The sequence below is a fragment of the Streptococcus sp. CCUG 71758 genome, assembly GCF_011714815.1.
GTDB lineage: Bacteria > Bacillota > Bacilli > Lactobacillales > Streptococcaceae > Streptococcus > Streptococcus halitosis.
Genome location: NZ_RXXO01000001.1, coordinates 56,002 through 286,687 on the forward strand (window position 1 = coordinate 56,002; position 230,686 = coordinate 286,687).

Annotated in this window: 221 protein-coding genes, 1 tRNA gene and 2 pseudogenes (1 of these 224 cut by a window edge); 197 read left to right on the top strand and 27 right to left on the bottom strand. The window is 41.8% G+C overall.

Features of this window, described 5'->3' with window-relative positions; all coding sequences use genetic code 11:
• Positions 1–17 precede the first annotated feature (17 nt).
• From EKB01_RS00365 to EKB01_RS00375, 3 genes are all read right to left on the bottom strand, one after another.
• Complete coding sequence (locus tag EKB01_RS00365) at positions 18–533, bottom strand: DUF308 domain-containing protein (RefSeq protein ID WP_084856106.1); 516 nt, start codon at positions 531–533, stop codon at positions 18–20.
• Between the two features lie 349 nt (positions 534–882).
• Positions 883–955: transfer RNA gene (locus tag EKB01_RS00370), tRNA-Lys, on the bottom strand.
• 264 nt (positions 956–1,219) lie between these two features.
• Positions 1,220–2,491 carry a replication-associated recombination protein A gene (locus EKB01_RS00375; RefSeq protein WP_167265225.1) on the bottom strand — a complete coding sequence of 424 codons (1,272 nt, stop codon included), beginning with the start codon at positions 2,489–2,491 and terminating at the stop codon, positions 1,220–1,222.
• Between the two features lie 115 nt (positions 2,492–2,606).
• On the opposite strand from EKB01_RS00375, the gene EKB01_RS00380 reads away from it, so the two are divergent.
• The 8 genes and pseudogenes from EKB01_RS00380 (at position 2,607) to EKB01_RS00415 (ending at position 10,450) form a co-directional block, all read left to right on the top strand.
• Positions 2,607–3,077: a DUF3013 family protein gene (locus EKB01_RS00380; RefSeq protein ID WP_000257133.1), complete on the top strand. Its 471-nt coding sequence runs from the start codon at positions 2,607–2,609 to the stop codon at positions 3,075–3,077.
• A gap of 18 nt (positions 3,078–3,095) precedes the next feature.
• Positions 3,096–4,157: a site-2 protease family protein gene (locus tag EKB01_RS00385; protein ID WP_167265227.1), complete on the top strand. Its 1,062-nt coding sequence runs from the start codon at positions 3,096–3,098 to the stop codon at positions 4,155–4,157.
• A 1-nt stretch (position 4,158) separates the two neighbouring features.
• Positions 4,159–4,584: an NUDIX hydrolase gene (locus EKB01_RS00390; RefSeq protein WP_167265229.1), complete on the top strand. Its 426-nt coding sequence runs from the start codon at positions 4,159–4,161 to the stop codon at positions 4,582–4,584.
• A gap of 9 nt (positions 4,585–4,593) precedes the next feature.
• Entirely contained in the window at positions 4,594–6,039 is a 1,446-nt protein-coding gene (locus EKB01_RS00395) for a HEPN domain-containing protein (RefSeq protein WP_084949006.1), read from the top strand.
• Between the two features lie 4 nt (positions 6,040–6,043).
• Positions 6,044–6,994, top strand: coding sequence for a 50S ribosomal protein L11 methyltransferase (gene prmA / locus EKB01_RS00400; RefSeq protein WP_084647665.1), 951 nt, complete (start codon positions 6,044–6,046; stop codon positions 6,992–6,994).
• 1 nt (position 6,995) lies between these two features.
• Positions 6,996–7,739 carry a 16S rRNA (uracil(1498)-N(3))-methyltransferase gene (locus EKB01_RS00405; RefSeq protein WP_167265230.1) on the top strand — a complete coding sequence of 248 codons (744 nt, stop codon included), beginning with the start codon at positions 6,996–6,998 and terminating at the stop codon, positions 7,737–7,739.
• Between the two features lie 10 nt (positions 7,740–7,749).
• Positions 7,750–9,546, top strand: coding sequence for an oligoendopeptidase F (pepF, locus tag EKB01_RS00410; protein WP_167265232.1), 1,797 nt, complete (start codon positions 7,750–7,752; stop codon positions 9,544–9,546).
• A 73-nt stretch (positions 9,547–9,619) separates the two neighbouring features.
• A pseudogene (locus EKB01_RS00415) lies at positions 9,620–10,450 on the top strand (DUF2785 domain-containing protein).
• Positions 10,451–10,488: 38 nt separating this feature from the next.
• Here the strand turns inward: EKB01_RS00415 and EKB01_RS00420 are convergent.
• The gene (locus EKB01_RS00420) at positions 10,489–11,253 is read right to left on the bottom strand and encodes a (S)-acetoin forming diacetyl reductase (RefSeq protein WP_000048148.1); all 765 of its coding nucleotides are present in this window, start codon (positions 11,251–11,253) and stop codon (positions 10,489–10,491) included.
• 253 nt (positions 11,254–11,506) lie between these two features.
• Between EKB01_RS00420 and EKB01_RS00425 the strand changes: the two genes are divergently transcribed.
• Positions 11,507–12,175 (top strand): MIP/aquaporin family protein, encoded by a 669-nt coding sequence (locus EKB01_RS00425; protein ID WP_096422628.1) that lies wholly within the window; start codon positions 11,507–11,509, stop codon positions 12,173–12,175.
• Positions 12,176–12,232: 57 nt separating this feature from the next.
• On the opposite strand, the gene queF is transcribed toward EKB01_RS00425, so the two are convergent.
• The 7 genes from queF to EKB01_RS00460 form a co-directional block, all read right to left on the bottom strand.
• A complete protein-coding gene (gene queF / locus EKB01_RS00430; RefSeq protein ID WP_000082579.1) occupies positions 12,233–12,724 on the bottom strand; it encodes a preQ(1) synthase in 492 nt (163 codons plus the stop codon).
• A gap of 17 nt (positions 12,725–12,741) precedes the next feature.
• A complete protein-coding gene (gene queE / locus EKB01_RS00435; protein WP_007521137.1) occupies positions 12,742–13,458 on the bottom strand; it encodes a 7-carboxy-7-deazaguanine synthase QueE in 717 nt (238 codons plus the stop codon).
• A complete protein-coding gene (queD, locus tag EKB01_RS00440) occupies positions 13,451–13,894 on the bottom strand; it encodes a 6-carboxytetrahydropterin synthase QueD (RefSeq protein ID WP_084852496.1) in 444 nt (147 codons plus the stop codon). The genes queE and queD overlap by 8 nt, the downstream gene beginning before the upstream one ends.
• Positions 13,894–14,547 carry a 7-cyano-7-deazaguanine synthase QueC gene (gene queC, locus EKB01_RS00445; RefSeq protein WP_084873424.1) on the bottom strand — a complete coding sequence of 218 codons (654 nt, stop codon included), beginning with the start codon at positions 14,545–14,547 and terminating at the stop codon, positions 13,894–13,896. The genes queD and queC overlap by 1 nt, the downstream gene beginning before the upstream one ends.
• A 202-nt stretch (positions 14,548–14,749) precedes the next feature.
• Positions 14,750–15,064 carry a thioredoxin gene (gene trxA / locus EKB01_RS00450; protein ID WP_001029581.1) on the bottom strand — a complete coding sequence of 105 codons (315 nt, stop codon included), beginning with the start codon at positions 15,062–15,064 and terminating at the stop codon, positions 14,750–14,752.
• Between the two features lie 15 nt (positions 15,065–15,079).
• Complete coding sequence (locus EKB01_RS00455) at positions 15,080–15,301, bottom strand: DUF4649 family protein (protein WP_000570267.1); 222 nt, start codon at positions 15,299–15,301, stop codon at positions 15,080–15,082.
• Positions 15,302–15,398: 97 nt separating this feature from the next.
• A complete protein-coding gene (locus tag EKB01_RS00460; protein WP_000221644.1) occupies positions 15,399–15,779 on the bottom strand; it encodes a MarR family transcriptional regulator in 381 nt (126 codons plus the stop codon).
• A gap of 196 nt (positions 15,780–15,975) precedes the next feature.
• Here EKB01_RS00460 and EKB01_RS00465 point away from each other — a divergent pair, with 196 nt between their 5' ends.
• Together EKB01_RS00465 and EKB01_RS00470 are read left to right on the top strand one after the other, a co-directional pair.
• Positions 15,976–16,350 (top strand): CidA/LrgA family protein, encoded by a 375-nt coding sequence (locus EKB01_RS00465; protein WP_000781325.1) that lies wholly within the window; start codon positions 15,976–15,978, stop codon positions 16,348–16,350.
• On the top strand, positions 16,347–17,042 hold the full coding sequence (locus tag EKB01_RS00470) for an LrgB family protein (RefSeq protein ID WP_167265234.1): 696 nt from the start codon (positions 16,347–16,349) through the stop codon (positions 17,040–17,042). Before EKB01_RS00465 ends, EKB01_RS00470 begins: the two co-directional genes overlap by 4 nt.
• Before the next feature lie 31 nt (positions 17,043–17,073).
• On the opposite strand, the gene EKB01_RS00475 is transcribed toward EKB01_RS00470, so the two are convergent.
• The 3 genes from EKB01_RS00475 to EKB01_RS00485 are packed head-to-tail and all read right to left on the bottom strand — an operon-like array spanning position 17,074 to position 18,883.
• On the bottom strand, positions 17,074–17,802 hold the full coding sequence (locus EKB01_RS00475; RefSeq protein ID WP_167265236.1) for a hypothetical protein: 729 nt from the start codon (positions 17,800–17,802) through the stop codon (positions 17,074–17,076).
• Positions 17,803–17,817: 15 nt separating this feature from the next.
• The gene (locus EKB01_RS00480) at positions 17,818–18,513 is read right to left on the bottom strand and encodes an ABC transporter ATP-binding protein (protein WP_033584369.1); all 696 of its coding nucleotides are present in this window, start codon (positions 18,511–18,513) and stop codon (positions 17,818–17,820) included.
• A 4-nt stretch (positions 18,514–18,517) separates the two neighbouring features.
• Entirely contained in the window at positions 18,518–18,883 is a 366-nt protein-coding gene (locus EKB01_RS00485; protein ID WP_167265239.1) for a GntR family transcriptional regulator, read from the bottom strand.
• A 140-nt stretch (positions 18,884–19,023) separates the two neighbouring features.
• Here EKB01_RS00485 and nrdR point away from each other — a divergent pair, with 140 nt between their 5' ends.
• The 25 genes from nrdR (at position 19,024) to EKB01_RS00610 (ending at position 47,542) form a co-directional block, all read left to right on the top strand.
• Positions 19,024–19,497 (top strand): transcriptional regulator NrdR, encoded by a 474-nt coding sequence (nrdR, locus tag EKB01_RS00490; RefSeq protein ID WP_001203678.1) that lies wholly within the window; start codon positions 19,024–19,026, stop codon positions 19,495–19,497.
• A complete protein-coding gene (locus EKB01_RS00495) occupies positions 19,498–20,661 on the top strand; it encodes a DnaD domain protein (RefSeq protein WP_167265241.1) in 1,164 nt (387 codons plus the stop codon). It abuts the gene before it with no gap.
• Positions 20,662–21,558, top strand: coding sequence for a primosomal protein DnaI (gene dnaI, locus EKB01_RS00500; protein WP_007521157.1), 897 nt, complete (start codon positions 20,662–20,664; stop codon positions 21,556–21,558).
• Complete coding sequence (locus EKB01_RS00505; RefSeq protein WP_007521159.1) at positions 21,555–22,268, top strand: NADPH-dependent oxidoreductase; 714 nt, start codon at positions 21,555–21,557, stop codon at positions 22,266–22,268. Before dnaI ends, EKB01_RS00505 begins: the two co-directional genes overlap by 4 nt.
• 13 nt (positions 22,269–22,281) lie before the next feature.
• Positions 22,282–23,592, top strand: a complete 1,311-nt coding sequence (gene der, locus EKB01_RS00510; RefSeq protein WP_061419629.1) for a ribosome biogenesis GTPase Der — start codon at positions 22,282–22,284, stop codon at positions 23,590–23,592.
• Positions 23,593–23,819: 227 nt separating this feature from the next.
• Complete coding sequence (locus EKB01_RS00515) at positions 23,820–24,671, top strand: TPM domain-containing protein (RefSeq protein WP_167265243.1); 852 nt, start codon at positions 23,820–23,822, stop codon at positions 24,669–24,671.
• A gap of 160 nt (positions 24,672–24,831) precedes the next feature.
• Positions 24,832–25,428, top strand: a complete 597-nt coding sequence (locus EKB01_RS00520) for a LemA family protein (RefSeq protein WP_084852486.1) — start codon at positions 24,832–24,834, stop codon at positions 25,426–25,428.
• A 132-nt stretch (positions 25,429–25,560) separates the two neighbouring features.
• Entirely contained in the window at positions 25,561–25,851 is a 291-nt protein-coding gene (locus EKB01_RS00525) for a hypothetical protein (protein ID WP_167265245.1), read from the top strand.
• A 142-nt stretch (positions 25,852–25,993) separates the two neighbouring features.
• On the top strand, positions 25,994–28,507 hold the full coding sequence (gene secA / locus EKB01_RS00530; protein WP_001274110.1) for a preprotein translocase subunit SecA: 2,514 nt from the start codon (positions 25,994–25,996) through the stop codon (positions 28,505–28,507).
• 79 nt (positions 28,508–28,586) lie between these two features.
• Positions 28,587–29,618, top strand: a complete 1,032-nt coding sequence (locus EKB01_RS00535; RefSeq protein WP_084849217.1) for a 3-deoxy-7-phosphoheptulonate synthase — start codon at positions 28,587–28,589, stop codon at positions 29,616–29,618.
• 1 nt (position 29,619) lies between these two features.
• Complete coding sequence (locus EKB01_RS00540) at positions 29,620–30,651, top strand: 3-deoxy-7-phosphoheptulonate synthase (protein ID WP_167265247.1); 1,032 nt, start codon at positions 29,620–29,622, stop codon at positions 30,649–30,651.
• Positions 30,652–30,695: 44 nt separating this feature from the next.
• Positions 30,696–31,058: a holo-ACP synthase gene (acpS, locus tag EKB01_RS00545; protein ID WP_057489321.1), complete on the top strand. Its 363-nt coding sequence runs from the start codon at positions 30,696–30,698 to the stop codon at positions 31,056–31,058.
• On the top strand, positions 31,048–32,151 hold the full coding sequence (gene alr, locus EKB01_RS00550; protein ID WP_167265249.1) for an alanine racemase: 1,104 nt from the start codon (positions 31,048–31,050) through the stop codon (positions 32,149–32,151). Before acpS ends, alr begins: the two co-directional genes overlap by 11 nt.
• Positions 32,102–34,186 (top strand): ATP-dependent DNA helicase RecG, encoded by a 2,085-nt coding sequence (gene recG / locus EKB01_RS00555; protein ID WP_167265251.1) that lies wholly within the window; start codon positions 32,102–32,104, stop codon positions 34,184–34,186. Before alr ends, recG begins: the two co-directional genes overlap by 50 nt.
• A gap of 310 nt (positions 34,187–34,496) precedes the next feature.
• Complete coding sequence (locus EKB01_RS00560; RefSeq protein ID WP_000894825.1) at positions 34,497–34,979, top strand: hotdog domain-containing protein; 483 nt, start codon at positions 34,497–34,499, stop codon at positions 34,977–34,979.
• 158 nt (positions 34,980–35,137) lie between these two features.
• A complete protein-coding gene (locus tag EKB01_RS00565) occupies positions 35,138–36,118 on the top strand; it encodes an acetylxylan esterase (protein ID WP_167265689.1) in 981 nt (326 codons plus the stop codon).
• Between the two features lie 335 nt (positions 36,119–36,453).
• Complete coding sequence (locus EKB01_RS00570; protein ID WP_167265253.1) at positions 36,454–39,846, top strand: SIALI-17 repeat-containing surface protein; 3,393 nt, start codon at positions 36,454–36,456, stop codon at positions 39,844–39,846.
• 233 nt (positions 39,847–40,079) lie between these two features.
• A complete protein-coding gene (locus EKB01_RS00575) occupies positions 40,080–40,778 on the top strand; it encodes an N-acetylmannosamine-6-phosphate 2-epimerase (RefSeq protein ID WP_001135660.1) in 699 nt (232 codons plus the stop codon).
• 114 nt (positions 40,779–40,892) lie between these two features.
• On the top strand, positions 40,893–42,221 hold the full coding sequence (locus tag EKB01_RS00580) for an ABC transporter substrate-binding protein (RefSeq protein WP_033584399.1): 1,329 nt from the start codon (positions 40,893–40,895) through the stop codon (positions 42,219–42,221).
• Positions 42,222–42,440: 219 nt separating this feature from the next.
• Complete coding sequence (locus EKB01_RS00585) at positions 42,441–43,307, top strand: sugar ABC transporter permease (RefSeq protein ID WP_161800156.1); 867 nt, start codon at positions 42,441–42,443, stop codon at positions 43,305–43,307.
• Positions 43,308–43,322: 15 nt separating this feature from the next.
• On the top strand, positions 43,323–44,162 hold the full coding sequence (locus EKB01_RS00590; protein WP_001183243.1) for a carbohydrate ABC transporter permease: 840 nt from the start codon (positions 43,323–43,325) through the stop codon (positions 44,160–44,162).
• Positions 44,163–44,435: 273 nt separating this feature from the next.
• The gene (locus tag EKB01_RS00595; RefSeq protein ID WP_033584402.1) at positions 44,436–44,888 is read left to right on the top strand and encodes a YhcH/YjgK/YiaL family protein; all 453 of its coding nucleotides are present in this window, start codon (positions 44,436–44,438) and stop codon (positions 44,886–44,888) included.
• Positions 44,889–44,908: 20 nt separating this feature from the next.
• Positions 44,909–45,553 (top strand): DUF624 domain-containing protein, encoded by a 645-nt coding sequence (locus tag EKB01_RS00600; RefSeq protein WP_033584404.1) that lies wholly within the window; start codon positions 44,909–44,911, stop codon positions 45,551–45,553.
• Positions 45,554–45,722: 169 nt separating this feature from the next.
• Positions 45,723–46,640, top strand: coding sequence for a dihydrodipicolinate synthase family protein (locus tag EKB01_RS00605; protein WP_007521192.1), 918 nt, complete (start codon positions 45,723–45,725; stop codon positions 46,638–46,640).
• Between the two features lie 17 nt (positions 46,641–46,657).
• Complete coding sequence (locus EKB01_RS00610) at positions 46,658–47,542, top strand: ROK family protein (protein ID WP_007521195.1); 885 nt, start codon at positions 46,658–46,660, stop codon at positions 47,540–47,542.
• A 15-nt stretch (positions 47,543–47,557) separates the two neighbouring features.
• Here the strand turns inward: EKB01_RS00610 and EKB01_RS00615 are convergent, their stop codons facing one another.
• Positions 47,558–48,409, bottom strand: a complete 852-nt coding sequence (locus tag EKB01_RS00615; protein WP_007521197.1) for a MurR/RpiR family transcriptional regulator — start codon at positions 48,407–48,409, stop codon at positions 47,558–47,560.
• A 256-nt stretch (positions 48,410–48,665) separates the two neighbouring features.
• Between EKB01_RS00615 and pbp2b the strand changes: the two are divergent.
• The 24 genes and pseudogenes from pbp2b (at position 48,666) to EKB01_RS00735 (ending at position 74,987) form a co-directional block, all read left to right on the top strand.
• Positions 48,666–50,707: pseudogene (pbp2b, locus tag EKB01_RS00620) on the top strand (penicillin-binding protein PBP2B).
• Between the two features lie 10 nt (positions 50,708–50,717).
• Entirely contained in the window at positions 50,718–51,314 is a 597-nt protein-coding gene (gene recR / locus EKB01_RS00625; RefSeq protein ID WP_000966754.1) for a recombination mediator RecR, read from the top strand.
• 173 nt (positions 51,315–51,487) lie between these two features.
• Positions 51,488–52,531 (top strand): D-alanine--D-alanine ligase, encoded by a 1,044-nt coding sequence (locus EKB01_RS00630; protein WP_061588647.1) that lies wholly within the window; start codon positions 51,488–51,490, stop codon positions 52,529–52,531.
• Positions 52,532–52,613: 82 nt separating this feature from the next.
• Positions 52,614–53,987, top strand: coding sequence for a UDP-N-acetylmuramoyl-tripeptide--D-alanyl-D-alanine ligase (gene murF / locus EKB01_RS00635; RefSeq protein WP_061588646.1), 1,374 nt, complete (start codon positions 52,614–52,616; stop codon positions 53,985–53,987).
• The gene (locus EKB01_RS00640) at positions 53,974–54,585 is read left to right on the top strand and encodes an NUDIX hydrolase (protein ID WP_167265255.1); all 612 of its coding nucleotides are present in this window, start codon (positions 53,974–53,976) and stop codon (positions 54,583–54,585) included. Before murF ends, EKB01_RS00640 begins: the two co-directional genes overlap by 14 nt.
• A gap of 196 nt (positions 54,586–54,781) precedes the next feature.
• Complete coding sequence (locus EKB01_RS00645; protein WP_007521207.1) at positions 54,782–55,486, top strand: TIGR02206 family membrane protein; 705 nt, start codon at positions 54,782–54,784, stop codon at positions 55,484–55,486.
• Between the two features lie 233 nt (positions 55,487–55,719).
• Entirely contained in the window at positions 55,720–57,090 is a 1,371-nt protein-coding gene (gene ftsA / locus EKB01_RS00650; protein WP_167265257.1) for a cell division protein FtsA, read from the top strand.
• 16 nt (positions 57,091–57,106) lie between these two features.
• Positions 57,107–58,363, top strand: a complete 1,257-nt coding sequence (gene ftsZ / locus EKB01_RS00655) for a cell division protein FtsZ (RefSeq protein ID WP_000144258.1) — start codon at positions 57,107–57,109, stop codon at positions 58,361–58,363.
• A gap of 3 nt (positions 58,364–58,366) precedes the next feature.
• Positions 58,367–59,038 (top strand): YggS family pyridoxal phosphate-dependent enzyme, encoded by a 672-nt coding sequence (locus EKB01_RS00660; protein ID WP_007521215.1) that lies wholly within the window; start codon positions 58,367–58,369, stop codon positions 59,036–59,038.
• A 9-nt stretch (positions 59,039–59,047) separates the two neighbouring features.
• Complete coding sequence (locus tag EKB01_RS00665; protein WP_000053358.1) at positions 59,048–59,578, top strand: cell division protein SepF; 531 nt, start codon at positions 59,048–59,050, stop codon at positions 59,576–59,578.
• Positions 59,578–59,838: a YggT family protein gene (locus EKB01_RS00670; protein ID WP_000576502.1), complete on the top strand. Its 261-nt coding sequence runs from the start codon at positions 59,578–59,580 to the stop codon at positions 59,836–59,838. The genes EKB01_RS00665 and EKB01_RS00670 overlap by 1 nt, the downstream gene beginning before the upstream one ends.
• Positions 59,835–60,626, top strand: a complete 792-nt coding sequence (locus tag EKB01_RS00675; protein WP_007521218.1) for an RNA-binding protein — start codon at positions 59,835–59,837, stop codon at positions 60,624–60,626. The genes EKB01_RS00670 and EKB01_RS00675 overlap by 4 nt, the downstream gene beginning before the upstream one ends.
• 8 nt (positions 60,627–60,634) lie before the next feature.
• Positions 60,635–61,429 (top strand): DivIVA domain-containing protein, encoded by a 795-nt coding sequence (locus EKB01_RS00680; RefSeq protein WP_001123193.1) that lies wholly within the window; start codon positions 60,635–60,637, stop codon positions 61,427–61,429.
• 253 nt (positions 61,430–61,682) lie between these two features.
• Complete coding sequence (gene ileS / locus EKB01_RS00685; protein WP_000768060.1) at positions 61,683–64,475, top strand: isoleucine--tRNA ligase; 2,793 nt, start codon at positions 61,683–61,685, stop codon at positions 64,473–64,475.
• Between the two features lie 327 nt (positions 64,476–64,802).
• Positions 64,803–65,183, top strand: coding sequence for a hypothetical protein (locus tag EKB01_RS00690; RefSeq protein ID WP_000856379.1), 381 nt, complete (start codon positions 64,803–64,805; stop codon positions 65,181–65,183).
• A 188-nt stretch (positions 65,184–65,371) separates the two neighbouring features.
• Positions 65,372–66,064 carry a phosphoglycerate mutase gene (locus EKB01_RS00695; RefSeq protein WP_000240120.1) on the top strand — a complete coding sequence of 231 codons (693 nt, stop codon included), beginning with the start codon at positions 65,372–65,374 and terminating at the stop codon, positions 66,062–66,064.
• Between the two features lie 119 nt (positions 66,065–66,183).
• The gene (locus EKB01_RS00700; protein ID WP_000323388.1) at positions 66,184–66,885 is read left to right on the top strand and encodes an ABC transporter ATP-binding protein; all 702 of its coding nucleotides are present in this window, start codon (positions 66,184–66,186) and stop codon (positions 66,883–66,885) included.
• Position 66,886: 1 nt separating this feature from the next.
• Positions 66,887–69,589, top strand: coding sequence for an FtsX-like permease family protein (locus tag EKB01_RS00705; RefSeq protein ID WP_208288042.1), 2,703 nt, complete (start codon positions 66,887–66,889; stop codon positions 69,587–69,589).
• A 144-nt stretch (positions 69,590–69,733) separates the two neighbouring features.
• Positions 69,734–70,003: a 30S ribosomal protein S15 gene (rpsO, locus tag EKB01_RS00710; protein ID WP_001018251.1), complete on the top strand. Its 270-nt coding sequence runs from the start codon at positions 69,734–69,736 to the stop codon at positions 70,001–70,003.
• A 632-nt stretch (positions 70,004–70,635) separates the two neighbouring features.
• Positions 70,636–71,247: a CadD family cadmium resistance transporter gene (locus EKB01_RS00715; RefSeq protein ID WP_167265260.1), complete on the top strand. Its 612-nt coding sequence runs from the start codon at positions 70,636–70,638 to the stop codon at positions 71,245–71,247.
• A gap of 233 nt (positions 71,248–71,480) precedes the next feature.
• On the top strand, positions 71,481–72,527 hold the full coding sequence (locus EKB01_RS00720) for an iron ABC transporter permease (protein ID WP_109290162.1): 1,047 nt from the start codon (positions 71,481–71,483) through the stop codon (positions 72,525–72,527).
• Position 72,528: 1 nt separating this feature from the next.
• A complete protein-coding gene (locus EKB01_RS00725; protein ID WP_000364118.1) occupies positions 72,529–73,284 on the top strand; it encodes an ABC transporter ATP-binding protein in 756 nt (251 codons plus the stop codon).
• Positions 73,285–73,303: 19 nt separating this feature from the next.
• On the top strand, positions 73,304–74,314 hold the full coding sequence (locus EKB01_RS00730; RefSeq protein WP_007521233.1) for an ABC transporter substrate-binding protein: 1,011 nt from the start codon (positions 73,304–73,306) through the stop codon (positions 74,312–74,314).
• Positions 74,295–74,987, top strand: coding sequence for an alpha/beta hydrolase-fold protein (locus EKB01_RS00735; RefSeq protein WP_167265262.1), 693 nt, complete (start codon positions 74,295–74,297; stop codon positions 74,985–74,987). Before EKB01_RS00730 ends, EKB01_RS00735 begins: the two co-directional genes overlap by 20 nt.
• Positions 74,988–75,029: 42 nt before the next feature.
• Here the strand turns inward: EKB01_RS00735 and EKB01_RS00740 are convergent, their stop codons facing one another.
• Entirely contained in the window at positions 75,030–75,779 is a 750-nt protein-coding gene (locus EKB01_RS00740; protein WP_167265264.1) for a 1-acyl-sn-glycerol-3-phosphate acyltransferase, read from the bottom strand.
• Positions 75,780–75,911: 132 nt separating this feature from the next.
• On the opposite strand from EKB01_RS00740, the gene EKB01_RS00745 reads away from it, so the two are divergent.
• The 7 genes from EKB01_RS00745 (at position 75,912) to EKB01_RS00775 (ending at position 83,217) form a co-directional block, all read left to right on the top strand.
• Positions 75,912–78,248: a cation-translocating P-type ATPase gene (locus EKB01_RS00745; protein WP_167265266.1), complete on the top strand. Its 2,337-nt coding sequence runs from the start codon at positions 75,912–75,914 to the stop codon at positions 78,246–78,248.
• 101 nt (positions 78,249–78,349) lie between these two features.
• On the top strand, positions 78,350–79,027 hold the full coding sequence (locus tag EKB01_RS00750) for a tRNA (adenine(22)-N(1))-methyltransferase TrmK (protein WP_167265268.1): 678 nt from the start codon (positions 78,350–78,352) through the stop codon (positions 79,025–79,027).
• Positions 79,014–79,811, top strand: a complete 798-nt coding sequence (locus tag EKB01_RS00755) for a Nif3-like dinuclear metal center hexameric protein (RefSeq protein ID WP_167265270.1) — start codon at positions 79,014–79,016, stop codon at positions 79,809–79,811. The genes EKB01_RS00750 and EKB01_RS00755 overlap by 14 nt, the downstream gene beginning before the upstream one ends.
• Before the next feature lie 16 nt (positions 79,812–79,827).
• On the top strand, positions 79,828–80,931 hold the full coding sequence (locus EKB01_RS00760) for an FAD-dependent oxidoreductase (RefSeq protein ID WP_167265272.1): 1,104 nt from the start codon (positions 79,828–79,830) through the stop codon (positions 80,929–80,931).
• Between the two features lie 6 nt (positions 80,932–80,937).
• The gene (locus EKB01_RS00765) at positions 80,938–81,252 is read left to right on the top strand and encodes a hypothetical protein (protein ID WP_167265174.1); all 315 of its coding nucleotides are present in this window, start codon (positions 80,938–80,940) and stop codon (positions 81,250–81,252) included.
• The gene (galE, locus tag EKB01_RS00770) at positions 81,231–82,250 is read left to right on the top strand and encodes a UDP-glucose 4-epimerase GalE (RefSeq protein ID WP_084939863.1); all 1,020 of its coding nucleotides are present in this window, start codon (positions 81,231–81,233) and stop codon (positions 82,248–82,250) included. Before EKB01_RS00765 ends, galE begins: the two co-directional genes overlap by 22 nt.
• Complete coding sequence (locus EKB01_RS00775; RefSeq protein ID WP_162279080.1) at positions 82,234–83,217, top strand: glycosyltransferase family 2 protein; 984 nt, start codon at positions 82,234–82,236, stop codon at positions 83,215–83,217. Before galE ends, EKB01_RS00775 begins: the two co-directional genes overlap by 17 nt.
• A gap of 82 nt (positions 83,218–83,299) precedes the next feature.
• Here the strand turns inward: EKB01_RS00775 and EKB01_RS00780 are convergent, their stop codons facing one another.
• The gene (locus EKB01_RS00780; RefSeq protein ID WP_162278996.1) at positions 83,300–83,503 is read right to left on the bottom strand and encodes a ferredoxin; all 204 of its coding nucleotides are present in this window, start codon (positions 83,501–83,503) and stop codon (positions 83,300–83,302) included.
• A 45-nt stretch (positions 83,504–83,548) separates the two neighbouring features.
• Between EKB01_RS00780 and EKB01_RS00785 the strand changes: the two genes are divergently transcribed.
• The 10 genes from EKB01_RS00785 to whiA all read left to right on the top strand — a co-directional run bounded on the left by EKB01_RS00785 (position 83,549) and on the right by whiA (position 90,608).
• Entirely contained in the window at positions 83,549–84,055 is a 507-nt protein-coding gene (locus EKB01_RS00785) for an SAG1386/EF1546 family surface-associated protein (protein WP_001040924.1), read from the top strand.
• A 9-nt stretch (positions 84,056–84,064) separates the two neighbouring features.
• On the top strand, positions 84,065–84,739 hold the full coding sequence (gene cmk / locus EKB01_RS00790) for a (d)CMP kinase (RefSeq protein ID WP_167265274.1): 675 nt from the start codon (positions 84,065–84,067) through the stop codon (positions 84,737–84,739).
• Positions 84,740–84,857: 118 nt separating this feature from the next.
• The gene (locus tag EKB01_RS00795; RefSeq protein WP_033606214.1) at positions 84,858–85,364 is read left to right on the top strand and encodes a dihydrofolate reductase; all 507 of its coding nucleotides are present in this window, start codon (positions 84,858–84,860) and stop codon (positions 85,362–85,364) included.
• Complete coding sequence (locus tag EKB01_RS00800; RefSeq protein WP_000442251.1) at positions 85,364–85,534, top strand: hypothetical protein; 171 nt, start codon at positions 85,364–85,366, stop codon at positions 85,532–85,534. The genes EKB01_RS00795 and EKB01_RS00800 overlap by 1 nt, the downstream gene beginning before the upstream one ends.
• A 31-nt stretch (positions 85,535–85,565) precedes the next feature.
• On the top strand, positions 85,566–86,798 hold the full coding sequence (gene clpX, locus EKB01_RS00805) for an ATP-dependent Clp protease ATP-binding subunit ClpX (RefSeq protein WP_009755265.1): 1,233 nt from the start codon (positions 85,566–85,568) through the stop codon (positions 86,796–86,798).
• Between the two features lie 8 nt (positions 86,799–86,806).
• A complete protein-coding gene (yihA, locus tag EKB01_RS00810) occupies positions 86,807–87,394 on the top strand; it encodes a ribosome biogenesis GTP-binding protein YihA/YsxC (RefSeq protein ID WP_167265276.1) in 588 nt (195 codons plus the stop codon).
• A 9-nt stretch (positions 87,395–87,403) separates the two neighbouring features.
• On the top strand, positions 87,404–87,784 hold the full coding sequence (locus EKB01_RS00815) for a RidA family protein (protein WP_001140420.1): 381 nt from the start codon (positions 87,404–87,406) through the stop codon (positions 87,782–87,784).
• Positions 87,785–87,835: 51 nt separating this feature from the next.
• A complete protein-coding gene (gene rapZ / locus EKB01_RS00820; protein ID WP_000163039.1) occupies positions 87,836–88,726 on the top strand; it encodes an RNase adapter RapZ in 891 nt (296 codons plus the stop codon).
• The gene (locus tag EKB01_RS00825; RefSeq protein WP_001231060.1) at positions 88,723–89,700 is read left to right on the top strand and encodes a YvcK family protein; all 978 of its coding nucleotides are present in this window, start codon (positions 88,723–88,725) and stop codon (positions 89,698–89,700) included. The genes rapZ and EKB01_RS00825 overlap by 4 nt, the downstream gene beginning before the upstream one ends.
• Positions 89,697–90,608, top strand: a complete 912-nt coding sequence (gene whiA, locus EKB01_RS00830; protein WP_000011266.1) for a DNA-binding protein WhiA — start codon at positions 89,697–89,699, stop codon at positions 90,606–90,608. The genes EKB01_RS00825 and whiA overlap by 4 nt, the downstream gene beginning before the upstream one ends.
• Positions 90,609–90,640: 32 nt before the next feature.
• On the opposite strand, the gene EKB01_RS00835 is transcribed toward whiA, so the two are convergent.
• Entirely contained in the window at positions 90,641–91,609 is a 969-nt protein-coding gene (locus tag EKB01_RS00835; protein ID WP_167265278.1) for an NAD(P)/FAD-dependent oxidoreductase, read from the bottom strand.
• A 136-nt stretch (positions 91,610–91,745) separates the two neighbouring features.
• Between EKB01_RS00835 and cdaA the strand changes: the two genes are divergently transcribed.
• From cdaA to EKB01_RS00875, 8 genes are all read left to right on the top strand, one after another.
• Complete coding sequence (gene cdaA, locus EKB01_RS00840; RefSeq protein ID WP_167265280.1) at positions 91,746–92,603, top strand: diadenylate cyclase CdaA; 858 nt, start codon at positions 91,746–91,748, stop codon at positions 92,601–92,603.
• Complete coding sequence (locus EKB01_RS00845) at positions 92,590–93,372, top strand: CdaR family protein (RefSeq protein ID WP_001230923.1); 783 nt, start codon at positions 92,590–92,592, stop codon at positions 93,370–93,372. Before cdaA ends, EKB01_RS00845 begins: the two co-directional genes overlap by 14 nt.
• Positions 93,373–93,400: 28 nt before the next feature.
• On the top strand, positions 93,401–94,753 hold the full coding sequence (gene glmM / locus EKB01_RS00850) for a phosphoglucosamine mutase (protein ID WP_167265693.1): 1,353 nt from the start codon (positions 93,401–93,403) through the stop codon (positions 94,751–94,753).
• A gap of 73 nt (positions 94,754–94,826) precedes the next feature.
• A complete protein-coding gene (locus tag EKB01_RS00855; RefSeq protein WP_001050092.1) occupies positions 94,827–95,201 on the top strand; it encodes a DUF1149 family protein in 375 nt (124 codons plus the stop codon).
• A 2-nt stretch (positions 95,202–95,203) separates the two neighbouring features.
• On the top strand, positions 95,204–96,052 hold the full coding sequence (locus EKB01_RS00860; protein WP_109290155.1) for a DegV family protein: 849 nt from the start codon (positions 95,204–95,206) through the stop codon (positions 96,050–96,052).
• A gap of 151 nt (positions 96,053–96,203) precedes the next feature.
• On the top strand, positions 96,204–96,971 hold the full coding sequence (dapB, locus tag EKB01_RS00865) for a 4-hydroxy-tetrahydrodipicolinate reductase (RefSeq protein WP_084974916.1): 768 nt from the start codon (positions 96,204–96,206) through the stop codon (positions 96,969–96,971).
• Positions 96,968–98,167: a CCA tRNA nucleotidyltransferase gene (locus tag EKB01_RS00870; protein ID WP_167265282.1), complete on the top strand. Its 1,200-nt coding sequence runs from the start codon at positions 96,968–96,970 to the stop codon at positions 98,165–98,167. The genes dapB and EKB01_RS00870 overlap by 4 nt, the downstream gene beginning before the upstream one ends.
• The gene (locus EKB01_RS00875; protein ID WP_167265284.1) at positions 98,164–100,035 is read left to right on the top strand and encodes an ABC-F family ATP-binding cassette domain-containing protein; all 1,872 of its coding nucleotides are present in this window, start codon (positions 98,164–98,166) and stop codon (positions 100,033–100,035) included. The genes EKB01_RS00870 and EKB01_RS00875 overlap by 4 nt, the downstream gene beginning before the upstream one ends.
• 37 nt (positions 100,036–100,072) lie before the next feature.
• On the opposite strand, the gene mntE is transcribed toward EKB01_RS00875, so the two are convergent.
• Entirely contained in the window at positions 100,073–101,260 is a 1,188-nt protein-coding gene (gene mntE / locus EKB01_RS00880) for a CDF family manganese efflux transporter MntE (protein ID WP_167265286.1), read from the bottom strand.
• Positions 101,261–101,567: 307 nt separating this feature from the next.
• Here mntE and EKB01_RS00885 point away from each other — a divergent pair, with 307 nt between their 5' ends.
• From EKB01_RS00885 to yaaA, 5 genes are all read left to right on the top strand, one after another.
• Entirely contained in the window at positions 101,568–104,264 is a 2,697-nt protein-coding gene (locus tag EKB01_RS00885) for a cation-transporting P-type ATPase (RefSeq protein WP_167265288.1), read from the top strand.
• A gap of 104 nt (positions 104,265–104,368) precedes the next feature.
• Positions 104,369–104,779 carry a peptide deformylase gene (locus EKB01_RS00890; RefSeq protein WP_167265290.1) on the top strand — a complete coding sequence of 137 codons (411 nt, stop codon included), beginning with the start codon at positions 104,369–104,371 and terminating at the stop codon, positions 104,777–104,779.
• Between the two features lie 11 nt (positions 104,780–104,790).
• Positions 104,791–106,386 carry a hypothetical protein gene (locus EKB01_RS00895; RefSeq protein WP_084853327.1) on the top strand — a complete coding sequence of 532 codons (1,596 nt, stop codon included), beginning with the start codon at positions 104,791–104,793 and terminating at the stop codon, positions 106,384–106,386.
• A gap of 86 nt (positions 106,387–106,472) precedes the next feature.
• Positions 106,473–106,604, top strand: a complete 132-nt coding sequence (locus tag EKB01_RS00900) for a DUF3953 domain-containing protein (protein ID WP_002878149.1) — start codon at positions 106,473–106,475, stop codon at positions 106,602–106,604.
• Between the two features lie 79 nt (positions 106,605–106,683).
• On the top strand, positions 106,684–107,412 hold the full coding sequence (gene yaaA / locus EKB01_RS00905; protein WP_167265292.1) for a peroxide stress protein YaaA: 729 nt from the start codon (positions 106,684–106,686) through the stop codon (positions 107,410–107,412).
• 31 nt (positions 107,413–107,443) lie between these two features.
• Here yaaA and EKB01_RS00910 read toward each other — a convergent pair whose 3' ends face one another.
• Entirely contained in the window at positions 107,444–107,992 is a 549-nt protein-coding gene (locus EKB01_RS00910; RefSeq protein WP_007521292.1) for an NADPH-dependent FMN reductase, read from the bottom strand.
• A gap of 90 nt (positions 107,993–108,082) precedes the next feature.
• Complete coding sequence (locus EKB01_RS00915) at positions 108,083–108,529, bottom strand: MarR family transcriptional regulator (RefSeq protein WP_007521295.1); 447 nt, start codon at positions 108,527–108,529, stop codon at positions 108,083–108,085.
• Between the two features lie 119 nt (positions 108,530–108,648).
• Here EKB01_RS00915 and EKB01_RS00920 point away from each other — a divergent pair, with 119 nt between their 5' ends.
• The 19 genes from EKB01_RS00920 (at position 108,649) to EKB01_RS01010 (ending at position 124,221) form a co-directional block, all read left to right on the top strand.
• On the top strand, positions 108,649–109,125 hold the full coding sequence (locus tag EKB01_RS00920) for a DUF5590 domain-containing protein (RefSeq protein WP_007521296.1): 477 nt from the start codon (positions 108,649–108,651) through the stop codon (positions 109,123–109,125).
• 9 nt (positions 109,126–109,134) lie between these two features.
• The gene (locus EKB01_RS00925; protein WP_167265294.1) at positions 109,135–110,313 is read left to right on the top strand and encodes a pyridoxal phosphate-dependent aminotransferase; all 1,179 of its coding nucleotides are present in this window, start codon (positions 109,135–109,137) and stop codon (positions 110,311–110,313) included.
• A gap of 149 nt (positions 110,314–110,462) precedes the next feature.
• Complete coding sequence (gene asnS, locus EKB01_RS00930; RefSeq protein WP_161800222.1) at positions 110,463–111,809, top strand: asparagine--tRNA ligase; 1,347 nt, start codon at positions 110,463–110,465, stop codon at positions 111,807–111,809.
• 148 nt (positions 111,810–111,957) lie between these two features.
• Entirely contained in the window at positions 111,958–112,248 is a 291-nt protein-coding gene (gene rpsF, locus EKB01_RS00935) for a 30S ribosomal protein S6 (RefSeq protein ID WP_001151782.1), read from the top strand.
• An 11-nt stretch (positions 112,249–112,259) separates the two neighbouring features.
• Positions 112,260–112,730, top strand: a complete 471-nt coding sequence (gene ssbA / locus EKB01_RS00940; RefSeq protein WP_000609596.1) for a single-stranded DNA-binding protein SsbA — start codon at positions 112,260–112,262, stop codon at positions 112,728–112,730.
• A 31-nt stretch (positions 112,731–112,761) separates the two neighbouring features.
• Entirely contained in the window at positions 112,762–113,001 is a 240-nt protein-coding gene (rpsR, locus tag EKB01_RS00945) for a 30S ribosomal protein S18 (RefSeq protein ID WP_000068664.1), read from the top strand.
• Positions 113,002–113,259: 258 nt separating this feature from the next.
• Complete coding sequence (locus EKB01_RS00950; RefSeq protein ID WP_025172573.1) at positions 113,260–113,769, top strand: GNAT family N-acetyltransferase; 510 nt, start codon at positions 113,260–113,262, stop codon at positions 113,767–113,769.
• 437 nt (positions 113,770–114,206) lie between these two features.
• Entirely contained in the window at positions 114,207–115,361 is a 1,155-nt protein-coding gene (gene wecB / locus EKB01_RS00955; protein ID WP_167265296.1) for a UDP-N-acetylglucosamine 2-epimerase (non-hydrolyzing), read from the top strand.
• The gene (locus EKB01_RS00960; protein ID WP_084853337.1) at positions 115,361–116,140 is read left to right on the top strand and encodes a hypothetical protein; all 780 of its coding nucleotides are present in this window, start codon (positions 115,361–115,363) and stop codon (positions 116,138–116,140) included. Before wecB ends, EKB01_RS00960 begins: the two co-directional genes overlap by 1 nt.
• A 142-nt stretch (positions 116,141–116,282) precedes the next feature.
• Positions 116,283–117,593 (top strand): glycosyltransferase, encoded by a 1,311-nt coding sequence (locus EKB01_RS00965; RefSeq protein ID WP_167265298.1) that lies wholly within the window; start codon positions 116,283–116,285, stop codon positions 117,591–117,593.
• An 8-nt stretch (positions 117,594–117,601) separates the two neighbouring features.
• Positions 117,602–118,705 carry a glycosyl hydrolase family 8 gene (locus tag EKB01_RS00970; protein ID WP_167265300.1) on the top strand — a complete coding sequence of 368 codons (1,104 nt, stop codon included), beginning with the start codon at positions 117,602–117,604 and terminating at the stop codon, positions 118,703–118,705.
• Between the two features lie 122 nt (positions 118,706–118,827).
• The gene (locus tag EKB01_RS00975) at positions 118,828–120,228 is read left to right on the top strand and encodes a Cof-type HAD-IIB family hydrolase (RefSeq protein WP_167265302.1); all 1,401 of its coding nucleotides are present in this window, start codon (positions 118,828–118,830) and stop codon (positions 120,226–120,228) included.
• 1 nt (position 120,229) lies between these two features.
• Complete coding sequence (locus EKB01_RS00980) at positions 120,230–120,589, top strand: S1 RNA-binding domain-containing protein (RefSeq protein ID WP_042902736.1); 360 nt, start codon at positions 120,230–120,232, stop codon at positions 120,587–120,589.
• A gap of 53 nt (positions 120,590–120,642) precedes the next feature.
• Positions 120,643–121,392, top strand: a complete 750-nt coding sequence (locus EKB01_RS00985; RefSeq protein WP_167265304.1) for a tRNA1(Val) (adenine(37)-N6)-methyltransferase — start codon at positions 120,643–120,645, stop codon at positions 121,390–121,392.
• Positions 121,382–121,666, top strand: a complete 285-nt coding sequence (locus EKB01_RS00990; protein ID WP_000349631.1) for a GIY-YIG nuclease family protein — start codon at positions 121,382–121,384, stop codon at positions 121,664–121,666. Before EKB01_RS00985 ends, EKB01_RS00990 begins: the two co-directional genes overlap by 11 nt.
• Before the next feature lie 85 nt (positions 121,667–121,751).
• A complete protein-coding gene (locus EKB01_RS00995) occupies positions 121,752–122,687 on the top strand; it encodes a manganese-dependent inorganic pyrophosphatase (protein WP_167265306.1) in 936 nt (311 codons plus the stop codon).
• 85 nt (positions 122,688–122,772) lie between these two features.
• On the top strand, positions 122,773–123,285 hold the full coding sequence (locus EKB01_RS01000; RefSeq protein ID WP_167265308.1) for a YiiX/YebB-like N1pC/P60 family cysteine hydrolase: 513 nt from the start codon (positions 122,773–122,775) through the stop codon (positions 123,283–123,285).
• Complete coding sequence (locus EKB01_RS01005) at positions 123,269–123,919, top strand: DUF1803 domain-containing protein (protein ID WP_167265310.1); 651 nt, start codon at positions 123,269–123,271, stop codon at positions 123,917–123,919. Before EKB01_RS01000 ends, EKB01_RS01005 begins: the two co-directional genes overlap by 17 nt.
• A gap of 101 nt (positions 123,920–124,020) precedes the next feature.
• Positions 124,021–124,221 (top strand): CsbD family protein, encoded by a 201-nt coding sequence (locus tag EKB01_RS01010; RefSeq protein WP_000051179.1) that lies wholly within the window; start codon positions 124,021–124,023, stop codon positions 124,219–124,221.
• Between the two features lie 30 nt (positions 124,222–124,251).
• Here the strand turns inward: EKB01_RS01010 and EKB01_RS01015 are convergent, their stop codons facing one another.
• On the bottom strand, positions 124,252–125,697 hold the full coding sequence (locus EKB01_RS01015; RefSeq protein ID WP_167265312.1) for a UDP-N-acetylmuramoyl-L-alanyl-D-glutamate--L-lysine ligase: 1,446 nt from the start codon (positions 125,695–125,697) through the stop codon (positions 124,252–124,254).
• Between the two features lie 105 nt (positions 125,698–125,802).
• Here EKB01_RS01015 and EKB01_RS01020 point away from each other — a divergent pair, with 105 nt between their 5' ends.
• From EKB01_RS01020 to EKB01_RS01170, 31 genes are all read left to right on the top strand, one after another.
• Entirely contained in the window at positions 125,803–127,425 is a 1,623-nt protein-coding gene (locus EKB01_RS01020; protein WP_070696319.1) for a polysaccharide biosynthesis protein, read from the top strand.
• A gap of 202 nt (positions 127,426–127,627) precedes the next feature.
• Positions 127,628–129,586, top strand: a complete 1,959-nt coding sequence (locus tag EKB01_RS01025; RefSeq protein WP_084853346.1) for a peptide ABC transporter substrate-binding protein — start codon at positions 127,628–127,630, stop codon at positions 129,584–129,586.
• Positions 129,587–129,731: 145 nt separating this feature from the next.
• Positions 129,732–130,826 carry a cystathionine gamma-synthase gene (locus EKB01_RS01030; RefSeq protein ID WP_167265314.1) on the top strand — a complete coding sequence of 365 codons (1,095 nt, stop codon included), beginning with the start codon at positions 129,732–129,734 and terminating at the stop codon, positions 130,824–130,826.
• Between the two features lie 7 nt (positions 130,827–130,833).
• The gene (locus EKB01_RS01035) at positions 130,834–132,000 is read left to right on the top strand and encodes a MalY/PatB family protein (protein WP_167265316.1); all 1,167 of its coding nucleotides are present in this window, start codon (positions 130,834–130,836) and stop codon (positions 131,998–132,000) included.
• 91 nt (positions 132,001–132,091) lie between these two features.
• Complete coding sequence (locus EKB01_RS01040) at positions 132,092–135,187, top strand: DEAD/DEAH box helicase (RefSeq protein ID WP_167265318.1); 3,096 nt, start codon at positions 132,092–132,094, stop codon at positions 135,185–135,187.
• Positions 135,188–135,234: 47 nt separating this feature from the next.
• Positions 135,235–135,846: a hypothetical protein gene (locus EKB01_RS01045; protein ID WP_061588057.1), complete on the top strand. Its 612-nt coding sequence runs from the start codon at positions 135,235–135,237 to the stop codon at positions 135,844–135,846.
• A gap of 11 nt (positions 135,847–135,857) precedes the next feature.
• Positions 135,858–137,192 carry a UDP-N-acetylmuramate--L-alanine ligase gene (gene murC / locus EKB01_RS01050; RefSeq protein WP_000048097.1) on the top strand — a complete coding sequence of 445 codons (1,335 nt, stop codon included), beginning with the start codon at positions 135,858–135,860 and terminating at the stop codon, positions 137,190–137,192.
• Between the two features lie 9 nt (positions 137,193–137,201).
• Complete coding sequence (locus tag EKB01_RS01055; protein WP_061588059.1) at positions 137,202–137,669, top strand: GNAT family N-acetyltransferase; 468 nt, start codon at positions 137,202–137,204, stop codon at positions 137,667–137,669.
• Positions 137,666–138,154: a GNAT family N-acetyltransferase gene (locus EKB01_RS01060; protein ID WP_061588060.1), complete on the top strand. Its 489-nt coding sequence runs from the start codon at positions 137,666–137,668 to the stop codon at positions 138,152–138,154. The genes EKB01_RS01055 and EKB01_RS01060 overlap by 4 nt, the downstream gene beginning before the upstream one ends.
• 90 nt (positions 138,155–138,244) lie before the next feature.
• Entirely contained in the window at positions 138,245–139,996 is a 1,752-nt protein-coding gene (mltG, locus tag EKB01_RS01065) for an endolytic transglycosylase MltG (RefSeq protein ID WP_167265320.1), read from the top strand.
• Positions 139,997–140,057: 61 nt separating this feature from the next.
• A complete protein-coding gene (gene greA, locus EKB01_RS01070) occupies positions 140,058–140,540 on the top strand; it encodes a transcription elongation factor GreA (protein WP_007521354.1) in 483 nt (160 codons plus the stop codon).
• Positions 140,541–140,616: 76 nt separating this feature from the next.
• Positions 140,617–141,981: an amino acid permease gene (locus tag EKB01_RS01075; protein ID WP_167265321.1), complete on the top strand. Its 1,365-nt coding sequence runs from the start codon at positions 140,617–140,619 to the stop codon at positions 141,979–141,981.
• A gap of 99 nt (positions 141,982–142,080) precedes the next feature.
• On the top strand, positions 142,081–142,491 hold the full coding sequence (locus EKB01_RS01080) for a GNAT family N-acetyltransferase (protein WP_081730809.1): 411 nt from the start codon (positions 142,081–142,083) through the stop codon (positions 142,489–142,491).
• A 59-nt stretch (positions 142,492–142,550) separates the two neighbouring features.
• Positions 142,551–143,147, top strand: a complete 597-nt coding sequence (locus EKB01_RS01085) for an HAD family phosphatase (protein ID WP_033584516.1) — start codon at positions 142,551–142,553, stop codon at positions 143,145–143,147.
• 147 nt (positions 143,148–143,294) lie between these two features.
• Positions 143,295–143,504: a helix-turn-helix transcriptional regulator gene (locus EKB01_RS01090; RefSeq protein WP_001107495.1), complete on the top strand. Its 210-nt coding sequence runs from the start codon at positions 143,295–143,297 to the stop codon at positions 143,502–143,504.
• Positions 143,494–143,982 carry a DUF6773 family protein gene (locus tag EKB01_RS01095; protein WP_084939842.1) on the top strand — a complete coding sequence of 163 codons (489 nt, stop codon included), beginning with the start codon at positions 143,494–143,496 and terminating at the stop codon, positions 143,980–143,982. The genes EKB01_RS01090 and EKB01_RS01095 overlap by 11 nt, the downstream gene beginning before the upstream one ends.
• A gap of 116 nt (positions 143,983–144,098) precedes the next feature.
• A complete protein-coding gene (locus tag EKB01_RS01100; protein ID WP_167265323.1) occupies positions 144,099–145,559 on the top strand; it encodes a nicotinate phosphoribosyltransferase in 1,461 nt (486 codons plus the stop codon).
• A complete protein-coding gene (gene nadE / locus EKB01_RS01105) occupies positions 145,556–146,380 on the top strand; it encodes an ammonia-dependent NAD(+) synthetase (protein ID WP_109290132.1) in 825 nt (274 codons plus the stop codon). Before EKB01_RS01100 ends, nadE begins: the two co-directional genes overlap by 4 nt.
• A 297-nt stretch (positions 146,381–146,677) precedes the next feature.
• On the top strand, positions 146,678–147,229 hold the full coding sequence (locus EKB01_RS01110) for a GNAT family N-acetyltransferase (protein ID WP_109290131.1): 552 nt from the start codon (positions 146,678–146,680) through the stop codon (positions 147,227–147,229).
• A 163-nt stretch (positions 147,230–147,392) separates the two neighbouring features.
• Positions 147,393–148,103, top strand: a complete 711-nt coding sequence (ccdA2, locus tag EKB01_RS01115; protein ID WP_109290130.1) for a thiol-disulfide oxidoreductase-associated membrane protein CcdA2 — start codon at positions 147,393–147,395, stop codon at positions 148,101–148,103.
• A 13-nt stretch (positions 148,104–148,116) separates the two neighbouring features.
• The gene (locus EKB01_RS01120; protein WP_167265325.1) at positions 148,117–148,680 is read left to right on the top strand and encodes a redoxin family protein; all 564 of its coding nucleotides are present in this window, start codon (positions 148,117–148,119) and stop codon (positions 148,678–148,680) included.
• A gap of 9 nt (positions 148,681–148,689) precedes the next feature.
• Positions 148,690–149,802: a peptide-methionine (R)-S-oxide reductase MsrB gene (gene msrB / locus EKB01_RS01125; RefSeq protein ID WP_167265327.1), complete on the top strand. Its 1,113-nt coding sequence runs from the start codon at positions 148,690–148,692 to the stop codon at positions 149,800–149,802.
• 70 nt (positions 149,803–149,872) lie between these two features.
• Positions 149,873–150,610 carry a response regulator transcription factor gene (locus tag EKB01_RS01130; protein ID WP_167265329.1) on the top strand — a complete coding sequence of 246 codons (738 nt, stop codon included), beginning with the start codon at positions 149,873–149,875 and terminating at the stop codon, positions 150,608–150,610.
• Complete coding sequence (locus EKB01_RS01135) at positions 150,607–152,298, top strand: sensor histidine kinase (RefSeq protein ID WP_167265331.1); 1,692 nt, start codon at positions 150,607–150,609, stop codon at positions 152,296–152,298. The genes EKB01_RS01130 and EKB01_RS01135 overlap by 4 nt, the downstream gene beginning before the upstream one ends.
• 109 nt (positions 152,299–152,407) lie before the next feature.
• On the top strand, positions 152,408–152,971 hold the full coding sequence (locus tag EKB01_RS01140) for a TIGR01440 family protein (protein ID WP_167265333.1): 564 nt from the start codon (positions 152,408–152,410) through the stop codon (positions 152,969–152,971).
• Positions 152,972–152,973: 2 nt separating this feature from the next.
• Positions 152,974–158,907, top strand: coding sequence for a ZmpA/ZmpB/ZmpC family metallo-endopeptidase (locus tag EKB01_RS01145; protein WP_167265335.1), 5,934 nt, complete (start codon positions 152,974–152,976; stop codon positions 158,905–158,907).
• Between the two features lie 74 nt (positions 158,908–158,981).
• The gene (pabB, locus tag EKB01_RS01150) at positions 158,982–160,703 is read left to right on the top strand and encodes an aminodeoxychorismate synthase component I (protein ID WP_167265337.1); all 1,722 of its coding nucleotides are present in this window, start codon (positions 158,982–158,984) and stop codon (positions 160,701–160,703) included.
• A gap of 104 nt (positions 160,704–160,807) precedes the next feature.
• Complete coding sequence (locus tag EKB01_RS01155; protein ID WP_165442224.1) at positions 160,808–161,608, top strand: excalibur calcium-binding domain-containing protein; 801 nt, start codon at positions 160,808–160,810, stop codon at positions 161,606–161,608.
• A gap of 100 nt (positions 161,609–161,708) precedes the next feature.
• Positions 161,709–162,668: an ROK family glucokinase gene (locus EKB01_RS01160; protein WP_000078548.1), complete on the top strand. Its 960-nt coding sequence runs from the start codon at positions 161,709–161,711 to the stop codon at positions 162,666–162,668.
• Positions 162,669–162,762: 94 nt separating this feature from the next.
• The gene (locus EKB01_RS01165) at positions 162,763–163,197 is read left to right on the top strand and encodes an HD domain-containing protein (RefSeq protein ID WP_109290124.1); all 435 of its coding nucleotides are present in this window, start codon (positions 162,763–162,765) and stop codon (positions 163,195–163,197) included.
• Positions 163,198–163,249: 52 nt separating this feature from the next.
• Positions 163,250–164,089: a thymidylate synthase gene (locus tag EKB01_RS01170; protein WP_167265339.1), complete on the top strand. Its 840-nt coding sequence runs from the start codon at positions 163,250–163,252 to the stop codon at positions 164,087–164,089.
• 41 nt (positions 164,090–164,130) lie between these two features.
• On the opposite strand, the gene EKB01_RS01175 is transcribed toward EKB01_RS01170, so the two are convergent.
• Entirely contained in the window at positions 164,131–164,301 is a 171-nt protein-coding gene (locus tag EKB01_RS01175; protein ID WP_001051782.1) for a DUF3042 family protein, read from the bottom strand.
• 120 nt (positions 164,302–164,421) lie between these two features.
• Between EKB01_RS01175 and miaA the strand changes: the two genes are divergently transcribed.
• The 15 genes from miaA to EKB01_RS01250 all read left to right on the top strand — a co-directional run bounded on the left by miaA (position 164,422) and on the right by EKB01_RS01250 (position 190,064).
• Positions 164,422–165,306: a tRNA (adenosine(37)-N6)-dimethylallyltransferase MiaA gene (gene miaA, locus EKB01_RS01180; RefSeq protein ID WP_167265342.1), complete on the top strand. Its 885-nt coding sequence runs from the start codon at positions 164,422–164,424 to the stop codon at positions 165,304–165,306.
• On the top strand, positions 165,299–166,537 hold the full coding sequence (gene hflX / locus EKB01_RS01185) for a GTPase HflX (RefSeq protein WP_167265344.1): 1,239 nt from the start codon (positions 165,299–165,301) through the stop codon (positions 166,535–166,537). Before miaA ends, hflX begins: the two co-directional genes overlap by 8 nt.
• A complete protein-coding gene (locus EKB01_RS01190; protein WP_000129698.1) occupies positions 166,530–167,153 on the top strand; it encodes a hypothetical protein in 624 nt (207 codons plus the stop codon). The genes hflX and EKB01_RS01190 overlap by 8 nt, the downstream gene beginning before the upstream one ends.
• Before the next feature lie 14 nt (positions 167,154–167,167).
• Entirely contained in the window at positions 167,168–168,097 is a 930-nt protein-coding gene (rnz, locus tag EKB01_RS01195) for a ribonuclease Z (protein ID WP_167265346.1), read from the top strand.
• Between the two features lie 20 nt (positions 168,098–168,117).
• The gene (locus EKB01_RS01200) at positions 168,118–168,873 is read left to right on the top strand and encodes an SDR family oxidoreductase (protein ID WP_084939828.1); all 756 of its coding nucleotides are present in this window, start codon (positions 168,118–168,120) and stop codon (positions 168,871–168,873) included.
• A gap of 202 nt (positions 168,874–169,075) precedes the next feature.
• A complete protein-coding gene (locus EKB01_RS01205; protein ID WP_084852375.1) occupies positions 169,076–169,645 on the top strand; it encodes an SMI1/KNR4 family protein in 570 nt (189 codons plus the stop codon).
• Positions 169,646–169,663: 18 nt separating this feature from the next.
• Complete coding sequence (locus EKB01_RS01210) at positions 169,664–170,101, top strand: hypothetical protein (protein WP_167265347.1); 438 nt, start codon at positions 169,664–169,666, stop codon at positions 170,099–170,101.
• Between the two features lie 2 nt (positions 170,102–170,103).
• Positions 170,104–171,168, top strand: coding sequence for an ankyrin repeat domain-containing protein (locus tag EKB01_RS01215; RefSeq protein WP_167265349.1), 1,065 nt, complete (start codon positions 170,104–170,106; stop codon positions 171,166–171,168).
• Positions 171,169–171,212: 44 nt separating this feature from the next.
• The gene (locus EKB01_RS01220; protein ID WP_001175979.1) at positions 171,213–171,800 is read left to right on the top strand and encodes an SMI1/KNR4 family protein; all 588 of its coding nucleotides are present in this window, start codon (positions 171,213–171,215) and stop codon (positions 171,798–171,800) included.
• Complete coding sequence (locus tag EKB01_RS01225) at positions 171,797–172,546, top strand: hypothetical protein (protein WP_167265351.1); 750 nt, start codon at positions 171,797–171,799, stop codon at positions 172,544–172,546. Before EKB01_RS01220 ends, EKB01_RS01225 begins: the two co-directional genes overlap by 4 nt.
• A 120-nt stretch (positions 172,547–172,666) precedes the next feature.
• A complete protein-coding gene (locus EKB01_RS01230) occupies positions 172,667–173,521 on the top strand; it encodes a hypothetical protein (RefSeq protein ID WP_243830643.1) in 855 nt (284 codons plus the stop codon).
• Between the two features lie 196 nt (positions 173,522–173,717).
• On the top strand, positions 173,718–175,466 hold the full coding sequence (locus EKB01_RS01235; protein WP_167265355.1) for a glycoside hydrolase family 13 protein: 1,749 nt from the start codon (positions 173,718–173,720) through the stop codon (positions 175,464–175,466).
• 15 nt (positions 175,467–175,481) lie between these two features.
• Entirely contained in the window at positions 175,482–176,039 is a 558-nt protein-coding gene (locus EKB01_RS01240) for an SMI1/KNR4 family protein (protein WP_167265356.1), read from the top strand.
• A 404-nt stretch (positions 176,040–176,443) separates the two neighbouring features.
• A complete protein-coding gene (gene bgaA / locus EKB01_RS01245; protein ID WP_167265358.1) occupies positions 176,444–183,682 on the top strand; it encodes an LPXTG-anchored adhesin/beta-galactosidase BgaA in 7,239 nt (2,412 codons plus the stop codon).
• A 526-nt stretch (positions 183,683–184,208) separates the two neighbouring features.
• Positions 184,209–190,064, top strand: a complete 5,856-nt coding sequence (locus tag EKB01_RS01250) for a Cna B-type domain-containing protein (RefSeq protein ID WP_167265360.1) — start codon at positions 184,209–184,211, stop codon at positions 190,062–190,064.
• 133 nt (positions 190,065–190,197) lie between these two features.
• Here EKB01_RS01250 and EKB01_RS01255 read toward each other — a convergent pair whose 3' ends face one another.
• Positions 190,198–190,557, bottom strand: a complete 360-nt coding sequence (locus tag EKB01_RS01255; RefSeq protein ID WP_033585581.1) for a DUF3397 domain-containing protein — start codon at positions 190,555–190,557, stop codon at positions 190,198–190,200.
• Positions 190,558–190,648: 91 nt separating this feature from the next.
• Here EKB01_RS01255 and EKB01_RS01260 point away from each other — a divergent pair, with 91 nt between their 5' ends.
• Genes EKB01_RS01260 through EKB01_RS01280 form a run of 5 tightly spaced genes read left to right on the top strand, consistent with a single transcriptional unit; the run spans position 190,649 to position 195,349 of the window.
• Positions 190,649–191,605 carry a TIGR01212 family radical SAM protein gene (locus EKB01_RS01260; protein WP_033606112.1) on the top strand — a complete coding sequence of 319 codons (957 nt, stop codon included), beginning with the start codon at positions 190,649–190,651 and terminating at the stop codon, positions 191,603–191,605.
• Positions 191,589–192,146, top strand: coding sequence for a class I SAM-dependent methyltransferase (locus tag EKB01_RS01265; protein WP_000828419.1), 558 nt, complete (start codon positions 191,589–191,591; stop codon positions 192,144–192,146). Before EKB01_RS01260 ends, EKB01_RS01265 begins: the two co-directional genes overlap by 17 nt.
• Entirely contained in the window at positions 192,139–192,393 is a 255-nt protein-coding gene (locus EKB01_RS01270; RefSeq protein WP_000361094.1) for a hypothetical protein, read from the top strand. Before EKB01_RS01265 ends, EKB01_RS01270 begins: the two co-directional genes overlap by 8 nt.
• Positions 192,394–192,404: 11 nt before the next feature.
• On the top strand, positions 192,405–194,459 hold the full coding sequence (locus EKB01_RS01275) for a sodium:proton antiporter (RefSeq protein WP_033606111.1): 2,055 nt from the start codon (positions 192,405–192,407) through the stop codon (positions 194,457–194,459).
• Positions 194,460–194,488: 29 nt separating this feature from the next.
• A complete protein-coding gene (locus EKB01_RS01280; RefSeq protein WP_033606110.1) occupies positions 194,489–195,349 on the top strand; it encodes a YihY/virulence factor BrkB family protein in 861 nt (286 codons plus the stop codon).
• A gap of 39 nt (positions 195,350–195,388) precedes the next feature.
• Here EKB01_RS01280 and queA read toward each other — a convergent pair whose 3' ends face one another.
• On the bottom strand, positions 195,389–196,417 hold the full coding sequence (gene queA, locus EKB01_RS01285; RefSeq protein WP_167265362.1) for a tRNA preQ1(34) S-adenosylmethionine ribosyltransferase-isomerase QueA: 1,029 nt from the start codon (positions 196,415–196,417) through the stop codon (positions 195,389–195,391).
• A gap of 149 nt (positions 196,418–196,566) precedes the next feature.
• Between queA and EKB01_RS01290 the strand changes: the two genes are divergently transcribed.
• The 24 genes from EKB01_RS01290 to EKB01_RS01405 all read left to right on the top strand — a co-directional run bounded on the left by EKB01_RS01290 (position 196,567) and on the right by EKB01_RS01405 (position 214,627).
• Positions 196,567–197,274 carry a glucosamine-6-phosphate deaminase gene (locus tag EKB01_RS01290; RefSeq protein WP_167265364.1) on the top strand — a complete coding sequence of 236 codons (708 nt, stop codon included), beginning with the start codon at positions 196,567–196,569 and terminating at the stop codon, positions 197,272–197,274.
• A 103-nt stretch (positions 197,275–197,377) separates the two neighbouring features.
• Entirely contained in the window at positions 197,378–197,995 is a 618-nt protein-coding gene (locus tag EKB01_RS01295) for a class I SAM-dependent methyltransferase (protein ID WP_167265366.1), read from the top strand.
• Between the two features lie 13 nt (positions 197,996–198,008).
• A complete protein-coding gene (locus EKB01_RS01300; protein WP_167265368.1) occupies positions 198,009–198,629 on the top strand; it encodes a Type 1 glutamine amidotransferase-like domain-containing protein in 621 nt (206 codons plus the stop codon).
• Between the two features lie 117 nt (positions 198,630–198,746).
• A complete protein-coding gene (locus tag EKB01_RS01305) occupies positions 198,747–199,304 on the top strand; it encodes a hypothetical protein (RefSeq protein WP_000695593.1) in 558 nt (185 codons plus the stop codon).
• 93 nt (positions 199,305–199,397) lie between these two features.
• A complete protein-coding gene (gene rpsU, locus EKB01_RS01310; protein WP_000048054.1) occupies positions 199,398–199,574 on the top strand; it encodes a 30S ribosomal protein S21 in 177 nt (58 codons plus the stop codon).
• Positions 199,575–199,705: 131 nt separating this feature from the next.
• Complete coding sequence (gene hprK, locus EKB01_RS01315) at positions 199,706–200,641, top strand: HPr(Ser) kinase/phosphatase (RefSeq protein ID WP_033585588.1); 936 nt, start codon at positions 199,706–199,708, stop codon at positions 200,639–200,641.
• Complete coding sequence (gene lgt, locus EKB01_RS01320) at positions 200,634–201,422, top strand: prolipoprotein diacylglyceryl transferase (protein WP_033585590.1); 789 nt, start codon at positions 200,634–200,636, stop codon at positions 201,420–201,422. The genes hprK and lgt overlap by 8 nt, the downstream gene beginning before the upstream one ends.
• Entirely contained in the window at positions 201,423–201,806 is a 384-nt protein-coding gene (locus tag EKB01_RS01325) for a DUF948 domain-containing protein (RefSeq protein ID WP_033585592.1), read from the top strand.
• 15 nt (positions 201,807–201,821) lie between these two features.
• Positions 201,822–202,220 (top strand): YtxH domain-containing protein, encoded by a 399-nt coding sequence (locus EKB01_RS01330; protein WP_167265369.1) that lies wholly within the window; start codon positions 201,822–201,824, stop codon positions 202,218–202,220.
• A 73-nt stretch (positions 202,221–202,293) separates the two neighbouring features.
• On the top strand, positions 202,294–203,424 hold the full coding sequence (gene hemW / locus EKB01_RS01335) for a radical SAM family heme chaperone HemW (RefSeq protein WP_057489343.1): 1,131 nt from the start codon (positions 202,294–202,296) through the stop codon (positions 203,422–203,424).
• Positions 203,425–203,428: 4 nt separating this feature from the next.
• A complete protein-coding gene (locus tag EKB01_RS01340) occupies positions 203,429–204,166 on the top strand; it encodes an acyl-[acyl-carrier-protein] thioesterase (protein ID WP_033585597.1) in 738 nt (245 codons plus the stop codon).
• Positions 204,167–204,176: 10 nt separating this feature from the next.
• Positions 204,177–204,950: a TIGR01457 family HAD-type hydrolase gene (locus EKB01_RS01345; protein ID WP_033585599.1), complete on the top strand. Its 774-nt coding sequence runs from the start codon at positions 204,177–204,179 to the stop codon at positions 204,948–204,950.
• Entirely contained in the window at positions 204,940–205,557 is a 618-nt protein-coding gene (locus EKB01_RS01350; RefSeq protein WP_033585600.1) for a TIGR01906 family membrane protein, read from the top strand. Before EKB01_RS01345 ends, EKB01_RS01350 begins: the two co-directional genes overlap by 11 nt.
• 220 nt (positions 205,558–205,777) lie before the next feature.
• Positions 205,778–206,179 carry a Spx/MgsR family RNA polymerase-binding regulatory protein gene (locus EKB01_RS01355; protein ID WP_002875821.1) on the top strand — a complete coding sequence of 134 codons (402 nt, stop codon included), beginning with the start codon at positions 205,778–205,780 and terminating at the stop codon, positions 206,177–206,179.
• Complete coding sequence (locus EKB01_RS01360; RefSeq protein ID WP_001041959.1) at positions 206,180–206,458, top strand: UPF0223 family protein; 279 nt, start codon at positions 206,180–206,182, stop codon at positions 206,456–206,458.
• A complete protein-coding gene (locus EKB01_RS01365) occupies positions 206,448–207,221 on the top strand; it encodes an inositol monophosphatase family protein (RefSeq protein WP_167265370.1) in 774 nt (257 codons plus the stop codon). Before EKB01_RS01360 ends, EKB01_RS01365 begins: the two co-directional genes overlap by 11 nt.
• Positions 207,222–208,526 (top strand): RsmF rRNA methyltransferase first C-terminal domain-containing protein, encoded by a 1,305-nt coding sequence (locus EKB01_RS01370; RefSeq protein ID WP_167265371.1) that lies wholly within the window; start codon positions 207,222–207,224, stop codon positions 208,524–208,526.
• Between the two features lie 209 nt (positions 208,527–208,735).
• The gene (locus EKB01_RS01375) at positions 208,736–209,614 is read left to right on the top strand and encodes a phosphate ABC transporter substrate-binding protein PstS (RefSeq protein WP_007520299.1); all 879 of its coding nucleotides are present in this window, start codon (positions 208,736–208,738) and stop codon (positions 209,612–209,614) included.
• A complete protein-coding gene (gene pstC / locus EKB01_RS01380; protein WP_001070951.1) occupies positions 209,614–210,531 on the top strand; it encodes a phosphate ABC transporter permease subunit PstC in 918 nt (305 codons plus the stop codon). Before EKB01_RS01375 ends, pstC begins: the two co-directional genes overlap by 1 nt.
• Entirely contained in the window at positions 210,521–211,405 is an 885-nt protein-coding gene (gene pstA / locus EKB01_RS01385; RefSeq protein ID WP_167265372.1) for a phosphate ABC transporter permease PstA, read from the top strand. Before pstC ends, pstA begins: the two co-directional genes overlap by 11 nt.
• Positions 211,406–211,415: 10 nt before the next feature.
• The gene (gene pstB, locus EKB01_RS01390) at positions 211,416–212,219 is read left to right on the top strand and encodes a phosphate ABC transporter ATP-binding protein PstB (protein ID WP_009730331.1); all 804 of its coding nucleotides are present in this window, start codon (positions 211,416–211,418) and stop codon (positions 212,217–212,219) included.
• Between the two features lie 12 nt (positions 212,220–212,231).
• Complete coding sequence (gene pstB / locus EKB01_RS01395) at positions 212,232–212,990, top strand: phosphate ABC transporter ATP-binding protein PstB (protein ID WP_000138671.1); 759 nt, start codon at positions 212,232–212,234, stop codon at positions 212,988–212,990.
• Positions 212,991–213,001: 11 nt separating this feature from the next.
• The gene (gene phoU, locus EKB01_RS01400; protein WP_000946475.1) at positions 213,002–213,655 is read left to right on the top strand and encodes a phosphate signaling complex protein PhoU; all 654 of its coding nucleotides are present in this window, start codon (positions 213,002–213,004) and stop codon (positions 213,653–213,655) included.
• 156 nt (positions 213,656–213,811) lie between these two features.
• On the top strand, positions 213,812–214,627 hold the full coding sequence (locus EKB01_RS01405) for an ABC transporter substrate-binding protein (RefSeq protein WP_167265373.1): 816 nt from the start codon (positions 213,812–213,814) through the stop codon (positions 214,625–214,627).
• 20 nt (positions 214,628–214,647) lie between these two features.
• Here EKB01_RS01405 and EKB01_RS01410 read toward each other — a convergent pair whose 3' ends face one another.
• Positions 214,648–215,919 (bottom strand): PLP-dependent aminotransferase family protein, encoded by a 1,272-nt coding sequence (locus tag EKB01_RS01410; RefSeq protein WP_167265374.1) that lies wholly within the window; start codon positions 215,917–215,919, stop codon positions 214,648–214,650.
• Between the two features lie 145 nt (positions 215,920–216,064).
• Between EKB01_RS01410 and budA the strand changes: the two genes are divergently transcribed.
• The 9 genes from budA (at position 216,065) to alaS (ending at position 225,878) form a co-directional block, all read left to right on the top strand.
• Positions 216,065–216,796, top strand: a complete 732-nt coding sequence (budA, locus tag EKB01_RS01415; RefSeq protein ID WP_000375405.1) for an acetolactate decarboxylase — start codon at positions 216,065–216,067, stop codon at positions 216,794–216,796.
• A gap of 9 nt (positions 216,797–216,805) precedes the next feature.
• Positions 216,806–217,558, top strand: coding sequence for a YhfC family glutamic-type intramembrane protease (locus tag EKB01_RS01420; RefSeq protein ID WP_167265376.1), 753 nt, complete (start codon positions 216,806–216,808; stop codon positions 217,556–217,558).
• A 109-nt stretch (positions 217,559–217,667) separates the two neighbouring features.
• Positions 217,668–218,573: a UDP-N-acetylmuramate dehydrogenase gene (gene murB, locus EKB01_RS01425; protein ID WP_167265378.1), complete on the top strand. Its 906-nt coding sequence runs from the start codon at positions 217,668–217,670 to the stop codon at positions 218,571–218,573.
• A 139-nt stretch (positions 218,574–218,712) separates the two neighbouring features.
• Entirely contained in the window at positions 218,713–219,870 is a 1,158-nt protein-coding gene (locus EKB01_RS01430; RefSeq protein ID WP_033585621.1) for an ABC transporter ATP-binding protein, read from the top strand.
• Complete coding sequence (locus EKB01_RS01435; RefSeq protein ID WP_033585623.1) at positions 219,851–220,657, top strand: ABC transporter permease; 807 nt, start codon at positions 219,851–219,853, stop codon at positions 220,655–220,657. The genes EKB01_RS01430 and EKB01_RS01435 overlap by 20 nt, the downstream gene beginning before the upstream one ends.
• Positions 220,654–221,427 carry an ABC transporter permease gene (locus tag EKB01_RS01440; protein WP_000712722.1) on the top strand — a complete coding sequence of 258 codons (774 nt, stop codon included), beginning with the start codon at positions 220,654–220,656 and terminating at the stop codon, positions 221,425–221,427. The genes EKB01_RS01435 and EKB01_RS01440 overlap by 4 nt, the downstream gene beginning before the upstream one ends.
• Positions 221,424–222,494 (top strand): ABC transporter substrate-binding protein, encoded by a 1,071-nt coding sequence (locus tag EKB01_RS01445; RefSeq protein WP_167265380.1) that lies wholly within the window; start codon positions 221,424–221,426, stop codon positions 222,492–222,494. The genes EKB01_RS01440 and EKB01_RS01445 overlap by 4 nt, the downstream gene beginning before the upstream one ends.
• A gap of 258 nt (positions 222,495–222,752) precedes the next feature.
• The gene (locus EKB01_RS01450; protein WP_167265382.1) at positions 222,753–223,238 is read left to right on the top strand and encodes an LURP-one-related/scramblase family protein; all 486 of its coding nucleotides are present in this window, start codon (positions 222,753–222,755) and stop codon (positions 223,236–223,238) included.
• 21 nt (positions 223,239–223,259) lie between these two features.
• The gene (gene alaS, locus EKB01_RS01455; protein ID WP_167265384.1) at positions 223,260–225,878 is read left to right on the top strand and encodes an alanine--tRNA ligase; all 2,619 of its coding nucleotides are present in this window, start codon (positions 223,260–223,262) and stop codon (positions 225,876–225,878) included.
• 87 nt (positions 225,879–225,965) lie between these two features.
• On the opposite strand, the gene EKB01_RS01460 is transcribed toward alaS, so the two are convergent.
• Positions 225,966–227,414, bottom strand: a complete 1,449-nt coding sequence (locus EKB01_RS01460; protein WP_167265386.1) for an alpha-amylase — start codon at positions 227,412–227,414, stop codon at positions 225,966–225,968.
• A gap of 272 nt (positions 227,415–227,686) precedes the next feature.
• Here EKB01_RS01460 and EKB01_RS01465 point away from each other — a divergent pair, with 272 nt between their 5' ends.
• The 4 genes in view from EKB01_RS01465 to aroB are tightly spaced (at most 18 nt apart) and all read left to right on the top strand, a layout consistent with a single transcriptional unit that may run on beyond the window.
• On the top strand, positions 227,687–228,850 hold the full coding sequence (locus EKB01_RS01465) for a class I SAM-dependent rRNA methyltransferase (RefSeq protein ID WP_167265388.1): 1,164 nt from the start codon (positions 227,687–227,689) through the stop codon (positions 228,848–228,850).
• Complete coding sequence (gene aroD, locus EKB01_RS01470) at positions 228,847–229,524, top strand: type I 3-dehydroquinate dehydratase (protein WP_167265390.1); 678 nt, start codon at positions 228,847–228,849, stop codon at positions 229,522–229,524. The genes EKB01_RS01465 and aroD overlap by 4 nt, the downstream gene beginning before the upstream one ends.
• Positions 229,514–230,368 carry a shikimate dehydrogenase gene (locus tag EKB01_RS01475; protein ID WP_167265392.1) on the top strand — a complete coding sequence of 285 codons (855 nt, stop codon included), beginning with the start codon at positions 229,514–229,516 and terminating at the stop codon, positions 230,366–230,368. The genes aroD and EKB01_RS01475 overlap by 11 nt, the downstream gene beginning before the upstream one ends.
• A gap of 18 nt (positions 230,369–230,386) precedes the next feature.
• On the top strand, positions 230,387–230,686 hold the 5' portion of the coding sequence (gene aroB / locus EKB01_RS01480) for a 3-dehydroquinate synthase (protein WP_167265394.1). Its footprint extends 768 nt past the window's final position; 300 of the gene's 1,068 nt are visible here — the first part of the coding sequence; the start codon lies at positions 230,387–230,389; its stop codon lies off the right edge, out of view.

Genomic DNA, 230,686 nt, shown 5'->3' on the forward strand with positions numbered 1-230,686 from the left:
CCAAAATGGCAGCTAGATTATTTACGAAAGGCATCAAGGATATAGGTGAAACCAACAATTAAAAATGCAAAGGCAACGACATAAACGACAAAGACACTTGTAGCTACTGGATTGAACAAAATCACTAGACCTAGTAAAAATGCAAGCAACGCTATCCACATGATATGGTTGCCAATAATAGGGAAAATCAATCCCAGACGATTGCCTTTAAAGAAAGCTATAATGGCTTCTACAATTAACCAAATTCCTAAAATAGTTGGAATGACAACTGGCAGCGTCACAAAGCCATAGGCAACGAGGTAAAGAGCTAAGAGAAGATTAACAATCCCTTGGAAAAGATGAGCTGGTGAGCGAAGCTCTTTTGGTGCAGAGAAATAGCCTAAAATAGCTGCTATAGAAGAAACCAGTAAACCAAATGCAATCCACCAGCTGTAAGCAACAAGATTAGCTACTGGGTTTGTAAATAGGAAAAGTCCTAAAAGGACAAAAACAACTCCTGCAAGGAATAGCAGTAAACGATTAGAAAATTTCATTTCAATACCCCCTATATAGTATATTTTGTTAATAAAACTATTATACTTATTTTTATAGAAAATGTCAATAAACAAAATGGAAAATTTGGAAGTTTCAGTCTGATTTATGAAAAGAAAATCAGTTTTTATTATTTTGAAAATAAAAAGAGAAGATAAAATTTGTCTTCTCTACATGAAAATATTGTATGGCATCAAAGCAAAAGTAACTGGCTTTACACTATTTGTAAAGATGTAATTTGATTCAAAAAGAAAAGATAGATTTAAAATGTGGGACAAATGATGGGGTAAATCAGTTATAGACAAGCAAAAAAAGCCTTGATTTACAAGGCTTTTTCCTGTTGTATTTAGATGCCCCCTACAGGGATCGAACCTGTGACCCACGGATTAAGAGTCCGCTGCTCTGCCAGCTGAGCTAAGGAGGCAAAGAAAAAGCTGTATTGGTGCCGAATCTTCACGGTTTGTATTGAACCCGCGCAATTAAGCAGGTGGGCAACTCGCTCTAACTGAAGCTGTTTCCGTGTGAGACGGCTTACATGCTGTTAGAAGACTTTTGTTTCCCTAATAATACAAAAAATAGTCGGTCAACACTTAAGTGTGAAGTCGTACACCACAGCGTTTCTATGTTTATATGATACCACTTTTTTTAAAAAATTCAAGAGGAAAATTTATTTTTTTTGAAAAGGATTTCACAAGTTTCTTAATTTATCAATGGTTTCCTTACGTTGGGCTAAGGCCCGTTCGTACTTGCCAGTTTCCTCTGGTGAAAAGTAGCTATGATTGCGAATCTTTTCTGGCAAGTAGTCTTGTTTGACCCAGTGTCCAGGATAGTTGTGTGGATAGAGATAGTTTTGAGCGTTGCCCAATTCCTTGCTACCACTATAATGTCCATCACGCAGATGTCGTGGAATGGGCAAATGCCCTGATGTTTTGAGGTCAGCAAGAGCCTTGTCCATAGCTGCATATGCTGAGTTGGATTTGGGAGAAAGGGCCAAATCAATCACCACATTGGAAATGAGGATGCGAGCTTCTGGGAACCCAATCTTTTGAGCAGCATCTAGAGCAGTTACGGTATGAATCTGAGCTTCAGGATTGGCCAAGCCGATATCTTCATAGGCGATAACAGTCAAGCGACGAGCGAGACTAGGTAAATCACCAGCTTCAATCAAGCGGGCCGCGTAGTGGAGACTGGCATCCACATCCGAGCCACGGATGGACTTTTGTAGGGCTGAGAGGACATCATAGTGCCCATCCCCATCCTTGTCCATGGTAATATAGCTTCGTTGGAGGCTATTTTCCATGATATCAAGCGTGATATGGCGGATGCCCTTGTCATTCTCGGGGGTAGAGAGAACGGCTAAGTCCAGTGAATTAAAGGCAGAACGCAGGTCTCCATTTGTAGAGGTCGCGATGAAATCCAGTGCATCCTCATCTAGCTCAACTGGGAAATCAAAGCCACGTTCAGGGTCAGTTAGAGCGATTTGAATCGCCTCTTTGACATCTTGATTGGACAAGGGTTCTAACTCAAAAATCTGAACACGGCTACGAATGGCTGGAGTGACAGAAAAGAAAGGATTTTCAGTCGTCGCCCCAATCATGATGACCAGACCACTTTCTAAGAGTGGCAGAAGAAAGTCTTGCTTAGTTTTATCTAGTCGGTGAATCTCGTCCAGTAGGAGCACAAGACCACCAGAGAATTTAGCTTCTTCGGCGATTTCTTGCAGTCGCTTTTTACTATCAACAGTCGCATTGAAGGTCCGAAAGGCATACTTGGTCGTTCCAGCGATGGCAGAGGCGATACTGGTCTTGCCGATTCCGGGAGGTCCGTAGAGAATCATGGAGGACAGACGATTAGCTTCCACCATGCGGCGAATAATTTTTCCAGATCCGACTAGATGCTTCTGACCGATGACCTGGTCGATGGTTTTTGGGCGCATGCGAAGCGCGAGATTGTCTGGCATAGCAGTCCTTTCTAACATGGATTTTCTGATGTATATGTGGTAAGATGGTAGTATCTATTTTAGCATATTTCCGAGCAATCGGGGCGATTAAAGAGTCGCATAGAAAGAGGACAAAATGGCAACATACGGATTTTTAGATGTTTTACAGGAAGAGTTGGACAAGAACTTTCCTTTTGATTATGAGATTAGTTGGGACAAGCGCAATCACGCGGTTGAAGTGAGTTTTTTATTGGAAGCGCAAAACGCTGCAGGTGTGGAGATGGTGGATGAAGACGGAGAGGTTTCGTCAGACGATATCCTCTTTGAGGAAGCGGTCCTTTTTTACAATCCGGCCAAGTCAACGGTTAACGCAGAGGACTATCTGACGGTCATCCCTTACCTGCCTAAAAAAGGATTTTCTCGTGAGTTTTTAGCTTATTTTGCACTTTTCCTCAAAGATACTGCCGAGGTTGGGCTGGATGCGCTCATGGACTTTTTGGAAGACCCAGAAGCAGAAGAGTTCGTCATGGAATGGAACCAAGAAGTTTTTGAAGAAGGAAAAGTCGGTTTGGAAGAAGGAGAGTTTTATCCATATCCGAGATACTAGAAACTAGGGAGAAAGTATATGAAGAAGATAGTCTTGTCTTTTATTTCTGGTCTGTCCTTTGTTTTTTTGATACTGGGATTTGTTTTTGGAACGATTGCCTTTAAAGAGTTAGATTTTTCTTTAGTCTTTGTTCTAGGTTATCTATTTACTTTTTTCAGCATTTATCTGATATTTATCCTTCATGAGCTAGGTCATGCATTTTGCGGTTACCTGACAGGCTATCGCCTGGTGGCTTTTGGATTAGGAAACTTTCTCTTGACCAAAAAGTCAGGCAAGTTTCATCTGAGTCGAACAGCCGTTCTGAAAAATGTTGGTGCTCAGTATATTGGATTAAAAGAAGATGAAAGCGACCAAAGAATCATCCTGATGCTTGCAGGAGGCTTGATGGTTCATCTTGGCTTGATTTTATTGGCGCTATTGTATGGAATTTTGACAGCTAACTGGTATTTTGCAGCTACTTGGATTTGTCTAAATCTATCTTTTCTTCTCATCAATGCAAAGCCAGTTGGGATTACCGATGGAGCGAAAATCTGGGAATTGCTACAACACCCTGAAAATACCAAATACGCCTACTCAGTGTTGAGGCATTCTGCCCAGACCTTGCTAGCTCCTCAAGAATATGATTTGAAAGACTTTATCATTCCTGTTGATGAGGATGCGAGAGGGAGTTTTGCAGAAAGTATTCAGATTTTTCAGGGACTGGTTTTCATATTCGATAGTCAGATAGAGACTGCCAAAAAACATTTTCAGTTTTTATTAGATAAAACAGACAATCCGATGTCTCAAACTCTTTCCCAATTATACCTTCTTCAAATTGCCTTGCTTGAAAGGGATCATGAGAAAGCAGAGGAATATGCAAGTAATCGAGGAGTCAAGTCCTTCTTGTCTCTAAAAATGGCAGATACGCAGATAATGCAAGCCTGGTATCAATTTCTGGTAAAGAAAGATATGGATCAGACTGACAAGGCTATAAAAATTGCTAGACAAAACATGGTGACCAGCCGTTTGGTGCGGGATGAGAAACGTTATTATGAAAACTGGTTAGCAGAGTTGGAGAAAGAATTATCCGAAGGAGTCTGATATGGAAATAGAAATTTCTGATTTTACAGGTTGCAAAATTGCCCTCTTTTGTGAGGATAGGATTTTAACTATCTTGCGTGATGATAAGGCAAGCATTCCTTGGCCCAATATGTGGGAATTGCCAGGTGGCGGACGAGAAGGTGATGAAAGTCCTTTTGAGTGCGCGGCGCGTGAAGTTTACGAAGAACTAGGAATTCATCTGATTGAAGATTGCCTGCTTTGGAGTAAGGTGTACCCAAGTATGCTTTTTGAGGGGAAGGAATCCGTCTTTCTAGTGGGAAAGTTGACTCAGGAACAGTTTGACAAGATTGTCTTTGGTGATGAAGGGCAGGGATATAGACTGATGAGCATTGAGGAATTTCTTAGCTCAGATAAGGTTGTGCCCCAGTTGCAGGATAGGGTGAGAGATTATTTGGAGGAAGAGTAACTACAAGATATGAGTAAATTAACATATAAGTCATATTCATGGGATAAAGAATTTGAAATCAAAGGTTATTTTTCTGAGGATAAATCAAAAGTAGTTGATCATGAAGCAAATAGTGGAATTTTGACATACTCACCAAACGAAATTATATTAGAAATTTTTGGTGAATTTTCTAGTGATGACGAAATAATTACTGATTTTGGGGACCCTATAGATAAAATTTATGGATTTGATTCTCATGGAAAGTTATTGATATTAGAATCTTACGGTAGTCCATTTGGAACAGAGAATATTCCAGGTTTCCCAATAAGAAAGTATAGAATCAAAAATTTTAAAATTTTTGATATTGATTATCAATTATTTCCAAATAAGAATAATTTCAAAGAGTTGATAGTTGAATTGATTGACGAATTGGAAGATACCAAAGTCCAGTATTACCAATTCTCTTTTGATCATATAGAAGATTGGATTGGCAAATCAATTGTAAGTGCGAAACGTGATCTCAAACAACGAAATTTTAATATTGCTGTCAACATTTCTGACTATCAATCTACGGAAATTTTGATAAAATCAGAAAATTTAAAGTTTGAAGATGTGGCTGGCTACACTTTTTCATATGATGCATTAAGCTTAGAACAATTTTATAAAATTCGTTTATCCTCTTCTAAAAATGAAAAGGTTTCTTTACAGAAATGCTATGAGGCTTCAAGAAGAATTAAGCAATTAGTTGAGATGTTGTCTAAAAAACCTTTGTCTTTTCTAACCATTGAATTTCTATGTAAAAAACGTCAGGATAACAACTGGCCTATAATTAAAGGGAAGTATTTTGTACAACATTCAAGAAAAAGCATTAAATGGGATAAGCATGAGCTACACAAAATTTCGCTTAATAAATTAGGCGACAATTTTGAAGCTATTATAAATAATTGGTTCGATAAAAGTGAGCAATTAGAATTTATTGTTCGAAGTTTTACAGCCAATTTGCATGGTGCTCCTTATCTTGAAGATAGTTTTATAGATTCTATTCGCAATTTAGAAGTATTTGCTAGAAATTTTCGAGGTGAACAACGAGTTGATATTTCTAAAGAAGAAGATATAAATAAACAAAGAGTTTTTGATTTTATTAATAAAAATATTGATGATTGTTTTAAAAAAGTCTTTAGAAATAGGTTGAAATATCAGAGACAGGATAGTGACTTGAGAAAGAAATTACTGGATTTATTTTCTAATGTTCTTGGAAAAATAGGGAAGAATAAACTTACTGAGGCCTCCATTTCTAGTATTGTTAAAAAGTTGTATGACAGTCGTAACTACTATATTCATGGAGATGAGAAATCAAAATATAAAAATCTAGTGACAGATTTCAATGAAATGTATGAACTTCGTACATTGTGTCAAGAGGTATTACGTTTCTACATATTTCAGGAACTTGGATTAGAATATGATGAGGAGTACTAATAAAATGGAAACATGGCAAGAGTTAAAAGTTACAGTGAAGCGTGAGGGGGAGGAGTTGGTTTCCAACCTCTTGATTGAGCTAGGAGCGCAAGGTGTTGCGATTGAAGATAGCATGGACTATGTGGGGAATGTGGATCGCTTCGGCGAGATTTTCCCAGAAGTCGAGCAACAAGAAGAAATCGTGGTGACCGCATACTATCCAGATACGGTTGATGTGGCAGTGGTTGAGGCAGATTTGCAGGCTCATTTAGCAGAATTGACAGACTTTATGGATTTGGGAGAGGTCAAGATGGGCACGACTGCCTTGGCTGAGGAAGACTGGGCTGACAACTGGAAGAAATACTATGAACCAGCTCGCATTACTCATGACTTGACCATCGTGCCGTCTTGGACGGACTATGAGGCGACTGCGACAGAAAAGATTATCAAGCTGGATCCTGGTATGGCCTTTGGTACGGGTACTCATCCAACGACCAAGATGAGCCTCTTTGCCTTGGAGCAGGTTCTTCGTGGTGGCGAAACGGTGCTAGATGTGGGTACTGGATCAGGTGTCCTTTCTATTGCCAGCTCACTTCTTGGTGCCAAGGAAATTTTTGCTTACGACCTAGATGATGTGGCAGTTCGTGTTGCTCAGGAAAATATTGAGCTCAATCCTGGCATGGAAAATATCCATGTAGCGGCAGGAGATTTGCTTAAGGGGGTTGAGATTGAGGCAGACGTGATTGTGGCTAATATCTTAGCGGATATTCTCATTCATTTGACAGACGATGCCTATCGTTTGGTCAAGGATGAAGGCTACCTCATCATGAGTGGCATTATCAAGGACAAGTGGGATATGGTGCGCGAGTCAGCTGAGTCAGCTGGATTTTTCCTTGAAACCCACATGATTCAAGGGGAATGGAATGCCTGTGTCTTTAAGAAAACCAAGGATATTTCAGGTGTGATTGGAGGCTAGCATGCAACAGTATTTTGTCAAGGGCAGTGCAGACTCTCCTATCACCATTGAGGACAAGGAGACCAGCAAGCATATGTTTCAGGTCATGCGGCTGAAAGAAAATGATGAAGTAATCTTGGTCTTCAATGATGGTATCAAGCGCTTGGCGCGCGTGCTGGATGTGGAAGCCCGTCAGTTTGAATTGGTAGAAGAATTGGCTGACAATGTGGAACTGCCAATCCAAGTGACCATCGCATCTGGATTTCCCAAGGGAGACAAGCTGGAGTTCATCACTCAAAAAGTGACGGAACTGGGTGCTAGTCAAATCTGGTCCTTTCCTGCCGACTGGTCGGTCGCCAAGTGGGATGGCAAGAAATTGGGCAAGAAAGCCGAAAAACTAGAAAAAATCGCCCTTGGAGCAGCAGAACAAAGCAAGCGGAATCTGGTCCCAAGTATCCAGCTTTTCGAGAAAAAAGCAGATTTTTTAGCGCAACTAGACAAATTTGACTCTATCGTAGTGGCCTATGAAGAATCAGCAAAAGAAGGAGAAGCCGCTGCGCTCTTACAAGCAGTTGCTGGTCTTGAAAAGGGAGTAAAATTGCTCTTTATCTTTGGTCCAGAAGGTGGTCTCTCACCAGCAGAAATTGAAAGTTTTGAAGCTAAAGGAGCCGTCTTGGCAGGCCTTGGTCCTCGGATTTTGCGAGCAGAAACAGCGCCACTTTACGCCTTATCAGCCCTTAGTGTTTTAGTAGAATTAGAGAAATAAGAGGAAGAAAATGGAACAAAAACATCGTTCAGAATTTCCAGAAAAGGAACTTTGGGACTTAACAGCCCTATATCAAGACCGTGAGGATTTCTTGCGTGCAATCGAGAAAACGCGCGAAGACATCAATCAATTTAGCCGTGACTACAAGGGCAATCTTCACACTTTTGAGGATTTTGAGAAGGCCTTTGCGGAATTGGAACAAATTTATATTCAGATGAGCCATATCGGCAATTATGCCTTTATGCCTCAGACGACAGACTATAGCAATGAAGAGTTTGCTAATATCGCCCAAGCTGGGATGGACTTTGAGACAGACGCCAGTGTAGCCTTGACCTTCTTTGACGACGCCTTGGTGGCAGCAGACGAGGAAGTCTTGGACCGTTTGGGGGAATTGCGACATTTGACGGCAGCCATTCGTCAGGCCAAAATCAAAAAAGCCCACTATCTAGGGGCGGATGTGGAGAAAGCTTTGACCAATCTGGGTGAAGTTTTCTACAGTCCACAGGACATTTATACTAAGATGCGAGCTGGGGACTTTGAAATGGCTGACTTTGAAGCTCATGGCAAGACCTACAAAAACAGCTTTGTCACCTATGAAAATTTCTACCAAAACCACGAGGACGCTGAAGTTCGTGAGAAATCTTTCCGCTCCTTCTCAGAGGGACTTCGTAAGCACCAAAATACAGCTGCAGCAGCCTATTTAGCCCAAGTCAAGTCTGAAAAACTCTTAGCTGATATGAAGGGCTACGACTCAGTCTTTGATTATCTTCTGGCTGAGCAAGAAGTGGACCGTGCCATGTTTGACCGTCAGATTGACCTCATCATGAAGGACTTTGCACCAGTTGCTCAGAGATACCTCAAGCATGTTGCCAAGGTCAATGGTCTTGAAAAGATGACCTTTGCAGACTGGAAATTGGACTTGGACAGCGCCCTGAATCCTGAAGTGACTATTGATGACGCCTATGATTTGGTCATGAAGTCAGTAGAACCTTTGGGACAAGAATATTGTCAGGAAGTTGCGGGCTATCAAGAGGAACGATGGGTGGACTTTGCTGCCAATAGTGGCAAGGATTCTGGCGGTTATGCGGCGGATCCATATCGCGTGCACCCTTATGTCCTCATGAGCTGGACTGGTCGTTTGAGTGATGTCTATACCTTGATTCATGAAATTGGGCATTCTGGTCAATTTATCTTTTCAGACAATCACCAAAGCTACTTCAATGCCCACATGTCGACTTACTATGTCGAAGCGCCATCAACCTTCAATGAATTGCTCCTCAGCGATTACTTGGAGCACCAATCTGACGACCCTCGTCAAAAACGTTTTGCTCTTGCCCACCGCTTGACAGACACCTACTTCCATAATTTCATCACCCACCTCTTGGAAGCAGCCTTCCAGCGTAAGGTATATACATTGATTGAAGAAGGGGAAACTTTTGGAGCAAGCAAACTCAACAGCATTATGAAGGAAGTCTTGACGGACTTCTGGGGAGATGCCATTGAAATTGACGATGATGCAGCCTTGACTTGGATGCGTCAAGCTCACTACTACATGGGCTTGTATAGCTACACATACTCAGCAGGCCTTGTTATCTCTACTGCAGGTTACCTCCATCTGAAAAACTCTGAAACTGGAGCTAGAGACTGGCTCAATCTCCTCAAATCAGGTGGTAGCAAGACACCACTTGAGTCAGCCATGCTTATCGGAGCGGATATCTCAACAGACAAACCACTTCGTGATACAATTCAGTTCTTGTCAAACACAGTTGACCAGATTATCTCCTACAGTGCTGAGTTGGGAGAGTAAAGAGGATTTAGGATAAGGATATGAACAGAGAATGGCTTTTTGATAAGTTGCTAGAAATGTAGAGGTATTGACCATGTATCAAGAGTTACTCAGAAAAATAGCAGAAGAAAAACCGAGCTATCGTCAAGAAGAACTCCAGTGGTTACTTGATCACTTAGGGGATCCCAATCCAGAGATTCGTGATGAATTGGTTTTTACTAGTTTGGCTAGAGGGATTCAGGAATAGCTATTTACACAGGATCAATTTCATTTCATTGCTGAAGTGGTCTCATCTGATGGAGGACTAGATAAAGAGATTGATAAGATAGGCCTGTCAACACTTGAACGTTCTTTTAGGGCGCTTATTTATGCAAATCTTTTGTCTGCGGATGCCAACCAGCAATCGATTTTCTATCAGAGATTAAAAGCAGAAATTAGTAATGTTCTTTTAAATCAAGGCTTGCACTATCTTTCAAAAGAACAGGATACAACAGGTTCTTCAAGTCAGTATGGTTGGGTTCACGCTTTTGCGCATGGAGCGGATTTATTGACTGAAGTCGTTTGTCATCCAGATTTTCCTAAAAACAGAGCCCATGAAGTATTTGATGTACTTGGTCAATTATTTAAAAGAATTACCATTCGTTTTACAAATGATGAGGATTGGCGTTTAGCGAGAGTGATCTATGAACCTATTTTACAAGGGAAGTTGGAGCAAGAGCAAGTAGCCTCTTGGATAAAAACTGTTGATTTTCCGATAGAAGAAAGGGAAGATTTTTATAAATTTTCCAACTTCAGATCCTGTTTGTTGGAAGTCTATGTTCAACTTGACCAGAGAAATAGTTTACAAGATGACTTGAAACAAGCTATTCAATCTTTTCAGTACCAGGGATTGGCAGTTATATTTATTAAAATAATGAAGCAATAAAAAAGAGACTAGAATTTTCCCAGCCTCTTTTATGTATTTTAATGGAATTGCATACCACCATCAACGATAATGGTTTGTCCTGTAATGTAGTTTGAATCTGGTCCTGCAAGGAAGCTGACAGCTGCAGCCACATCTTCTGGTTCAGATAGGCGTTTTAGGGTAATATCTTTTGCAAATGTCTGCATACCCCACTCGTCATCTTTTCCTGCATTTTTACCAACTTCATGAGCGATATCGTACATCATTGGTGTTTTAACAATACCTGGTGCATAGGCGTTAACAGTGATGCCTGAGTCTGCTAAATCACGTGCTAATGTTTGCGTAATTCCACGAACAGCAAATTTTGTTCCACCATAAACAGTTAGATTTGGATTTCCGACTACACCAGCTTGAGAGGTTGCGTTGATAATTTTACCTCCGTGACCAAGTGCCTTAAATTGTGCTTGTGCAGCTTGTGAACCCCAAATGACACCACCAACGTTGATACCGAAAGTGCGTGTAAATTGTTCCTCAGTGATTGTATCAAGAGGAGTAGTTGGAGCGACACCAGCGTTATTTACGACAACATTCAAATCACCAAAATGGTCAACAACCTGTTGAAATGCTTGGGCAACTTCAGCTTGTTTCGAAACATCGGCTACGACAGCGAAGGCATTTTCAGCTGATAATTCGGCAACAGCCTTTTCAGCTGTTTCGGGATTGTAGTCTAAGACTCCTACCTTAAAGCCATCTTGAACCAATCGTTTTGCGATTGCAAAACCGATTCCTTGACCTGCACCTGTGACAATAGCAACTTTAGACATATGATTCCTCCTTGGTATCCACGATACCATTCAAACGTTCATAAAAGAACAGCAAAGTTGTAAAAATTAGTTCAAATTAGGGATTGAATAACCTATTTGAACTATGTTGATATTATATACCTTTAGAAAAAATGTTTCAAATAAGCACTACCGTTTTTATAGAATTCTAACCTGAAATTTCCAGTCAATTTTCTTGAAACCCTTTCCTTATTTTGATAGACTAATACATAGTTTGAAAAAAAGGAGACTTATCATGAAAAAATTTGTTGCTGAATTAATCGGTACATTTATGCTTGTGTTCATCGGAACAGGAGCTGTTGTTTTTGGGAATGGTGTTGAAGGTGTTGGGCACCTTGGGATTGCTCTTGCTTTTGGTTTGGCAATCGTAGTTGCAGCTTACTCAATTGGGACGATTTCAGGTGCTCACTTGAACCCAGCGGTTTCGATCGCTATGTTTGTAAACAAACGTTTGTCATCTTCTGAGCTTGTAAACTACATCCTTGGACAAGTAGTTGGAGCTTTCCTTGCGTCAGCTGCAGTATTCTTCCTCTTGTCTAACTCAGGCATGTCAACTGCTAGTCTTGGTGAAAATGCCTTGGCAAACGGTGTCACTGTCTTTGGTGGTTTCTTGTTTGAAGTCATCGCAACTTTCTTGTTTGTCTTGGTTATCATGACGGTAACATCAGCAAGCAAAGGTAATGGCGCAATCGCTGGTTTGGTAATCGGTTTGTCATTGACAGCCTTGATCCTTGTGGGATTGAACATCACTGGACTTTCAGTAAACCCAGCTCGTAGCTTGGCTCCTGCTGTCTTGGTAGGTGGCGCAGCCCTTCAACAAGTTTGGATTTTCATCCTTGCCCCAATCGTTGGTGGTATTCTTGCAGCCCTTGTTGCTAAAAACTTCCTTGGAACAGAAGAATAATTGAAATTCAAAAAGCCTTGCTCCTCAGTTTGAGGAACAGGGCTTTTTCGTATCTGTTTAGCGGTTGTCAATTTTCTCTGGATAAAGGTCGTGTTGAAAGAGGCGTTGTTCTGCCAATCCTTCATACTTAGTTCCAGGTTTACCGTAGTTGTAGTAGGGGTCGATTGAGATGCCACCGCGCGGAGTGAATTTTCCCCATACCTCCAAATAGCGAGGGTCTAGTAGATTGACCAAGTCTTTCCCGATGGTGTTGATACAGTTTTCATGAAAATCTCCATGATTTCGATAGCTAAAGAGGTAGAGTTTGAGGGATTTTGACTCGACACAGAGCTTGTCAGGAATGTAGGAAATATAAATGGTCGCAAAGTCTGGCTGAGCAGTGATTGGGCAAAGCGAGGTAAATTCAGGACAGTTGAATTTGATGAAATAGTCATTTTCAACATGACGATTGTCAAAGGATTCGAGGACTTCTGGTTGATAGTCAAAAATGTAGTTGGTTTCTTTGTTGCCGAGGAGGCTAAGGTTTTTCATTTCTTCTTGTTGTGACATGATTTTTTCTTTCTAATTTAAACACCACGTTGGTTGTCGTAGAGGAGGGTATGAAGTTGAGGAAGGACGCGGACATTGCCCCAGCTATCGTCAGCAGCGACACGTTCCCAGAGTTCTTTGAGGCGATCTAGTTGGTCTTGGACAATATTACCCGTAGCCTTGGGCTCAGGATTTCCTGCTGATAAGAAGAGGACATCTGGCTGGTAACGTTCTTGGATCCCTTTGGCAAAGGCTAAATCGGCATCATCAAAGACAGGGATTTTAAAGGTGACCTTGTCTGGATCTAGTTGGGAAACGATAAAGTCCAAGGTTTCGAAGTTGACTTCCATCTTGGATGAAGGAGGTTTGGGACTCAGAGTGACTTGGTCGATATCTTTTAACCAATTTTGCCAGCGGGAGCCTTGGGTCTCAACAGCCAGAGTGACACCACGTTCCTTGAGTTTGGTGACCAGCTCGGCCATGTTGGCTGCTAGGATAGCAGGATTTCCCCCAGATAGAGTTACATAGTCGTAGGTCCCCAATTTATCCAAGGCAGCAATGACCTCGTCAGCTGTCATACGAGTTGGTTTTTCAGAACCATCCCAAGTAAAGGCAGAGTCGCACCAGTCGCAGTGGTAGTCGCAACCTGCAGTGCGGACAAACATGGTTTTCTGCCCAATAGCACGACCTTCACCTTGAAAGGTAGGGCCAAAAATTTCCAGAACTGGTAGTTTGAGGACACGTTCCCTAGTCATCTAACCACTCCCGTCTAAATTCTGCAAAGGCAGTCGGAGTTTCATAGAGGCGAACGTATTCCAAACGGAGACCGCGTTCGTCTGGCAACTCTTGACTCATGGTTTGGAAAATCCAGTAAACCATATTTTCAGCAGTCGTGTTCATATAAGGCAGGGTTTCATTGAGATAGCGATGATCCAAATGGGGTTCTAAGAAGTCCTTGTAGATAGCTTTGATATCTCCAAAATCGTAGGTCATGCCACGTTCATCTAAAAATCCACTAACAGCAATCTGCAGATGATAAGTGTGGCCGTGCAGGGATTTGCATTTTCCCTCATAGTGAAAGAGATGGTGGGCAGCATCGAAGGTAAACTCTTTTGAAACTAAGGTTCTGTGAGGATTGTAGACAAGAGATTCCCCAGTTTCCTGTCTGATTTCTTTGGGAGCAAAAAACATTAGCCCTCTCCTTTCTGTGAAAGATAAACATCTAAACCATGCTGACGTAGGTGGCAGGCTGGACAATCTCCACAGCCACTTCCGATAATCCCATTGTAGCAGGTCAAGGTCTTTTCACGAACGTAGTCAAAGGCACCGAGTTGGTCGGCTAATTCCCAAGTTTCAGCCTTATCTAGCCACATGAGAGGTGTTTGGATAACAAAGTCGTAATCCATGGCAAGGTTGAGGGTGACATTAAGAGATTTGACAAAGACATCCCGGCAGTCAGGGTAGCCTGAGAAGTCTGTCTCGCAGACACCTGTCACGATATCTTTAATGCCACGTTGCTTGGCAAGAACTGCTGCAAAGGATAGAAAGAGGTGGTTGCGGCCGTCAACAAAGGTATTGGGAAGCTCTCCCTCTTTTTGCTCAATTTCCAAATCAGAGGTCAGGGCATTTTCAGTGATTTGTCCCAGCAGAGACATATCTAAGATGTGATGACGAACGCCTTGTTCCTTAGCGATTTCTTCAGCAACTTGAATTTCGAGATGATGGCGTTGGCCGTAGGCAAAGGTGACGGCTTCGACTGTTTTATAGTGTTCTTTAGCCCAAAAGAGGCAGGTTGTGGAATCTTGACCGCCGCTAAAGACGACCAAGGCTGATTGACGTTTCATAGTACTCCTTCCAAAATGGGAAATGTTCAGAGCACGCAAAAAGCTCCCTTGAGGGGAGCTAAAAAATACCAAGTAGAGGTTTTTTTTAGCGATGGCATGTCCCAAACATCGTAATATTCTACCTACAGTTTAGCATATTTTTTGAAAAATGGCAAAGGGCAAGAAAAAAGAGACCAAATGAAGCACTTGGTCTCTAGTGTGATTAGCTCAATTCAGCAACGATGGCCTTGATTTGTTCTGCAGTATGAACACCTGCAACTTGTTTCACCACTTGGCCGTCTTTTTTGAAGAGAAGGGTTGGGATAGACATGATTCCAAAAGCACGAGCCGTGTTTGGATTTTCATCAACGTCCATTTTAACGATTTTCAAGACATCTTCTGAAAGTTCCTCAGACAATTTGTCCAAGATTGGACCTTGCATACGACATGGACCACACCAAGTTGCCCAGAAGTCTACCAAAACCAAACCGTCTTTTGTTTCTTGTTCAAATGTTGCATCTGTAATTGCTTTTGCCATTGTATTTCTCCTTTTTTAGTTATATTGGCTTAAATCTTGTTTCATGAGATAGAAGAAGACATCTCCATAAGTCCCATGGTAGTCCAAATCATGACCATTATAGGTCAATTTTTGAACTGGGTAATAGTCTGCGACACCGATAAGGCAAGCTTGTTGAGAACGTTCAAAGTCTTGGTAAGACTCGAACGTCATGGTTCTCTCTTGTTTGCTGGTGTCTAGATAGGTAATTTCGATCATATTAAACTCCTTTGTTCGATCTTGACTTTATTGTACTCCTTGAAAAGAGGAATGTCAAGAAAAATGATTGCGCATGCAACTTTTTTAAAAATACTCATTAAGGCAAGAAATCAAGACTGGTTTCTAATCTTTCTTCGACGGCCTTTTGTAGATAAGCCAGGGTTGTTTGTCCCTCGTCAGTCAGACAGATAAAACTGGCCCGTCTATCCTGATCGCAACATCTGCGACTAAGCAAACCGCAGTTTTTCTCTTCTAATCTAGCCACCATTCGAGAAACAGCGCTTGGGCTGAGATGGAGTTTATCTGGTAGGTCAATTTGTCGTAGAGATTTTTCTTGGGCTAGATTCAGATAGTAGAGCAGGTAAAACTCTTTCAAATTCAGCCTTTGTTCACTCTGCTGGGCAATAGTTTCTTCCAACAAGGCTTCCATTTCTTTTTGACGGCGATTGTAGTCAAACCATTTTTCTAAGTAGGTCATTACTTTCTCCTTTCTTTTCAAAGTAAAAATCACAAAATCATTACTGATTATCTTTATAACACAAGATGATTGCGCATGCAACTATTATACTACTTTTAACTAATCCTTGCAAGAAAGAAGAATTTCAATATTTCCTTGAAATTTTCTGAAAAAAGAGTAAACTGGTATGCAAGAAGTCTATTTCGTGGAGTTTAGGATGAAATTATATGTTCAATTAATGATTCTCTTTGTGATTTCTCTAATCGGTGAGGGAATCTCCAGTTTCTTTCATCTGCCTATCCCAGGCAGTATTATCGGTTTGATTATTCTCTTTCTAGCCTTACAGTTCAAGTGGCTAAGGACCAGACATGTCAATATGGTCGGGAATTTCTTGCTGGCCAATATGACCATTCTCTTTTTGCCGCCAGCAGTGGGAATCATGGAAAAGTTCGATGTGATTGCTCCCTATCTTTTGCCCATTGTCTTGATTGTCTTTTTTGCGGCTGTCATCAACATTATCCTCATCGCCCTAGTGGTTCAGTTTATCAAGAGACGGTTTGAGGGAGATTATGAGAAAGGAGATGCCAAATGAGCGAATTTGTATCCAATCCTCTGTTTGGGATTGCATTATCTATCCTAGCTTATCTAGTGGGAATGCTGGTTTACAGACGTTTTCCCCATCCTTTGACAACACCTTTGCTTTTGTCAGCAATTTTTATTATCATCCTTCTTAAGGCGACGGGTATTTCTTACCAAGATTACTACCAAGGTGGGGTTTATCTGAATAATTTGATTGTCCCATCGACAGTGGCTTTAGGGATTCCTCTTTATAAGAGTTTTCATCTGATGAAGCACCATGCTCGGAGTATTCTCTTTGGTAGTTTGCTAGCAGTCGTTGTCAATACTAGCTTCACTGCCATAGTAGCGAAAATATTTGGTATGGACTTTTTCCTAGCCATTTCTCTCTTTCCCAAGTCAGTGACAACCGCCATGGCAGTGGGAATCACAGAAAAATTGCAAGGTTTGACGACTGTGACCTTGGTCGTCGTAGTGGCCACTGGGATTTTGACCAGTGTGATTGGACCAACCCTTTTGAAGTGGTTGAAGATTGATGATCCAGTGGCTGTAGGCCTTTCCCTTGGAGGAACAGGCCACGCAGTTGGAACGGGAACAGCCTTTCGATACGGTTCTGTAGCAGGAGCCATGGGTGGCTTGGCTATCGGTGTCACCGGTATTCTCTACGTCTTTGTCAGCCCTATCGTAGCCAGTTTGATATTGAGTTAAAGAAAAACCCAGCTTTCTAGCTGGGCATTTTTTATTGCAAATTAACCTTGTTTTTCAAAATATAGTAGGTACCGAGATAGTAGATAGCTGATAAAAAGAGATCGCGTAAGATTTCTGTACCAATCATCATGTTAAAGTTATTTTCAATTCGGAAAAAGAGAGAAACATAACCAATGACGATGGCAATGACGATATAGGCTAGAATCCCCATAGCTGTTCGATACTCATTAAAGAGTTGCCCGATTGAGATGGAGAGGTAAATGGATAAAATCCATGTAATCGAACCGACAAATAGTGATAGGGCATATAGCCAGCCGTAGCTGAGGTAAGGGGAAATGAAGTTATAGAGAACAGTGAAGTCTTTTTCTATTGGTGTTAAGAAGAAGATAATCAATACACTCAGGATAAAGACGATATAGCTTAAGATGGACCAGACAAGACCTCCTAAGAGTTTTGCGATGATGATTTGGTGCTCAGAGACAGGTAGGGTCAGGGTCAAATACCCTTGGCGGTCATAAACACTCCCCTTGAATCTTCGGATGATTAAAAAGATTGTTGCAATCCAAAGAGTGACGCTGAGTCCTCCAAAGACTAGTACCAAAAAGAAGATGAAATAAACAGCATTGTTAGAATTGTAACTCTGGCTAAGACTACCAAGAAAAGTTCCAATTAAAACTGAAATTGCAAGCACAGCTCCATAGAGCGCTAAATACCATTTATTGACATTCTTAAATTCATAACGAACTAGATTCCAAAACATAATAATCTCCTTTGCTTAGGCTTTAAATTCCTGGCGGAAGAGCTGGTCAATTGATTCACCTGACTCGTAACGAATATCATCAACATTTCCTTGGCGAACGACTTTCCCGTCTTTGAGGAAGATAATCTCATCCAAGATTGGCTCAATATCTGAAATCAAGTGGGTTGAAATCAGCACCGTAGAGGTTGGTGAGTAGTTGTTGATGATGGTATTGAGGATATAATCACGAGCAGCTGGATCCACACCTCCAATTGGTTCGTCCAGAACGTAGAGGCGGGCTTCACGGCTCATAACCAAAATCAGTTGCACCTTTTCCTTGTTTCCTTTTGATAATTTCTTTAAGCGACTATTTTCATCAATGCCAAGGTCTGCAAGCAGATGTTGGGCGCGTTCAAGATTGAAATCCTGATAGAAGGTTTTAAAGTAAGTCAGGGCTTCCTTGACCTTCATCTGTTCATTGAGATAAGTCGTATCTGGTAGATAAGAGACGATCGCCTTGGTAGCAGGACTTGGATCCTGTCCGTTAATGAGGACACGTCCTTTATTTGGTTGAAGGAGGCCATTGATCAGTTTGATCAGTGTTGTTTTCCCGGATCCGTTTGGTCCAAGGAGTCCAACAATCTTTCCAGCTGAGATCTCTAGTGAGATATTGTCAAGTGCCGCAGTTGCTCCATATGATTTTGATACATTTTCAAGTGCTAGTAGTGTCATAGTCTTAAACTCCTTTAATATAGTCGCTTAATACATTTGGCAGTTCTTCTTTTTTGTAGCCAAATTGAAGCATGCAAGAGACGAAGTGTTGCAGTTGCTCCTCGGAAAGTTGTTTGCGGGACTGAACGATGAGGTCCAAATCCTCGGTGACAAAACGACCAGTTGTTCGCTTGCTATAAACGAATCCTTCACGTTCAAGGTCAGACAAGGCGCGCTGAATGGTATTGGGATTGACACCAGCCTCGCTCGCCAAATCTCTCACAGTAGGGAGCTGTTGGTTGGATTCCAGTTCATGGGAAACAATCTGTAGTTTGATTTTTTCCATAATCTGTAAATAAATGGGTTTTGTATTATCAAATGACCAGGACATCATAGTCTCCTTTCTTTATCTTTGTTGTTCTAATTAAATAATACAATAAAACAAAAAACTTGTCAAGTAAAAATAAGAATTGTTTTGGGAATTGATCAAAAAATGGTATAATGAAAAGAAAACGACAAGGAGGGAAATGCATGCGTTGTCCAAAATGTGGGGCTACCAAGTCTAGTGTTGTTGATAGTCGACAGGCCGAAGAAGGAAATACCATCCGTCGAAGACGTGAGTGCGACGAGTGTCAGCATCGTTTTACAACCTATGAACGAGTAGAAGAAAGAACGCTGGTTGTCGTCAAAAAAGACGGTACGCGAGAACAATTTTCGAGAGATAAAATCTTTAATGGGATTATCCGCTCAGCCCAGAAGCGTCCTGTGTCAAGTGATGAAATCAACATGGTGGTCAATCGTATTGAGCAAAAACTCCGTAGTCGCAGTGAGAATGAGATCCAAAGTGAATACATTGGGTCCTTAGTCATGGAAGAATTGGCAGAGCTGGATGAGATTACCTATGTTCGTTTTGCCAGTGTTTACCGTAGCTTTAAGGATGTTAGTGAGTTGGAGAGCCTGCTCCAGCAAATCACCCAGTCCTCTAAAAAGAAAAAGGAAAAATAGATGAAACCAAATGACCGTTTTTCTTTTCTAAAGAATAATCGGGTGTCGCAAGATACCTCTTCTCTGGTGCAGTGCTACCTCCCGATTATCGGTCAGGAGGCACTGAGCCTCTATCTATATACCATTACCTTTTGGGATGGTGGGCAAAAAGAACACCTCTTTTCCCATATTCTCAACCACTTAAACTTTGGCATGCCGACCTTGCTCCAATCCTTTAAAATTTTATCTGCTTTGGATTTGTTGACCCTTTATCAGAAGGAGAATGTCTATGAATTACAGCTTCATTCTCCCCTCTCCAATCAAGAATTTCTAAGCCATTCTGTCTATAGCAGATTATTAGAGAAAAAGATTGGGGATACAGCTGTTTCTGCTATGAAGCAGGTTCCAAGTGAGGGAGAAGCACTCTCTGTTTCTTTGAGCCAAGTCTTTCCAACCCTGACTGAAGAAGTGACACCAAGCGAGTCTAAAAGCAAGTTAAAAAATGATTTTGACTTGGAACATTTCCAGCAGCTGATGGCTCGAGATGGCTTGCGTTTTGAAGATGAGCAAACGGATGTTTTGGAATTGTTTGCCATCGCAGATGAAAAAAAATGGACTTGGTTTGAAACCTATCAATTAGCTAAGGCGACAGCGGTAGCTCAGGTTATTTCAGTCAAACGCATGCGTGAAAAGATTGCGCAAAAGCAGGTTTCTTCTGACTTTAACCCCAAAGAAATGACCATTATCAGGGAAGCCAAAAATAAAACACCCCTGCAATTTTTAGCCGAAATCAAGCAAACACGTAAGGGAAACATCACCCAAAGTGAAAGAGAACTCCTTCACCAGATGGCGTCTTTAGGCTTGTTGGATGAAGTCATCAATATCGTCTTGCTTTTAACCTTTAACAAGGTTGATTCGGCTAATGTCAATGAAAAATATGCTATGAAAGTCGCTAACGACTATGCCTATCGCAAGATTCGGACAGCAGAAGAGGCTGTGCTTCGGATTCGAGAGCGTCAGCAAAAAGGGCAAGAAGACCAGAAAAACAAGGCCAGCTCAACTAAGACAAATGTTCCCAAGTGGAGTAATCCAGAATACAAGAATCAAACCAGTGAGGAGACTCGTCTGGAACTAGAACGCAAAAAACAAGAAATGTTAGCCCGATTAGAAGAAGGAGGAGACTAGATGGAAAGTGTGGGTGACGTTATCAAACGTCAGACAAGTCGTTTTCAGTATCAGGACCTAGTCCAGCAGATTATGAAAGACCCAGATGTGGCGGCTTTTATCCAGAAAGAATCCCTCAGTCAAGAGGAGTTAAATCGTAGCATCTCCAAGTTCAATCAATATATCACAGAACGGGACAAGTTTCTTCGTGGGGATGCGGACTATATTGCGCGTGGCTATAAGCCTATCTTGGTCATGAATCACGGTTATGCGGATGTGTCTTATGAAGAAACACCAGAACTAATCGCAGCAGAAAAAGAGGCTGCGATTAAGAATCGTCTCAAGTTGATCAATCTACCAGCAAGTCTCAAGAAAGCGAAGTTGGCTCAGATTGACCTGGATGATCTAGGACGTTTACCGATTTTTGAGAGACTCTATTCCTTTGTTGACCTTTACCCTAGTATTCGAAAAGGACTCTATCTTTATGGAGATTTTGGTGTCGGTAAGAGTTTCATGATGGCGGCCCTGGCCCATGACCTATCTGAAAAGCGAGGGGCCTCAACGACCATTCTCCACTATCCAAGCTTTGTCATTGATGTGAAAAATGCCATCGGTGAAGGATCTGTGAAGACCTTGGTGGATGACATCAAGTTAGCTGAAGTTCTGGTCTTGGATGATATTGGTGCAGAACAGTCGACCCCTTGGGTGCGTGATGAGATTCTCCAAGTTATTCTCCAGTATCGTATGCAGGAAGATTTGCCGACCTTCTTTACTTCCAACTTTAATTTCCAAGATTTGGAAAAACATTTTGCCAAAGGAAAGAATGGAAATGATGAGACTTGGGAAGCTAGACGGGTTATGGAGCGAATCCGTTATTTGGCTGAGGAGACAAGACTAGAAGGAGAAAATCGCCGATGACAGAAACCATTAAACTGATGAAAGCTCATACTTCAGTTCGTCGCTTTAAGGAGCAAGAAATTCCTCAGGCGGACTTGGAAGAGATTTTGACTGCTGGACAAATGGCGTCATCTTGGAAAAATTTTCAATCCTACTCTGTGATTCTTGTGCGCAGTCAAGAGAAGAAAGATGCCCTATATGAACTGGTTCCTCAGGAAGCCATTCGCCAGTCAGCTGCTTTCCTACTTTTTGTTGGTGACTTAAACCGAGCTGAAAAGGGAGCCAGCCTTCATACGGACACTTTCCAACCCCAAGGAGTGGAAGGTCTCCTCATCACGTCTGTGGACGCGGCGCTTGCTGGGCAAAATACCTTGCTTGCGGCGGAGAGTCTAGGTTACGGTGGGGTTATTATCGGTTTGGTTCGTTACAAGTCGGAAGAAGTGGCAGCGCTTTTTAACCTGCCTGACTATACCTACCCTGTTTTTGGGATTGCCCTTGGCGTACCAGATCAACAACATGATGTCAAACCAAGACTGCCTTTGAAGCAAGTGGTATTTGAAGAAGAGTACCAAGAACAGCCAGTAGCAACGATTTTGGACTATGACAAAGTTCAGGCAGACTATGCTGGCACGCGTGCGACAACCTCTTGGAGTCAGCGTTTGGCAGAGCAGTTTGGCCAAGCCGAACCTAGTTCAACTCGAAAAAATCTAGAACAGAAAAAGTTATTGTAGAAAGTGAGAAAACATGGCCTTACCAACTATTGCCATTGTGGGACGTCCCAATGTTGGGAAATCGACCCTATTTAATCGGATCGCTGGTGAGCGAATCTCAATTGTAGAAGATGTCGAGGGTGTGACACGTGACCGTATCTATGCAACGGGTGAGTGGCTCAATCGTTCCTTTAGTATGATTGATACTGGAGGGATTGACGACGTCGATGCTCCCTTCATGGAGCAAATCAAACACCAAGCAGAAATCGCTATGGAAGAAGCTGATGTCATCGTTTTTGTAGTGTCTGGGAAAGAAGGGATTACAGATGCGGACGAGTACGTAGCCCGCAAACTCTATAAAACCCATAAGCCTGTTATCCTTGCCGTTAACAAGGTTGACAATCCTGAGATGCGAAATGACATCTATGATTTCTATGCTCTGGGATTGGGCGAACCGTTGCCCATCTCGTCTGTCCACGGTATCGGAACAGGGGATGTGCTCGATGCCATCGTGGAAAATCTACCAAATGAAGTTGAAGAAGAAAATCCAGACGTGATTAAATTTAGCTTGATTGGCCGTCCAAACGTTGGGAAATCAAGTTTGATCAACGCCATTTTGGGAGAAGATCGTGTGATTGCTAGTCCAGTAGCTGGAACAACGCGCGATGCCATTGATACCCATTTTACAGATGCTGATGGACAAGAGTTTACTATGATTGATACAGCTGGTATGCGTAAGTCTGGTAAAGTCTATGAAAATACGGAGAAATACTCTGTCATGCGTGCCATGCGTGCCATTGACCGTTCTGACGTGGTCTTGATGGTCCTCAATGCCGAGGAAGGTATTCGTGAGTACGACAAACGTATCGCAGGTTTTGCCCATGAAGCGGGTAAAGGAATGATCATCGTGGTCAACAAGTGGGATACCCTTGAAAAAGACAATCACACCATGAAGAAATGGGAAGAAGATATCCGTGAGCAGTTCCAATACCTGCCTTATGCTCCGATTGTCTTTGTCTCTGCTCTGACCAAGCAACGTCTCCACAAATTGCCTGAAATGATCAAGCAAATCAGCGAAAGTCAAAACACCCGTATCCCATCAGCGGTCTTGAACGATGTGATTATGGATGCCATTGCTATCAATCCAACACCGACAGACAAAGGAAAACGCCTCAAAATCTTCTATGCGACTCAAGTGGCAACCAAGCCACCAACCTTTGTCATCTTTGTTAACGAAGAAGAACTCATGCACTTCTCTTACCTGCGCTTCTTGGAAAATCAAATCCGCAAGGCCTTTGTTTTTGAGGGAACCCCGATTCACTTGATCGCGAGAAAACGCAAGTAAGTCTTGCTTGTTTTCCTATAAAAATAAATTGAAAGAAGACTTCATAGTCTTCTTTTTTCTATCTAAAAGGGGAGAAAAGAACCTGCCAAATTGGAGGAGAATCTGTCATCAAATTTCAATCATTTTCCTAGCTTTTGTAATCTATTTGTAATGAAAATGCACTTTTTTTGTAAAAATCAAAATGCTATAATTCCTTAAATCAATTTTCCTTTATCAGGGAGGTTATTATGAAAAAAAGCAGATTATTTAAACATAGTTTGTTGGTTCGCTTGCTTGGGTTGCTGATGGTCTTTCTCTTCTTGTCAGCATTCACAGCACCTGAAAAACCTGAGTACGGGATCTATGACCCGGATCATTATTTAACGGATGAGACTATAAGTCAGATTCGGGAATTGAATAATGTAAATAGTAAAAAATCAGAAAAATTCCAGATGGGTGTTTACGTTGTGAAAAGCCTAGATGGAGAAACAATCGAGACTGTAGCCAATGAAACAGCTAGGGCTTGGAAAATTGGCTACTCGGGAGACAATCACGGTGTCTTGATTGTGGTAGCAGTCCAAGATAGAAAATCACGGATTGAAACCAGTAATAATGTGGCCGGTAAGATCACTGACTATCAGACCAATAGATTTTTGAAAACAGCACGACCTTACTTTCAAAAGGGAGACTACAGTAATGGAGTTCTTTCTATAGCAAACAATCTCAACTACATGTTTTATAGTGGATCGAGTACGCCTGCTTCAAGTTCTAAAAGTAGTTACGACTATACCACCAACTCTAGTCGCTTAAGGGAACTTGAAAGGTATGCTGGTGAGAATAGTTCTTCGAGACGTCATCGAAAAAGCAGTTCGAGCGACGGAGTTATCGGATTTGGAGTTTTCATTTACTTCATCGTGATGATTATCGGATTTCTATTTGGTGGTCGTGGTGGCGGTTCACATGGCGATGATTCTGGCGGTGGCTGGTGGGGCAGCGACTCATCAGACTCAGGTTCCTCTTGGTCTGATTCGGGCTCCGACTCATCTGGAGGCTGGGACGGCGGTGGCTTTGATGGCGGTGGTTCGTCTGATGACTGGTGAGTGATCATATATTACTCAAACCGATTTCTCCATACAGTAAGGTGACTCCTTTGCAAGAGTTTACTCCTTAATTAAAAATAAAAACAAAGTTTGGGAAATTGATTTAAAATCTGAGTATTTTCTCAGAAAAGTTGATAAAAGAAAGTGTTAAGGTTTTGATATGAAACAAAATAAAGTAATTCTCTCAATAGTGGCGATTTTCTTTGGACTACTAGTTCTGGGAAGTTGTTCCGCAGTTACGACCTATAATGGTCTGGTTGGTGAACAGACTAAGGTGGAGCAGGCTCGGGCCGATGTCTCGACAGCCCTCCAACGTCGTTCGGACTTGATTGGTAACTTGGTGGAGTCCGTTAAAGGACAAATGAATCATGAAACCGAAGTCTTTACCAAGATTGCTGATGCTAGAGCTAAAATCGGTAGTAGCTCAGTAACTTCGGAAGAAAACCAAAAGGCTCAGGGAGAGTTGAGCTCAGCTCTTTCCCGCTTGATTTCCTTGACGGAGAATTATCCAGAACTCAAGAGCAATCAAAATGTTGAGCAACTAATGGTCGAACTTTCAGGAAGTGAAAATCGTATCTTTGTAGCACGCAAGGATTATAATAAAGTCGCAGCCGAGTACAATCAAAAGTTGAGAAGTTTTCCAACCGTGCTTTTTGCGAATATGATGAACTTTAAAGAAGCGGAAACCTTTAAAGAAACAGAAGAAGCCAAGACAGTTCCTAAGGTCGATTTTGGAACATCTTCATCAAGTCAATAAAGTGAATCAGCCTATGAATAAAGGGATTTCTCTAGCGTGACTAGTGATTTCAAACCCGAACCTGGAAAGCTTTTTCCAGGTTTTTTTGGTATAATAAAAAGGAAGAGACAGTGACTGAAATGGAGGTTTGCTATGGAGAAAACAAAAGCCTTTCTTGAAGCGCACTACAAGAGATATATCCTTACGATTTGCTTTCTCTGGTTCCTCATGTTCTTTCTTCCTTGGGATTGGCAAATAGGAGGAGTTTCAGTATATTATTTCGTTATGAAAAAACTCTTCGTGGTCTTTGGTGTTTTATCTATCCTATACTCGGTGCTGATTAAAAAAATCAGTCTTCTCATCTTTGGTATCATCTTTTGCTTGGACTTCTGGATTAATCTCTTTTGGTATTTTGGGATATTACCTGCATTCTTGGGAAATTAAACATTAAAAAATGATGGACTAGACTGGCTTCTAGTCCTTTTTTCCCCTTGTGAAACAAGGATTCTTTCTTGAAAAATAATGGTAAATATGCTAAAATTAAAAGAACATTCTAAAATATTCAGAATCTAAAGTAAGGAAAATCATGGCTAATATTTTAAAAACAATTATCGAAAATGATAAAGGGGAACTTCGTCGTCTAGAAAAGATGGCTGATAAGGTTCTTAACTATGAGAGCCAAATGGCCGCAATGTCGGACGAAGAACTAAAAGCAAAAACTGACGAATTTAAAGAACGCTACAATAAGGGAGAATCACTTGATTCACTGTTATATGAGGCTTTTGCGGTAGTCCGTGAAGCAGCAAAACGTGTCCTTGGACTTTTCCCTTATAAAGTTCAGGTCATGGGTGGGATTGTTCTTCACCATGGTGACGTTCCAGAGATGCGTACTGGTGAAGGGAAAACCTTGACGGCGACCATGCCAGTGTACCTCAATGCCCTTGCAGGTAAAGGGGTTCACGTAGTTACTGTCAACGAATACCTGACAGAACGTGACGCGACTGAGATGGGTGAATTGTACTCATGGCTCGGTCTGTCAGTAGGGATCAACTTGGCAGCCAAATCTCCAATGGAGAAAAAAGAAGCGTACCTCTGTGATATTACCTACTCAACCAACTCAGAGATTGGTTTTGACTACCTTCGTGATAATATGGTCGTTCGTGCAGAAAACATGGTACAACGTCCGCTTAACTATGCCTTGGTCGATGAGGTTGACTCGATCTTGATCGATGAAGCCCGTACTCCTTTGATCGTTTCAGGTGCCAATGCAGTTGAGACTAGCCAACTCTACCACATGGCGGATCATTTTGTGAAGTCTTTGGACAAGGATGACTATATTATTGACATTCAGTCTAAGACGATTGGCTTGTCTGATTCTGGGATTGACAAGGCTGAGAGCTATTTCAAACTGGAAAATCTCTATGATGTCGAAAACGTAGCTCTTACCCACTTTATTGACAATGCCCTCCGTGCCAACTATATCATGATTCTCGATATTGACTATGTGGTTAGTGAAGAGCAAGAAATCTTGATTGTCGACCAATTTACAGGTCGTACCATGGAAGGTCGTCGTTACTCTGACGGCTTGCATCAAGCGATTGAAGCAAAAGAAGGTGTACCAATCCAAGATGAGACCAAGACTTCAGCTTCTATCACCTACCAAAATCTCTTCCGTATGTATAAGAAATTGGCAGGTATGACGGGTACTGGTAAAACAGAAGAAGAAGAATTCCGCGAAATCTACAACATTCGCGTCATCCCAATCCCAACCAACCGTCCAATCCAACGTATCGACCACTCAGACCTTCTCTATGCCAGTCTTGATGCGAAGTTTAAGGCTGTAGTTGAAGATGTAAAAGCTCGTCACCAAAAAGGTCAGCCGGTCTTGGTAGGTACAGTTGCAGTTGAAACGAGTGACTTTCTGTCTAAGAAACTGGTAGAGGCAGGTGTTCCTCACGAAGTCTTGAATGCGAAGAACCACTACAGAGAAGCGCAAATCATCATGAACGCTGGTCAGCGTGGTGCAGTTACTATCGCGACCAACATGGCCGGTCGTGGTACCGACATCAAGCTTGGTGAAGGGGTTCGTGAACTTGGTGGACTTTGTGTCATTGGTACAGAACGCCATGAAAGTCGCCGTATTGATAATCAGCTTCGTGGACGTTCAGGGCGTCAAGGAGACCCAGGGGAGTCACAATTCTACTTGTCTCTTGAAGATGATTTGATGAAACGTTTTGGTTCAGAACGTTTGAAAGGTGTCTTTGAACGTCTTAACATGTCTGATGAAGCCATCGAATCTCGCATGTTAACGCGTCAAGTTGAAGCAGCTCAAAAACGTGTTGAAGGAAACAACTACGATACTCGTAAACAAGTCCTTCAATACGATGACGTTATGCGTGAACAACGTGAAATCATCTATGCACAACGTTATGATGTCATCACTGCAGACCGTGACTTGGCACCTGAAATTCATGCTATGATTCGTCGTACCATTGGCCGAATCGTAGATGCACATGCTCGTTCGAAAGAAGATGAAAAACTGGAAGCAATCCTGAACTTTGCTAAGTATAACTTGCTTCCAGAAGATTCAATCAGCCGTTCAGATCTTGCAGGTCTGTCAGATCAGGCCATCAAAGATGAACTTTTCCAACGTGCCTTGAAAGTTTATGATAGCCAAGTTGCCAAACTTCGTGATGAAGAAGCAGTGAAAGAGTTCCAGAAGGTCTTGATCCTACGTGTTGTAGACAACAAGTGGACAGACCATATCGACGCCCTTGACCAGTTACGAAATGCTGTTGGTCTTCGTGGATATGCCCAAAACAATCCTGTCGTAGAATATCAAGCAGAAGGTTTCCGCATGTTTAATGACATGATTGGATCAATTGAATTTGATGTGACCCGCTTGATGATGAAAGCACAAATCCACGAACAGGAACGTCCTCAAACTGAACACAATATCAGTACAACTGCGACTCGTAATATCGCGGCGCAGCAGACTCAGCTTCCAAAAGATGTGGACTTGAGCCAAATTGGACGAAATGATCAATGCCCATGTGGATCAGGTAAGAAATTCAAGAACTGTCATGGTAAGAGACAATAATATGAGATAAGATACAGGCGGATACCTGGTAAAAATCATTTTTTGCTTGGTGTCCGTTTGCTTTATAAGGAGATGAATCATGGTATTTAAAGCTAAAAGTCCTAAAATTAACATTGAAGAAGTTCGCGCCTTGTCTAAATTAGAGGGAGCGGCTCTTGCGAGAAAAAATCAACGTGATCAGGAATTGGAAGCCATCATCCGTGGGGAAGACCAGCGTATTCTCTTGGTGATTGGACCATGTTCATCTGATAACGAAGAGGCGGTTCTCGAGTATGCCAAGCGTCTATCTGCTTTGCAAGAAGAGGTCAAAGACCGTATTTTTATGGTCATGCGTGTCTATACAGCTAAACCTCGTACCAATGGAGATGGCTATAAGGGCTTGATTCATCAACCAAATGCTAAAGAAGCACCTAGCTTGATCAATGGAATCAAGGCTGTTCGTCATTTACATTACCGCGTTATTTCTGAGACTGGTATGACAACAGCGGATGAGATGCTTTATCCTGAAAATCTTCCGCTGGTGGATGATTTGATTTCTTATATGGCTGTTGGAGCTCGTTCTGTAGAGGATCAACAGCACCGTTTTGTAGCGAGCGGAGCAGATTTTTCAACAGGATTTAAAAATCCAACATCTGGAAATCTCAATGTTATGTTTAACGGGATTTACGCAGCGCAAAATAAGCAGAGTTTCCTCTTCCTCGGTAAAGAGGTGGAAACGACTGGGAATCCATTGTCCCATGCCATTCTTCGTGGTGCCTTGAATGAATATGGCAAGAATATTCCCAACTACTACTATGACAATTTGATAGATACCATTGCCCAGTATGAAAAGATGGGCTTGGAAAATCCCTTTATCATCATCGATACCAATCATGACAATTCAGGCAAGCAGTATATGGAGCAAATCCGTATCGTTCGTCAGACTTTGATTAACCGTGACTGGAATGAGAAAATCAAGAAATATGTTCGTGGTTTTATGATTGAGTCCTATCTAGAAGATGGACGTCAAAATGAGCCAGAAGTTTTTGGTAAGTCCATTACAGATCCGTGTCTCGGATGGGACAACACAGAAGCACTTGTTCGAGAAATTTACCAAACGCTAGGAGAGTAAGATGGCATTTATCGAAAAAGGTCAAGAAATTGATATTGAAGCAATCAAGGCTGCGACCCAGCTGTCACCTGAAGCCTTGCGAAAAAAAGAAGCCCGTGATAGAGAGTTGGCAGCCATCATCTCAGGTGAGGACGACCGAATCCTTTTGGTGATTGGGCCTTGCTCTTCGGACAATGAAGAAGCAGTGCTTGAATATGCTCGTCGCTTAGCAGACTTGCAGAAAAAAGTTGCGGATAAAATTTTTATCGTGATGCGTGTCTATACGGCTAAACCTCGTACTAATGGAGATGGCTATAAGGGCATGATTCATCAGCCAAATACCAGCGAAGCGCCTAGTCTCATCAATGGTTTGCAGGCTGTTCGTCAGCTCCACTACCGTGTGATTACCGAAACTGGCTTGACGACAGCTGATGAGATGCTTTATCCGTCAAATCTCGTTTTGGTTGATGATCTGGTCAGCTACCATGCTGTAGGGGCTCGTTCGGTGGAAGACCAGGAACACCGCTTTGTAGCCTCTGGGATTGATGCTCCAGTTGGGATGAAAAATCCAACATCAGGAAATCTTGGGGTCATGTTTAATGCCATCTATGCGGCTCAAAACAAGCAAACCTTTCTTTACCACGGTCAAGAAGTGGAAACTTCAGGAAATCCTTTGGCCCACGTTATCCTTCGTGGTGCCATGAACGAATATGGTAAAAATGAACCCAATTTCTACTATGAAACCCTCTTAAATGCCATCAATCGCTATGAGACCATGGGACTTGAAAATCCCTTCATTATCATCGACACCAATCATGACAATTCAGGCAAGCAGTATATGGAACAAATTCGCATTGTTCGTCAAGCCTTGCTGAATCGTGACTGGAATGAAAAGATTAAAAAGACGGTTCGAGGCTTTATGATCGAATCTTACCTAGCAGATGGTCGCCAAAATCAACCAGAGGTCTTTGGTTGCTCCATAACTGACCCTTGTCTAGGTTGGGAAAATACAGTAGCCTTGGTAGAAGAAATTTATACTACCTTAACAAAATAAGTGAAAAGGATGGAGTTGGGGGAATCTCAGCTCCTTTTGTGAGTATGATAGTTGGACACGGAATTGACATCGAAGAATTGGCTTCGATAGAAAACGCAGTTACACGACGTGAGGGCTTTGCCAAGCGCGTGCTGACCCCTAAAGAAATGGAGCGTTTTGCCAGTCTCAAAGGGCGCAGACAAATCGAATACTTGGCTGGTCGCTGGTCGGCTAAGGAGGCCTTTTCCAAGGCTATGGGAACTGGTATTGGAAAACTGACCTTTCAGGATTTGGAAGTTTTGAACAATGAACGAGGGGCACCTTATTTTAGTCAGTCCCCATTTTCAGGAAAAATTTGGCTATCTATCAGCCATACAGATCAGTTTGTGACAGCCAGTGTCATTTTGGAGGAAAATCATGAAAGCTAGTCCACATAGACCAACCAAGGCTCTGATATATCTGGGAGCCATTCGACAAAATATACAACAAATGGGAAGTCATATCCCTAATGGTACGCTCAAATTTGCAGTAGTCAAGGCTAATGCTTATGGACATGGGGCGGTAGCTGTTGCAACGGAGATCCAGGATGTTGTTGATGGATTTTGCGTTTCCAATATCGATGAAGCTATCGAGTTGCGTCAAGTAGGTATAAACAAGAAAATCCTCATTTTAGGAGTTTCTGAAATCGAAGCTGTTGCTCTAGCTAAAGAATACGACATCACCTTGACAGTGGCAGGATTGGAGTGGATTCAAGCGCTGTTAGACAAGGAAGCAGATTTAACTGACTTGACTGTCCATCTCAAGATCGATTCAGGAATGGGACGAATTGGTTTTAGAGATGCCAGTGAAGCTGATCTGGCTCAAGACTTGCTCAAGCAACATGGTGCTCGAGTTAAAGGAATTTTTACCCATTTTGCGACTGCAGATGAGGAATCAGATACCTACTTTAATCAGCAGTTAGAATGTTTTAAAGCTATTTTGGCAAGTATGAAGGAAGTTCCAGAGCTGGTTCATGCCAGCAACTCAGCAACGACCCTCTGGCATGCAGAGACTATTTTCAATGCGGTTCGTATGGGAGATTCCATGTATGGTCTCAATCCAAGTGGAGAGGTTCTGAACTTGCCTTATGAGTTGACTCCAGTCTTGACCTTGGAGTCTGCTCTGGTTCATGTCAAGACAGTTCCAGCTGGAGCTTGCATGGGCTATGGAGCCACCTATCAGGCGGATAGCGAGCAAGTCATCGCGACCGTGCCAATCGGCTATGCGGATGGTTGGACACGAGATATGCAAAATTTCACTGTCTTGGTAGATGGACAAGCTTGCCCAATCGTCGGACGAGTATCTATGGACCAAATCACTATTCGGCTGCCTAAGGTTTATCCGCTCGGAACAAAAGTAACCCTGATCGGCAGCAACGGTGACAAGGAAATCACAGCTACTCAGGTAGCTGCCTACCGCGGCACTATTAACTATGAGGTCGTTTGTCTCCTCAGCGATCGCATTCCAAGAGAATATTATTAAAAAAAGAAAGGAGTGGAGCATGAATCTACATCAACCCTTGCATGTCTTACCTGGCGTGGGGCCAAAGTCAGCAGAGAAATACGCTAAACTAGGAATTGAAAACTTGCAAGACCTCTTGCTCTACTTTCCTTTCCGTTATGAAGATTTCAAGACCAAGCAGGTCCTAGATCTGGAAGATGGGGAAAAGGCGGTTCTGTCTGGTCAAGTCGTGACTCCTGCCAGTGTTCAGTATTATGGTTTCAAGCGCAATCGTCTGCGCTTTAGCCTCAAGCAGGGAGAAGTCGTTTTTGCGGTGAATTTCTTTAACCAGCCCTATCTGGCTGATAAGATAGAGTTGGGTGCAACTCTTGCTGTCTTTGGAAAATGGGACCGTGCCAAGGCCAGTTTGACTGGGATGAAGGTTCTAGCTCAAGTGGAAGATGACCTCCAGCCGGTCTATCGTCTGGCTCAGGGAATCAGTCAGGCCAGTCTGGTCAAGGTCATTAAGACAGCCTTTGATCAGGGGTTGGACCTCTTGATTGAGGAAAATCTTCCCCAGTCTTTACTTGATAAATACAAACTCATGTCCCGTTGTCAGGCTGTCCGTGCCATGCATTTTCCCAAGGATTTAGCAGAATACAAGCAGGCCCTTCGTCGGATCAAGTTTGAGGAACTTTTTTATTTTCAGATGCAGTTGCAGTCACTCAAGTCTGAAAATAGAGTTCAGGGAAGCGGTCTGGTTCTGGATTGGTCTCAGGAAAAAGTGATAGCCGTTAAAGAAAGTCTGCCTTTCGCCCTGACTCAAGCTCAAGAAAAGAGTCTGCAGGAGATTTTGACCGACATGAAGTCGGACCACCACATGAATCGTCTCCTACAAGGGGATGTAGGGAGCGGAAAAACGGTGGTTGCTGGTTTGGCCATGTTTGCGGCGGTGACGGCTGGCTATCAGGCGGCTCTCATGGTGCCAACAGAAATCCTAGCAGAGCAACACTTTGAGAGTTTACAGAACCTTTTTCCAGACTTGAAACTGGCTCTCTTGACAGGTTCCTTAAAAGCTGCAGAGAAAAGAGAAGTCTTGGAGACCATTGCCAAGGGTGAGGCTGATTTGATTATCGGAACCCATGCTCTGATACAAGATGGGGTGGATTATGCTCGTCTTGGTTTGATTATCATCGATGAGCAGCACCGTTTTGGTGTGGGCCAAAGGCGTGTTCTGCGGGAAAAAGGGGACAATCCAGATGTCCTCATGATGACGGCGACGCCCATTCCACGAACCTTGGCTATCACAGCCTTTGGCGATATGGATGTTTCCATTATCGACCAGATGCCAGCAGGGCGGAAGCCCATTGTGACTCGGTGGATTAAGCATGAGCAGTTGCCTCAGGTCTTGACTTGGTTAGAGGGAGAAGTTCAAAAAGGTTTTCAAGCCTATGTCATCTCTCCCTTGATTGAAGAATCTGAAGCTTTGGATTTGAAAAATGCCATTGCCTTATCTGAGGAGTTGATAGCTCATTTTGCCGGCAAGGCTGAAGTAGCTCTTTTACATGGGAAGATGAAGAGTGATGAAAAAGACCAGATCATGCAGGATTTTAAAGAGAGAAAAACGGATATTCTGGTTTCGACGACGGTTATCGAGGTCGGGGTCAATGTTCCCAATGCGACAGTTATGATTATCATGGATGCCGACCGGTTCGGTCTCAGCCAGCTTCACCAGCTCAGAGGTCGTGTGGGTCGGGGGGACAAACAGTCCTATGCTGTTCTCGTTGCTAATCCCAAGACGGACTCTGGGAAGGACCGCATGCGCATCATGATAGAAACGACTAATGGATTTGTCCTTGCGGAGGAAGATTTGAAAATGCGTGGTTCTGGAGAGATTTTTGGAACCAGACAGTCAGGACTTCCAGAGTTTCAAGTGGCTGATATTATCGAAGATTTTCCGATTTTAGAAGAAGCCAGAAAGGTTGCCAGCTACATTAGTTCGATAGAAGGTTGGAAAGAGGATCCGGAGTGGCGCATGATTGCTCTCCACTTAGAAAAGAGAGAACATCTGGATTAAGCCTTTTCTAAGAAATCTATAAGCTAGCTTTTAGGTTTGGGTCTTATACTAGAGTCATCAAAAAGAAACGAGGACTCTCACATGACTATTAAAGTAACCTACCAAAAGAAATATCAGACTTTCAAACTAGAGAAAGGAGCTAGCACCTATTGATAACCAAAGAGCGGAAACGCTCTTTTTATTTTTATAAAATAGTCGACTATAAATCAAACTTAGTCGAGTGATAAAAAGATATTAGTCTCCAAGCCTATTTACTCTTTGACTGAAGCTTGATATAATTGCCCCATCTGAGTAAAGAGGAGTGAAAAGAATGTTAGAAACAAGAACGATTGCTATACAAGATAGGTATGGAGAACGATTTCAGCATTGTTGGGGATGTGGTCCCAAGAATGATTTAGGCTTACATTTAAAAACCTATCCAAGTATAGATGGAAAAAGTTGTATTAGTCGGATAAAGCTTGAAAATGCTTATACTGGTGGAGTTCCATCAAATGTCTTTGGAGGAATGATAGCGACTATTTTTGATTGCCATGGCACGGCCTCAGCAGCTTGGTTTGCCCATCATCAAAAAGGGTTGGAACTGACGAAATCAACTGTGATAGGACGTTTTATTACTGCTCACTTGGAGATTGATTACCTTAGTCCTAGTCCAATTGAAGATGAAATTGTGGTCACTTCTACTCTGGAGGAATTAGGGGAAAGAAAAGCAATTATTGCTATGGAGATGACAGTGGCTACTAAAGTCCGTGCCAAAGCCAAAATGGTAGCAGTTGCTGTGAAGGATCATATGTAAAACGGAAGATTAGAAGTTTAAGATTTTAAAACTACTTTCAGGCGATAGGTTTGAGGAAAGAGAATCTAAAATCACTTTCTATTTAGCATTCTTTCTTGCATTGCTTTCCTAGATATGCTAGAGTTATGATAGCGATTACAAAACAAAAGGAGCATGCTATGAAAAATCCAGCTTTGTTAGAAGAAATCAAGACCTATCTAGGACGGGATGAGGTTCCAGAAGATTTTGATGCTTTCTGGGATGAAGAGGTCAAAAAAGTTTCATCTCTTCCAGCCTGCCAGTTGGAGGAAAGAGATTTCCATATTCCCCAAGTCAAGTGCTATGAGCTAAACTTTGAGGGAACAAATGAAGGCAAGGTCTACGCACGCGTCGTCCTTCCAAAGAGTGAGGAGAAAGTTCCGTTAATCTTCCATTTCCATGGTTATATGGGACGTGGCTGGGACTGGGCTGATATGCTGGCCTATACTGTGGCTGGTTACGGTGTTGTTTCCATGGATGTGCGGGGCCAGTCGGGCTATTCTCAAGACGGCTTGCGCTCTCCACTAGGAAATACGGTTAAGGGGCATATCATCCGTGGTGCTGTTGAAGGTCGGGACCACCTCTTTTATAAGGATGTCTATCTGGATATTTACCAGTTGGTTGAAATTATTGCCAGTCTGCCTCAGGTAGATGAGAAAAAACTTTCCAGCTATGGTGCGTCACAAGGAGGGGCCTTAGCTCTGGTTGCAGCAGCGCTCAATCCTCGAATTCAGAAAACAGTTGCCATCTATCCTTTCTTGTCAGACTTTAGACGGGTGCTCGAGATTGGCAATACCAGTGAAGCCTATGACGAACTCTTCCGTTATTTCAAGTTCCACGATCCCTTCCATGAAACAGAGGAGGAAATCATGGCGACCCTTGCCTATATTGATGTGAAGAATCTTGCCCATCGTATCAAAGGAGAGGTCAAGATGATTACGGGCTTGGATGACGATGTTTGCTATCCTATTACCCAGTTTGCGATATACAACCGTCTGACTTGCGACAAGGCCTATCGCATCATGCCTGAGTATGCTCACGAAGCCATGAATGTTTTTGTCAATGACCAGGTTTATAACTGGCTCTGTGGTAGTGAGATTCCTTTTAAGTACGTAAGATAATGAATGAGAGAGCCCAGGAGCTCTCTTTTTTATGTCCTAAACCTGAAAGTACTTTTAGAAAATTTAAAATATTAAAATATTCTTAAAAGTAAAATCTATTCTGTGGGAACACAGATATAAATATAAGACTTTATTGTATAATAAAGGAAAAGTCACTTGTGAAAGGAGGAAAAAGGCTGCTGGACGCTTAAAGAATGGCTCAGCAGAAATGGGAGAGGATTGGGAGCTCTCATTAAGTTGGATACTTTCTTGTAAAACTTGTCTCTTGAAGAGACAATAAAAATTTTTAAAGAAAAAAGAAAGCGCTTTATTTTATGAAAAATGAAAGGACAAACATGAATTACAAATCTTTAGATCGGAAACAGCGATACGGAATTCGAAAATTTGCAGTCGGGGCGGCATCGGTAGTGATTGGTACAGTAGTATTTGGAGCAAATCCAGTCTTAGCTCAAGAGCAAGCCAATGCAGCAGGGGCCAATACAGAAACTGTCGAACCTGGTCAAGGATTATCAGAATTGCCAAAAGAAGTGTCCTCGGGAGATCTTGCTCATTTGGATAAGGATTTGGCTGGTAAATTGGCAGCAGCTCAAGACAATGGCGTTGAGGTGGACCAAGATCATTTGAAAAAAAATGAGAGTGCAGAATCAGAAACTCCATCCTCTACGGAAACCCCTGCAGAAGAAGCAAATAAGGAAGCGAAATCAGAGGATCAGGGGGCTATTCCTCGTGACTATTACTCAAGAGATTTAAAAAATGCTAATCCTGTCCTTGAAAAAGAAGATGTTGAAACCAATGCAGCAAATGGTCAGAGAGTCGATTTATCAAGTGAACTAGACAAACTAAAGAAGCTTCAAAATGCTACAGTTCACATGGAGTTTAAACCAGATGCATCAGCTCCACGCTTTTACAATCTCTTCTCTGTATCCAGTGACACCAAGGAAAATGAGTACTTTACTATGTCGGTCCTTGATAATACAGCTCTTATTGAAGGGCGTGGCGCTAACGGGGAGCAGTTCTATGATAAGTATACAGATGCTCCTTTGAAAGTTCGCCCTGGACAATGGAATTCCGTAACCTTTACTGTCGAACAACCGACAGCGGAGTTACCTCATGGTCGAGTTCGTCTCTATGTGAACGGTGTCTTATCCCGAACAAGTCTAAAATCTGGTAACTTTATCAAAGATATGCCAGATGTTAATCAAGCTCAACTTGGAGCAACCAAACGGGGCAATAAAACAGTTTGGGCATCAAACCTACAAGTTCGAAACCTAACTGTTTATGATCGTGCTTTAAGCCCAGATGAAGTTCAAACACGGAGTCAATTATTTGAAAGAGGTGAATTGGAACAGAAACTTCCTGAGGGCGCGAAAATCTCAGAGAAAGAAGATGTCTTTGAAGGGGGAATGCATAACCAACCAAACAAAGATGGCATCAAGAGTTATCGTATTCCAGCTCTTCTCAAGACTGATAAAGGAACGCTGATTGCAGGTGCAGATGAACGCCGTCTCCATTCGAGTGACTGGGGTGATATCGGTATGGTCATTAGACGCAGTGAAGATAATGGTAAAACTTGGGGAGATCGAGTAACCATTACCAACTTACGTGACAATCCAAGAGCTTCTGACCCATCAATCGGTTCACCAGTGAATATCGATATGACCTTGACTCAAGATCCTGAAACCAAACGCATCTTTGCCATTTATGACATGTTCCCAGAAGGAAAAGGGATCTTTGGAATGTCTTCGCAAAAAGAAGAAGCCTACAAAGAAATCAATGGTAAAACCTATCAACTCCTCTATCGAGAAGGTGAACAGGAAGCTTATACTATTCGAGAAAATGGTACAGTTTACACTCCAGATGGTAAAGCAACAGACTACCGCGTTGTTGTAGATCCTGTTAAACCAGCCTATAGCGACAAGGGTGATCTATACAAGGGTGACCAGCTACTAGGCAATATCTACTTCACAACAAACAAAACTTCTCCATTTAGAATTGCGAAGGATAGCTACCTATGGATGTCTTACAGCGATGACGACGGGAAGACCTGGTCAGCGCCTCAAGATATTACTCCGATGGTCAAAGCCGATTGGATGAAATTCCTAGGAGTAGGTCCTGGAGTGGGGATTACCCTTCGTACTGGACCACATAAAGGTCGAATCGTCGTTCCTGTCTATACAACCAACCGGGCTAACCACCTCAATGGTTCTCAATCATCTCGAATCATCTACTCAGACGACCATGGTAAGACTTGGCATATGGGTGGTGGTGTCAACGACAATCGTACACTTTATGATGGTACAGTAGTCGATTCAAGTACCATGAGTAATTATTATGCTCAAAATACGGAAGCTTCAGTTGTTCAGTTAAACAATGGGGACCTCAAACTCTTTATGCGTGGGTTGACAGAAGATCTACAGGTTGCGACCAGTCATGATGGTGGTCTAACTTGGGACAATAACGTTGAACGCTACGATGTTCCAGATGTTTATGTTCAAATGGCTGCGACTCATACGGTTCAAAATGGTAAAGAGTATATTCTCTTGGCAAATGCAAATGGTCCAGGTCGTAAAAATGGTTATATTCGAGTGGCTCGTGTAGAAGAAGATGGCCAGCTAACTTGGTTGCACCACCATTTGATTCAAGAAGGTGAGTATGCTTATAACTCACTTCAACAAATCGGGCCAGATGAATTTGGACTTTTATACGAACACCATGCTCCTGGAGGTGTTCCATACACACTTTCCTTCAAGAAATTCAACTGGGATTTCTTGACTAAGGAAAGAATTTCTCCTAAAGAAGCAAAAGTGAAATATGCTATCCAAAAATGGCCAGGTATTATTGCCATGGAGTTCGATTCGGAAGTATTGGTCAACAAGGCTCCGACCCTTCAATTGGCAAATGGCAAGACAGCAACCTTTATGACCCAGTACGATACAAAAACTCTCCTATTCACAATAGATCCAGAGGATATGGGTCAAAGGATTACAGGTCTTGCAGAGGGTACAATTGAAAGCATGCACAATTTACCAGTTTCTTTAGCTGGCTCTAAACTAAGCGATGGTATTAATGGCAGTGAAGCTGCTATCCATGAGGTTCCAGAGTTCACAGGTGGTGTAAATGCAGAAGAAGCGGCTGTGGCAGAGGTACCAGAGTACACTGGACCATTGGCAACAGCAGGTGAAGAACCAGCTCCAACAGTAGAAAAACCGGAATTCACAGGTGGTGTAAATGCAGAAGGAGCGGCTGTGGCAGAGGTACCAGAGTACACCGGTCCATTGGCAACGGTAGGTGAAGAACCGGCTCCAACGGTAGCAAAACCAGAATTCACAGGTGGTGTCAATGCAGTTGAGGCAGCAGTCCATGAGATTCCTGAGTTTAAAGGAGGAGTGAATGCAGTTCAAGCAGCCTCAAACGAGGTTCCAGAATATAGCGGAGGTGCTAACTTTGTCTTGGCAGCTTCAAATGACCTGCCAGAGTATAAGGGTGGAGTCAATGGCGCTGAGGCAGCAGTCCATGAAGTGCCAGAGTACAAGGGAGACACCAATATAGTATTGGCAGCTGCAGACAACAAACTGTCTCTAGGCCAAGATGTGACCTATCAAGCGCCAGCAGCTAAACAAGATGAACTTCCAAATACGGGAAGCAAGGAAACCAGCTCACTAATTTCCCTTGGCCTTGCGGGCGTCCTCTTATCACTTTTTGCATTTGGAAAGAAGAGAAAAGAATAATAAGCAAGAGCTTTTTGAGTAAGTTTCAGAAGAGATAGCAGGTTTTCAAGCCTGCTATCTTTTTTGATGACATTCAGGTTGATTCGAAATCATAAGAGGCCTGAAACTACTTTCAGGAACGGCTGTTCTATAAAATACTTTTGAAACTGAAATCTATTCTATCACAAGCTATTGAAAGCGCTTAACAAATAATATATAATAAGCCCATAAGAACAAGAAAGGGAGGAAAGAGGATGCCACAGATCAGCAAAGAAGCCTTGATTGAACAAATCAAAGATGGAATCATTGTCTCTTGCCAGGCACTTCCTCACGAACCGCTTTATACAGAAGCGGGAGGAGTCATTCCCTTGCTAGTCAAAGCGGCTGAGCAAGGTGGAGCAGTCGGTATCCGAGCAAACAGTGTTCGCGATATCAAGGAGATCAAGGAGGTTACGAAACTCCCGATTATCGGGATTATCAAACGTGACTATCCGCCACAGGAGCCTTTCATTACAGCTACGATGAGAGAAGTGGATGAACTGGCTGAACTAGATATTGAGGTCATTGCTCTGGATTGTACCAAACGTGAACGTTACGATGGTTTGGAAATCCAAGACTTTATCCGACAAGTCAAAGAAAAATATCCGCATCAACTCTTGATGGCTGATACCAGTACTTTTGAAGAAGGAATTGCAGCGGTTGAAGCAGGTGTTGATTTTGTTGGAACAACCCTATCAGGTTATACCTCTTATAGTCCGAAAGTAGATGGTCCAGACTTTGAACTGATCAAAAAACTGTGTGAAGCAGGTGTGGATGTCATCGCTGAAGGGAAGATTCACACACCAGAACAAGCCAAGCAAATCCTTGAATATGGAGTGCGAGGTATCGTTGTTGGTGGAGCGATTACTAGACCAAAAGAGATTACGGAACGCTTTGTTGCCGGTCTTAAATAACACAATCTCAAAACAGAGGAGAGTGGTCGATGCGTCGGATAAAATGAAAACGTATACAAATATAAACTTGCTCATTATCCAATATGGATACGCTTAACAATTAGGAGAATACAAATGAAATTTAGAAAACTAGCTTGTACAGTACTTGCGGGTGCTGCGATTCTTGGCCTTGCTGCTTGTGGTAACTCTGGTGGAAGTAAAGATGCTGGAAATTCTGGTAGCGATAGCGGAAAAACAGAAATCACTTGGTGGGCATTCCCAGTCTTCACACAAGAAAAAACGGGTGACGGTGTTGGAACTTATGAAAAATCAATCATCGAAGCTTTTGAAAAAGCAAATCCAGATGTAAAAGTGAAATTGGAAACCATCGACTTCAAGTCAGGTCCTGAAAAGATCACAACAGCCATCGAAGCAGGGACAGCGCCAGACGTACTCTTTGACGCACCAGGGCGTATCATCCAATACGGTAAAAATGGTAAATTGGCTGAGTTGAACGACCTCTTCACAGACGAATTCATCAAAGATGTCAACAACGAAAACATCGTACAAGCAAGTAAGGCTGGAGACAAAGCTTACATGTATCCAATCAGTTCAGCTCCATTCTACATGGCTATGAACAAGAAAATGTTGGAAGATGCTGGAGTTGCAAACCTTGTAAAAGAAGGTTGGACAACTGATGACTTTGAAAAAGTTTTGAAAGCGCTTAAAGATAAAGGCTATACACCAGGTTCATTGTTCAGTTCTGGTCAAGGGGGAGACCAAGGAACACGTGCCTTCATCGCAAACCTTTATGGCGGTTCTGTAACAGACAAAGACGTAACCAAATATACAACAGACGATCCTAAATTCGTCAAAGGTCTTGAAAAAGCTGCTAGCTGGATTAAAGACGGTTTGTTGAACAACGGTTCACAATTTGACGGTGGAGCAGACATCCAAAACTTTGCCAACGGTCAAACTTCATACACAATCCTTTGGGCACCAGCTCAAAACGGTATCCAAGCGAAGCTCTTGGAAGCAAGTAAGGTAGATGTGGTAGAAGTACCATTCCCATCAGACTCTGGTAAACCATCTCTTGAATACCTTGTAAACGGATTTGCAGTATTTAACAACAAAGACGATAAGAAAATCGCAGCTGCTAAGAAATTCGTTCAATTCATCGCAGATGACAAAGAATGGGGTCCTAAAGACGTAGTTCGTACAGGTGCCTTCCCAGTTCGTACATCATTTGGCAAACTTTATGATGACAAACGTATGGAAACAATCAGCAGCTGGACTAAATACTACTCACCATACTACAACACTATTGATGGATTTGCTGAAATGAGAACACTTTGGTTCCCAATGTTGCAATCTGTATCAAATGGTGACGAAAAACCAGCGGATGCTTTGAAAGCCTTCACCGAAAAAGCTAACGAAACCATCAAAAAAGCTACAAAACAATAAGCACTAAGTCAGATTGATTCCCCCCTTTTCCCTGTGCACTATGGTGTAAGAAAAGGGGGACTTTTGTTTGAAATGGTAGGAACTGTCACGAAATTAAAATGAAGTTCTTACATAAGCGAATCTTAAAAAATTTCATTTTGGTTTTAAAACAGTTCAAGAAAATCAAAAACTATTCTATTTGAAAGAGAGGTGCCGACTGTGAAAGTCAATAAAATTCGTATGCGGGAAACAGTGATTTCCTACGCTTTCCTAGCACCAGTGTTATTCTTCTTTGTCATCTTTGTCTTGGCTCCTATGATTATGGGATTCATTACAAGTTTCTTTAACTACTCCATGACTAAATTTGAGTTTGTGGGCTTGGACAACTACATTCGCATGTTTAAAGATCCGGTCTTTATGAAGTCTTTGATCAATACCGTTATCCTGGTTATTGGATCTGTTCCGATTGTAGTTCTCTTCTCTCTCTTTGTAGCATCTCAAACCTATCATCAAAATGCGATTGCCCGTTCTTTCTATCGTTTCGTCTTCTTCCTTCCTGTAGTTACAGGTAGTGTTGCCGTAACGGTTGTATGGAAATGGATCTATGACCCCCTATCAGGGATTTTAAACTTTGTCCTTAAGTCAAGCCACATCATCAGCCAAAATATTTCTTGGCTGGGTGACAAAAACTGGGCTTTGCTAGCGATTATGATTATCCTTTTGACAACATCTGTTGGTCAACCGATTATCCTTTATATCGCTGCCATGGGAAATATTGACAACTCACTTGTTGAAGCAGCGCGTGTTGACGGTGCGACTGAATTTCAAGTCTTCTGGAAGATCAAATGGCCTAGCCTTCTTCCAACAACTCTTTACATCGCGATCATCACAACCATCAACTCATTCCAGTGTTTCGCCTTGATTCAGCTCTTGACATCTGGTGGTCCAAACTACTCAACAAGTACCTTGATGTACTACCTTTATGAAAAAGCCTTCCAATTGACAGAATACGGCTATGCAAATACCATCGGTGTCTTCTTGGCAGTGATGATTGCCATTGTCAGCTTTGCTCAATTCAAGATCCTCGGAAACGACGTAGAATACTAAAGAAAGGAGACAGTTATGCAACCTACACAAAAGAAACCCTTAACAGCTTTCACTGTTATTTCAACGATTATCTTGCTCTTGTTGACCGTACTGTTCATCTTTCCATTCTACTGGATCTTGACAGGGGCCTTCAAATCACAGCCTGATACCATTATGATTCCGCCACAGTGGTTCCCTAAAATGCCAACCATGGAGAACTTCCAACAACTCATGGTGCAAAACCCTGCTATGCAGTGGATGTGGAACTCTGTATTTATCTCACTGGTAACCATGTTCCTAGTCTGTGCAACCTCTTCTCTAGCAGGTTATGTCTTGGCTAAAAAACGTTTCTATGGTCAACGCATCCTCTTTGCAGTCTTTATCGCTGCCATGGCTCTTCCAAAACAAGTTGTCCTTGTACCATTGGTACGTATCGTCAACTTCATGGGAATTCACGATACTCTCTGGGCAGTTATCTTGCCTTTGATCGGATGGCCGTTTGGGGTCTTCCTTATGAAACAATTCAGTGAAAATATCCCGACAGAATTGCTTGAATCAGCTAAAATCGACGGTTGTGGTGAAATTCGTACCTTCTGGAGCGTAGCCTTCCCTATTGTGAAACCAGGATTTGCAGCCCTTGCAATCTTTACCTTCATCAATACTTGGAACGACTACTTCATGCAGTTGGTTATGTTGACTTCACGTCAAAACTTGACTATCTCACTCGGGGTTGCGACCATGCAGGCCGAAATGGCGACCAACTATGGTTTGATCATGGCTGGTGCAGCTCTTGCAGCCGTGCCAATCGTAACAGTCTTCTTAGTCTTCCAAAAATCCTTCACTCAGGGTATCACTATGGGAGCTGTTAAAGGATAATGCTCTGCGAAAATTGAATTCAAACTACGTCTGCGTTACCATGCTATACTTAAGTATTGCCTGCGGTTAGCTTCCGAGTTTGTTCTTCGATTTTCATTGAGTATAGGAAAAACTGTCTATCAAAATTCAGAAGAATATGTTATAGACTAAGAGAAATATAGTTTCATAAGTGTCTACAAAATGGAGAGTATGCAGTTACTTCGTGAAGTTTTGTCAGACACTTATCAACTTAATTTATGATTTTAGTTAACTATCAGAAACGAAGGAAACAGTATGATTTTTGACGATTTGAAAAACATCTACTTTTACAAGGGGATTCATCCCAATCTAGACAAGGCTATCGACTATCTCTATCAGCACCGTAAGAATTCTTTCGAACTCGGTAAGTATGAGATTGACGGGGACAAGGTCTTTCTAGTTGTTCAGGAAAATGTCCTCAATCAAGCTGAAAATGATCAATTTGAGCACCATAAGAATTATGCAGACTTGCATTTGCTGGTAGAAGGACATGAATATTCGAGCTACGGTTCACGTATCAAAGATGAAGCAGTAGCATTCGACGAAGCGAGCGACATTGGCTTTGTCCATTGTCATGAAAAATACCCACTCTTGTTGGGCTATCACAATTTTGCAATTTTCTTCCCAGGAGAACCACACCAGCCAAATGGCTACGCAGGGATGGAAGAAAAAGTTCGCAAGTATCTCTTTAAAATTTTGATTGATTAAAAGAATCAGGAGGAGCAAACATGGCACAAAAAGGAGTAAGCCTTATCAAGGCAGCATTTGATACAGATAATTTTCTCATGCGTTTCAGTGAGAAGGTCTTGGATATCGTGACAGTCAATCTTCTTTTTGTCGTCTCTTGTTTGCCCATTGTGACGATTGGAGTGGCGAAAATCAGCCTTTACGAGACCATGTTTGAGATTAAGAGAAGCAGACGAGTTCCAGTTTTCAGAACCTATCTAAGAGCTTTCAAGCAAAATCTGAAACTGGGGCTTCAGTTAGGTTTGCTAGAGTTGGGCATTGTCTCATTAAGCTTTTTAGATCTCTATCTCTTCTGGGGCCAGACAGCTTTGCCTTTCCAGGTTGTGAAAGCTATTTGTTTGGGGATTCTCATCTTCCTCACTCTGGTGATGCTAGCTAGTTATCCCATCGCTGCGCGCTATGATTTGTCTTGGAAAGAAGTGCTGCAAAAAGGGCTTATCTTGGCAAGTTTTAACTTTCCATGGTTCTTCCTCATGTTAGCCATTCTCTTTCTCATAGTGATGGTTCTTTATCTATCCGCCTTCACTCTCCTTTTGGGTGGGTCAGCCTTTATCCTCTTTGGTTTTGGTTTGCTAGTCTTTCTCCAAGCAGGATTGATGGAGAAAATCTTCGCCAAATACCAGTAGGATGGCTTGTTTCTGAAACTACTTTCAATCGTTACAGTTTCTAAAATACAAGTAGAAACTAAAATCTAAGTGTATACAAGATATTGAAAGCGATTTTCACAAGGTGTATACTAAACTTGTAAAAATAGAACTGCTCTCAGCAGAAAAAAGAAATCTTAGGAGAAAATCTATGTCAGATTTGAAAAAATACGAAGGTGTCATTCCAGCCTTCTACGCATGTTATGATGATCAAGGAGAAGTCAGTCCAGAGCGTACGCGCGCCTTGGTCCAATACTTCATTGATAAGGGAGTTCAAGGTCTCTATGTAAATGGTTCTTCTGGTGAATGTATCTACCAAAGTGTGGCAGATCGCAAATTGATTTTGGAAGAAGTCATGGCAGTTGCCAAGGGCAAATTGACTATCATCGCTCACGTTGCCTGCAACAATACCAAAGATAGTATGGAACTTGCTCGCCACGCAGAAAGCTTGGGTGTAGATGCCATTGCAACCATTCCACCGATTTACTTCCGTTTGCCAGAATACTCAGTTGCTAAATACTGGAACGATATCAGTTCTGCAGCTCCAAACACAGACTACGTTATCTACAACATTCCTCAATTAGCAGGTGTTGCTTTGACTCCAAGTCTCTACACTGAAATGTTGAAGAATCCTCGTGTTATCGGTGTTAAGAACTCTTCTATGCCAGTTCAAGATATCCAAACCTTTGTCAGCCTTGGTGGAGAAGACCACATCGTCTTTAATGGTCCAGATGAACAGTTCCTAGGTGGACGGCTCATGGGTGCTAAAGCTGGTATCGGTGGTACTTACGGTGCGATGCCAGAACTCTTCTTGAAACTCAATGAGTTGATTGCTGAGAAAGACTTGGAAACAGCGCGTGAATTGCAATACGCTATCAACGCAATCATTGGTAAGCTCACTTCTGCACATGGAAATATGTACGGTGTGATTAAGGAAGTCTTGAAGATCAATGAAGGACTTAACATTGGATCAGTCCGTTCACCATTGACGCCAGTGACTGAAGAAGATCGACCAGTTGTAGAAGCAGCAGCGCAATTGATTCGTGAAACCAAGGAGCGCTTCCTCTAATCCATAAGGAGGTATTTATGACACACTACGTTGCAATTGATATCGGTGGAACCAATATCAAATATGGTTTGATTGACCAAGAAGGCCAACTTGTTGAATCGCATGAAATGCCAACTGAGGCGCATAAGGGTGGTCCTCATATCTTACAAAAGACAAAAGATATCGTAGCCAGCTATTTAGAAAAAGGCCTAGTTGCAGGTGTTGCCATTTCTTCGGCAGGGATGGTGGATCCTGATAAGGGTGAGATTTTCTACGCTGGTCCTCAGATTCCCAACTATGCAGGAACCCAGTTCAAAAAGGAAATCGAGACGAGTTTTGCGATTCCTTGTGAAATTGAAAATGATGTCAACTGTGCAGGTCTAGCTGAGGCAGTATCTGGTTCAGGCAAGGGAGCGAGTGTCACTCTTTGCTTGACCATTGGAACAGGTATCGGTGGTTGCTTGATTATGGATGGGAAAGTCTTCCATGGATTTAGCAATTCGGCCTGCGAAGTCGGTTACATGCACATGCAGGATGGAGCTTTCCAAGACTTGGCTTCTACGACAGCCTTGGTGGAGTATGTAGCAGCAGCTCACGGTGATCCAGTTGACCAGTGGAATGGCCGACGTATTTTCAAGGAAGCTACCGAAGGAAACAAGATCTGTATGGCTGGGATTGACCGCATGGTAGACTATCTAGGAAAAGGTCTGGCAAATATTTGCTACGTTGCCAATCCAGAAGTAGTCATTCTCGGTGGCGGTATCATGGGGCAAGAAGCTATCCTCAAACCGAAGATTCGCGCAGCCTTGAAGGCGGCCTTGGTACCAAGCCTAGCTGAAAAAACACGATTAGAATTTGCCCATCACCAAAATACAGCAGGGATGTTGGGAGCCTACTATCATTTCAAGACAAAACAATCCTAGTTTGGTTCAACCAAACTAGGATTTTCTAACGCGTTTTTGTCTACGATAGCCATTGAGTTTTTTATTTTCCCAATAGCTATTAAAGATTTTCTCCTTGCTTTCACGATTGATTTCCAAAAAGTAGGCATAAACCAAATCTATAAGGAAGAGCATGGGGAGTTGAGCGGATATCCGTTGAATGTAGGAAGGCTGGCTGTGGCTGGCAACAAGAACGGTTTCTGTATAGGCCTGACTATTTTTGTTTGGAGCGCTGGTAAAGAGGATGGTCTTGGCCCCCATCTCTTTTGCGTCTAATAGACTGTCTAAAATAGAAGGAGTTGTACCAGAAAGTGAGAAACCGAGTACTAGACAATTTTCATCCATGATGCTGGTCGTCCATGCAAAGCCGTCCTGATCGGTTAAGGCTTCACAGACCACACCCAGACGCATGAAACGCAATTTCATTTCACGAGCGACAAGACCGGAACTACCTGTTCCAAAGAAGTAGACACGCTCAGCATCTTCGATTAACTGGGCGACGCGTTCCAGTTGTTCTTCGTCAATCAAATCCTGCGTTTGTTCTCGCATGATACTGTAGCTTCGCAAAACACGTTTGGTCAAAGGACTATGTTTGTGGGAATGAGTGTCCGGTTTACTAGCCTGATGCTGGTATTGAAAGACGAATTCTCGGTAGCCTGTAAAACCACACTTTTTGGCAAAGCGGGTCAATGCTGCTTGGGAGATGTGTAATTTCTGGGTGACTTGCTGAGAAGAAAGATCATCTTGGATCGTTTCAGGTTGTAAAAAATAGCGAGCGATTTCTTGCTCGAGCTCGGTTAATTCTTCAAAATGGAGGTCGATTATGGTTGCGATGTCTGGCTTGTTCATGAGGCTCCTTTTTATGAGTCAAATTCTTAAAGGTTAACGCTTTCCTAACTATTACTATCATTATATCACAGAAGTTAGGATAACCAAATAAAAAGGCATTTTCAGTTGAAAGTCAAAAAATGCTTCGACTTTTCCAAGAGTTTCTCCGTAAAATATGGTACAATGAAATGTACTGAACATCACCTGTTTGCTCTATTATTTTATATGTAAATAAAGGTGAAAATCGGAAATTTTTCTAGAAAAGAGTCTTAGTTGTATGAGAAAATTCAATAGCCATTCGATTCCTATTCGGCTTAATTTACTGTTTGCCATTGTTATCCTGTTGTTTATGGCCATTATTGGTCGATTGTTATACATGCAGGTGCTCAATAAAGATTTCTATGAAACAAAATTGGCCTCAGCCAGCCAGACAAGGGTAACAACCAGTTCAGCTCGTGGACAGATCTATGATGCGGCAGGGAAACCCTTGGTAGAAAACACTGTCAAGCAGGTTGTTTCTTTCACCCGAAACAATAAAATGACAGCAGCAGAATTGAAGGAGACAGCCAAGAAACTTCTCACATATGTGAATGTAACCTCCCCTAATTTGACAGACCGTCAGATTGCAGACTACTACTTGGCGGACCAGGACGTTTACAAAAAACAGTCGAATCCTTGCCAAGTGATAAACGCCTGGATTCAGATGGAAATCGTTTATCAGAAGCAACTCTCTACAATAATGCAGTTGAAAGTATTGACGTGAGTCAACTCAATTATACAGATGACCAGAAAAAGGAAATCTATCTCTTTAGTCAGCTCAATGCCGTTGAAAATTTTGCGACGGGCACCATTTCTACGGATGCCTTGAATGATACCCAAGTTGCTCTCGTTGCATCAGCATCCAAGGAATTACCAGGGATTAGTATTTCAACTTCATGGGATCGGAAAGTCCTAGACACTTCTTTGTCTTCAATTGTAGGTAGTGTATCAAGTGAAAAATCAGGTCTTCCAGCGGAGGAAGTGGACGCTTATTTGAAAAAAGGGTATTCTCTCAATGACCGAGTGGGAACTTCCTATCTTGAAAAGCAATATGAAGATGTTCTTCAAGGCAAACGCTCCGTCAAGGAAATCCACCTTGACAAACACGGAAATATGGAAAGTGTAGAAAATGTCGAAGAAGGAAGCAAAGGAAACAACATCAAACTAACGATTGACCTAACTTTCCAGAATGGTGTAGATGACCTACTCAAGAGCTACTTCAACTCAGAGTTGGGTAACGGTGGAGCTAAATACTCTGAAGGAGTCTACGCTGTAGCCCTCAATCCTAAAACCGGTGCAGTTCTAGCGATGTCGGGTGTCAAGCATAATGTCGAATCCGGTGAATTAAGTTCAGATTCGCTTGGAACGATAACCAATGTCTTTGTTCCAGGATCTGTCGTTAAGGCGGCAACCCTTAGCTCTGGTTGGGAAAATGGGGTCTTGTCAGGCAATCAAACCTTGACAGATCAGCCGATTGTTTTCCAAGGTTCGGCTCCGATCAATTCATGGTATACCTTATCCTATGGCTCCTTCCCTATCACAGCAGTTGAAGCTTTGGAGTACTCTTCTAATACCTACATGGTTCAGACTGCGCTAGGGATCATGGGACAGTCCTACCAGCCAAATATGATAGTCGCAACTGATCAGTTAGAGACTGCAATGGGCAAATTGCGATCAACTTTTGGGGAATATGGACTCGGAGCTTCAACGGAGATTGACCTCCCAGATGAATCTACAGGATTTACACCAAAAGAATTTGATTTAGCCAACTATATTAATAACGCCTTTGGCCAGTTTGATAACTACACACCTATGCAGTTAGCCCAGTATGTCGCAACCATTGCAAACAATGGCGTACGATTGGCTCCTCACATCGTTGAGGGAGTTTATGGAAACAATGAACAAGGTGGCTTAGGCAATCTAGTTCAAGAAACAGCCACCAAGGAACTGAACAAGATCAATATCTCAGAAGCGGATATAGCTCTCTTGCACCAAGGTTTCTATCAAGTTTCGCATGGAACGAGCGCTCTGACAACTGGTCGTGCCTTTTCAAATGGCGCAGCCGTTTCCATAAGCGGGAAAACGGGAACGGCCGAAAGTTATGTTAATGGTGGTCAAAAGGCCAATAATACCAACGCAGTTGCTTATGCTCCGTCTGATAATCCTCAAATCGCGGTCGCAGTCGTCTTTCCTCATAATACCAACCTAACAAATGGTGTCGGACCTTCAATTGCACGAGATATTATCAACCTCTATAACCAACAACATCCAATGAATTAGAAAGGAACTTATGCTGTATCCAACACCTATTGCCAAGTTAATTGATAGCTATTCGAAGCTTCCAGGTATCGGAATCAAAACGGCTACCCGTCTCGCCTTCTATACCATTGGAATGTCTGATGATGATGTCAATGAATTTGCCAAAAACCTTCTATCTGCCAAGCGGGAATTGACCTATTGTTCCATCTGTGGTCGCTTGACCGATGATGACCCTTGCTCGATCTGTACAGATCCGACTCGAGACCAGACAACCATCTTAGTGCTAGAGGATAGTCGCGATGTGGCTGCTATGGAAAATATCCAAGAATACCACGGACTCTATCATGTCTTGCACGGTCTCATTTCTCCTATGAATGGTATCAGTCCAGACGATATCAATCTCAAGAGCCTCATGACCCGTCTCATGGATAGTGAGGTTTCAGAGGTAATCGTGGCAACCAATGCGACAGCAGATGGGGAAGCGACGTCTATGTACCTCTCTCGTTTGCTCAAACCAGCTGGTATCAAAGTCACTCGTCTAGCACGAGGTCTAGCCGTGGGAGCAGATATCGAGTATGCGGACGAAGTCACACTCTTACGAGCTATTGAAAATCGGACAGAGTTGTAGGAGTAGACAAATTTACGAACTAAATTTATTTATAAGAAAATTAAGGAGACCGACTTTGATGTTATAGGTCTCTTTTATGTTTCTTAAATTCTAGTACCATGTTCAAGTTTCAAAAAAGAAGCAAATATGATATACTAAAGAACGAGCATTCTATTAGAATTAGGACAAGCAATATGAAACAAACGATTATTCTTTTATACGGTGGGCGTAGTGCAGAGCGTGAAGTCTCTGTCCTTTCAGCTGAAAGTGTGATGCGTGCGGTCAACTACGACCGTTTCACAGTCAAGACTTTCTTCATCAGCCAGTCAGGTGACTTTATCAAAACACAGGAATTTAGCCGGACTCCAGGTCAAGAGGATCGTCTCATGACAAATGCGACTATTGACTGGGGCAAGAAAATAGCGCCAAGTGCCATCTACGAAGAAGGTGCAGTGGTCTTCCCAGTCCTTCATGGTCCGATGGGAGAAGATGGTTCTGTTCAAGGATTTCTTGAAGTTTTGAAAATGCCCTATGTCGGCTGCAATATCTTGTCATCAAGCCTTGCCATGGATAAAATCACGACCAAGCGAGTTTTAGAATCTGTAGGGATTGCCCAAGTTCCTTATGTGGCCATCGTTGAAGGTGATGATGTGACTGCTAAAATCGCTGAAGTTGAAGAAAAATTGACTTATCCAGTCTTCACGAAACCGTCAAACATGGGTTCAAGTGTCGGTATTTCTAAGTCTGAAAACCAAGAAGAACTCCGTCAAGCTTTGGAACTTGCCTTCCAATATGACAGCCGTGTCTTGGTTGAGCAAGGAGTGAATGCCCGTGAAATCGAGGTTGGTCTCTTGGGAAACTACGATGTTAAGAGCACGCTTCCTGGTGAAGTGGTCAAGGACGTTGCTTTCTACGACTACGATGCCAAGTATATTGACAACAAGATTACCATGGATATCCCAGCCAAGATTAGTGATGATGTAGTAGCTGTCATGCGTCAAAATGCAGAAACTGCCTTCCGTGCGATCGGTGGCCTTGGTCTATCTCGTTGTGATTTCTTCTATACAGATAAGGGCGAGGTTTTCCTAAACGAGCTCAATACCATGCCAGGTTTTACCCAGTGGTCTATGTACCCACTACTTTGGGACAATATGGGAATCAGCTATCCAGAACTAATCGAGCGTTTGGTTGACCTTGCTAAGGAGAGCTTTAACAAGCACGAAGCGCATTTGCTATAAAATGAAAGAAGGGGTAGAAGCCAGAATCGTCACTGTAGGTGATTAGAGTTCTCGGACTTCAACCCTTTTTAAAGGAGTAGAAATGAAACTAACAATCCATGAAGTCGCCCAAGCTGTTGGAGCTAAAAATGATGTCAGTATCTTTGAGGATGCCCAGTTAGAAAAGGCTGAGTTTGACAGTCGTTTGATTGGGACGGGAAATTTGTTTGTGCCCCTCAAAGGTGCACGTGATGGTCATGACTTTATCGAAACAGCTTTTGAAAATGGTGCAGCAGTAACCTTGTCTGAGAAAGAGGTTGCAAATCATCCCTACATTTTAGTAGATGACGTTTTGTCTGCCTTTCAAACCCTAGCTGCCTACTATCTTGAAAAAACAGCAGTTGATGTCTTTGCGGTAACGGGTTCAAATGGTAAAACAACGACCAAGGATATGTTGGCGCACTTGCTATCAACAACCTACAAGACCTACAAAACTCAAGGCAATTACAATAACGAGATTGGACTTCCCTACACAGTTCTCCATATGCCTGAGGGGACAGAAAAGTTGGTCTTGGAGATGGGGCAGGATCACTTGGGGGATATTCATCTCTTGTCTGAATTGGCTCATCCAAAGACAGCCATCGTGACCTTGGTTGGAGAAGCCCATTTGGCCTTTTTCAAAGACCGTTCGGAAATCGCTAAAGGGAAGATGCAAATTGCAGATGGAATGGCACCTGGTTCCTTGCTCTTGGCTCCAGCTGACCCTATCGTAGAGGACTACTTGCCAACTGATAAAAAGGTGGTTCGTTTTGGGCAAGGAGCAGAGCTGGAAATTACAGACTTGATTGAGCGCAAGGATAGTCTGACCTTTAAGGCTAATTTTTTGGAACAAACCCTCGATTTGCCAGTGACAGGTAAGTACAATGCCACCAATGCTATGATTGCATCTTATGTTGCCCTACAAGAAGGAGTTTCAGAGGAACAGATTCATCAGGCCTTTCAGAACCTAGAATTGACCCGTAATCGTACTGAGTGGAAGAAAGCAGCCAATGGAGCAGATATCCTGTCAGATGTCTACAATGCCAATCCAACTGCTATGAAGTTGATTTTGGAGACATTCTCTGCCATCCCAGCTAATGAAGGGGGCAAGAAAATCGCTGTCTTAGCGGACATGAAGGAACTTGGTGACCAGTCTGTTCAACTCCATAACCAGATGATTTTGAGCCTCTCGCCAGATGTGCTGGATACCGTTATTTTCTACGGAGAAGACATTGCCGAATTGGCACAACTGGCTAGTCAAATGTTCCCAATCGGTCATGTATTCTACTTTAAGAAAACTGCGAGCGAAGATCAATTTGAAGACCTTGTCAAGCAAGTTAAGGAAAGACTCGGTGCCAATGACCAAATTTTGCTCAAAGGCTCTAACTCCATGAATCTAGCCAAGCTGGTAGAAAGTTTAGAAAATGAATGCAAGTGATTTTACCAAGTATCTGCAAAGAATGCTAGCCATTACGGATACTGGATTAACCTTTACAAAAGATCCTTTCGACCGTGAGCGCTACGAGGACTTGCGAAGTCTGTTATCTGAAATGTTGAATCAGGTATCAGACCTCGATGCAGAAGAAGTGGCAGAAGTCTTGAAACCAACGTCCGCTTATGCAACTCCTCTGATGGACGTCCGTGCTTGGATTGTTGAGGATGAAAAAGTCTGTTTAGTTAGAGGAAAAGGGGAGGATAGTTGGGCTTTGCCAGGTGGTTTTGGTGAAGTCGGCTACTCTCCAACCGAAAATATTCTTAAAGAAATTGAAGAAGAAACCGGCTTTACAGCAAAAGCTGAAAGGTTACTTGCAGTTTTTGATACCAATCGTTTCCAACTGCAGAGCAAACAATATGCAAAGTTTGTCTTTGAATGTAAGCTTCTTGATGGACAATTTCAAGAGAATCAAGAAATTGCTGAGCTTCAATTTTTTGCCATTGACCAATTGCCAGTCTTATCTGAAAAACGCATCACCAAGGAGCAAATGGAGATTCTTTGGCAGGTTTATAAGGGACAAAGAGACCAATATGTTGATTAGTTTATGCTAGAGAAGTCGACAAATCAAAAAAGGGTGTCTGTAAAGTGCATTTCTGCAATACAAATGATATAATAGGTTGCGAATTTAAGACGCAAGTGTTCTATGAATAGCATAGAATCAAGTTTTTTCAAAAAATTTAAAAGCTGGAGAAAGTGAATTTTTTACTGCCTCTAGCTAGATGAACGAGGAATAGAATATGAATTTGTGGGATAAATTATTTACCACGCAGATATCAGAACCGCCCCAGTTTGAACTCCACTGGTATATTGGTTTGTTATGTTTACTGGCCTTTACTTTCTACGCTTCTTATCGTTTTCGCGACAAAGTGGCTTACCAACGATTTATTCAGATTCTTCAATCTGTTCAACTGATTGTTCTGTATGGCTGGTATTGGGGAAACCATCTGCCCCTGTCAGAAAGTTTACCCTTCTATCATTGCCGTGTTGCCATGTTTGTCTTGCTCCTGATCCCGGGAACCTCTAAGTACAAGCAATACTTTGCCCTTCTAGGAGTCTTTGGAGCAACAGCAGCTCTGGCGTATCCACTATTTGATCCTTATCCGTTTCCACACGTGACCATCCTGTCCTTCATTATCGGACATGTGGCACTTTTGGGAAATGCACTCTTATACTTGTTTAAAAACTATGAAGCTTCCCTGCTCAGCTTCAAAAATGTAGCGGTGATTACCTTCACCTTGAACGCTTTGATATGGGTTGTTAATTTAGTTGTCAGTGGGGATTATGGTTTCTTAACGAGACCGCCACTTGTTGGAAATCACGGACAACTTTTGAATTACCTTATTGTTTCGAGCGTTATCGTGATAGCAATTTGCGTAACAGCAAAATTGCTAGAGATTTTTTTACAGCAAAAATCGGAAGAATTTATTCAAGAGAAGGTCTAAAAAGACCTTCTTTTTTTGATGGGTTATAAATATTATCGAATTGTTGACAAGAACATCAAAAACTTTTTCCAGAAGAAAAATTTTCTAATATGTTCTCAAAAAACATGCAGGAAATTTACGAAAAACTAAGCATGATTAGTTTTTTTGTGTTATAATATTCTTTGAATAGCTATGCCCAAACATAGTTATTAAATAGAAGTGAGAAACTTGGAAGATAGAGAGGATGCGATGTAATGACTAGAGATGGTTTTTTTACAGGCTTAGATATCGGAACTAGCTCCATTAAGGTGTTAGTTGCTGAGCATAGAGATGGCGAAGTAAATGTAATTGGTGTTAGTAATGCCAAAAGTAAAGGTGTAAAAGACGGAATTATTGTTGATATTGAAGCGGCTGCTTCGGCAATCAAATCCGCAATCACACAGGCAGAAGAGAAAGCAGGTATTTCTATCAAGTCTGTCAACGTTGGTCTTCCAGTAAATCTTCTGCAGGTCGAACCAACACAAGGAATGATTCCTGTAACATCAGATACAAAAGAAATCACAGATCAGGATGTTGAAGATGTTGTTAAATCAGCTTTGACAAAGAGCATGACTCCTGATCGTGAAGTGATTACCTTTATTCCAGAAGAATTCATCGTGGATGGTTTCCAAGGAATCCGTGATCCTCGTGGTATGATGGGTGTCCGTTTGGAAATGCGTGGTCTGCTTTACACAGGTCCTCGTACGATTCTACACAATCTTCGCAAGACGGTCGAACGTGTAGGTATCCAGGTTGATAATGTGATTATTTCACCTTTGGCGATTGTGAACTCAGTCCTCAATGAAGGCGAGCGTGAATTTGGTGCGACTGTCATTGACATGGGTGGAGGTCAGACTACTGTAGCGACTATCCGCAATCAAGAATTGCAATTCACCAACATCTACCAAGAAGGTGGAGATTACGTTACAAAAGACATCTCTAAAGTCTTGAAAACATCTCAAAAGATTGCAGAAAGTTTGAAACTGAACTATGGTGAAGCTTATGTTCCGCTAGCAAGTAATGAAACTTTCCAAGTTGAAGTAATTGGCGAAGTAGAGCCTGTTGAAGTGACAGAGAGCTACTTGGCAGAAATTATCTCAGCACGCATCAAACATATCTTTGACCAAATCAAACAAGAGTTGGAAAGAAGACACTTGTTGGATTTGCCAGGAGGTATCGTCCTTATCGGTGGAAATGCAATTTTGCCGGGCGTTGTTGAATTAGCCCAAGAAGTATTTGGTGTTCGTGTAAAACTCTATGTACCAAATCAGGTTGGAATTCGCAACCCTGCATTTGCTCACGTAATTAGTTTATCTGAGTTTGCTGGTAAATTGACTGAAGTCAATCTTCTTGCTCAAAAAGCAGTTAAAGGAGATGAATTCCTTCGTCAAAAACCAATTAACTTTGGCATTCCAAATCAACGTTTGAATCCTGTGGCGCAACCAGGCCCAACGCAGCCAACTCCAGTTGAAACTGTACAGGAAACTCCAGTTGCTCCAAAGGAAGAATTCCAAGCAAGTTCTCAAAGTAAACCGAAGCTAACAGAACGTTTCCGTGGTTTAATCGGAAGCATGTTTGATGAATAAAAGAGGATAAGAAATTATGACATTTTCATTTGATACAGCAGCAGCTCAAGGCGCAGTTATTAAGGTAATTGGTGTCGGTGGTGGTGGTGGCAACGCCATCAACCGCATGGTTGACGAAGGTGTTGCTGGTGTAGAATTTATCGCAGCCAACACTGATGTACAAGCACTTAGCAGTACGAAAGCAGAAACCGTTATCCAACTTGGTCCAAAATTGACTCGTGGTTTGGGTGCTGGAGGTCGTCCAGAAGTTGGACGTAAAGCTGCAGAGGAAAGCGAAGAAGCTTTGACGGAAGCAATCAGCGGTGCAGACATGGTCTTCATCACTGCTGGTATGGGTGGTGGATCTGGTACAGGTGCTGCCCCTGTTATTGCACGTATCGCTAAAGATCTTGGTGCTCTCACAGTTGGTGTCGTGACACGTCCTTTCGGATTTGAAGGAAGCAAACGTGGTCAGTACGCTGTAGAAGGAATCAATGAACTTCGCGAGCATGTTGATACTTTGTTGATTATCTCTAACAATAACTTGCTTGAAATTGTTGACAAGAAAACACCGCTTCTTGAAGCTCTTAGTGAAGCAGATAACGTTCTTCGTCAAGGTGTTCAAGGGATCACTGACTTGATCACGAACCCAGGATTGATTAACCTTGACTTTGCTGACGTGAAGACTGTAATGGCAAACAAAGGGAATGCCCTTATGGGTATCGGTATCGGTAGTGGTGAAGAACGCGTTGTTGAAGCGGCGCGTAAAGCAATTTACTCTCCACTTCTTGAAACAACTATAGATGGTGCAGAGGATGTGATTGTCAACGTTACTGGTGGTCTTGATTTGACTTTGATTGAAGCAGAAGAAGCTTCAGAAATTGTCAATCAAGCAGCTGGCAAAGGTGTAAACATCTGGCTTGGAACATCTATCGACGAAAGCATGAAGGATGAAATCCGTGTGACTGTTGTAGCGACAGGTGTTCGTCAAGAACGACTAGAAAAAGTAGTCGGGTCTGCTACCAACCAACCAGTTGGTCGACCATCAACTAAAACTCCACAAGCACACACATTTGACCGTCAATTCGACTTGGAAGAGACAGCAGAACTGCCTAAATCAAGTCCGCGTCGCTTTGAAACCAACCAAGCATCTGCTTTTGGAGATTGGGACTTGCGCCGTGAGTCAATTGTTCGCCAAACAGATCCCGTTGTTTCACCAGTTGAACGCTTTGAAACACCAGTTTCACAAGATGAGGATGAATTGGATACACCTCCATTCTTCAAAAATCGTTAATCAATGAATTTGAAAAAAAATACTGAATTAGTTTTTCAGCAAATTGCTGATGCTAGTCAAAAAGCCAACCGTAATCTAGATGCTGTTTCAGTAATCGCAGTGACAAAATATGTAGATGTACAAACAGCGGAAGCTTTGCTTCCGCTTGGCATCTATCATATCGGTGAAAATCGGGTTGATAAATTTTTAGAAAAATATCAGGCCTTGAAAGATTACCCAGTCACTTGGCATTTAATAGGAACACTACAGAGACGGAAAGTAAAAGAAGTAATCCCATATGTGGATTACTTTCATGCTTTAGACTCCCTAAAATTAGCCCAGGAAATTCAAAAGAGAACAGATCATGTTATCAAGTGTTTCTTGCAGGTTAATATTTCTGGGGAAGAAAGTAAGCATGGGTTTTCAAAAGAAGAATTGCTAGAACTTTTGCCAGAATTGGCTAAGTTAGATCAGATTGAGTATGTTGGTTTAATGACCATGGCTCCTTTTGAGGCAGACAGTGATGAATTGAAAGAAATTTTCAAGGATACGCAGGCTCTGCAAGCAGAAATTAGAGAAAAACAAATCCCTAATATGCCGATGACAGAGCTAAGCATGGGAATGAGTCGTGACTTTAAAGAAGCGATTCAGTTCGGCTCAACCTTTGTTCGAATCGGTACAGCATTTTTTAAATAGGAGAGAGCTATGTCTTTAAAAGATAGATTCGATAAATTTATAGATTATTTTACAGAAGATGGAGAAGACGTGACTAACTACCAGACTCAACAAGAGGAAACAGTTAGCCCAGCCATCTCATCTTCTAAAGAATTACCAGCATCTGCTCAGCCGGGCTCAGTAAAAGATGCGAATATTACTCGCCTCCATGCTCGTCAACAAGAGTTGGCAAAGCAAAACCATCACTCAGATGAGAAAGTGACGATTGATGTTCGTTATCCAAGAAAGTATGAGGATGCAACTGAGATTGTTGATTTGTTAACTGGAAATGAAAGTATCTTGATTGATTTCCAATACATGACAGAAGTACAAGCGCGTCGCTGCCTTGATTACTTGGATGGAGCTCGTCACGTCTTGGCTGGAAATATGAAAAAAGTTGCGAGTACGATGTATCTATTGACGCCTGTCAACGTTATCGTGAATATTGAAGATATCAAACTTCCAGATGAATCACAAGGTGCCGAGTTCGGCTTTGATATTAAACGAAATAGAGCAAGATAATGATTTTCTTAATCCGTTTAATTCAAAATGCGGTTAGCATTTACTCCATCATTCTCGTTGCATTTGCTCTTCTTTCATGGTTTCCAAATGCCTATGAAAGTCAACTAGGTCGCTTAGTCATCAGACTTGCTCGTCCAGTTATTGAGCCACTTCGTAAGCTCAATTTACAATTTGCTGGTCTTGATTTCACGGTTTGGGTCGCGCTGATTCTAATCCAGTTTCTTGGAAATATCTTAACACGACTAGTACTATTACTATGACAGTAAATCGATCCATTTATCAGCATTTTTCCCAAGATGATATTCCCTTTATTGACAAGGGATTAGAGTGGATAAGGCGGGTAGAAGATACATATGTACCGGTGCTTACTCCTTTTATCAATCCCCATCAAGAACAGATTTTAAGGGTGCTTGCTGGGACATATGGACTGGGTTGCCAAAGTAGTGGTGATTTTCTTCCGACAGAGTCGGTTCGTGTTCTTCTCTATCCAGATTACTTTGAACCGGAAATATCAGATTTTGAAATGGCCTTGTTGGAAATTTGCTATCCGAGTAAGTTTGAACAGCTGAGCCATGGAAAAATATTGGGAACAATCATCAACCAGCTAGGAATTGACCGTAAATTATTTGGTGATATCTTGGTAGATGAAAAGAGAGCACAGATTTTTGTCAATCGTGATTTTATTCCTCTTTTTCAGGATGGGATAAGAAGGATTGGCAGACTTCCTGTATCGCTGGAGGAACGTCCTTTTACCGATAGGATTATATCTAAAATTGACTTTAGAGAACGAGAAATTTTAGTTTCGAGTTTTCGATTGGATGCCCTCTTATCAAGTGCCTTGAAATTATCTAGAAATCAAACTAGTCAACTGATTGAGAAAAAATCTGTTCAGGTGAACTATCATCTGGTTGAAAAATCTGATTACCAGGTTGCCGTTGGAGATTTGATCAGTGTGAGAAAGTTTGGTCGTCTAAAAGTTGTTAAAGACAATGGACAGACAAAAAAAGACAAGATAAAATTAAGCATTCAATTATTATTAAGTAAGTGAGGAAAAGTATGCCAATTACATCGTTAGAAATTAAAGATAAAACCTTTGGTACAAGATTTAGAGGTTTTGACCCAGAAGAAGTAGATGAATTTCTTGATATCGTTGTTCGTGACTATGAAGATTTGGTTCGTAGCAATCATGATAAAGAGACACGCATTAAGAGTTTGGAAGAACGTTTGTCTTACTTTGATGAGATGAAAGATTCCTTGAGTCAATCAGTTTTGATTGCTCAAGATACTGCGGAGCGTGTCAAACAGGCTGCTCAAGAACGTTCAAACAATATTATTCAACAAGCTGAACAAGACGCTCAGCGTTTGCTTGAAGAAGCAAAATACAAGGCAAATGAAATTCTTCGTCAGGCAACAGATAACGCTAAGAAAGTGGCTGTTGAGACAGAAGAGTTGAAGAACAAGAGTCGTGTATTCCATCAACGCCTCAAGTCTACGATTGAAAGTCAATTGGCTATTGTTGAGTCATCTGATTGGGAAGACATTCTTCGCCCAACAGCAACGTATCTTCAAACAAGCGATGAAGCCTTTAAAGAAGTGGTGGGTGAAGTTCTTGGTGAAACTATTCCTTCTCAACCAGAGGAAGAGCCAATTGATATGACTCGTCAATTCACACCAGAAGAGGTTGCTGAATTGCAAGCTCGTATCGAGGCTGGAAATAAAGAATTAGCTGAGTTTGAAGCTCAACAAAATCAACATACAGATGAAAGTGAACAACATGAAGAGTCAGTTGACGTAGAAGCTACTGCAGCAACTGAGGAAGATGCAAACAAAGAATCTGTTCTTATCCTATAAAAGTAAATGTGAGAACAAAATCTAACCAACTATATTTTCAGCGAGCGGGAGATGGTGTGAGCCCTGCAATCCCTAGTCGTTAGATTATCCTCTCAACGAATTCAGTCTGAAAACAGTAAGACTGGACGTTCCCCACGTTACGGGAAAAGAGGAAAAGAGACCCTGTCTTTTTTCGAACAAAGGTGGTACCACGATTTTCGTCCTTTTTGGAAGTCGTGGTTTTTAATTTGTTAATATTTATAAAGGAGATACCATGAAACTCAAAGATACCCTTAACCTTGGGAAAACAGCTTTCCCAATGCGTGCAGGACTTCCTACCAAAGAGCCAGTTTGGCAAAAGGAATGGGAAGATGCAAAGCTTTACCAACGTCGTCAAGAATTGAACCAAGGAAAACCGCATTTCACCTTGCACGATGGACCTCCATATGCAAACGGAAATATCCACGTTGGACATGCCATGAACAAGATTTCCAAAGATATTATTGTTCGTTCTAAGTCTATGTCAGGATTTTACGCACCTTATATTCCTGGTTGGGATACACATGGTCTGCCAATCGAGCAAGTCTTGGCAAAACAAGGCGTGAAACGTAAAGAAATGGACTTGGTTGAGTACTTGAAACTTTGCCGCGAGTATGCTCTTTCCCAAGTAGATAAACAACGCGAAGACTTTAAACGTTTGGGTGTTTCTGGTGACTGGGAAAACCCTTATGTGACCTTGACTCCGGACTATGAAGCAGCTCAAATCCGTGTCTTCGGTGAAATGGCTAAAAAAGGCTATATCTACCGTGGGGCCAAGCCAGTTTACTGGTCATGGTCTTCTGAGTCAGCCCTTGCTGAAGCGGAAATTGAGTACCATGACTTGCTTTCAACTTCCCTTTACTATGCTAACCGCGTCAAAGATGGTAAAGGTGTCCTAGATACAGATACTTATATCGTCGTATGGACAACAACTCCATTCACTATCACAGCTTCTCGTGGTTTGACAGTTGGAGCAGATATTGATTATGTATTGGTACAACCAGCTGGCGAATCTCGTAAGTTTGTGGTTGCTTCAGAATTACTGAATAGTCTTTCTGAGAAATTTGGCTGGGCTGATGTTCAGGTATTGGCGACCTACCGTGGTCAAGAATTGAATAAAATTGTGACAGCTCACCCATGGGATACAGCTGTAGATGAGTTGGTGATCCTCGGTGACCACGTTACAACTGACTCTGGTACTGGTATTGTCCATACAGCCCCTGGTTTTGGTGAGGACGACTACAATGTTGGTGTTGCCAACGGCCTTGAAGTTGCTGTAACAGTTAACGAACGCGGTATTATGATGGAAAATGCCGGCCCTGAATTTGCAGGTCAATTCTACGACAAGGTTGTTCCAACTGTTATCGAAAAACTGGGCGATTTGCTCCTTGCTCAAGAAGAAATTTCTCACTCATACCCATTTGACTGGCGTACCAAGAAACCAATCATCTGGCGAGCTGTTCCACAGTGGTTTGCCTCTGTATCTAAATTCCGCCAAGAAATCTTGGATGAAATTGAAAAAGTGAAGTTCCACTCAGAATGGGGTAAAGTTCGTCTTTACAACATGATTCGTGATCGTGGCGACTGGGTTATCTCTCGTCAACGTGCTTGGGGAGTTCCACTTCCTATCTTTTATGCTGAAGACGGAACACCAATCATGACAGCTGAGACTATTGAACATATAGCTCAACTCTTTGAGGAACACGGTTCTATCATCTGGTGGGAACGTGATGCTAAGAACCTCTTGCCAGAAGGATTTACTCATCCAGGTTCACCAAATGGCGAGTTCAAGAAAGAAACAGATATCATGGACGTATGGTTTGACTCAGGTTCATCATGGAATGGAGTAGTGGTCAACCGTCCAGAACTCAAATACCCAGCAGACCTCTACTTAGAAGGCTCTGACCAATACCGTGGTTGGTTCAACTCATCACTTATCACATCTGTTGCTAACCATGGCGTTGCTCCTTACAAACAAATCTTGTCACAAGGATTTGCCCTTGACGGTAAAGGTGAGAAGATGTCTAAATCTCTTGGGAATACCATTGCTCCAAGCGATGTTGAAAAACAATTTGGTGCGGAAATCTTGCGTCTCTGGGTAACAAGTGTAGACTCAAGCAACGACGTGCGTATCTCTATGGATATCTTGAGCCAAGTCTCTGAAACTTACCGTAAGATCCGAAACACCCTTCGTTTCTTGATTGCCAACACTTCTGACTTTAACCCAACTCAAGACGCAGTAGCCTACGATGAGCTTCGTTCAGTTGATAAGTACATGACCATCCGCTTTAACCAGCTTGTTAAGACCATTCGTGATGCCTATGCTGACTTTGAATTTTTGACAATCTACAAGGCCTTGGTGAACTTTATTAACGTTGATTTGTCTGCCTTCTACCTTGACTTCGCTAAAGATGTTGTTTACATCGAAGGTGCCAAATCACTTGAACGTCGTCAAATGCAGACTGTTTTCTATGATATTCTTGTGAAAATCACCAAACTCTTGACACCAATCCTTCCTCACACTGCAGAAGAAATCTGGTCATATCTTGAGTTTGAAGAAGAGGAATTCGTTCAATTGTCAGAATTGCCAGAAGCGGAAACTTTTGCTAATCAAGAAGAAATCTTGGATACCTGGGCAGCCTTCATGGACTTCCGCGGACAAGCTCAAAAAGCCTTGGAAGAAGCTCGTAATGCAAAAGTAATCGGTAAATCACTTGAAGCTCACTTGACAGTTTATCCAAACGAAGTTGTGAAAACTCTTCTTGGAGCGGTGGATAGCAATGTGGCTCAACTTTTGATTGTGTCAGAATTGACTATTGCAGAAGGACTAGCTCCAGAAGGCGCAGTTAGCTTTGAGGATGTTGCCTTCACAGTTGAACGCGCTGCGGGTGAAGTCTGTGATCGTTGCCGTCGTATCGATCCAACTACTGCTGAACGCAGCTATCATGCAGTCATCTGCGACCACTGTGCAAGCATCGTAGAAGAAAACTTTGCGGATGCAGTTGCAGAAGGATTTGAAGCGAAATAATCAGAAAGAGACTGAGAAAGGTCACTAAAATCATAAAAACGCATAGTATCAAGAGTTCAAGTGCTTTGATATTATGCGTTTTATCATGGGAAAATTTACTAGCCCATTTCCTAGAATGAAGTTCTTCCTGGCCTGTCCGTGTAGATAATTAATATAATCAACTATTCAGTTTTCTCATAATTTTATATTTCTACTAATTATAAAGAGACTGTAGAACTTAAAATTATTTTTTGAAAATCAATATTTATTATAAAATTTTATAAGATTGTTTAATTTTTAGATAAATTATGATAGAATAATACCTATAAAAATTTTAAGGAGATTATTATGAAAACAAATACACTTGCTCGTGTCAACGCTATTTTTGGTCTTATTTCAGGAATTGTATTACTTTTAGCGCCAGTCATCATGTTTATCATGGCTGTTGGAGCTGCTGCGGCAACTGAAGACGCAGATGTAACGGTTGGGACATTGACAGGGCTCTCAATTATTTTGTCATTGGTTAAAATTGCTGTTTTAGTATTGGGAATTGTGGCTATTGTTTATTATAAAGATGATGAACGTGTTACGAATGCACCTTCTGTCTTGCTCATTGTAGGTGGTGCGGTCGGCTTGATTCCATTTTTAGGATGGGTAGGTGGAATTCTAACCATTATTGGTGGTTCACTTTACTTTGGAACATTGAAAAAATTTGTAATTGAAGAGTAGTAGTTTTCCAATTATTTGGACGGGACTATTTCATCCTCTATCAAGAACAATTATGATAGTACGATAAAGAGAAGACTGCTAAGCTCTTCTCTTTTTAGTTGATTTTAACTAGCTTTTTTGTGAAAAATTGTGTAAAATAGAATAGATAAACGAGGGAAACCTCGAAAAATAAAAGGAGAATCCATCTAATGGTAAAATTGGTTTTTGCTCGCCACGGTGAGTCTGAATGGAACAAAGCTAACCTTTTCACTGGTTGGGCTGATGTTGATTTGTCTGATAAAGGAACACAACAAGCGATTGACGCTGGTAAATTGATCAAAGAAGCTGGTATCGAATTTGACCAAGCTTACACTTCAGTATTGAAACGTGCGATCAAAACAACAAACTTGGCTCTTGAAGCTGCTGACCAATTGTGGGTTCCAGTTGAAAAATCATGGCGCTTGAACGAACGTCACTATGGTGGTTTGACTGGTAAAAACAAAGCTGAAGCTGCTGAACAATTTGGTGATGAGCAAGTTCACATCTGGCGTCGTTCATACGATGTATTGCCTCCTGCAATGCCTCATGATGACGAATACTCAGCTCACACTGACCGTCGTTACGCTTCACTTGACGACTCAGTCATTCCAGATGCTGAAAACTTGAAAGTGACTTTGGAACGTGCCCTTCCATTCTGGGAAGACAAAATCGCTCCAGCACTTAAAGATGGTAAAAACGTATTCGTAGGAGCTCACGGTAACTCAATCCGTGCCCTTGTAAAACACATCAAACACTTGTCAGATGATGAAATCATGGGTGTAGAAATCCCTAACTTCCCACCATTGGTATTCGAATTCGACGAAAAATTGAACGTCGTAAAAGAATACTACCTTGGAAAATAATCTATAAACAGAAAGCCTAGGAATCCTAGGCTTTTTTGTTTTTGCTTCTGGTTTCCAACTAGTTGAAAAAGCGTTATAATGATAACAGGAAGTAACTTGTTTGAGAGAAGGTGTGTCTGATGGCTTATATTGAAATGAAACACAGCTACAAGCGTTACCAAGTTGGGGATACGGAGATTGTGGCTAATCGTGATGTGAATTTTGAAATTGAAAAGGGGGAGCTGGTTATTATCCTTGGCGCTTCAGGTGCTGGAAAATCAACCGTTCTCAATCTCCTAGGAGGTATGGATACCAATGATGAGGGGGAGATTTGGATTGATGGTGCTAATATTGCCAACTATAGTTCGCACCAACGAACAAACTATCGTCGTGAAGATGTAGGTTTTGTTTTTCAATTTTACAATCTGGTCTCCAATCTGACAGCCAAGGAAAATGTGGAACTGGCCTCAGAAATCGTTACAGATGCCTTGGATCCTGAGCAGGTCTTGACAGATGTAGGTCTGGCTCATCGCCTCAATAACTTTCCAGCCCAGCTTTCTGGAGGGGAGCAACAGCGAGTCTCCATTGCACGCGCTGTAGCCAAAAATCCTAAGATCCTCCTCTGTGATGAACCGACAGGTGCCTTGGATTACCAAACGGGGAAGCAAGTCTTGAAGATTCTCCAAGACATGTCTCGTCAAAAGGGGGCGACTGTGATTATTGTGACCCACAATGGCGCGCTAGCTCCTATTGCAGACCGGGTGATTCACATGCGCGATGCCACGGTTAAGAGCATGACGATCAATGAGCGTCCGCAGGATATCGATACATTGGAGTATTAGCATGAGAAAAATATACCGAAAAGACCTACTCCAGTCGGTAACTGCTTCTAAGGGGCGTTTTGTTTCTATCTTGACTTTAATGATGCTGGGTTCCCTGGCCCTAGTAGGTCTTAAAGTAGCCAGTCCCAACATGGAACGTACGGCAGAAGATTATCTCCGTAAAGCCAATACCCTGGATCTGGCCGTGATTGCTGATTATGGCTTGGACAAAGAAGACCAAGATGAACTAAAGACCCTTCAAGGAGCAAGTGTTGAGTTTGGCTATATGGCAGACCTAACCGTTGAAAATAGTGAAGAAGCGGTTCGACTTTATTCCAAACCAGAGAGCATTTCAACCTTCCAAGTGACAGAAGGGCGACTGCCAGAAGCTAATGGGGAAATTGCCTTAGCTGATTTCTGGAAAGACCGCTATCAGATTGGACAGACTATCACCTTTAGCAAGAAAGAAGAGGGGAAGTCCCTTTTGAAATCCCAAACTTTCACAATTACTGGATTTGTTCAGTCGGGTGAGATCCTTTCTAAAAAAGACTTAGGGAATGCTAGTAGTGGAAATGGAAGCTTGGCTGGCTATGGAGTGATTTTACCTAGTCAATTTGATTCAGATGTCTATAGTATTGCGCGTGTGCGCTATGATGATTTAAAAAATCTGGATGCTTTTTCATCAGACTATAGGACCAAACGAGATCAACATCAGGAAGACTTGCAAGACTTGCTGGCTGATAATGGTCAACAACGATTGGTCAACATCAAAACAAATGGGCAAAAGAGCTTGGAAGATGGAAAAGAACAGCTCCAAACTGCTGAAAGCAACTTTCAAAATGGCAAGAGTCAGTTAGAGCAGGCTGAAAGTCGCTTGAAAACCCAAGAAGAACAAGCGACCGCTTTACCAGAACCACAAAAGAGTCAAGCCAAGGGACAGCTGACAAAAGCTAAGGAAGAACTGGCGACAAAAAAAGAAAAGCTGGCTCAGACAGAGAGTGATCTATCTAAGGAAAAAGAGAAGCTAGAACAGCGCCAGAAAGAGCTTGATGAACTGGCAGAGCCGAAATACCACGTATACAATCGCCAAACCATGCCAGGTGGTCAAGGCTACCTCATGTACAGCAATGCATCGTCAAGCATTCGTTCAGTCGGGAATATCTTCCCAGTGGTGCTTTATATGGTCGCTGCAATGGTGACCTTTACAACAATGACTCGCTTTGTAGATGAGGAGCGCACCAATGCTGGTATTTTCAAGGCCTTGGGTTATCGCAACCGAGATATTGTTGCCAAGTTTGTCCTCTATGGTTTTCTTGCAGGAACTGTGGGAACCATTATAGGAACACTTCTTGGACATTATCTTCTTGCAGGGGTGATTTCAGATGTTATAACAGCTGGGATGGTTGTTGGAAAAAGTCACGAGTATTTTTACTGGTCTTATAGTCTTATTGCACTAGCTTTAAGTTGGGTATCCAGCGTTTTGCCGGCTTATCTGGTAGCGCGGAGGGAATTACACGATGAAGCAGCCCAACTCTTACTTCCAAAACCTCCCGTTAAGGGATCAAAGATTTTGCTGGAACGCCTGAACTTTATTTGGAGTCGTTTGAGTTTTACTCATAAGGTTACGGCAAGAAATATCTTTCGTTATAAGCAAAGGATGTTGATGACCATTTTTGGAGTTGCAGGTTCGGTGGTTCTCCTATTTGCAGGTCTTGGCATTCAGTCATCTGTGGGAGGAGTTGTGGAGCGCCAATTTGAACAAATCCAGCAATACCAGATGATTGTAGCGGAAAAGAGCAGTGCCAGTGAGCAAGAAAAAACAGATCTAGAAAGTGCCTTGCAAGCTGAATCGATCCACGCTTATCAAAAGATTTACTCTAAATCCATTGAAAAAGATTTCAAAGGAAAAATAGGACTTCAAACGATCACCATGATGGTCACAAATAGAGAAGATTTCAAACCCTTTATCGCATTAGAGGAAAATGGGCAAGAGGTGCAGGTCACTGATGGAGCGGTCGTGAGTCAAAAATTAGCCCAACTAGCAGGTGTTACGGTTGGAGACAAGTTGGAGCTTGATGGGAAGGAAATCAAGATCGTGGCTATTTCTGAAAACTATGTTGGACACTTTGTTTATCTCAACCGAGCGACTTACGAACAAGTCTATGGAACCAGTCCGCAAGACAATACCTACCTAGTAAAATTAAAAGACCCAACACCTTCCAATACGGAGAAAGAAGCGGCTACTTTCATGGGAAAAGCTGCTGTTTCTGGGGTCGTCCAAAATGCGACAGCCATCCATCTCTTTGAATCCGTGGCTAGTTCGCTCAATAAAACCATGGCAATCCTTGTCCTTGTTTCGGTTTTACTAGCCATTGTCATTCTCTACAATCTCACTAACATCAATGTGGCAGAACGTATTCGTGAACTTTCCACTATTAAGGTTCTCGGTTTCCATAATAAAGAAGTGACCCTCTATATCTACCGTGAGACCATGGTGCTGTCCCTTGTGGGAATTGCTCTCGGTTTGGTAGCTGGCCACTATTTACATCAATTTTTGATTCAAATGATTTCACCTGCCACCATACTCTTTTATCCTCAGGTCAGCTGGGAAGTCTATGCTCTTCCAATCGTCGCAGTGACTGCAATCTTAACCTTACTGGGCGTCTTTGTCAATCACCACTTGAGAAAAGTGGATATGCTCGAAGCCCTGAAATCAGTAGAGTAATTCAAGGTTTTAAACAGTAAATCAGTTGACAAAGTCCCTGCTTCTTGGTAGAATAAGAACTGTCGTAAAGACAAATAACTTCTTCTTGGTTACAGGCATGCCAACCTGTCACTCGGATGAAGCCAAATAAAAAGGAGAAATATCATGGCAATCTCAAAAGAGAAAAAAAATGAAATCATCGCACAATATGCACGTCACGAAGGTGATACAGGTTCAGTAGAGGTTCAAGTTGCTGTCCTTACTTGGGAAATCAACCACCTTAACGAACACATCAAACAACACAAAAAAGACCACGCTACTTACCGTGGATTGATGAAGAAAATCGGTCGCCGTCGTAACTTGCTTGCATACTTGCGTAAAAACGACGTTAACCGTTACCGTGAGTTGATCAACTCTCTAGGACTTCGTCGTTAATCTGCTTTATTTTCCACTTACATTGCGTTGTCACCTTACCTCGATATACTCAAGTATTATCTTCGGTTACGGTTCCTAGCACTGTAAGGTAAAATAAACCAGAATGATCTCCCTTCGGGGAGATTTTTTATTTTCACTAGTTTTATAGTACAATCTTCGGCTTGTCGCTTAGTCTATAAACGTTTTATCCAGCAAGAATAAAGCTCTCTGATTTCAGAGGGCTTTTTTATTGAGGTTTTATCGGTCACAATTTTGGAGACTACAAAAACAGAGCCTATTTTTTTGTTTTGATACCCATTGTTTTATCGGTCACAATTTTGGAGACTACAAAAACCTCAAATAGTATCAGCTAATTACACCATAAAGGTGCGCATCTACTCGGCTTGAAAAGTCGAGTAGCTGTCTGCAAGCCCCCTCGGAGAGCCCACACTTTACGAAGTAAAGTATAGTATGTTATACTTTACATAGAAGTAGTCACCGAATTTCAGTTAGAAATTACTTTGTAACTACGTTTTGAGGAGGAGTAAAATGCTTTCCTACGTTCGACATTACCCACTAGCGATAGCTAAATTAATGTGTCTGTGCTCTCCTAAAATCTGCTGATTTATTACTGACTAATACAGGAGGTTTTTATGGGACAGACAATCATATCTGCTATTGGTGTTTATATTTCCACCAGTATCGATTATTTAATTATTTTAATTATTTTATTTGCACAGCTATCACAGAATAAACAGAAATGGCATATTTATGCGGGGCAATATCTAGGAACAGGCTTACTTGTAGGGGCGAGTTTAGTTGCTGCTTATGTCGTTAATTTCGTGCCTGAAGAATGGATGGTTGGATTGCTTGGTTTAATCCCTATCTATTTAGGGATTCGCTTTGCAATTGTTGGAGAAGGTGAGGAAGAAGAGGAAGAAATTATTGAAAGATTAGAACAAAGCAAGGCAAATCAACTGTTTTGGACAGTTATATTGCTGACAATTGCGTCTGGCGGAGATAATTTAGGTATCTATATACCTTATTTTGCTTCGTTAGATTGGTCACAGACCCTCGTGGCGTTGCTTGTGTTTGTAATCGGCATAATTATCTTTTGCGAGATTAGTCGGATGTTATCCTCTATTCCGTTAATATTCGAGACAATTGAAAAATACGAGCGAATCATTGTGCCCATAGTATTCATTCTACTTGGACTATACATCATGTATGAAAATGGCACGATAGAGACTTTTCTGATCGTGTAGATTTTTTTGTTTCACTAGGATTTTAGCCCGGGCTCAAATCAGCTCTCTAATTTTAGAGGGCTTTTTATGTTGTCACTTTACCTCGATATACCCAAGTATAATCTTCGGTTACGATTATTAGCACTGTAAGACCAACTATATTTATTTTTCTCATCTTGTTCCATTGTTGAAAATATGGTATACTTTTCATGAGAATTTTCTAAATTTTTAAGATTCTATCAAAGGAGGTTTGCATGCTTTCCAAATTTTCTGGAAGCCGACAAGACCAGCAATTTGTGTTACTTTTAGTTATTTTGCTAAGTGTTTTAGGAATTTCACTTTTTCTAGCTGTTTCTATGGGATCCGTTGCGATTGATCTAGGAGATACCTATCGGATTATTTTGAGCAGGTTGGGTTTTCCTCTTGAGATAGGAGAGGTTTCCAAGTCTACTCTTGCCATTGTATGGAACATGAGATTCCCCCGAGTATTGTTAGGTCTGATAGTAGGGGCTGGTCTTTCTATGTGTGGCAGCGTGATGCAGTCTACAGTGAACAATCCTATTGCTGAGCCCTATGTCTTAGGAATTTCTGCGGGTGCAACTCTAGGAGCAACCTTAAGCATCATTCTTGGTTTAAAATTGGTGATTAGCCTTGGAGCTTTCCTTGGAGCTATTTTGGCAACAATCGCTGTCCTTATCATTGCCTCTATGCAGGGCAGGATGACGACTTCTAGTCTGATTTTATCAGGAACGGTGGTCAATGCTCTCTTTCTGGCATTTTCCAACTTTATTATCTCAGTTGGCGCTAATGCGGACAGTGTGATGACCATTAAGTTTTGGACCATGGGTTCGCTTGCCGGGACTACTTGGTCTGACTTACTTTTGCCAACTATGGTAGTGGGAGTAGCCTTTCTATTTTTCGCTACCCAGTATCGTGTTTTTAATGCGATGATGATGGGAGATGAGGCTGCTTTAACTTTGGGGATACCCTTACGCTTCTATTGGTATCTTTATGTGACCATGGTGGCTGTTCTGACAGCAGTCTTAGTAGCAACCTGTGGGATTATTGGATTTGTTGGTCTGATTACTCCTCACTTAGCTCGAGGGTTAGTAGGAACGAATTACAGGAGACTTTTTCCCGTTGCGACCTTACTGGGTGCCCTCTTTGTCGTCTGGGCAGATGTACTTTCTCGTGTCATCATTCCAAATGCTGAGCTGCCGATTGGTATTTTCACAGCCTTGGTAGGTGCTCCCTTCTTCATCTACATTGTAGGAGGTAAGCGAAGGGAGGTGAGGGCCTGATATGGACTTGATTTGTCAGGATGTCCACTTTGGACTAGGAGAGAAAAAAATCCTCAAAGGAGTTTCTCTTAAGGTTGAGGGGCATCAATTTCATACGATACTAGGACCAAATGGAAGTGGGAAAACCAGTCTTCTTAAACTCCTCTATCGTCAGGAAAAGGCGGACAAAGGCTTGATAAGACTAGATGGAAAGCCACTGGAGCATTGGTCACTCAAAGAAACAGCCAAGCAAATGGCAGTTGTAACCCAGTTTAATCAATTGCAGTTTGATTGTACAGTTGAGGAAATCGTCTTGCTGGGAAGAACTCCCCACCTCTCTTTTTTACAGAAGGAAAAGGAAAGGGATTATGCCCTCGTTCAAGATGCTCTCGTCAAGGTGGATATGCTTGAGAAGAAAACTCGTCTCTATTCGTCTCTGTCAGGGGGAGAGAAACAACGAGTCTTATTAGCCCGCGCCTTGGCGCAAGAACCGACTCTCTTGCTCCTGGATGAACCTACCAATCACCTGGATATCAAGTATCAGCTAGACTTGTTGGCCATTGTGAAGAATCTCAATATCAATGTTCTAGCTGTCCTACATGATATTCAACTTGCTTGTCGCTATTCGGATTATCTCTATCTGATGAAAGAGGGAGAAATCCTTTACCAAGGGACTCCAAAAGAGACCATCACCCCTGAGTCATTGCAAACTGTATACGGAGTTCAAAGTCAGGTTACTTGGACCGAGGATCAGCAAGCTATGATTCACTATTTATAAGAATGAAAAGGAAAACAAGATGAAAAAAACACTAAGCATTTTACTAGTAACAGTAGCTACCCTAACCATGGCGGCTTGTGGAAATACTACTACAGAAAAAACTACCACACAGTCTAGCACAGAAACAAGTCAAAAAGCCAGCACAGAGACGACTTATCCGTTAACGATCAAGACCTATGATGCTAAGGGAAATGAAGTCGAACAAGTCTTTGACAAGGCACCTGAAAAAGTTATCACCAACAATCTGTCAACCACTGAAATCTTATTGGAGTTAGGCTTGAAGGATAAAATTGCTGGCATGCTTAACCCTGATAATGCTGTGACGGACAAATACAAGGACGCGATTGCGACTATTCCTCAAATCGGTGATAAAAAAACAGTCTCACAAGAGACAGTCCTTTCTTATGAACCGGACGCAGTAATGGGTCGAAACATGATGTTTTCTGAAAAATCCTTGGGAACAGTTAGCACTTGGAATGAAAACAAAATCCCAGTCTATACGCAAAAAGCTTCTCTTTCAACGATTCAGCAAGATTTGGGGAATATTGTAGAAGACGTTAAAAATCTTGGAATGATTTTCAATGTTCAGGACAAGGCTAATGAATACGCAACCCAATTACAAGCTAAAATTGACGCTGTTAAGAAAGCAAACCCAGCAAGCCAAGGTGAAAAGAAAAAGGCTTTGATTATGGTTGCTTATAATGACGAAACCTTTGGTGCATACAAGTCTGCTTTGCAAGAAAGCTTGTTGAATCAACTTGGTTATACAAACGTTGCAACGGGAACATCAGGCTTGACCTTGGAAAATCTCGTGTCAATGGATCCTGAATTGATTATCTATGTAACCAGCGACCGCAATAAAAAATTGGATGCTAACGCAGTAGAGTTGATGAAAGCAAATGAAGTTTTGGAAAACGTTCCTGCAATTAAGAATCAAAAAATCATGACCATTTCTTACGATGAGTTGATGGACTATGGTCCAGCAGTGATTGATTCCCTTGAGAAAATCAATGATTTTATCAATAAATAATGAGTTTGATTGGGAAGGGATCCAAGTCAAGGTCAGCCTTCCTTCAACCTATGATCCCAATCAAACCTATCCAGCTATTCTCTTGAATGATGGAAACTTGGATTTCCTATCATCCCTTTCAGAATCTGTGATTTTAGTGGGCTTGACCTCTAAAAATCGCCTAGACGACTACACTCCGTGGAAGGCATCTGCTCTGAGAGATGGAGCTCCAGATTTTGGCGGTCAGGCAAATGCCTATCATGGTCATTTATTTGGTAGTCTTTTAGACAAGTTGCAGGCACTTTATCGCCTGGACGAAGATCGCCTTGCCTATGGAGGTTACTCACTAGGTGGTTTGGCGGCAGTATACAGTCTTTTCCGTTTTGATAAGGTCTCCTGTATCTTCTCTATCTGCGGTTCCTTTTGGTATCCTGATTTTGTGACTTATTGCAAGGAAGAAAAGGTGAAAAATTTGGACTGTTTGCTGTATTTACAGAATGGTCAAACAGAAGGAGCTAATCATAGCAATCGCTTGGCTCAAGCACCAGTCTATGCTGAGCAGATCCATACCAGTCTTCAGAAACATTATCCGACTGGCCAGTTTGCCTTTGATTCTTATGGACACCATGAGCAAGTAGCTGAACGATTTCTAGCCTTTTCCAGCTGGCTGGCCCAAAAATGGAAAATCAAATAAAAGAATTATCCCTTGGCAAAAGCCAAGGGATAATTGTATTTTTTAACCAAGAGCCTCTCTCTTCTTATCTGGATTCCAGATAAAGCTTGCAATAAAGGTAAAGATAATTGTTAGGATACCAACAACCACAGCAAGGATGAGGGCAGGGATGCGGACAAACCACCAGAGTGGGTTTGGTTTTTTATCGTTGTGCCATTGTTCGGTTTCTTCGTCCAAACGTTGGAATTCTGCTTGGATACGGTCTGCAACCATTTCAATCCCTTCATCATTCATTTTCTTGATGTCTGAGATATCGATAGGATTTCCAAAGTTCATATCCACACGTTCACGGCTAATCAAGCCTTTCAAGGTCATGGGACCGGTGTAGGTAACAGGCATGATACGGACCTTGGCCATTTTGGCAATCAAGGCAACTCCACCCTTGACATCGTTTGAGTGACGGCTCCCACTTGGAAACATGATGAGAGAGCGGTCGCTTTTTTTGAGGACGTTGATAGGGTACTTGATGGCAGAGGCACTAGGTTTTTCCCGGTCGATAGGAAAGGCCCCACACATACGGATCCACCAGCCAAAGATACGGTTGTTAAAAAGCTCTTTTTTGGCCATAAAGATGAACTGTTTTGGCTTGGTCGCAAAGGCCATGTAAACAGGATCCCACCAGGTACGATGAGGTGCGACGAGGATATAGTTTTCGTCTCGGCTAGGGATTTTATCAGTATTGTGATAGTGGGCATTGCCATTGATGGACCACAAGATCAGCATGACCAGTCCACGCAAATAAGTATAAAACATGAGATCTCCTTCGATTGTATTGCTTTTATTATTATACCTTATCAAAAGACTACTGGCAAACTTTTTCAGTTATCAGCCAACAGTTTTAGATGGGATTAGAATTCTTTTAAAAAAAATGATATGATAGATTTTATGGATAAAAATAAGATAATGGGATTAACCCAAAGAGTAGTCAAAGAAAGACAGGCTCAAGGTTTGGTCAATGACTTTACCGCATCAGCTAGTACCAGTACTTGGCAAATCATCAAACGAAATGTTTTTACACTTTTTAACGCATTAAACTTTGTTATTGCTCTAGCGCTGGCCTTTGTGCAGGCTTGGAGCAATCTGGTCTTCTTTGCTGTCATCTGCTTTAACGCTTTTTCTGGGATTGTGACTGAGCTACGGGCCAAACATATGGTGGACAAGCTCAATCTCATGACCAAGGAAAAGGTCAAAACCATCCGTGATGGTCAAGAGGTCGCTCTCGATCCAGAAGAATTAGTCCTAGGAGATGTCATTCGTTTGTCTGCGGGAGAGCAGATTCCTAGTGATGCCCTGGTTCTGGAAGGATTTGCGGAAGTCAATGAAGCCATGTTGACGGGTGAGAGTGATTTGGTGCAAAAGGAAGTGGATGCTCTGCTTTTATCGGGCAGTTTCCTAGCTAGTGGTGCAGTTTTGGCTCAAGTCCACCATGTCGGGGCAGAAAACTATGCTTCCAAACTCATGCTAGAAGCTAAGACAGTAAAACCGATCAACTCCCGTATCATGAAATCGTTGGACAAGTTAGCTGGTTTTACTGGGAAGATTATCATTCCCTTTGGTCTAGCTCTCTTGTTAGAAGCCTTGATTTTAAAGGGTTTGCCCCTCAAGTCATCCGTTGTAAATTCATCGACTGCCCTTTTGGGAATGTTGCCCAAGGGAATCGCCCTTTTGACCATTACTTCGCTCTTGACTGCGGTGATCAAGCTGGGCTTGAAAAAGGTCTTGGTGCAGGAGATGTACTCTGTCGAGACCTTGGCGCGCGTGGATATGCTCTGTCTGGACAAGACGGGCACCATCACCCAAGGAAAGATGCAGGTGGAGGATGTTCTTCCTCTGACGGAAACTTATGGTGATGAGGCTATTGCCAGCATTTTGACTAGCTATATAGCTCATAGTGAGGATAAAAATCCAACAGCTCAAGCCATTCGCCAGCGTTTTCAAGGACAGGTTGCCTATCCTATGCTTTCGAATCTTCCCTTCTCTAGCGACCGCAAGTGGGGAGCTATGGAGTTAGAAGGGCTAGGAACGGTTTTCTTAGGTGCGCCTGAGATGTTGTTGGACTCTGAAGTCCCAGAAGCCAGAGAGGCTTTAGAGAGAGGTTCACGTGTCTTGGTCTTAGCCCTTAGTCAGGAAAAACTAGATCATCACAAACCACAGAAACCGTCTGACATTCAAGCCCTGGCCTTGCTGGAAATCTTGGACCCGATTCGAGAAGGAGCAGCTGAGACGCTGGATTATCTCCGTTCTCAGGAAGTGGGCCTCAAGATTATCTCTGGCGACAATCCCGTTACAGTATCCAGCATTGCCCAGAAGGCTGGCTTTGTAGACTATCACAGCTATGTAGATTGCTCAAAAATCACGGATGAGGAATTGATTGCCATGGCTGAAGAGACAGCTATTTTCGGACGTGTCTCCCCTCATCAAAAGAAACTCATCATCCAAACGCTGAAAAAAGCAGGGCATACAACGGCTATGACAGGGGACGGAGTCAATGATATCCTGGCCCTTCGTGAGGCGGATTGTTCGATCGTGATGGCTGAGGGAGATCCGGCGACTCGTCAGATTGCCAATCTGGTTCTTTTGAACTCAGACTTTAATGATGTTCCTGAGATTCTCTTTGAAGGTCGTCGTGTGGTCAATAACATCGCCCACATCGCACCGATTTTCTTGATTAAGACCATCTATTCCTTCTTGCTTGCGGTGATTTGTATTGCTAGTGTTTTACTAGGGCGGTCTGAGTGGATTTTGATTTTCCCTTTCATTCCAATCCAGATTACCATGATCGACCAATTCGTGGAAGGTTTCCCGCCATTCGTTTTGACTTTTGAGAGAAATATCAAACCTGTCGAGCCAAACTTCCTCAGAAAATCCATGCTTCGTGCTCTACCAAGTGCACTCATGGTCGTATTTAGCGTTCTTTTTGTGAAAATTTTTGGAACGAGTCAAGGTTGGTCTGAGTTAGAAATCTCAACCTTACTCTATTATCTCCTTGGGTCTATCGGTTTCTTATCCGTATTTAGAGCTTGCATGCCATTCACCCTCTGGCGAGTCCTTTTGATTGTCTGGTCAGTGGGCGGTTTCCTAGCTACAGCTCTTTTCCCAACGATTCAAAAGCTACTTGAAATTTCGACCTTGACAGGACAAACACTGCCTGTTTATGGGGCCATGATGCTGGTCTTTACAGTGATTTTCATTTTGACCAGTCGTTATCAAGCCAGAAAATAAAGAAAAACTGCAATCTGTGGATTGCGTTTTTTTTAGGTGCAAGATTGCTAGCTGAAATATGGTATAATAAAAGGTAATAGAGTTTTGGAAAGTGAGAGAAGATGATTTCAAAGAGATTAGAATTGGTTGCTTCCTTTGTGCCACAAGGGGCCGTTTTACTAGATGTGGGGAGTGACCATGCTTATCTGCCAATCGACTTGGTTGAAAGAGGACGAATCAAAAGTGCTATTGCAGGTGAGGTGGTAGAAGGTCCCTACCAATCCGCGGTCAAAAATGTTGAGGCTCACGGCCTAAAGGAGAAAATCCAGGTTCGTTTAGCCAATGGTTTGGCAGCCTTTGAAGAGGCAGACCAAGTATCGGTTATTACCATTGCAGGTATGGGTGGTCGTTTGATCGCTAGGATTTTAGAAGAAGGCTTGGACAAGTTAGCTAATGTAGAACGTTTGATTCTCCAGCCCAATAATCGAGAAGACGACTTGCGCATTTGGTTGCAAGAGAACGGATTTCAGATTGTATCAGAAAGCATCCTAGAAGAAGCTGACAAGTTCTACGAGATTTTGGTGGTGGAAGCGGGACAAATGAAGCTATCAGCCAGTGATGTTCGCTTTGGCCCCTTCTTGTCCAAAGAAGTCAGCCCAGTCTTTATCAAAAAATGGCAAAAAGAAGCTACTAAGCTAGAATTCGCCCTCAGTCAAATCCCAGAAAAAAATCTGGAGGAACGTCAAGTTCTAGTAGATAAAATTCAAGCCATCAAGGAGGTGCTCCATGCTAGCAAGTGAAGTTATTAACGCGTATGAAGGCTTCTGCCCTCAGGAATTTTCTATGGAGGGTGACAGTCGTGGTCTGCAAATTGGTACTCTAGACAAGGATATTCAAAGGGTTATGGTTGCCCTGGATATTCGTGAAGAGACGGTGGCAGAGGCCATTGAAAAGGGTGTGGATTTGATTATCGTTAAGCACGCGCCTATTTTTCGTCCTATCAAAGACTTGGTAGCCAGTCGTCCGCAAAACCAGATTTACATTGATTTGATTAAGCATGACATCGCAGTTTATGTCAGCCATACTAACATTGACATCGTTGAAAATGGCCTTAATGACTGGTTCTGCCAGATGCTAGGAATCAAGGAAACAACTTATCTTCAGGAAACAGGTCCTGAACGTGGGATTGGACGGATTGGGAATATTCAGTCTCAGACATTTGGGGAATTGGCCCAGCATGTCAAACAAGTCTTTGGTCTAGATAGTCTTCGCATGGTCCATTATCAAGAGAGTGATTTGCAGAAGCCTATTTCAAGAGTGGCAATCTGTGGTGGTAGCGGTCAGTCATTCTATAAGGATGCTTTGGCAAAGGGAGCAGATGTTTATATCACTGGCGATATCTACTATCACACAGCTCAGGATATGCTGTCAGATGGCTTGCTGGCATTGGACCCAGGACATTATATCGAAGTGCTTTTTGTGGAAAAAATCGCAGCACTTCTTACTCAATGGAAGTCAGAAAAGGGCTGGACTGTTGATATCTTGCCTAGTCAGGCATCGACTAATCCTTTCCACCATATCTAGTTAGAAAGTGAAGACAATGAAAAAAGTTGCCATTATTGGAGCAGGGATTGTGGGGGCGACAGCTGCCTACTACCTCGCGAAAGAAAGCCATCTAGAGGTGACCGTTTTTGACCATGGTCAAGGTCAGGCCACCAAGGCTGCAGCGGGAATTATCAGTCCTTGGTTTTCCAAACGCCGCAATAAAGCCTGGTACAAGATGGCACGCTTGGGGGCTGACTTTTATGTGGATTTGTTGGCTGATTTGGAAAAGTCAGGGCAAGAAATCGACTTTTACCAGCGTTCGGGAGTTTTTCTCTTGAAAAAGGATGAATCCAAGTTAGAAGAACTCTATAAACTAGCCCTCCAGCGCAGGGAAGAATCTCCCTTGATAGGCCGGTTAGCCATTTTAGACCAAGCGTCTGCAAATGAATTATTCCCTGGTTTGCAGGAATTCGACCGCCTGCTCTATGCTTCTGGTGGAGCGAGAGTAGATGGTCAAATCTTAGTGAATCGTTTGCTAGAAGCCAGTCAGGTCAAGCTGGTCAAAGAAAAAGTGAGTCTGACACCTTTATCATCAGGCTACCAGATTGGCGAAGAGGTGTTTGAGCAGGTTATTTTGGCAACAGGAGCTTGGTTGAGGGACATTTTGGATCCTTTAGGATATGAAGTAGATGTTCGTCCCCAAAAGGGACAACTCCGAGATTATCAACTCTCAGAAGACCTAGAATCATACCCTGTTGTCATGCCAGAAGGGGAGTGGGATTTGATCCCTTTTGCAGGTGGGAAATTGTCCTTAGGCGCTACTCATGAAAATGACATGGGATTTGACTTAACAGTGGATGAAAGCTTGCTCCAACAGATGGAGGAAGCAGCCTTGCCTCACTGCCCAGCCTTGGCAGAAGCAAAATCATCAGGTGAGCGTGTAGGAATCCGTGCTTACACCAGTGATTTCTCGCCTTTCTTTGGTGAAGTCCCTGGCTTAGCAGGTGCCTATGCAGCTAGTGGTCTAGGTTCATCAGGCCTCACAACGGGTCCTATCATTGGTTACCATCTAGCCCAATTGGTCCAAGACAAGGAGTTGACTTTGGCCCCAGTAAACTATCCAATTGCAAACTATGTCAAACGAGTAAAAAGCGAATAGTACTCAATGAAAATCAAAGAGCAAACTAGGAAGCTAGCCGCAGGCTGCTCAAAGCACGGCTTTGAGGCTATGGACAGAACTGATGAAGTCAGCTCAAAACACTGTTTTGAGGTTGTGGATCGAACTGACGAAGTCAGTAACCATACCCACGGTAAGGCGAAGCTGACATTGTTTGAAGAGATTTTCGAAGAGTATAAGCATTTTACTAAAATTTTAGTCTCCCCTCTAGGATGGCAAATGACATTCCCTACCAAAAATGGTAAAATAAGAAAAAATAATTCGAGAATCGAGGAAAAAAGATGCAAGAAAAGATTTTGGTAACTGGTGGTGCCGGTTTTATCGGAACCCACACTGTTATTGAATTGATCCAAGCAGGTCATCAAGTGGTTGTAGTGGATAACCTTGTCAATAGCAACCGTAAAAGTTTAGAAGTTGTTGAAAAAATCACAGGAGTTGAAATTCCTTTCTATGAGGCAGATATCCGTGATACTGATACTCTCAGAGATATTTTCAAGCAAGAAGAGCCAACAGGTGTGATTCACTTTGCTGGTTTGAAGGCTGTAGGTGAATCAACACGTATCCCTCTTGCCTACTATGACAACAATATCGCTGGAACCCTTAGTCTTTTAAAAGTTATGGAAGAAGCAAACTGTAAGAATATCATCTTCAGCTCTTCTGCGACAGTTTACGGAGATCCTCACACAGTTCCAATCTTAGAAGATTTCCCACTTTCAGTGACCAACCCTTACGGTCGTACCAAACTCATGCTAGAAGAAATCTTGACCGATATCTACAAAGCAGACTCAGAATGGAATGTGGTCTTGCTTCGTTACTTTAACCCAATCGGAGCACATGAGAGCGGAGATTTAGGAGAAAATCCTAATGGAATTCCAAACAATCTCTTACCATATGTGACTCAGGTAGCTGTTGGAAAATTAGAGCAAGTACAAGTCTTCGGAGACGATTACGATACGGAAGATGGAACTGGTGTTCGTGACTATATCCACGTCGTAGATCTAGCCAAAGGTCACGTTGCAGCTCTTCAAAAAATCCAAAAGGGGTCTGGCCTTAACATTTATAACCTTGGAACAGGCAAAGGCTACTCTGTTCTTGAAATTATTCAAAATATGGAAAAAGCAGTGGGACGTCCTATTCCTTACCGCATCGTAGAACGCCGCCCAGGTGATATCGCTGCCTGCTATTCAGATCCTGCAAAAGCCAAAGCAGAGCTCGGATGGGAAGCAGAATTTGATATCACGAAAATGTGTGAAGACGCATGGCGTTGGCAAAGTAAGCATCCAAATGGATTTGAAGACTAAGATAATGATTTCGATCATTGTCCCCTGTTTAAATGAAGAGGAAGTACTTCCTCTTTTTTATCAGTCTGTTGAAGATTTGCTTCCTGACCTGGGAGCAGAGGTCGAGTATGTCTTTATAGACGATGGCTCAAGCGATGGGACCTTAGATCTTTTGAAGGCTTATCGGGAGCAAAATCCTGCGGTGCATTATGTCTCATTTTCACGAAATTTTGGGAAGGAGGCAGCTCTGTACGCAGGTTTACAGTATGCGACTGGGGACCTGGTGGTTGTGATGGATGCAGACCTCCAGGACCCTCCCGGTATGCTACTTGAGATGAAAGCCTTACTAGACCAAAATGCAGACTTGGACTGTGTTGGGACACGGAGAACTAGTCGGGAGGGAGAACCCCTCTTTCGCAGTTTCTGTGCTGATCTTTTTTATCGCCTCATGCAAAAAATCAGCCCAGTAGCTCTCCCCTCAGGCGTCCGTGATTTCCGGATGATGAGAAGGTCTGTGGTAGATGCTATTTTAACCCTGACCGAGTCCAATCGGTTCTCTAAGGGACTCTTTGCCTGGGTGGGCTTTAAAACGCACTATCTTGATTATCCAAACGTTGAACGACAGGCTGGCAAGACCAGTTGGAGTTTTGGACAGCTCTTTGTCTACTCGATTGAAGGGATTCTCAATTTTTCAGATTTCCCCTTGAGTATAGCCTTTGTAGCGGGACTCCTATCTTGTTTTATTTCTTTTATGATGACTGTTTTTGTAGTATTTCGGACTCTTATTTTGGGAAATCCAACATCTGGCTGGACCTCTCTGATGGCCGTCATTCTCTTTCTTGGGGGGATTCAACTTCTGACCATTGGGATTCTGGGCAAGTATATCAGTAAGATTTACCTGGAAACCAAAAAAAGACCACTCTACCTCATCAAAGAAAAAAGTGATCTTTCTATTTTTGAAGGAAAAAATAACCGGAAAAGACTATAATTTTACCTAGAAATATGCTAAACTAGTAGGTGAAGGGATTAAAGTGATAAAGAGAATCTACAAAATCAATCTCCCTTTTAAACTATGATGGATCTTTTAGAAGTGCACGTGTAGGACAATTTTTGATGGCCTCCAGAACATCGCTGTTCTCAGCGATTTCTCTTTGCAATTCAACTGGATCATCGCAAAATCGAACGATTCCATTATCATGGTAATCAAAGAGTTCAGAATAGGTTTGGCAAAGCCCGCAGGCGATGCACCGTTCAGGTATAAGTGTGAGTTTCATATTTATATTGTAATAAGAAAGTTTAAAAAATACAAGGAGTAAGGTATGGCAAAGGAACCATGGCAAGAAGATATCTATGAAAATAGTGAGGAAGAATCAAGATCAGAGCGTCGTCGCCGTAAACAAAAAGGAAAAGGCGCTGTTGCCAATCGTGTCTTAACAGTTCTAGCTAGCCTCTTCTTTGTGATCGTTGTAGCGATGGTGGTTGTATTGATTTACTTATCAACCGGAGGAAGCAATCGTACTTCATCTTTGAAGGACTTCTATGATACATCGTCTCCTTCTACAAGTTCAAGTTCTAAAGTAGAAGCATCGTCATCTTCAAGTAGCAAGGTAGAGGAAACATCTTCTTCTGAAACAACTCCTTCAGAGAGCAGTTCAGAAGAGCACACAGAAGGAGAAGGAACACTCACTGTGCATCCTGGAGAGGGTGAGGCAGCTCTTGCTCAACGTGCAGGGATTTCCATTGCTCAATTAGAAGCCCTAAATCCTTCTCACATGTCATCTGGATCTTGGTTTGCCAACCCAGGTGATGTGATTAAGACAAGATAGGAGTCGGGAATGAAGACAATTCAAATTGCTATTGATGGTCCAGCTTCCAGTGGTAAGAGTACGGTTGCAAAGATTGTCGCTAAAGATTTTGGTTACACTTATCTCGATACGGGCGCTATGTACCGTGCTGCGACTTATATAGCGCTTAAGCACCAGTTGGATGCAGGAAATGTAGACCAACTTCTTGAGCTTCTTAACCAACACCCCATTAGTTTTGGACGTTCAGAAACAGGTGATCAACTTGTTTTTGTAGGGGATGTGGATATCACTCATCCTATCCGTGAAAATGAAGTGACCAACAAGGTTTCAAGCATTGCTGCCATTCCTGAGGTGCGTGAGAAACTGGTTTCGCTCCAGCAAGAAATTGCCCAGCAAGGTGGTATCGTCATGGATGGCCGTGATATCGGGACAGTTGTTTTACCACGAGCTGAACTCAAGATTTTCTTAGTGGCTTCTGTTGAAGAAAGAGCAGAGCGTCGTTACAAGGAAAATATTGCTAAAGGGATTGAGACTGACTTGGAAACGCTGAAAGAAGAAATTGCGGCACGTGACTACAAAGATAGTCATCGTGAAACCTCGCCTCTCAAGCAGGCTGAGGATGCAGTTTACCTTGACACAACAGGACTAAGTATCCAAGAAGTGGTTGAAAAAATCGAATCAGAAGCAAAAAAATATATGTCCTAGGTACGAGAGGAGCAGGCTAAATGAAGCCTGCTCCTTTTCTCTCTTTTGCGCGCGTTTCAAAACAGTCTTTTTGGGAGAATTTTGATAAAATAGTAATATCAATAAAAAGGACGGAAGCATGACAAAGAAAATCATAGCCATTTGGGCCCAGGATGAAAAAGGTGTGATTGGGAAGGAAAATCGTCTCCCTTGGCATTTGCCGGCAGAGTTGCAACATTTTAAGGAAACAACTTTAAATCATGCCATACTGATGGGACGAGTGACCTTTGATGGCATGGGACGTCGTCTGCTTCCAAAACGGCAAACCCTGATTTTAACGCGCAATAGCGAAGAGGTCATAGATGGGGCGCTCGTATTTCAAGATGTGGAGTCTGTTTTAGCGTGGTATCAGAGTCAAGAAAAAAATCTCTATATCATTGGCGGAAAACAGATTTTTCAGGCTTTTGAGCCTTATTTAGATGAAATCATCGTGACACAGATTCATGCTCAGATAGAGGGAGATACCTATTTCCCTGAGGCGTTTGACTTGTCTCGTTTTGAGACGGTCGCAAGCAAATCTTACACCCGAGATGAGAAAAATGACTATGATTTTACCATCGAATACCGAGATAGAAAGGAAGTCTAATGGAGCGCAGTATATTTGGATTTTTCACAGCTTTTTTGTGTGTGATCTGTATTTTGACTGGAGCACAGGCTTTTCGTAAGAAGCGCTATGGACTGTCTGCCTTACTCTGGTTGAATGCCTTTACCAATCTGGTAAACAGTATTCATGCTTTTTACATGAACTTATTTTAGATAGAATGATAAATTAGAATGGAAGGAAATCATGCCTACAAATAGGAAAAATGATATGATGGTTTATTGCTCATTTTGTGGCAAAAGCCAAGAAGAAGTAAAGAAAATAATCGCTGGGAACAACGCTTTTATCTGTAATGAATGTGTGGAGTTGGCCCAGGAAATCATTCGGGAGGAGTTGGCCGAAGAAGTTTTGGCAGACTTGTCTGAAGTGCCAAAACCAATCGAGCTCCTCAATATCTTGAACCACTATGTGATTGGTCAGGATCGTGCCAAACGTGCCTTGGCAGTGGCTGTATACAATCACTATAAACGCATCAATTTCCACGATACGCGTGAAGAGTCAGAAGATGTGGATTTGCAGAAGTCAAACATCTTGATGATTGGCCCAACTGGTTCTGGGAAAACCTTTCTTGCTCAGACTTTGGCTAAGAGCTTGAACGTGCCTTTTGCGATTGCAGATGCGACAGCTCTTACTGAGGCTGGGTATGTGGGTGAGGACGTTGAGAATATCCTCCTCAAACTATTGCAGGCTGCTGACTTTAACATCGAACGTGCAGAACGTGGGATTATCTACGTTGATGAAATAGACAAGATTGCCAAAAAGAGCGAGAATGTGTCTATCACACGTGATGTTTCGGGTGAAGGGGTGCAACAAGCCCTTCTCAAGATTATCGAGGGAACTGTTGCTAGTGTGCCACCTCAAGGTGGACGCAAACATCCACAACAAGAGATGATTCAGGTAGATACCAAGAACATCCTCTTCATTGTGGGTGGTGCTTTTGATGGCATTGAAGAAATCGTCAAACAACGTCTGGGAGAAAAAGTCATCGGTTTTGGCCAAAATAACAAGGCGATTGATGAAAATAGCTCCTACATGCAAGAAATCATCGCAGAAGACATTCAAAAATTCGGGATTATCCCTGAGTTGATTGGACGCTTGCCTGTCTTTGCTGCTCTTGAACAATTGACGGCCGATGACTTGGTTCGCATCTTGAAAGAACCAAGAAATGCCTTGGTCAAACAATACCAAACCTTGCTTTCTTATGATGATGTTGAATTGGAATTTGACGATGAAGCCCTTCAAGAAATCGCTAATAAAGCCATCGAACGCAAAACGGGTGCGCGTGGTCTTCGCTCCATCATCGAAGAAACCATGCTAGATGTTATGTTTGAAGTACCGAGTCAGGAAAATGTGAAATTGGTCCGCATCACTAAAGAAGCTGTTGATGGAACGGATAAACCGATCCTGGAAACAGCCTAGAGGTGACTATGGAAATCAATACACACAATGCTGAAATCCTGCTCAGTGCGGCCAATAAATCTCACTATCCGCAGGATGAACTGCCAGAGATTGCCCTTGCAGGACGATCCAATGTTGGCAAGTCCAGCTTTATCAACACTATGCTCAACCGCAAGAATCTGGCTCGTACGTCTGGGAAACCTGGGAAAACCCAGCTTCTCAACTTCTTTAGCATTGATGACAAGATGCGTTTTGTGGATGTACCTGGGTATGGCTATGCCCGCGTTTCTAAAAAAGAACGTGAAAAGTGGGGTCGCATGATTGAGGAGTACTTAACTACTCGGGAAAATCTCCGTGCGGTTGTTAGTTTGGTGGACCTCCGTCATGACCCGTCAGCAGATGATGTGCAGATGTACGAATTTCTTAAGTATTATGAGATTCCGGTTATCATCGTTGCGACTAAGGCGGACAAGATTCCTCGTGGTAAATGGAACAAGCATGAATCAGCAATCAAAAAGAAATTAAACTTTGATTCAAGTGACGACTTTATCCTCTTTTCATCAGTCAGCAAGGCAGGGATGGATCAGGCTTGGGATGCAATATTAGAAAAATTGTGAGGGAAAGAAATGGCAAAAACAATTCATACAGACAAGGCTCCAAAGGCTATCGGACCTTATGTTCAAGGGAAAATCGTTGGCAATCTTTTGTTTGCTAGCGGTCAAGTTCCCCTATCTCCTGAAACTGGAGAAATTGTAGGAGAAACGATCCAAGAACAGACAGAACAAGTTTTGAAAAATATTGGTGCTATTTTGGCTGAAGCAGGAACAGACTTTGACCATGTTGTCAAAACAACTTGCTTCTTGAGCGATATGAATGACTTTGTTCCTTTTAACGAGGTTTACCAGACTGCCTTTAAAGAGGAATTTCCAGCTCGTTCAGCTGTAGAGGTTGCACGTCTTCCTCGTGATGTAAAAGTCGAAATTGAAGTGATCGCAGAGATTGGATAAGCTAGTTGAAGTTTGGCTCTGCCAAACTTTTTTTGATATAAGGAGAGATAGATGACAAAGAAACAACTTCACCTGGTAATTGTGACAGGGATGAGTGGTGCAGGGAAAACAGTAGCCATTCAGTCCTTCGAAGATTTGGGATATTTCACCATTGACAATATGCCGCCAGCCCTCTTACCAAAGTTTTTGCAGTTGGTTGAAACTAAAGATGATGACCACAAACTGGCCTTAGTAGTCGATATGCGGAGCCGTTCCTTCTTTTCAGAGATTCAGGCCGTTTTGGATGAATTGGAAAACCAAGATGATTTGGACTTCAAAATTCTCTTTTTAGACGCCGCAGATAAGGAATTGGTGGCACGCTATAAGGAAACTAGACGAAGTCACCCTCTAGCTGCTGATGGTCGGATTTTAGATGGCATTAAGCTGGAACGTGAACTCTTAGCACCTTTGAAAAACATGAGTCAAAATGTGGTAGATACGACCGAACTCACTCCGCGTGAACTGCGTAAAACCATTGCTGAGCAATTTTCAGACCAAGAACAGGCCCAGTCTTTCCGTATCGAAGTCATGTCTTTTGGATTCAAGTATGGTATTCCTATCGATGCAGACTTGGTTTTTGATGTCCGTTTCTTGCCAAATCCATACTACCTCCCTGAACTTCGCAATCAGACAGGTGAGGATCAAGCAGTTTATGACTATGTGATGAATCATGAAGAGTCTGAAAGTTTTTATCAACACTTACTCGCCTTGATTGAGCCCATTTTGCCAAGTTATAAAAAAGAAGGCAAGTCTGTTTTAACCATTGCAGTAGGATGTACAGGTGGACAGCACCGTAGTGTTGCCTTTGCTAAGCGAATCGCTGAGGACCTTGCTAAAAACTGGCCTGTCAATGAAAGCCATCGTGACAAAGACAGAAGAAAGGAAACGGTAAACCGTTCATGAGAAAACCAAAGATAACGGTAATTGGTGGAGGAACTGGTATCCCCGTCATTTTGAAAAGCTTGCGAGAAAAGGATGTTGATATCGCAGCCATCGTAACGGTAGCTGATGATGGTGGATCTTCTGGTGAACTAAGAAAGAATATCCAACAGCTGACACCACCAGGTGATCTTCGCAATGTTCTGGTAGCCATGTCGGATATGCCTAAGTTTTATGAGAAGGTTTTTCAGTACCGTTTCTCAGAAGAGGCTGGAGCTTTTGCGGGTCATCCACTGGGGAATATCATCATAGCTGGGCTCTCTGAAATGCAAGGGTCCACTTATAATGCCATGCAGCTGCTAAGTCTCTTTTTCCACACAACAGGAAAAATCTACCCCTCAAGCGATCAGCCTTTGACACTGCATGCAGTCTTTAAAGATGGTTCTGAGGTGGCAGGTGAGAGCCACATTGCAGATCATCCAGGTATGATCGACCATGTCTATGTGACCAATACCTTGGATGATGAAACACCCCAAGCCAGCCGTCGAGTGGTCAATACTATCCTCGAGAGTGATATGATCGTCTTGGGGCCTGGTTCCCTCTTTACATCGATTTTGCCCAATATTGTCATTGAGGAGATTGGGCAGGCTCTCTTGGAGACTAAGGCAGAGATCGCCTATGTCTGCAATATCATGACCCAGCGTGGGGAAACAGAGTACTTTTCAGACAGTGACCACGTGGAAGTCCTCCATCGACACTTAGGTCGGCCTTTTATCGATACGGTCTTAGTTAATATCGAGAAGGTTCCTAGAGAATACATGGATACCAACCGTTTTGATGAATATTTGGTTCAGGTAGAGCATGATTTTGCTGGTCTTTGCAAGCAGGTTCCTCGTGTGATTTCATCCAACTTCCTTCGTTTGGAAAATGGAGGAGCCTTCCATGATGGCGATTTGATTGTAGACGAATTGATGCGCATCATACAGGTGAGAAAATGAGTTTTACAGTTGCAGTAAAAGAAGAAATTCTTGGTCAACACCATCTCAGTCGTCATGAATTGTCTGCCATCATCAAGATGTCTGGCAGTATCGGTCTCTCTACTTCAGGCCTGACCTTGTCCGTCGTGACCGAAAATGCCAAGTTAGCTCGTCATCTTTATGAGTCTTTTCTCCATTTTTATGACATCAAGTCAGAAATTCGTCACCATCAGAGAAGCAATCTTCGCAAGAATCGTGTCTACACGGTCTATACCGATGAGAGGGTGCAGGAGCTTTTGGCTGATTTGCGGCTTGCGGATTCCTTCTTTGGTTTGGAGACGGGTATTGATCCCGATATCTTAGCAGATGAAGAAGCTGGTCGTGCTTACTTATGTGGGGCCTTTCTGGCAAATGGTAGCATCCGAGATCCGGAGTCTGGTAAGTATCAGTTGGAGATTAGTTCCGTTTATCTGGACCATGCACAAGGATTGGCCTCTCTCCTCCAGCAGTTTTTGCTGGACGCTAAGGTTATTGAGCGAAAGAAAGGTGCAGTTACCTATCTCCAGCGGGCAGAAGACATTATGGATTTCTTGATTGTGATTGGGGCCATGCAGGCGCGTGATAATTTTGAGCGCGTCAAGATTTTGCGTGAAACCCGTAATGATCTCAATCGAGCCAATAACGCTGAAACAGCCAATATCGCTCGAACGGTTTCTGCTAGTATGAAGACTATCAACAATATCAGTAAAATCAAAGATAGAATGGGTTTGGAAAATTTACCCGTGGATTTGCAAGAGGTAGCGCAGTTGCGGATTCAGCATCCAGACTACTCTATCCAGCAGTTGGCAGATAGCCTGAGCAATCCCCTAACCAAAAGTGGTGTCAACCACAGACTCAGAAAGATCAATAAAATAGCAGATGAACTATAAAACCACGAATCAGTTGATCCGTGGTTCTTTTCTTATAAATTGGTCGAGTGTTTGGGTTGCACTTTTTGTTCTGGGTCAATGTAGTTAATGGCATTGTTAACAGCTGTTGGAGCTTCACCCAGTCCTGTAGCGATCAAATCAATCTTACCTTCATAGTAGCAGCAGTCGCCGATAGCATAGATACCTGCTTGGCTGGATTCTTGTTTGCTATTGACGATAATCTTGTGACGGTTGAGGTCCAGACCCCAATTTTTAAGATTGCCGACAGATGATTTGAAGCCGTAATTGACAAAGAGGTGGTCTAGGTCGATCGTTTCGGTTTCATCTGATTTGACTTTGGTGATTTCTAGTTTATCGAGTGTTTTTCCATCTCCGAGAAGTTGGCTAGGGACGAACGGTGTCTTGATAGTTACAGATGATTCTTGCAAGGCTTGCACACTATGTTCCAAGGCGCGGAAGTTATCTCTGCGGTGAACAAGGGTAGTTGGGGCAATCTTTTCAAAAGCCAGAGCCCAGTCCACAGCTGAGTCTCCCCCACCAAGGATGGTCACTTTCTTGCCAGCGTATTGCTGAATGTTGGAAACGTGGTAGTGGATATTTTCATAGTTTTCAACGCCATCTAATTCGAGCGGACGTGGTTTGAAGGCGCCACCACCCATAGCAATGATAACGGTTTTAGTCAGGTGACTTCCCTTGTTGGTTGTAATGGTAAATCCTTGATCTTGTTTATTAATTTCAAGAACGGTTTCATTGAGATGAATAGGGGTATCAAAGCCGTTTAGCTGTTCAATCAAGCGATTGGTCAGCTCTTCCCCAGTTAAGTTTGGAAAACCTGGCACGTCAAGGATTTGCTTTTCAGGGTAGAGGATGGCTGGTTGACCACCGAGTTGGGGAAGAGAGTCGATGATTTGGACTTTGGCTTGGCGTAGGTGGGCGTAAAAGGCAGCAAAGAGGCCGACAGGACCGCCCCCTACAATGGTAATATCATAGAGTTGAGACATGATTTCTCCTTCGTTTTTTCTAGTCAGTTTATTGTATCATAATTTTGCTTAATTTAAAATGAAGTAGGATGGGGAAAAAATGAGCAGAAAATGGTATAATGATGAGTAAAGTGTTTTGACAGGGAGGAGGCCAAGGATGAATTTTCAACAATTATCCAATTTACAATACTGGACGAGTTTGTTTTCAAGTCCTTGGAGTATAGTCACCAATCTGATTGATATTCTCATTGTGACTTATATTTTATATCATTTTACTAAAGCTATTGCAGGCACCAAGATTATGATATTGGTCCGTGGGGTCTTAGTTTTTATTCTAGCCCAGATTCTTTCCAATATGATTGGTTTAACGACTATTTCCTGGTTGATCAATCAGATCATCACCTACGGGGTGATTGCAGCGGTGGTTATCTTTTCACCAGAGATTCGGACTGGTTTGGAGCGATTGGGCCGGGCTACTGATTTCTTCTCCAATGCCCCTATTAGTGCGGAAGAGCAGATGGTTCGTTCATTTGTGAAATCAGTTGAATACATGAGTCCTCGTAAGATTGGGGCGCTTGTAGTGGTTCAGCGAGTAAGAACCTTGCAGGAATACATCTCGACAGGGATCCCTTTAGATGCTAAAATTTCGGCTGAATTGCTTATCAATATTTTCATTCCCAACACTCCCTTGCATGATGGTGCTGTCATTATCAAGGAAGACCGAATTGCTGTAACTTCAGCCTATCTACCCTTGACTGAAGATACCGGGATTTCCAAGGAGTTTGGAACGCGTCACAGGGCGGCGATTGGTTTGTCGGAAGTGTCAGATGCTCTTACCTTTGTGGTTTCGGAAGAAACGGGTGGAATCTCCATCACCTATAATGGAGTCTTTAAGCACGATTTGACCTTGGAAGAGTTTGAATCTGAATTGAGAAGAATCTTACTTCCAAAGTCAGAGAAAAAGCAAGGTCTGAAAGAGCGCTTGCTAGGAGGATTGAAACATGAGAAAAAATAGTTTATACATCATTTCTTCCTTCTTTTTCGCCTGCATTCTCTTTATCTATGCAACATTGACAAACTATCAGAATAGCAACAGTGCCAGACAGGTGCGAACGGAGACTTATACAAACACAGTTCTTAATGTCCCAATTGATATTCAGTATGACAGTGATCAGTATTTTATCAGTGGTTTTACATCTGAAGTGACGGTCTTTCTAACAGGGTCAAACAGAGTTGCTTTGGCGAGTGAGATGCAGGAAAGTACCCGCAAATTTAAGGTGACGGCTGATCTTTCTGATGCTAGTGTAGGAACCATCGAAGTTCCTCTGACTATTGAAAATTTACCGAGTGGTTTGACGGCTGTTGCGACACCGCAAAAGATAACAGTGAAGGTTGGTAAAAAAGCAAAACGGGACAATGTCATTGTTGTGCCGGAGATTGATCCTAGTCAGATTGATTCTCGCGTGAAAATCGATACAGTTACTGTATCAGATGAAAAAGTAACGGTTATTAGTGATGAGGAAACCCTCTCCAAAGTAGATCGTGTCATTGCCATCTTACCGACGAGTGAACGGATAACTAGAAACTACTCGTCCTCTGTTCCTCTACAAGCAGTCGATAAAAATGGAAATGTCTTACCAAGCGTCATTATGCCGTTTGACACAACTATGAAAATTACAACAAAAACAGCAACGTCTAGTTCAAGTAACTCGTCAACAAGTTCCTCAGAAGGCAGTTCGTCTTCAACGAGTTCAGAAACAAAATCAGATTCGTCTAAACAATAATAAATAATAGAAAAGGATGATAAATAAAATGGGTAAATATTTTGGGACCGATGGAGTCCGTGGAGAAGCAAACGTAGAATTGACGCCAGAATTGGCCTTTAAACTGGGACGTTTTGGTGGTTATGTTCTTAGCCAACACGAAACAGAAGCCCCTAAAGTCTTTGTAGGACGTGATACACGTATCTCAGGAGAAATGCTAGAATCTGCCTTGGTGGCAGGTCTTCTATCAGTAGGGATTCACGTCTACAAACTTGGTGTCCTTGCAACACCAGCAGTAGCTTATTTGGTTAAAACTGAGGGAGCTAGTGCGGGTGTCATGATTTCAGCGAGTCACAACCCAGCCCTTGATAATGGAATTAAGTTCTTTGGTGGGGATGGATTCAAACTTGATGACGAAAAAGAAGCAGAAATCGAAGCCTTGTTGGACGCTGCCGAAGACACACTTCCTCGTCCGAGTGCAGAGGGCTTGGGAACCTTGGTGGACTATCCAGAAGGTTTGCGTAAGTATGAAGGCTACCTTGTTTCAACTGGAACTCCTCTTGAGGGAATGAAAGTTGCCTTGGATACAGCCAATGGTGCAGCAGCTACAAGTGCCCGTCAGATTTTCGCTGATCTAGGTGCCCAGTTGACAGTTATTGGCGAAACACCAGATGGTCTTAATATCAACTTGAATGTGGGTTCTACACATCCAGAAGCTCTTCAAGAAGTGGTCAAAGAAAGCCAGTCAGCTATTGGTTTGGCCTTTGACGGAGATAGTGACCGTTTGATTGCTGTTGATGAAAATGGCGACATCGTCGATGGTGATAAGATCATGTACATCATCGGAAAATACCTTTCTGAAAAAGGCCAGTTGGCTCAAAACACCATCGTGACAACGGTTATGTCTAACCTTGGCTTCCATAAGGCCTTGGAGAGTGCTGGTATTAACAAGGCAGTGACTGCTGTTGGAGACCGCTATGTCGTTGAAGAAATGAGAAAATCAGGCTACAACCTTGGTGGTGAACAGTCTGGTCACGTTATCTTGATGGACTACAATACAACTGGTGATGGTCAATTATCAGCTGTTCAATTGACTAAAATCATGAAAGAAACAGGCAAGAGCTTGTCTCAACTAGCATCAGAAGTGACGATTTACCCACAAAAACTGGTCAATATCCGAGTGGAAAATGCCATGAAAGAGAAAGCCATGGAAGTACCAGCCATCAAGACAATCATCGAAAAGATGGAAGAAGAGATGGCAGGGAACGGTCGTATCCTTGTCCGCCCAAGTGGAACAGAACCCCTCTTGCGTGTCATGGCAGAAGCGCCAACAACAGAAGAAGTGAACTACTACGTAGATACGATTGCTGCTGTTGTTAAAGATGAAATCGGAATTGACTAAAGCCTAGAAAACTAGATGAAATGATAAAAATGTGGTACAATTGCATAGTAAATTGTAGCAATGGGAGAGAAAAATGAATCTTAAACGAGAACAAGAATTTGTTAGCCAGTATCACTTTGATGCTCGTAACTTTGAATGGGAAAATGAAAATGGAGCTCCTGAAACCAAGGTAGACGTGAACTTTCAGTTGCTCCAACATGACCAAGAAAATCAAGTGACTTCGCTTGTCGTTATCTTGAGCTTCATGATTGTCTTTGACAAATTTGTCATCAGCGGAACGATTTCCCAAGTTAACCATGTGGAAGGTCGTATTGTCAACGAACCAAGCGAATTTAACCAAGAAGAAGTCGAAACCTTGGCACGTCCATGTTTGAACATGCTCAATCGTTTGACGTATGAAGTAACAGAAATCGCCTTGGATCTTCCAGGGATCAATTTGGAGTTTTAGTCATGAAATTAGCTGTCATTACAGATTCTTCAGCCTATTTAGAGGAGAAGACGCTGCAAAGAGAGAATCTTTTTATCTTGGATATTCCTGTCAATATTGATGGAGAGGAGTATGTTGAAGGTGTCAATCTAACTGCTGAGGAATTTTATCAAAAAATGGCTCAGTCTGCAGAATTGCCTAAAACTAGTCAACCGAGTATTGCCAAATTGGATGAGATTCTAAGTTCCTTGAAAGATGAAGGCTATACCCATGTCTTGGGACTCTTTCTTTCGTCAGGAATTTCAGGCTTTTATCAGAACATCCAATACATGTTGGATGAGTATGATGACTTGACCATTGCCTTTCCAGATACCCATATCACAAGTTCCCCTCTAGGATTTATGGTAGAGAGTGCCTTTGAATGGGCAGAACAAGGCGATGATTTTGCCCAGATTCAGGAGAAGTTGGGGATTCAAATTGCTGATAATTCAGCCTTTATCATAGTAGATGACCTCGACCACTTGGTTAAAGGAGGACGTTTGTCAAATGGGGCAGCCATCTTAGGGAATCTCCTCAGTATCAAGCCTATTCTTTATTTCAATGACCAAGGTGTGATTGAAGTTTACGAAAAAGTTCGTACAGAAAAGAAAGCAATCAAACGTTTGGTGGAAATCATCAAGGAGTTGACAAAAGATGGGAACTACCGTATAACAGTCATCCATGGGAACGCTCCTCAAAAGGCAGCGGATTTACGTCAGCTTTTGATGGAGAGTGGTGTGACTGCTGAAATTCCAATTGAAACCTTTGGTAGTGTCATTGGGACCCACCTTGGAGAAGGTAGTATCGCCTTGAGCTATACACCAATCGTCTAAATTGTTTTTACAAGCTTTGTATCTTAGCAATTGAACACGGCCTACCTGCCTCTTGAAAAAAGATGCCTGTCTTGCCTTTCATGGAAAGTCAGCGCCATTCCCTATTTTTCATGGGCAGCTAACGTCCTTTGTATCTTAGTCAGGAGTAGTGATGAGTATTCGAGTAATTATTGCCGGGTTTAAGGGAAAGATGGGCCAAGCTGCTTGTCAGATGGTCTTGGCTGATCCAGACTTGGACTTGGTCGCAGTTTTGGATCCTTTTGAGTCTGAGTCAGAATGGCAAGGGATTCCTGTCTTTAATGATAAGGCTGATTTAGCCGGGTTTGAAGCGGATGTCTGGGTAGACTTTACTACACCAGCCGTTGCCTACGAAAATACACGCTTTGCTCTTGAAAATGGCTTTGCTCCAGTAGTTGGAACAACAGGATTCACTAGTGACGAAATTGCAGAACTAAAAGCATTTTCCCGTGAACAAGATTTGGGTGGCTTGATTGCTCCTAACTTTGCCTTGGGAGCTGTCTTGCTTATGCAATTTGCGGCGCAGGCTGCCAAATATTTCCCAAATGTAGAGATTATCGAGCTCCATCATGACAAGAAAAAAGATGCTCCGAGTGGAACAGCCATTAAAACGGCTGAGCTGATGGCGGAAGTGCGAGAGTCTATCCAACAAGGTGCGCCTGATGAGGAAGAATTGATTGCAGGTGCCCGTGGTGCTGACTTTGATGGCATGCGGATCCACTCAGTTCGTTTGCCAGGCTTAGTAGCTCATCAAGAAGTTATCTTTGGCAATCAGGGAGAAGGATTGACCCTTCGTCATGACTCCTATGATCGCAGCTCCTTCATGACAGGGGTCAATTTGGGAATCAAAGAAGTTGTCAAGCGTCATGAGCTTGTCTATGGATTAGAACACTTATTATGAGATTAACGCAAATGCCTTCTGAATTTCAGAAGGCTTTACCAGTATTAGAAAAAATTAAAGAAGCAGGCTTTGAAGCCTATTTTGTTGGGGGCTCTGTTCGAGATGCCCTCCTCAATCGTCCCATCCACGATGTGGATATCGCGACTTCTTCCTATCCAGAGGAGACTAAGCAGATTTTTCCGCGAACAGCCGATATTGGAATCGAGCATGGAACTGTTTTAGTTTTAGATGGGGACGAGGAATATGAAGTGACGACCTTTCGGACCGAAGATGTCTATGTGGACTATCGCAGACCCAGTGCGGTTTCCTTCGTGCGTTCGCTAGAAGAAGACCTCAAGCGCCGTGATTTCACAGTCAACGCCTTTGCCTTGGATGAGACAGGCGAAATCATTGACTTGTTTCATGGTTTAGAAGATTTGAAAAACCAAGTCTTGCGAGCAGTTGGAGTAGCTAGTGAGCGTTTCAACGAAGATGCTTTGCGGATTATGCGTGGTTTCCGTTTTCAGGCCAGTCTTGGTTTTGAACTTGAGCCAGAAACATTTAAAGCGATGAAGACTTTGACGCCGCTTTTGGAGAAAATTTCTGTGGAGCGCACCTTCGTTGAGTTTGATAAACTCTTGCTGGCACCGTTTTGGCGAGTGGGTCTGTCTTCCATGATTGAGAGTCAAGCTTATGACTATCTTCCAGATATGGCAGGAAGCCAAGACAAGCTCAACAGACTGTTTGATTTGGAGACTGATTTCACTTTTGAGTCTTCCGAACAAGCCTGGGCGGCTCTATTGTGGGCTTTGGAGATTAAAGATGCACAGCCATTTTTGAAACATTGGAAGACCTCACGCCAGTTTGCCAAGCAAGTACAGGATTTGCTGACTATTTTGACTTTGCGAGAAGAAGGAGAGCTGAGCAGGCGCGATTGTTACCGCTTTGACTTGGATTCCCTTCTACAAGCTGAAAGTCTTCGTCAGGCCCAAGGAAAAGAAGTCAACCCACAAGCCATCAAAGAAACTTACCATAGTTTGACCATTCATGATAAGAAAGAAATTCAGATTAACGGTGGAATTTTGATTAAGGAATATGGTTACCAGCCAGGACCAGACTTGGGAGAGATTTTAACAGAGATTGAGTTTGCCATTGTCGATGGAGAGTTGGAAAACGACCGTCAAGCAATCCATGCTTACCTGAGGGAGAAAAAATGAGTGATTTTATCGTTGAAAAATTAAGCAAATCCGTCGGAGACAAGACCGTTTTTAAGGATATTTCTTTTATTATCCATGACCTAGACAGAATTGGTCTGATTGGTGTCAATGGGACTGGTAAGACCACTCTGTTGGATGTTCTTTCTGGTGTTTCTGGCTTTGATGGGGATGTCAGTCCCTTTTCGGCAAAGAATGACTATAAGATTGGCTACTTGACCCAGGATCCTGATTTTGATGATAGCAAGACGGTCTTGGATACGGTTCTATCCAGCGACCTCAAGGAAATCCAGCTCATTCGTGAGTATGAGTTAATCATGCTCAACTACAGTGAGGACAAGCAAGCTCGTTTGGAACGGGTCATGGCAGAGATGGACTCTCTCCAAGCTTGGGAAATTGAAAGCCAGGTCAAGACGGTTCTCAGCAAGTTGGGCATTCAGAACTTATCTACTCCTGTTGGGGAATTGTCAGGCGGTCTGAGAAGACGGGTTCAGTTGGCGCAAGTTCTCCTAGGAAACCACGACCTCTTGCTTCTGGACGAGCCGACCAACCACCTGGACATTGCGACTATTGAGTGGCTGACTCTTTTTTTGAAAAATTCCAAGAAGACAGTTCTCTTTATCACCCACGATCGTTATTTCCTAGATGCACTATCAACGCGGATTTTCGAGTTGGACCGAGCAGGCTTGACCGAGTATCAGGGAAATTACCAGGACTATGTTCGCCTCAAGGCTGAACAAGATGAGCGTGACGCTGCCCTTCTCCACAAGAAAGAACAACTCTACAAACAAGAACTGGCCTGGATGCGTAGACAACCGCAAGCGCGTGCGACCAAGCAGCAGGCTCGTATCAATCGTTTCCATGACTTGAAAAAGGAAGTTTCAGGTGGCGTTGCTGATACAGACTTGACCATGAACTTTGAGACCAGTCGGATTGGGAAGAAAGTCATCGAGTTTCAGAATGTTTCCTTTGCTTATGAGAATAAGCCAATATTGCAAGATTTTAATCTCTTGGTGCAAGCTAAAGACCGTATCGGTATCGTTGGGGACAACGGTGTTGGGAAATCAACCCTACTCAACTTGATTGCAGGAAGTCTTGAGCCAACTGAAGGACAAGTTGTGAGAGGGGAAACTGTTCGCATCGCCTATTTCTCTCAACAAATCGAAGGCTTGGATGAAAGCAAACGGGTCATCAATTACCTGCAGGAAGTAGCAGAAGAGGTTAAGACCAGTGGTGGTTCCACGACTTCCATTGCAGAGTTGCTGGAGCAGTTCCTTTTCCCACGTTCAACCCACGGAACCTTGATTGAGAAATTGTCTGGGGGAGAGAAAAAACGCCTTTATCTCCTCAAACTTCTCCTGGAAAAACCCAATGTTCTTCTTTTGGACGAGCCGACAAATGACTTGGACATTGCAACCTTGACAGTCTTGGAGAATTTCTTGCAGGGCTTTGCAGGGCCAGTATTGACAGTTAGCCACGACCGTTATTTCCTGGATAAGGTAGCGACCAAGATTCTCGCTTTTGAGGATGGTAAGATTCGTCCTTTCTTTGGTCATTACACAGACTATCTTGACGAAAAAGCCTTTGAAACAGAGATGGCCAATCAAGTGCAAAAGGCTGAAAAGGAAAGAGTGGTCAAGGTCCGTGAAGACAAGAAACACATGACCTACCAAGAAAAGCAGGAGTGGGCAAGCATTGAAGGCGATATTGAAGCCTTGGAAAATCGTATCGCTACCATTGAAGAAGAGATGCAGGCAAACGGCTCTGACTTTGGCAAACTAGCGACCCTTCAGAAAGAGCTAGACGAGAAAAACGAAGAACTCCTTGAGAAATACGAACGCTATGAATACCTAAGTGACTTTGATAGTTAGGTGAATAGAAAAATCCTGTCATTACGACAGGATTTTTCTATTCTTCTTTTTTGGTTTCTTGATGAAAGATATTTTGCCAAGTCTCATGGCGACGCCAGATACTGGTGTGGATGATTCCGTCCATCTCATAGCAAATAAGTTTGGTTTTCTGACTGATGGAGGTAATCTGAATGTCCTTAATTGTAGCTTTAAGTTCTTTTTCAGCCTTATAAGTCTCTTTATCCATCTGCTCCCCATCTTGACGGATATAGATAAAGTCCTCGGCAAGGAGTTCTTCTAGCTGATTTCCTTGGTCAATCAATTGCTCACGCATGAGCAATTTTTTGTAGACATTGTCTAAAATTTCGTCTTCAGGTATAGGAGCAGGTTCGATATGGACATCGGTGTCAAATACTCCAAAACGCTCTTCTAGCATAGACTCGACCTGGTCTGCAATTTCGTGACTTTCATAGACTGATAAATCAGGATTTATCTCCAGCGTGATATCAAGGTAGATATTGCTACCATAGGTACGCCCTCTTTGGGACTTAACCTTGCTGATTTTGGGAATTTCCATGATAGCCTTTTGATAATCCTCAAGCAGACGGTCGTCAAAACCATCTGAAAGACTGAAGGAAGATTCGATAAAGATATCATAGGCTGTCTTTAAGATAAAGAAAGTGATGATGATAGCGACTAATTTATCCACAATCGGATAATTAAAACTGCTGGCTAGGATAGCAATGGAAGTCCCAAGCGAGGTGACTGCATCGGAAAGATTATCTTTAGCTGCTGCCTTTAGAGCTTTGGATTTGGATTTCTTACTGAGGCGTGTGTTATAGAGATAAACGACAAACATAACCGCTGCAGAAATGATTCCTAGAAATGCTCCCAGAGGATCGATAATCGTTTGTTCCCGACTGAGGATTTTCTGAATGGTATCCCGAAGCACATCAAAGCCAACGTAGAACATGATGATGGAAGTGATCAAACTAGCTAAATCTTCAATCTTCCAGTGTCCAAAGCGGTGGTCACGGTCTGCAGGCTGGCGAGCCATTCGAATGCCGATCAAGAGAGCAACATTTCCAATGATATCTGATACGTTGTTGAAACCATCCGCTACCAAACTGGATGAATGAAGTAGATGTCCAGTTGCTAATTTAGCTGCTGATAAGAGTAAGTAGGTCGAGATACTGACAATAGCACCACGCTCAGCTAACTTGAGATTTGAGATTGATTGCTTCATCAAACTTCCTTTTCAGTATAAGTAATATTCTTTCATTATACTGGTTTTTGCGGGAAAATTCAAATTTAGTCCTCCTTTATCGAATTTTAATGATTGAAAACTTTTCAAAATTTGGTATAATAGTACTACTCAAGGGAGTAGCTGGCAGAAACCTGTGATAGTGTCGTCATTCCGAATTGTGTACTGCAAAGTATGCTTTCCGGCCCTATCTTAAACAGCGAGACTTGTTATGATTAACAAGTCTCTTTTTGTTTGTCATAAAACAAAAAGAGAACTTGTTTTGCACACAATGTCAAGGAGGAGACACATGTCAAAAGAACAAAAACGCCAAGCGTTTTATACTCAAAGTCCTGAAGAGGTCTTGAAGTCAGTTGAAGCAACTGAGCAAGGCCTTTCGTCAAGCGAAGCGCAAAAACGCCAAGCTGAATATGGACGCAATGAACTGGAAGAGGGTGAGAAAAAATCTCTCTTGGTTAAATTCATTGAACAGTTTAAGGATTTGATGATTATCATCCTAATTGCTGCAGCTATCTTATCAGTCATAACTTCTGGTGGGGAAGATATCGCAGATGCCATCATTATCCTAGCCGTGGTTATCATCAACGCTGCCTTTGGTGTTTACCAAGAAGGAAAAGCAGAAGAAGCCATCGAGGCCCTCAAGTCTATGTCCAGTCCAGCTGCTCGCGTTATTCGTGATGGGCACATGGCAGAGATTGATTCCAAAGAATTGGTGCCAGGAGATATCGTTGCCCTTGAAGCTGGTGATGTGGTACCAGCAGACCTACGTTTGCTAGAAGCCAACTCTCTTAAAATCGAAGAAGCGGCTTTGACAGGTGAGTCTGTTCCAGTCGAAAAAGACTTGACAGTCGAGCTTGCTGCAGATGCTGGTATTGGTGACCGTGTCAATATGGCCTTCCAAAACTCAAACGTGACTTATGGTCGTGGTCTTGGTGTTGTTGTCAATACAGGTATGTACACGGAAGTTGGTCATATCGCTGGCATGCTCCAAGATGCTGATGAGACAGACACACCACTCAAACAAAACTTGAACAACCTTTCTAAGGTCTTGACCTATGCAATTTTGGTCATTGCCCTTGTTACTTTTGTAGTAGGAGTCTTCATTCAAGGTAAAGATCCACTCGGTGAGTTGATGACCTCTGTTGCGCTTGCTGTTGCAGCCATCCCAGAAGGACTTCCTGCTATCGTGACCATCGTTCTTGCCCTTGGTACTCAAGTTTTGGCAAAACGAAACTCTATCGTTCGTAAGTTGCCAGCAGTAGAAACACTTGGTTCAACTGAAATCATCGCTTCTGATAAGACTGGTACGCTTACCATGAACAAGATGACCGTCGAAAAAGTCTTCTATGATGCAGTACTACATGATTCAGCTGATGACATTGAACTAGGTCTTGAAATGCCTCTTCTTCGTTCTGTTGTTTTGGCTAATGATACTAAGATTGATGCAGAAGGAAACCTGATCGGGGATCCAACGGAAACAGCCTTCATCCAGTATGCCTTGGACAAGGGCTACGATGTTAAAGGGTTCTTAGAGAAATATCCTCGTGTAGCTGAGTTACCGTTTGACTCAGATCGCAAGCTCATGTCAACAGTTCACCCATTACCAGATGGGAAATTCCTTGTAGCGGTTAAGGGAGCTCCTGACCAACTTTTAAAACGTTGTGTTGCTCGTGATAAAGCTGGTGATGTCGCTCCGATTGATGAGAAAGTCAATAACTTAATTCACACAAACAACTCTGAAATGGCTCACCAAGCCTTGCGTGTCCTTGCAGGTGCTTATAAGATTATTGATAGCATTCCAGAAAACCTCACTTCTGAAGAACTGGAAAACAACTTGATCTTTACTGGATTGATTGGGATGATTGACCCTGAGCGTGCTGAAGCAGCAGATGCGGTTCGTGTCGCTAAGGAAGCAGGAATTCGTCCAATCATGATTACGGGTGACCACCAAGACACAGCAGAAGCCATTGCTAAACGTTTGGGAATCATCGATGAAAATGACTCGGAAGACCATGTCTTGACAGGTGCTGAGCTCAACGAACTTTCTGATGAAGAATTTGAAAAAGTAGTTGGTCAGTATTCTGTTTACGCGCGTGTATCTCCAGAACACAAGGTTCGTATCGTGAAAGCATGGCAAAACCAAGGTAAGGTCGTTGCAATGACAGGTGACGGTGTCAATGATGCGCCAGCTCTGAAAACAGCCGATATCGGTATCGGTATGGGAATCACTGGTACAGAGGTTTCTAAGGGTGCTTCTGATATGATTCTTGCGGATGATAACTTTGCGACCATTATCGTCGCAGTTGAAGAAGGGCGTAAGGTCTTCTCAAACATTCAAAAGACTATTCAATATCTTCTTTCTGCCAATACGGCTGAAGTATTAACTATCTTCCTATCAACCTTGTTTGGTTGGGATGTTCTACAGCCAGTTCATCTCTTGTGGATCAACTTGGTAACGGATACCTTCCCAGCTATTGCCCTTGGTGTTGAACCTGCTGAGCCAGGTGTTATGACCCACAAACCACGTGGACGTAAGTCAAGCTTCTTCTCAGGTGGGGTTATGAGTTCGATCATCTATCAAGGTGTACTCCAAGGGGCAATCGTCTTGACCGTCTATGGTCTTGCTCTTGCCTACCCAGTCCATATAGGAGACAACCAAGCCATTCACGCAGATGCCCTCACAATGGCCTTTGCAACACTTGGTTTGATTCAGCTCTTCCATGCCTACAATGTCAAGTCTGTTTATCAATCCATCTTGACAGTTGGACCATTCAAGTCTAAGACCTTTAACTGGTCAATCTTGGTCTCCTTCATCTTGTTGATGTCGACTATTGTTATAGAACCCCTTGAAGGTATCTTCCACGTAACCAAACTAGACTTATCACAATGGGGAATCGTTATGGGCGGAAGCTTCTCAATGATTCTTATCGTAGAAATCGTTAAGTTTATTCAACGTAAGCTTGGTCTTGATAAGAACGCGATTTAAAAAGAAAGTCATCTTCGGATGGCTTTTTTTGCATTTGAGGGAAAGGACTGGAAGTTGCCCCCTTTTGTGCTATAATAAAGTAAAGTTGTAAGGAGCGTAAGAGAATGGAAAAGAAAATTGTCCGAGATGTCTTATTCTTGTCGCAGGTCTCGAAACCTGCAAGTCAGGAAGACATTTATCTAGCTAGAGATTTACAGGATACCCTGCTGGCTAATCGCGAGACCTGTGTCGGTCTAGCGGCTAATATGATTGGCGTGCAGAAGCGCGTGATTATCTTTAATCTTGGCTTGGTTCCCATAGTCATGTTTAATCCCGTTCTCCTTTCCTTTGAGGATCCTTACGAGACAGAGGAAGGGTGTTTGTCCTTGACTGGGGTGCGACCAACAACTCGTTATGAAACGATTACGGTTTCCTATCGCGATAGCAAATGGCAGGAGCAGACCATTACACTGACAGGTTTTCCAGCTCAGATCTGTCAACATGAACTGGATCATTTGGAAGGACGAATTATTTAGGAGGAATTCAGATGAAACGTATACTCTTTGAACTTGTTTTTATCGCAACGACTTGGTATATCTTTTTGCCGCCACTTAATCTTACTAGCTGGGAATTTATCTTTTTCCTATGTGGACATTTGGTGGTGATGGGGATTTTGTTTAGTTTTCGAAGGGATACCAATCTTCTCAAGACGGTTCATGTACGTCATGGCAAGCCTGCCAACGAACTCAATCTAGAAGGGCTTCATTTTAATAAATTAGGTGGAGGATTGTTGTTGGCTGCAGGCCTTATCTTTGCCCTTGCTGGTCTGGTAAGTCTAGTGACCTCTAGCTTTTTCCAAGCAAAAAATTATGCTAATGTGGTGTCCATTACGGAAAAAGACTTTAAAGATTTTCCTAGGAGTGATACCAGTAAGGTTCCAATTCTAGATCGGAGCACTGCAGAGAAGATTGGAGACCGTTATCTAGGCTCTCTGACGGATAAGGTCTCCCAGTACGTGGCAGCAGATACCTACACTCAGCTGACGGTTGATGGCAAACCCTATCGGGTGACACCTTTGGAGTATGCCGACCCGATCAAATGGTTTAATAATCAGTCCAAGGGAATTGGCGAGTATATCAAGGTTGATATGGTGACAGGGAACGCTGAATTGGTAGACTTGAAAACACCGATGAAGTATTCAGACTCCGAGTATTTTAATCGTGATGTCAAACGTCATCTTCGAATCAAGTACCCAACCAAGATTTTTAAAACGCCATCCTTTGAGGTGGATGATGAAGGCAATCCTTTCTATGTAGCAACCGTTTATCAAAAACAGTTTGGTCTAGGAGTCCCTCGCCCTTCGTCTGTTATTATCTTAGACGCCACCAATGGAGAAACCAAGGAATACAGCTTGGATGAAGTACCAGAATGGGTGGATCGTGTCTATCCAGCAGAAGAAACCATCGAACAAATCAACTACAACGGTAAGTATAAAGACGGTTTCTGGAATGCCTTGATTTCTAAGAAAAATGTTACCCAAACGACGGAGGGCTATAACTATCTTTCTATCGGAAATGATATTTATCTTTACACGGGGGTGACTTCTGCAAACGCTGATGAAAGTAATCTAGGGTTTATCCTTGAAAATATGCGCACTGGTGAAATCACCAAGTACAATCTAGCATCAGCAACCGAAGAATCTGCCCGAGCTTCCGCAGAAGGAGCAGTTCAAGAGAAGGCCTACAAGGCTACCTTCCCTATCCTTGTCAATCTCAATGACAAACCACTCTATATCATGGGCTTGAAGGACAATGCAGGCTTGGTCAAGGAGTATGCATTGGTCGATGCCGTGGAGTACCAAAACGTTATCGTAGCAACTACGGTAGATGAACTCCTCAGCAAGTATGCCAATAAAAACGACCTCGAGCTGGATAATGAAACGGTAGAAAACATCAAGGGTATCGTCTCAGACCTTAAATCAGCTGTCATCAAAGGTGATACTGTCTACTTCTTCAAAATTGATGGCAAGATTTATAAGGTCAAGGCTTCCGTGTCAGACGACCTTCCTTACCTCGAAAATGGCCAAACCTTCGAAGGTCAAGTTGGAAAAGATAACTATCTCAAGACCTTTAAAGTACAATAATACTCTTCGAAAATCAAATTCAAACTACGTCAGCGTCGCCTTGCCGTACTCAAGTACAGCCTGCGGCTAGCTTCCTAGTTTGCTCTTTGATTTTCATTGAGTATAAAAATAGGTTTTCTCAGTTCAAGGAGAAAAAAGATAAATTCTTATCTATCTTAACAAGCTTAGCTGGCACAGCCCTTGTTCTCGCGGCTATCTGGTTAGGATGGACAAAATAAACAGACAAACCTCGGTATGAACCGAGGTTTTTAAGATGAAATTCTTGGTCGTGGTTGAAAAATATGCTACACTAACAATATGAAAATTTTAATCCCAACAGCAAAAGAAATGAACACAAACTATCCTTGTATCGAAGCGCTTCCCTTGAGGGAAGAAAGTCAGGCAGTCCTTGACTCATTGGCGCACTACTCAGCTAGTGAATTAGAGACTTTTTATAAGGTATCTGCCGAGAAAGCAGAAGAAGAGTACGGCCATATTCAAGCTTTAAAAGATCACAGGGCTAAACATTATCCAGCCTTGAAACTTTTCGATGGTCTCATGTATCGTCACATCAAACGAGATGGGTTAACCGAGGCTGAACAAACCTATCTTGAAAATCATGTCCTGATTACCTCGGCTTTATACGGTGTTGTCCCCGCCTTGTCGCCTATGGCTCCACACCGTTTGGACTTTTTGATGAAGTTAAAAGTAGCTGGTAAAACCCTAAAGACTCATTGGAAGTCAGCCTATGATGAGGCACTTCAGGATGAGGACTTGCTATTCTCACTCCTATCATCAGAGTTTGAAACCGTATTTTCGAAGGAAATTAGAGAAAAGATGGTGACTTTTAAATTTATGGAGGATAAGGCAGGTCAGTTGAAAATCCATTCAACCATTTCAAAAAAAGCGCGTGGGGCCTTTTTGACCGCCTTGATAGAAGGACAAGTTCAAACAGTTGAGCAAGCTCGTAAGCTTAGCTTCGCCGGTTTTGACTACCAACCTGATTTATCCAGTGATTTAGAACTCGTCTTTGTGAAACAAGCATAAAACCAGCTCGAATGAGCTGGTTTTTGTTTGATTAGTTGATGGCTGCAAGAAGGTCGTCAGCTTGTTTTGCAAGTGATGAAGCAGTTGCTTCTTCTAACACCAATTTTCCGTCTGCCCAAGCAGAGTCATTGACACGAGCAGCTGTAAAGTCACCAACGACTTGTGTACGGATAAATGGCAAGAGGTCTTTATAAATAGCAAAGAGTTGATCGTGACCGGCATTGGCTACAGATGAGACAGTAACAAACTTGTCTTGTAGGGCAGAAGCACCACGTGTATCAGACAAGTCAAGGGCACGAGAGAGCCAGTCAAGCAAGTTTTTCACGGTTCCGGGGATAGAGAAGTTGTAGACTGGAGAGAAGATCCAGATCGCATCCGCAGCAAGGACTGCTTCACGAGCAGCAGCAACAGCTGGATGAGTTGGAACTTCCAAATCTTGGCTGAAGAGAGGAACAGCTGAGTAATCAAGATAGCTGACTTCCGCTTTTCCAGCAAGTACTTTTTCAGCTTCGAGGGCCATTTGGTGGTTGAAAGAACCTTGGCGAAGTGAACCGACGATAAATAATACTTTTTTAGACATGGTGTGTCTCCTTTAGTTAAAAATTAAAGAGTGAACTCTTTTGTTACCATCTATGTTACAACAAATAATACTAATTAGCAATAATTTTGCTCACAAATTTTTAAATTTTTTTAAAATCCGAATCAAATCCTCCTTCTCCCCATCTTCCAAGATACTAAAAGCATCTACAATAGAGTTAATATGGTCAGGAAGAACCTCTTCAATTTTTTTGCGTCCAGCAGGTGTTAATTTCAGGAAAAAGGAACGACGGTCTTTTGGGTCACAAGTTCTAGAAATCCAGCCATCTCGAACCATGTTTCGAATAACAACAGTCATGTTTCCAGAGGTGGCCAACATTTTTTCAATCAAATCCTGAATACGCAGTTCTCCCTTGCTATAGAGAGTTTCTAGAACGGAAAATTGAGTAGGGGTTAGTCCGTGTTCTTTGGCAGCCTTGGTATCATAAGGTTTAAAACTTCGCATTGCTTTATTGAGAACAATAGCTGTCTTCAAGTCTAATTGATTTTGGGAAATTTTTTCTTTCAAATATTGTTTCATAAGGGTATTCTATCAATAAATAAATAGAAATACAAGAGGCATGGATTTTATAGAGAAATTATCTCAGAATGTTCCTGTCCTCACTTGTAATAAAGGAAGAGAGATGGTAAAATAGACGAGTGAAACTAAGACAAAAAAACGCAAAAAACAAGCTACTTATACAATACGGAATCGGCATTTCTTTGGTGCTACTAGTGCTGACTGGATCCTTTCTTTACCTGATTTTCCTCAGTATGAAACCTTATCAAGATGCTAGGGTTGAGGGAGAAAAACTGGCCAAACAGTATGTAGAATTGGAAAAGGCAGATCAGGTTGGTTTTTTTAATGGTTCGGAAGCTTATTACAGCATTCTGGGGCATAATAAAAAGCAAGAGGCCATTGCCGTACTGATTGAAAAGAATGACCACAAGATTTACGTTTATCAGCTAGATAAGGGGATTTCTCAAGACAAGGCGGCGACGATTTCGAGGGAAAAAGGAGCTAGCGACATTGACAAAGTCACCTTTGGTCGCTATCAGGACAAGCCGATTTGGGAAGTTAAGTCTGGAAACCAGTACTATCTGGTGGACTTTGAAACAGGAGCAGTGATCCAATAAGGAGGGCATATGAAACTATCTAAGCGTGTACTAGAAATGGAAGAGAGTGTCACTCTAGCCAGTGATGCAAGAGCCAAAGCGTTAAAAGCTCAAGGAAAAGATGTTCTTTTCTTAACCTTGGGACAGCCAGATTTTCATACTCCTGAAAATATACAGGATGCGGCGGTGGAAGCGATTCGTGATGGCCGTGCTTCCTTTTATACAGTTGCTTCAGGTCTACCAGACTTAAAGGCTGCGGTTAATACCTATTTTGAACGCTACTATGGATATTCTGTAGCAGCTAATGAAGTCACTTTTGCGACTGGTGCCAAGTTCTCTCTCTATACTTTCTTTATGGCTGTGATTAATCCTGGAGATGAGGTCATCATCCCTACACCATACTGGGTCAGTTATGGAGACCAAGTCAAGATGGCAGAAGGTGTTCCGGTCTTTGTCCAAGCCAAGGAAGACAATCACTTTAAAGTGACAGTCGAGCAACTAGAAGCGGCCCGAACAGACAAGACCAAGGTCTTAGTTCTCAATTCGCCATCGAATCCGACTGGTATGATTTACTCTCGTGAGGAACTCATGGCTATCGGAAATTGGGCGGTTGAACACGATGTTATCATCCTAGCAGATGATATTTATGGTCGTTTGGTTTATAACGGGAACAAATTTGTTCCAATCTCTAGTCTGTCAGAAGCCATTCGCAAGCAAACCATCGTGATTAACGGTGTATCTAAGGCTTATGCCATGACTGGTTGGCGGGTAGGTTATGCTGTGGGAAATCCTGAAATTATCGCTGCTATGAGCAAATTGATAGGACAAACGACTTCAAATCTGACAGCAGTATCTCAATATGCTACCATTGAAGCCCTAACTGGACCGCAAGACTCTGTTGAAACCATGCGCCAAGCCTTTGAAGAACGTTTGAATACCATTTATCCACTCTTGTGCCAAGTCCCAGGTTTTGAAGTTGTCAAGCCCCAAGGTGCCTTCTATCTCTTCCCAAATGTTAAAAAAGCGATGGAAATGAAGGGTTATACCGATGTGACAGAGTTTGCAACAGCTATTCTCGAAGAAGTCGGACTTGCCTTGATTACAGGAGCTGGATTTGGAGCACCAGAAAATGTTCGTCTCAGCTATGCCACAGACTTGGATACATTAAAAGAAGCTATTCGTCGTTTGCATCAATTTATGGAAAAATAAAACTTAGAATCTTCGTCTTTTTAGCGAAGATTTTTTGTAACGAAAATCTCGCGATTTTTCTCTAGTAGAACCTAGCTATCACAGTCTATTTATGGTAAAATAGTGGGTAATGATGTCTTCGGACAAGTTAAACGAAAAAAGGAAGATAGATTATGACAAAACGTGTAACAATTATCGATGTAAAAGACTACGTTGGTCAAGAAGTGACCATCGGAGCCTGGGTTGCCAACAAATCAGGAAAAGGAAAAATTGCCTTCTTGCAATTGCGTGATGGAACAGCCTTTTTCCAAGGAGTTGCCTTCAAACCAAACTTTATTGAAAAATTTGGAGAAGAGGTAGGTCTTGAAAAATTTGAAACGATCAAACACTTGAGCCAAGAAACCTCTGTTTATGTGACAGGGATTGTCAAGGAAGATGAGCGTTCTAAGTTTGGCTATGAACTCGATATTACAGATATCGAAGTGATCGGTGAATCTCAAGACTACCCAATCACACCAAAAGAACACGGAACAGACTTCTTGATGGACAACCGTCACTTGTGGCTCCGTTCTCGTAAGCAAGTGGCTGTGATGCAAATCCGTAACGCGATCATTTATGCAACTTATGAGTTCTTTGATAAGAACGGATTCATGAAGTTTGATAGCCCAATTCTTTCAGGAAATGCGGCAGAAGATTCAACAGAACTCTTTGAAACAGACTACTTTGGAACTCCAGCCTACTTGAGCCAATCAGGTCAGCTTTACCTAGAAGCAGGGGCTATGGCTCTTGGCCGTGTCTTTGACTTTGGTCCAGTATTCCGTGCTGAAAAATCAAAAACACGCCGTCACTTGACTGAGTTCTGGATGATGGATGCTGAGTACTCCTACCTGACACACGATGAATCACTTGACTTGCAAGAAGCTTACGTAAAAGCCCTTCTTCAAGGTGTACTTGACCGTGCTCCCCAAGCCTTGGAAACTTTGGAACGTGATACAGATCTTTTGAAACGCTACATTGCAGAGCAATTCAAACGCATCACTTACGATCAAGCCATTGACCTCTTGCAAGAGCATGAGAATGATGAAGATGCTGACTATGAGCATCTTGAGCATGGCGATGACTTTGGTTCACCACACGAAACCTGGATTTCAAACCACTTTGGTGTGCCAACATTTGTCATGAACTACCCAGCAGCTATCAAGGCCTTCTACATGAAACCAGTTCCTGGAAATCCAGAGCGCGTGCTTTGTGCAGACTTGCTCGCACCAGAAGGTTACGGAGAAATCATCGGTGGTTCTATGCGTGAGGAAGACTACGATGCCCTTGTAGCTAAGATGGATGAACTTGGTATGGATCGTACAGAGTATGAATTCTATCTTGACCTTCGTAAATACGGTACAGTTCCACACGGAGGATTTGGTATCGGTATCGAGCGTATGGTAACCTTCGCAGCTGGAACCAAACACATCCGTGAAGCCATTCCATTCCCACGTATGTTGCATCGTATCAAACCATAAACTAGTAAAAAGAAGATATTTTCATCTTCTTTTTTCACTTTTCTCTTGCTATCTACTAGTATTTCTAGTATAATAGTTAATTGTGAGCAAACCTCACTTACCCCTTGCAAAGACTAGGGGTCATTAGACCAAAAGGAGGAACATATCAATGGCTAAATACGAAATTCTTTATATCATTCGTCCAAACATTGAAGAAGAAGCGAAAAACGCTTTGGTAGCACGTTTTGACTCTATCTTGACTGACAACGGTGCAACTGTTGTTGAATCAAAATCATGGGAAAAACGTCGTCTTGCATACGAAATCCAAGATTTCCGCGAAGGACTTTACCACATCGTTAACGTTGAAGCTAACGACGACGCAGCTCTTAAAGAGTTTGACCGTCTTTCAAAAATCAACGCTGACATTCTTCGTCACATGATCGTCAAACTTGACGCGTAAGAAGGTAGATTATGATTAACAATGTTGTACTTGTAGGGCGTATGACTCGTGACGCTGAGTTGCGTTATACCCCATCAAATGTAGCAGTTGCGACTTTTACTCTTGCAGTAAACCGTACATTCAAGAGTCAAAATGGCGAACGTGAGGCTGATTTTATCAATGTCGTTATGTGGCGCCAACAGGCTGAAAATCTTGCTAACTGGGCTAAAAAAGGCTCTCTTATCGGGATCACAGGTCGTATCCAGACTCGTAGTTACGATAACCAGCAAGGACAACGTGTCTACGTAACAGAAGTCGTGGCTGAGAATTTCCAAATGTTGGAAAGCCGCGGAGTGCGCGAAGGACATACAGGTGGGGCTTATTCTGCACCAACTGCTGGTCAATCAGCACCTGCAAACCCAGTACCAGACTTTTCACGTTCTGAAAATCCATTCGGAGCAACCAATCCATTGGACATTTCAGATGATGATTTACCATTCTAATGGACAATTAATACTATAAAGGAGAAAAAACATGGCTCAACAACGTCGTGGCGGATTCAAACGCCGTAAAAAAGTTGATTACATCGCAGCAAACAAAATTGAATATGTTGATTACAAAGATACTGAACTTCTTAGCCGTTTCGTTTCAGAACGTGGGAAAATCCTTCCACGTCGTGTAACAGGAACTTCAGCTAAAAACCAACGTAAAGTAACAACAGCTATCAAACGCGCTCGCGTAATGGCTTTGATGCCTTTCGTAAACGAAGATTAAAAAAGAGGTCCAGTGGACCTCTTTTTCATGAGCTCGGAAATAAGAAAGCGAATAAGATCCTTACGGGTCTTTTTTTCACGAGCCTTGAAATGAGAAGGCGAGTTCAGTCTGGGTGGACCTCTTTTTCAGATTTTTATAGGATTTTGTTAGAAAGGATTTCCTGTTGACATAGTAAGATTCTTTTGTCTTACTAGGTTTTTTCTTTTAATCTTTATTATCGTGCTATAATGGTAGAAGAAAGCTATAAAGGAGCAACTTATGAAGAGGACATGTTCAATTAGAAAAATGCAAGAATCTGACATAAAAGAACTATCTCGAGGATTTATCAGCCAAGGTTGGCCAAGTAGAGAGGAGATTTTAACTCGATACTTTAAGGAGCAAGAAAGTGGGGAGAGAGAAGTCTTAGTTGCAGAGGTTGAGGGTGCTTTGGCGGGTTATATCTCAATTTTGCCCTGCGCTAAGCAGGGGCCTTTTGCAGAAATCTATCCAGAACTCTCAGATTTTAATGTCTTTGAACCTTTTCAAAATCAAGGTATTGGAAATCTCTTGCTGGAAGAAGCAGAAAAACGAGTTAGGCTCATATCGGATAAGGTGACCCTTGGTGTTGGGCTCCATTCAGGGTATGGACCTGCCCAGAGATTGTACATCAAACGAGGCTATATTCCAGATGGGACGGGTGTTTGGTATCAGAACCATCAACCGGCCATGAATGCGGTTTGTGAAGATATCGGAGAATTGGTCTTGTATCTGTCGAAAAATTTGTCTTAAGACAGATTTTATAAGATTTAAATCTTAAATATAGTAAACAATCATAGTCCCTTTTTCATTCGAAAAAGGGATTTTTTTGTTTGAAATTGTTTGATTTATTCCTCAAATTGGTAAAATATAATTGTTTGAATTATCAAGTTAAAAATAAATATCGAAAAAAACATATAAGGTTTAGTTTTTTTAAATACGGATTCTTTTAAAAAGTCTTAAAATTTCCTAAAATAAGGCTTTTTAAAGGTTGTAAATAATATTGTTACAAAAAGGTTACAAATTGTTAAAATTAAATTAAATGCAATAATATAATTTGGGAAAAATTTGACATATAAATTAATTGACGGTAAAATAATTAAGATAATCAAATTAATTGATTTGCGCAATAATTCGATATAAAGATTAATCTGATGTGTCAAGTTTTATTATAGTAGAAGGATAGCATAATGAAGAAACTGAAAGTGATGGTTGTTTTTGGAACACGACCAGAAGCTATTAAAATGGCCCCTTTAGTGTTAGAATTGCAAAAACATAGTGACAGCATTGAGACGATCACAGTTGTGACAGCTCAGCACCGTCAAATGCTGGATCAAGTTCTTGAAACGTTTCGCATCGAGCCACATTATGACCTGGATATTATGGGGAAAAATCAATCCCTTTTAGATATTACTGGAAAAATTTTAGAAAAGTTTGATCCAGTTGTTAAGCAAGAACTTCCAGATATAATTCTTGTTCATGGAGATACAACGACAACTTTTGCAGCAAGCTTAGTTGCTTTCTATAATCAGGTGCGTATCGGCCATGTTGAAGCTGGTCTAAGGACCTTTGATAAGTATTCTCCTTTCCCAGAAGAGATGAATCGTCAGATGACTGACTGCCTTGCGGATCTTTATTTTGCTCCAACTAGTGAGAGTAAAGAAAATCTCCTCAAGGAAAATCACCCTGAGTCTGCTATTGTCATTACGGGAAATACAGCCATTGATGCCTTGAAACTAACCGTTCAATCGGATTACTATCATGAAGTTCTAGATCAATTGGACCCAGATAAGAAACTTGTATTGGTAACCATGCACCGTCGTGAGAATCAAGGTCAACCAATGAGAAATGTCTTTACAGCTTTACGTGAGATGGTTGATCTTCATCAGGAAATTGAAGTTGTTTATCCTGTTCACCTTAGCCCTGTCGTTCAAGAAGCAGCAAACGATATATTGGCTGGGCACAATCGTATTCACTTGATTGAACCTCTAGATGTACTTGATTTTCATAATTTGGCTTCAAGAAGCTATTTTATCATGACTGACTCTGGCGGTGTCCAGGAAGAGGCGCCTTCCCTCGGCAAACCTGTTCTCGTCCTTCGTGATACGACGGAACGCCCAGAAGGGGTTCGCGCAGGAACCTTGAAGTTAGTTGGTACGAATCCTGCACGTGTAAAAGAAGCGATGACAGCCCTCTTAACAGATGAACCCCTTTATAGACAAATGTCTCAGGCACCAAATCCTTATGGAGATGGAAAAGCCTCTGAACGAATCGTTCGTGCTATACAACATTATTTTGGTATTGCTGAATCTGTATCTGAATTTAAAGAGGGGGAAGAGGCGTAATGAAAAAATGGAATAAATTTAGAAATTGGCTCCTCGCTTTTCTGGGGTGCGAGTCACTTCTTTTAGGGCTTTCTTTTTTCTTTGCTCGAGAGATTATTTTAGAACAAATCTTGTTTTTAGCTTTAGCCTTGTTTGCAGTGTTAGTATTATCTGACCTTTTGCTTACTTGGACCCTTATCTTAACATTTGGGCTTGGACTTATCGTTTTGGTTGCGGGTGTGGTTTATATCCCAATCATTCAACTGGTCTTCTTATTAATCAGTTTTCCTCTTTTGATTGGGATTCTACTTAAGGTTCGTTATTATTTCTTCAAGGTGGCCTCAAAGGTACAAGAACAGGAGGACGCAGCTCGAGCAGATTACCATGCTATGGTAACTGAACAAAGTGATGTGACGGTACAGTCCTTATTGATTCATTGGGCACATGAAGATTTGTTCTTCCAGATTAAACCCAAAGAACATAACCAGATGCTCAGTCGCATTCAAGAGGTAATTTCTCAGGAATTGAGTTACAACGATAAACTCTATTACGTTTCAGATGGTAATTTTCTCGTTCTATCTAGTAGTAATAAGCGTTCTTTAAAGGAAGTCTATCTGAGTGATTTGCGGGAGAAACTGAGCAGTTTAGTTTTTCATGGAGAAGATGGCAATCAAGGAATTCAGTTCCAAACAGGCTATTTGGTGATTAACTCTGATAATAAAGATAAATACCAAGACTATTCGGATATTGCCAGTCATCTCAAACGTCAATTAGAGACAGATGTAATTGTAGAATATTAGGAGGGAAACATGACTCTAACCAATATATTTTTTGGCATTGCTTTGGGACTCAGTCTTACCTTTGGCATTTGTTTTGTCATATTATTTATTGCATACAGTATTCTCTACCATCGAGTGAACAAAAATTTTAAGGCGGTGAATCATGATTAGTCAAATGTTAATGATTTTTACCCTGCTTACTATTTGGATTTCTCTAGCATGGGGCTTGGTAATTCTCTTTTCAGCTGTTCACTTTTGGTTCAAACATAGTGATTTTCGTGTAGATACCTCGCCACTTCCTTATTACCCTAAGGTTACCATTGTCGTACCTGCTCATAATGAGGATGTGGTTATTGCACAGACGGCAAAAGCTATCTTGGATATGAACTACCCTCACGACCGTGTGGAGTTGCTTCTATTTGCAGATAATTGTTCGGACAACACCTATGCAGAGTGTTTGTCTGTACAAGCTATGCCTGAATATGCAGAAAGAAATCTGACTATTATCGACCGTACTGGGACAGGAGGAAAAGCAGGTGTTCTAAACGATGCCCTGAAGATGGCAACGGGAGAATACATCTGTGTCTATGATGCGGATGCTATGCCTGAAAACAATGCCCTTTATTTCCTTGTAAAAGAAGTGATGAAGGATCCAGAACGCCACGTGGCATCTTTTGGTCGCAACAAGACTCGAAATGCCAATCAAAATTTCTTGACTCGTTGTATCAACGAAGAAATCGTTGTTACTCAGCGCGTGCACCACGTTGGAATGTGGCATCTCTTTAAAATTGGGCGTATCCCAGGGACCAACTTTATCATTCAAACCGACTTTGTAAAGAGCATCGGTGGTTGGAAAAATGGTGCCTTAACTGAGGATACCGATATTTCCTTCAAAATCATGCAGAGTGGGAAGTTGATTGCCCTTGCCTATAATTCAGAGGCTTTCCAACAAGAACCTGAGACCTTAAAGAGTTACTATATGCAGCGTAAACGTTGGGCTAAAGGAAACTACGAAGTTGTTCTATCAAACTTTAAGCATTTATTTGGCAGAGCAAACTGGCGAGTTAAACTAGAAGTCTTTAACTATTCTTGTGTTTTCTTTTGGTTTAACTTTGCCATTGTTCTATCGGATTTGATTTTCCTAGCGAATGTGCTAGCGATCTGCCTTAATCTTTTCTTCCCAGATGTCAGGGTTCCATTTGCTTTTGATGCGGACAATATCTACATCGCCCAGCTCATGCTCTTCAACTGGATTCTCATGATTGGTCTTTATTTGATGCAAATTATGACAGCATTGGCAAGTCAATTTGGACAAGCTACTACAAAGCAAATTTGGTTGGCTTTGGCTGCCTATTTCACTTATGCACAGATGTTTATCGTTGTTTCCATTGATTCCATTTCTTCAATCGTGCTGGACAAAGTACTCCGACGAAAAGAAACCAAGTGGGTTAAAACCAAGCGATTTGCAGGATAGGAGGATTTATGAAAACGAATAAATTAAAATATGTATGGTTTGTGCTCATCCTTTCTATCTTTTGTTTAACCTTGTTTTTGGCAAGAGGAAGGAGTAAAGTTGAAATGCGCAATCGTATTTACCGCCAATGGAGCCAACAGTTTCTTGTGACTAAGGGAGATCAGTCCTATGTCCGTACGACGAATGATTCTGAGGAAACAACCGTTCTATCAGAAGCTCAAAGTTACGGCATGCTCATAACGGTTTTAGCAGCCCAAAAAGGGCAAGCGAGTCAAGCAGATTTTGATAGTCTTTATCGTTATTTCCTAAATCATCGTATTGAGGGAACGCAGTTGATGTCTTGGAAGCAAGTAATCAAAAATGATAGCGAAACGGTTGAGAAACAAAATGCAACTGATGGAGATCTCTATATCGCTTATTCCTTAATTGAAGCTGCCAAACAGTGGCCTGATAAAGCACAGGAATACCAGGAGCAAGCTAAAAAAATCTTGGATGATATCCTTCAATACAATTACAACGAAGAGACAGGTGTCCTAACAGTAGGGAACTGGGCCAACAAGGATTCCGATTACTATTATTTGATGCGGACGTCTGATACTCTTCCTCACTATTTCCAATCTTTCTATGACCTGACTGGAAACAAACAGTGGTTAGATGTTAAGGATAAGATGCTTGGTCATCTGGAGCAAATCAGTTCTCATTCTGATACGGGCCTCTTGCCAGACTTTATCTGGGCTGAGAAGTATGGGGCACGACTTGTTGATGCCAACACTATCGAATCTCAGTATGATGGAGCGTATTCTTATAACGCTTGTCGTTTGCCTTATCACTTGTCACAGAGCCAGGATGAAAGAAACCAAAAACTCGTTCAAAAGATGATGGATTTCTTTATGAAAGAGCAACGCATTTATGCTGGTTATGACTTGAACGGAACGGCCCTCAATCAATATCAGGCAGGTAGTTTCTTGGCACCGATTACCTATGCGTCTGACAAGGGAGAAGGTTATCTGAAACTTCTTCAGCAAAATAAATACATTTTCACACAAGATTTACCTTTGGACAACTACTATGATGCAACGATGATTACCATGATTGCTCTAGAGATGTTCTAGAATGAAAAGAGAGGGCTAGTTATACTGGCTCTCTTTTTGATAGGATTTTCATCTTTTTTCAAAAAAGGAATTTCCTAAGGTTTATGGTATAATGGAAGGAGTGATAAAAAAGAGGTAGAGAGATGGATGCAAAATTAAAATACAAGGCAAAGAAGATTAAAATCATCTTTTTTGATATTGATGATACCTTGCGTACGTCAAAGACAGGTTTTATTCCAGTTACAATTCCCACTGTCTTTAAACAGTTACGTGAAAAAGGAATTTTAACAGGAATTGCCTCTGGGCGCGGTATTTTCGGTGTCGTTCCAGAGATTCGTGAGCTCAAGCCGGACTTTTTTGTAACCCTAAATGGGGCTTATATAGAAGATAAAAAAGGCCAGGTCATTTATCAGCATCAGATTGAGAAGTTAGATGTTGAGGAGTATGTTTCTTGGACCAAGCGAGAAGGGATTGAGTACGGCTTGGTTGGCAGTCATGACGCCAAACTCTCCACTCGAACAGAACTGATCAGTGAGGCTATTGATCCGATTTATCCAAACTTGGATGTGGATCCAGATTTTCATGAAAAAGCGGACATATACCAGATGTGGACCTTTGAGGAAAAAGGGGATGACTTGCGGTTACCAGATAGTCTCTCTGGTAAACTTCGCATGGTGCGTTGGCATGAACATTCATCTGATATCGTGCCGATTTCAGGATCAAAAGCAACTGGTGTAGCCAAGGTGGTGGAGCACTTAGGCTTGAAACCAGAGAATGTTATGGTCTTTGGGGACGGTCTTAACGATTTAGAACTCTTTGATTATGCTGGAATCAGTGTTGCTATGGGTGTTTCCCATGAAAAGATTAAAGAAAAAGCAGATTATATTACAAAAACAGTAGAAGAAGATGGCATTTTTGATGCCTTAGAAGGATTTGGTATGGTAGAAAAAGAATTGCATTTCCCACAAATAAATATTGAAACAGTAGAAGGTCCTCTTGCGACCATTAAGACAAATCACGGAGACTTGCGTATCAAGCTCTTCCCTGAACAGGCTCCTAAAACAGTAGCCAACTTTGTTGCTCTTTCAAAAGATGGTTACTATGATGGTGTCATTTTCCACCGCATTATCAAGGACTTTATGATCCAAGGCGGGGACCCAACCGGTACTGGTATGGGCGGTGAGTCTATTTATGGACAAGCTTTTGAAGATGAATTTTCTGAGGAGCTCTATAATATCCGTGGTGCCCTTTCTATGGCCAATGCGGGTCCAAATACCAATGGTAGCCAGTTCTTTATCGTGCAAAACCAACATTTGCCATATTCTAAGAAAGAGATTGCGCGTGGTGGTTGGCCTGAACCAATCGCTGAGATTTATGCAGAACAAGGTGGAACTCCTCACCTTGACCGTCGCCATACTGTTTTTGGGCAATTGGTAGACGCGGAATCGTTTGCGGTCTTGGATGCCATTGCAGCTGTTGAGACAGGGGCCATGGATAAACCAGTTGAAGATGTAGTAATTGAAACGATTGAAATTGAGGACTAGGATGAAAATTGGTGATAAGCTAACTGGGCGTATTACAGGAATTCAGCCCTATGGTGCCTTTGTTGAGTTAGAGACAGGGGTGACAGGGCTGATTCACATCTCGGAGATTCGGACGGGATTTATTGAGAATATTTATGACATTTTAAAAATTGGTGATGAAGTTCAAGTACAGGTGGTGGATTTTGACGAATACACTGGGAAGGCTAGTCTTTCTATCCGTACTTTGGAAGAGGAAAAACATCAATTGCCAAGACGGAGACGTTTTTCAAATGATCGTATCAAGCACGGTTTTGCACCACTTGGACGAATGATGCCTGTTTGGACGCGTGAGGCACTTGATCATTTAAAGAAGAAACCATAAATACGATTATCCAAATCATTTGTAATATTAACATAATTTGTTATAATAAAAGTATGAAAGAAGAACAATTATTAAAACCAGGAGAGCGAATCAACCAGCTCTTTTCGACAGATATCAAGATCATTCAAAATAAAGAGGTGTTTAGCTATTCGGTAGATAGTGTTCTCTTATCACGCTTTCCTCGCTTCCCTAAACGGGGCTTAATTGTGGACTTTTGTGCAGGAAATGGGGCAGTAGGGCTTTTTGCCAGCACTCGTACTCAGGCGCAGATATTATCTGTAGAGATTCAGGAGCGCTTGGCAGATATGGCAGAGCGTTCGGTTCGATTGAATGGTTTGGAAGAGCAGATGCAGGTCATCTGTGATGATTTGAAAAATATGCCTGCCCACATTCAGGGAAGTAAGGTGGATATGATTTTGTGTAATCCGCCTTATTTCAAGGTGGATCCGCATTCCAATCTCAACGAGAGTGAACACTACCTTCTGGCCAGACACGAAATTACGACTAACCTAGAAGAAATCTGCCGAAGTGCTCAGAGTATTCTCAAGTCTAATGGCCGTTTGGCCATGGTTCATCGTCCAGATCGGCTCTTGGATATCTTGGACATGCTCAAACGCCATAATTTAGCTCCTAAGCGCCTGCAATTTGTCTATCCGAAACGTGAGAAGGAGGCCAATATGCTCTTAATCGAAGCTATCAAGGATGGCTCAACGAGTGGCTTTAAGGTCTTACCACCTCTCATTGTTCACAATGATGATGGTTCCTATACCCCAGAAATTCAAGAGATTTACTATGGATCATAAGGCCTATATGTATGTGGTGGAGTGTCGCGACGGGTCGTACTATACTGGCTATACAACGGATGTGAAGAGGCGCCTTGCCGTTCATAATAGTGGTAAGGGGGCCAAGTATACCCGAGCTCGCTTGCCAGTCAAGCTTATCTATGTAGAGGGTTTTGCCAGTAAGGAAGAAGCCATGTCTGCAGAGGCTCTCCTAAAACGAAAGAAACGTCCACAGAAGGAACGATTTTTATCTGAAAATCAAGAGAAGAATCTAGTCAACCATATTGATGTCTAACGAGGAGTCTTTTGACTCCTCTTACTTTTGTCAAAAGAGGAAAAAAGTGCTACAATAAGATGAATAAATTTAAAGAGGTATTATCATGTCTAAGATTCTAGTATTTGGTCACCAAAATCCAGACTCAGATGCCATCGGGTCATCTGTAGCCTTTGCCTATCTTGCAAAAGAGGCTTATGGATTGGACACAGAAGCAGTAGCACTTGGAACTCCTAATGAAGAAACAGCTTTCGTTTTGAACTATTTTGGTGTAGAAGCACCACGCGTCATTACATCTGCTAAAGCAGAAGGTGCAGAGCAAGTTATCTTGACTGACCACAATGAATTCCAACAATCAGTGTCAGATATTGCTGAAGTAGAAGTTTACGGAGTTGTGGATCACCACCGTGTGGCTAATTTTGAAACTGCCAGCCCGCTCTACATGCGCTTGGAACCAGTTGGATCAGCTTCATCTATCGTTTACCGCATGTTCAAAGAACATGGTGTGGCAGTTCCTAAAGAAATCGCAGGTTTGATGCTTTCAGGTTTGATTTCAGATACCCTTCTTTTGAAATCACCAACAACACACCCATCTGACAAAGTCATTGCTCCTGAGTTGGCAGAATTAGCAGGTGTGAACTTGGAAGAGTACGGTCTCGCTATGCTGAAAGCTGGTACAAACTTGGCTAGTAAATCTGCTGAAGAATTGATTGACATCGATGCTAAGACATTTGAACTCAACGAAAATAAGGTTCGTGTTGCCCAAGTCAATACAGTTGATATTGCTGAAGTCTTGGAACGCCAAGCAGAAATCGAAGCAGCAATGCAAGCTGCTAATGCGGCAAACGGCTACTCTGACTTTGTTTTGATGATTACAGACATCGTCAACTCAAACTCTGAAATTTTGGCTCTTGGATCAAACATGGACAAGGTGGAAGCAGCCTTTAACTTCAAACTTGAAAACAACCACGCTTTCCTTTCAGGTGCTGTTTCACGTAAGAAACAAGTGGTGCCTCAGTTGACTGAGAGCTTTAATGGGTAAGTTCCTGATGTCAGTTCAAAATAGGAAAGGCTAGTTTGTCTTATATCGAAAGGAGTTTTAACTCCTTTTTTTCTAGGAGAGAAGCATGTTAGCAAATGGCGATTTGATTTTTGTGAAGGACCTTTCAGATATGGGGCAGGCCATCCAAACTTCTACTGGGAACTATAGTCATGTAGCCATCTTTTTGGATGGTTTCATCTACCATGCTAGTGGGCAAGCTGGTGTCATTTGTCAAGAACCGGCTGAATTTTTTGAACCAACTCATCTCTACGATCTTTATGTCTATCCAGAGCTGGAAGCTGACTTGGTAAAGGAGAGAGCTAGCAAACATTTGGGTGCACCCTATAATGCCTCTTTTTATCCAGATGGATCTGGCTTTTACTGCTCTCAGTATATCGCAGAAATCCTGCCTATTTTTGAGACTATTCCGATGCAATTTGGGGACGGGGAGCAGGAAATTAGTGATTTCTGGAATAAATACTATAGAGAACTAGGAATAGCCGTGCCTCTGAATCAGCCAGGGACCAATCCTAGTCAGTTAGCAGCATCCCCTCTTTTAAAATGTAAAGAAAGGAATCTTCATGATTCAGATTTTTAATCCTTCTCGTTTGACTCGACAACTATTTTTTATAGATTTGGTTGACTATCTGGATCAGCATGACGATGTGATTCTACGAGAAATCAAGGCCCAGTTTCCAGATGTATCAGTTGATAAGCTTATGGAAGAGTATATAAAGGCAGGCTTGATTCTAAGGGAAAATAAACACTATTCGCTCAATCTCCCTTTTTTAGAATCTACGGATGATTTAGCCCTTGATCAAGAGATTTTTATCAGAGAGGACAGTCCAGTCTATCAAGGCTTGCTGGAGAAGACTTTTGAGACAGAATTGCGCAATCAAACCAATGCCGCCATTTTAGTCGAACGTACGGACTTTGCAAGAGAAAAGATGACTCTATCCAACTATTTCTACAAGGTCAAGAATCAATATCCTTTGACAGAAAAACAGCTGGAACTCTATGATATTTTAGGAGATGTTAACCCTGAGTATGCCCTCAAATATATGACGACTTTTTTGTTAAAATTCCTCAAAAAAGATCAACTGATGCAGAAACGCCGTGATATCTTTGTGGATAGTTTGGTCGTCCTGGGCTATATTGTGCAAAAAGAAGATGGAAAGTATGAGTTAGCTGCTGATTTTGATAAGGAACGGTTGACTTTCTATTTGTCTTAATGGCTTCATTTTGAGCTGATTGTTTGACTTTGCTAAAGAATAAGCATAAACTGAATGTAAGCGATAACGTTTATCGTATTAAAAGCAAAGGAGACAGAGCTATGTCACTTGAAAATAAATTGGATCAAGCAACTGGTGCTATCAAAGAAGGATTTGGTAAAGTTACTGGCGATAGCAAGACAGAAGCAGAAGGCACTGTAGAAAAAACAGTTGCGAAAGCAAAAGAAGTAGTTGAAGATGCTAAAGGTGCTGTAGAAGGTGCCGTTGAAGGTCTTAAAAACTCATTTAAGAAAGAAGACTAAAAAATCAAGGGAAATATTCCCTTGATTTTTTTATAGATAACGTTCTGCGATAGCTGCGTCTCCAGGATAGTCTTCTTTCTTTCCTTGTACGATCTGGTAACAATCAGCTCCCTTACCAGCAATAATTACGGCATCGAGTTCTTGATTTGTGATGGCCATGGCCGCCTTGATGGCTTGTTCACGATCGGCAATCTTTTCGACAGGATGACTGATATAGCTGCTGATTTCTTCAGCAATGGCCATTGGATCTTCATAGTTGGGGTCATCAGCGGTGAGAAAGACTTGAATCTCAGGATGTTGATTGAGGAGGAGACCAAAGTCTTTGCGACGACTTTCACCCTTGTTTCCAGTCGAACCGAGAACCAGAGCGATCTTTCCAGTTTGATGAGTTTCAACAACAGAAATCAGTTTTTTAAGACTATCGCCATTGTGGGCATAGTCGATGAAGACTTTGGCTCCATTTTTCTGAGTCAGGACTTCCATACGTCCAGGAACGCGGGTTGCAGCGATTCCCTTTTTGATATTTTCAAGACTAGCGCCTAGACGGAGGCAGGCAAGTCCTGCAGCAACGGCATTTTCTTGGTTAAAGTGGCCAATGAGTTGAATATCATAATCACCAGCGAGTTTACCTGTAGCTGAAAAGCTAAAGGCTTTGGAGTTATCGATTTGATTGCTTGACTGGCTACCATAGAAGTCATGTTCTTGATGTTCCACTTGTTCTTTCAGTACAGAAAAGTGATCCATGTCGCTGTTAATGACAACTGCTCGGCTATTTTTCATCAAGAGACGTTTGTGGTAGAAGTAATCTTCAAAGCTAGGATGCTCAATCGGTCCGATATGGTCAGGAGTGATGTTGAGAAAGACACCTACATCAAAGGTCAGGCCATAGACTCGATGAACAAGATAGGCTTGGCTAGAGACTTCCATTACAAGATGGGTTCGACCATTCTTAACAGCCTGAGCCATCATGTCGAAAAGATCGATGTTTTCAGGTGTTGAGAAGGAAGATTTAAAGAAGGTCTTGCCATCTAGAGTTGTATTCATAGTTGACAAGAGGGCTGTTGGGTAGCGTTGAGATAGAATGTGGTAAGCAAAGTAAGCAGATGTTGTCTTTCCTTTTGTCCCTGTGAAAGCGAGAATTTTTAGTTTCTCTTGCGGATTACCATAAAATTCCATCGCAATCAAACTCATGGCTTTCTTGATATCGTTCACAACGATGACGGGGATACCGACTTCGTAGTCCTTTTCGGCAACATACCAGGCTAAGCCCTGAGTTATAGCAGAAAGAAGGTATTCTTTTTTAAAGGCAGCGCCTTTTGCAAAAAAAAGAGTGCCTTCTTTTACTTTTCGGCTGTCGTAACTGATGCTATCAAAAACAACTTCACTGTAGTTGTAGTGGTAGTGTCCTTGGTCGATAATCTCGCGGAAGAGATCATCTTTCTTTAATATATCTAACACGGTTTCAATCTTTATCATACTTTCTATTGTAAACCGAAAGTCTGAATTTTACAAGTAACAAGGAAAAGTTTATAATGGAAGATGAGGAAAATTTCCTAGTTATCAAAATTGAATGAGGAAGCTATGTCTAACGAAAACAATCACCAGCAGGCCCAGATGTTGCGAGGGACTGCTTGGCTAACAGCTAGTAACTTTATTAGTCGCCTTCTTGGGGCTATCTACATTATTCCCTGGTATATCTGGATGGGAACCTATGCAGCCAAGGCAAATGGTCTCTTTACCATGGGCTACAATATTTACGCCTGGTTTTTGCTGATTTCGACAGCTGGTATTCCAGTTGCGGTTGCCAAACAAGTGGCTAAGTACAATACTATGCGAGAAGAAGAGCATAGCTTTGCCTTGATTCGGAGTTTCCTAAGCTTTATGACGGGCTTGGGCTTAGTCTTTGCTTTGGTCTTGTATCTCTTTTCTCCCTGGCTAGCAGATTTGTCAGGTGTGGGGAAAGATCTGATTCCCATCATGCAGAGCTTGGCTTGGGCGGTCTTGATTTTCCCATCTATGAGTGTCATCCGAGGTTTCTTCCAAGGGATGAATAACCTCAAACCCTATGCTATGAGTCAAATCGCTGAGCAGGTGATCCGTGTTATCTGGATGTTGATGGCAACCTTCTTCATTATGAAGATGGGTTCTGGTGACTACTTATCAGCCGTTACCCAATCGACCTTTGCAGCCTTTGTAGGGATGGTAGCAAGTTTTGCAGTTTTGATCTACTTCCTTGCTCAAGAAGGTTTGCTTAAAAGAGTTTTTGAAACACGGGATAGGATCAATAGTAAGCGACTCTTAGTCGATACCATCAAGGAAGCCATTCCCTTTATCCTGACAGGATCAGCCATTCAACTCTTCCAAATCTTAGACCAGATGACCTTTATCAATAGTATGAAGTGGTTTACCAACTACAGCAATGAAGACTTGGTTGTCATGTTTTCTTATTTCTCTGCCAATCCTAATAAAATTACCATGATTTTAATCTCTGTAGGGGTTTCCATTGGTAGTGTCGGCTTGCCGCTTTTGACGGAAAACTATGTAAAAGGTGACTTGCCAGCGGCGGCTCGCCTAGTCCAAGATAGCCTTACCATGCTCTTCTTATTTCTACTACCTGCAACGGTTGGAGTGGTCATGGTAGGGGAGCCTCTTTATACAGTCTTTTACGGTAAGCCAGATAGTCTGGCCATGGGCTTGTTTGTCTTTGCAGTTTTGCAGTCTACTATCCTAGGCTTGTATATGGTCTTGTCTCCTATGCTTCAGGCCATGTTCCGAAACCGCAAGGCAGTTCTATACTTTATCTATGGTTCCATTGCTAAGATTGTCTTGCAATTGCCAACCATTGCTATTTTCCATAGTTACGGTCCTTTGATTTCAACGACTATCGGCTTGATTATTCCAAATGTCCTAATGTACCGAGACATCTGTCAGGTAACGGGTGCTCGTCGAAAGATAATCTTGAAGCGAACCATTTTGATTACCATCTTAACACTTGTCATGTTTATCCTAGTTGGCTTCTTGCAGTGGCTACTCGGTTTTGTCTTCCAACCAAGTGGACGTTTCTGGAGTTTCCTTTATGTGGCTCTCATCGGAGGGCTTGGAGGAGGTCTTTATGGTTTGATGAGCCTACGGACACGACTCTTAGACAAGATAATCGGCAAAGCTCAAGCAGACCGACTACGGACACGATTGAAAATATCGTAAAAAGATTTATAAATAAAAGCAATGAATTTAACCTTTCTTTAATAGAAAGGTTTTTATACTACATTTTTCTTAAAAAAAGAGAACTTTTTCTAAAATTAAGAGCAAAAAATATGCTTTTTTAAGTTTTTCTTCAGAAATTACTTGACTAAATAAAACTAAAGCTGTATAATAAGACAAAACTTTTAAACAGGAGGTTCTGGAAATGAAAAAGTCTAAGGCCAAGTATCTGACACTTGCAAGTGTCGTGTTAAGCGCAGGTATCTTACTGAGCGCATGTGGAAATTCAAGTAGCGCTACTAAAACATATAACTATGTTTATTCGAGCGATCCATCTAGTTTGAACTATCTTGCAGAAAACCGTGCAACAACCAATGACATCGTGACCAATTTGGTGGATGGGTTGATGGAAAATGACCAATACGGTAACTATGTTCCATCATTGGCAGAGGATTGGACTGTTTCTCAGGACGGTTTGACCTATACTTACAAATTGCGTAAGGATGCAAAATGGTATACTTATGAGGGTGAAGAATATGCCCCTGTAACGGCACGAGACTTTGTGACAGGTTTGAAATATGCTGCTGATAAAAAATCCGAAGCCTTGTACCTGGTTCAAGACTCTGTAGCAGGTTTGGATGACTATATCAACGGGAAAACAACTGACTTTTCAACTGTCGGTGTTAAGGCGATTGACGACCAAACAGTTCAGTACACTTTGACACGTCCAGAATCTTATTGGAATTCTAAAACAACTTCAACCATTCTCTTCCCTGTCAATGCAGATTTCTTAAAATCAAAAGGGGATGACTTTGGTAAGGTAGACCCTTCTAGTATTTTGTACAATGGACCTTTCTTGATGAAATCGTTTGTTTCAAAATCTGTTATCGAATTCAAGAAAAATCCCAACTACTGGGATGAAAAAAATGTCTTTGTGGATGATGTGAAATTGGCCTATTATGATGGTAGTGACCAAGATGCACTAGCACGTAACTTTGTAGAAGGAGTATACAGCTACGCGCGTCTCTACCCAAATAGCTCAAGCTTTGAAGGTATTAAAGAGAAGAACAAGGATAACATCATCTATAGTATGCAAAACGCAACTTCTTATTACTTGAACTTCAACTTGGACAGAAAGTCTTATAACTTCACGTCTAAATCTTCAGATATCGAAAAGAAATCAACCCAAGAAGCAGTTCTGAATAAAAACTTCCGTCAAGCCTTCAACTATGCTTATAACCGTACAGCCTATGGAGCACAATCTCAAGGGGAGGACGGAGCGACAAAGATTATTCGTAACTTGGTTGTACCTCCAACATTTGTAAGTATCAACGGAAAAGACTTTGGCGATGTTGTTTCAGAAAAGATGGTCAACTATGGCCAAGAATGGCAAGGAATCAACTTTGCAGATGCGCAAGATCCATACTACAATCCTGATAAGGCCAAGGCTAAATTTGCAGAAGCTAAGAAAGAATTGGAAGCTAAGGGTGTGCAATTTCCAATCCACTTGGATGTAACAGTTGACCAATCAGCTAAAAAAGGTGTACTTGAAGCAAGTTCTTTGAAACAATCCATCGAATCTGTTCTAGGAGCTGAGAATGTGGTTATCGATATCCAACAGCTATCAACAGATGACTTTGACAACTCTAGCTACCTAGCTCAAACTGCAGCTCAAAAAGACTTTGATATCTATAATGGCGGTTGGAGTGCGGACTACTTGGATCCATCAAGCTATCTTGATATCTTAAATGTCAATAACGGTGGTATGTTGCAAAACATTGGTCTAGAACCAGGTGAGGTCAATGACAAGGCTAAGGCAGTTGGTCTGGATACTTACACTCAAATGTTAGAAGAAGCGAACAAGGAGCAAGAACCAGCAAAACGTTATGAAAAATATGCTGAAATTCAAGCTTGGCTCGTTGATAGCGCCCTTGCTATTCCAAACGTTTCTCAGGGTGGAACACCGACCTTGAGAAAGACAGTTCCATTCTCATCACCATTCTCACAAGCTGGAAATAAGGGTGTCGAATCATACAAGTATCTCAAGTTACAAGATAAGACTGTAACGGCTGATGAGTATGAAAAAGCTAAAGAAAAATGGCAGAAAGAAAAAGAAGAATCAAATAAAAAAGCGCAAGAAGAACTGGCAAAACACGTTAAATAACCAGTCTATTCAACAGGAAAAACGATAGTTTCTTAAGGAACTATCGTTTTTATATAGTTTGAAACTATAGCTAGCTCTTGAAAACAAGAAAATGAGTTAGTGAAAATAAGTGGTACAATAGTTACTATAGATTTGGAGGTATTGTATGAGCAAAGAACTACACATCAACACAATTTTGGCCCAGGCGGGAATCAAGTCAGATAAGGCAACAGGTGCCTTGGTAACACCGCTTCATTTTTCAACCACTTATCAGCATCCGGAGTTCGGTCAGTCTACGGGATTTGACTATACTCGGACTAAAAACCCAACTCGCAGTAAGGCGGAGGAGGTTTTGGCGGCTATTGAATCAGCGGACTATGCCCTAGCGACAAGCTCAGGAATGGCTGCGATTGTACTGGCCTTTAGTGTCTTTCCAGTAGGAAGTAAAGTCTTGGCTGTTCGTGATCTGTATGGGGGTTCTTTCCGTTGGTTCAACCAAGTGGAGCAGGAAGGCCGTTTCCATTTTACCTATGCCAATACAGAAGAAGAGTTGATCGCTGAGTTAGAGAAAGATGTGGATGTTCTCTATATCGAAACGCCAACCAATCCCTTGATGTTGGAATTTGATATTGCCAAACTAGCCAAACTAGCTCATGCCAAGGGTTCCAAGGTAGTGGTAGACAATACCTTCTACAGTCCGATTTACCAACGTCCGATTGAAGATGGTGCGGATATTGTTCTTCATTCAGCAACCAAGTATCTAGCAGGGCACAATGATGTCTTGGCTGGGGTAGTTGTGACTAATAGTTTAGAACTATATGAGCAACTGTTCTACAATTTGAATACGACAGGTGCGGTCTTGTCACCATTTGATAGTTATCAGTTGATTCGTGGTCTTAAAACTCTACCTCTTCGTATGGAGCGTTCTACAGCCAATGCTCAAGAAGTGGTTGCCTTTTTGAAGGATTCTCCAGCAGTCAAGGAAGTTCTCTACACTGGACGTGGGGGGATGATTTCCTTTAAAGTAGTGGATGAAAAGCGTATTCCTCATATTTTAAATAGCTTGAAGGTCTTCTCTTTTGCGGAAAGTTTAGGTGGGGTAGAGAGTCTCATTACCTATCCAACGACGCAAACCCATGCGGATATTCCAGCAGAAGTGCGCCATTCCTATGGTTTAACAGATGATCTCTTGCGCTTGTCAATTGGGATTGAAGATGCTAGAGATTTGATTGCGGACTTGCGCCAAGCTTTGGAAGGATAAGACAGATATGGGAAAATATGATTTTACAAGCCTGCCTAATCGTTTTGGGCATCATACTTATAAATGGAAAGAAGCGGAAGATGATCGAGAAGTTCTACCAGCTTGGATAGCAGATATGGACTTTGTGGTTTTGCCTGAAGTTCGACAAGCTGTACAAGCCTACGCAGATCAGTTGGTCTATGGCTATACCTATGCTAGCGATGCTTTGATTGAATCGGTTCAGGACTGGGAAGCCACACAACACGGCTATCGCTTTGACAAGGATGCCCTCGTCTTTATCGAGGGAGTGGTACCGGCCATCTCAACAGCTATTCAAGCCTTTACAAAAGAGGGAGAGGCTGTTCTGATTAACACACCAGTCTATCCACCTTTTGCCCGCAGTGTCAAACTGAATAATCGCAGATTGATTACCAATTCTTTGGTGGAAAAGGATGGGTTGTTTGAGATTGACTTTGACCAGTTGGAGAAGGATATGGTGGAAGAGGATGTGAAGCTTTATATCCTTTGCAATCCTCACAATCCTGGTGGACGTGTTTGGGAAAAGGAAGTGTTAGAAAAGATTGGTCATCTCTGCCAAAAACACGGTGTCTTGCTTGTTTCAGATGAGATTCACCAAGATTTGGCTCTCTTTGGTCACAAACACCAGTCTTTTAATACCATTGATCCAGACTTTAAAAACTTTGCCCTTATCTTGAGCAGTGCCACTAAAACCTTTAATATTGCTGGGACTAAGAATTCCTATGCAGTTATTGAAAATCCAAAGCTTCGTGTTGCTTTCCAAAAACGCCAGTTGGCCAATAACCAGCATGAGATCTCAGGCTTGGGGTATTTGGCGACAGAAGCTGCCTACCGTTATGGCAAGGATTGGTTAGGAGAGTTAAAGGAAGTCATCGAGGACCACATTAACTATGTAGTGGATGTTTTGGGCAACGAAACCAAGATTAAGGTCATGAAACCGCAAGGTACCTACTTGATTTGGCTTGATTTTTCAGCCTATGACCTAACGGATGACCGCTTGCAAGAGCTTTTGAAGAATGAAGCCAAGGTTATCTTAAATCGAGGTTTGGACTTTGGAAAGGAGGGAACTCTTCATGCCCGCCTCAATGTAGCTATGCCGAAGTCAGTACTGGAAGAAGTTTGCCAACGCATCGTGACCACTTTTTCTACACTTTAAAATCAAGCCTTCTAGGAGAAAAGTCTTCCTAGAAGGCTATTTTTGTAGGGGAAAATGTGGTATAATGAAAAGATAAGATAAAGGGGTAACTATGGCTAAATTGATTCCGGGAAAGTTGCGCATGGAGGGGGTTACACTCTATGAAACAGGCAACATTGAGATTATCAAGGAAAAAGGGAATCGCCTCTATACTCGTGTGGCGGGAGAAGACTTGCGCTACAGTTTAGAGGATGATCTGGTTTTTTGTGCTTGCGATTTTTTCCAAAAAAGAGGTTACTGTGTTCACCTCGCAGCGCTCGAGCATTATCTGAAGAATGATGAAGAAGGCCAGGTGATTTTACGAGCCTTAGAAAAAGGACATGAAGAGCAAGAAGAGGTCGAAACCAAGGTTAGTTTTGGCGGTAGTTTTTTGGAGCGTATCCAACCTCAGAAGAGAGAGAAAATCTACACTTTGTCGTCTCAAGGCCAGGTAGAAGCTGGAACCAATCGCCTCCTTTGGACTCTCCGAATCGGTTTAGTTGATAGTCAAAAATATTATGTCATTCGTGACATCCCTCTCTTTTTGAAGGTCTTGGTCCATCGAAAGCCATATATGATTGGGAAACACTATGAAAATGACTTGTCTTGGGATGCTTTTGATACAGCTAGTCAAGAAGTTCTTACTTTTTTATGTGGCTTGATTGAGGAGGGACTGAGTCAAGACCTCTTTTTCCCCAATCAAGGTCGTCACCTCTTTTTCCCTCTGACCTTTTTTGAACAGGGAGTGGAGTTGCTGATGACCTTGGAGGATTTTCATTTTGAGCACCAGATTACTAGTTATGAAAATCTTCTCTTTCATGATTTAGATCCCGATGCGAAACTGTTCTCTTTTTCTGTTCAGGAGTATCCCGATTATTTTGAGATGGAGATCTCTGAGACTGAGCGAGTCAACGTATTCTATGAAGGGGCAGTTCTCTTTCGTAAGGGGAATCTTTATCTCTTAAACCCTAAACAAATCAGCCTACTAAAGGAAATCAAGGAGCTTCCTCAGGAGGAGAGAGGGAGAAAATGCCTCCAGTTTGACAACAGTGATCGTGATCGCCTAGCCGCCTGTCTGCCTTTGTTTGGACAGCTGGGCACAGTTTCTGCTCCTGAGTGCTTGCAAATCAGACCCTTTTCACCAATCTTTTACTTTGATAGGGAGGATGACGGTCGCATTCGTTTGGATATCCAGTTTGACTATGGAGATCTTAAGGTGACTAGTCAGCAACAGCTGGAACAATTACCATTTTCAAGCGATGCCGTCTTGGAAAACCAACTATTTCAAGTCTGTTTAGGGGCTGGTTTTGAGGTTGATTTTCAGTCTTGGAGACAGGCCTTGAAGCCAGAGGCAGTTTATTCTTTCTTTCACCATACGATTCCAGCTTTTGAGAAATTGGGTCAGGTTTTCTTGTCTGATGAGATGAATCAGCTCTACAGCGTCCAAGCTCCTCAGGTTCAGATTGAGTCCAAGGGAGGACTGTTGGAAATCCAGTTTGATTTCCAAGGAATTGCCCAAGAAGAGATTGATCAAGCTCTTAAAGCCCTGACCAGCAATAAGGATTTCTATATCAGTTCTTCTGACCAAGTGTACTTTTTTGATGAGGAAACCAAGCAGATTCGTCAAAATTTGCAGGAACTGGGGGTTGAGCTAAAAGATGGTTCTTTTCAAGCTCGAAAATCTCTGGCTTATAGCCTTTCTCAGCTTTTTGAAGGTCGAGATAGGATCTCCTTCACAGAGGAATTTCAGCATTTAGCTCATGATTTGACCCATCCAGAGGATTTTCCTTTGGGAGATATACGGGTGCAGGCGAGTTTGAGAGACTACCAGGAAAAGGGTGTTCGTTGGCTCCAGATGCTTCATCACTATGGTTTTGGTGGCATTCTGGCAGATGATATGGGACTGGGAAAAACATTGCAAACTATCGCTTTTTTGACTAGTCAGGTGACAGAAAATAGTCGTGTCTTGATTTTAGCGCCGTCAGGTTTGATCTACAATTGGGCAGATGAATTCAGAAAATTTGCCCCACAGTTGGATTTGGCTGTCGTTCATGGTTTGAAAGCGAATCGAGAAGCAATTCTTTCTGAAAATCACCAAATCTATGTGACTAGCTATGCCACCTTTCGTCAAGACAGCGAGCTTTATCAAGAGATGGCTTTTGATTTTCTCTTTTTAGATGAAGCCCAGGTCATGAAAAATGCCCAGACTAAGATTGCTCAGAGTTTGCGCCAGTTCGTGGTGCCGGCAGTTTTTGCTTTGTCAGGTACGCCCATCGAAAATCATTTAGGAGAGTTGTGGTCTATCTTTCAAATTGTGCTTCCGGGGCTCTTACCAAGTAAAAAGGAGTTTATGAAATTACCGGCTGACCGAGTAGCGCAATTTATCAAGCCCTTCGTCATGAGGCGTAAGAAAGAAGAAGTCCTAACAGAACTACCTGATCTGATCGAAGTTGTCTATAAAAATGAACTGGAAGACCAGCAGAAGGCCATCTATCTCGCCCAGTTGCAACAGATGCGAGACCGCCTAGCGCAAGTGACAGATCAAGAATTTCAGAGAAGTCGGGTAGAAATCTTATCTGGTCTCATGCGTTTACGCCAGATCTGCGATACGCCAGCTCTTTTTATGGACAATTACCAAGGAGGCAGTGGTAAATTGGATAGTCTCCGAGATTTATTGCTACAAGTGGCTGATGGTGGGCATCGGGTCTTGATTTTCTCCCAGTTCAAAGGAATGTTGGAAAAAATCGAGCAAGAGCTCCCAAATTTGGGCTTGACTTCCTTCAAAATTACGGGCTCAACTCCTGCTCAAGACCGACAAGAGATGACCAAAATATTTAACCAAGGGGAAAGGGATATCTTTCTCATCTCCCTTAAGGCGGGTGGTGTCGGTCTCAATCTGACAGGAGCTGACACCGTCATCTTAGTGGACCTCTGGTGGAATCCTGCCGTCGAGGCTCAGGCTATCGGACGAGCTCACCGAATGGGACAGGAGCGGAAGGTAGAGGTTTACCGTTTGATTACTAGAGGAACCATTGAAGAAAAGATTCAAGAACTCCAAGAACAGAAGAAACACCTGGTTTCCCAAGTTTTGGATGGAACGGAATCGCGTGCGAGTCTTAGTCTGGCAGAAATTCGAGAAATTTTAGGGATTTCTGAAGCCAGCACTTGAAAAATCAAGACAATACGCTATAATGAAGTGTTGAAAGGAAATACAAAATGAAACAAGATCGATTTCCATTGGTGTCAGATGATGAGATTATGCTGACTAAAATGCCAGTCATGGACTTGTACGATGAGTCAGACTTTATTAGCAATATTAAGGGTGATTACCGCGATAAAAACTATTTGGAATGGTCTCCTATCAATGAGGAACAGGCTGTAACTCCTTCGGCAGTTAGCAAGGAGTCAAAACCAAACCCAGAACCTAAAAAAGTTGAAAAAACGTATGCTGAATTGGCTAGAGAAGAGGCGCGTGCGGATCTGAAGAAGAAACGTTCGGCCAAGTATTTGACTCAGGATGTTAGTCATACCAGACGACACAATGATTCAACACTTGTTCGTCAAGGAAACCAACCAACAGCACCATTTCAAAAGGAAAATCCAGGTGAGTTTGCCAAGTTTAGTAAAAACTTGAGCCAGTCTCACTATATCTTAGCTGAGGAGGTTGGCCAAGTGGCGAATCCAACTTCGAAATCCCAGACGGGAAAGGCTAAAAAGAACAACTATGATTTTCTAAAGAAGAGTCAAATCTATAATAAAAAGAATAAGCAAACGGAACAGGAACGTCAGGTTGCCCAAGAGTTGAATCTGACAAGAATTACTGAGTAAGGGAGAAAAACATGTCAAAAACATATCATTTTATTGGAATCAAGGGATCAGGGATGAGTGCCTTGGCCTTGATGTTGCACCAAATGGGACACAAGGTTCAAGGTTCAGACGTTGAAAAATACTACTTTACTCAACGTGGACTAGAGCAGGCAGGGATTACGATTCTTCCTTTTGATGAAAAGAACCTGCAAGGGGATCTTGAAATTATTGCTGGAAATGCCTTTCGTCCAGATAACAATGTTGAAATCGCCTATGCTGACAAAAATGGTATCAGCTACAAACGTTACCATGAATTCCTAGGCAGCTTTATGCGTGACTTTGTCAGCATGGGGGTTGCAGGAGCGCATGGAAAGACATCAACGACTGGGATGCTGTCTCATGTTTTGTCTCACATCACAGACACTAGCTTCTTGATTGGGGATGGAACGGGTCGAGGTTCTGAAAATGCTAAGTATTTTGTTTTTGAATCTGACGAATATGAGCGTCATTTCATGCCTTACCACCCAGAATACTCTATCATCACCAATATTGACTTTGACCATCCAGACTACTTTACAAGTCTAGAGGATGTTTTCAACGCCTTTAATGACTATGCCAAACAAATTACTAAAGGTTTGTTTGTCTACGGTGAGGATGCTGAGTTGCGTAAGATTACAGCCAATGCTCCAATCTATTACTATGGCTTTGATGCTGAGGGAAATGACTTTGTAGCTAGCGACCTTCTACGTTCTACAACTGGTTCGACCTTCACAGTTCATTTCCGCGGACAAGAGTTGGGTCAATTCCACATTCCAACCTTTGGTCGTCATAATATTATGAATGCGACAGCCGTTATTGGTTTACTTTATACAGCAGGGTTTGACTTGAACTTGGTACGTGAACACTTGAAAACATTTGCTGGTGTCAAGCGTCGTTTCACTGAAAAGGTTGTCAATGGTACTATTATTATCGATGATTTTGCCCATCATCCAACGGAAATCATTGCGACCTTAGATGCGGCTCGCCAGAAATACCCAAGCAAGGAAATTGTTGCAATCTTCCAACCACACACTTTCACTAGAACCATTGCCCTATTGGACGACTTTGCTAAAGCTTTGAGCCAGGCAGATGCTGTTTACTTGGCGAAAATCTATGGATCAGCCCGTGAGGTGGACCATGGTGACGTCAAGGTAGAAGACCTAGCAGATAAAATTAAGAAGAAAAGCCAAGTCATCACAGTTGAAAATGTATCACCACTCCTTGAGCATGATAATGCAGTCTATGTCTTTATGGGAGCAGGAGATATCCAAACCTATGAGTACTCATTTGAACGTCTTTTGTCTAATTTGACAAGCAACGTCCAATAAGAAAAAAGAATGGAAATTCCAATCACAATAGGACGGGCTACTTTATCGGATTTAGAAGAAATTGTAGCAATTGAAGAATCTTGTTTATCCTCAGAAGAAATAGTGAGCTACGAGTTTTTAGAAGAGAGTATCCGTAAGATTGCGGATACCTTTCTTGTAGCAAGAGATGAAAACCAGCTCATAGGCTATGTTTTAGGAGAGTCTCAGTCTCTTCATCACACATGGATAGAAATAAGATCATTAGCTATTCATCCTGACCATCGCGGGCAAGGCTTGGGGACCCTTCTTCTTGCTAGCTTGAAACAAGTGGCGGTGGAAGGAGGGTATGAGTATCTTCGCTTGATTTGTCCTGATGACTTGCTCTCTTATTTTGAAATGAATGGCTTTGTTGAGGAAGAAGTGCCAGAAGCTTCATGCGCAAGATTTTCGGGATGGAATCTGATTTGGACTAATCCTTTTGATCAGGAGGAAGTATGAAAATCAGACACGCAAGATTTTCGGATTTAGATCAAATTTTAGAGATAGAGCTGGAGAATTTCTCCCTTGAAGAAGCCATTCCTCGTTCGGTCTTTGAGGCGCACTTACGTGAGATTCAGACGAGCTTTCTCGTCGCTGAAAAAGAAGGACGTATCCTTGGGTATATTGAAGGTCCAGTCGTCCCACATCGTCATCTACAAGATCAGTCCTTTACAGAAGAGATAAAAGACTATAGCCATCGACCTGGAGGCTATATCTCTGTGACTTGTCTCTCCATAGCTAAGGAGTCACAAGCCTTGGGCGTGGGGAAAAGACTGTTAAGGGCTCTGAAAGAAGTCGCTTTAGAACATGAACGAGAAGGTATTAATTTGACCTGTCATGACTATCTCATCCCTTATTATGAAAAAAATGGATTTGTGAATGAAGGGGTATCCCAGTCAAGCTTTGCGGGTGAAAGTTGGTATGATATGGTTTGGCAACCTTAAAAAATGAGAATCATAGCTATAGAAAGGGATGTTTTGTTGCTTTTCTGTAACTTTTAAGATATAATATTATGGATTGTCAACAAGGAGGTAATGCTTTTGACTGAAAAATCAAGAGAAGAAGAAAAATTAAGCTTTAAAGAGCAGATTCTACGTGATTTAGAGAGAGTAAAAGAACAAGATAGAAGAGAGAAAGAAGTAGACATTCCAAATCTGACAGCTTCATCATCTCAAGCTAGTTCAGTAACTCCTGCAAATCCTGAATCTGATACTTCAACAGAAGAGTTGATGGCTGATTCCCTATCTGTTGTCGATAAAATTCTAAAGAATGCGCCGAGTGTTCCTCCACTTTCGAGTGCTGAAACTGATGAAACGGATGAAAAAGAAGAGAAAGAGATTAGACAGCCTGTCATTGACAAGATTGAAGTTGTAGAATCGGAAGAACCTCTAGTAGAACCGATTCATCCAGCTGAAGAACCTGTAGTGGAGTCCGTTCAACCTAAGGTGGAACCAGTTGAACTTGAACCTGAAGAAAAAGAATTTAACGATACTCCGACCAAGATAGATGTGACTTATAAGACAGAAGAGGCCAATACATCAGTTCCTTCTTCTGAGAATAAAGCTGAAGCGCTAGTTTCAACTGGATCCTCAGACAGATTAACGGAGGAACCACGTCGTAACCGTCGCCGTAAAGGTAAAAAACCAACCAAGAAAAAGAAGAAATCAAAGGCCAAGGGTTTCCTAGTAACCTTTTTAGTCCTCTTGGTGCTTGTGGCTGCTGGTGGATACTTTGGGTACGGTTATGTTCAAGACTCTTTGAAACCTGTTGATGCGAGCTCTAAGGAGTATATGACAGTTCAAATTCCAGAAGGATCAAATGTGCAACAAATTGGGAGCACTTTGGAAAAATCTGGTTTGGTCAAACATGGACTTATCTTTAGTATTTATGCTAAGTATAAGGGTTCAGATTTGAAGTCAGGTTATTACAATTTGAAGCAGAGCATGAGTACGGATGACTTGATTCAAGAATTGCAAAAAGGTGGAACTCCTGAACCTCAAGAACCAGTGCTTGCGAACTTAACTATTCCGGAAGGTTATACCTTAGAGCAAATTGCTCAGACAGTAGGTCAACTCCAAGGTGATTTTAAAGAACCTCTTACTGCGGATGCTTTCTTGGCAAAAGCTCAAGATGAGACCTTTATCTCACAATTAGTAGCCAAGTATCCAAACCTACTTGGAAGTCTTCCAACAAAAGACAGTGGCGTTCGTTATCGTCTTGAAGGCTACCTTTTCCCAGCAACCTATACGATCAAAGACAGTACAACTGTTGAAAGTTTGATTGATGAGATGGTGGCTGCTATGGATAAGGCTATGTCACCATATTACGCTACGATCAAAGAAAAGAATCTGACAGTTAATGAATTGCTCAGCATTGCTTCTCTTGTCGAAAAAGAAGGTGCTAAGACCGAAGATCGCAAGAAAATCGCAGGTGTCTTCTATAACCGCTTGAATGTTGGTATGCCACTTCAAAGTAATATCGCTATCCTATATGCTCAAGGAAAACTTGGTCAAAAGATTAGTTTAGCAGATGACGCTGGAATTGATACAACGATTGATTCACCTTATAATGTTTATACACATCTTGGCCTCATGCCCGGCCCGGTTGATAGTCCAAGCCTCGATGCTATTGAAGCAAGTGTAAATCAGACAAAGAGTGAGTACTTGTACTTTGTAGCTAATGTTGAAGACGGTAAAGTATACTTTGCAACAACAAAAGAAGAGCATGACCAAAACGTTGCGGAACATATCAATAGTAAATTAACACAATCAAGTAGTTCAAACTAAAATTATGTGGTTTTCCACATAATTTTGTTTTAAAAAAGTAATAGAAAAGAAAGTTGAAAAAATGGCAGAAAAAACTTACCCAATGACCCTTGAAGAAAAGGAAAAACTAGAAAAAGAATTAGAAGAATTGAAACTCGTTCGTCGTCCTGAAGTCGTAGAGCGTATCAAGATTGCTCGTTCCTATGGAGACCTTTCAGAAAATAGTGAGTATGAAGCAGCAAAAGATGAACAAGCTTTTGTTGAAGGTCAAATTTCAAGTCTAGAAACAAAAATTCGTTATGCTGAAATTGTTAATAGCGATGCAGTTGCCCAAGATGAGGTAGCTATCGGTAAGACCGTAACCATCCAAGAAATCGGTGAAGAGGAAGAAGAAGTCTACATCATCGTCGGTTCTGCAGGTGCGGATGCTTTCGCTGGGAAGGTATCAAATGAAAGTCCGATTGGACAAGCTTTGATCGGCAAAAAAACAGGCGATATTGTTACGATTGAGACACCTGTTGGTAGTTACGATGTCAAAATTTTAAAGGTTGAAAAAACAGCCTAAATAGAATGAAAATGGAGTAGTGGAGGTCTTGACTTGCTCAACTCCTTTTTGATTTTTTGAATAAATAGGAGACTATATGAGTTCAAATAAGAAAAAAAATAAAATGGAGCGTGGCTTAACCAATCGCCATGTTCAGGTGATGGCCATTGCGGGGACAATCGGAACAGGACTTTTCCTAGGTGCTGGTCGTTCTATCAGCCTTACTGGACCTTCTATCATCCTGATTTACATGATTACAGGAGCCTTTATGTTTTTGATGATGAGGGCTGTTGGGGAGATGCTATATCAGGATCCAGAACAACATACTTTTATCAACTTTATCACCCGTCATTTGGGGAAAGGCTGGGGGTATTTCTCGGTTTGGTCTTATTGGTTGTCTGTTGTCTTTATCGGTATGGCAGAAATCACCGCGATTTCGCATTATGTTCAGTTTTGGTTTCCTTCTTGGCCTAGTTGGTTGATTCAGATTGTTTTTTTAACGATTTTGGCCTTGGTCAATCTGATTGCGGTTAAGCTCTTTGGAGAAGTCGAGTTTTGGTTTGCTATGGTTAAGATTGTGGCTATTTTAGCTATGATTGCAACAGGGGTCTTTATGGTCTTGACAGGATTTGAAACACCATATGGTGCTGCAAGTCTGGTAAATATCAGCAATCAATTCTCTCTTTTCCCAAATGGAGTCATGAACTTTGTCATGGCCTTTCAAATGGTATTTTTTGCCTATCTGATGATTGAATTTATCGGAGTGACAACCTCTGAAACGAAGAATCCTCGTCAGGTTTTGCCAAAAGCAGTTAAGGAAATTCCTCTCCGAATTGTCTTCTTCTATGGCGGAGCCCTATTAGCCATTATGTCTATTATTCCCTGGAGAGAACTTGCTTCTTCAGATTCACCATTTGTAACGGTTTTTGAGCTGGCAGGTATCAAGTGGGCGGCAGCTCTGATTAACTTCGTTGTTTTGACGTCGGCCGCATCTGCTCTTAATTCAACCCTCTATTCAACAGGGCGACACCTCTACCAGATTGCTCATGATTCACCCAATCGCTTCCTAAAAGCGATCAAGGCAGATACTCTCTCTCGCCATAATGTTCCACAAAATGCTATTATTGCTTCAGCAATCTTGATTGCTCTGGCTGCCTTTATCAATGTTTTGCCAGGTGTTTCCGATGCCTTTGCTTTGATTACGGCGTCTTCATCAGGTGTTTACATCGCGATTTATATCTTGATCATGGTGGCTCATCTCAAATACCGCAAGTCACAAGACTTCATGGCGGATGGCTACCTCATGCCCCATTACCGTTTTCTAAATCCTTTAACCATGCTCTTCTTTATCTTTGTCTTTGTAACCCTCTTTTTACAAGAATCTACCTTCATGGGGGCAGTTGGTTCTGCCATCTGGATTCTTGTTTTCGGAATTTATAGCCAGTGGAAATTTAGAAAATAAATCATAAACTCATCAACTCAGCTTGGTGAGTTTTTTCTAGTTTGACAGTCTATTGAAATAAGATTATAATCAAGCTGTAACAGTTCTAAGGAGGTTTGGATGCACGTTAGATTGGAAAATAAGGAGTCTCATAAAGCGCAAGAAATAGAGGATTTGATTCGTGCTTATAATCGTTCCAAAAGAGAAGAGGCTATAAGTGAGCCACTGAACCTTTATGTCGAAGATGAAAAGGGCAATCTCTTGGCGGGCTTAGTAGCAGAGACTTTCGGAAATTGGCTGGAAATCGAATATTTGTTTGTGAAAGAGGAATTGCGAGGACAGGGAATCGGTTCAAAACTATTGGAGCAAGCTGAAAATGAAGCTAAGAATCGAAACTGTCAGTTTGCTTTCGTGAATACTTACCAGTTTCAAGCACCAGATTTTTATAAAAGGCATGGCTACAAGGAAGTCTTTACCTTGCAAGACTATCCCTACACAGGGCAAAGATTTTATTACCAAAAGGATTTGTAAGCTGAATATGAAAGTATAAAGCAAAGAGGAAATCTTCACATCACTATGGAGGTGGGCTAATGGATATCATACTAGATATGGGCAACGTTTTATTAGAATGGAACAAGGATAAGATTTTACAAAGTGTTTCGAATACGAAGAAAGATTATCTCATTTTAGATAAGAGCATTTTTCAGTCGGGGCTTTGGGAAAGATTAGATCTTGGGACTATGACGAGAGAAGAGTTGGTGCTTAAACTTGTGTCGATGATTGGAAGGGGCTATCAAAAGAAGGTTGAAGAAGTTATCTGGAATTGGCCTAGCTACATTGATATTTATAGGGAAGTCTTTCCTGTCTTGTCAGAACTAAAGAAAAAGGGGCATCGCATCTTCGTCTTGTCCAATACCTCAAAGGTATTTTATGACTTGCTGGAAGAGCAACTGTCTCCCTTAAAAGAACTTTTAGATGGCTTTGTCCTATCCTGTGATATAAAAGCTATAAAGCCTGATTTGGCAATGTTTAAGGGGATTCTCGATAAATACCAGCTAGATCCTACAAATTGTGTCTTTCTAGACGATATTGAGGACAATACAATAGCAGCTGAGAAATTGGGCATCAAGTCCTATCAGGTCAAGAAAAGAAGTGATGTCGTCGATATTTTGAAATCCTATATTTGAACTCAACACTCTCTATTTTTTGTGGTAGAGAGTTTTTTTGTTAATAAAATCTTACAAAATGACATTTATATGTTGCATTAAGTTAGATATATGGTATAATATTTTTAAAAGAAGCGCAACTTTTTAAAAATGTGAAGGAGGACGCTAGTGGCTAAAAATTTAAAATTAAAACTAGCTCGTGTGGAGCTTGACTTGACACAAGGGGACTTGGCAGAGGCTGTGGGTGTTACTAGGCAGACCATAGGCTTGATTGAAGCTGGGAAATACAATCCTAGTCTCTCGCTCTGCCAGTCCATTTGCAGATGCTTAGGCAAAACTTTAGACCAACTATTTTGGGAGGAAGAAGATGAAAAATAGATTTTTTTATTATCAATTATTAGACGAAAGGGAAGAACAACTGTTTAACAAAGCTGGGACAGAGTCTTTTAATGTGTTTATCGGGCTCATTCTGCTAAGTTATTTGGTGGCTGTATTAGCACCTGCTCTTTTTAATCCTGATATTCTTCTGGTTACTCTTCTTTTAGGAATTTTCTTCTTTTTCAATCGTGCACGACAACTTGGAGTGACCTACTATAGTCGTTTTCATTTTACGATTGTAGGGTGTTTGCTGGTAACTCTCGCTATTACGACTCTCTTGATGTTGCAAAATTATCAATTCAATATCGAAATTTATCAGCACAATCCTTTGAACTTCAAATACTTGTCTGCTTGGGCCATTACTTATCTGATCTACCTTCCTTGGGTTTTTATCGGCAATCTCGGCCTTAAAAGTTATGGCGAATGGGCTCAGAAAAAGTTTGAGCAAGATATGGATGAACTGGAGAATGGAGAATAGCTTGTTAGCTTTTTATCAATCTCGGTAAAATGTGTTATAATAGTACTAATTTATCGGATGGTGTGAAAGTGGTAGAATACGTTCATACCTTTGTAAAGTAGGAAGAAGGAAAACAGATGTATCCAGATGATAGTTTGACATTGCACACGGACTTGTACCAGATCAATATGATGCAAGTTTACTTTGATCAAGGAATTCACAATAAAAAGGCGGTCTTTGAAGTTTATTTCCGCCAGCAACCTTTTCAGAACGGCTATGCAGTATTCGCTGGTTTGGAAAGAATTGTACATTATCTTAAAGACTTGCGTTTTTCAGATAGTGATATCGCCTATTTGGAGTCGCTTGGCTATCATGGGGCGTTCTTAGACTACCTCCTCAATCTCAAGTTGGAGTTGACGGTTCGTTCTGCCCAGGAAGGGGACTTGGTTTTTGCTAATGAGCCAATTGTTCAAGTTGAAGGCCCTCTAGCCCAATGCCAGTTGGTCGAAACGGCTCTCTTGAACATCGTTAACTTTCAAACCTTGATAGCGACAAAGGCAGCACGTATTCGTTCAGTCATTGAAGATGAGCCTTTGATGGAATTCGGGACACGTCGTGCGCAAGAAATGGATGCAGCTATTTGGGGAACACGCGCAGCCGTGATTGGTGGAGCCAACGGAACTAGCAATGTGCGAGCAGGTAAGCTCTTTGATATTCCAGTCTTGGGGACTCATGCCCATGCCTTGGTACAGGTTTATGGAAACGACTATGAAGCCTTCAAGGCCTATGCGGCGACCCATCGTGATTGTGTCTTTTTAGTAGATACTTATGATACACTTCGCATCGGTGTGCCAGCTGCTATTCAGGTGGCGCGTGAACTGGGTGATCAGATTAACTTTATGGGTGTGCGGATTGACTCTGGGGATATTGCCTACATTTCTAAGAAAGTCCGTCAGCAACTGGACGAGGCTGGATTCACAGAGGCTAAGATCTATGCTTCTAATGACCTAGATGAAAATACCATCCTCAATCTCAAGATGCAAAAGGCTAAAATTGATGTCTGGGGTGTGGGAACCAAGCTGATTACAGCCTATGACCAGCCAGCTCTTGGGGCAGTTTATAAGATTGTTGCCATCGAAGATGAAAATGGTCAGATGCGCAATACCATCAAACTGTCTAATAATGCTGAAAAAGTGTCTACGCCAGGTAAGAAGCAGGTATGGCGCATTACCAGTCGTGAAAAAGGGAAGTCAGAAGGCGACTACATCACTTATGATGGAGTTGACGTTGCCAGCATGACTGAAATCAAGATGTTCCATCCGACCTATACCTATATCAAAAAAACCGTTCGTAATTTTGATGCCGTTCCTCTCTTGGTGGATATCTTTAAAGAAGGAAAATTGGTTTACGATTTGCCTAGTTTGACTGAGATTCAGGCCTATGCTCGCAAAGAATTTGACAAGCTTTGGGATGAGTATAAACGGGTTCTCAATCCGCAACATTACCCAGTAGACTTGGCGCGTGATATTTGGCAAGATAAGATGGACTTGATTGATAAGATGCGTAAGGAAGCCCTTGGTGAAGGAGAAGAAGAATGAGTTTGCAAGAGACCATTATCCAGCAACTGGGTGTCAAGCCAGTGATTGACGCTCAGGAAGAAATCCGTCGTTCGATTGATTTCTTAAAGAGATACTTGAAAAAACACCCCTTCCTTAAAACTTTTGTACTAGGGATTTCTGGAGGACAAGACTCAACCTTAGCAGGGCGCTTGGCGCAATTAGCTATGGAAGAAATGCGAGCAGAGACAGGAGATGACAGCTACCAATTTATCGCTGTCCGCCTGCCCTATGGCGTGCAAGCAGATGAGGCAGATGCTCAAAAAGCCCTTGCTTTCATCCAGCCAGATGTCAGTTTTGTTGTGAATATCAAGGAATCAGCTGATGCCATGACAGCTGCAGTCGAAGCGACAGGAAGTCCTGTTTCAGACTTTAACAAGGGAAATATCAAGGCTCGTAGTCGTATGATTGCCCAATATGCCCTTGCGGGTGCCCATAGTGGAGCTGTCATTGGAACAGACCATGCTGCGGAAAATATCACAGGCTTTTTTACCAAGTTTGGTGACGGTGGTGCAGATATTCTCCCTCTTTACCGCCTCAATAAACGTCAAGGAAAACAACTCTTGAAGGAGCTTGGTGCAGACCCAGCCCTTTATGAAAAAATCCCAACAGCAGACCTAGAAGAAGATAAACCAGGGCTGGCTGATGAAGTCGCCCTTGGAGTCACTTATGAAGAGATTGATGACTACCTAGAAGGCAAAACAATCAGCCCAGAAGCTCAAGAGACTATCGAAAACTGGTGGCACAAAGGCCAACACAAACGCCACCTACCAATCACCGTATTTGATGACTTTTGGGAGTAAAAAGGTCCGGGGGACCTTTTTAGCCCGAGTCTAGAAATGAGAAAGCGAGGAAGGTCCGGGGGACCTTTTTAGCCCGAGTCTAGAAACAGGAAAACGAGGTAGATTCGGTAACTCGAAGAGTTTGATTTTCCTTGTCTCACCCCCGCAAGGATGACTAGGTTTGAAAAAGCTTGGTAAAGCGCATTTCAAACCAGACAGCGACTGCGTCAAGTAACTAGATGAAAAACTTGTTTTCTAGCTGTTACTGAGTATAGTCTTTTTACCCTGAGCCTTAAGCTTAGAAAGCGAGGTAACATTATGAAAGCAATCGGTACGCAAATGTTACAGACAGAACGTTTGATTTTGAGAAGATTTGTGGAGAGTGATGCGGAAGCCATGTTTCAAAATTGGGCCTCGTCTGCTGAGAATCTAATCTATGTCACCTGGGATCCTCATCCTGATGTTGAGGTGACTCGGAATTCGATTCGAAATTGGGTTGCATCCTATACCAATCCCAACTATTACAAATGGGCCATTTGTCTCAAAGAAGATCCTGAGCATGTGATAGGAGATATCAGCATCGTTGAGATGAATGAGCCTGATTCAAGTTGTGAAATTGGGTATGTTTTAGGAAAAGATTATTGGGGAAATGGTATGATGACGGAGGCCTTGAAAGCTGTGTTAGACTTTTGTTTTACTCAAACAGGCTTTCAAAAAGTCAGAGCTCGTTACGCTAGTCTCAACCCAGCTTCAGGCCGTGTGATGGAAAAAGCGGGAATGTCTTATCTAAAAACCATTGCTAATGGTGTGGAGAGAAAAGACTACGTTGCGGACCTTATTTATTACCAGATAAGTAGGGAAGACAGGTGATTCTCTTTTCTGTATCTACCAAAGTCAGACCTTGTCTGGCTTTTTTTGTGCCAGATTTTTGAATAAACTGATTAAATTCCTATTTTTCCCTATTATTGTCCCTGTTTTTTCTTAGAGTTGGGAATTATAATAGACTTATCAAAAGAAAGAAGGGTGAAAAGATATGGACAATGTAATCTTTTTTATCAGTGTTTTTCTTGCTGGAATTCTTTCCTTCTTTTCTCCTTGTATATTACCCTTGTTGCCAGTCTATGCAGGGGTCTTGTTGGATGACAAAGATGGTGCTCAGGTTTCTAGCGGAAAAATTTCAATCTCAGTTGTAAGTTTATTGCGAACTCTGGCCTTTATAGCGGGGATTTCCTTTGTTTTTATCTTACTGGGTTATGGAGCTGGTTTTTTAGGCAATTTGCTGTATGCTTCTTGGTTTCAGTATATGACGGGTGCGATTATCATTCTCTTGGGCTTGCACCAGATGGATGTTTTACATTTGCAGGGACTTTACAAGGAAAGAAGGCTACAATTAAAGAGACAGGAGCAAAAGGGTAACGGCTATAGTCAGGCATTTTTACTGGGGTTAACCTTTAGTTTTGCTTGGACGCCATGTGTGGGGCCGGTTCTGGGGTCTGTTTTGGCCTTGGCGGCTTCAGGTGGTTCAGGAGCTTGGCAGGGTGCTGGTCTCATGTTGATTTACACGCTGGGTTTGGCGCTACCATTTTTGGTTCTAGCTCTTGCTTCCAGCTATGTTTTGAAACATTTCCGAAAACTCCATCCTTATCTCGGAACCCTCAAAAAAATGGGTGGTCTTCTCATTATCGTGATGGGAATCTTGGTGCTTTTGGGAAATGCTTCCATTTTGACTACATTATTTGAATAGAGAGGAAAAAGAAATGAAAAAATGGCAAACATGTCTCCTTGGAGTAGGCTCAATTTGTTGCTTGGCAGCCTGTTCGACTAAAAACATGTCAGACGAGTCTACTATGAAGGAGCAATCCAAAACAGAACAAGTTAGTTCGAAAACTGCGACTAAAGGTCAGGCGGTTGCTGATTTTGAACTGATGGGAGTAGATGGTAAGACCTATCGTTTGTCTGATTACAAGGGCAAGAAAGTCTATCTCAAATTCTGGGCTTCTTGGTGTTCCATCTGTCTAGCCAGCCTTCCAGATACGGACGAAATCGCTAAAGAAGCTGGTGATGACTATGTGGTCTTGACAGTGGTATCTCCTGGGCACAAGGGGGAACAAGCGGAAGCTGAATTTAAGAACTGGTACAAGGGCTTAGATTATAAAAATTTTCCAGTTTTAATTGATCCATCAGGTAAACTCTTGGAAAGTTATGGTGTCCGTTCTTATCCGACTCAAGCCTTTATAGACAAGGAAGGCAAGCTGGTCAAAACGCAACCAGGTTTTATGGAGAAGGAAATGATTTTAAAAGAATTGAAAGAAATGGGGTAGAGAAAGGCTATGAATGATAAAGTAAAATTGTTTGTCTTGGCAGGGGTCATTCTCCTAGTCCTAACCGGTTTCTATTTTCTATTGATGCGAAATGCAGGGCAGACAGATAGCTCGCAAATTGAGAAAGCATCAGTTAGCCAAGGAGGAAAAACAGTGAAAAAAACAGAAATTAGTAAAGACGCAGACTTGCACGAAATTTATCTAGCTGGGGGATGTTTCTGGGGAGTGGAGGAATACTTCTCATGCGTTTCCGGAGTGACAGATGCCGTTTCAGGCTATGCAAATGGTAGAGGGGAAACAACCAAGTACGAATTGATTAACCAAACAGGACATGCGGAGACTGTTCATGTCACTTACGACGCCAATCAAATTTCCCTCAAAGAAATCCTGCTTCATTACTTCCGTATTATCAATCCAACCAGCAAAAATAAACAAGGAAATGATGTGGGGACCCAGTATCGTACCGGCGTTTATTACACAGATGACAAGGATTTGGAGGTAATCAACCAAGTTTTTGATGAAGTTGCTAAGAAATACGACCAACCTCTGGCAGTTGAAAAGGAGGCATTGAAGAATTTTGTAGTGGCTGAGGATTACCACCAAGACTATCTCAAGAAAAATCCAAATGGCTACTGCCATATCAATATCAATCAGGCAGCCTATCCCGTCATTGATGCCAGCAAATATCCAAAACCAAGCGATGAAGAATTGAAAAAGACCTTGTCACCTGAGGAGTATGCAGTCACCCAGAAAAATCAAACAGAACGAGCTTTTTCAAACCGTTACTGGGATAAATTTGAATCTGGTATCTATGTGGATGTGGCAACTGGCGAACCCCTCTTTTCATCAAAGGACAAGTTTGAGTCTGGTTGCGGATGGCCTAGTTTCACCCAACCAATTAGTCCAGATGTTGTCACTTACAAGGAAGATAAGTCTTACAATATGACGCGCATGGAAGTGAGAAGTCGAGTTGGAGATTCTCACCTTGGCCATGTCTTTACAGATGGGCCTCAGGACAAGGGTGGCTTGCGCTACTGTATCAATAGTCTTTCTATCCGATTTATTCCCAAAGACCAAATGGCAGAAAAAGGCTATGCCTATTTACTAGATTATGTCGATTAAGAAGTCTTTCCTAAGCAGTTAGAGGAGAATTTTGCTATACTGATACTAGTAAGTGACAAAGGAGCAGAGCATGACCTACACAATCTTAATCGTAGAAGATGAGTATCTGGTAAGACAAGGCTTGACCAAGCTGGTTAATGTAGCGGCCTACGATATGGAAATCATCGGTCAGGCTGAAAATGGAAGACAGGCTTGGAACTTGATTCAAAAGCAGGTGCCAGACATCATTTTAACCGATATCAATATGCCTCAGCTAAATGGCATCCAGTTGGCCAGGCTGGTCCGAGAAACCTATCCCCAGGTGCATCTGGTATTTTTAACGGGTTACGATGATTTTGATTATGCCTTGTCTGCTGTCAAACTAGGTGTCGATGACTATCTGCTCAAACCCTTTTCTCGTCAGGATATTGAGGAAATGTTAGGGAAAATCAAGCAAAAACTAGACAAGGAAGAAAAAGAAGAGCAGTTACAAGATTTATTAACCGATAAGTTTGAGGGAAATATTGCTCAGAAAATCCAGTCCCATCTGGCTGACAGTCAGTTTAGTTTAAAGTCTTTAGCTAGTGAATTGGGCTTTAGTCCGACTTATCTGAGCTCCTTGATTAAGAAAGAGTTGGGGCTGCCTTTTCAGGATTATCTGGTGAGAGAGCGTGTCAAACAAGCCAAGCTCTTGCTTCTGACCACGGATTTAAAGATTTATGAGATAGCCGAAAAGGTTGGTTTTGAAGATATGAACTATTTTACCCAACGTTTTAAACAGATTGCAGGTGTGACACCTCGTCAGTTTAAGAAGGGAGAAGGTCGATGAAGCGTTCTTCTCTCCTAGTCAGAATGGTTATTTCCATCTTTCTGGTCTTTCTCATTCTCCTAGCTCTGGTTGGGACTTTCTACTATCAATCGAGTTCATCAGCCATTGAGGCTACTATTGAGGGTAATAGCCAAACAACTATCAGCCAAACTAGCAACTTTATTCAGTCTTATATCAAAAAATTAGAAACCACCTCTACCAGTTTGACCCAGCAGAAGGATGTGTTGGCCTATGCTGAGAATCCCAGTCAAGATAAGGTCAAGGGAATCCGAGATCTGTTTTTGACTATCTTAAAGGCAGACCAGGACCTGAAAACGGTGGTACTGGTCACCAAATCCGGTCAGGTCATTTCTACAGATGACAGTGTGCAGATGAAAACTTCCTCAGATATGATGGCTGAGGATTGGTACCAAAAGGCTATTCATCAGGGAGCTAAGCCAGTTTTAACCCCAGCTCGTAAATCAGACAGCCAGTGGGTTATTTCTGTCACTCAGGAACTTGTTGATGCAAAGGGAACCAATTTAGGTGTGCTTCGCTTGGATATTTCCTATGAAACTCTGGAAGCATATCTCAACCAACTCCAGTTGGGCCAGCAGGGCTTTGCCTTTATCATCAATGAAAACCATGAATTTGTCTACCATCCTAAACGTACTGTCTATAGCTCAGCTAGTGAAATGGAGGCCATGAAACCCTACATCGAGACAGGGCAGGGTTATACTCTAGACCACCAATCCTACGTCAGTCAGGAACAGATTGCAGGGACTGATTGGACGGTTATAGGCGTGTCTTCGCTGGAAAAATTAGACCAGGTTCGGAGTCAACTCATGTGGACCTTGCTTGCTGCTAGTGCCTTATCTCTTCTTGCCTGTCTCTGCTTGGTGTGGTTCAGTCTCAAACGCTGGATTGCCCCTTTGAAGGACCTAAGAGAAACCATGCTGGAAATTGCTTCTGGTACACAAAATTTTCGTGCTAAGGAAGCTGGTGCCTATGAACTGAGAGAAGTGACTCGCCAGTTCAATGCCATGTTGGATCAGATTGATCAGTTGATGGCAGATGTGCGCAGGCAGGAAGAAGCGACCCGGCAGTATGAACTTCAGGCCTTGTCAAGCCAGATTAACCCCCATTTCCTCTACAATACTTTGGATACTATCATCTGGATGGCTGAATTTCAGGATAGTCAGCGAGTGGTTCAGGTGACTAAGTCTTTGGCAACCTATTTCCGCTTGGCGCTCAATCAAGGCAAGGATTTGATTTCTCTTTCTGATGAAATCAATCATGTCCGCCAGTACCTCTTTATCCAGAAACAACGCTATGGTGATAAGCTGGAGTATGAGATTGATGAAGATCCTGCTTTTGGTAACCTAGTCTTACCCAAGTTGGTGTTGCAACCTCTTGTAGAAAATGCTCTTTACCATGGTATTAAGGAAAAGGAAGGTCAGGGTCATATTAAAGTCTCTGTTCAGAAACAGGATACAGGGCTTGTCATCCGCATTGAGGATGATGGTGTTGGTTTCCAAGCTGCTGGCGATAGTAGTCAAAGTCAGCTCAAACGTGGGGGAGTTGGCCTTCAAAATGTCGACCAACGACTCAAACTTCATTTTGGAGACAATTACCAGATGAAGATCAATTCTGTACCTTCAAAAGGGACGACGGTTGAAATATACATTAATAAAATAGTAATTAGCTAACTCCCAGTCAATTCTGGGAGTTTTACTTTTAAAATTCAGGATGATTAGTTGGCCTTGATAAAATCAGTAAAAAAAGATATGATAGATAGTGACAAAAGAGGTATCAAGTATGAAGGAAAAAGACATTCAAAGAGCAACAAGCCAGATTGTAGAAGATGTAATAGACAAGGCCAATTTGAAGCAGGGAGCTATCTTTGTTTTGGGCCTTTCTTCTAGTGAGGTGATGGGTGGTCAGATTGGCAAGGAATCCAGTCAAGAAATTGGGGAAATCATCGTGAAAACCATCCTAGATATCCTAGAGGAAAAAGGAATTCATCTAGCTGTTCAAGGTTGTGAACATGTTAATCGTGCCCTCGTTGTTGAACGTCAGGTGGCAGAGCAGTTTGGTCTTGAAATCGTCAGTGTCCTTCCTACACTTCATGCAGGAGGTTCGGGTCAGTTGGCAGCCTTCAAGTTTATGCGGGATCCAGTTGAGGTTGAATTTATCAAGGCTCATGCTGGATTGGATATCGGAGACACTGCAATTGGTATGCATGTCAAGCATGTTCAGGTTCCGATTCGCCCTCTTTTGAGAGAGATTGGGCATGCCCATGTAACGGCTCTTGCAAGTCGTCCCAAATTAATTGGAGGTGCGCGTGCGCAGTATCCACAAGATTCTATCAGAAAGTCGTGAGAATGAGAAAAACAAAACAACAACTAGAAAAAATCACCAAATATTCGATTCGTAAGCTCACTGTTGGAGTAGGTCCTGTAGCCATCGGGGCCTTCCTTTTTGGTGTCAGTACCCTTTCAGTAGATAAAGTGCATGCCAATGAAGCTGGCGGTGCTCATAGTGTTCATTACCGTTATTTGGCGGAGCAGGAATTGACCGAGTCTGAAAAAGCCCTGATTCACCATGAAGTTCCTACAGAATTTCAAGATGAAGATATTCTCTATGTAGTTTATCGCAAGAAAGCAACTAACAGTCAACAACTTCCTTACACAGGAAGTAAAGAACTAGCCTTGGCTGGTCTTGGCTTGGCAACAGCCTCACTAGCAGTCTTTTTGGTATCCAAAAAAGGTCGCAAAGAGGTCCTAGGTGTTCTCTTGATTGGTTCTTTGGGAGCCAGCACTTTTGTACCTTATGGGACATTTGCATTTGAAAATAAAGAATTGCTTTCTTATAACCAAACTATTTCGGCCTCTACACATGAAGGTTTGGCTGAAGGGATTATCCATATTGATGGCTATGAATACATTGGTTACTTCAAGGAAGCAGAACTCCACCCATCAAGTCCAGCTTCAGCTGAGAAGCCTCAGTTGCCAGTAGAAAAGCAAAGTGCAAATGAAATCGAGAAAACAGAAGTAGTTCAAGAAACACCGACTGTTGCGCCAGAAACTGTCGTTGAAAAACCTGTGGCACAAACTCCGGTTTCTCCTGCTGTTGAAGAAAAACCAGTTTTTGAGAATCCTCAGACTAGACAGGAAGAGAGCTTGGTAGAGATTCCTTTTGAAACAGTCACAAGCCCAGATGCGAATCTAGCAGAAGGAGAGACTCGTATCGTCGCAGCCGGAGTAAATGGTCAGCGTCGCCTTGTAACCAAGGTATCGATGGTTAACGGTCAAGAAGTTAGAGAAGTCATCGAAGACCAAGTAGTCCAAAATCCTGTGTCGCAAGTCATTGCAGTCGGAACTAAGAAAGAGGTGCAACCTGCTCCAACTCCAGTACCACAAGCTGAACCAACTCACCAAGTAGTTAAAGGTACACAAGAAGAAGGTAAGACAGGACAAGCCTTAACACAAGCTGAATTACCAGAAGCCCCAGTTGAAGTAAAAGGAACTCAAGAAGAAGGTAAGGCAGGACAATCCTTAACGCAACCTGAATTGCCAGAGACTCCAGTTGAAGCAAAAGGAACCCAAGAAGAAGGCAAAGAAGGTCAAGCTTTGACGCAACCAACATTACCAGATGCTCCAGTAGAAGTAAAAGGTACACAAGAGGAAGGTAAAGTAGGTCAAGCTCTTGTACAAGAACAGTTACCTGAGTACAAAGTAACTGAGGGAACCCTTGTTGAAACATCGACTACAGACCTAGACTACAAAACTGAAACGACTGAGGATCCAACCAAGTATACGGACGAAGAAACTGTCGTAAGAAATGGTGAAAAAGGTAGTCAAGTTACTAAAACAACTTATAAAACAGTAGAAGGTGTTAAAACTGACCAAGTTCTTTCAACTAGCACAGAAGTTACCAAGGAGCCTGTAAACCAACAGGTAAGTCGTGGGACAAAACCAATTGAAGGAACTCTTGTAGAAGAAAGTCTTGAAAAGATTCCATTTAAGGAAGTTGTTAAAGAAGATGACCAACTGAAAAAAGGCTTAGAAGTTGTAGCTCAAGAAGGAAAAGAAGGCCAGAAAAAAATCACCAAAACCTTTAATACCATTAAGGGAGTTAAAACAGAGGACGCTCCAAAAGTTACAGAGGAAATCCTTGAGGCACCTCAAGACAAAATTTTGAAACGTGGTACCAAGACCTTTGAAAAACCAGTATTGACCATCACAGCAGTTGAGCCTAAGGATTTGAAGCGTACTTCAGATGTTAAGTATAGTCTAGAAAATCCAAGTAAGGCAGCCATTAAATCTATTACCTTAACTCTGAAAAAAGGTGATGAGATTGTCAAAACCTTGAATGTTTCACCAGACGACTTGACAACTACCCTGACAGATTTACAGTACTACAAGGATTATAAACTTGAAACGAAGATGGTTTATGACCGTGGTGAGGGTGATGAGGAAGAGGTTCTGAAAGAAGAACCGCTAAGACTTGACCTTAAAAAAGTTGAAATCAAAAACATCAAAGAAACAAGCTTGATGAGTGTGGATGATGCTGGTGTTGAAACAGATAAGAGCTTACTTACTGAAAAACCGACAGACGTTGCTCCATTTTACTTACGAGTGACAACTCATGATAATAAGACAACAAGACTTACGGTAAGTTCTGTTGAAGAAGTGGTTGTCGATGGAAAAACATTGTACAAAGTGGTAGCAAAAGCTCCAAACTTAGTTCAACGTAGAGCAGATGATACTTTCAGTGAAGAGTATGTTCATTACTTTGAAAAACAAAAATTAAAAGAAGGTAATGTATATTACAACTTCAATGAGCTTGTAAAAGATATGCAAGCTAACCCAATGGGTGAGTTTAAACTTGGTGCGGATCTTAATGCAGCAAATGTTCCGACTCCGAATAAACAATACGTGACGAACATTTTTAAAGGTAAGTTGTATAGTGAAGGTGATAAACGTTATACCATTCACAATCTAGCTCGACCATTGTTCAACCGTGTTGAAAATGCTCATATTCATGACATCAACTTTGGTAATGTGAATATCAATATGCCGTGGGCTGATAAAACAGCTCCACTTGGAGATATGTTTAAGAACTCAACGATTGAGAATATTAAGGTTACGGGTAATGTGGTTGGTAATAACGACGTTACAGGTATGGTCAACAAACTAGATGAATCCAATATGCGTAATGTAGCCTTTATCGGTAAAATCGAAAGCGTGGGTAACAAAGGTTGGTGGTCTGGTGGACTTGTAAGTGAAAGCTGGAGAAGCAATGTAGATAGTTCTTATGTTGAAGCTGACATTAAAGCCAACAATGCTAAATTTGGTGGATTGATTGCCAAAGTCAACCATGGTGGAAATCCAAATGATGTTAAACAAAAAGGTCGTTTAACTAAATCTGTGGCCAAAGGGACATTGACACTCAAAACCAATAATCAAAGCGGTGGTTTAATTCACGAAAACTATGACTGGGGTTGGGTTGAAAATAACGTCAGCATGATGAAAGTGACAAATGGTGAAATGATGTATGGTTCAGGGTCAGTTGACTCAGGTGACCCATACTTCGGATTTGATTACTTCAAGAACAATGTGTATGTGAACGATGTTGCATCAGGTAACGTTTCTTATAACCGTTCAAAACAGATTAAGGGTGTCGACCAAGTAGAAGCGGATAAACGGATTGCTTCGTTCAATATCACAGCCGATAAATATGAAATCACACCATATTTGACTGATAAATTAAATCACGTAGCGTATAAAGAAGACACGTACAAAACTACTCAAGATTATAATGCAGAACGTGAACTTGCTTACCGAAATGTTGAAAAACTTCAACCGTTCTACAATAAAGAGTGGATTGTGAATCAAGGTAATAAGACTCCTGAAGGATCTAAATTATTAACTACAGAAGTATTATCTGTGACAGGTATGAAAGATGGGCAATTTGTAACTGACTTGTCAGATGTTGATCATATTATGATTCATTATGCTGATGGTACTAAGGAAGAAAAAGTTGTCACACGTAAAGCTGATTCTCAAGTCCAACAAGTTCGTGAATATAGTATCGAAGGTCTTGGTGACGTCGTTTATACACCGAATATGGTTGTTAAAGATAGAACACAATTAATCAACGATATTAAAGCAAAATTAGCAGGTGTTGAATTGATTTCACCTGAAGTGCGTGCGTTAATGGACAAACGTGGTAAAGCTGAAGAAAATACTGATGGTCGTAAAGATGGTTATATTAAAAATCTATTCCTTGAAGAAAGCTTTGAAGAAACTAAAGCTAATTTGGATAAATTAGTCAAAGCTTTAGCCGAAAACGAAGACCATCAATTGAATAGTGATGAAGCTGCCATGAAAGCTCTTCTTAAAAAAGTAGAAGACAACAAAGCTAAAATTATGATGGCTCTTACTTATTTAAATCGTTATTATGGATTTAAATACAATGATATGAGCATTAAAGACCTTATGATGTTCAAGCCTGATTTTTATGGTAAGAACGTTAGCGTTATCGATAGATTGATTCAAATTGGTTCACGTGAACATTTCTTGAAAGGAGACCGAACTCAAGATGCTTATCGTGATGTGATTGCGGGAGCAACAGGTAAAGGTAATTTAAATGACTTCTTAACATATAACATGAAACTCTTTACAGAAGATACTGATATGAATGTATGGTATAAGAAAGCTATTTCTCATACTAACTATGTAGTTGAGAAACAATCATCTAACCCTGATTTTGCTAATAAGAAATATCACTTATATGAAAACTTAAATAACGGTGAACATGGTCGATACATTTTACCACTTCTTAATACGAAGAAGGCTCACATGTTCTTAATTTCAACGTACAATACGCTAGCGTTTAGTGCATTTGAGAAATATGGTAAGAATACAGAATCTGAACGTGAAGCGTTTAAGAAAGAAATCGACTTACGTGCTCAAGAGCAAATTAATTACTTAGACTTCTGGTCAAGACTTGCTGCTGATAATGTACGTAATCAGTTGTTGAAATCTGAAAACATGGTTCCATCAGCAATTTGGGATAACCAAGATGTTCCAGGTAATGGATGGGCTGACCGAATGGGTCATAATAAGAATGGTGACTATGCTCCAGTTCGTGAGTTCTATGGACCTACAGGTAAATGGCACGGATATAACGGTATGGGTGCGTACGCTTATATCTTTTCTAACCCACAAAATTCAGAAGCTGTATACTACATCATCTCTAGTATGATTAGTGATTATGGTACATCTGCATTCACTCACGAAACAACTCATATCAATGACCGTATGGCCTACTTAGGAACATGGCGTCACCGTGAAGGGACAGATATTGAATCATTTGCTCAAGGTATGCTACAATCACCATCTCTTACAAACTATAATGGTGAATATGGTTCACTTGGATTGAATATGGCGTACGAACGTAAAAATGATGGTACACAAATTTATAACTATGATCCTAATATGTTAAGTAGTCGTGAGAAGATTGATCACTACATGAAGAACTATAACGAATCAATGATGATGCTTGATTACTTAGAAGCAGAATCTGTCATCAAGAAAAATACTGGAACTAACGATAAGTGGTTCAAGAAAATCGATAAGAAATATCGCGAAAAAGCGAGCTATAATAAGTTAGAAGGTGCACCACACCAATGGGATTTAGTTCGTGATTTAAATGATGATGAGAAGAGTATGAAACTGACAGCTATTGATCAACTTGTAGATAACAACTTCGCTACTAAACACGGGCTACCAGGTAATGGTCATTACCGTACTGAAGGATTCGATTCTGCTTATACTGTTGTGAATATGATGACTGGTATTTACGGTGGTAACACAAGTAAGAGTACGGCTGGCTCAATCTCATTCAAACACAATACATTCCGTATGTGGGGCTACTACGGTTACCTTGATGGATTCTTAGGGTATGCATCTAACAAGTATAAACAAGAATCTAAAGCAGCCGGCAACATAGGTCTAGGTGATGACTTTATCATTCAAAAAGTTTCTAAAGGTAGATTTAATACATTAGAAGAGTGGAAGAAAGAATGGTATAAAGAAGTCAGAGCTAAAGCTGAGAAAGGTTTTGTAGAAATTGAAATTGATGGTCAAAAGATTTCAACATATGAAAAACTTCAAGAGCTATTCGATGCTGCAGTTGAAAAAGACCTTCAAGGTAATAAATTTGATAATACAGTGAATCTTAAATGGAAAGTTTACAAACAACTCTTGCAGAAATCAGACGGATTTACTGGAGATTTATTCACTAAATAGTAGATAGGACTAGTAAAATGAAAAAAGGTAGATCAGCTTTGTCTGTATCTGCCTTTTTATGCTATACTTAAGGTATGCATAGAAAAACAGTGATTGATTTTAGAGATTTGGGCGAGAGATACACCTTTACCCAGCCGATCAAAGAGTTAAAAACGAGAGATTTAGCAGAAGTCGCGGACCTACTGGCACAGGTGGAAAGCTACCAAGAACAAGGCTATTATGTGGTAGGCTACGTCAGTTACGAGGCTGCACCTGCATTTGAGGAGAAATTAGCAGTTCATAAAGCTCCTTTACTGGGCGAGTACTTGCTTTACTTTACAGTTCATGATAGGGTAGAAACATCGCCTATTCCTCTGACTTATGATGATATTGATTTGCCTTCAAATTGGCAGGAAGTAACGTCTGAAGCAGACTATGAAAAGGCTATTGCCCAGATTCACCATCATTTGCGTCAGGGGGACACCTACCAGGTCAACTACACCGTCCAACTCAAGCAAGACTTAAGTGCCAATCCTTTTGCCATCTACAATCGTATGGTGGTAGAGCAGGAGGCGGGCTACAATGCTTATATTGAACATGACGAGATGGCAGTGATTTCCATGAGTCCAGAGCTCTTTTTTGAGCAAAATGACCGTGAGTTGACAACGCGACCAATGAAGGGAACAACCCAGCGTGGAGTGACTGACCAAGAAGATCTTGCCCAAGCTAGCTGGCTAGAACAGGATCCTAAAAATCGCTCTGAAAACATGATGATTGTGGACCTCTTGCGCAACGATATGAACCGTATTTCTGAAGTGGGCAGTGAGCATGTAGAACGTCTGTGCCAAGTGGAGCAGTATTCAACTGTTTGGCAGATGACGTCGACCATCGAGAGTCAGTTACGATTGGATGTGGACTTGGTTGCCATTTTTCGCTCTCTCTTTCCTTGTGGATCCATAACGGGAGCTCCGAAAATTGCTACCATGAAAATCATCAAGGACTTGGAGCCTCAACCTAGAGGGGTTTACTGTGGAACTATTGGTCTCTTGCTTCCAAATGGGCGACGGATTTTTAATGTCGCCATTCGGACTATCCAACTGCATCAAGGGAAAGCCATCTATGGAGTGGGTGGTGGCATTACTTGGGATAGTACTTGGGAATCTGAATACCGAGAGGTTCATCAAAAGGCGGCTGTTCTCTATCGTAAACAAGCTCGTTTCAAATTGATTACAACTGGGAGAATCAGCCAAAAACAACTGTTGTTTGAAGATCAACATCTGGAAAGGCTGACAAAGGCGAGTCGTTATTTTTCCTATCCTTTTGATCCAGAAGAACTGAGACAAAAGATAGAGGAAGAGTGCCAAGCTTGTGATTCCCACCAAGACTACCGTTTGCGAATTAGTCTCAGCAAATCTGGAGAGATGGAACTCAGTCGGCAAGTATTAACACCTCTTAGTCCGACCTTCTGCAAAGCTAAACTCTGCCTGCAAGAAGCAGATTTGAATCAGGCGTTTACCTACTTTAAAACAACTCATAGACCACACTTAAGTCTAGGTAAACAGGAAATCATTTACCATAATGCAGCAGGGGAGCTTTTGGAAACGTCTATCGGGAATTTGGTTCTGAAAATTGACGGGAAGCTCTACACACCGCCTATCAATCTTGGCATCTTGTCAGGAATCTATCGTCAGCATTTGCTAGGAAAAGGACAGGTAGAAGAGAAAATTCTGACTTTGGCAGACTTGAACCAAGCAGAAGCTGTCTATGGCTGTAATGCAGTCAGAGGCTTGTATGAGTTGGAAGTGAATTCTAAATAAACTTCATAAACTAAAAAACATAATGGATATGTTGAATTGTTTGAATTGTTGGATTAAGTTTGATAAAATAAGAGGAAAACGATATCATTTTATGGGAGGAAATGATGAAAAAAACAGTTCTTTTTAAAGCTGGTCTAGCTAGCTTTTCTGCGTTGATGATGCTCGCTCAACCGACTTTTGCTAATGATACAATTCACTTTTCAAATTGTACAGAAGCGTGGGAAAATGGCTATTCTGATATCCATAGAGGAGAGCCTGGATATTCTTCAAGACTAGACAAAGATGGTGATGGAGTTGCCTGTGAACGCTCAAAAGCTCCTCGAGGTGTTTTTAAACCACGCCAATCTAGTCTACAGAATAGAGTTTCTTCTAGTGGATGGGTTAAGCAGGATGGATATTGGTATTATTATTCTGACAATGGTAATCCAGTAACAAATTCTTGGAAAGGAGACTACTATCTCAAATCAGATGGGACAATGGCTCAGAGTGAGTGGATATATGACTCATATTACAAAGGATGGTATTATCTCAAATCGGATGGTTCGTATGCACGAAACACATGGATAGGAAGTTATTATCTAAAACTAAACGGAAAGATGGCTCAAAGTGAATGGATTTATGATTCATCATACCAAGCTTGGTATTATTTGAAATCAGATGGATCCTATGCCCAAAATGCTTGGCAAGGCGCTTTTTATCTCAAAGCAAACGGTAAAATGGCACAAGGTGAGTGGATTTATGACTTTTCTTATCAATCCTGGTACTACTTGAAATCAGATGGTTCATACGCTCGTAATACTTGGCAAGGAAATTACTATTTGAAATCAGATGGTAAAATGGCAAAGAATGAGCGAGTTGATGGTGGCAGATACTACGTAGATGGTTCTGGCCTTTGGAAACCATAACTCAGAATAATTTCTAGGAAGTTAATGCAAACCTTTGCACAAAACAGACGATTCTGTTATACTATATCTGTAAGCATTTTCAATTAAAAAGGAGAAGACGATGAGTCAAAAGATTATTGGGATTGACCTTGGTGGAACATCTATCAAGTTCGCAATTTTAACTCAAGAGGGAGAAATCCAAGAAAAATGGTCTATCAAGACCAATATTTTAGACGAAGGAAGCCATATTGTAGATGATATGATTGAGTCTATTCAGCATCGTTTGGACTTGCTTGGATTGTCAGCTACGGATTTCCGAGGGATTGGAATGGGATCACCTGGTGTGGTTGACCGTGAAAAAGGGACTGTTATCGGTGCCTACAACCTAAACTGGAAAACCCTTCAACCAATTAAAGAAAAAATTGAAAAAGCCTTGGGGATTCCATTCTTCATCGATAATGACGCTAACGTAGCTGCTCTTGGTGAGCGCTGGATGGGTGCTGGTGACAACCAACCAGACGTTGTCTTTATGACACTTGGTACAGGTGTTGGTGGCGGTATCGTGGCAGAAGGCAAATTGCTTCACGGTGTTGCTGGTGCTGCTGGTGAGCTTGGTCACATCACTGTTGACTTTGACCAACCAATCGCATGTACCTGTGGTAAAAAAGGCTGTCTTGAGACAGTTGCTTCAGCAACAGGGATTGTCAACTTGACTCGTCGTTATGCAGATGAATACGAAGGCGATGCAGCTTTGAAACGCTTGATCGACGACGGTGAAGAAGTAACTGCTAAAACTGTTTTTGATTTGGCAAAAGAAGGAGACGACCTTGCCTTGATTGTTTACCGTAACTTCTCACGTTACTTGGGTATTGCGTGTGCTAATATTGGTTCAATCCTAAACCCATCAACAATCGTTATCGGTGGTGGAGTATCAGCTGCGGGAGAATTCCTTCTCCAAGGCGTGCAAAAGGTTTACGACGAAAATACCTTCCCACAAGTACGCACATCCACTAAATTGGCTCTTGCAACTCTAGGAAATGACGCTGGAGTTATCGGAGCAGCATCACTTGTATTGCAATAAGATAGATTGATAATAGAGCTTGGTTATCCATCAAGCTCTTTTTTGAAAGTCGAATAAAACGAAATAGGTTTTAATTTTGTGAAGGAATCGCTAGATGAACACATCAAAACAACCCATGCTTGAATTAGCGTTGTCTATCGCGACGGAAGCTCATAGAGGGCAATTTGATAAGGCAGGGATAGATTATATAGAACATCCAATTTTTGTTGCGAGCCAAGTTGATTCTGAAGAAGAGAAAGCAGTGGCTCTGCTACATGATGTTATTGAGGATAGTCCTTTTACAGCTGAAGAACTATTACTAGCTGGTTTACCAGAAACAGTAGTTGCTACCGTTCAGATTTTGTCAAAGAAAAAGGGGCAAGACTATCAAACATATCTAGAAAATGTGAAATCTAATCCCCTAGCACGCGTTGTCAAATTAGCAGATTTGAAGCATAATTCAGATTTATCTAGACTGAGTTCTATCACTGACAAGGATTTGGAACGATTAGAAAAATATAAAAAGGCCATCGATTATCTGAGTATGTAGAAAAGATTTTTTTATGCTATACTAGTTAGGACAATAAATGAGGTGAGAGTAAATGACAAAAGCAGATACAATTTTTAAAGAGAATATTGAACGAATCCTCAAAGATGGTGTCTTTTCTGAGCAGGCTCGTCCCAAGTACAAGGATGGGACAGTTGCCAATTCCAAGTACGTAACGGGTGCCTTTGCGGAGTATGACTTGGCCAAGGGGGAATTCCCCATTACAACCTTGCGTCCCATTGCGATTAAATCAGCTATCAAGGAAGTACTTTGGATCTACCAGGATCAGTCGAATAGCCTAGAAGTGCTGAATAACAAGTACAATGTCCACTACTGGAATGACTGGGAAGTGGGAGATACGGGAACCATTGGTGAGCGCTATGGGGCAGTCGTTAAGAAACACGACATCATTAATAAGATTCTCAAGCAGCTGGAAGCCAATCCTTGGAATCGTCGCAATATCATCTCTCTCTGGGATTACCAAGCTTTTGAGGAGACAGATGGTCTTCTTCCATGCGCCTTTCAGACCATGTTTGATGTCCGTCGCGTTGATGGGGAAATCTATCTAGATGCGACCTTGACTCAGCGTTCTAATGACATGCTAGTGGCCCACCACATTAACGCTATGCAGTACGTAGCTTTGCAGATGATGATTGCCAAGCATTTCGGCTGGAAGGTTGGGAAGTTCTTTTACTTTATCAACAACCTTCATATCTATGATAATCAGTTTGAACAAGCAGAGGAATTGCTCCGCCGTGAGCCGTCAAACTGCCAACCTCGTTTGGTCTTGAATGTGCCAGATAAGACTAATTTCTTTGATATCAAAGCCGAAGACTTTGAGTTGGTCGACTACGATCCAGTCAAGCCGCAACTGAAGTTTGATTTGGCTATTTAAAAAATAAAAAGAAGTTGAGATTTCTCAACTTCTTTTGTATATTAATGTGATACGCGACGGCGAGCTGCTTTTTTACGGTTTTCTTCGATGAAAGCTGCTTTTTGCTCTTCTGGCTCAATCACTTTCTTTTTAATTGCGTATACTGCACCTGCAACGGCAGCGACAGTTCCTGCGACACCTGTTACAAGACCTTTAGCGAATCCTTTAGCCATGAGTCTTCCTCCTTTATCTTCCTGATCAGACAGACTCCTCAAGAGGTAGCATTTTTCTGACTGACCTTTTTATGATATAATAATAGTAACGAAAAAATGGGAATTTTTCAAGGAAAAAAGATGAAAACAAAAATAATTGTGATTGTTGGACCGACTGCTGTTGGTAAGACAGCCCTTGCTATTGAAGTAGCCAAGCGCTTTGGTGGAGAGGTGGTCAGCGGTGACAGTCAGCAAGTATACAGAGGGTTGGATATTGGGACGGCCAAGGCCAGCCCAGAGGAGCAAGCATCTGTTCCTCATCATTTGATTGATGTCAGAGAGGTGACCGAGTCTTACTCGGCTTTTGATTTTGTTTCAGAAGCTAAGAAGGCTATTGAGGATATTCATAACCGTGGTAAGCTAGCGATTATCGCGGGTGGTACAGGGCTTTATATCCAGAGCTTGCTTGAAGGCTATCATCTAGGTGGGGAAACACCTCATGAGGATATTTTAGCCTATCGAGCTAGTTTGGATGCTTTTACAAATGATGAATTAGCCCATCTTGTGGAGCAAGTAGGTCTTGAAATTCCCCAGTTTAACCGTCGTCGTGCCATGCGCGCCTTGGAGATTGCCCATTTTGGTCAGGATTTGGAAAATCAAGAGACTTTGTATGAACCTCTGATTATCTGCTTAGATGATGAGCGTAGTCAGCTTTATGAACGTATCAACAACCGAGTGGATCTGATGTTTGAGGCTGGGCTTTTGGATGAGGCCAAGTGGCTTTTTGACCATTACCCTGATGCGCAGGCAGCCAAAGGAATTGGCTACAAGGAACTATTTCCATATTTCCGTGGGGAGCAGACTTTAGAGGAAGCTAGTGAGAGTCTCAAACAGGCTACCCGTCGTTTTGCCAAGCGTCAGTTGACCTGGTTCCGTAATCGCATGCAGGTGACCTTTTATCAGATAGGAGAGTCTGGCGTGAAGGAGCGTATTCTAAGCCAGATTGAGGAGTTTTTAAATGATTGAAACGGAGAAAAAAGAAGAACGGGTCCTGCTAATTGGTGTTGAACTGCAGGGCATGGATAATTTTGACCTGTCCATGGAAGAGTTGGCCAGTCTGGCTAAGACAGCTGGGGCAGTCGTAGTCGATAGCTACAGACAAAAACGTGAAAAATATGATTCCAAGACCTTTGTTGGCTCTGGTAAGTTGGAAGAGATTGCACTGATGGTAGATGCGGAAGAAATTAGCACTGTCATCGTCAATAATCGTCTGACACCACGGCAAAATGTCAATCTAGAGGAAGTTCTGGGTGTCAAGGTGATTGACCGTATGCAGTTGATTTTGGATATCTTTGCTATGCGGGCTCGAAGCCATGAAGGGAAACTCCAAGTCCACCTGGCCCAGCTCAAGTACCTCTTGCCTCGCTTGGTTGGTCAGGGGATTATGCTCAGCCGTCAGGCAGGGGGAATTGGTTCCCGTGGACCTGGTGAAAGCCAGCTGGAGTTGAACCGTCGTAGTGTTCGTAATCAAATCACAGATATCGAGCGCCAGCTCAAGGTGGTTGAGAAAAATCGAGCGACAGTTAGAGAAAAACGTCTGGAGTCGAGTACCTTTAAGATTGGTTTGATTGGTTACACCAATGCTGGGAAATCAACCATCATGAATACCTTGACCAGTAAGACCCAGTACGAAGCAGACGAGCTATTTGCGACTCTGGATGCGACGACTAAGAGTATCCATCTGGGGGGCAATCTTCAGGTTACCTTGACTGATACTGTTGGCTTTATCCAAGATTTGCCGACTGAATTGGTTTCCAGTTTCAAGTCAACCTTAGAGGAAAGCAAGCATGTAGACCTTCTAGTTCATGTCATTGATGCTAGCAATCCTTATCACGAGGAGCATGAAAAAACGGTTCTGTCTATCATGAAAGACTTGGATATGGAGGATATTCCTCGACTGACTCTTTACAATAAAGCGGATTTGGTGGAGGATTTCACGCCTACTCAAACGCCTTATGCCCTCATTTCTGCCAAGTCTGAGGATAGTCGTGAGAACTTGCAAGCATTGTTTTTGGAGAAGATCAAGGAGATTTTTGAAGTCTTTACCCTGCGCGTGCCTTTTTCTAAGTCTTACAAGATACATGATCTAGAAAGTGTGGCGATTCTTGAAGAACGTGACTACCAAGATGATGGAGAAGTGATTACAGGCTACATTTCCGAGAAAAATAAATGGAGGTTAGAGGAATTTTATGACTGATATTAAAACGTTGGCTCTAAAGTATGGAGGTTATACAAGTCTGGATAAGGTCTATCTAGATCAACTTCTAGCTGGCAAAACAGAGCAAGAGCAGTTGGCTCTCATCACACCTCCTCCGAGTGTCGTCAATGCCTACTTTGCTGAACTCTACCAGAAAAAGAGTCCTGAAGCTGCGACGGATTATTTTGCAGAAGTCAGTCAGGAACTGAACCTCTACAATGCTGAGCCAAGTTTCACCTTTGAAAATAAGCCTTTTATTCGTCTTAATTTATCTGGCAAATCTTTTGGATTTTGCTATGAGAGTGAGGGCCTGGGGCGGATTTTCTCTGAAAATGAAGAGAAAATCTCGGATGACTTACTTTTTGAGATTGCGCAAATTTTCCCCCATCAACTCGTCTTTGAAGAGTCTGGAAAGATTTACATGAAGGATGCCGGAGATGAAGAAGTTGTTAGCGTGAAAAGTCTCACAGCTTTGACAGATTTGGAAAGCTTGGCTGATGGTCGCAAACGTCTCAAAGGTTATAGCCAAGAGGATTTATTACAAGAAGCTGTTACTTTTTCTGGCAAGCGCTATTTCCGATCGGAAAATCGCACAGCTATGTTATATATTGATTAATTAGAAAGTATCAAATGGATATTCAATTTTTAGGAACGGGGGCTGGTCAGCCCTCTAAAGCCCGCAATGTTTCAAGTCTCGCCCTGAGACTCTTGGACGAGATTAACGAAGTCTGGCTTTTTGACTGTGGAGAAGGAACGCAAAATCGCATTCTGGAAACCACGATTCGACCACGTAAGGTCAGCAAAATATTTATCACTCACTTGCATGGAGACCATATCTTTGGATTGCCAGGATTTCTCTCTAGCCGTGCTTTTCAGGCTAATGAAGAGCAAACAGATTTGGAAATCTATGGTCCCCAAGGCATTAAGTCTTTTGTCTTAACTAGTCTACGTGTGTCAGGTTCTCGCCTGCCTTACCGTATTCATTTTCATGAGTTTGACCAAGATTCTCTAGGGAAAATCCTTGAGACCGATAAATTCACGGTGTATGCAGAGGAGCTGGACCACACTATTTTCTGTGTTGGCTATCGTGTCATGCAAAAGGACTTAGAAGGAACTTTGGATGCTGAAAAACTTAAGGTAGCTGGTGTTCCGTTCGGCCCGCTTTTTGGAAAAATCAAAAACGGTCAGGATGTTGTCCTAGAAGACGGCACTAAAATCAAGGCGGCAGACTATATCTCAGCACCACGACCTGGTAAGATTATTACTATTCTGGGTGACACCCGAAAAACCAATGCCAGTGTGCGTCTAGCTGTCAACGCCGATGTCCTTGTCCATGAATCGACTTATGGCAAGGGTGATGAGAAGATTGCCCGCAATCATGGTCACTCAACCAATATGCAGGCAGCGCAAGTAGCAGTAGAAGCAGGTGCCAAACGCCTCTTGCTCAATCATATCAGTGCCCGTTTCCTCTCAAAAGATATCAGCAAGCTCAAGAAAGATGCGGCAACTGTTTTTGAAAATGTCCATGTCGTCAAAGACTTGGAAGAAGTGGAAATCTAACAGATTGAGAAAGGATAAATATGTCTACGATTCTCATTACCGGAGCTAGCGGTGGCTTAGCCCAAGAAATGGTCAAACTCTTGCCAGATGACCAACTCATCTTACTAGGTAGAAACAAGGAAAAACTAGCTCAGTTATACGGAAATCATCCTCAGGCAGAATTGATTGAAATTGATATTACCGACATTCAAGCCATAGAAGAACTAGTTGCTGATCTCTATCTCCGTTATGGCAAGATTGATGTCTTGATTAACAATGCTGGATATGGAATTTTTGAAGATTTCGACCAGATTTCTAATCAAAACATTCACCAGATGTTTGAGGTCAATACCTTTGCCCTGATGAACCTATCACGTTTGATTGCTTCTCGTATGAAAGAAAGCCGAAAAGGCCATATCATCAATATCGTCAGTATGGCAGGTTTGATAGCGACTAGCAAGTCTAGCCTTTACTCAGCAACCAAGTTTGCGGCTATTGGATTTTCAAATGCTTTGCGCCTTGAACTCATGCCCTATGGTGTCTATGTGACAACGGTTAATCCAGGCCCAATCCGTACAGGATTTTTTGACCAAGCAGACCCAGATGGGACCTATCTCAAGTCGGTTGACCGTTTCCTACTCGAACCAGATGATGTAGCGAAAAAGATTATCAAGACCATAGGAAAAAACAAACGGGAACTCAATCTCCCAATCTTGCTCAATCTAGCCCATAAGTTTTATACCCTCTTTCCCAAGTTAGCAGATAAGTTGGCTGGAGAAACCTTTAATTATAAGTGAGAAAGCTGTTCCCTTGAGGAATGGCTTTTTGCTTTAATAAGGAGGAGTTGTTGATCAAAAATAATCCCTGAAAATACTGGTAGTTTATCTCTATTTGATAGTTTTGGAGTATAATTGAGATAAGAAAGTTCATTAGATAAATGAAGTCCCAAACCAGCTAGCTTACCCTAGATAATGCCCTATGTATAGCCGGAGGTTGACAATGGAATTATTGACAATTGACCAAATAATTTCCATTATTGAGGAAGCAATACAAGGGCTTGACCCTGAGATAAGAGAAGGAATTGTCCTGAGCCATACTGAAGTGCCTGTGTCTGAACTGGATCGTTTGAAAAAACAACTGCAAATACAAGATTTGGATCCGATTTTTAGGAAGTATATTTTGGCCTATAACTGGGGGCAGGTCGGTTTTTTAAGTTACCAGTTTGGATATGGGGACGACACTAGTCTTACTTGGCTGATCAATCGCAATTTGGAATACCACGATTACTCGACTCTACAAGAAAGAGGCTTGATCATCATTGCAAATGGAGATCCCTACACTATTTTGCTGGATTGTCAATCTGGGGCGGTCTATGCTCTTGATGCAGAGATGAACTATGATGAAAAAATATGGCTGACACCAGATTTTCTAGCATTTGTTAGAGCCATGGGCACGGCTCAATCTGCAGTTTGGAAGGGTTGTGAAAGTGACTTCATCCACTTGATGACTAGAATAGGTCATGCGTCCAGTTTGATATTTTGGCAGAGTCTGGTCGGGTTTTATGATTGAAAATAGAAGGAGCAGGCCATGGAATTTATTGTAGCTGAGGAAGGGATTCCTCAAAATATCAGATGTCAGGGAGCCCTGATTGCCTATTATGGCAGTGAGATAGAATTTCATTATGAAACCGTTCCACCACACGGTGATGAGATTTTTTCTGCCAAGTTGCCTTTGTTGGGGCTTGATCTGCCCTTTTGGATCTATGGGAGAAATCTCATATTTTTAGATGCTTACTACCTCTTAGCAGAAACAGTTAAGAAAGGGACTTGGAATCCCATAACGAGTATGCTCATCAACATTCATACGGGGGAATACGCCAGCCTAGACCACTGGTACAATCATATATCTATTGAGCAAAACGGTCTTGAGTTGAAAAATGATTATGATGGACAAGTCCTGACTTTGAAAACGGTTGATAAACTTCATTGGCTTGCCCTAGATGCTGAATCAGAAGAAAGGAACTAAAAATGGCAAAGAAAAGAGTTACATTACCAAAAGAGTTTAAGGATTTAATGGATGAAGGAAATATTGAAGCCCTTAAAGCAGTCTATGACCGTTGTGAATTAACCGCTCATGATGGAAGATTTAGCTTATGTACACCTCTGCATATGGGAGGAGTCCCGGATGAATTGGTTATCTGGCTTGTCGAACAGGGCTTGGATATCAATATCCCTGATTATTATGGAGCGACTCCTTTGTACCGTCAGGCAACCATGGGAAGAGAGACTGTAAAACTCTTGCTCGAATTGGGGGCAGATATTGAAAAAAGCAATACTTATGGAAATACACCTCTGCATATGGCAGCTGAGTTTTTTCATCCTAAGACCGTTGCACTTCTCATAGAAAAGGGAGCAGATGTTAACCCTAAAAATGATAGGGGACAGACTCCACTAGACTCCGTTCTCACTGTCTGTCGGGGAATCTATATTGCCCAAACAGCTGAAATTGCCTCTATGCTGTTGGATGCAGGTGCTAAGAAAACATCTACTATGAAAGAAAAGGTCGAAAATATCGGTAAAGATTTTGAATTTCATAGAGAAGGGATCAATCCCGACTATCTAGAAGCAGCAGATCAGGGTCTAGAAAAACTTTATGCTTTGTTTGATGTCAAGCCGGTAGCCAAACGAATAACCCACGATGGAGTTTCTCCGATTCTCGTAAAAGAAGGTAGTTGGGAGGAGCAATATGAGGAACTATGGTCTTTCTTGATTCCTTCAAGTGGAGCAGCCAAAACTGTTCAGGGAGAAGTTATTCGTATACCAGGTCGAGTTCGAGATGAACTGGATCGCAATGGTGGGGTCAACTGGGACAGGGACTATAGAAAAATGCTTCAAGCTCTCCCTCAATACTTGTCTCTAGGAATCCCCCTTTCAGATCAAAAATTAGAAGAGGCTAAAGAGCTTATTGCTCAAGTTCATGGGAAAGATTTTGATGACGAGCCTCGCCTAGACCGCCTGTGTCAGCTAGCTATTGCTTGGATTAAGCAAAATCCTGAACCCCTTCTCCTAGAAAAAACAAGTTATAAGCGGTAAAAAGCATTGGAAGACAGATAAAATAAAGAAATCATGGTGAAATGATGCAACTAATTGACCAAGTTAAAAAAATAGAAACTTATATTTGTGAGTGTTTTGAAGACTGGGATTTGGATGATCCTGTAGAGGAAGGATATCTGGAAGATTATCAGGGCATTTCTGGTGCTTCTGAGGAAGAGCTTCAAGCCTTTGAGGAAATATTTGGCATTCGTCTACCTAGTGACTTCAAAGAGCTTTATAGCTATAAAAATGGGAGTAAATACCTCTCTATTTTACCTTGTGTAATTGACCAGAGAGATTTTACTTTTTCTCTCATGAGTCTACAGGAAATTGAGACTTGTAAAAAGTACTTTCAAAATAGAGATGCTCTGTTAACCGAATTTCCCGACTATTTTTCTAGTCAAGACCTAGAAAACATGCATGATAGTAGAATTAAGCCCTATCTTTTTAATAAAAAATGGCTTCCTTTTGCTCAGTATTGTGACTCTTGTTATCTTATGCTGGATTTTGATCCAGACCAGGAGGCTCAGGAAGGTCAGGTTATTTGCTACATCCATGATCCTGACCAGGTGATCTATGCGGCTGAAAGCCTTACAAATCTGATTGAAGGGATAATGGATGAGATCATATGAATGGACAAATGTACCAAATAGCCTGTATCGTGGCAGCAGCTAGGAAGGCTTTAAAAACTGATCAGGCAATCTTGTATCATCCTGACCAATATATCAATAAGATTTGCTTTCAAATTTTGCCGTCAAAAAATGGGGAAGCTACAGAACTTTCTGTATCTGATTGGTTTGAAAATCTTAAGGAAAAAGGTTTGAAGGACTTACAATTATTTTGTCCTATTTCAGTTGAAGACAGAGGTATTTTAGGCTTCTCCAATACAACACAGAGTTCAATTCTCTGTTTTGATAAAGATGGGAAGGCAAGTTATTTCCTACCAAATTGGAAATCTGCTTCCCCAGGCAGAGGCTGGGATGTTACCTACACCGAGTATGAATGGGAAAGGTCTTCTCAAGACATTCCCCACTATGAAAATAATATCGAAGAATTTAAGGACATATTGACTCGTATAGAAAATCTAGCAATTAAAATTGAATGTGACAACTTTGCCAAAGTCTTTCAATCTGCTAGAAACTTTTTGCTAGACCCAGAATCTGGTAAAGGACTGGCAGAACCTCAAATTCCACTGCAACATCTAAGCATATTTAGAGCTGCAAGCTCAGCGGATGTTTTTGGAGGAATGGGCTCCTGGAATGATGAACCTGGATGGCTGGCACAAGATAAGGGACTGGGTCAAGTATACGATGAACTTTCAGATCACTTGCTAAGAAATATTAGATCAGCCATTCTATTTGCCATCAACGAGTGGTGATGGATTAGGAGAGAGAAAATGGGGAAGTTAAAGTTAAGTCTATTGAATAAATGGGAACTAGACAAGGACTACAATAGTGTTTTCAATTCTGTCATGTTACATGATGGTAGAGCCTTTGTCTTGACCAGTGAGAAGGAAGCTTTCAATCTCTACTGTCTGCTTGAAGTATCACCTTTGGGTGTGAAGGAGATAGATGCTTGGTATTGTGACCATGTTTGGGAGGAAGAGCCTCTACTCTTTACAGATGGACAAAATATTGGCATCATCAAGGCTGGCAAGGAAATAGTCTATTATACTGGTGATTTTTCTAATCCAGAAATCATTGCCATAAAGGATCCGCAAAGTATACTTCCTAAAAAGGCACAAGAGAGATATTTTCAAATCGTATCAGATAGCGACCAGATACCCGTTTGTTTTGAAAATCAAGTTTATACAAATCAGGCAAGAAACTTTGCCCTTTTAAAATTTGATCGAGAGAAAAAGCAGGCGAAGTGGACCACTTATTCGCATATTGATAAAAAAGAGTTAAATCACCACGACACGAACTCAAGTTTTTGTCCTAAAATCGATAGTATGAAATCTTGGAAGCAAGAGCTCTATGCCTTTAGCTCTGGAGAAAGTCAAACCTCTGTCAATAAATGGGGCATGGACTATTATGCTCTTGTTAAAATATCTAATGATGGTCGTATTATCGAAAAGTTATTAGAATCTGAACATTTAAAGGCTTTAGGTAAAAAAGCTGGTGTCAATGGAATTTTTACGGATTCGCCTTATATTATCCTGAGCCCCCTACTTAAGAATGATGATTGGAAGGGCAAGCAAAAGCTATTTTCTCTGGCAACGAGAGAATTGTGCGATATAGCCTTGCCTAGAGGAATGAGTAAACACAAGATTCAAAATATAACAGACAACTTTTGTTTAACCTTCCTGTACGACAGAGGATTAAAAGAACTTGCCCTTTGTCGGATTGACTAGGCTGTGAGGCTGAGTTTGGGAGCTTTTTATAGATAGGTGCTGATATTTCTTGATTAGTCTACAGTATTTATTTTGAGCTGTATTCTTGTCAAATTTGACCAAGTATTGCAAATCGAATCTTAAAATAGTATACTAGAAATAGCAATTGTGAAAACGTTTGCATTTTTGTTGATGATGATTATTTAGGAGACAAAATATGGAATTAACAGCCATTTATCATAGACAAGAATCAGAGTATGCTTATCTTTACAAAGAAGGTCAGCTACATATCCGAATCAGAACCAAGAAAAATGATGTCCAGCAGGTCATTTTACATTATGGAGATCCCTTTATCTTCATCGAGGATAAGTATGAAGCCAAGAAAGAAATGACTAAAGCAACCTCGGATGCTTTATTTGATTATTGGCAGGTTACAGTATCAGTTAATTTTGCACGGATTCAGTATCTCTTTGAACTCCTTGATGAGGAAGGTCAGGGTATTTTCTACGGTGATAAGGGTTGTGTGGAACATATTCAAGAAAACTTGGATGCGGAAGGAAATGGCTTTAAGCTTCCCTATATTCATGAAATCGACGGATGTCAGGTTCCTAGCTGGGTTTCAAATACCGTTTGGTACCAGATTTTCCCAGAACGATTTGCTAATGGAAATCCTAATTTGACTCCAGATGGAGCTCGAGAGTGGGATGCTGCCATTGCACCTAATAGGGATGACTTTTTTGGTGGAGATTTACAAGGGATTATCGACCATCTAGACTATCTAAAAGATTTGGGAATCACTGGACTTTATCTATGTCCGATTTTTGAAGCAACGACCAATCACAAGTACGATACGACGGATTATTTTGAAATTGACCGTCACTTTGGAGACAAAGAAGTCTTTGCTAATTTAGTCGAGGAAGCTCATAAACGTGGCATTAAGATTATGCTAGATGCTGTTTTCAATCATATCGGCTACCAGTCTGCCCAATGGCAGGATGTTCTAAAAAATGGAGAAAATTCCCCTTATAAAGATTGGTTCCATATTCAAGAGTTTCCAATTACAGAGGATAAACTTCAGAATCCAAGAGAACTCCCTTATCATACCTTTGCCTTTGCTAGCTATATGCCTAAGTTAAATACAGCAAATCCTGAAGTCAAAGACTATCTTCTCAGTGTTGCAACTTACTGGATTGAGAATTTTGATATCGATGCTTGGCGCTTGGACGTTGCCAATGAAATTGACCATCAGTTCTGGAAAGATTTTAGAAAGGTAGTTCTCGCTAAAAAGCCTGATTTGTATATTTTAGGTGAAATCTGGCATACGTCTCAGCCTTGGCTAAAAGGAGATGAGTTCCATGCAGTCATGAACTACCCGCTCTCTGAAAGTATCAAGGATTATTTCTTGCGTCAGCATAAAAAGACAGAGCAGTTCATTTCAGAAATCAATAGCCAGTCAATGTACTACAAGCAACAAATCTCAGAGGTTATGTTAAATCTCCTGGATTCTCACGATACAGAGCGTATTCTTACAACTGCCAAAGGAAATCTCCAACATGTCAAGGCTGCTTTAACCTTCCTCTACCTTCAAAAAGGGACTCCTTGTATCTATTACGGAACAGAGCTAGCACTAATTGGTGGACCAGACCCTGATTGCCGTCGTGTCATGCCTTGGGACCGTGTGTCTGAGGACAATGATATGCTAAATTTCATGAAGAAATTAATCCAAGTCCGTAAAGAAGTTGCAAGCATTATTCAGCATGGTTCCTATAGTTTGCAAGAAGTGAAACCAGATGTTCTTGCCTTGAGCTGGAACTACCAAGGAAAAGAAGTTCAGGCTATCTTTAATCAGTCTAAGGAGAATGTTATCTTAGACAGAGATTCAGTTGATTTAGCGAGTCATTGCCAGTTTGAAGATGGTCAGCAAGTCATCTTGCCAGATGGATTTGTAGTTACTATTTCTGAGTAGAAAGGTTTTAAAAATATGACACTCAATGAAGTTTATGATTATTTTCGTCACTATGATAAGGAAACTTATCAGGTTGTCGCCTGCATGGGCAATGAACCATCGGAAGAAGATGTTCAGGATTTTGAAAATCAATACGGCATTCGTCTGCCAGAAGATTTCAGAGAATTCACCATGTCATCTCTGGGCGGTCTCTTTATGGAAGTCAGAGAAGAGCTACGGCCAAGAGCCAAGGCTTACGATGTAGCACCATTTTGGACCTTCTGTCGAGGTATTAAGGTCTTGGGAATTGCAAATGGCATCCCAGACTTCTTAGACATTCGTCTTAAAACCAAGGAATTACACGCTCTGGGTTTTGTGGATTATATTCCATTTCTGTCTATCATCGGTGATGGAGATGTAATTTTCTGCTTTGATAAGGACAATCACATAGTAGCTTTGGATTGGTATAATAGTGGCGAAACTGAAGAGCTTAATTGTGATTTTTCAGGACTTTTACTCCAGCAAATTGCCGAGCTAGAAGAGCGTAAAAATGAGATGGTCAATCTTTTGGAAAAGGGAAAATCTAGTCAATAATCTATAAGGAAATATCAGTTTGATAGTCCGTAAAAGAGGTTGGGACAAAAGATCCCGACCTCACTTTTTTTAGCAATCAAACTTTGACGCGTTAGCTGATTGAACTTTTTGTTCGTCTTTTAGACTCCAAAAAGCTCCTAATCATCCTCGCGAGGCTGGGACTACGAAATCGAGACTTTGTCTATCGATTTCTGTCCCACCGCCTTTTTTAGTAAAACCATTCACTAAATCTACATTCAGATTTTTAAACTTTTCTACAAATTATAGAAAAAACAATCAAAAATATGATTTTTTGTGTTTAGGGTATTGAAATTTCCTATATTATTTTATAGAATAAGGGTAAAAGGCTATGAAAAAGTAATACGTTTACAAGAAAATGGAAGCGGTTACTAAAGGAGGATTTTATGGAAAAAGGCCATTGGAATCGTAAAAGAGTCTACAGCATTCGTAAGTTTGCCGTGGGAGCTTGCTCTGTCATGATTGGAACCTGTGCGGTTCTATTTGGAGGAAGTGTTGTTGGAGAATCACCAGTTTTTGCGGATGAAACTCCTATTGCGCGCACTGTAGAACAACCAAAAGAGGAAAGTCCAGCAGTGGAGGAAAAACATGATCAAGCAGTAGTAGAGAATAACGAGGCTGTAAGTGTAGATCAAAGTCAAGCTACTCAAATTGAAGCAAGCAAACCCGAGAAGAAAGAAGATGAACCTGTAGCTCCAAAAGAGGAGAAAGCGTCACTAAAACCTGAAGAAACAGCTCCAAAGGTAGAATCCCAAGCTTCAAGTCAAGAAAAGCCTGTCAAGGAAGATTTGAAAGCTGTGACAAATGAAGAAGTGAATCAAATGATTGAAGATAGAAAAGTAGATTTTAATCAAAATTGGCACTTTAAACTCAATGCGAATCCTAAAGAAGCTGTGAAATCAGATGCTGATGTATCAACATGGCAAAAATTGGATCTTCCTCATGACTGGAGTATCTTTAACGATTTTGACCATCAGTCACCTGCCCAAAACGAAGGTGGACAGCTCAATGGGGGTGAAGCTTGGTATCGTAAGACCTTTAAACTTGATGAAAAAGATCTCAAGAAGAATGTTCGTTTGACCTTTGATGGTGTCTACATGGATTCTCAAGTCTATGTCAATGGCCAGTTAGTGGGACATTATCCAAATGGTTATAACCAGTTCTCATACGATATCACAAAGTATCTTCACAAAGATGGTCGTGAGAATGTGATTGCTGTCCATGCAGTCAACAAACAACCAAGTAGCCGTTGGTACTCAGGTAGCGGTATTTACCGCGATGTGACCTTGCAAGTGACAGATAAGGTTCATGTTGAAAAAAATGGTACAACCATCTTAACGCCAAAACTAGAACAACAGCAACACGGCAAGGTTGAAACGCATGTGACCAGCAAAATCGTCAATACAGACGATAAAGACCATGACCTTGTAGCAGAGTATCAAATCGTTGAACGTGGTGGTCAAGCAGTGACTGGATTGGTTCGTACGGCGAGTCGTACCTTGAAAGCACATGAATCAACAAGTCTGGATGCTATTTTAGAAGTGGAACAACCAAAACTATGGACAGTTTTAAATGACAAACCAGCCTTGTACGAATTGATTACGCGTGTTTACCGTGATGGTCAGTTGGTGGATGCTAAGAAGGATTTATTTGGTTACCGTTACTATCACTGGACTCCAAATGAAGGCTTCTCTTTAAATGGTGAACGCATTAAATTCCATGGTGTTTCCTTGCACCATGACCACGGAGCGCTTGGAGCAGAAGAAAACTATAAGGCAGAATACCGTCGTCTCAAACAAATGAAGGAGATGGGCGTTAACGCCATCCGTACAACTCATAACCCTGCAAGTCCACAGACCTTTCAAATCGCAGCAGAACTTGGTTTGCTCGTTCAGGAAGAGGCCTTTGATACGTGGTATGGTGGTAAGAAACCTTATGACTACGGACGTTTCTTTGAAAAAGATGCTACTCACCCTGAAGCAAGAAAAGGTGAAAAATGGTCTGATTACGATCTTCGAACAATGGTAGAAAGAGATAAAAACAATCCTGCTGTTGTTATGTGGTCTATTGGTAACGAAATCGGTGAAGCAGATGGGAAAGCCCATTCACTAGCAACTGTAAAACGTCTAGTCAAGGTTATCAAGAATGTTGATAAGACTCGCTATGTTACCATGGGAGCTGATAAATTCCGTTTCGGAGATGGAACTGGAGATCATGAAAAGATTGCAGATGAACTGGATGCAGTTGGATTGAATTACTCTGAAGAAAATTATCAAACTCTTCATGCGAAACACCCTAAATGGCTCATTTATGGTTCAGAAACATCTTCAGCAACCCGTACACGTGGTAGCTATTATCGCCCTGAACGTGAATTGAAACATAGTAACGGACCTGAGCGTAATTACGAACAGTCTGACTATGGAAATGACCGTGTTGGTTGGGGTAAAACTGCTACAGCATCATGGACTTTCGATAGAGACAATGCTGGCTATGCTGGACAATTCATTTGGACTGGTACGGATTATATTGGTGAACCAACACCATGGCACAATCAAAATAGTACACCGGTAAAAAGTTCCTACTTTGGTATTGTTGATACCGCTGGTATTCCAAAAAATGACTATTATCTATACCAAAGTCAGTGGGTTCCTGCTAAGAAAAAACCAATGGTTCATTTACTTCCTCACTGGAACTGGGAAAAGACTGAATTAGCAGACAATGTTGCAGATGCTGAAAATCGAATCCCAGTTCGCGCTTATTCAAACGCTGCAAGTGTAGAATTGTTCTTGAATGGAAAATCTCTTGGAGTTAAGACCTTCAACAAAAAACAAACCAGCAATGGACGGACTTACCAAGAAGGTGCTAATGCTAATGAACTTTATCTTGAATGGAAAGTTGCCTATCAACCAGGTACTTTAGAAGCAGTAGCTCGTGATGAAGCTGGAAAAGAAATCGCACGTGACAAGATTACCACTGCAGGAAAACCAGCAGGTGTTCGTCTTATCAAGGAAGACCATGCAATCGCAGCAGATGGAAAAGACTTGACCTACATCTACTACGAAATCGTAGACAGTGAAGGAAATGTGGTACCAACTGCCAATAATTTGGTTCGTTTCCAATTGCATGGACAAGGTCAACTGGTCGGTGTTGATAATGGGGAACAAGCCAGCCGTGAACGTTACAAGGCGCAACCAGACGGTTCTTGGATCCGCAGAGCCTTTAACGGTAAAGGTGTTGCCATTGTCAAATCAACTGAACAAGCAGGTAAATTCACACTAACAGCCCATTCAGATCTCTTGAAATCGGACCAAGTCACTGTATTTACAGGCAAGAAAGAAGGTCAAGAAAAGACTGTTCTCGGGACAGAAGTACCAAAAGTACGTACTGTTATTGAGAAAGAGCCAAAAATGCCGAAGACAGTCGGTTTTATCTACAGTGATGGCAGTCGTGAAAAACGTCCAGTAACTTGGTCTTCAGTTGATGTGAGCCAAGCAGGAGTTGTGACTGTTAAAGGTATGGCAGACGGACGCGAAGTTGAGGCCCGTGTCGAAATTCTAGCAATTGCAAATGAGCTTCCAACTGTTAAGCGTGTTGCTCCAGGAACAGACTTGAGTGCTGTTGACAAATACGTTTCTATTGCCGTTACGGATGGAAGCGTACAAGAATACGAAGTTGATAAGTGGGAGATTGCGGAAACAGATAAAGCTAAACTGTCGGTTGCAGGATCACGTATTCCAATGACTGGCCAACTGGGTGGTGAGACTATTCACGCTACCCTTGTAGTAGAAGACGGTGATGTTGCAGCACCTGTAGTACCAACTGTAACGGTTGGTGGTGAAGCTGTCACAGGACTTACTAGCCAAAAACCAATGCAATACCGCACTCTTGCTTATGGCGCTAAGTTACCAAAAGTCACAGCAAGTGCTGAAAATGCAGCTGTTACAGTGGTGCAAGCAAGCGTAGCAAACGGCATGCGTGCAAGCATCTATGTTCAACCAAAAGATGGTGGCCCTCTTCAAACCTATGCAATTCAATTCCTTGAAGAAGCACCAAAAATTGACCACTTGAGGTTACAAGTAGAGAAAGCTGACGGTCTTAAAGAAGATCAAACAGTGAAATTGTCTGTCCTTGCCCACTATCAAGACGGAACACAAGCAGTTTTACCAGCAGATAAAGTGAACTTCTCTACAAGTGGTGAAGGGGAAGTCGCAGTTCGTAAAGGAATGCTTGAGTTGCATAAGCCAGGAACAGTCACTCTCAAAGCAGAATATGAGGGGACTACAGGTCAAATCGATCTTACGATCCAGGCTAATACTGAGAAGAAGGTAGCCCAATCTATCCGCCCTGTAAATGTAGTCACAGACTTGCATCAGGAACCAAGTCTTCCAGCAACAGTAACGGTTGAGTATGACAAAGGTTTCCCTAAAGCCCACAAAGTCATTTGGCAAGCCATTCCAAAAGAAAAACTCGACCACTATCAAACCTTTGAAGTTCTAGGTAAAGTTGAAGGTCTGGATCTTGAAGCGCGTGCTAAAGTATCTGTAGAAGGCATCGTTTCAGTTGAAGAAGTTAGTGTGACAACCCCAATCGCAGAAGCACCACAATTACCAGAAAGTGTTCGTACCTACGATTCAAATGGTCACGTTTCATCTGCCAAGGTTACTTGGGATACGATTCGTCCAGACCAGTACGCTAAGGAAGGTGTCTTTACAGTTAATGGTCGTCTAGAAGGTACGCAATTAACTACCAAACTTCATGTTCGTGTGTCAGCTCAAACTGAGCAAGGAGCAAATATTTCTGACCAATGGACCGGTTCAGAATTGCCACTTGCCTTTGCTTCAGACTCAAATCCAAGCGACCCTGTTTCAAATGTCAACGATAAATTGATTTCCTTTAATGACCGACCAGCCAACCGTTGGACAAACTGGAATCGTACTAATCCAGAAGCTTCAGTCGGTGTCCTATTCGGAGATTCAGGTATCTTGAGCAAACGTTCTGTTGATAATCTAAGTGTCGGATTCCACGAAGACCACGGAGTTGGTGTACCTAAGTCTTATGTGATTGAGTATTATGTTGGTAAGACTGTTCCAACAGCTCCTAAAAATCCTAGCTTTGTAGGTGAGGAAAACCATGTCTTTAACGATCCTGCAAACTGGAAAGAGGTAAGCAATCTCAAAGCACCAGCTCAATTAAAAGCTGGAGAAATGAATCACTTTAGCTTTGATAAGGTTGAAACCTATGCTGTCCGTATTCGTATGGTTCGACTAGATAGCAAGAAAGGAACGTCTATCACAGAAGTACAAATCTTTGCGAAACAAGTTGCGGCAGCTAAACAAGGACAGACAAGAATCCAAGTTGACGGTAAAGATTTGGCAAACTTCAACCCTGATTTGAAAGACTACTACCTTGAGTCTGTAGATGGAAAAGTTCCTGCAGTAACAGCAAGTGTTAGCAACAATGGTCTCGCGACTGTTGTTCCAAGTGTTCGTGAAGGTGAGCCAGTCCGTGTCATCGCGAAAGCTGAAAATGGTGATATCTTAGGAGAATACCGTCTGCACTTCACAAGCAATAAAGATTTGCTCTCTCGTAAACCAGTTGCAGCTGTCAAACAAGCTCGCTTGGTACAAGTAGGACAACCGCTTGAATTGCCAACTAAGGTTCCGGTTTACTTCACAGGTAAAGATGGTTATGAAACAAAAGACTTAGCAGTTGAATGGGAAGAAGTTCCAGCAGAAAAGCTGACAAAAGCAGGTCAATTTACCGTTCGAGGTCATGTCCTTGGTAGTGATCTTGTTGCTGAGTTCACTGTACGAGTGACAGACAAACTAGGCGAAGCTCTCTCAAATAACCCAGAGTATGATGAAAATAGTAACCAGGCCTTTGCTTCCGCAACTAATGATATTGATCCAAGTTCACATGACCGTGTAGACTATATCAATGATGGAGACCACAATGAAAATCGTCGTTGGACAAACTGGTCTCCAACACCATCTTCTAACCCAGAAGTATCAGCAGGTGTGATTTTCCGTGAAAATGGTAAGATTGTAGAACGGACTGTTGCGCAAGCCAAACTTCATTTCTTTGCAGATAGTGGTACGGATGCCCCATCTAAACTCGTTTTGGAACGCTATATTGGCCCAGAGTTTGAAGTGCCTACCTACTATTCGAACTACCAAGCCTATGATGCAGCCCATCCATTCAACAATCCAGAAAATTGGGAAGCTGTGCCTTATCGTGCGGATAAAGACATTGCAGCTGGTGATGAAATCAACGTAACATTTAAAGCTGTCAAAGCCAAAGCCATGAGATGGCGCATGGAGCGCAAAGCAGACAAGAACGGTGTTGCGATGATTGAGATGACCTTCCTTGCACCGAGTGAATTGCCTCAAGAAAGTACCCAATCGAAGATTCTTGTGGATGGAAAAGAACTTCCTGACTTCGCTGAAGATCGTCAAGACTACCAAATCACCTATAAAGGTCAACGTCCAAAAGTCTCAGTCGAAGAAAGTAATCAAGTGGCTTCAACAGTTGTAGATAGCGGAGACGATAGCCTTCCAGTGTTTGTTCGCCTTGTTTCAGAAAGTGGAAAACAAGTCAAGGAATACCGTATCCAGTTGACTAAGGAAAAGCCAGTTTCTGAGAAGACTGTTGCTGCTGTACAAGAAGATCTTCCAAAACTCGAATTTGTTGAAAAAGATTTGGCCTACAAGATAGTTGAGAAAAAGGATCCAACACTGTATCTAGGTGAAACTCGTGTAGAACAAGAAGGAAAAGTTGGTAAGGAACGGATCTTTACAGCGGTTAATCCTGATGGAAGTAAGGAAGAAAAACTTCGTGAAGTGGTAGAGGCTCCGACAGACCGCATCGTCTTGGTTGGAACGAAACTAGGAACCTCCCTCCCAGAAGATGAAGTGAAGAACCTAGTCCTTAACAGACCAGAACTTGTAATCGAAGAAGAAACAATTGACTTCAAGGTTCTGGAACGTAAGTCTGATAAGTTGTATCTAGGTGAAACTCGTATCCTCCAAGAAGGTCAAAAGGGTATCCGTGTTCACTTGATCGAGGTTGAAAATGGTAAGCGGACTGAAAAAGAAAGCTATGATAAAGTTATAGCTCAGGATCGCATCGTAGAAGTTGGAACGAAACCAGGAACCTCCCTTCCAGAAGATGAAGTGAAGAACCTTGTCCTTAACAAACCAGAACTTGTAATCGAAGAAGAAACAATTGACTTCAAGGTTCAGGAACAAAAGAACGATAAGCTTCCAGCAGGTCAAACCCGTGTTCTCCAAGAAGGACAAAAAGGTATCCGTGTTCACTTGATCGAAGTTGAAAATGGCAAACGAACTGAAAAAGAAAGCTATGATAAAGTCGTGGCTCAGGATCGCATCGTAGAAGTGGGTACGGCTGGTGAAACAACTAGACCAGTACCTCAAGAATCTACAAAACCACAAGTATCAGAAAAAACAGATACAAAACAAAACACTTCAAGTGCAGCTGGTCCGGTTCAAAAAGAGCAGTTACCAAATACAGGAAGTGCAGAAGGTCAAGCAGCAGTAGTAGCAGGCTTAGCTCTTCTTGGTTTGAGTGCAGGACTAGTGGCCACTAAAGGCAAAAAAGAGGATTAGAATTTCTACGATATGAAGAGATGGGGACAAAATAGATTTATATTTTAAAAACTCTTCATTATGAATTTTGAAAATCTAATAGATTAAATAAAAAGTGAACCAAACTATTCTGGGGCAATCAGAATTCTGTTTAGTTCACTTTTTGTTATGTTCTAAACTTTTGCTTTAATATATTTCTACTATATTAAATCTTATAACAGCATATAGATTAATAAATTGGCTATATTTAGTTTTATGAATAAAGTGACATTATTTATTGAAAGGGAGTAGAAATATCAAAGGAATGAATTCTTTGAAGTTGACATTTCGTAAATAAATTCTTTAGTAATGAAATAAATTAATTAAAATATATATGATATAATAAACTTGATAAGTTCTATTATATTATGTGCTGTAAGTAAATATAATTTTATCAAGAATAGAGCATGGTGTTATTATGGATACGTCACTATATTGTGGAGGTGTTGCGTACGTAGAATTGAATACTTAATTTTTTATCGATATACAAATAGAAAGGTTGGTCATAATGGATAAGATAAAAAAATATCTCGGTTTTCTAGTGTTCCCTCTTTTATTCTTGATGATGCTTTTCCCGGTGGGTGAAGCACATGCGGCAACTGATATCACGAGTAAAGTCAAAATAGATAACTTGAAGATTACTATAGCATCCACAGGAAGCGAGACTGAAGGAATTCATGGTTCAAATGATACTTTGATGAAATTGAAATATTCAGGTAAATTCTCATTCCCCAATGTGGCAGCTAATGAAATCAAGGATGGTGATTACTTTATCGTAAAGGCTCCAAATAACTTGAGTTTGACGGATGGTAGTCTGGATTTGATTGATTCGACGTCAAATATCAAAATGGGGACTGTCCAAGTGGATAATGCTAACCATCGGCTGGTATTTACCTTCAATGATAAGGTGAAGGACAAGCAAAATATCCGTGGGGACTTTGTTGCAGAAGCAACTGAAACACTCCAAAAAGAGGGGAAAACGGTTACTTATGTTTTGCCAGATGGTAAAAAACAGACCATCACGTATAAAGTAAATACTTATCAACAGACTGACGTGATAGGAGAAACCATTACAAAGTACGGTTATAACGATAACAATAAGGCGATAGCACATTTTCAGATGAAGATTAATCGCGCTAAGAAAGATATGACTGGACATGTGGTGAAGATTACAGATGACGTTTCAAAGGGAGCCTTTGCTAACTATGTGGAAGGTACTTTCTATATGCATGAAGCGGAATTCGAAACGACGAATACGAATTCATCTGCTCTTAAACATTTAGGTGATGAATACGAAATCACAACCGATCCGGAGGTATACAAGGCTAACTCAGATAAAAAAGCTTTGTTGACCTTTGTCAACGGGAAACGAGGATTTGAGTTGCTCATGCCGACCAATATGGGAACAAAGAGCTTTTTCTTAACGTATGATACATCCTCACCAGCAGATACTTCAATGATAAGTAACTCAGCGCAGTACTTGATTGATAATCAACCACAACTTATTTGGGAAAACTACGGAGGTAGTATTGGAACCAGAACAGAAGCAACGTTTAATTTAAAGACGGTTAAATCTGTAGGTGCGTCAGTCACAGCTGATATTGCTGGTAAGATCAAAATCACAAAATACGATGAAGCGGATGCAACTGTTAAGTTGGCAGGCGTTGTCTTTGAAATCCGTGAGAAAACCACTAATAATTTGGTTGATACCGTTACAACAGATGCGGATGGGATAGCTGTCTCAAAGGCTCTCAATAATGGTAAGTATATCGTTAAAGAAAAAACTCCTAAATCAGGCTATCAGGTAAATAGTCAAGAGTTCGAAGTGGAGATGAAAGATGGAAAGGGTGTTCCCCTCAATATCTCTAACAAACGTGTGACAGTTGACTTTGAAGCAACCAAGACTTGGGTAAACGGAAAAGCAACTGACTACAAAAAAGTCAAACTCGGTTTGTATGTGCACAAAGAAGGACAAACTGTTGCAGATGCAAAACCTGTTACTGGGAACTACACCCCTGAAGTGACAGAGTCTAATGGTGTTTACACTTATAAGTGGCTAAATCGACTACCTAAGTACGATGTTGATGGAAAAACAGAATTAGTCTACTCTGTTCGCGAGCTTCAAGATACTACTGAACTTCCTTTGAAAGAAGGAGAGAAAGTCAAAGTAGGCGACAACAGCTATGTTGTATCCTATAACGGAAACAACAAAGTCACCAACACTTACGAAGTTCCAAAGACAAACGTGACGGCTAAGAAAATCTGGGTTGGCGGTCAGGAATATATTCGTCCAACTGTCTACTTCAAACTCTATCGTACGCCAGAAGGTGGAGCGATTGAAGAAGTAGCTGGTGCTGCCCAAAAAGAAGTTCCCAAAACAGATGGAACTGTAGAATGGACAGACCTTCCTGCGACAGATGAGCACGGTGTGAAGTACACTTATAGTGTGATGGAAGTCGATGAAGATGGCAATCTTGTCACTGCTGTAGATGGTTATACAGCCAATCAAACAGCTGATTTAACTGTCACAAACACCTATGGTACTTCACCAACTAAGGTTGATATTGAAGTCAAAAAAGAATTGGTGGGTGGTCGTCCAACACCTCTTCAAAACGAAGAATTTGAATTTATCTTGAAAGACAAAAATGGCCAAGAAGTTCAAAGAGCTAAGAACGATGCAGCTGGTTGCGTAGTCTTCAAAGATATTCCTTTCGATAAAGCGGGTGAATACGAATTTACTGTTGTTGAAGTGAATGCTGGTCAAACCATCGATGGTGTGACTTACGATGTTAGAACAGTACCAGTCACAGTAAGTGTAACAGATGATGGAAAAGGTAAACTGGTTGCGACAGTATTGTATCATCCTATTACTGCTGTGGCACTTCCGTCAGCTAATTTGGTCTCTTCAGCACCTAGTTCTAATCTTGTACCATCACTTACTGGTGCAGTGAATAGAGCTACTGATAGTGGAATTCAGACATTCAAAAATACTTATAAAGCAACTAATGCTAAGGCCGTTCTTGAAGTGACTAAGCAGTTGACCGGTCGTACGACAGGAGCTCAAGAAAATGAGTTCGAATTTACGTTGACAGACCAAGTTGGTAACGTTGAAACTAAGAGAAATGATGCAGATGGAAAAGTTAAGTTTCATGAATTGACCTTCGATGAAGCAGGTACTTATACTTACACTATCAAGGAAGTAAAAGCTGGTACAACTGAAAATGGTATTACCTACGATTCTAAGACAGTCACAGCTAAAGTAACTGTAACAGATGACGGTCATGGTAAACTGACTGCAGTTGTTTCTTATGACAACGATGAAAGACACTTCGAAAATACTTACAAAGCTGCAAATGCTAAAGCAAATCTCGAAGTGACTAAGAAGTTGACAGGTCGTGAGTTGAAAGCTGATGAATTTGAGTTCACTTTGACAGACCAAGACGGTAATGTGAAAGAAACTGTGAAGAATGACAAAGACGGAAACGTTAAGTTCTCAGAATTGGAATTCGACAAAGCAGGCACTTATACTTATAAGATTGCTGAAAAAGCGGGTACTGCTACAGGTATCCAGTACGATACTAAAACCATCACAGCTACAGTAACTGTAGCGGACAATGGTAAAGGTGTCCTTGAAGCAACCGTTGCTTATGACGGTGAAAAAGTATTCGAGAACACTTACACACCAGCAGGGGCTACAAGTGTCACTCTTGGAGCTAAGAAAGTTCTTGAAGGCAAGAATCTTGAAGCAGGTAAATACAGCTTTGTTCTGAAAGAAGGCGATAAAGAGCTTGAAACAGTAACAAACGCTGCTGATGGAACGGTGACCTTCTCACCAATCTCATATGATGAGAGCCAAGTGGGAACTCACAAGTATACCATCTCAGAAGTTGGTGGATCTGAAGCAGGAATCACTTACGATAAGACAGTTCAAGAAGTTGAAGTAACGGTTGAAAAAGTAAGTGCAACTGAATTGAAAGCAACGGCTTCAAAAGAAGCAAAAGATCTTGTATTTACAAACAAGTACACACCAGCAGGAGCTACAAGTGTCACTCTTGGAGCTAAGAAAGTTCTTGAAGGTAAAAATCTTGAAGCAGGTAAATACAGCTTTGTTCTGAAAGAAGGCGACAAAGAGCTTGAAACAGTTACAAACGCTGCTGATGGAAGTGTTACTTTCTCACCAATCTCATATGATGAAAGCCAAGTAGGAACTCACAAGTATACCATCTCAGAAGTTGCTGGCTCTGAAACAGGGATTACTTACGATAAGACCGTTCAAGAAGTTGAAGTAACGGTTGAAAAAGTAAGTGCAACTGAATTGAAAGCAACGGCTTCAAAAGAAGCAAAAGACCTAGTCTTCACAAACACATACACACCAGCCGGAGCTACAAGTGTAACTCTTGGAGCTAAGAAAGTTCTTGAAGGTAAAGACCTTGAAGCAGGTAAATACAGCTTCGAATTGAAGAAAGAAGACGGTAGTGTTGTCGAAACAGTGAAAAACGCTGCTGACGGAACTGTGACCTTCTCACCAATCTCATATGATGAGAGCCAAGTAGGAACTCACAAGTACACTATCTCAGAAGTTGCTGGATCTGAAGCAGGGATCACTTACGATAAGACAGTTCAAGAAGTTGAAGTAACGGTTGAAAAAGTAAGTGCAACTGAATTGAAAGCAACGGCTTCAAAAGAAGCAAAAGATCTTGTATTTACAAACACTTACACTCCAGCCAAAACTTCAGTTTCTGTGACGAAAAAATGGGATGATAAGAACAACCAAGATGGTAAACGTCCAGCGTCTGTCACAGTTAAATTGCTTGCAGATGGTCAAGATACTGGTAAGACACTTGAACTTAACGCCGCAAACAACTGGGCTGGAAGCTTCACAGACCTTGATGCTGATAAAGGCGGCACATCTATCCAGTACACAGTAGTAGAAGTAACTGTTCCTGGTTACACTTCAGAAGTTACTGGTGACGCTGCCTCAGGATTCACCATCACAAATAGCTATTCTCCAGAAACAGTTGATGTAAAAGCAACTAAGAACTGGGATGACGCGAATAACCAAGACGGCAAACGTCCAACTAAGATTACAATCAATCTTTTAGCAGACGGTCAGAAAGTCGATTCGAAAGAGGTTCAAGCAGCCGCAGACGGAACTTGGACTGTCGAATTCACGAAATTGGCAAAATATAAAGCTGGTAAAGAAATCAAATACACTGTAACAGAAGAAGCCGTAGCAGAATACGAATCAACTATTACAGACTTTACCATCACAAACAAATATGCACCAAAAGAAATCGACTACAAGGTAACAAAAGTATGGAACGACGCGAACAACCAAGACGGCAAACGTCCTGAGTCTGTAACGGTTCAACTTTTCAAATCTGTAGGTGGATCTAAACCAGTAGCTGTTGAAGGTAAGAAATTGATCTTGACAGCTAAGGATAAGACAGACGCTAACACTTGGGTAGCATCCTTCACAAATCTTCCACAATACGAAGCTGGTAAAGAAATCACTTACTCTATCGATGAAGTAGATGTACCAGCTGGTTATGAAGCCTCTGTGACTGGTCAAGTGGTAACAAACACTCATGACGTAGAAACAGTCGTTCTTTCAGGAACTAAGGTGTGGGATGACAACAATAACCAAGACGGCAAACGTACTAAATCTGTGAAAGTTCAAATCTTTAAGGGTGAAGGCGAAAAAGCTGAACTCGTTCAAGAAATTGAAGTTTCAGAAAAAACTGGCTGGAAGTTCGAATCTAAAAAACTTCCTAAGTATGAAAATGGTCAAGAAATCAAGTACACTGTCAAAGAAGTGGCTGTTGCATCATACGAAACAACAATTACTTCAGAAAAAGACGGTAAGTACACTATTACCAACAAACATACACCAGAGAAAACTACTGTAAAAGGTAAGAAGATCTGGAATGATGAAAATAACAAAGACGGTATCCGTCCAGATTCTATCAAAGTGAAACTTCTTGCGGATGGTAAAGAAACCGTTCAAGAAGCTACAGTTTCAGAAGCAACTGGTTGGACTTATGAGTTTACAGGTCTTGAGCGTTATAAAGATACTAAAGGTACAGAATTCAAATACTCTGTAGTAGAAGTTCCAGTTGATGGTTATACATCTGAAGTAATTGGCACTAATATTGTAAATCACCACAAGCCAAAAGACCCAGAACCAAACAAACCACAGAATCCAGAGCCAAACAAGCCAAAAGATCCAGAACCAGGAAAACCAGGTCCAAAACCTCAACTTCCTAACACTGGTGAAAAATCATCTAACGCAGCAGTAGTTGCAGGACTTGCTTTGATGTCAGTGACTAGTGGATTGTACTTTGTAAGCCGTAAAAATAAATAATCTAGCGTGAGAAAGATAGTTTCCATTTGTTTTTCTTAGGTTTAATCTGTGATAAAAAGGCCAGAGGATTCCTCTGGTCTTTTTTAGATATAAGAGTAAAAGAAAGACCCAGCATTTAATACTGGGTTGGTAATTATTTTACCATCATCAATTCGACAATCATTGCTATATAGATGATTAAGGTAAGGAGAAAACCGGCTCTCCAGAAGAATTTGATGAATTTAGGGTAATAAAAACTTCGTTTTTTGACAAGGAAAAAGATTACAAGGAGGATTGCTAGGAGAGAAAGTGCGACACCAAGTCGCGGTAGAAAGTTGTGGGTAAAGGCTTTAGCAGTAATCAGATAGTACTCAAATACCAAAAGTGGAAAAGCTAGATCCGCGAAATTAAATCCTATTTTCCTAAGTCCGAAAAGCTTGGTGACAATAAAGCAAACCACCAAGGTTAATATCAATAATAAAATAGATGCTATTTTCATTAAAATCATACCCATATTGTATCATAAAAAAACGCTAAAGGAAATGAGAAACAAGGGAATTTGTAGGAAAGTCAGGCTTTTGAGATTGTAGGTGTTTTTTGTTATAATGGAAGTTATGAAATCTTATAATACCTTGAATGATTATTATCGAAAACTTTTTGGAGAAAAGACTTTCAAAGTTCCTATTGATGCGGGATTTGACTGTCCCAATCGGGATGGAACTGTAGCTCATGGTGGTTGTACTTTTTGTACAGTTTCAGGTTCGGGAGATGCTATCGTGGCACCGGATGCTCCTATCCGCGAGCAATTTTATAAGGAAATTGACTTTATGCACCGCAAGTGGCCAGAAGTTAAAAAGTATCTGGTTTATTTTCAAAACTTTACCAACACCCATGAAAAGGTGGAAGTGATTCGGGAGCGATATGAGCAGGCTATCAACGAGCCAGGTGTAGTAGGGATCAATATCGGAACACGGCCAGACTGTTTACCCGATGAAACCATCGAATATTTGGCTGAGTTGTCGGAGCGTATGCACGTGACGGTTGAATTGGGCTTGCAGACTACTTTTGAAGCAACCTCTGACCTGATTAACCGTGCCCATTCTTATGAATTGTATGTGGAAACGGTCAAACGCTTGAGGAAATATCCTAAGATTGAGATTGTTTCCCATTTGATTAACGGTTTGCCCGGTGAGACTCATGAGATGATGGTCGAAAATGTCCGTCGCTGTGTTACGGATAATGATATTCAAGGAATTAAACTGCACTTGCTTCACCTCATGACCAATACACGGATGCAGCGAGATTACCACGAAGGACGCTTGCAACTGATGAGTCAGGATGAGTATGTCAAGGTCATTTGTGACCAACTAGAAATCATTCCCAAGCATATCGTCATCCATCGAATTACAGGAGATGCACCTAGAGATATGCTGATTGGTCCCATGTGGAGCCTCAATAAATGGGAAGTTTTGAATAGCATAGAGAATGAGATGCGACGCCGCGGAAGTGTGCAAGGATGCAAGGCTGTAAAACAGGAGTTTAAAAATGAAAAGACCACTTGAGATGGCACATGATTTTTTGGCGGAAGTTGTGACAAAAGAGGATATCGTAGTGGATGCGACCATGGGCAATGGCCATGATACCCTTTTTCTAGCCAAGTTAGCCAAGCAAGTCTATGCCTTTGATATTCAGGAGCAGGCTTTGGAGAAGACGCAAGAGCGTTTGGATCAGGCTGGAATGAAAAATGCCCAGTTAATCTTGAAAGGTCATGAGACACTAGACCAGTTTGTGACAGAAGCTAAGGCAGGGATTTTTAATCTTGGTTATTTACCTTCTGCTGACAAATCCGTCATCACCCAACCTCAGACTACTATCGAAGCCTTAGAAAAGCTGTGTCACTTGCTTGTCAAAGGGGGACGGATTGCAATTATGATTTACTATGGTCATGAAGGAGGAGACACCGAGAGGGATGCTGTATTGGATTTTGTTAGCCAGTTGAACCAACAAGAGTATACAGCTGCCATTTATCGGACTCTCAACCAAGTTAATAATCCACCGTTTTTAGTTATGATTGAAAAATTAGAAAGGTATAGACATGGATAAACAATACCTTCGTGAGAAGCTTGAGGCAATGCGCCAAAATTTTGTCGAGTCAACGCATCACGAGCGAGCAGTCGGGGTGCTCGACGAAGCACATATGAGCAAGAAAATGCTTAAAATCAAGAAAAAATTAGTGGCTCTTGAAATGGAACGATGCCAGAAAAAAATTGAGCACAAAGACTGTTCTAAGATTGATCAGAAAATCCAAGAGCAAAAGGAGATTTTTGAATCTTGTTGTAAAAAAGATTAAGGAGGAATTGTGTGGAATTACTCATTTACTTGATTCTATTTTTATTTGTCTTAATCATTTCAACTACGACCAATAAACTTCTCCCTTTTTTGCCCCTTCCTCTTGTGCAAATCCTTTTGGGGGTTGGGATTGGTTTATTCGTTCCCGATGCGGACTTTCATCTCAATACAGAGCTGTTTCTGGCCATGGTTATTGGTCCCTTACTTTTCCGGGAGGCAGAAGAAGCGGATATTACGTCCATTTTGAAGCATTGGCGGATTGTCGTCTTTCTGATCTTTCCTGTGATTTTTATCTCGACCTTAAGCTTGGGGGGCATGGCTCACTTCCTTTGGATGACTCTTCCTTTAGCTGCCTGTTTAGCAGTTGGAGCGGCACTTGGGCCAACAGATTTGGTTGCCTTTGCATCTCTTTCTGAACGTTTTCGTTTTCCTAAACGGGTTTCTAATATTCTAAAAGGGGAAGGGCTCTTAAATGACGCTTCTGGGTTGGTTGCATTTCAGATGGCCCTGGCTGCTTGGACAACAGGAACTTTTTCTTTCAGCCAAGCTGGGACTTCCCTAGCACTTTCCATCCTTGGTGGTTTTGTAGTCGGTTTTGTGACGGCTATGGTCAATCGTTTCTTGCATACCTTTTTACTGAGTGTGCGAGCGATAGATATAGCCAGTGAACTATTGCTAGAGCTAAGTTTGCCACTCATGACCTTTTTCATCGCAGAAGAGTTTCATGTTTCAGGGATTATCGCAGTAGTGGTTGCAGGTATTTTGAAGGCTAGTCGATTCAAAAAAATTACGCTCCTTGAGGCTCAGGTTGACACCGTGACGGAGACCGTCTGGCACACCGTGACCTTTATGCTAAATGGATCAGTCTTTGTTATCCTGGGAATGGAATTAGAGTTGATAGCAGAGCCAATCTTGTCTAATTCTCTCTACAATCCCCTTCTTTTACTGATTTCGGTTGTCGTTCTGACCTTCTTGCTTTTTGCGATCCGCTTTGTCATGATTGCTGGTTTTTACTTTGTGAGGACGCGTCGACTTAAGAAAAAAATTCATAAGTACATGAAAGATATGCTTCTTTTGACCTTCTCTGGTGTCAAAGGGACAGTATCTATCGCGACCATTCTCCTCATACCAAGTCATTTGGAGCAGGAATATCCTTTATTACTCTTCCTTGTAGCAGGCGTTACACTGTTGAGCTTTTTAACGGGTTTACTAGTCCTCCCTCACTTATCTGAGGAACAAGAGGAAAGCAAGGACCATTTGATGCATATTGCGATTCTGAATGATGTGGCTGCAGAATTAGAAAAAGAGCTGGACCATCACAAGAACAAACTTCCTCTTTATGCAGCTATTGATAATTATCATGGTCGGATTGAAAACCTCATCCTTAGTCAGGAAAATAAAAGAGTCCAAGAGGACTGGGAGTCCCTCAAGCTTCTTATCTTGAGTATTGAGAGTGACGGTTTGGAGCAAGCCTACGAAGAAAATAGAATCAGCGAGCGTGGCTATCGAGTTTACCAACGTTACCTAAAAAACATGGAGCAGAGTATCAATCGGAATTTCGCTTCTAGAGTGACTTATTATTTCCTTGTTTCTTTACGGATACTGCGCTTTCTACTCCATGAAATGTTTACCTTTGGCAAAACTTTCCGTAGTTGGATGAATGAAGAATCTCGTAAACTACTAGCAGTTGACTATGATCAGATTTCAGAGTTGTATTTGGAAAATACAGAGCTGATTATCGAGAGTTTGGAAAACCTCAAAGGGGTTTACAAGAGTTCTCTGATTAGTTTTATGCAAGAGTCTCGTCTACGCGAGACGGCCATTATCGGAAGTGGTGCCTTTGTTGAGCGGGTTATCAATCGCATCAAGCCAAACAATATCGATGAAATGCTACGAGGCTACTATCTCGAACGTAAGGCAATCTTTGAATACGAAGAAGCTAAACTGATAACAGCCAAGTATGCCAAAAAACTACGCCAAAATGTGAATAATTTAGAGAATTATTCTCTGAAAGAGGCTGCAAATACTTTACCTTATGATATGCTAGATTTAATCAGAAGAACTTAGATGATGAAGAAAATGACGGAGGATGGAAGATGAAAAAGTGGTGGAAAGAGCTGATGGACAGGCCCTTATTGAAAGCTTTTTTGCATTATTATCAAGCATCTGATAGTGAGTTGACCAGTGTTGCGGTTGCCTACTATTGGTTGATTTCAATCTTTCCTTTGCTAATGATAATGGTCAATATTTTGCCTTATTTTCAGATTCCGGTCTCAAATTTCTTACTTACGATCAAGGAATTTTTGCCTGATACGGTGTATGATGTGGTCGCCAAGATTGTCCGAGAAGTTCTGACTCAACCATCAACTGGTTTGTTGAGTTTTGCCGTTTTATCTGCACTCTGGACCTTTTCAAAATCAATGGATTTCCTTCAAAAAGCCTTTAATAAAGCCTATGGAGTGACCAAGAGTCGAGGGATTATCTCCCATCAGTTGATGAGTTTGCTTGTTAGCCTTGGCTTGCAGATTCTTTTTGCCCTAGCCTTGTTTTTGAGTATGTTTGGTCGCATGTTGCTCAACCTCCTCAAAACTTACTGGCAATCAGACAGCCCGCTATTTTCCTACCTGCAAGATTTTACAGGCCCTCTGGTCTATGCCTTGATCTTTGCCATTCTAGTCATGATTTACTATTTCCTTCCAAAAGTAAAAACACCACGAATCCGCTATGTTTTACCAGGAAGTATCTTTGTTTTGCTAACTCTTATCGGTTTATTGAATATCTTTTCTGTTTATTTTAATAACTATGTTAATCACCTAGTTGATGTCCGTTTTTTCAGTTCCATTATCGTGGTAGTCATGATGTTCTGGTTTATTCTTATTGCTAAGATTTTGATTATCGGAGCAGTTATCAATGCCAGTGTTCAGAGTTTGAAAGATCCAAAGTTTAGTATGGAATGATTAGAAAAATCCCTATTAGGTTTCCTAATAGGGATTTTCTTAATAGATAAACATGGCATCACCGAAACTGAAGAAACGGTAGCGTTCTTGAATAGCGTGCTGGTATGCATCTAGGACTAATTCACGGCCTGCAAAGGCAGAAACCAACATGACGAGAGTTGATTTTGGCAGATGGAAGTTGGTTGAAAAGGCGTCCACAACCTTCCATTCGTAACCAGGTTTGATAAAGATATTGGTCCAGCCAGAATCAGCCTGGATTTGCCCGTCAAACTTGGAACCAATAGTCTCTAACGTGCGGATAGAGGTGGTTCCGACAGCGATGACGCGTCCACCATTTTCCTTAACAGAGCGAAGAGTGGCTGCTGCTTCCTCAGAAAGTTGGTAGAATTCGGAGTGCATTTCGTGTTCGTCCAGATTGTCCACAGAAACAGGTCTAAAAGTTCCTAAACCAACGTGGAGAGTCAAATAAACCAAATGGACACCCTTGGCTTGGATTTCTGCTAGCAGTTCTCTGGTGAAGTGGAGGCCAGCAGTCGGTGCTGCAGCAGAGCCACTTTCTTTAGCGTAGACGGTTTGATAACGTTCACGGTCATCCAGTTTTTCATGGATGTAGGGTGGTAGTGGCATTTCACCTAGACTTTCCAAGACTTCTAGAAAAATTCCTTGGTATTCGAAGCGGACAATGCGGCCTCCGTGGGTCAATTCTTCCGTAACGACAGCGCTGAGGCGACCATCGCCAAAGTTGACACGAGTGCCAACTTTGAGGCGTTTGGCAGGTTTAGCCAGAACTTCCCACTCATCACCACTAGTATTTTTGAGTAGGAGAAGTTCCACATGGCCTCCTGTCTCTTCTTTTTGGCCATAGAGGCGGGCAGGAAGAACGCGGGTGTCATTCATAGCGAGTGCATCTCCAGGTTCCAGCATATCAATAATGGAGTGGAAGTGTTTATCCTGCATTTCTCCCGTTTCCCGGTTTACGATGAGGAGCTTGGAGGCATCTCGTTTTTCAAGGGGTGTTTGGGCAATCAATTCCTCTGGTAAGTGGAAATCAAAATCAGCTGTATTCATTTTTTCATCATTCTTTCTAAGTTCTAATCTTATCCATTATAACACGTTTCAAGTTTGGGCGCTCTTTTTTTAGAAATTAAATCGTTTTCACTTGACAAAAATTGGTCTATACCATATAATGAATATAGTTTAAAACGGAGGATGAAAAGATGAAAGTTATTAAAGTTGAAAATCAAGTTGAAGGTGGAAAAGTTGCTTTTGAGATTTTGAAGGAAAAATTGGCCAATGGTGCTCAAACATTAGGACTTGCAACAGGAAGCAGCCCGCTTGAGTTTTACAAGGAAATCGTTGAGAGTGACCTTGATTTTTCAAATCTAACCAGTGTGAACCTTGATGAGTATGTAGGGCTTGATGGGGACAATCCACAGTCTTATCGTTACTTCATGCAGGAAAACTTGTTCAACCAAAAACCATTTAAAGAAAGTTTCTTGCCTCGTGGGGTTAAGGACAATGCTGAAGAAGAAGTTGAACGCTACAATCAAATTTTGGCTGACCATCCTGTTGATTTGCAAATCTTGGGAATTGGTCGCAATGGACATATCGGATTTAATGAGCCTGGTACTCCATTTGATAGCCAAACGCATCTAGTAGAACTTGACCAGTCTACTATCGAAGCCAATGCTCGCTTCTTTGACAAGATTGAAGACGTCCCAACTCAAGCTATTTCAATGGGAATTAAAAACATCTTGGATGCTAAGTCAATTATTCTCTTTGCTTACGGTGAGTCGAAAGCAGAAGCCATTGCTGGAACAGTGTCTGGCCCAGTGAGTGAGAAGCTCCCAGCAAGTAGTCTACAAAACCACCCTGACGTGACCATTATTGCGGATGCTGAAGCGCTCAGCTTGCTTGAAAAGTAAAATGACAAGAACCACTTGCTCTTTGGAGTGAGTGGCTTTTTACTTCAAATGTTCACTATCCTGCTAAAGTGGTATAATATAGCTATACGGGGAGGCTCGAACTTTGATTTATATAATCGGTTTTATTTGTTTTTTACTTTTAATGTTTCTGTTTAGTCGCTTAATTCAGCAATCAAAGAATCCTTCGGGCTTTCTAGGAAAACGAATGATGAAATTGTGGAATCGAACCTATCTCCCTATGTTTGTATGGGCAATTCGTCATCTGGATAGGACATTTTACCCTGTAATCTTAGATGTAGGAGTTGGGAATGGTCGTTCAACCATCCTGCTGAAAGAAACTTTTCCGCAAAGTACCATAACTGGAATCGATATTTCAGATACTGCAATAGCTCAAGCCAAACAGGTAGAGATGACTAATCTAAATTTTGAACGAAGAGACGTTAGGGAGACAGGCTTTTCTGATGAAAGTGTTGATTTAATCACAGCCTTTCAAACTCATTTTCATTGGCGGGACCTAGAGGCTTCTTTTATGGAACTTAGAAGAATACTCAAATCAGACGGGATGCTCTTACTGGCTTGTGAATATAACAAGTTGTCTTACTTTTTACCAGAGATCCAAAGCGAAGAAGCATTTAGAAGATTCTTGTTATCAGTAGGGTTTGAGCTCGTAACTAGTCAAAGAAAGGGATCGTGGATCCTTTATAAAATTGTTAAACATTAATGGAGGTACAATCATGAAACAATTATTTTTATGTTCATACTTTGCTGGTGTCAAAAAGCTTTTTAGAGATTATGCAAAGGAAAAGAATCTAGAAAATAAGGTTTTATTTATTCCTACCGCTGGGAATAAAGAGGATTATACTGCCTATATCGATGAGGCTCAGCAAACATTCAGAGATTTAGGCTTTGAGATAGAGGTTCTGGATATTGCTTCTTGTGATCGAGAAACCGCGCAGGCAAAGATTTTCCAAAGCAAGATTCTTTATATCTCAGGTGGAAATACCTTTTATTTGTTGCAAGAATTAAAGAAAAAACAACTCCTATCTCTTATCAAAGAACAAATAAGAGATGGGCTGATCTATGTGGGAGAATCAGCAGGGGCTATCATTACAGCCAAGGATATTGACTACAATAAACTCATGGACGACAAGACGGTAGCGACAGAGTTATCTGATACAACGGGATTGGATGAAGTGGATTTTTACATCCTTCCACATTATGGTGAGGAACCTTTTACTGATAGTAGCAAAAATACCTTTGAAATGTATAAAAAGCAGCTTGAATTGCTACCGCTTCATAACCACCAAGCAATTATCGTTAACGATGAGCAAATAGATATCTTGACAATAGAATAAAAGTGTGGTTGGAAGAACATTGATATTTTACCACTAAAACGATTAGCGGTTGATAATTCACTTAGTGGGAATCTGCCATGGATAGATTAATTTTATGAATTCAAGAAGGGAAAAGTTATGAAAATAAAAACGTTAGATAAAATAGGTGGGATTGTTTTCTTGTTTCTAACGATTGCTACCATTGTCGTTTTTTTATCAGATACGAGCTTCTTTGAGTGGGCGTTTACTAGACACCAGAATACTCTGAGTTGGTATATTCGCCCTCTCTTTATTATTCCAATTGTAATGGGAGCTTATAAAAAATCCTATAGCCTGATTTTCTTTTCTATATTTTGCCTATTTACTAGCATGTTTTGGTTCCCAAAGCCGGAAATAGTTGATGTAAAAGTAATTGAGTTTTTGAATTTTGAGAAGACTTATTTTACGAGCGGATGGAGTATTGAAAAAGTTATCATTCTGGCGACGATTCTAGCATTTTTTACGGCGATTATATCCTTAACATGGAGTAGACGTTGGTATGGATTATTAGCAACAGTAGTGATCGGAGCGTTTCTGAAGGTTGCCCATAGTCTTTTATTTAGTGGAGGAAGTGGTATATCGATTGTAAAACCAGCTGTTTTGGGCTTGATTCTCTGCATCTTAGTGATTTATTTCATCTTCAAAAGAAGAAAGTAAAAATAATAGAAGTTTATGGTTGCTTTTCTCTTGACAATTATTCACTTTGTGTGTAAAATGGAATAGATCTTGAACTTGAAGGGAGTGAAAAAAATGTCTAAAACAGTAGTACGTAAGAATGAATCTCTTGACGATGCACTTCGTCGTTTCAAACGTGCGGTTACTAAAGCTGGTACTCTTCAAGAAACACGCAAACGTGAATTCTATGAAAAACCTTCTGTAAAACGTAAACGTAAATCAGAAGCAGCTCGTAAACGTAAAAAATTCTAATTTGAAATGAAAGGCTAGACTTGTCTAGCCTTTTTTCTTTCCAAATAAATACTGTAAATCCTGCAAAAAAAGGAAACTTCCTACCACAATTTGATATAATAGTAGGGAGAACTCGATTGAAGGAGGAAATTATGTCGGTTTTAGTAAAAGAAGTCATTGAAAAGCTCAGATTAGACATTGTTTATGGTGAAGGCGATTTACTTGAAAAAGAAATCAATACTGCAGATATTTCTCGACCAGGTCTGGAAATGACGGGTTATTTTGATTACTATACTCCGGAGCGGCTTCAACTGTTGGGAATGAAGGAATGGTCTTATTTAGTCTCCATGTCTTCTCATAACCGTTATCAAGTTTTGAAGAAAATGTTTCTACCTGAAACACCCGCTGTCATCGTTGCTCGTGGCTTGGTAGTGCCAGAAGAAATGTTGAAAGCTGCTAGGGAATGTAAGATTGCGATTTTAACCAGTCGAACATCAACCAGTCGTTTATCTGGAGAGTTATCTAGCTACCTTGATTCCCGTTTGGCTGAACGTACGAGTGTGCATGGTGTCTTGATGGACATCTATGGTATGGGTGTCTTGATCCAAGGGGATAGTGGTATCGGTAAGAGCGAGACAGGTCTTGAGCTTGTGAAACGTGGGCACCGTTTGGTAGCAGACGATCGTGTAGATATCTTTGCCAAGGATGAAATGACCCTTTGGGGAGAGCCCGCTGAAATTTTGAAGCATTTGCTTGAGATTCGTGGAGTGGGTATTATTGACGTGATGAGTCTCTACGGAGCAAGTGCTGTAAAAGATTCTTCACAAGTTCAGTTGGCTGTTTACTTGGAAAATTATGATACCCATAAGACCTTTGATCGTCTAGGAAACAATGCTGAAGAAATCGAGATTTCTGGTGTAACGATTCCGCGTATCCGCATTCCAGTAAAAACAGGACGCAATATCTCTGTTGTTATTGAGGCGGCAGCCATGAACTATCGCGCTAAGGAAATGGGATTTGATGCGACGCGTTTATTTGAAGAACGCTTGACTAATCTCATCTCCAAAAATGAGGTGAAAAATGATTAATCCAGTCGCATTTGAAATCGGTCCTTTTTCTATTCGTTGGTATGCTTTGTGTATTGTGGCTGGTTTGGTTTTGGCAGTCTACCTTGCCATGAAGGAAGCTCCTAAAAAGAAAATTCTATCAGATGATATCTTGGATTTTATCCTGATTGCTTTTCCGATAGCTATTTTAGGTGCTAGACTATACTACGTACTCTTTCGCTTAGATTATTATCTGCAAAATCCAGGTGAAATCATTGCCATCTGGAATGGAGGCTTGGCCATTTATGGAGGTTTGATAGCAGGGGCTATTGTCCTTTATATCTTTGCAGATAGAAAGCTGATTAATACTTGGGATTTCTTAGATATTGCAGCACCAAGCGTCATGGTTGCCCAAAGTTTAGGACGCTGGGGGAACTTCTTTAACCAAGAAGCCTACGGTGCAGCAGTAGATAGTTTGGATTATTTGCCAGGCTTTATCCGTGACCAGATGTACATTGAGGGTAGCTACCGTCAGCCGACCTTCCTATATGAGTCGGTTTGGAATCTGATCGGTTTTGCTTTGATTCTGATTTTTAGACGAAAATTAAAGGGAATCAGACGTGGTCAGATCACTGCTTTCTACTTGATTTGGTATGGCTTTGGTCGTATGATTATCGAAGGAATGCGGACGGATAGTCTCATGTTCTTTGGCCTGCGAGTTTCCCAATGGTTATCAGTTATCCTTATCGGACTCGGTATTTTTATCATACTTTATCAAAATCGAAAGAAAGCCCCTTTCTATCATACAGAGGAGGAAAAATAAATGTTAGAAGTTGCATATATACTTGTTGCGATTGCTTTGATTGTCTGTTTAGTCTATTTGACAATCACGATTCAAAAAGCCGGTCGTATGATTGATGAAACAGAGAAAACCATCAAAACGTTGAGCTCAGATGTGAACGTTACCTTGCATCAGACCAATGAATTACTGGTTAAGGTCAATGTGTTAGCAGACGATATCAATATCAAAGTTGCGACGATTGATCCACTCTTTACGGCTGTGGCTGACTTATCTGAGTCAGTATCTGATCTCAACCAACATGCACGTGTTTTAGGTAAAAAGGCTTCATCTGCTGGTTCAAAGACCATTAAAACAGGTGCAAGTTTGTCCGCTCTTCGTTTCGCAAGTAAATTTTTCAAAAAATAGAAAAGGAGAAATCTTATGGGAAAACTATCCTCTATCTTTTTAGGAACAGTTTCAGGTGCAGCTCTTGCTTTGTTTTTGACGAGTGACAAGGGCAAGCAAGTTTGTAGTCAAGCTCAGGATTTTCTAGATGATTTGAGAGAAGATCCAGAATATGCTAGAGAGCAGGTTTGTGAGAAACTAACTGAAGTGAAGGAACAGGCAACTGACTTTGTGCTGAAAACAAAGGAACAAGTAGAATCTGGTGAAATCACTTTTGACAGTTTCCTTGATCAAGCCAAAACCTGTGCTCGACAAGCGACGGAAGCGTCAAAAGAAACCTTTAACAATCTCAAGGAGCAGTGGCAAGAACAGTCAGCAACTCCAGACGTTGCAGAAGACCAAGAAGAAATCATCATCGATATTACTGAAGTATAATGCATCACCATCTCTGGTTTTTGGAGATGGTGATTTTTATCTGCAAGCCTGTCTTTATGGTATAATAAGTACTATGCAGAAAAAACCAACGTCCGCCTACGTGCATATTCCCTTTTGCACACAGATTTGTTATTATTGTGACTTTTCAAAAGTATTTATCAAGAATCAACCAGTAGATAGTTACCTGGAGCATCTGCTAGAGGAGTTTCGCTCTTATGATATCCAAAAGTTGCGAACTCTCTACATTGGAGGTGGGACGCCAACGGCTTTGTCAGCTCCGCAATTAGAAGTGCTCTTGGATGGCTTGACTAAAAATCTAGACTTGTCTGTCTTGGAAGAGTTGACCATTGAAGCAAACCCAGGAGACTTGGATGTGGATAAGATTGCGGTTTTGAAGCAGTCACCAGTCAATCGTGTTTCCTTGGGTGTGCAGACTTTTGATGACAAAATGCTGAAAAAAATTGGGCGCAGTCACTTGGAGAAGGATATTTATGAAAATATCGACCACCTCAAACTGGCTGGTTTTGACAATATTTCTATCGACCTAATCTACGCTCTTCCAGGTCAAACTATGGTTCAGGTCAAGGACAATGTGGCTAAGGCCATTTCGCTTGATATTCCTCATATGAGTCTTTATAGCTTGATTTTGGAAAACCATACGGTCTTTATGAACCGCATGAGACGAGGGAAATTGCCCCTGCCCAAGGAGGAACTAGAAGCGGAGATGTTTGAGTACATCATCGCAGAACTGGAGCGAGCTGGTTTTGAGCATTATGAGATTTCCAATTTCTCTAAACCCGGATTTGAAAGTCGCCACAATCTCATGTACTGGGATAATGCCGAGTATTATGGTATCGGTGCGGGTGCTTCAGGTTATGTGAACGGAGTGCGTTATAAAAACCACGGTCCTATCCGCCACTATCTCAATGCGGTAGAGGCAGGAAATGCTCGGATAACAGAAGAACACCTGAGTCAAAGGGAACAGATGGAAGAAGAAATGTTCCTAGGCCTCCGGAAAAAATCTGGGGTTTCCATGGCGCGATTTGAGGAAAAATTCGGACGGTCCTTTGATGGATTATATGGAGAAATTGTCAGAGACTTGGTTCAACAAGGTCTCATGCAGATTGACGATGACCGTGTCCGAATGACAAAGAGAGGTCTCTTTTTAGGAGACACTGTAGCAGAACGATTTATTTTGGAGTAGAACAATGGGCTTAACTTATCAAATGAAAATGAAAATTCCTTTTGATATGGCGGACATGAACGGTCATATCAAACTTCCAGATGTGATTTTGCTGTCCTTGCAAGTATCAGGTATGCAGTCGATTGAGCTGGGAGTTAGCGACAAGGATATGTTAGAACGTTACAATCTGGTCTGGATTATTACAGACTATGCGATTGACGTGGTTCGCTTGCCTCGCTTTGCTGAGGAGATTACGATTGAAACAGAAGCATTGACTTACAATCGTCTTTTTTGTTACCGCCGTTTCACTATCTATGATGAAGCAGGTCAAGAAATCATTCGCATGGTAGCAACCTTTGTTCTCATGGACCGCGATAGTCGTAAAGTCCATGCTGTCGAACCGGAGATTGTTGCGCCTTATCAGTCTGAGTTTGATAAAAAACTCATCCGTGGGCCAAAGTATGCAAATCTAGAAAAACCGATCAGTAAAGACTACCATGTTCGTTTTTACGACTTGGATATGAATGGTCATGTCAATAATAGCAAATATCTGGATTGGATTTTTGAGGTCATGGGAGCCGATTTTCTAACCAACTATATTCCAAAGAAAATCAATCTCAAATATGTCAAAGAAGTGCGACCGGGTGGCATGATTGCTTCAGCGTATGAACTCAAGGGATTAGAAAGCAAGCATGAGATTATCAGTGATGGGGAGATCAATGCCCAAGCTATGATTACTTGGCAAGAAATTGAAGGCAATTAGAAAGGACGATATGACTTATAAAGGTTATTTAATTGATTTAGACGGAACCATTTACAAGGGGAAAGACCGAATCCCGGCAGGAGAGGCTTTTGTTCATGAGTTGCAAAAGCGAGAAATTCCTTATCTCTTTGTAACCAACAATACAACCCGCACTCCTGAGAGCGTTCAAGAGATGTTGGCTCAGAATTTTAATATCAACACGCCTCTATCGACGGTTTACACAGCGACTTTGGCAACCATCGACTATATGAATGACTTGGGACTAGAAAAGACAGTCTATGTCATCGGCGAAGCTGGGCTCAAGGATGCCATTCAGGCGGCTGGTTATGTCGAAGATAAGCAAAATCCTGCCTATGTGGTAGTTGGACTGGACTGGCAAGTCGACTATGAAAAATTTGCCACGGCGACTCTAGCCATCCAAAAGGGGGCTCACTTTATCGGAACCAATCCAGACCTCAATATCCCGACGGAACGTGGTCTTTTGCCTGGTGCTGGTTCACTTGTAACTCTGCTTGAAGTGGCAACACGAGTGAAACCAGTTTATATTGGAAAACCAAATGCTATCATTATGGATAAGGCAGTTGAGCACTTGGGTTTGAAACGAGAAGAATTGCTCATGGTGGGGGACAACTACCTGACAGACATCCGAGCAGGGATTGACAATGGTATTCCAACGCTCTTGGTGACGACAGGTTTTACCAAGGCAGAAGAAGTGGCTGACTTGCCAATCGTACCAACTCATGTGGTTTCTAGCCTTGCGGAGTGGAATTTTGATGAAAATTAAACTGACTTTTTGGGGAAGTATGCTCTTTCTCCTCTCACTGTCTATTCTCTTAACCATTTATCTGGCATGGTTTTTCTATCCCATGGAGATTCAATGGCTAAACTTAGCGGGTCGAGTCTATCTAAAGCCCGAAACCATTCAGTACAACTTTCATATCTTGATGAATTACCTGACCAATCCCTTTAGTCAGGTCTTAGAGATGCCAGATTTTCGTTCATCAGCTGCAGGTTTACACCATTTTGCGGTGGTGAAGAATCTCTTCCACTTGGTTCAGCTAGTTGCCCTAGTGACATTACCAAGTTTCTATTTCTTTGTTAGAAAGATTGTGAAAAAAGGATTTCTACCCCTATATCGTAAAAGTATCTTGGCTCTAGTGCTACTGCCTCTAGTCATTGGGCTTGTAGGAGTGTTGATTGGTTTTGAGCAATTCTTTACTCTTTTCCATCAGATTCTCTTTGTGGGAGATGATACCTGGCTTTTTGATCCAGCAAAGGATCCCGTTATTTGGATTTTGCCAGAGACTTTCTTTCTCCATGCCTTTTTACTTTTCTTTGCTTTGTATGAAGGAATGTTTGGTTTCCTTTTTGTTAAAGCTTCAAGGAAATAGTGGAAAAAGTTCTGTATTTTTAATAAAAAACGAGAGAAGTTGCCCTGCTCCCTATTTATTGTTAGGTTATCCTAAAGATAAGCTTGTAAAACGGGTAATTTTTACAGAAAACAGTCTATTTTCTATGAAAAAATAGGCTTTTTTTCTAAAAATACCTAGTCAAGCGCTTTATTTTTTTGTATAATAGAAATAGCAAGTATAGATAAAAGAAGAGAAAAGCATGATTACACTATTTTTATCACCGAGTTGTACATCATGTCGTAAGGCAAAGGCTTGGTTAGAGACGCATAAAGTGCCCTTTCAAGAGCATAATATTATGACTAGTCCTTTAACAAGAAAAGAATTACAACATATTCTTTCCTTGACCGAAAATGGTACTGATGACATCATTTCAACTCGTTCAAAAATCTTTCAAAAATTGGATATTGATGTAGAGAGTATCTCGGTATCGGAGTTGCTTCAGTTGATTGAGCAATATCCTAGTCTTTTGCGTCGCCCAATTATTACAGATACCAAACGCATGCAGATCGGTTTTAATGAAGATGAGATTCGTGCTTTTCTCCCTCGTAGTTACCGTAAACAAGAACTAAAAGAAGCAACATTGAGAGCTGGTATTGGATAGATGAACAAACAGTATAGTTACCCACTAGATTTGTCGTGGAGCACTGAAGAACTTGCTTCAGTGCTTTCTTTTTTTAATGATGTTGAAGCTGCTTATGAAGATAAGGTAGAAGCAAAAAAACTGCTAGATTCCTACAAGGAATTTAAGTCTGTCGTTCCGAGCAAAAGTGAAGAAAAGCGCCTAGGTCGAGAATTTGAGACGGCTAGCGGTTATTCCTTCTATCATGCGGTTCAATTAGCAAAAGAAAAAAGAGAAGGGAAGATTTCTCTTGGAAACTAAATTTGAATTTGCCAAACAGATTGTGCAGGAAGCTGCTGACTATATTTTGGCTCACATGAAAGAAGATTTGCAGGTTGAGTGCAAGTCTTCACCTACTGACTTAGTGACACGTTTGGACAAGGAGGTCCAGGAACTCTTGGTTGATCGGATCAAGTCCTCCTATCCTGAGGACTTGATTTGCGCGGAAGAGGGCTGTTTGCGTGCTGCGGTCAATCAAGGTTCTGTTTGGGTGATTGATCCCATTGACGGTACCAATAACTTTGTCGCTCAGCAGGAAGATTTTGCCGTGATGTTGGCTTATTTTGAGAATGGTGTGGGAAAATTTGGCATTATCTATGATGTTATGAAAGGTGATTGTTACCATGGTGGTGGTGCCTTTCCTCCTTGTCGCAATAATGAGCCCTTACCGCCTTTTAAAAAGAAGCCCCTCAGAGAATTCCTGGTTGCTGGTAATTCAGGCATGTTTGAAACCAATGAATGGGGCTTGGCGGACTTGGGCCGAGCAGCGTTGGGAGTCCGTGTCTATGGTAGTGCGGCCATTAGTTTTGCCAAGGTTTTATCAGGTCGTCTTCTGACTTATATTACCTATTTGCAGCCATGGGATTACGCTGCTGCCAGTATCTTAGGGCAAAGTCTGGGTTATCGTCTTCTTACAGTTTCTGGTGAGCCTGTTGATTTTCAAACGCGTCAGCCTGTCATGATGGTGCCAATCGAGATGCAAGAAGAGATTCAATCTTATATCTACGAAAGGAAAGAAAACTAAATGCAATTTCCAGAAGGATTTGTCGAAAAATATGAAGTGATACTAGAAGATGAGGCAAGAGATTTTCTTGCCTCTTTTGAACAAGAAGCAGTTTCGGCTTTTCGAGTCAATCCCTTAAAAGAAAGTCAGCTATCGTTTGCCGATGCCATTCCCCATACACCTTGGGGGCACTATGGAAAAGTTTCTGGGAAATCTCCAGAGCATGTGACAGGTTTTGTTTATTCGCAGGAGCCTGCAGCCCAAATGGTGGCCCAGGTAGCTCAGCCCCTTCCTGGTATGAAGGTCTTGGACTTGGCGGCAGCGCCAGGTGGGAAGTCTACTCAATTGGCTGCTTACCTGGCTAATCAGGGAGTCCTTGTTTCCAATGAAATTTCAAGCAAGCGGGCTAAGATTTTAGTGGAAAATATGGAGCGGTTTGGAGCGACAAATGTTGTCGTGACCAATGAATCTGCGGACCGCCTAGCCAAGGTTTTTAAAGGTTACTTTGATGTGATTGTCCTTGATGCACCTTGCTCGGGTGAAGGGATGTTTCGTAAGCAACCCGATGCCATGGATTATTGGAGTACCGATTATCCTTGCCAATGTGCCAATCTCCAAAGGGAAATTCTGGAAGATGCAGTGACCATGCTTGCAGAAGGTGGCCGTCTGGTCTACTCGACCTGTACTTGGTCACCTGAGGAAAATGAAGAAATCGTCCACTGGTTGCTTGATACTTATGATTTTGAATTGCTTCCAGTCGAGCATGTGAACGGTATGGTAGCAGGAATTGATCTTCCTGAAACGGCTCGAATGTACCCTCATCATTTCAAGGGAGAAGGCCAGTTTGTAGCCCACCTGCAGTTTAAGGGAGAAAATCCAGCAGCTAAATTCAAAGCTAGCAAGAGCAATCTCAGTCGCGAACAGCAGAACTTATGGCAAGAATTTGCCCAAAAACATCTAAAAATATTGCTAACTGGCGTACTACAAACTTTTGGAGACCAACTTTATCTCTTGCCAGAGATGTTACCTGATCTAGGGAAACTCAAAATTGCCCGAAATGGACTTCGTCTGGGAACTTTTAAGAAGAAACGCTTCGAACCAAGCTTTGCTCTGGGATTAGCCTTAAAACCAAGTCAGGTTTTGCAAACAGTCGAAATCAAGGATGAGAATTTTGTAAAATATGTGGCTGGGGAGACAGTTCAGCTTGCTAAAAGTCTACCAAATGGCTGGTATCAAGTTCTTGTTCATGGAAACGGTCTAGGCTTTGCAAAAGTTACTGGAAATGTTTTAAAAAATTATTATCCAAAAGGCCTCAGATTCAAGTGAAAAAGCTAGTCAAAGAACCTATTCTATGTTATAGTGGAAGTATGGTTTTTTCTGATAGTCTTTCATTATTGCTTATATTATACGATGGAATTGTCCGCTCCTAAGAATGTCTAGATAAAATAAAGCGGGACAATCATTGATGATAATTGGATGATCAGGACAAACGGAAGAAATCAGAACATTTATCATTATGTTCAAGGAGAATAACAGTGAAAAAAAGAAAAAAGCTCGTCATGTCTCTTGCAGCACTTTTGATGGCAGGTTCTCTAGCAGGATGCGCTAGCTGGATTGATCGTGGAGAATCTATGACAGCTGTTGGTTCCACAGCTCTTCAACCTCTTGTCGAAGCAGCAGCAGATGAATTCGGTTCTAGAAACATCGGAAAAACAGTTAATGTTCAAGGTGGAGGATCGGGTACAGGACTTTCCCAAGTTCAGTCTGGAGCAGTTGACATCGGGAACTCTGACGTCTTTGCAGAGGAAAAAGAAGGAATCGATGCTTCAGCTCTAGTAGACCACAAGGTTGCAGTGGCTGGTCTTGCAGTGATTGTAAACAAGGAAGTGGATGTTGAAAATCTCACAACCGAGCAACTTCGCAAGATCTTTACAGGTGAAGTGACCAACTGGAAAGAAGTTGGGGGCAAAGACCTGGCCATTTCAATCATCAACCGAGCAGCAAGTTCTGGTTCACGAGCGACGTTTGATACGGTGGTTATGAATGGCCAATCGGCTATGCAGAGTCAAGAGCAGGATTCTAACGGGATGGTCAAGTCCATTGTATCCCAAACTCCTGGAGCCATTTCTTATCTAGCCTTTGCCTATGTAGATGATTCCGTGAAAAGCATGAAACTGAATGGGTATGAACCTACATCTGAGAATGTAACGACCAACAACTGGCCTTTGTGGTCTTATGAACATATGTACACACTTGGTCAGCCAAATGAGTTAGCTGCTGAATTCCTGAATTTCGTCCTCTCAGATGAAGCCCAAAATGGAATTGTTAAAGGGATGGGCTATATTTCCATCAATGAAATGAAAGTCCAAAAGGATGCTTCAGGTACCGTTACAGCAGTAGAAGGAGGTCAATAATGAATCAAGAAGAATTATCTAAAAAATTACTCTCTCCTTCAAAGAACTCTCGCCTTGAGAAGTTTGGTAAAGGTTTGACCTTCACTTGCCTTTCTTTGATTGTTATCATTGTGGCGATGATTTTGATTTTTGTAGCCCAAAAAGGCTTGTCAACCTTCTTTGTCAATGGAGTGAACATCTTTGATTTCCTCTTTGGACAAACTTGGAATCCTTCGGGGAAACAATTTGGTGCCCTTCCGATGATTTTGGGTTCCTTTATTGTGACGATTTTATCAGCTCTTATCGCAACACCCTTTGCTATCGGAGCTGCAGTCTTTATGACTGAAGTATCACCAAAGGGTGCAAAAATCTTGCAACCGGCCATTGAACTCCTCGTCGGTATTCCTTCAGTTGTCTATGGATTTATCGGTTTGCAAGTTGTGGTGCCTTTTGTCCGTAGCGTCTTTGGTGGAACTGGTTTTGGGATCCTGTCAGGGATTTTCGTTCTCTTTGTCATGATCCTACCAACTGTAACCTTTATGACAACAGACAGCTTGCGTGCTGTTCCTCGTCATTACCGTGAAGCTAGTTTGGCTATGGGAGCCACTCGTTGGCAAACCATCTGGCGTGTGACCTTGAAAGCAGCACGTTCAGGTATTTTCACAGCAGTGGTCTTTGGGATGGCGCGTGCCTTCGGTGAAGCCCTTGCTATTCAGATGGTTGTCGGAAACTCAGCAGTTATCCCAACCTCGCTAACAACACCTGCTGCGACTTTGACTTCTGTTTTGACTATGGGTATCGGAAATACTGTCATGGGAACGGTTGATAATAACGTTCTCTGGTCACTGGCCTTAGTCTTGCTCTTGATGAGTTTGGCCTTTAACAGTGTGATTAAGTTGATTACGAAAGAAAGAGGAAAGAAAAACTATGCACGCTAAGAAATTAGATAAACTTGCAACAGCTGTCCTCTATACCATCGCGGGTATCATTGTTGCCATCTTGGCGTCCTTGATTCTCTATATCCTGGTTCGAGGGTTACCTCATATCTCTTGGTCCTTCTTGACTGGGAAATCTTCCTCTTATCAAGCAGGCGGGGGTATTGGGATTCAGCTCTATAATTCCTTCTTCCTTCTGGTCATTACCTTGGTTATTTCTGTTCCTTTATCCATGGGAGCCGGCGTTTTCCTTGCTGAGTATGCCAAAAAAGGGCCTGTGACCAATTTTATTCGTACCTGTATTGAGATTTTGTCTTCTCTACCATCAGTCGTTGTGGGTCTCTTTGGTTACTTGATTTTTGTAGTCCAGTTTGAGTATGGATTTTCAATCATTTCAGGTGCCTTGGCCTTGACGGTCTTTAACCTCCCTCAGATGACTCGAAATGTTGAGGACAGTTTAAAACACGTTCACCATACACAACGTGAGGCTGGCTTAGCTCTTGGAATTTCTCGTTGGGAGACTGTGGTCCATGTCGTCATTCCAGAAGCCCTTCCAAGCATCGTAACGGGTGTTGTCTTGGCCTCTGGCCGTATCTTTGGTGAGGCCGCCGCTCTTATCTATACGGCAGGACAATCCGCTCCAGCCCTTGACTGGTCTAACTGGAATATCCTCAGTGTTACCAGCCCCATCTCAATCTTCCGTCAAGCAGAAACCTTGGCTGTCCACATTTGGAAGGTCAACAGTGAAGGAACCATTCCTGATGCTACCATTGTATCTGCTGGTTCTGCCGCTGTGCTCCTCATCTTTATCTTGATTTTTAACTTTGGAGCACGCAAACTCGGAAGCTATCTACACAAGAAATTAACCGCTGCCTAAAGGAGAAGCCATGTCAAAATATAACTGGGATGAAAAGCATATCATCACCTTTCCTGAAGAAAAAGTGGCCCTCTCTACCAAGGATTTACATGTTTACTACGGTAAAAATGAATCCATCAAGGGCATCGATATGCAATTTGAAAGAAATAAAATAACGGCCTTGATTGGTCCTTCCGGATCTGGGAAATCTACCTACCTTCGCAGTCTCAATCGGATGAATGATACCATTGATATTGCCAAGGTCACAGGTCAAATCCTCTACCAAGGGATTGACGTCAACCGTCCAGAAATCAATGTCTATGAGATGCGCAAGCATATCGGAATGGTCTTCCAACGTCCAAATCCATTTGCCAAGTCTATTTACCGTAACATCACTTTTGCTCATGAACGTGCAGGAGTCAAGGATAAGAAAGTCTTGGATGAAATTGTCGAAACCTCTCTCCGACAGGCTGCCCTTTGGGATCAGGTCAAAGATGACCTCCACAAATCAGCCTTGATGCTTTCTGGTGGACAGCAACAACGTCTCTGTATCGCTCGCGCCATCTCTGTCAAGCCAGATATCCTCTTGATGGATGAACCGGCGTCAGCCTTGGATCCGATTGCGACAGCCCAACTGGAAGAAACCATGTTGGAATTGAAGAAGGACTTTACCATCATCATCGTTACCCACAGTATGCAACAGGCTGCGCGTGCAAGTGACTACACAGGATTTTTCTACTTAGGTGATTTGATTGAGTATGATAAGACATCCAATATTTTCCAAAATGCTAAGTTACAGTCAACCAATGACTATGTAACGGGACACTTTGGTTAGAAAGGAAGCAGTATGACAGAACCGATTTTGCAGGTTAAAGACCTGTCCGTTTATTACAATAAAAAGAAGGCTTTGAATAGTGTTTCCCTTTCTTTCCAACCTAAGGAAATAACCGCCTTGATTGGTCCTTCTGGATCAGGAAAGTCCACCCTGCTCAAAGCCATCAACCGCATGGGCGATCTAAATCCTGAGGTGACAACAACTGGAACAGTGATTTATAATGGCCACAATATCTACAGCCCCCGTACCGATACGGTTGAATTGCGTAAGGAAATCGGTATGGTTTTTCAACAGCCCAATCCCTTCCCTATGTCTATCTATGAAAATGTTGTCTACGGCTTACGTATCAATGGAGTCAGGGATAAACATGTTTTGGATGAAGCGGTGGAAAAAGCCTTGCAACGCGCTTCTATTTGGGATGAGGTCAAGGATCGCTTGCATGATTCAGCCATTGGTCTCTCAGGTGGACAACAACAACGTGTTTGTGTTGCCCGTGTCTTAGCAACCAGTCCCAAGATTATTCTCTTGGATGAACCGACTTCAGCTTTGGATCCTATCTCGGCTGGTAAGATTGAGGAAACCTTGTATGGTCTGAAAGATAAATACACCATGCTCTTGGTAACACGTTCGATGCAACAGGCCTCTCGTATCTCTGATAAAACAGGATTTTTCCTAGATGGGGATTTGATTGAGTTTAACGATACGAAGAAAATGTTCCTAGACCCACAAAACAAGGAAACAGAAGATTATATTACAGGAAAATTTGGATAAGGAGTTGAATGATGTTACGATCTCAATTTGAAGAAGATTTGGAGAAATTGCACAACCAGTTCTATGCCATGGGACAAGAAGTGCTCTCACAAATCAATCGTACAGTGCGTGCCTTTGTCACACATGACCGTGATTTGGCAAAAGAAGTTATTGAGGAAGATGCAGAAGTAAATGGATATGAAGTGAAACTCGAAAAGAAATCATTTGAAATGATTGCGCTTCAACAACCTGTTTCTCAAGACCTCCGTACTGTATTGACCGTTCTTAAGGCAGTATCAGACCTGGAACGCATGGGAGACCATGCAGTGTCAATCGCAAAAGCAACTATTCGTATGAAGGGGGAACAACGCATTCCTGCAGTTGAAGAAGAGATCAAAAAGATGGGACGCGATGTGAAAAACTTCGTCGAAGCGGCTCTAGATCTCTATCTGAACGGTTCGGTGGATCAAGCCTACGAAGTAGCAGCGATGGACGAAAAAATCAACCATTACTTTGATAGCATTCGTGATTTGGCTACAGAAGAAATTAAGAAACATCCTGAAGCCATCGTTACAGGCCGTGATTACTTCCAGGTCATTTCCTTCTTGGAACGTATCGGAGACTACGCTAAAAATATCTGTGAATGGGTTGTTTACTTTGAAACAGGGAAGATTGTCGAGCTATAAGAAACGGTTTAAATATACAGAATAAAAGGCTGATTGTGATAAATCAGTCTTCTTTTTATGAGAAGAATTATTTTACATTCAAAATCTCTAAAAGGGTTGACAACTATTTTTAAAAGAGTTATAATTATTCAGAAATAACAGAAAGGTCGTTTATTTATGAAATTTAAAAAATGGATGTTAGTTGTATGTAGCATGCTTGCCAGCATGGTTTTGGTAGCTTGCCAGTCAGGAACGGATAGCTCCCAGTCTGCTGTGGACGCTATCAAACAAAAAGGAAAGCTAGTCGTTGCGACCAGTCCAGACTATGCACCATTTGAATTCCAATCCTTGGTAGATGGTAAAAACCAAGTGGTTGGGGCAGATATTGATATGGCTCAAGCGATTGCGGATGAGCTTGGGGTTAAACTTGAAATCTCTAGCATGAGTTTTGACAATGTTTTGACCAGCCTTCAAACTGGAAAGGCTGACTTAGCCATTGCAGGAATTAGTGCCACAGATGAAAGAAAGGAAGTCTTTGACTTTTCAATCCCTTACTATGAAAACAAGATGAGTTTCTTGGTTAGAAAAGCCGATTTAGATAAGTACAAGGATCTTTCAAGCCTCGCAAGTGCCAATATCGCTGCTCAAAAGGGAACCGTTCCAGAAACTATGGTGAAGGAACAATTGCCAAATGCCCAATTGACATCCTTGACCAATATGGGGGAAGCAGTCAATGAATTGCAGGCTGGAAAAGTGGATGCTGTTCATATGGATGAACCAGTTGCTCTTAGCTACGCAGGTAAAAACTCAGATCTTGCCGTTGCAACTGTTAATTTGACGATGAAAGATGGCGAAGCCAATGCTGTTGCTATTAAGAAGAATCAATCAGACTTGAAAGCAGTAGTCGATAAGGTTATCCAAAAACTAAAAGATGACGGAACCTATCAAACTTATCTTGAAAAAGCAGCGAAACTAACAGAAGTTGAACAATAAGAAAAGAGCAGAGTTGGACTTTAATCCAATTCTGCTTTTATGTATTCTAATAACTCTTCTAGATTTTCGAGAGAGACTTTGGCGAACTGATAAGGGCAGGCATCCAAATAAGCCTTCTCAAAAAAGTCTAGTTTGAGTGAGCTGTGTTTTAAACTGGCGATTTTAGGATAGTACCTCAAATCAAGCAGAAGACCATCGTGTAGAGGATAGTGGGGCAAGGGACAGGTGTTTTCTTCAAGCACTTTCTTTATCTGAGCCTGATAGTTCTCTTGAAGGGTCAGCCTAGCCAGTCGATTTTTTTCAAATAACTGACTGTCGATGTAAAGAGAGAGTGCCTTTTGCATGATGAGATTGCTGTCATAGTCCAGGATATTTTTGTAGGAAACAAAAGCCTCTTTTAGGGCATTTGGGAGAATGAGAGCGGTGATACGAAGGGCTGGAAAGAGACTTGTTGAGAAGGACTTGATATAAATGACCCGATCCTCAGTGTCCAGATAGTGGAAGGTCTGCCCTTTTTTAGGATCTAAATCTCCTAGATAGTCATCCTCTACGATGTAAACACCATACTGGTTTGCTAAATCCAGAATAGCCCTCTTTTCCTGATCAGAGTAGGAATGACCTAGGGGATAGTGGAAGCGAGGAATGGTATAGAAAAACTTGATTTTCCCAGATTTGAACTGTTCTTCTAGTTCGTCAAGGTCAATCCCATCGATTCGGCGTTCAATGGTCCTGTAGGCCAATCCCTGAGCGACCAATAGGCGATTCATCCGGTGATAGGTAGGTTGTTCAACTAAAATCTCCGCTCCCTTGCTCGGGAAGTCAATCTGAGAAAGGATAAAGAGAGCTTGTTGGGTACCAGATGTTAGAACCAGTTGGTCGGGTTTGCAGTAGAGGGCTTGGTCGAAAAGAAGTTGATGGACAGATTGTCTCAGTTCCTCAAGTCCTTCTTGGTTATCATAGTAGTTGAAGAGGTAGTTTTCTCGACCTATCAGGGTTTCATTGACACAGAGTCGGAAGTCGTCATAGGCACTGGCGTGTTCGTCAGTGACTTCGATTTCCAAGTCTTGGTGCTGTCCTTGTTCCAGAACATAGTAGCCACTTTGGGGTTTGGCATAGAGGTATTGTTCATGGCGTAATTCCAATAGGGCTCGTTGGATAGTATCCTTGCTACAGTGGAAGTCTTGGCTCAGTTGACGGATAGAGGGAAGTCGGCTACCTGTTGGGAATTTTCCTGATTCGATTCCTTTTTTTAGAAAGGAAACAACTGCTTGGTATTTACTTTCTTTCTTCATTCCAGACCTCCTTTGATTTTGTTACATTGTACCTTTTTTTTGCCTCCTTTGCAATGGGAAAAGCATTTCTCCCTTTCACATCTAAGAGCAAATGTGGTATACTTAGAAAGTATAATGATTCATTGAAAAGAAGATAAGAAAGAGAATGGATAGAAAAGTGCAGGAACCAGTAAAATTATTTCAATACAATACTCTAGGTGCCCTAATGGCAGGTCTCTATGGCGGAACCATGACAGTGGGAGAATTGCTGGAACATGGTGACCTCGGCTTGGGAACTTTGGATTCGATTGATGGGGAGTTGATTGTCCTTGATGGCAAGGCATATCAAGCCAAGGGATCTGGTCAAACGCCTGAAATCGTTGAAGTTGCAGCAGATGCTCTTATTCCCTATGCAGCAGTGGTCCCCCATCAGGCAGAAGTGATTTTTCGTCAGCGTTTTGAGATGACAGATAAGGAATTGGAAAAGCGAATTGAGTCCTACTATGATGGGGAAAATCTTTTTCGTTCCATCAAGATTCATGGCGAATTTTCACAAATGCACGTACGGATGATTCCCAAATCCACACCTGATACCAAGTTTGCTGATGTCGCGACTCACCAACCTGAATATAGCCGTGAAAATGTATCGGGAACCATTGTTGGATTTTGGACACCGGAGATTTTCCATGGGGTGAGTGTTGCAGGCTACCATTTGCATTTTATCTCAGATGACTTGACCTTTGGTGGGCATGTGATGGACTTTGTTATCAAAGAAGGAATGATCGAGGTTGGGGCAGTCGACCAGTTGGACCAACGTTTTCCAGTCCAAGATCGCCAGTATTTATTTGCGAAATTTAACGTTGACGAGATGAAGAAAGATATTGATAAGTCAGAATAGGAGAAAAAGATGACAGTACATATTATCCTTACCATGGTTGCTTTGGTTCTCATTCTAGTAAGTGGAACTTGGTATGCCAAAAAACGGTTTAAAATCTCTCTTGCAGTGATGGGTTTAGGGGCAATCGTATTTTTTGTTTCTTCTCAAGTGTTAGAGAAGATGGTTCACCTTCTGGTACTTCATCCGCAAAAAGACGGAACCATTTTACTCGCGCAGGAGCATCCTTTCTTATACGTCCTTTATGGGATCGCTATGGCAGCCCTCTTTGAAGAGACGGCCCGTTTTATCTTTTTTAAATGGTTGGAGAAAAAGAGAAAGTTGGAAGATAGAGATGCTTTGGCTTATGGTTTAGGACATGGAGGTTTGGAGATGCTCTACCTCGGAATGGGAAGTTTGATTAGCCTTTTGATCCTCTTTTCACTCCTACAATCTTCAAACTCTGATGCGGCGAATCTTCTTACAAAGAGTACATTAGAAACAGTTCAGTCTCTATCAGCATGGCAGGTCTATCTACTAGGAGTTGAGCGTGTCCTTGCTCTGGTTCTCCAAATTAGCCTTACTGTCTGGGTCTATCAAAGTGTCCGTCAAAAGAAATGGATCTATCTCGTTGCTGCCTATGGTTTGCATGCTTTGTTTGACTTAGCTCCAGCTCTATCTCAAGTGGGATGGATTACAAATCCACTTCTAGTTGAGTTCATTCTTCTCGCAGAACTTATAGCTCTTGTCTGGCTAACAAAATCTACATTTTGGAAAAAATCATAAAAAGAGGGATGACCTCTTTTTTTATGTGAAGATTGGATACAGAAATTTCCAGTCGTCAAAAATCTTTAAAAATGGTATAATGAAATGACTTTACAAAAGGATGAGAGATATGACATTAGTAACTAGAATACAAGAACAATTAGAAGGAATTGATATTCGTTTTAAGGAACCCTTGAAGCTCTATACCTACACTAAGGTAGGGGGACGAGCGGATTATCTGGTTTTACCACGCAATCGCTATGAGATGGCGCGTGTCGTTCAATTTGCCAATCAAGAGAATATTCCTTGGATGGTGCTAGGGAATGCCAGCAATATTATCGTTCGTGACGGTGGAATTCGTGGATTTGTCATCTTGTGTGACAAGCTCAATAACGTTTCAGTTGATGGTTATACCATTGAAGCGGAAGCTGGGGCCAACTTGATTGAAACGACACGTATTGCCCTTCGTCATAGTTTGACTGGTTTCGAGTTTGCCTGTGGCATTCCAGGGAGCGTCGGTGGAGCAGTCTTTATGAATGCGGGTGCCTATGGAGGAGAGATTGCTCATATCTTGCAGTCTTGTCAAGTTTTGACCAAGGAAGGGGAAATCGAGACCTTATCTGCCACGGAATTGGCATTTGGTTACCGTCATTCAGCTGTTCAAGATTCTGGAGCAGTTGTTTTGTCAGCTAAATTTGCCCTATCTTCAGGAAATCATCAGGTTATCAAGCAAGAAATGGATCGCTTGACGCACCTACGTGAACTCAAACAACCTCTAGAATACCCATCTTGTGGTTCAGTCTTTAAGCGTCCTGTTGGTCATTTTGCAGGTCAGTTGATTTCAGAGGCTGGCTTGAAGGGCTACCGTATCGGTGGTGTCGAAGTCTCAGAAAAACATGCAGGCTTTATGATTAATGTAGCCGATGGGACTGCAAGAGATTATGAAGACTTAATTGAGTCTGTCATTGAAAAAGTTAAAGAACATTCAGGTGTTACCTTAGAGCGAGAGGTTCGTATCTTGGGTGAACACGAATAACATTATTTTTACATAGCATTCAAAGATTGGGATTTTATCGCTAAATGAGGTTTAGGTCAATTTATTTCCTACGCTTGTGTTTAGCATTCTAACAAGGTCCCAATCTGTTAATTTACGAAGAAGAAGGAATTTAGAGGAATTGAAAAAACCAATTATTGAATTCAAAAACGTCTCTAAAGTTTTTGAAGACAGCAACACCAAGGTTCTCAAAGACATTAACTTTGAGTTGGAAGAAGGGAAGTTCTACACTCTTTTAGGCGCATCAGGTTCAGGAAAATCAACCATTCTAAACATCATTGCAGGTTTACTGGATGCGACGACAGGAGATATTTTACTGGATGGGGTACGGATCAACGACATCCCAACCAACAAGCGAGACGTCCATACCGTCTTCCAATCCTATGCCTTGTTTCCACATATGAATGTGTTTGAAAATGTTGCCTTTCCACTCCGCTTGCGTAAGATTGACAAGAAAGAAATCGAACAACGTGTTGCGGAAGTTCTCAAGATGGTTCAGTTGGAAGGTTATGAAAAACGTTCCATCCGTAAACTCTCTGGAGGACAACGTCAGCGTGTGGCTATTGCCCGTGCTATCATCAACCAACCTCGTGTGGTTTTGTTGGACGAGCCTTTGTCAGCGCTGGACTTGAAATTGCGAACAGACATGCAGTACGAACTGCGTGAATTGCAACAACGATTGGGGATTACCTTTGTCTTTGTCACTCACGATCAGGAAGAAGCTCTCGCCATGAGTGACTGGATTTTCGTTATGAACGATGGTGAGATTGTTCAGTCTGGAACGCCAGTGGACATCTACGATGAGCCAATCAACCACTTTGTTGCCACCTTTATCGGCGAGTCCAACATTTTGCCAGGAACCATGATTGAGGACTACTTGGTTGAGTTTAACGGCAAACGCTTTGAAGCGGTCGATGGTGGGATGAAGCCAAACGAGCCTGTGGAAGTTGTTATTCGTCCAGAGGACTTGCGCATCACTCTTCCTGAAGAAGGCAAGCTCCAAGTTAAGGTGAATACTCAGCTCTTCCGTGGGGTTCACTACGAAATTATCGCCTATGACGAACTTGGAAATGAATGGATGATCCACTCAACTCGTAAGGCCATTGTGGGTGAGGAAATCGGTCTGGACTTTGAACCAGAAGACATCCACATCATGCGTCTCAACGAAACCGAAGAAGAGTTCGATGCTCGTATCGAAGAATACGTAGAAATCGAAGAGCAAGAAGCAGGTCTGATTAATGCGATCGAGGAGGAAAGAGATGAAGAAAACAACCTCTAAACTCTTTGTAGTGCCCTATATGCTTTGGATTGCCCTTTTTGTTCTCGCACCCTTGATCTTGATTTTCGGTCAATCCTTTTTCAACATTGAAGGGCAGTTTAGTTTAGAAAACTATAAATCCTACTTTGCGTCCCAAAACCTGACCTACCTTAAAATGAGCTTCAACTCTGTGCTTTATGCTGGGATTGTAACTCTAGTGACACTTCTTATCAGCTATCCAACAGCCCTCTTTTTGACTCGTCTCAAGCACCGTCAACTCTGGCTCATGCTGATTATCCTGCCAACATGGATTAACCTGCTCCTTAAGGCTTATGCCTTTATTGGGATTTTTGGTCAAAATGGCTCTATTAACCAATTCTTGGAATTTATCGGAATCGGTTCGCAGCAGTTGCTCTTTACGGATTTCTCCTTTATTTTTGTCGCAAGCTACATCGAGCTTCCATTTATGATTTTGCCGATTTTCAATGTCTTGGATGATATGGATAACAATCTTATCAATGCCAGCTATGACCTCGGTGCGACCAAGTGGGAAACCTTCCGTCATGTTATCTTCCCTTTATCGATGAACGGTGTGAGAAGTGGTGTCCAATCAGTCTTTATCCCTAGTTTGAGTCTCTTCATGCTGACACGTTTGATTGGTGGGAACCGTGTTATCACGCTGGGAACGGCTATTGAGCAGAACTTCCTGACCAATGACAACTATGGAATGGGTTCTACCATCGGTGTGATCCTCATCCTGACCATGTTCATCACCATGTGGGTGACCAAGGAAAGGAGAGAACGATGAAAAAATTTGCCAATCTCTACCTAGCCTTTGTCTTTATCATCCTCTATTTGCCGATTTTTTACTTGATTGGCTATGCCTTTAATGCAGGGGATGATATGAACAGTTTTACCGGCTTTAGTTTGAGCCATTTTCAAACCATGTTTGGTGATGGCCGTCTCATGTTGATCCTCACCCAAACCTTTTTCTTGGCCTTTCTATCAGCCTTGATAGCGACTATTATTGGGACTTTCGGTGCCATCTATATCTATCAATCTCGTAAGAAATACCAAGAAGCCTTTCTATCACTCAATAATATCCTCATGGTTGCGCCTGACGTTATGATTGGTGCTAGCTTCTTGATTCTCTTTACCCAGCTTAAGTTTTCACTTGGCTTTTTGACGGTTCTATCTAGTCACGTGGCTTTTTCGATTCCTATCGTAGTCTTGATGGTCTTGCCTCGTCTCAAGGAGATGAATGATGACATGATTCATGCGGCTTATGATCTTGGTGCTAGCCAGTTTCAGATGTTCAAGGAAATCATGCTTCCTTACCTGACTCCGTCTATCATTGCAGGTTATTTCATGGCCTTCACCTATTCACTAGATGACTTTGCTGTGACCTTCTTTGTCACAGGGAATGGCTTTTCAACCCTGTCAGTCGAGATTTACTCTCGTGCTCGTAAGGGGATTTCTCTAGAAATCAATGCCCTGTCTGCCCTTGTCTTTCTCTTTAGTATTATCCTGGTTGTTGGCTATTACTTTATCTCACGTGAGAAGGAGGAGCAAGCATGAAAAAACTCTATTCATTTTTAGCAGGAATTGTAGCGATTATCCTTGTCTTGTGGGGAATTGCGACTCATATAGATAGTAAAATCAATAGCCGAGATAGTCAAAAACTGGTCATTTACAACTGGGGGGACTACATCGATCCCGAACTTTTGGAGCAATTCACAGAAGAAACAGGCATCCAAGTCCAGTACGAGACCTTTGACTCCAACGAGGCCATGTATACCAAGATCAAGCAGGGTGGAACGACCTACGACATTGCCATCCCAAGTGAATACATGATCAACAAGATGAAGGACGAAGACCTCTTGGTTCCGCTTGATTATTCAAAAATTGAAGGAATCGAAAATATCGGACCTGAGTTCCTCAACCAGTCTTTTGACCCGGGCAACAAATTCTCCATCCCGTACTTCTGGGGAACCTTGGGAATTGTTTACAATGAAACCATGATAGATGAGGCGCCTGAGCATTGGGATGACCTCTGGAAACCAGAATACAAGGATTCCATCATGCTCTTTGATGGAGCGCGTGAGGTACTGGGACTCGGGCTTAACTCACTTGGTTACAGTCTCAACTCCAAGGATCCTCAGCAGTTGGAAGAGACAGTGGATAAGCTCTACAAACTGACTCCAAATATTAAGGCCATCGTGGCTGACGAGATGAAGGGTTACATGATTCAGAACAACGCGGCTATCGGTGTGACCTTCTCTGGGGAAGCCAGCCAGATGTTGGAGAAAAATCCTAATCTCAAGTATGTCGTTCCGACAGAGGCCAGCAATCTCTGGTTTGACAACATGGTCATTCCAAAAACCGTGAAAAACCAAGATGCCGCCTATGCCTTTATCAACTTTATGATAAAACCCGAAAATGCTCTTAAAAATGCAGAATATGTCGGCTATGCAACACCAAATAACACAGCCAAGGAATTGCTCCCAGAGGAGACCAAAGAAGACAAGTCCTTCTATCCAGACGCTGATACCATGAAAAACCTAGAAGTTTATGAGAAGTTTGACCATAAATGGACAGGCAAATATAGCGACCTCTTCCTACAGTTTAAAATGTACCGGAAGTAGAAGATATGCTTTCTTGTCAGCTTTCCCAGTTGACGCAGAACCCAAAAAACGATATAATAAGAAAGTTGAGAATTGGTTTTCTCTCCATCTTAGTCCAGAGAATTGGCGGTGCTGCAAGCCATCTAAGGTAGGAAATCATGCTACTCAATCAGACAATTGCATAAGATTTTGAGAATGATAAGTTCATTGAATGAAGGTGGTACCGCGGTTTTTCGCCCTTCGTGATGTGAGCTTGTCTTTTGATTTTTGGAGGTGTTTATGAAGACATTTCTCGTGAAACAAAAGTTTCGTCTTGGAGGCGAACGCTTCGATATCAAGGATGATAGAGGAGTAGTGAACTATCAGGTAGAGGGATCATTTTTTAAGATTCCCAAAACTTTTACCATCTATGATGCTAATGGTGAACAAGTCAGTCAGATCAGTAAAGAAATCTTGACCTTGCTTCCTCGTTTTGGGATTCAGCTTCGGGATGGCTCGAGTTTTGTCATTCGCAAGAAGTTGACCTTCTGGCGAGATAAGTATGAGTTTGATAATCTAGGTCTTCGTATCGAGGGCAATATCTGGGATTTGAATTTCAAATTGCTGGATGATCGCGATCAGCTGATTGCGGAAATTAAGAAGGAACTCTTCCATCTGACCTCTACCTATACCGTAACGGTTCTTGAAGACGCTTATGCAGACCTAGTCATTTCCCTCTGTGTCGCGATTGACTATGTGGAAATGCTGGAAAGCCAATCACATTAAACAAGTGAATAAGGAGACAATATGAAACAACTATCTAGTGCACAAGTACGCCAAATGTGGCTTGATTTCTGGGCGACCAAAGGTCACTCAGTAGAACCATCAGTAAGTTTGGTTCCTGTAAATGACCCAACTCTTTTGTGGATCAACTCTGGGGTAGCAACCCTTAAGAAATACTTTGACGGGACCATTATCCCTGAAAATCCACGTATTACCAATGCCCAAAAGGCTATCCGTACCAACGACATCGAAAACGTAGGGAAGACCGCGCGTCACCATACCATGTTTGAAATGCTGGGGAACTTCTCTATCGGGGATTACTTCCGTGACGAAGCTATCACTTGGGCTTATGAGCTTTTGACAAGCCCTGAATGGTTTGATTTCCCTGCTGAAAAACTTTACATGACTTACTATCCAGATGATAAAGATTCTTACAACCGCTGGATTGAAGTGGGAGTGGACCCAAGTCACTTGATTCCGATCGAGGACAACTTCTGGGAAATCGGTGCGGGACCTTCTGGACCTGATACAGAGATTTTCTTTGACCGTGGAGAAGCCTTTGACCCAGAAAATATCGGTCTTCGTTTACTTGCAGAAGATATTGAAAACGACCGTTACATCGAAATCTGGAACATCGTTTTGTCACAATTTAACGCAGACCCTGCTGTTCCTCGTAGCGAGTACAAGGAATTGCCACACAAGAACATTGATACGGGCGCTGGTTTGGAGCGTTTGGTGGCGGTTATCCAAGGGGCTAAGACAAACTTTGAAACAGACCTCTTCATGCCAATCATTCGTGAAGTCGAGAAATTGTCTGGTAAGGTTTATGACCAAGATGGCGACAACATGAGCTTCAAGGTCATCGCTGACCACATCCGTTCACTTTCATTTGCCATCGGTGATGGTGCCCTTCCAGGAAATGAAGGTCGTGGTTATGTCCTTCGTCGTCTTCTCCGTCGTGCTTCTATGCATGGTCAAAAATTGGGTATCAACGAGCCTTTCCTTTACAAACTCGTTCCAACTGTTGGAAAAATCATGGAAAGCTACTACCCAGAAGTGCTTGAGAAACGTGACTTTATTGAGAAAATCGTTAAGAGCGAAGAAGAATCATTTGCCCGTACCCTTCACTCAGGTCAACACTTTGCCCAAGGCATTGTAGCAGACTTGAAAGAAAAAGGTCAATCTGTTATCGCTGGTTCAGATGTCTTCAAACTCTATGATACTTATGGGTTCCCAGTTGAATTGACTGAAGAAATCGCTGAAGAAGCTGGTATGACTGTAGACCGTGAAGGTTTTGAAGCAGCCATGAAAGAGCAGCAAGAACGTGCGCGTGCGTCAGCTGTCAAAGGCGGCTCAATGGGAATGCAAAATGAAACCCTCCAAAACATTACAGTGGAAAGTGTCTTCAACTACAATGCTAGTCAATTGCCTTCTAAGTTGGTGGCTATTGTAGCTGACAATGCTGAAGTTGAAGCTGTTTCAGAAGGAACTGCCTCTCTGATCTTTGCAGAGACTCCATTCTACGCTGAAATGGGTGGACAGGTAGCTGACCATGGTCAAATCTTGGATGCTACAGGAAACCTTGTAGCTACAGTGACAGATGTTCAAAAAGCGCCAAACGGACAAGCTCTTCACACGGTTGAAGTTCTTGCACCGCTTGCTTTGAACCAAGAATACACCTTGGCCATCGATACCAATCGCCGTCACCGTGTCATGAAAAACCATACAGCAACTCACTTGCTCCATGCAGCCCTTCACAATATCCTTGGAAACCATGCGACACAAGCAGGATCCCTTAACGAAGTCGAATTTCTTCGCTTTGACTTCACACACTTCCAAGCAGTAACTCCTGAAGAATTGCGTGCCATTGAACAACAGGTCAATGAGAAAATCTGGGAAGCAATTGCTGTAGAAACTGTTGAGACAGATATTGACACTGCTAAAGAAATGGGAGCTATGGCCCTCTTTGGTGAGAAATACGGTAAAGAAGTTCGTGTTGTGACTATCGGTGATTACTCTGTTGAGCTTTGTGGTGGTACCCACGTTGGCAACACTTCTGAGATTGGTCTCTTCAAGATTGTCAAAGAAGAAGGAATCGGATCAGGAACTCGCCGTATCTTGGCAGTGACTGGTAAGGAAGCCTTTGAAGCCTACCGCGAACAAGAAGATGCTTTGAAAGCAGTCGCAGCAACCTTGAAAGCACCTCAACTCAAAGAAGTACCTCATAAGGTTGAAGGACTTCAAGAACAACTTCGTCAGCTCCAAAAAGAAAATGCTGAGTTGAAAGAAAAAGCAGCGGCAGCGGCAGCAGGCGATGTCTTTAAGAATGTTCAAGAAGCAAACGGCCGCCGTTACATTGCAAGCCAAATTTCTGTATCAGATGCAGGTGCCCTTCGTACCTTTGCGGATAACTGGAAACAAAAAGACTACTCTGATGTGCTTGTCCTAGTTGCCGCTATCAGTGACAAGGTGAACGTTCTTGTAGCTAGCAAGACAAAAGATGTGCATGCAGGAAACCTTGTCAAAGAATTGGCTCCAATCGTCGATGGACGTGGTGGTGGTAAACCAGACATGGCCATGGCAGGAGGAAGCAATCAAGCGAAAATCCAAGAACTCTTGGAGGCAGTAGCAGGTAAATTATAAGACAATGAAGATCTATCCATTAGGGTAGGTCTTTTTGTGAATACAAAAAAGCCAAACCCGGTTGGATTTGACTTGTAACTGATAGGTTTATTTTGCTGCCCAGACACTGACTGAACCTGCTGCTACTGGAAATTCTCCATAACCGTCAGCATTGATTGTAACTTGTGCTGAATGATTTTCAAGGAGATCAATAAATGTTTGGTCAGCCCATTCTTGCCCGACAAACATTGACTTGCTGTTTTCTTGGTCATTTGAAATCAAGACTGCGATTGGGGATTGATCTTCAGCACCTGAACGAACCCAACCGATACAGTTGGTATCATCAAAGTAGTCTGTTTGCTCTCCATAGGCTAAATCTTTTCGGATGGCTAGGAGACGATCAAGAACTTCTCTGAAATCTTCTTGGGCATATTGCCCTGAAATGCCGTAATAATCTCCGTAAAAGACACATGGAAGACCATCTTGGCGTAATAGAATAAGGGCATAGGCTGCTGGCTTGAACCATTCTTCAACAGTCGATTCGAGGGCTTGTCCTCGTTGAGTATCATGGTTGTCAACGAAAGTGACAGCCTTGTCAGGCTTGAGTTCAACCAAGCTATCAGTAAAGATAGTACGGAGGTCGTAGCTTGCTCCAGCTTGACTGGCTTCAAAGAGATTCTGGTGGAGACGAACATCGACAAGGTCAAAACGTTCCTCTGTTTTTTCGAGATAGTCTAGGTTGGCTTCTTTATCTGGATTCCAAAATTCACCAAAAACATAGAAATCTTGACCATATTTTTCCTTCATATCACGGATGAAATTGCGCATAAAGAAAGAGTCAATGTGTTTGACGGCATCCAAGCGGAAACCAGCAATACCAGTCGTTTCCATGAACCAGTCAGCCCAGTCATAGATATTTTTGATCACTTCAGGATGCTTAAAGTCTAGATCGGCATACATGAGGTAGTCGTAGTTGCCGTTTTCATTATCGACCAATTCCTCGTTTGCCCAGCCCTTGTTGTCCCCTTGGATCAGGTAAATGCCAGATTTACGGCGTTTGGCATCGTAGTCTGTGCCAGTAAAGTGGTACCAGTGCCAGTGGAAGTCATTGTAGGTATTTTGACGACCATCGAAAGTAAAGTGAGTCCAGCCATTGATAGTGAAGGGCTCGCTTAGTTGAACGGTACGATCCTCAGGATCCACTTCAATAACCTGAAAGGATTCCATGTGATCGGCTGCAGCCTTGTGATTGAGCACCACATCGGCCATAGGTCGAATTCCCTGAGCCTTTAGGGCTTGAATGGCTTGAAGATAGTCTTCTTTAAACCCATACTTGGTACGGACAGTCCCTTTTTGGTGAAATTCACCTAGGTCAAAAAGATCGTAAACACCATAGCCGACATCTTTTTCGTTGGTTGCCTTGAAGGCAGGTGGCATCCAGACATGGCTGATACCAAGGTTTGCTAGGTGCTCTGCATCATTTGTCAGTCGCGTCCAGTGTTGGCCGTCGTGAGGCAGATACCATTCAAAGTATTGCATAAGTGTCTGATTTTGCATTGTTTTTCCTCTTGCTTATCAATGTTGTGTTTTATTCTACCATAAAGTTTAGAACTAGGCAAACGTTTGCGCAATTTTCTATACTCATTTCTAGAATTGTCTATTTTTAGCGAATAGAATCTCTCCTTCCATTATAAGGGAAAAGATGTTTTGGTGAAAAAGTAAATGGAATAAACTTGTTTTAACAAAAATGGCACTTAGTAAACTAAAGTAAAAATGGATAAGCGGTTTCTTTTTTGAGAATTGTCACAAAATTTGCTATAATAGTAGCTATGAATGGAATTAGGGTCAGCAGACATGTTGAAAAAAAGCTAGCTAAGGGTCTAGTTCTTTTGGAAGCAAGTAATTTAACAGATATTGAACTGACGGATCAGGCAGTAGAAGTTCTTAGTCAAGACGGGAAGTTTTTAGGGAGTGCCTATCTTTCCCAGCAGAACAAAGGCATCGGCTGGATGGTCAGTAAGGAAAAGGTTAGCTTTAACCAAATCTTTTTTGAAGCTCTGTTTCGTAAGGCCAAGGAAGCTAGAATGCCTTATTATCAGGATGACTTAACTACTGCCTTTCGCCTTTTTAACCAAGAGGGGGATGGCTTTGGCGGTCTGACTGTTGATCTCTACGGAGATTATGCTGTCTTCTCGTGGTACAACTCGTTTGTTTACCAGATTCGTAAGCTGATATTAAAGGCTTTTAAGGAAGTTTTTCCTGAGGTCTTGGGAACTTATGAGAAGATTCGTTTTAAAGGTCTAGACTACGAGTCTGCCCATGTTTATGGTGAGGAAGCGCCAGACTATTTTACTGTTCTTGAGAATGGCGTGCTCTATCAAGTCTTTATGAATGATGGCTTGATGACAGGTATTTTCCTAGACCAACATGAGGTTCGTGGGAGTTTGGTTGATGGTCTAGCCATGGGCAAATCCTTACTCAATATGTTTTCCTATACGGCTGCCTTTTCTGTTGCTGCAGCTATGGGAGGTGCGAGTGAGACGACTTCTGTCGATTTGGCCAAACGGTCCAGAGAGCTGTCAGAAGCTCATTTTCAGGCAAATGGACTCAGCACGGACAATCATCGTTTTATCGTCATGGATGTCTTTGAGTACTTCAAGTATGCCAAGCGAAAAGGCTTGACCTATGATGTGATTGTTCTTGATCCGCCGAGCTTTGCCCGCAATAAAAAACAAACATTTTCTGTGGCGAAGGATTATCACAAGTTGATTTCCCAGAGCCTAGAGATTTTAAATCCGGGAGCGATTATCATTGCCAGTACCAATGCTGCCAATGTTTCCCGCCAGAAATTTATAGAACAAATTGATAAAGGTTTTGCAGGAAGAAGGTATCAGATTTTAAACCAATATGGTCTTCCAGCAGACTTTGCCTATAATAAAAAAGATGAAAGCAGTAATTACCTCAAGGTGATTAGTATGAAGGTTAGTAAATGAAATTAGTCGTCTCAGTAATGCCAAGAAGTTTAGAAGAAGCGCAAGAACTGGATGCCACTAGGTATGAAGATGCCGATATCATTGAGTGGCGTGCAGACTTTCTTGCAAAGGATGCTATTTTACAGGTAGCACCCGCTATCTTTGAGAAATTTGCAGGACGCGAACTGGTCTTTACACTTCGGACTCGTGCTGAGGGAGGAGAAATCGAACTTTCCTCAGAAGAGTATGTTCAAATTATCAAGGAAGTGGCGCAACTCTATCAACCAGACTATATTGATTTCGAGTATTTCAGCTACAAGGATGTTTTTGAGGAAATGTTGGATTTTCCAAATCTCGTTTTGAGTTACCATAATTTCCAGGAGACACCTGAAAATATGATGGAGATTTTGTCTGAGTTGACCAGTCTCTCTCCGAAAGTGGTCAAGGTATCAGTTATGGCCCATACGGAGCAGGATGTTTTAGACCTGATGAACTACACACGAGGATTTAAGACACTCAATCCTGAGCAAGAGTACGTGACCATTTCCATGGGGAAAATGGGCAAGGTATCACGCATTACTTCAGATGTGACGGGTTCAAGTTGGTCATTTGCTAGTCTGGATGAAGCGAGTGCCCCAGGCCAGATTTCGTTATCAAACATGAAAAAAATCAGGGAGATTTTGGATGAAGCTTGATGGCTATACACGTTTAGCTGCAGTTGTTGCCAATCCCATCAAACACTCTATTTCACCCTTTATCCATAATAGGGCCTTTGAGGCGACAGCTACCAATGGTGTCTATGTAGCTTGGGAGATTGAAGCGGGTGACTTGGCAGAAACAGTTGCCAATATTCGCCGTTACCAGATGTTTGGGATTAATCTCTCCATGCCTTACAAGGAGCAAGTGATTCCTTATCTGGATAAGTTGAGTGATGAGGCTCGTTTGATTGGGGCAGTCAACACAGTTGTCAATCATAATGGCACTTTAATTGGATATAATACAGATGGCAAGGGATTCTTTAAGAGCTTGCCTTCTTTTACAATCTTGGATAAGAAAATGACCATTCTGGGCGCAGGTGGTGCGGCCAAATCAATCTTGTCACAAGCCATTTTGGACGGCGTCAGTCAGATTTCTGTCTTTGTTCGTTCAGTTTCCATGGAAAAAACAAGACCTTACCTAGACAAGTTGCAGGAGCAAACAGGTTTTAAAGTGGACTTGTATGCTTTAGAAGATGTTTCTGAACTGCAATCAAGGATTGCCGATTCGCACTTACTAGTCAATGCCACCAGTGTGGGCATGGATGGCAAAGCATCCACAGTTCCTGAAAGCATAGTCTTACCAGAGGCTCTCTTGGTGGCAGACATCATTTACCAACCTTTTGAGACACCATTTTTGAAATGGGCTAGAAGCCAGGGCAATCCAGCTGTCAATGGTCTGGGAATGTTGCTCTATCAAGCTGCTGAAGCTTTTCAACTGTGGACAGGTAAAGAAATGCCGACAGAAGAAATTTGGCAGTCCTTAACAGAAAAATATAAATAGTGAAAAGGAGACCCTCCTATGAAAATCAGAATCGATATTCCGCATCATCCTTATGATATTCAGATTGAAAAAGGTTGTCTAGCTCAGGCTGGTCAATGGTTGCGAGAACTCTGGCAATCTCAAAAAGTGGTCATTGTAACCGATAACCATGTAGCTTCTCTCTATGCAGAGAAGGTTAAACTCAGCCTAGAAGATGCTGGTTTTCAGGTAGCTGTTTTTGACTTTTTAGAAGGCGAAGAACGAAAAAATTTAACAACTGTTCAGAAAGTCTATGAATTTCTAGTCAAGCAGGGGTTGACTCGTAGCGATGGGATTGTG

Excerpts from the sequence above, each read along its gene's own strand:
- EKB01_RS00535 (WP_084849217.1), top strand. The coding sequence starts at position 28,587 with ATGGTATTTAAAGCTAAAAGTCCTAAAATTAACATTGAAGAAGTTCGC.
- msrB (WP_167265327.1), top strand. The coding sequence starts at position 148,690 with ATGAATGATAAAGTAAAATTGTTTGTCTTGGCAGGGGTCATTCTCCTA.
- EKB01_RS00735 (WP_167265262.1), top strand. The coding sequence starts at position 74,295 with ATGATTTTATCAATAAATAATGAGTTTGATTGGGAAGGGATCCAAGTC.
- EKB01_RS00475 (WP_167265236.1), bottom strand. The coding sequence starts at position 17,802 with ATGTTTTGGAATCTAGTTCGTTATGAATTTAAGAATGTCAATAAATGG.
- EKB01_RS01345 (WP_033585599.1), top strand. The coding sequence starts at position 204,177 with ATGACTTATAAAGGTTATTTAATTGATTTAGACGGAACCATTTACAAG.
- EKB01_RS00950 (WP_025172573.1), top strand. The coding sequence starts at position 113,260 with ATGAAGAGGACATGTTCAATTAGAAAAATGCAAGAATCTGACATAAAA.
- ccdA2 (WP_109290130.1), top strand. The coding sequence starts at position 147,393 with ATGGACAATGTAATCTTTTTTATCAGTGTTTTTCTTGCTGGAATTCTT.
- EKB01_RS00675 (WP_007521218.1), top strand. The coding sequence starts at position 59,835 with ATGACAGTAAATCGATCCATTTATCAGCATTTTTCCCAAGATGATATT.
- EKB01_RS00380 (WP_000257133.1), top strand. The coding sequence starts at position 2,607 with ATGGCAACATACGGATTTTTAGATGTTTTACAGGAAGAGTTGGACAAG.
- EKB01_RS01130 (WP_167265329.1), top strand. The coding sequence starts at position 149,873 with ATGACCTACACAATCTTAATCGTAGAAGATGAGTATCTGGTAAGACAA.
- EKB01_RS00565 (WP_167265689.1), top strand. The coding sequence starts at position 35,138 with ATGAAAAATCCAGCTTTGTTAGAAGAAATCAAGACCTATCTAGGACGG.
- EKB01_RS01020 (WP_070696319.1), top strand. The coding sequence starts at position 125,803 with ATGTCTAACGAAAACAATCACCAGCAGGCCCAGATGTTGCGAGGGACT.
- pstC (WP_001070951.1), top strand. The coding sequence starts at position 209,614 with ATGAATCAAGAAGAATTATCTAAAAAATTACTCTCTCCTTCAAAGAAC.
- pabB (WP_167265337.1), top strand. The coding sequence starts at position 158,982 with ATGCATAGAAAAACAGTGATTGATTTTAGAGATTTGGGCGAGAGATAC.
- EKB01_RS00725 (WP_000364118.1), top strand. The coding sequence starts at position 72,529 with ATGGACTTGATTTGTCAGGATGTCCACTTTGGACTAGGAGAGAAAAAA.
- EKB01_RS00590 (WP_001183243.1), top strand. The coding sequence starts at position 43,323 with ATGCAACCTACACAAAAGAAACCCTTAACAGCTTTCACTGTTATTTCA.
- EKB01_RS01235 (WP_167265355.1), top strand. The coding sequence starts at position 173,718 with ATGGAATTAACAGCCATTTATCATAGACAAGAATCAGAGTATGCTTAT.
- EKB01_RS00855 (WP_001050092.1), top strand. The coding sequence starts at position 94,827 with ATGAATCTTAAACGAGAACAAGAATTTGTTAGCCAGTATCACTTTGAT.
- EKB01_RS00680 (WP_001123193.1), top strand. The coding sequence starts at position 60,635 with ATGCCAATTACATCGTTAGAAATTAAAGATAAAACCTTTGGTACAAGA.
- EKB01_RS01120 (WP_167265325.1), top strand. The coding sequence starts at position 148,117 with ATGAAAAAATGGCAAACATGTCTCCTTGGAGTAGGCTCAATTTGTTGC.
- EKB01_RS01260 (WP_033606112.1), top strand. The coding sequence starts at position 190,649 with ATGGAAGTTATGAAATCTTATAATACCTTGAATGATTATTATCGAAAA.
- EKB01_RS00715 (WP_167265260.1), top strand. The coding sequence starts at position 70,636 with ATGGGACAGACAATCATATCTGCTATTGGTGTTTATATTTCCACCAGT.
- EKB01_RS00485 (WP_167265239.1), bottom strand. The coding sequence starts at position 18,883 with ATGTCCTGGTCATTTGATAATACAAAACCCATTTATTTACAGATTATG.
- EKB01_RS01010 (WP_000051179.1), top strand. The coding sequence starts at position 124,021 with ATGTCACTTGAAAATAAATTGGATCAAGCAACTGGTGCTATCAAAGAA.
- EKB01_RS01160 (WP_000078548.1), top strand. The coding sequence starts at position 161,709 with ATGAGTCAAAAGATTATTGGGATTGACCTTGGTGGAACATCTATCAAG.
- EKB01_RS00995 (WP_167265306.1), top strand. The coding sequence starts at position 121,752 with ATGTCTAAGATTCTAGTATTTGGTCACCAAAATCCAGACTCAGATGCC.
- EKB01_RS00825 (WP_001231060.1), top strand. The coding sequence starts at position 88,723 with ATGAGAAAACCAAAGATAACGGTAATTGGTGGAGGAACTGGTATCCCC.
- EKB01_RS01095 (WP_084939842.1), top strand. The coding sequence starts at position 143,494 with ATGAAAAATAGATTTTTTTATTATCAATTATTAGACGAAAGGGAAGAA.
- whiA (WP_000011266.1), top strand. The coding sequence starts at position 89,697 with ATGAGTTTTACAGTTGCAGTAAAAGAAGAAATTCTTGGTCAACACCAT.
- EKB01_RS01460 (WP_167265386.1), bottom strand. The coding sequence starts at position 227,414 with ATGCAAAATCAGACACTTATGCAATACTTTGAATGGTATCTGCCTCAC.
- EKB01_RS00665 (WP_000053358.1), top strand. The coding sequence starts at position 59,048 with ATGTCTTTAAAAGATAGATTCGATAAATTTATAGATTATTTTACAGAA.
- EKB01_RS00515 (WP_167265243.1), top strand. The coding sequence starts at position 23,820 with ATGAAAAAAAGCAGATTATTTAAACATAGTTTGTTGGTTCGCTTGCTT.
- rapZ (WP_000163039.1), top strand. The coding sequence starts at position 87,836 with ATGACAAAGAAACAACTTCACCTGGTAATTGTGACAGGGATGAGTGGT.
- EKB01_RS00875 (WP_167265284.1), top strand. The coding sequence starts at position 98,164 with ATGAGTGATTTTATCGTTGAAAAATTAAGCAAATCCGTCGGAGACAAG.
- EKB01_RS01170 (WP_167265339.1), top strand. The coding sequence starts at position 163,250 with ATGACAAAAGCAGATACAATTTTTAAAGAGAATATTGAACGAATCCTC.
- EKB01_RS00525 (WP_167265245.1), top strand. The coding sequence starts at position 25,561 with ATGGAGAAAACAAAAGCCTTTCTTGAAGCGCACTACAAGAGATATATC.
- EKB01_RS00425 (WP_096422628.1), top strand. The coding sequence starts at position 11,507 with ATGAAAAAATTTGTTGCTGAATTAATCGGTACATTTATGCTTGTGTTC.
- EKB01_RS01330 (WP_167265369.1), top strand. The coding sequence starts at position 201,822 with ATGGGAAAACTATCCTCTATCTTTTTAGGAACAGTTTCAGGTGCAGCT.
- EKB01_RS00775 (WP_162279080.1), top strand. The coding sequence starts at position 82,234 with ATGGATTTGAAGACTAAGATAATGATTTCGATCATTGTCCCCTGTTTA.
- EKB01_RS00985 (WP_167265304.1), top strand. The coding sequence starts at position 120,643 with ATGAAAGAAGAACAATTATTAAAACCAGGAGAGCGAATCAACCAGCTC.
- EKB01_RS00970 (WP_167265300.1), top strand. The coding sequence starts at position 117,602 with ATGAAAACGAATAAATTAAAATATGTATGGTTTGTGCTCATCCTTTCT.
- EKB01_RS00885 (WP_167265288.1), top strand. The coding sequence starts at position 101,568 with ATGTCAAAAGAACAAAAACGCCAAGCGTTTTATACTCAAAGTCCTGAA.
- EKB01_RS01145 (WP_167265335.1), top strand. The coding sequence starts at position 152,974 with ATGAGAAAAACAAAACAACAACTAGAAAAAATCACCAAATATTCGATT.
- EKB01_RS00845 (WP_001230923.1), top strand. The coding sequence starts at position 92,590 with ATGAGAAAAAATAGTTTATACATCATTTCTTCCTTCTTTTTCGCCTGC.
- EKB01_RS01165 (WP_109290124.1), top strand. The coding sequence starts at position 162,763 with ATGAACACATCAAAACAACCCATGCTTGAATTAGCGTTGTCTATCGCG.
- EKB01_RS00385 (WP_167265227.1), top strand. The coding sequence starts at position 3,096 with ATGAAGAAGATAGTCTTGTCTTTTATTTCTGGTCTGTCCTTTGTTTTT.
- clpX (WP_009755265.1), top strand. The coding sequence starts at position 85,566 with ATGCCTACAAATAGGAAAAATGATATGATGGTTTATTGCTCATTTTGT.
- EKB01_RS00720 (WP_109290162.1), top strand. The coding sequence starts at position 71,481 with ATGCTTTCCAAATTTTCTGGAAGCCGACAAGACCAGCAATTTGTGTTA.
- rpsF (WP_001151782.1), top strand. The coding sequence starts at position 111,958 with ATGGCTAAATACGAAATTCTTTATATCATTCGTCCAAACATTGAAGAA.
- EKB01_RS00690 (WP_000856379.1), top strand. The coding sequence starts at position 64,803 with ATGAAAACAAATACACTTGCTCGTGTCAACGCTATTTTTGGTCTTATT.
- EKB01_RS00755 (WP_167265270.1), top strand. The coding sequence starts at position 79,014 with ATGCTAGCAAGTGAAGTTATTAACGCGTATGAAGGCTTCTGCCCTCAG.
- EKB01_RS00740 (WP_167265264.1), bottom strand. The coding sequence starts at position 75,779 with ATGTTTTATACTTATTTGCGTGGACTGGTCATGCTGATCTTGTGGTCC.
- EKB01_RS00605 (WP_007521192.1), top strand. The coding sequence starts at position 45,723 with ATGTCAGATTTGAAAAAATACGAAGGTGTCATTCCAGCCTTCTACGCA.
- EKB01_RS01410 (WP_167265374.1), bottom strand. The coding sequence starts at position 215,919 with ATGAAGAAAGAAAGTAAATACCAAGCAGTTGTTTCCTTTCTAAAAAAA.
- pstB (WP_009730331.1), top strand. The coding sequence starts at position 211,416 with ATGTCAAAATATAACTGGGATGAAAAGCATATCATCACCTTTCCTGAA.
- EKB01_RS01080 (WP_081730809.1), top strand. The coding sequence starts at position 142,081 with ATGCACGTTAGATTGGAAAATAAGGAGTCTCATAAAGCGCAAGAAATA.
- pepF (WP_167265232.1), top strand. The coding sequence starts at position 7,750 with ATGGAACAAAAACATCGTTCAGAATTTCCAGAAAAGGAACTTTGGGAC.
- der (WP_061419629.1), top strand. The coding sequence starts at position 22,282 with ATGGCCTTACCAACTATTGCCATTGTGGGACGTCCCAATGTTGGGAAA.
- queE (WP_007521137.1), bottom strand. The coding sequence starts at position 13,458 with ATGACTAGGGAACGTGTCCTCAAACTACCAGTTCTGGAAATTTTTGGC.
- EKB01_RS00520 (WP_084852486.1), top strand. The coding sequence starts at position 24,832 with ATGAAACAAAATAAAGTAATTCTCTCAATAGTGGCGATTTTCTTTGGA.
- yihA (WP_167265276.1), top strand. The coding sequence starts at position 86,807 with ATGGAAATCAATACACACAATGCTGAAATCCTGCTCAGTGCGGCCAAT.
- EKB01_RS01445 (WP_167265380.1), top strand. The coding sequence starts at position 221,424 with ATGAAAAAACTCTATTCATTTTTAGCAGGAATTGTAGCGATTATCCTT.
- EKB01_RS01025 (WP_084853346.1), top strand. The coding sequence starts at position 127,628 with ATGAAAAAGTCTAAGGCCAAGTATCTGACACTTGCAAGTGTCGTGTTA.
- nrdR (WP_001203678.1), top strand. The coding sequence starts at position 19,024 with ATGCGTTGTCCAAAATGTGGGGCTACCAAGTCTAGTGTTGTTGATAGT.
- EKB01_RS00470 (WP_167265234.1), top strand. The coding sequence starts at position 16,347 with ATGAGCGAATTTGTATCCAATCCTCTGTTTGGGATTGCATTATCTATC.
- EKB01_RS00730 (WP_007521233.1), top strand. The coding sequence starts at position 73,304 with ATGAAAAAAACACTAAGCATTTTACTAGTAACAGTAGCTACCCTAACC.
- acpS (WP_057489321.1), top strand. The coding sequence starts at position 30,696 with ATGATAGTTGGACACGGAATTGACATCGAAGAATTGGCTTCGATAGAA.
- EKB01_RS01000 (WP_167265308.1), top strand. The coding sequence starts at position 122,773 with ATGTTAGCAAATGGCGATTTGATTTTTGTGAAGGACCTTTCAGATATG.
- EKB01_RS00610 (WP_007521195.1), top strand. The coding sequence starts at position 46,658 with ATGACACACTACGTTGCAATTGATATCGGTGGAACCAATATCAAATAT.
- queF (WP_000082579.1), bottom strand. The coding sequence starts at position 12,724 with ATGTCACAACAAGAAGAAATGAAAAACCTTAGCCTCCTCGGCAACAAA.
- EKB01_RS00640 (WP_167265255.1), top strand. The coding sequence starts at position 53,974 with ATGAATGCAAGTGATTTTACCAAGTATCTGCAAAGAATGCTAGCCATT.
- EKB01_RS01055 (WP_061588059.1), top strand. The coding sequence starts at position 137,202 with ATGGAAATTCCAATCACAATAGGACGGGCTACTTTATCGGATTTAGAA.
- EKB01_RS00780 (WP_162278996.1), bottom strand. The coding sequence starts at position 83,503 with ATGAAACTCACACTTATACCTGAACGGTGCATCGCCTGCGGGCTTTGC.
- EKB01_RS00760 (WP_167265272.1), top strand. The coding sequence starts at position 79,828 with ATGAAAAAAGTTGCCATTATTGGAGCAGGGATTGTGGGGGCGACAGCT.
- ssbA (WP_000609596.1), top strand. The coding sequence starts at position 112,260 with ATGATTAACAATGTTGTACTTGTAGGGCGTATGACTCGTGACGCTGAG.
- EKB01_RS01440 (WP_000712722.1), top strand. The coding sequence starts at position 220,654 with ATGAAAAAATTTGCCAATCTCTACCTAGCCTTTGTCTTTATCATCCTC.
- miaA (WP_167265342.1), top strand. The coding sequence starts at position 164,422 with ATGAAAACAAAAATAATTGTGATTGTTGGACCGACTGCTGTTGGTAAG.
- EKB01_RS00575 (WP_001135660.1), top strand. The coding sequence starts at position 40,080 with ATGCCACAGATCAGCAAAGAAGCCTTGATTGAACAAATCAAAGATGGA.
- phoU (WP_000946475.1), top strand. The coding sequence starts at position 213,002 with ATGTTACGATCTCAATTTGAAGAAGATTTGGAGAAATTGCACAACCAG.
- EKB01_RS00700 (WP_000323388.1), top strand. The coding sequence starts at position 66,184 with ATGGCTTATATTGAAATGAAACACAGCTACAAGCGTTACCAAGTTGGG.
- EKB01_RS01155 (WP_165442224.1), top strand. The coding sequence starts at position 160,808 with ATGAAAAAAACAGTTCTTTTTAAAGCTGGTCTAGCTAGCTTTTCTGCG.
- wecB (WP_167265296.1), top strand. The coding sequence starts at position 114,207 with ATGAAGAAACTGAAAGTGATGGTTGTTTTTGGAACACGACCAGAAGCT.
- EKB01_RS00750 (WP_167265268.1), top strand. The coding sequence starts at position 78,350 with ATGATTTCAAAGAGATTAGAATTGGTTGCTTCCTTTGTGCCACAAGGG.
- EKB01_RS00765 (WP_167265174.1), top strand. The coding sequence starts at position 80,938 with ATGAAAATCAAAGAGCAAACTAGGAAGCTAGCCGCAGGCTGCTCAAAG.
- murF (WP_061588646.1), top strand. The coding sequence starts at position 52,614 with ATGAAACTAACAATCCATGAAGTCGCCCAAGCTGTTGGAGCTAAAAAT.
- galE (WP_084939863.1), top strand. The coding sequence starts at position 81,231 with ATGCAAGAAAAGATTTTGGTAACTGGTGGTGCCGGTTTTATCGGAACC.
- queD (WP_084852496.1), bottom strand. The coding sequence starts at position 13,894 with ATGTTTTTTGCTCCCAAAGAAATCAGACAGGAAACTGGGGAATCTCTT.
- secA (WP_001274110.1), top strand. The coding sequence starts at position 25,994 with ATGGCTAATATTTTAAAAACAATTATCGAAAATGATAAAGGGGAACTT.
- EKB01_RS00660 (WP_007521215.1), top strand. The coding sequence starts at position 58,367 with ATGAATTTGAAAAAAAATACTGAATTAGTTTTTCAGCAAATTGCTGAT.
- budA (WP_000375405.1), top strand. The coding sequence starts at position 216,065 with ATGGATAGAAAAGTGCAGGAACCAGTAAAATTATTTCAATACAATACT.
- EKB01_RS01210 (WP_167265347.1), top strand. The coding sequence starts at position 169,664 with ATGGAATTTATTGTAGCTGAGGAAGGGATTCCTCAAAATATCAGATGT.
- queC (WP_084873424.1), bottom strand. The coding sequence starts at position 14,547 with ATGAAACGTCAATCAGCCTTGGTCGTCTTTAGCGGCGGTCAAGATTCC.
- EKB01_RS01265 (WP_000828419.1), top strand. The coding sequence starts at position 191,589 with ATGAAAAGACCACTTGAGATGGCACATGATTTTTTGGCGGAAGTTGTG.
- EKB01_RS01035 (WP_167265316.1), top strand. The coding sequence starts at position 130,834 with ATGGGAAAATATGATTTTACAAGCCTGCCTAATCGTTTTGGGCATCAT.
- ftsA (WP_167265257.1), top strand. The coding sequence starts at position 55,720 with ATGACTAGAGATGGTTTTTTTACAGGCTTAGATATCGGAACTAGCTCC.
- EKB01_RS00460 (WP_000221644.1), bottom strand. The coding sequence starts at position 15,779 with ATGACCTACTTAGAAAAATGGTTTGACTACAATCGCCGTCAAAAAGAA.
- EKB01_RS00965 (WP_167265298.1), top strand. The coding sequence starts at position 116,283 with ATGATTAGTCAAATGTTAATGATTTTTACCCTGCTTACTATTTGGATT.
- EKB01_RS00600 (WP_033584404.1), top strand. The coding sequence starts at position 44,909 with ATGGCACAAAAAGGAGTAAGCCTTATCAAGGCAGCATTTGATACAGAT.
- EKB01_RS01215 (WP_167265349.1), top strand. The coding sequence starts at position 170,104 with ATGGCAAAGAAAAGAGTTACATTACCAAAAGAGTTTAAGGATTTAATG.
- EKB01_RS01250 (WP_167265360.1), top strand. The coding sequence starts at position 184,209 with ATGGATAAGATAAAAAAATATCTCGGTTTTCTAGTGTTCCCTCTTTTA.
- EKB01_RS00405 (WP_167265230.1), top strand. The coding sequence starts at position 6,996 with ATGCAACAGTATTTTGTCAAGGGCAGTGCAGACTCTCCTATCACCATT.
- EKB01_RS00395 (WP_084949006.1), top strand. The coding sequence starts at position 4,594 with ATGAGTAAATTAACATATAAGTCATATTCATGGGATAAAGAATTTGAA.
- cmk (WP_167265274.1), top strand. The coding sequence starts at position 84,065 with ATGAAGACAATTCAAATTGCTATTGATGGTCCAGCTTCCAGTGGTAAG.
- rnz (WP_167265346.1), top strand. The coding sequence starts at position 167,168 with ATGGATATTCAATTTTTAGGAACGGGGGCTGGTCAGCCCTCTAAAGCC.
- bgaA (WP_167265358.1), top strand. The coding sequence starts at position 176,444 with ATGGAAAAAGGCCATTGGAATCGTAAAAGAGTCTACAGCATTCGTAAG.
- glmM (WP_167265693.1), top strand. The coding sequence starts at position 93,401 with ATGGGTAAATATTTTGGGACCGATGGAGTCCGTGGAGAAGCAAACGTA.
- EKB01_RS01205 (WP_084852375.1), top strand. The coding sequence starts at position 169,076 with ATGGAATTATTGACAATTGACCAAATAATTTCCATTATTGAGGAAGCA.
- EKB01_RS00925 (WP_167265294.1), top strand. The coding sequence starts at position 109,135 with ATGAAACTATCTAAGCGTGTACTAGAAATGGAAGAGAGTGTCACTCTA.
- EKB01_RS01420 (WP_167265376.1), top strand. The coding sequence starts at position 216,806 with ATGACAGTACATATTATCCTTACCATGGTTGCTTTGGTTCTCATTCTA.
- alaS (WP_167265384.1), top strand. The coding sequence starts at position 223,260 with ATGAAACAACTATCTAGTGCACAAGTACGCCAAATGTGGCTTGATTTC.
- EKB01_RS01015 (WP_167265312.1), bottom strand. The coding sequence starts at position 125,697 with ATGATAAAGATTGAAACCGTGTTAGATATATTAAAGAAAGATGATCTC.
- EKB01_RS01030 (WP_167265314.1), top strand. The coding sequence starts at position 129,732 with ATGAGCAAAGAACTACACATCAACACAATTTTGGCCCAGGCGGGAATC.
- ileS (WP_000768060.1), top strand. The coding sequence starts at position 61,683 with ATGAAACTCAAAGATACCCTTAACCTTGGGAAAACAGCTTTCCCAATG.
- EKB01_RS01190 (WP_000129698.1), top strand. The coding sequence starts at position 166,530 with ATGACTGATATTAAAACGTTGGCTCTAAAGTATGGAGGTTATACAAGT.
- EKB01_RS00480 (WP_033584369.1), bottom strand. The coding sequence starts at position 18,513 with ATGACACTACTAGCACTTGAAAATGTATCAAAATCATATGGAGCAACT.
- EKB01_RS00695 (WP_000240120.1), top strand. The coding sequence starts at position 65,372 with ATGGTAAAATTGGTTTTTGCTCGCCACGGTGAGTCTGAATGGAACAAA.
- EKB01_RS01360 (WP_001041959.1), top strand. The coding sequence starts at position 206,180 with ATGAACAAACAGTATAGTTACCCACTAGATTTGTCGTGGAGCACTGAA.
- EKB01_RS00975 (WP_167265302.1), top strand. The coding sequence starts at position 118,828 with ATGGATGCAAAATTAAAATACAAGGCAAAGAAGATTAAAATCATCTTT.
- EKB01_RS00645 (WP_007521207.1), top strand. The coding sequence starts at position 54,782 with ATGAATTTGTGGGATAAATTATTTACCACGCAGATATCAGAACCGCCC.
- EKB01_RS00580 (WP_033584399.1), top strand. The coding sequence starts at position 40,893 with ATGAAATTTAGAAAACTAGCTTGTACAGTACTTGCGGGTGCTGCGATT.
- prmA (WP_084647665.1), top strand. The coding sequence starts at position 6,044 with ATGGAAACATGGCAAGAGTTAAAAGTTACAGTGAAGCGTGAGGGGGAG.
- EKB01_RS01175 (WP_001051782.1), bottom strand. The coding sequence starts at position 164,301 with ATGGCTAAAGGATTCGCTAAAGGTCTTGTAACAGGTGTCGCAGGAACT.
- EKB01_RS00375 (WP_167265225.1), bottom strand. The coding sequence starts at position 2,491 with ATGCCAGACAATCTCGCGCTTCGCATGCGCCCAAAAACCATCGACCAG.
- pstB (WP_000138671.1), top strand. The coding sequence starts at position 212,232 with ATGACAGAACCGATTTTGCAGGTTAAAGACCTGTCCGTTTATTACAAT.
- EKB01_RS01465 (WP_167265388.1), top strand. The coding sequence starts at position 227,687 with ATGAATGGAATTAGGGTCAGCAGACATGTTGAAAAAAAGCTAGCTAAG.
- EKB01_RS00915 (WP_007521295.1), bottom strand. The coding sequence starts at position 108,529 with ATGAAACAATATTTGAAAGAAAAAATTTCCCAAAATCAATTAGACTTG.
- EKB01_RS00540 (WP_167265247.1), top strand. The coding sequence starts at position 29,620 with ATGGCATTTATCGAAAAAGGTCAAGAAATTGATATTGAAGCAATCAAG.
- EKB01_RS00505 (WP_007521159.1), top strand. The coding sequence starts at position 21,555 with ATGACAGAAACCATTAAACTGATGAAAGCTCATACTTCAGTTCGTCGC.
- trxA (WP_001029581.1), bottom strand. The coding sequence starts at position 15,064 with ATGGCAAAAGCAATTACAGATGCAACATTTGAACAAGAAACAAAAGAC.
- EKB01_RS00420 (WP_000048148.1), bottom strand. The coding sequence starts at position 11,253 with ATGTCTAAAGTTGCTATTGTCACAGGTGCAGGTCAAGGAATCGGTTTT.
- EKB01_RS00365 (WP_084856106.1), bottom strand. The coding sequence starts at position 533 with ATGAAATTTTCTAATCGTTTACTGCTATTCCTTGCAGGAGTTGTTTTT.
- EKB01_RS01255 (WP_033585581.1), bottom strand. The coding sequence starts at position 190,557 with ATGGGTATGATTTTAATGAAAATAGCATCTATTTTATTATTGATATTA.
- EKB01_RS01040 (WP_167265318.1), top strand. The coding sequence starts at position 132,092 with ATGGCTAAATTGATTCCGGGAAAGTTGCGCATGGAGGGGGTTACACTC.
- EKB01_RS01110 (WP_109290131.1), top strand. The coding sequence starts at position 146,678 with ATGAAAGCAATCGGTACGCAAATGTTACAGACAGAACGTTTGATTTTG.
- EKB01_RS00800 (WP_000442251.1), top strand. The coding sequence starts at position 85,364 with ATGGAGCGCAGTATATTTGGATTTTTCACAGCTTTTTTGTGTGTGATC.
- queA (WP_167265362.1), bottom strand. The coding sequence starts at position 196,417 with ATGAATACAGCTGATTTTGATTTCCACTTACCAGAGGAATTGATTGCC.
- EKB01_RS00910 (WP_007521292.1), bottom strand. The coding sequence starts at position 107,992 with ATGTCTAAAAAAGTATTATTTATCGTCGGTTCACTTCGCCAAGGTTCT.
- EKB01_RS00570 (WP_167265253.1), top strand. The coding sequence starts at position 36,454 with ATGAATTACAAATCTTTAGATCGGAAACAGCGATACGGAATTCGAAAA.
- EKB01_RS00960 (WP_084853337.1), top strand. The coding sequence starts at position 115,361 with ATGAAAAAATGGAATAAATTTAGAAATTGGCTCCTCGCTTTTCTGGGG.
- EKB01_RS00595 (WP_033584402.1), top strand. The coding sequence starts at position 44,436 with ATGATTTTTGACGATTTGAAAAACATCTACTTTTACAAGGGGATTCAT.
- cdaA (WP_167265280.1), top strand. The coding sequence starts at position 91,746 with ATGAATTTTCAACAATTATCCAATTTACAATACTGGACGAGTTTGTTT.
- EKB01_RS00560 (WP_000894825.1), top strand. The coding sequence starts at position 34,497 with ATGTTAGAAACAAGAACGATTGCTATACAAGATAGGTATGGAGAACGA.
- EKB01_RS00870 (WP_167265282.1), top strand. The coding sequence starts at position 96,968 with ATGAGATTAACGCAAATGCCTTCTGAATTTCAGAAGGCTTTACCAGTA.
- EKB01_RS01135 (WP_167265331.1), top strand. The coding sequence starts at position 150,607 with ATGAAGCGTTCTTCTCTCCTAGTCAGAATGGTTATTTCCATCTTTCTG.
- alr (WP_167265249.1), top strand. The coding sequence starts at position 31,048 with ATGAAAGCTAGTCCACATAGACCAACCAAGGCTCTGATATATCTGGGA.
- EKB01_RS00630 (WP_061588647.1), top strand. The coding sequence starts at position 51,488 with ATGAAACAAACGATTATTCTTTTATACGGTGGGCGTAGTGCAGAGCGT.
- dnaI (WP_007521157.1), top strand. The coding sequence starts at position 20,662 with ATGGAAAGTGTGGGTGACGTTATCAAACGTCAGACAAGTCGTTTTCAG.
- hprK (WP_033585588.1), top strand. The coding sequence starts at position 199,706 with ATGTCGGTTTTAGTAAAAGAAGTCATTGAAAAGCTCAGATTAGACATT.
- mntE (WP_167265286.1), bottom strand. The coding sequence starts at position 101,260 with ATGAAGCAATCAATCTCAAATCTCAAGTTAGCTGAGCGTGGTGCTATT.
- EKB01_RS01305 (WP_000695593.1), top strand. The coding sequence starts at position 198,747 with ATGAAAATAAAAACGTTAGATAAAATAGGTGGGATTGTTTTCTTGTTT.
- EKB01_RS01370 (WP_167265371.1), top strand. The coding sequence starts at position 207,222 with ATGCAATTTCCAGAAGGATTTGTCGAAAAATATGAAGTGATACTAGAA.
- EKB01_RS00835 (WP_167265278.1), bottom strand. The coding sequence starts at position 91,609 with ATGTCTCAACTCTATGATATTACCATTGTAGGGGGCGGTCCTGTCGGC.
- murB (WP_167265378.1), top strand. The coding sequence starts at position 217,668 with ATGACATTAGTAACTAGAATACAAGAACAATTAGAAGGAATTGATATT.
- recR (WP_000966754.1), top strand. The coding sequence starts at position 50,718 with ATGCTGTATCCAACACCTATTGCCAAGTTAATTGATAGCTATTCGAAG.
- aroD (WP_167265390.1), top strand. The coding sequence starts at position 228,847 with ATGAAATTAGTCGTCTCAGTAATGCCAAGAAGTTTAGAAGAAGCGCAA.
- EKB01_RS01300 (WP_167265368.1), top strand. The coding sequence starts at position 198,009 with ATGAAACAATTATTTTTATGTTCATACTTTGCTGGTGTCAAAAAGCTT.
- EKB01_RS01075 (WP_167265321.1), top strand. The coding sequence starts at position 140,617 with ATGAGTTCAAATAAGAAAAAAAATAAAATGGAGCGTGGCTTAACCAAT.
- EKB01_RS00815 (WP_001140420.1), top strand. The coding sequence starts at position 87,404 with ATGGCAAAAACAATTCATACAGACAAGGCTCCAAAGGCTATCGGACCT.
- greA (WP_007521354.1), top strand. The coding sequence starts at position 140,058 with ATGGCAGAAAAAACTTACCCAATGACCCTTGAAGAAAAGGAAAAACTA.
- EKB01_RS00860 (WP_109290155.1), top strand. The coding sequence starts at position 95,204 with ATGAAATTAGCTGTCATTACAGATTCTTCAGCCTATTTAGAGGAGAAG.
- EKB01_RS01240 (WP_167265356.1), top strand. The coding sequence starts at position 175,482 with ATGACACTCAATGAAGTTTATGATTATTTTCGTCACTATGATAAGGAA.
- EKB01_RS01355 (WP_002875821.1), top strand. The coding sequence starts at position 205,778 with ATGATTACACTATTTTTATCACCGAGTTGTACATCATGTCGTAAGGCA.
- yaaA (WP_167265292.1), top strand. The coding sequence starts at position 106,684 with ATGAAAATTTTAATCCCAACAGCAAAAGAAATGAACACAAACTATCCT.
- hflX (WP_167265344.1), top strand. The coding sequence starts at position 165,299 with ATGATTGAAACGGAGAAAAAAGAAGAACGGGTCCTGCTAATTGGTGTT.
- EKB01_RS00615 (WP_007521197.1), bottom strand. The coding sequence starts at position 48,409 with ATGAACAAGCCAGACATCGCAACCATAATCGACCTCCATTTTGAAGAA.
- EKB01_RS01005 (WP_167265310.1), top strand. The coding sequence starts at position 123,269 with ATGATTCAGATTTTTAATCCTTCTCGTTTGACTCGACAACTATTTTTT.
- EKB01_RS00465 (WP_000781325.1), top strand. The coding sequence starts at position 15,976 with ATGAAATTATATGTTCAATTAATGATTCTCTTTGTGATTTCTCTAATC.
- EKB01_RS00455 (WP_000570267.1), bottom strand. The coding sequence starts at position 15,301 with ATGATCGAAATTACCTATCTAGACACCAGCAAACAAGAGAGAACCATG.
- EKB01_RS00745 (WP_167265266.1), top strand. The coding sequence starts at position 75,912 with ATGGATAAAAATAAGATAATGGGATTAACCCAAAGAGTAGTCAAAGAA.
- rpsO (WP_001018251.1), top strand. The coding sequence starts at position 69,734 with ATGGCAATCTCAAAAGAGAAAAAAAATGAAATCATCGCACAATATGCA.
- EKB01_RS01200 (WP_084939828.1), top strand. The coding sequence starts at position 168,118 with ATGTCTACGATTCTCATTACCGGAGCTAGCGGTGGCTTAGCCCAAGAA.
- EKB01_RS01325 (WP_033585592.1), top strand. The coding sequence starts at position 201,423 with ATGTTAGAAGTTGCATATATACTTGTTGCGATTGCTTTGATTGTCTGT.
- EKB01_RS00705 (WP_208288042.1), top strand. The coding sequence starts at position 66,887 with ATGAGAAAAATATACCGAAAAGACCTACTCCAGTCGGTAACTGCTTCT.
- EKB01_RS01475 (WP_167265392.1), top strand. The coding sequence starts at position 229,514 with ATGAAGCTTGATGGCTATACACGTTTAGCTGCAGTTGTTGCCAATCCC.
- EKB01_RS01435 (WP_033585623.1), top strand. The coding sequence starts at position 219,851 with ATGAAGAAAACAACCTCTAAACTCTTTGTAGTGCCCTATATGCTTTGG.
- pstA (WP_167265372.1), top strand. The coding sequence starts at position 210,521 with ATGCACGCTAAGAAATTAGATAAACTTGCAACAGCTGTCCTCTATACC.
- hemW (WP_057489343.1), top strand. The coding sequence starts at position 202,294 with ATGCAGAAAAAACCAACGTCCGCCTACGTGCATATTCCCTTTTGCACA.
- EKB01_RS01450 (WP_167265382.1), top strand. The coding sequence starts at position 222,753 with ATGAAGACATTTCTCGTGAAACAAAAGTTTCGTCTTGGAGGCGAACGC.
- EKB01_RS00670 (WP_000576502.1), top strand. The coding sequence starts at position 59,578 with ATGATTTTCTTAATCCGTTTAATTCAAAATGCGGTTAGCATTTACTCC.
- EKB01_RS01100 (WP_167265323.1), top strand. The coding sequence starts at position 144,099 with ATGTATCCAGATGATAGTTTGACATTGCACACGGACTTGTACCAGATC.
- EKB01_RS01045 (WP_061588057.1), top strand. The coding sequence starts at position 135,235 with ATGAAACAAGATCGATTTCCATTGGTGTCAGATGATGAGATTATGCTG.
- EKB01_RS01280 (WP_033606110.1), top strand. The coding sequence starts at position 194,489 with ATGAAAAAGTGGTGGAAAGAGCTGATGGACAGGCCCTTATTGAAAGCT.
- EKB01_RS01225 (WP_167265351.1), top strand. The coding sequence starts at position 171,797 with ATGAATGGACAAATGTACCAAATAGCCTGTATCGTGGCAGCAGCTAGG.
- EKB01_RS00980 (WP_042902736.1), top strand. The coding sequence starts at position 120,230 with ATGAAAATTGGTGATAAGCTAACTGGGCGTATTACAGGAATTCAGCCC.
- EKB01_RS00795 (WP_033606214.1), top strand. The coding sequence starts at position 84,858 with ATGACAAAGAAAATCATAGCCATTTGGGCCCAGGATGAAAAAGGTGTG.
- EKB01_RS01270 (WP_000361094.1), top strand. The coding sequence starts at position 192,139 with ATGGATAAACAATACCTTCGTGAGAAGCTTGAGGCAATGCGCCAAAAT.
- EKB01_RS01220 (WP_001175979.1), top strand. The coding sequence starts at position 171,213 with ATGCAACTAATTGACCAAGTTAAAAAAATAGAAACTTATATTTGTGAG.
- EKB01_RS00495 (WP_167265241.1), top strand. The coding sequence starts at position 19,498 with ATGAAACCAAATGACCGTTTTTCTTTTCTAAAGAATAATCGGGTGTCG.
- lgt (WP_033585590.1), top strand. The coding sequence starts at position 200,634 with ATGATTAATCCAGTCGCATTTGAAATCGGTCCTTTTTCTATTCGTTGG.
- mltG (WP_167265320.1), top strand. The coding sequence starts at position 138,245 with ATGCTTTTGACTGAAAAATCAAGAGAAGAAGAAAAATTAAGCTTTAAA.
- EKB01_RS01140 (WP_167265333.1), top strand. The coding sequence starts at position 152,408 with ATGAAGGAAAAAGACATTCAAAGAGCAACAAGCCAGATTGTAGAAGAT.
- recG (WP_167265251.1), top strand. The coding sequence starts at position 32,102 with ATGAGGTCGTTTGTCTCCTCAGCGATCGCATTCCAAGAGAATATTATT.
- EKB01_RS01350 (WP_033585600.1), top strand. The coding sequence starts at position 204,940 with ATGAAAATTAAACTGACTTTTTGGGGAAGTATGCTCTTTCTCCTCTCA.
- EKB01_RS01060 (WP_061588060.1), top strand. The coding sequence starts at position 137,666 with ATGAAAATCAGACACGCAAGATTTTCGGATTTAGATCAAATTTTAGAG.
- nadE (WP_109290132.1), top strand. The coding sequence starts at position 145,556 with ATGAGTTTGCAAGAGACCATTATCCAGCAACTGGGTGTCAAGCCAGTG.
- EKB01_RS01340 (WP_033585597.1), top strand. The coding sequence starts at position 203,429 with ATGGGCTTAACTTATCAAATGAAAATGAAAATTCCTTTTGATATGGCG.
- dapB (WP_084974916.1), top strand. The coding sequence starts at position 96,204 with ATGAGTATTCGAGTAATTATTGCCGGGTTTAAGGGAAAGATGGGCCAA.
- rpsR (WP_000068664.1), top strand. The coding sequence starts at position 112,762 with ATGGCTCAACAACGTCGTGGCGGATTCAAACGCCGTAAAAAAGTTGAT.
- murC (WP_000048097.1), top strand. The coding sequence starts at position 135,858 with ATGTCAAAAACATATCATTTTATTGGAATCAAGGGATCAGGGATGAGT.
- rpsU (WP_000048054.1), top strand. The coding sequence starts at position 199,398 with ATGTCTAAAACAGTAGTACGTAAGAATGAATCTCTTGACGATGCACTT.
- EKB01_RS00785 (WP_001040924.1), top strand. The coding sequence starts at position 83,549 with ATGGCAAAGGAACCATGGCAAGAAGATATCTATGAAAATAGTGAGGAA.
- EKB01_RS00890 (WP_167265290.1), top strand. The coding sequence starts at position 104,369 with ATGGAAAAGAAAATTGTCCGAGATGTCTTATTCTTGTCGCAGGTCTCG.
- EKB01_RS00990 (WP_000349631.1), top strand. The coding sequence starts at position 121,382 with ATGGATCATAAGGCCTATATGTATGTGGTGGAGTGTCGCGACGGGTCG.
- EKB01_RS00390 (WP_167265229.1), top strand. The coding sequence starts at position 4,159 with ATGGAAATAGAAATTTCTGATTTTACAGGTTGCAAAATTGCCCTCTTT.
- EKB01_RS01405 (WP_167265373.1), top strand. The coding sequence starts at position 213,812 with ATGAAATTTAAAAAATGGATGTTAGTTGTATGTAGCATGCTTGCCAGC.
- EKB01_RS01290 (WP_167265364.1), top strand. The coding sequence starts at position 196,567 with ATGAAAGTTATTAAAGTTGAAAATCAAGTTGAAGGTGGAAAAGTTGCT.
- EKB01_RS00585 (WP_161800156.1), top strand. The coding sequence starts at position 42,441 with ATGCGGGAAACAGTGATTTCCTACGCTTTCCTAGCACCAGTGTTATTC.
- EKB01_RS00895 (WP_084853327.1), top strand. The coding sequence starts at position 104,791 with ATGAAACGTATACTCTTTGAACTTGTTTTTATCGCAACGACTTGGTAT.
- ftsZ (WP_000144258.1), top strand. The coding sequence starts at position 57,107 with ATGACATTTTCATTTGATACAGCAGCAGCTCAAGGCGCAGTTATTAAG.
- EKB01_RS01085 (WP_033584516.1), top strand. The coding sequence starts at position 142,551 with ATGGATATCATACTAGATATGGGCAACGTTTTATTAGAATGGAACAAG.